The organism is Gammaproteobacteria bacterium (assembly GCA_013816845.1).
Taxonomy (GTDB): Bacteria; Pseudomonadota; Gammaproteobacteria; order DSM-16500; family DSM-16500; genus Aquicella.
Map to the genome: position 1 here is coordinate 57672 of JACDDU010000004.1, position 230686 is coordinate 288357.

181 protein-coding genes (2 of these 181 only partly in view) are annotated in these 230686 nt (G+C 37.0%); 75 read left to right on the top strand and 106 right to left on the bottom strand.

Going from position 1 to position 230686, the window contains the following annotated elements:
- Together H0W64_08555 and H0W64_08560 are read right to left on the bottom strand one after the other, a co-directional pair.
- Nucleotides 1-902, bottom strand: partial view of a ParB/RepB/Spo0J family partition protein gene (locus H0W64_08555; protein ID MBA3661763.1) — the 5' portion only. 109 nt of this gene lie to the left of the window's left edge; only the first 902 of its 1011 coding nucleotides appear in the window; the start codon lies at nucleotides 900-902; its stop codon lies off the left edge, out of view.
- Nucleotides 899-1768 carry a ParA family protein gene (locus tag H0W64_08560; protein ID MBA3661764.1) on the bottom strand — a complete coding sequence of 290 codons (870 nt, stop codon included), beginning with the start codon at nucleotides 1766-1768 and terminating at the stop codon, nucleotides 899-901. Before H0W64_08560 ends, H0W64_08555 begins: the two co-directional genes overlap by 4 nt.
- Before the next feature lie 251 nt (nucleotides 1769-2019).
- Between H0W64_08560 and H0W64_08565 the strand changes: the two genes are divergently transcribed.
- Entirely contained in the window at nucleotides 2020-3414 is a 1395-nt protein-coding gene (locus H0W64_08565) for a replication initiation protein (protein ID MBA3661765.1), read from the top strand.
- A 246-nt stretch (nucleotides 3415-3660) separates the two neighbouring features.
- Here the strand turns inward: H0W64_08565 and H0W64_08570 are convergent, their stop codons facing one another.
- Entirely contained in the window at nucleotides 3661-4857 is a 1197-nt protein-coding gene (locus H0W64_08570) for a class I SAM-dependent rRNA methyltransferase (GenBank protein ID MBA3661766.1), read from the bottom strand.
- 52 nt (nucleotides 4858-4909) lie between these two features.
- Nucleotides 4910-6097: a hypothetical protein gene (locus H0W64_08575; GenBank protein MBA3661767.1), complete on the bottom strand. Its 1188-nt coding sequence runs from the start codon at nucleotides 6095-6097 to the stop codon at nucleotides 4910-4912.
- Between the two features lie 135 nt (nucleotides 6098-6232).
- On the opposite strand from H0W64_08575, the gene H0W64_08580 reads away from it, so the two are divergent.
- From H0W64_08580 to H0W64_08595, 4 genes are all read left to right on the top strand, one after another.
- Nucleotides 6233-7390 carry an isovaleryl-CoA dehydrogenase gene (locus tag H0W64_08580; GenBank protein ID MBA3661768.1) on the top strand — a complete coding sequence of 386 codons (1158 nt, stop codon included), beginning with the start codon at nucleotides 6233-6235 and terminating at the stop codon, nucleotides 7388-7390.
- Nucleotides 7391-7491: 101 nt separating this feature from the next.
- Nucleotides 7492-9036: a methylcrotonoyl-CoA carboxylase gene (locus H0W64_08585; GenBank protein MBA3661769.1), complete on the top strand. Its 1545-nt coding sequence runs from the start codon at nucleotides 7492-7494 to the stop codon at nucleotides 9034-9036.
- 1 nt (nucleotide 9037) lies between these two features.
- A complete protein-coding gene (locus H0W64_08590; protein MBA3661770.1) occupies nucleotides 9038-9829 on the top strand; it encodes an enoyl-CoA hydratase/isomerase family protein in 792 nt (263 codons plus the stop codon).
- Nucleotides 9829-10725, top strand: coding sequence for a hydroxymethylglutaryl-CoA lyase (locus H0W64_08595; GenBank protein ID MBA3661771.1), 897 nt, complete (start codon nucleotides 9829-9831; stop codon nucleotides 10723-10725). Before H0W64_08590 ends, H0W64_08595 begins: the two co-directional genes overlap by 1 nt.
- Here the strand turns inward: H0W64_08595 and H0W64_08600 are convergent.
- From H0W64_08600 to H0W64_08635, 8 genes are all read right to left on the bottom strand, one after another.
- Nucleotides 10708-12099 carry an amino acid permease gene (locus tag H0W64_08600; protein MBA3661772.1) on the bottom strand — a complete coding sequence of 464 codons (1392 nt, stop codon included), beginning with the start codon at nucleotides 12097-12099 and terminating at the stop codon, nucleotides 10708-10710. The genes H0W64_08595 and H0W64_08600 overlap by 18 nt on opposite strands.
- Nucleotides 12100-12258: 159 nt before the next feature.
- Nucleotides 12259-13641, bottom strand: a complete 1383-nt coding sequence (locus tag H0W64_08605) for an aldehyde dehydrogenase family protein (GenBank protein ID MBA3661773.1) — start codon at nucleotides 13639-13641, stop codon at nucleotides 12259-12261.
- 42 nt (nucleotides 13642-13683) lie between these two features.
- Nucleotides 13684-14088 carry a DUF1284 domain-containing protein gene (locus H0W64_08610; GenBank protein MBA3661774.1) on the bottom strand — a complete coding sequence of 135 codons (405 nt, stop codon included), beginning with the start codon at nucleotides 14086-14088 and terminating at the stop codon, nucleotides 13684-13686.
- Nucleotides 14089-14652 (bottom strand): biotin transporter BioY, encoded by a 564-nt coding sequence (locus H0W64_08615; protein MBA3661775.1) that lies wholly within the window; start codon nucleotides 14650-14652, stop codon nucleotides 14089-14091.
- A 110-nt stretch (nucleotides 14653-14762) separates the two neighbouring features.
- Nucleotides 14763-15140: a hypothetical protein gene (locus tag H0W64_08620; GenBank protein MBA3661776.1), complete on the bottom strand. Its 378-nt coding sequence runs from the start codon at nucleotides 15138-15140 to the stop codon at nucleotides 14763-14765.
- Between the two features lie 105 nt (nucleotides 15141-15245).
- The gene (locus H0W64_08625; protein MBA3661777.1) at nucleotides 15246-16880 is read right to left on the bottom strand and encodes an electron transfer flavoprotein-ubiquinone oxidoreductase; all 1635 of its coding nucleotides are present in this window, start codon (nucleotides 16878-16880) and stop codon (nucleotides 15246-15248) included.
- A gap of 42 nt (nucleotides 16881-16922) precedes the next feature.
- On the bottom strand, nucleotides 16923-18104 hold the full coding sequence (locus H0W64_08630) for an acetyl-CoA C-acyltransferase (protein ID MBA3661778.1): 1182 nt from the start codon (nucleotides 18102-18104) through the stop codon (nucleotides 16923-16925).
- A gap of 76 nt (nucleotides 18105-18180) precedes the next feature.
- On the bottom strand, nucleotides 18181-18375 hold the full coding sequence (locus tag H0W64_08635) for a hypothetical protein (protein MBA3661779.1): 195 nt from the start codon (nucleotides 18373-18375) through the stop codon (nucleotides 18181-18183).
- Nucleotides 18376-18521: 146 nt separating this feature from the next.
- On the opposite strand from H0W64_08635, the gene H0W64_08640 reads away from it, so the two are divergent.
- Nucleotides 18522-20030: a hypothetical protein gene (locus H0W64_08640; protein ID MBA3661780.1), complete on the top strand. Its 1509-nt coding sequence runs from the start codon at nucleotides 18522-18524 to the stop codon at nucleotides 20028-20030.
- Here the strand turns inward: H0W64_08640 and tpx are convergent.
- A complete protein-coding gene (gene tpx, locus H0W64_08645; protein ID MBA3661781.1) occupies nucleotides 20025-20552 on the bottom strand; it encodes a thiol peroxidase in 528 nt (175 codons plus the stop codon). The genes H0W64_08640 and tpx overlap by 6 nt on opposite strands.
- Nucleotides 20553-20677: 125 nt before the next feature.
- On the opposite strand from tpx, the gene H0W64_08650 reads away from it, so the two are divergent.
- Entirely contained in the window at nucleotides 20678-22699 is a 2022-nt protein-coding gene (locus H0W64_08650) for a cyclic nucleotide-binding domain-containing protein (protein MBA3661782.1), read from the top strand.
- Between the two features lie 47 nt (nucleotides 22700-22746).
- Here H0W64_08650 and glsA read toward each other — a convergent pair whose 3' ends face one another.
- The 3 genes from glsA to H0W64_08665 are packed head-to-tail and all read right to left on the bottom strand — an operon-like array spanning nucleotide 22747 to nucleotide 25494.
- Nucleotides 22747-23742, bottom strand: a complete 996-nt coding sequence (gene glsA / locus H0W64_08655) for a glutaminase A (GenBank protein MBA3661783.1) — start codon at nucleotides 23740-23742, stop codon at nucleotides 22747-22749.
- A gap of 36 nt (nucleotides 23743-23778) precedes the next feature.
- Nucleotides 23779-24672 (bottom strand): protease HtpX, encoded by an 894-nt coding sequence (htpX, locus tag H0W64_08660; protein ID MBA3661784.1) that lies wholly within the window; start codon nucleotides 24670-24672, stop codon nucleotides 23779-23781.
- Nucleotides 24673-24732: 60 nt separating this feature from the next.
- Nucleotides 24733-25494, bottom strand: coding sequence for an SDR family NAD(P)-dependent oxidoreductase (locus H0W64_08665; protein MBA3661785.1), 762 nt, complete (start codon nucleotides 25492-25494; stop codon nucleotides 24733-24735).
- 152 nt (nucleotides 25495-25646) lie between these two features.
- Between H0W64_08665 and H0W64_08670 the strand changes: the two genes are divergently transcribed.
- From H0W64_08670 to H0W64_08715, 10 genes are all read left to right on the top strand, one after another.
- Nucleotides 25647-26396, top strand: a complete 750-nt coding sequence (locus H0W64_08670) for an electron transfer flavoprotein subunit beta/FixA family protein (protein ID MBA3661786.1) — start codon at nucleotides 25647-25649, stop codon at nucleotides 26394-26396.
- A complete protein-coding gene (locus H0W64_08675; protein ID MBA3661787.1) occupies nucleotides 26393-27334 on the top strand; it encodes an electron transfer flavoprotein subunit alpha/FixB family protein in 942 nt (313 codons plus the stop codon). Before H0W64_08670 ends, H0W64_08675 begins: the two co-directional genes overlap by 4 nt.
- A 297-nt stretch (nucleotides 27335-27631) precedes the next feature.
- Nucleotides 27632-28327, top strand: a complete 696-nt coding sequence (locus H0W64_08680) for a GntR family transcriptional regulator (protein ID MBA3661788.1) — start codon at nucleotides 27632-27634, stop codon at nucleotides 28325-28327.
- A 20-nt stretch (nucleotides 28328-28347) separates the two neighbouring features.
- Nucleotides 28348-29829, top strand: coding sequence for a class I tRNA ligase family protein (locus H0W64_08685; GenBank protein MBA3661789.1), 1482 nt, complete (start codon nucleotides 28348-28350; stop codon nucleotides 29827-29829).
- Nucleotides 29819-31153: a SidA/IucD/PvdA family monooxygenase gene (locus H0W64_08690; protein MBA3661790.1), complete on the top strand. Its 1335-nt coding sequence runs from the start codon at nucleotides 29819-29821 to the stop codon at nucleotides 31151-31153. Before H0W64_08685 ends, H0W64_08690 begins: the two co-directional genes overlap by 11 nt.
- Entirely contained in the window at nucleotides 31122-31469 is a 348-nt protein-coding gene (locus H0W64_08695) for a cupin domain-containing protein (GenBank protein ID MBA3661791.1), read from the top strand. Before H0W64_08690 ends, H0W64_08695 begins: the two co-directional genes overlap by 32 nt.
- A gap of 125 nt (nucleotides 31470-31594) precedes the next feature.
- Nucleotides 31595-32110, top strand: coding sequence for a hypothetical protein (locus H0W64_08700; protein MBA3661792.1), 516 nt, complete (start codon nucleotides 31595-31597; stop codon nucleotides 32108-32110).
- Between the two features lie 47 nt (nucleotides 32111-32157).
- On the top strand, nucleotides 32158-33504 hold the full coding sequence (locus H0W64_08705) for an ankyrin repeat domain-containing protein (GenBank protein MBA3661793.1): 1347 nt from the start codon (nucleotides 32158-32160) through the stop codon (nucleotides 33502-33504).
- A 173-nt stretch (nucleotides 33505-33677) separates the two neighbouring features.
- Nucleotides 33678-35045, top strand: a complete 1368-nt coding sequence (locus H0W64_08710) for a homospermidine synthase (GenBank protein MBA3661794.1) — start codon at nucleotides 33678-33680, stop codon at nucleotides 35043-35045.
- A 140-nt stretch (nucleotides 35046-35185) separates the two neighbouring features.
- Nucleotides 35186-36457 carry a hypothetical protein gene (locus H0W64_08715; GenBank protein ID MBA3661795.1) on the top strand — a complete coding sequence of 424 codons (1272 nt, stop codon included), beginning with the start codon at nucleotides 35186-35188 and terminating at the stop codon, nucleotides 36455-36457.
- 116 nt (nucleotides 36458-36573) lie between these two features.
- Here H0W64_08715 and H0W64_08720 read toward each other — a convergent pair whose 3' ends face one another.
- From H0W64_08720 to H0W64_08755, 8 genes are all read right to left on the bottom strand, one after another.
- Nucleotides 36574-37263, bottom strand: coding sequence for a putative DNA-binding domain-containing protein (locus H0W64_08720; GenBank protein ID MBA3661796.1), 690 nt, complete (start codon nucleotides 37261-37263; stop codon nucleotides 36574-36576).
- Complete coding sequence (locus H0W64_08725) at nucleotides 37263-38090, bottom strand: DUF692 domain-containing protein (protein MBA3661797.1); 828 nt, start codon at nucleotides 38088-38090, stop codon at nucleotides 37263-37265. The genes H0W64_08720 and H0W64_08725 overlap by 1 nt, the downstream gene beginning before the upstream one ends.
- 2 nt (nucleotides 38091-38092) lie before the next feature.
- On the bottom strand, nucleotides 38093-38782 hold the full coding sequence (locus tag H0W64_08730) for a VTT domain-containing protein (GenBank protein ID MBA3661798.1): 690 nt from the start codon (nucleotides 38780-38782) through the stop codon (nucleotides 38093-38095).
- 37 nt (nucleotides 38783-38819) lie between these two features.
- A complete protein-coding gene (locus H0W64_08735; GenBank protein MBA3661799.1) occupies nucleotides 38820-39110 on the bottom strand; it encodes a DUF2282 domain-containing protein in 291 nt (96 codons plus the stop codon).
- A gap of 71 nt (nucleotides 39111-39181) precedes the next feature.
- The gene (locus H0W64_08740) at nucleotides 39182-40336 is read right to left on the bottom strand and encodes an acyl-CoA dehydrogenase family protein (GenBank protein MBA3661800.1); all 1155 of its coding nucleotides are present in this window, start codon (nucleotides 40334-40336) and stop codon (nucleotides 39182-39184) included.
- 62 nt (nucleotides 40337-40398) lie between these two features.
- Nucleotides 40399-41661: a diaminopimelate decarboxylase gene (gene lysA / locus H0W64_08745; protein MBA3661801.1), complete on the bottom strand. Its 1263-nt coding sequence runs from the start codon at nucleotides 41659-41661 to the stop codon at nucleotides 40399-40401.
- A gap of 1 nt (nucleotide 41662) precedes the next feature.
- Complete coding sequence (locus tag H0W64_08750) at nucleotides 41663-42001, bottom strand: hypothetical protein (GenBank protein MBA3661802.1); 339 nt, start codon at nucleotides 41999-42001, stop codon at nucleotides 41663-41665.
- 65 nt (nucleotides 42002-42066) lie between these two features.
- Nucleotides 42067-42741: a 4'-phosphopantetheinyl transferase superfamily protein gene (locus H0W64_08755; protein ID MBA3661803.1), complete on the bottom strand. Its 675-nt coding sequence runs from the start codon at nucleotides 42739-42741 to the stop codon at nucleotides 42067-42069.
- Between the two features lie 109 nt (nucleotides 42742-42850).
- Here H0W64_08755 and H0W64_08760 point away from each other — a divergent pair, with 109 nt between their 5' ends.
- Nucleotides 42851-43069, top strand: a complete 219-nt coding sequence (locus H0W64_08760) for a DUF378 domain-containing protein (GenBank protein ID MBA3661804.1) — start codon at nucleotides 42851-42853, stop codon at nucleotides 43067-43069.
- A gap of 35 nt (nucleotides 43070-43104) precedes the next feature.
- Here the strand turns inward: H0W64_08760 and H0W64_08765 are convergent, their stop codons facing one another.
- On the bottom strand, nucleotides 43105-44106 hold the full coding sequence (locus H0W64_08765) for a VIT1/CCC1 transporter family protein (GenBank protein ID MBA3661805.1): 1002 nt from the start codon (nucleotides 44104-44106) through the stop codon (nucleotides 43105-43107).
- Between the two features lies 1 nt (nucleotide 44107).
- Nucleotides 44108-44920, bottom strand: coding sequence for an NAD(+) diphosphatase (nudC, locus tag H0W64_08770; GenBank protein ID MBA3661806.1), 813 nt, complete (start codon nucleotides 44918-44920; stop codon nucleotides 44108-44110).
- A gap of 114 nt (nucleotides 44921-45034) precedes the next feature.
- On the opposite strand from nudC, the gene H0W64_08775 reads away from it, so the two are divergent.
- Nucleotides 45035-45892, top strand: a complete 858-nt coding sequence (locus tag H0W64_08775; protein ID MBA3661807.1) for a bifunctional methionine sulfoxide reductase B/A protein — start codon at nucleotides 45035-45037, stop codon at nucleotides 45890-45892.
- Nucleotides 45893-45985: 93 nt separating this feature from the next.
- Here the strand turns inward: H0W64_08775 and H0W64_08780 are convergent, their stop codons facing one another.
- Nucleotides 45986-46987 (bottom strand): aldo/keto reductase, encoded by a 1002-nt coding sequence (locus H0W64_08780; protein ID MBA3661808.1) that lies wholly within the window; start codon nucleotides 46985-46987, stop codon nucleotides 45986-45988.
- 146 nt (nucleotides 46988-47133) lie between these two features.
- Here H0W64_08780 and H0W64_08785 point away from each other — a divergent pair, with 146 nt between their 5' ends.
- The gene (locus tag H0W64_08785) at nucleotides 47134-47553 is read left to right on the top strand and encodes a prepilin-type N-terminal cleavage/methylation domain-containing protein (GenBank protein ID MBA3661809.1); all 420 of its coding nucleotides are present in this window, start codon (nucleotides 47134-47136) and stop codon (nucleotides 47551-47553) included.
- A 1-nt stretch (nucleotide 47554) separates the two neighbouring features.
- On the opposite strand, the gene H0W64_08790 is transcribed toward H0W64_08785, so the two are convergent.
- Complete coding sequence (locus H0W64_08790) at nucleotides 47555-47971, bottom strand: NUDIX domain-containing protein (protein ID MBA3661810.1); 417 nt, start codon at nucleotides 47969-47971, stop codon at nucleotides 47555-47557.
- A gap of 113 nt (nucleotides 47972-48084) precedes the next feature.
- Between H0W64_08790 and gstA the strand changes: the two genes are divergently transcribed.
- Together gstA and H0W64_08800 are read left to right on the top strand one after the other, a co-directional pair.
- Nucleotides 48085-48705, top strand: coding sequence for a glutathione transferase GstA (gene gstA, locus H0W64_08795; GenBank protein MBA3661811.1), 621 nt, complete (start codon nucleotides 48085-48087; stop codon nucleotides 48703-48705).
- A 3-nt stretch (nucleotides 48706-48708) separates the two neighbouring features.
- Entirely contained in the window at nucleotides 48709-48933 is a 225-nt protein-coding gene (locus tag H0W64_08800) for a DUF2992 family protein (protein ID MBA3661812.1), read from the top strand.
- Nucleotides 48934-48979: 46 nt separating this feature from the next.
- On the opposite strand, the gene H0W64_08805 is transcribed toward H0W64_08800, so the two are convergent.
- From H0W64_08805 to H0W64_08815, 3 genes are all read right to left on the bottom strand, one after another.
- Nucleotides 48980-49195 (bottom strand): CsbD family protein, encoded by a 216-nt coding sequence (locus H0W64_08805; protein ID MBA3661813.1) that lies wholly within the window; start codon nucleotides 49193-49195, stop codon nucleotides 48980-48982.
- Between the two features lie 12 nt (nucleotides 49196-49207).
- Entirely contained in the window at nucleotides 49208-49381 is a 174-nt protein-coding gene (locus H0W64_08810) for a DUF1328 domain-containing protein (protein ID MBA3661814.1), read from the bottom strand.
- 101 nt (nucleotides 49382-49482) lie between these two features.
- Nucleotides 49483-49641, bottom strand: a complete 159-nt coding sequence (locus H0W64_08815; protein MBA3661815.1) for a hypothetical protein — start codon at nucleotides 49639-49641, stop codon at nucleotides 49483-49485.
- A 286-nt stretch (nucleotides 49642-49927) separates the two neighbouring features.
- Here H0W64_08815 and H0W64_08820 point away from each other — a divergent pair, with 286 nt between their 5' ends.
- Nucleotides 49928-50200: a hypothetical protein gene (locus tag H0W64_08820; GenBank protein ID MBA3661816.1), complete on the top strand. Its 273-nt coding sequence runs from the start codon at nucleotides 49928-49930 to the stop codon at nucleotides 50198-50200.
- A gap of 68 nt (nucleotides 50201-50268) precedes the next feature.
- On the opposite strand, the gene H0W64_08825 is transcribed toward H0W64_08820, so the two are convergent.
- From H0W64_08825 to H0W64_08835, 3 genes are read right to left on the bottom strand one after another with little or no spacing between them, the layout of a single operon-like run.
- On the bottom strand, nucleotides 50269-50532 hold the full coding sequence (locus tag H0W64_08825; protein ID MBA3661817.1) for a hypothetical protein: 264 nt from the start codon (nucleotides 50530-50532) through the stop codon (nucleotides 50269-50271).
- Between the two features lie 2 nt (nucleotides 50533-50534).
- The gene (locus H0W64_08830; protein MBA3661818.1) at nucleotides 50535-50915 is read right to left on the bottom strand and encodes a hypothetical protein; all 381 of its coding nucleotides are present in this window, start codon (nucleotides 50913-50915) and stop codon (nucleotides 50535-50537) included.
- Nucleotides 50916-50971: 56 nt separating this feature from the next.
- Nucleotides 50972-51208: a hypothetical protein gene (locus H0W64_08835; GenBank protein ID MBA3661819.1), complete on the bottom strand. Its 237-nt coding sequence runs from the start codon at nucleotides 51206-51208 to the stop codon at nucleotides 50972-50974.
- Nucleotides 51209-51674: 466 nt separating this feature from the next.
- Between H0W64_08835 and H0W64_08840 the strand changes: the two genes are divergently transcribed.
- On the top strand, nucleotides 51675-52250 hold the full coding sequence (locus tag H0W64_08840) for a hypothetical protein (protein ID MBA3661820.1): 576 nt from the start codon (nucleotides 51675-51677) through the stop codon (nucleotides 52248-52250).
- Between the two features lie 47 nt (nucleotides 52251-52297).
- Here the strand turns inward: H0W64_08840 and H0W64_08845 are convergent, their stop codons facing one another.
- The 4 genes from H0W64_08845 to hutG form a co-directional block, all read right to left on the bottom strand.
- Nucleotides 52298-53617 carry an amino acid permease gene (locus tag H0W64_08845; GenBank protein ID MBA3661821.1) on the bottom strand — a complete coding sequence of 440 codons (1320 nt, stop codon included), beginning with the start codon at nucleotides 53615-53617 and terminating at the stop codon, nucleotides 52298-52300.
- 82 nt (nucleotides 53618-53699) lie between these two features.
- A complete protein-coding gene (hutH, locus tag H0W64_08850; protein MBA3661822.1) occupies nucleotides 53700-55253 on the bottom strand; it encodes a histidine ammonia-lyase in 1554 nt (517 codons plus the stop codon).
- Between the two features lie 12 nt (nucleotides 55254-55265).
- The gene (gene hutU / locus H0W64_08855; protein ID MBA3661823.1) at nucleotides 55266-56939 is read right to left on the bottom strand and encodes a urocanate hydratase; all 1674 of its coding nucleotides are present in this window, start codon (nucleotides 56937-56939) and stop codon (nucleotides 55266-55268) included.
- The gene (gene hutG / locus H0W64_08860; protein MBA3661824.1) at nucleotides 56936-57919 is read right to left on the bottom strand and encodes a formimidoylglutamase; all 984 of its coding nucleotides are present in this window, start codon (nucleotides 57917-57919) and stop codon (nucleotides 56936-56938) included. Before hutG ends, hutU begins: the two co-directional genes overlap by 4 nt.
- 91 nt (nucleotides 57920-58010) lie before the next feature.
- Between hutG and H0W64_08865 the strand changes: the two genes are divergently transcribed.
- Nucleotides 58011-59228 carry an imidazolonepropionase gene (locus tag H0W64_08865; protein MBA3661825.1) on the top strand — a complete coding sequence of 406 codons (1218 nt, stop codon included), beginning with the start codon at nucleotides 58011-58013 and terminating at the stop codon, nucleotides 59226-59228.
- 127 nt (nucleotides 59229-59355) lie between these two features.
- Here the strand turns inward: H0W64_08865 and H0W64_08870 are convergent, their stop codons facing one another.
- From H0W64_08870 to H0W64_08905, 8 genes are all read right to left on the bottom strand, one after another.
- A complete protein-coding gene (locus H0W64_08870) occupies nucleotides 59356-59694 on the bottom strand; it encodes a 4a-hydroxytetrahydrobiopterin dehydratase (protein ID MBA3661826.1) in 339 nt (112 codons plus the stop codon).
- Nucleotides 59695-59766: 72 nt separating this feature from the next.
- Nucleotides 59767-60564, bottom strand: a complete 798-nt coding sequence (locus H0W64_08875) for a phenylalanine 4-monooxygenase (protein ID MBA3661827.1) — start codon at nucleotides 60562-60564, stop codon at nucleotides 59767-59769.
- Between the two features lie 34 nt (nucleotides 60565-60598).
- Nucleotides 60599-61894, bottom strand: coding sequence for a homogentisate 1,2-dioxygenase (locus H0W64_08880; GenBank protein MBA3661828.1), 1296 nt, complete (start codon nucleotides 61892-61894; stop codon nucleotides 60599-60601).
- A 10-nt stretch (nucleotides 61895-61904) separates the two neighbouring features.
- Nucleotides 61905-62999 carry a histidinol-phosphate transaminase gene (locus H0W64_08885; GenBank protein ID MBA3661829.1) on the bottom strand — a complete coding sequence of 365 codons (1095 nt, stop codon included), beginning with the start codon at nucleotides 62997-62999 and terminating at the stop codon, nucleotides 61905-61907.
- Between the two features lie 19 nt (nucleotides 63000-63018).
- Nucleotides 63019-63660, bottom strand: a complete 642-nt coding sequence (gene maiA, locus H0W64_08890; protein ID MBA3661830.1) for a maleylacetoacetate isomerase — start codon at nucleotides 63658-63660, stop codon at nucleotides 63019-63021.
- A gap of 8 nt (nucleotides 63661-63668) precedes the next feature.
- Nucleotides 63669-64652, bottom strand: coding sequence for a fumarylacetoacetate hydrolase family protein (locus H0W64_08895; protein ID MBA3661831.1), 984 nt, complete (start codon nucleotides 64650-64652; stop codon nucleotides 63669-63671).
- Nucleotides 64649-65716, bottom strand: a complete 1068-nt coding sequence (gene hppD / locus H0W64_08900; protein ID MBA3661832.1) for a 4-hydroxyphenylpyruvate dioxygenase — start codon at nucleotides 65714-65716, stop codon at nucleotides 64649-64651. The genes H0W64_08895 and hppD overlap by 4 nt, the downstream gene beginning before the upstream one ends.
- Before the next feature lie 90 nt (nucleotides 65717-65806).
- Complete coding sequence (locus tag H0W64_08905; GenBank protein ID MBA3661833.1) at nucleotides 65807-68470, bottom strand: hypothetical protein; 2664 nt, start codon at nucleotides 68468-68470, stop codon at nucleotides 65807-65809.
- A 188-nt stretch (nucleotides 68471-68658) separates the two neighbouring features.
- On the opposite strand from H0W64_08905, the gene H0W64_08910 reads away from it, so the two are divergent.
- The 3 genes from H0W64_08910 to H0W64_08920 are packed head-to-tail and all read left to right on the top strand — an operon-like array spanning nucleotide 68659 to nucleotide 72443.
- Entirely contained in the window at nucleotides 68659-69615 is a 957-nt protein-coding gene (locus H0W64_08910) for a hypothetical protein (GenBank protein MBA3661834.1), read from the top strand.
- 33 nt (nucleotides 69616-69648) lie between these two features.
- On the top strand, nucleotides 69649-71787 hold the full coding sequence (locus H0W64_08915) for a bifunctional (p)ppGpp synthetase/guanosine-3',5'-bis(diphosphate) 3'-pyrophosphohydrolase (protein ID MBA3661835.1): 2139 nt from the start codon (nucleotides 69649-69651) through the stop codon (nucleotides 71785-71787).
- A gap of 41 nt (nucleotides 71788-71828) precedes the next feature.
- Nucleotides 71829-72443, top strand: coding sequence for a carbonic anhydrase (locus H0W64_08920; GenBank protein MBA3661836.1), 615 nt, complete (start codon nucleotides 71829-71831; stop codon nucleotides 72441-72443).
- A gap of 216 nt (nucleotides 72444-72659) precedes the next feature.
- Here H0W64_08920 and H0W64_08925 read toward each other — a convergent pair whose 3' ends face one another.
- From H0W64_08925 to H0W64_08940, 4 genes are read right to left on the bottom strand one after another with little or no spacing between them, the layout of a single operon-like run.
- Entirely contained in the window at nucleotides 72660-73577 is a 918-nt protein-coding gene (locus tag H0W64_08925) for a class II glutamine amidotransferase (GenBank protein ID MBA3661837.1), read from the bottom strand.
- A gap of 4 nt (nucleotides 73578-73581) precedes the next feature.
- On the bottom strand, nucleotides 73582-74586 hold the full coding sequence (locus H0W64_08930; protein ID MBA3661838.1) for a cyclic nucleotide-binding domain-containing protein: 1005 nt from the start codon (nucleotides 74584-74586) through the stop codon (nucleotides 73582-73584).
- A 22-nt stretch (nucleotides 74587-74608) separates the two neighbouring features.
- On the bottom strand, nucleotides 74609-75733 hold the full coding sequence (locus H0W64_08935; GenBank protein MBA3661839.1) for a glutamate--cysteine ligase: 1125 nt from the start codon (nucleotides 75731-75733) through the stop codon (nucleotides 74609-74611).
- A gap of 37 nt (nucleotides 75734-75770) precedes the next feature.
- Nucleotides 75771-79250, bottom strand: coding sequence for a response regulator (locus H0W64_08940; GenBank protein MBA3661840.1), 3480 nt, complete (start codon nucleotides 79248-79250; stop codon nucleotides 75771-75773).
- Nucleotides 79251-79378: 128 nt separating this feature from the next.
- Between H0W64_08940 and H0W64_08945 the strand changes: the two genes are divergently transcribed.
- Nucleotides 79379-79891, top strand: a complete 513-nt coding sequence (locus H0W64_08945) for a TIGR00645 family protein (protein MBA3661841.1) — start codon at nucleotides 79379-79381, stop codon at nucleotides 79889-79891.
- A gap of 95 nt (nucleotides 79892-79986) precedes the next feature.
- On the opposite strand, the gene H0W64_08950 is transcribed toward H0W64_08945, so the two are convergent.
- Nucleotides 79987-81705 (bottom strand): trehalase, encoded by a 1719-nt coding sequence (locus H0W64_08950; GenBank protein ID MBA3661842.1) that lies wholly within the window; start codon nucleotides 81703-81705, stop codon nucleotides 79987-79989.
- Between the two features lie 356 nt (nucleotides 81706-82061).
- Here H0W64_08950 and H0W64_08955 point away from each other — a divergent pair, with 356 nt between their 5' ends.
- The 6 genes from H0W64_08955 (at nucleotide 82062) to H0W64_08980 (ending at nucleotide 86962) form a co-directional block, all read left to right on the top strand.
- Nucleotides 82062-82220 carry a hypothetical protein gene (locus tag H0W64_08955; GenBank protein ID MBA3661843.1) on the top strand — a complete coding sequence of 53 codons (159 nt, stop codon included), beginning with the start codon at nucleotides 82062-82064 and terminating at the stop codon, nucleotides 82218-82220.
- Nucleotides 82221-82237: 17 nt separating this feature from the next.
- On the top strand, nucleotides 82238-82576 hold the full coding sequence (locus H0W64_08960; GenBank protein ID MBA3661844.1) for a PRC-barrel domain-containing protein: 339 nt from the start codon (nucleotides 82238-82240) through the stop codon (nucleotides 82574-82576).
- Between the two features lie 154 nt (nucleotides 82577-82730).
- Nucleotides 82731-83795 (top strand): AI-2E family transporter, encoded by a 1065-nt coding sequence (locus tag H0W64_08965; protein ID MBA3661845.1) that lies wholly within the window; start codon nucleotides 82731-82733, stop codon nucleotides 83793-83795.
- Nucleotides 83796-83808: 13 nt separating this feature from the next.
- The gene (locus H0W64_08970) at nucleotides 83809-84633 is read left to right on the top strand and encodes a YihY family inner membrane protein (protein ID MBA3661846.1); all 825 of its coding nucleotides are present in this window, start codon (nucleotides 83809-83811) and stop codon (nucleotides 84631-84633) included.
- Between the two features lie 94 nt (nucleotides 84634-84727).
- The gene (locus H0W64_08975) at nucleotides 84728-86407 is read left to right on the top strand and encodes a hypothetical protein (GenBank protein MBA3661847.1); all 1680 of its coding nucleotides are present in this window, start codon (nucleotides 84728-84730) and stop codon (nucleotides 86405-86407) included.
- A gap of 138 nt (nucleotides 86408-86545) precedes the next feature.
- Nucleotides 86546-86962, top strand: coding sequence for a cytidine deaminase (locus H0W64_08980; protein ID MBA3661848.1), 417 nt, complete (start codon nucleotides 86546-86548; stop codon nucleotides 86960-86962).
- Here H0W64_08980 and H0W64_08985 read toward each other — a convergent pair.
- The 3 genes from H0W64_08985 to H0W64_08995 all read right to left on the bottom strand — a co-directional run bounded on the left by H0W64_08985 (nucleotide 86929) and on the right by H0W64_08995 (nucleotide 91139).
- Nucleotides 86929-87366 carry an HIT family protein gene (locus H0W64_08985; protein MBA3661849.1) on the bottom strand — a complete coding sequence of 146 codons (438 nt, stop codon included), beginning with the start codon at nucleotides 87364-87366 and terminating at the stop codon, nucleotides 86929-86931. The two genes, H0W64_08980 and H0W64_08985, sit on opposite strands and share 34 nt — an antisense overlap.
- Nucleotides 87367-87445: 79 nt before the next feature.
- Entirely contained in the window at nucleotides 87446-89971 is a 2526-nt protein-coding gene (gene ligD / locus H0W64_08990; GenBank protein ID MBA3661850.1) for a DNA ligase D, read from the bottom strand.
- A complete protein-coding gene (locus tag H0W64_08995; GenBank protein ID MBA3661851.1) occupies nucleotides 89961-91139 on the bottom strand; it encodes a DUF3419 family protein in 1179 nt (392 codons plus the stop codon). Before H0W64_08995 ends, ligD begins: the two co-directional genes overlap by 11 nt.
- Here H0W64_08995 and H0W64_09000 point away from each other — a divergent pair.
- Both H0W64_09000 and H0W64_09005 read left to right on the top strand, forming a co-directional pair.
- On the top strand, nucleotides 91138-92136 hold the full coding sequence (locus H0W64_09000) for a TauD/TfdA family dioxygenase (protein ID MBA3661852.1): 999 nt from the start codon (nucleotides 91138-91140) through the stop codon (nucleotides 92134-92136). The two genes, H0W64_08995 and H0W64_09000, sit on opposite strands and share 2 nt — an antisense overlap.
- A gap of 25 nt (nucleotides 92137-92161) precedes the next feature.
- Nucleotides 92162-92473, top strand: a complete 312-nt coding sequence (locus H0W64_09005) for an NGG1p interacting factor NIF3 (protein ID MBA3661853.1) — start codon at nucleotides 92162-92164, stop codon at nucleotides 92471-92473.
- Here H0W64_09005 and H0W64_09010 read toward each other — a convergent pair.
- Together H0W64_09010 and H0W64_09015 are read right to left on the bottom strand one after the other, a co-directional pair.
- On the bottom strand, nucleotides 92470-93996 hold the full coding sequence (locus tag H0W64_09010) for a hypothetical protein (protein MBA3661854.1): 1527 nt from the start codon (nucleotides 93994-93996) through the stop codon (nucleotides 92470-92472). The genes H0W64_09005 and H0W64_09010 overlap by 4 nt on opposite strands.
- A gap of 206 nt (nucleotides 93997-94202) precedes the next feature.
- Nucleotides 94203-95096 carry a LysR family transcriptional regulator gene (locus H0W64_09015; protein ID MBA3661855.1) on the bottom strand — a complete coding sequence of 298 codons (894 nt, stop codon included), beginning with the start codon at nucleotides 95094-95096 and terminating at the stop codon, nucleotides 94203-94205.
- Between the two features lie 118 nt (nucleotides 95097-95214).
- Between H0W64_09015 and H0W64_09020 the strand changes: the two genes are divergently transcribed.
- From H0W64_09020 to H0W64_09035, 4 genes are all read left to right on the top strand, one after another.
- The gene (locus tag H0W64_09020; protein MBA3661856.1) at nucleotides 95215-95754 is read left to right on the top strand and encodes a peroxiredoxin; all 540 of its coding nucleotides are present in this window, start codon (nucleotides 95215-95217) and stop codon (nucleotides 95752-95754) included.
- Between the two features lie 12 nt (nucleotides 95755-95766).
- Nucleotides 95767-96294 carry a carboxymuconolactone decarboxylase family protein gene (locus H0W64_09025; protein MBA3661857.1) on the top strand — a complete coding sequence of 176 codons (528 nt, stop codon included), beginning with the start codon at nucleotides 95767-95769 and terminating at the stop codon, nucleotides 96292-96294.
- A gap of 379 nt (nucleotides 96295-96673) precedes the next feature.
- On the top strand, nucleotides 96674-98149 hold the full coding sequence (locus tag H0W64_09030) for a hypothetical protein (GenBank protein ID MBA3661858.1): 1476 nt from the start codon (nucleotides 96674-96676) through the stop codon (nucleotides 98147-98149).
- 30 nt (nucleotides 98150-98179) lie between these two features.
- Nucleotides 98180-99790, top strand: coding sequence for a hypothetical protein (locus H0W64_09035; GenBank protein MBA3661859.1), 1611 nt, complete (start codon nucleotides 98180-98182; stop codon nucleotides 99788-99790).
- On the opposite strand, the gene H0W64_09040 is transcribed toward H0W64_09035, so the two are convergent.
- Nucleotides 99768-100103 (bottom strand): GIY-YIG nuclease family protein, encoded by a 336-nt coding sequence (locus tag H0W64_09040; protein ID MBA3661860.1) that lies wholly within the window; start codon nucleotides 100101-100103, stop codon nucleotides 99768-99770. The two genes, H0W64_09035 and H0W64_09040, sit on opposite strands and share 23 nt — an antisense overlap.
- Nucleotides 100104-100209: 106 nt before the next feature.
- Between H0W64_09040 and H0W64_09045 the strand changes: the two genes are divergently transcribed.
- A complete protein-coding gene (locus H0W64_09045; protein ID MBA3661861.1) occupies nucleotides 100210-100422 on the top strand; it encodes a cold-shock protein in 213 nt (70 codons plus the stop codon).
- A gap of 135 nt (nucleotides 100423-100557) precedes the next feature.
- Here H0W64_09045 and H0W64_09050 read toward each other — a convergent pair whose 3' ends face one another.
- Together H0W64_09050 and H0W64_09055 are read right to left on the bottom strand one after the other, a co-directional pair.
- Nucleotides 100558-101310 (bottom strand): hypothetical protein, encoded by a 753-nt coding sequence (locus tag H0W64_09050; protein MBA3661862.1) that lies wholly within the window; start codon nucleotides 101308-101310, stop codon nucleotides 100558-100560.
- Between the two features lie 269 nt (nucleotides 101311-101579).
- Nucleotides 101580-101768 (bottom strand): hypothetical protein, encoded by a 189-nt coding sequence (locus H0W64_09055; protein MBA3661863.1) that lies wholly within the window; start codon nucleotides 101766-101768, stop codon nucleotides 101580-101582.
- A gap of 140 nt (nucleotides 101769-101908) precedes the next feature.
- Here H0W64_09055 and H0W64_09060 point away from each other — a divergent pair, with 140 nt between their 5' ends.
- Nucleotides 101909-102808, top strand: a complete 900-nt coding sequence (locus H0W64_09060) for an NAD(P)/FAD-dependent oxidoreductase (GenBank protein ID MBA3661864.1) — start codon at nucleotides 101909-101911, stop codon at nucleotides 102806-102808.
- 22 nt (nucleotides 102809-102830) lie between these two features.
- On the opposite strand, the gene H0W64_09065 is transcribed toward H0W64_09060, so the two are convergent.
- The gene (locus H0W64_09065) at nucleotides 102831-104012 is read right to left on the bottom strand and encodes an NAD(P)/FAD-dependent oxidoreductase (GenBank protein MBA3661865.1); all 1182 of its coding nucleotides are present in this window, start codon (nucleotides 104010-104012) and stop codon (nucleotides 102831-102833) included.
- 150 nt (nucleotides 104013-104162) lie between these two features.
- On the opposite strand from H0W64_09065, the gene H0W64_09070 reads away from it, so the two are divergent.
- The gene (locus H0W64_09070) at nucleotides 104163-105155 is read left to right on the top strand and encodes a histidine-type phosphatase (protein ID MBA3661866.1); all 993 of its coding nucleotides are present in this window, start codon (nucleotides 104163-104165) and stop codon (nucleotides 105153-105155) included.
- Nucleotides 105156-105168: 13 nt separating this feature from the next.
- Here the strand turns inward: H0W64_09070 and H0W64_09075 are convergent, their stop codons facing one another.
- From H0W64_09075 to H0W64_09085, 3 genes are all read right to left on the bottom strand, one after another.
- Nucleotides 105169-106131 carry a hypothetical protein gene (locus tag H0W64_09075; GenBank protein ID MBA3661867.1) on the bottom strand — a complete coding sequence of 321 codons (963 nt, stop codon included), beginning with the start codon at nucleotides 106129-106131 and terminating at the stop codon, nucleotides 105169-105171.
- A gap of 110 nt (nucleotides 106132-106241) precedes the next feature.
- Entirely contained in the window at nucleotides 106242-107030 is a 789-nt protein-coding gene (locus tag H0W64_09080; protein MBA3661868.1) for a hypothetical protein, read from the bottom strand.
- Between the two features lie 192 nt (nucleotides 107031-107222).
- Nucleotides 107223-108527 carry a hypothetical protein gene (locus H0W64_09085; protein ID MBA3661869.1) on the bottom strand — a complete coding sequence of 435 codons (1305 nt, stop codon included), beginning with the start codon at nucleotides 108525-108527 and terminating at the stop codon, nucleotides 107223-107225.
- Nucleotides 108528-108714: 187 nt separating this feature from the next.
- Here H0W64_09085 and H0W64_09090 point away from each other — a divergent pair, with 187 nt between their 5' ends.
- On the top strand, nucleotides 108715-109170 hold the full coding sequence (locus tag H0W64_09090) for a YaiI/YqxD family protein (GenBank protein MBA3661870.1): 456 nt from the start codon (nucleotides 108715-108717) through the stop codon (nucleotides 109168-109170).
- Here H0W64_09090 and H0W64_09095 read toward each other — a convergent pair.
- Entirely contained in the window at nucleotides 109167-110237 is a 1071-nt protein-coding gene (locus H0W64_09095) for a DUF748 domain-containing protein (GenBank protein MBA3661871.1), read from the bottom strand. The genes H0W64_09090 and H0W64_09095 overlap by 4 nt on opposite strands.
- A 155-nt stretch (nucleotides 110238-110392) precedes the next feature.
- Here H0W64_09095 and H0W64_09100 point away from each other — a divergent pair, with 155 nt between their 5' ends.
- Complete coding sequence (locus H0W64_09100; GenBank protein MBA3661872.1) at nucleotides 110393-111184, top strand: alpha/beta hydrolase; 792 nt, start codon at nucleotides 110393-110395, stop codon at nucleotides 111182-111184.
- Between the two features lie 25 nt (nucleotides 111185-111209).
- Here H0W64_09100 and H0W64_09105 read toward each other — a convergent pair whose 3' ends face one another.
- The 9 genes from H0W64_09105 to thrA form a co-directional block, all read right to left on the bottom strand.
- Nucleotides 111210-119399: an AAA family ATPase gene (locus H0W64_09105; protein ID MBA3661873.1), complete on the bottom strand. Its 8190-nt coding sequence runs from the start codon at nucleotides 119397-119399 to the stop codon at nucleotides 111210-111212.
- Nucleotides 119400-119606: 207 nt separating this feature from the next.
- The gene (locus H0W64_09110) at nucleotides 119607-121733 is read right to left on the bottom strand and encodes a cellulase family glycosylhydrolase (GenBank protein ID MBA3661874.1); all 2127 of its coding nucleotides are present in this window, start codon (nucleotides 121731-121733) and stop codon (nucleotides 119607-119609) included.
- 422 nt (nucleotides 121734-122155) lie between these two features.
- The gene (locus H0W64_09115; GenBank protein MBA3661875.1) at nucleotides 122156-122734 is read right to left on the bottom strand and encodes an NAD(P)H-dependent oxidoreductase; all 579 of its coding nucleotides are present in this window, start codon (nucleotides 122732-122734) and stop codon (nucleotides 122156-122158) included.
- Nucleotides 122735-123170: 436 nt separating this feature from the next.
- The gene (locus tag H0W64_09120) at nucleotides 123171-124403 is read right to left on the bottom strand and encodes a dicarboxylate/amino acid:cation symporter (GenBank protein MBA3661876.1); all 1233 of its coding nucleotides are present in this window, start codon (nucleotides 124401-124403) and stop codon (nucleotides 123171-123173) included.
- A gap of 278 nt (nucleotides 124404-124681) precedes the next feature.
- Nucleotides 124682-125587 (bottom strand): ankyrin repeat domain-containing protein, encoded by a 906-nt coding sequence (locus tag H0W64_09125; GenBank protein ID MBA3661877.1) that lies wholly within the window; start codon nucleotides 125585-125587, stop codon nucleotides 124682-124684.
- A gap of 131 nt (nucleotides 125588-125718) precedes the next feature.
- Entirely contained in the window at nucleotides 125719-125916 is a 198-nt protein-coding gene (locus H0W64_09130; GenBank protein ID MBA3661878.1) for a hypothetical protein, read from the bottom strand.
- Complete coding sequence (gene thrC / locus H0W64_09135) at nucleotides 125909-127204, bottom strand: threonine synthase (protein ID MBA3661879.1); 1296 nt, start codon at nucleotides 127202-127204, stop codon at nucleotides 125909-125911. The genes H0W64_09130 and thrC overlap by 8 nt, the downstream gene beginning before the upstream one ends.
- Entirely contained in the window at nucleotides 127201-128163 is a 963-nt protein-coding gene (locus tag H0W64_09140) for a homoserine kinase (GenBank protein ID MBA3661880.1), read from the bottom strand. Before H0W64_09140 ends, thrC begins: the two co-directional genes overlap by 4 nt.
- Before the next feature lie 9 nt (nucleotides 128164-128172).
- On the bottom strand, nucleotides 128173-130629 hold the full coding sequence (gene thrA, locus H0W64_09145) for a bifunctional aspartate kinase/homoserine dehydrogenase I (GenBank protein ID MBA3661881.1): 2457 nt from the start codon (nucleotides 130627-130629) through the stop codon (nucleotides 128173-128175).
- A gap of 571 nt (nucleotides 130630-131200) precedes the next feature.
- Here thrA and H0W64_09150 point away from each other — a divergent pair.
- Together H0W64_09150 and H0W64_09155 are read left to right on the top strand one after the other, a co-directional pair.
- A complete protein-coding gene (locus tag H0W64_09150; protein ID MBA3661882.1) occupies nucleotides 131201-131650 on the top strand; it encodes a hypothetical protein in 450 nt (149 codons plus the stop codon).
- Nucleotides 131651-131751: 101 nt separating this feature from the next.
- Nucleotides 131752-132639, top strand: coding sequence for an LD-carboxypeptidase (locus H0W64_09155; GenBank protein MBA3661883.1), 888 nt, complete (start codon nucleotides 131752-131754; stop codon nucleotides 132637-132639).
- A gap of 40 nt (nucleotides 132640-132679) precedes the next feature.
- Here the strand turns inward: H0W64_09155 and H0W64_09160 are convergent, their stop codons facing one another.
- The 3 genes from H0W64_09160 to H0W64_09170 form a co-directional block, all read right to left on the bottom strand.
- Nucleotides 132680-134404, bottom strand: a complete 1725-nt coding sequence (locus H0W64_09160) for a J domain-containing protein (protein ID MBA3661884.1) — start codon at nucleotides 134402-134404, stop codon at nucleotides 132680-132682.
- Nucleotides 134405-134622: 218 nt separating this feature from the next.
- Nucleotides 134623-135813, bottom strand: coding sequence for a saccharopine dehydrogenase NADP-binding domain-containing protein (locus H0W64_09165; protein MBA3661885.1), 1191 nt, complete (start codon nucleotides 135811-135813; stop codon nucleotides 134623-134625).
- A 944-nt stretch (nucleotides 135814-136757) separates the two neighbouring features.
- Nucleotides 136758-137543, bottom strand: coding sequence for a hypothetical protein (locus tag H0W64_09170; GenBank protein ID MBA3661886.1), 786 nt, complete (start codon nucleotides 137541-137543; stop codon nucleotides 136758-136760).
- An 850-nt stretch (nucleotides 137544-138393) separates the two neighbouring features.
- On the opposite strand from H0W64_09170, the gene H0W64_09175 reads away from it, so the two are divergent.
- The 4 genes from H0W64_09175 to H0W64_09190 all read left to right on the top strand — a co-directional run bounded on the left by H0W64_09175 (nucleotide 138394) and on the right by H0W64_09190 (nucleotide 142052).
- The gene (locus H0W64_09175; protein MBA3661887.1) at nucleotides 138394-139653 is read left to right on the top strand and encodes a PQQ-binding-like beta-propeller repeat protein; all 1260 of its coding nucleotides are present in this window, start codon (nucleotides 138394-138396) and stop codon (nucleotides 139651-139653) included.
- A 251-nt stretch (nucleotides 139654-139904) separates the two neighbouring features.
- Nucleotides 139905-140294, top strand: a complete 390-nt coding sequence (locus H0W64_09180) for a DUF4949 domain-containing protein (protein MBA3661888.1) — start codon at nucleotides 139905-139907, stop codon at nucleotides 140292-140294.
- A gap of 136 nt (nucleotides 140295-140430) precedes the next feature.
- Nucleotides 140431-140610 (top strand): hypothetical protein, encoded by a 180-nt coding sequence (locus H0W64_09185; protein ID MBA3661889.1) that lies wholly within the window; start codon nucleotides 140431-140433, stop codon nucleotides 140608-140610.
- A 428-nt stretch (nucleotides 140611-141038) separates the two neighbouring features.
- Nucleotides 141039-142052 carry a hypothetical protein gene (locus H0W64_09190; protein MBA3661890.1) on the top strand — a complete coding sequence of 338 codons (1014 nt, stop codon included), beginning with the start codon at nucleotides 141039-141041 and terminating at the stop codon, nucleotides 142050-142052.
- 1352 nt (nucleotides 142053-143404) lie between these two features.
- Here the strand turns inward: H0W64_09190 and H0W64_09195 are convergent.
- Nucleotides 143405-144325, bottom strand: a complete 921-nt coding sequence (locus H0W64_09195) for a hypothetical protein (GenBank protein ID MBA3661891.1) — start codon at nucleotides 144323-144325, stop codon at nucleotides 143405-143407.
- A gap of 392 nt (nucleotides 144326-144717) precedes the next feature.
- On the opposite strand from H0W64_09195, the gene H0W64_09200 reads away from it, so the two are divergent.
- The gene (locus H0W64_09200) at nucleotides 144718-145065 is read left to right on the top strand and encodes a hypothetical protein (protein MBA3661892.1); all 348 of its coding nucleotides are present in this window, start codon (nucleotides 144718-144720) and stop codon (nucleotides 145063-145065) included.
- A gap of 764 nt (nucleotides 145066-145829) precedes the next feature.
- Nucleotides 145830-146303, top strand: coding sequence for a hypothetical protein (locus tag H0W64_09205; GenBank protein ID MBA3661893.1), 474 nt, complete (start codon nucleotides 145830-145832; stop codon nucleotides 146301-146303).
- Nucleotides 146304-146660: 357 nt separating this feature from the next.
- Here the strand turns inward: H0W64_09205 and H0W64_09210 are convergent, their stop codons facing one another.
- The 4 genes from H0W64_09210 to H0W64_09225 form a co-directional block, all read right to left on the bottom strand.
- Complete coding sequence (locus H0W64_09210) at nucleotides 146661-147233, bottom strand: hypothetical protein (GenBank protein ID MBA3661894.1); 573 nt, start codon at nucleotides 147231-147233, stop codon at nucleotides 146661-146663.
- A gap of 456 nt (nucleotides 147234-147689) precedes the next feature.
- Entirely contained in the window at nucleotides 147690-147902 is a 213-nt protein-coding gene (locus tag H0W64_09215; protein ID MBA3661895.1) for a GNAT family N-acetyltransferase, read from the bottom strand.
- Nucleotides 147903-147928: 26 nt separating this feature from the next.
- Entirely contained in the window at nucleotides 147929-148369 is a 441-nt protein-coding gene (locus H0W64_09220; GenBank protein ID MBA3661896.1) for a DUF421 domain-containing protein, read from the bottom strand.
- Nucleotides 148370-148379: 10 nt separating this feature from the next.
- A complete protein-coding gene (locus tag H0W64_09225) occupies nucleotides 148380-148907 on the bottom strand; it encodes a hypothetical protein (GenBank protein MBA3661897.1) in 528 nt (175 codons plus the stop codon).
- Between the two features lie 361 nt (nucleotides 148908-149268).
- On the opposite strand from H0W64_09225, the gene H0W64_09230 reads away from it, so the two are divergent.
- Complete coding sequence (locus H0W64_09230; GenBank protein ID MBA3661898.1) at nucleotides 149269-149433, top strand: hypothetical protein; 165 nt, start codon at nucleotides 149269-149271, stop codon at nucleotides 149431-149433.
- 434 nt (nucleotides 149434-149867) lie between these two features.
- Here H0W64_09230 and H0W64_09235 read toward each other — a convergent pair whose 3' ends face one another.
- Complete coding sequence (locus H0W64_09235) at nucleotides 149868-152081, bottom strand: adenylate/guanylate cyclase domain-containing protein (protein ID MBA3661899.1); 2214 nt, start codon at nucleotides 152079-152081, stop codon at nucleotides 149868-149870.
- A 183-nt stretch (nucleotides 152082-152264) separates the two neighbouring features.
- Here H0W64_09235 and H0W64_09240 point away from each other — a divergent pair, with 183 nt between their 5' ends.
- Nucleotides 152265-155540: a hypothetical protein gene (locus tag H0W64_09240; protein MBA3661900.1), complete on the top strand. Its 3276-nt coding sequence runs from the start codon at nucleotides 152265-152267 to the stop codon at nucleotides 155538-155540.
- Between the two features lie 14 nt (nucleotides 155541-155554).
- Here the strand turns inward: H0W64_09240 and H0W64_09245 are convergent, their stop codons facing one another.
- The 3 genes from H0W64_09245 to H0W64_09255 all read right to left on the bottom strand — a co-directional run bounded on the left by H0W64_09245 (nucleotide 155555) and on the right by H0W64_09255 (nucleotide 160283).
- On the bottom strand, nucleotides 155555-156697 hold the full coding sequence (locus H0W64_09245; protein ID MBA3661901.1) for an HlyD family type I secretion periplasmic adaptor subunit: 1143 nt from the start codon (nucleotides 156695-156697) through the stop codon (nucleotides 155555-155557).
- A 159-nt stretch (nucleotides 156698-156856) separates the two neighbouring features.
- Nucleotides 156857-158995: a type I secretion system permease/ATPase gene (locus tag H0W64_09250; GenBank protein ID MBA3661902.1), complete on the bottom strand. Its 2139-nt coding sequence runs from the start codon at nucleotides 158993-158995 to the stop codon at nucleotides 156857-156859.
- Nucleotides 158973-160283: a TolC family outer membrane protein gene (locus H0W64_09255; GenBank protein ID MBA3661903.1), complete on the bottom strand. Its 1311-nt coding sequence runs from the start codon at nucleotides 160281-160283 to the stop codon at nucleotides 158973-158975. Before H0W64_09255 ends, H0W64_09250 begins: the two co-directional genes overlap by 23 nt.
- Nucleotides 160284-161014: 731 nt before the next feature.
- On the opposite strand from H0W64_09255, the gene H0W64_09260 reads away from it, so the two are divergent.
- Complete coding sequence (locus tag H0W64_09260) at nucleotides 161015-162046, top strand: DnaJ domain-containing protein (GenBank protein MBA3661904.1); 1032 nt, start codon at nucleotides 161015-161017, stop codon at nucleotides 162044-162046.
- Between the two features lie 61 nt (nucleotides 162047-162107).
- On the opposite strand, the gene H0W64_09265 is transcribed toward H0W64_09260, so the two are convergent.
- Nucleotides 162108-163037: a hypothetical protein gene (locus H0W64_09265; GenBank protein MBA3661905.1), complete on the bottom strand. Its 930-nt coding sequence runs from the start codon at nucleotides 163035-163037 to the stop codon at nucleotides 162108-162110.
- A 751-nt stretch (nucleotides 163038-163788) separates the two neighbouring features.
- Between H0W64_09265 and H0W64_09270 the strand changes: the two genes are divergently transcribed.
- On the top strand, nucleotides 163789-166146 hold the full coding sequence (locus H0W64_09270; protein ID MBA3661906.1) for a discoidin domain-containing protein: 2358 nt from the start codon (nucleotides 163789-163791) through the stop codon (nucleotides 166144-166146).
- Nucleotides 166147-166791: 645 nt separating this feature from the next.
- Here H0W64_09270 and H0W64_09275 read toward each other — a convergent pair.
- The 3 genes from H0W64_09275 to H0W64_09285 form a co-directional block, all read right to left on the bottom strand.
- Nucleotides 166792-167115 (bottom strand): hypothetical protein, encoded by a 324-nt coding sequence (locus H0W64_09275; GenBank protein ID MBA3661907.1) that lies wholly within the window; start codon nucleotides 167113-167115, stop codon nucleotides 166792-166794.
- 54 nt (nucleotides 167116-167169) lie between these two features.
- Nucleotides 167170-167631 (bottom strand): hypothetical protein, encoded by a 462-nt coding sequence (locus H0W64_09280; protein MBA3661908.1) that lies wholly within the window; start codon nucleotides 167629-167631, stop codon nucleotides 167170-167172.
- A 330-nt stretch (nucleotides 167632-167961) separates the two neighbouring features.
- On the bottom strand, nucleotides 167962-169575 hold the full coding sequence (locus H0W64_09285; protein MBA3661909.1) for an ankyrin repeat domain-containing protein: 1614 nt from the start codon (nucleotides 169573-169575) through the stop codon (nucleotides 167962-167964).
- 636 nt (nucleotides 169576-170211) lie between these two features.
- On the opposite strand from H0W64_09285, the gene H0W64_09290 reads away from it, so the two are divergent.
- Both H0W64_09290 and H0W64_09295 read left to right on the top strand, forming a co-directional pair.
- A complete protein-coding gene (locus H0W64_09290; protein MBA3661910.1) occupies nucleotides 170212-173088 on the top strand; it encodes a hypothetical protein in 2877 nt (958 codons plus the stop codon).
- A gap of 132 nt (nucleotides 173089-173220) precedes the next feature.
- Nucleotides 173221-173394, top strand: coding sequence for a hypothetical protein (locus H0W64_09295; protein ID MBA3661911.1), 174 nt, complete (start codon nucleotides 173221-173223; stop codon nucleotides 173392-173394).
- Nucleotides 173395-174042: 648 nt separating this feature from the next.
- Here H0W64_09295 and H0W64_09300 read toward each other — a convergent pair.
- On the bottom strand, nucleotides 174043-175188 hold the full coding sequence (locus H0W64_09300; GenBank protein MBA3661912.1) for an alpha/beta fold hydrolase: 1146 nt from the start codon (nucleotides 175186-175188) through the stop codon (nucleotides 174043-174045).
- A gap of 400 nt (nucleotides 175189-175588) precedes the next feature.
- Here H0W64_09300 and H0W64_09305 point away from each other — a divergent pair, with 400 nt between their 5' ends.
- From H0W64_09305 to H0W64_09320, 4 genes are all read left to right on the top strand, one after another.
- Nucleotides 175589-176893 carry an MFS transporter gene (locus tag H0W64_09305; protein MBA3661913.1) on the top strand — a complete coding sequence of 435 codons (1305 nt, stop codon included), beginning with the start codon at nucleotides 175589-175591 and terminating at the stop codon, nucleotides 176891-176893.
- Nucleotides 176894-177491: 598 nt separating this feature from the next.
- Nucleotides 177492-178094, top strand: coding sequence for a hypothetical protein (locus H0W64_09310; GenBank protein ID MBA3661914.1), 603 nt, complete (start codon nucleotides 177492-177494; stop codon nucleotides 178092-178094).
- A 274-nt stretch (nucleotides 178095-178368) separates the two neighbouring features.
- A complete protein-coding gene (locus H0W64_09315; GenBank protein ID MBA3661915.1) occupies nucleotides 178369-178728 on the top strand; it encodes a PAS domain S-box protein in 360 nt (119 codons plus the stop codon).
- Entirely contained in the window at nucleotides 178725-181007 is a 2283-nt protein-coding gene (locus H0W64_09320) for a response regulator (GenBank protein ID MBA3661916.1), read from the top strand. Before H0W64_09315 ends, H0W64_09320 begins: the two co-directional genes overlap by 4 nt.
- A 144-nt stretch (nucleotides 181008-181151) precedes the next feature.
- Here the strand turns inward: H0W64_09320 and H0W64_09325 are convergent, their stop codons facing one another.
- Complete coding sequence (locus H0W64_09325; protein MBA3661917.1) at nucleotides 181152-182678, bottom strand: MFS transporter; 1527 nt, start codon at nucleotides 182676-182678, stop codon at nucleotides 181152-181154.
- Nucleotides 182679-182767: 89 nt separating this feature from the next.
- The gene (locus tag H0W64_09330) at nucleotides 182768-183049 is read right to left on the bottom strand and encodes a hypothetical protein (protein ID MBA3661918.1); all 282 of its coding nucleotides are present in this window, start codon (nucleotides 183047-183049) and stop codon (nucleotides 182768-182770) included.
- 786 nt (nucleotides 183050-183835) lie between these two features.
- On the opposite strand from H0W64_09330, the gene H0W64_09335 reads away from it, so the two are divergent.
- Complete coding sequence (locus H0W64_09335) at nucleotides 183836-184276, top strand: GAF domain-containing protein (protein MBA3661919.1); 441 nt, start codon at nucleotides 183836-183838, stop codon at nucleotides 184274-184276.
- Between the two features lie 135 nt (nucleotides 184277-184411).
- On the opposite strand, the gene H0W64_09340 is transcribed toward H0W64_09335, so the two are convergent.
- A complete protein-coding gene (locus tag H0W64_09340; GenBank protein ID MBA3661920.1) occupies nucleotides 184412-187900 on the bottom strand; it encodes a hypothetical protein in 3489 nt (1162 codons plus the stop codon).
- 449 nt (nucleotides 187901-188349) lie between these two features.
- Entirely contained in the window at nucleotides 188350-190299 is a 1950-nt protein-coding gene (locus H0W64_09345) for a protein kinase (GenBank protein ID MBA3661921.1), read from the bottom strand.
- Between the two features lie 275 nt (nucleotides 190300-190574).
- Here H0W64_09345 and H0W64_09350 point away from each other — a divergent pair, with 275 nt between their 5' ends.
- Nucleotides 190575-193781 (top strand): ankyrin repeat domain-containing protein, encoded by a 3207-nt coding sequence (locus H0W64_09350; GenBank protein MBA3661922.1) that lies wholly within the window; start codon nucleotides 190575-190577, stop codon nucleotides 193779-193781.
- Between the two features lie 53 nt (nucleotides 193782-193834).
- Here H0W64_09350 and H0W64_09355 read toward each other — a convergent pair whose 3' ends face one another.
- A complete protein-coding gene (locus H0W64_09355; GenBank protein MBA3661923.1) occupies nucleotides 193835-200893 on the bottom strand; it encodes a hemagglutinin repeat-containing protein in 7059 nt (2352 codons plus the stop codon).
- Nucleotides 200894-201030: 137 nt separating this feature from the next.
- Between H0W64_09355 and H0W64_09360 the strand changes: the two genes are divergently transcribed.
- Nucleotides 201031-201783: a helix-turn-helix transcriptional regulator gene (locus H0W64_09360; protein ID MBA3661924.1), complete on the top strand. Its 753-nt coding sequence runs from the start codon at nucleotides 201031-201033 to the stop codon at nucleotides 201781-201783.
- Between the two features lie 288 nt (nucleotides 201784-202071).
- Here H0W64_09360 and H0W64_09365 read toward each other — a convergent pair whose 3' ends face one another.
- Nucleotides 202072-202440 carry an MAPEG family protein gene (locus H0W64_09365; GenBank protein MBA3661925.1) on the bottom strand — a complete coding sequence of 123 codons (369 nt, stop codon included), beginning with the start codon at nucleotides 202438-202440 and terminating at the stop codon, nucleotides 202072-202074.
- Nucleotides 202441-202704: 264 nt separating this feature from the next.
- Between H0W64_09365 and H0W64_09370 the strand changes: the two genes are divergently transcribed.
- Nucleotides 202705-204627 carry a hypothetical protein gene (locus H0W64_09370; GenBank protein ID MBA3661926.1) on the top strand — a complete coding sequence of 641 codons (1923 nt, stop codon included), beginning with the start codon at nucleotides 202705-202707 and terminating at the stop codon, nucleotides 204625-204627.
- Nucleotides 204628-204678: 51 nt separating this feature from the next.
- On the opposite strand, the gene H0W64_09375 is transcribed toward H0W64_09370, so the two are convergent.
- Nucleotides 204679-206079, bottom strand: a complete 1401-nt coding sequence (locus H0W64_09375) for a hypothetical protein (protein ID MBA3661927.1) — start codon at nucleotides 206077-206079, stop codon at nucleotides 204679-204681.
- A 498-nt stretch (nucleotides 206080-206577) separates the two neighbouring features.
- On the opposite strand from H0W64_09375, the gene H0W64_09380 reads away from it, so the two are divergent.
- Both H0W64_09380 and H0W64_09385 read left to right on the top strand, forming a co-directional pair.
- Nucleotides 206578-208347 carry a hypothetical protein gene (locus tag H0W64_09380; GenBank protein MBA3661928.1) on the top strand — a complete coding sequence of 590 codons (1770 nt, stop codon included), beginning with the start codon at nucleotides 206578-206580 and terminating at the stop codon, nucleotides 208345-208347.
- Nucleotides 208348-209107: 760 nt separating this feature from the next.
- Complete coding sequence (locus H0W64_09385) at nucleotides 209108-210271, top strand: hypothetical protein (GenBank protein ID MBA3661929.1); 1164 nt, start codon at nucleotides 209108-209110, stop codon at nucleotides 210269-210271.
- Between the two features lie 178 nt (nucleotides 210272-210449).
- Here H0W64_09385 and H0W64_09390 read toward each other — a convergent pair whose 3' ends face one another.
- Nucleotides 210450-211304 (bottom strand): hypothetical protein, encoded by an 855-nt coding sequence (locus H0W64_09390; GenBank protein MBA3661930.1) that lies wholly within the window; start codon nucleotides 211302-211304, stop codon nucleotides 210450-210452.
- Between the two features lie 858 nt (nucleotides 211305-212162).
- Between H0W64_09390 and H0W64_09395 the strand changes: the two genes are divergently transcribed.
- Entirely contained in the window at nucleotides 212163-212675 is a 513-nt protein-coding gene (locus H0W64_09395; protein ID MBA3661931.1) for a hypothetical protein, read from the top strand.
- Between the two features lie 376 nt (nucleotides 212676-213051).
- Here H0W64_09395 and H0W64_09400 read toward each other — a convergent pair whose 3' ends face one another.
- Nucleotides 213052-213687: a C40 family peptidase gene (locus H0W64_09400; protein ID MBA3661932.1), complete on the bottom strand. Its 636-nt coding sequence runs from the start codon at nucleotides 213685-213687 to the stop codon at nucleotides 213052-213054.
- A gap of 138 nt (nucleotides 213688-213825) precedes the next feature.
- On the opposite strand from H0W64_09400, the gene H0W64_09405 reads away from it, so the two are divergent.
- Nucleotides 213826-217023: a hypothetical protein gene (locus H0W64_09405; protein MBA3661933.1), complete on the top strand. Its 3198-nt coding sequence runs from the start codon at nucleotides 213826-213828 to the stop codon at nucleotides 217021-217023.
- On the opposite strand, the gene H0W64_09410 is transcribed toward H0W64_09405, so the two are convergent.
- Both H0W64_09410 and H0W64_09415 read right to left on the bottom strand, forming a co-directional pair.
- Complete coding sequence (locus H0W64_09410; GenBank protein ID MBA3661934.1) at nucleotides 217020-218054, bottom strand: hypothetical protein; 1035 nt, start codon at nucleotides 218052-218054, stop codon at nucleotides 217020-217022. The two genes, H0W64_09405 and H0W64_09410, sit on opposite strands and share 4 nt — an antisense overlap.
- Nucleotides 218055-218306: 252 nt before the next feature.
- Nucleotides 218307-221042: an ankyrin repeat domain-containing protein gene (locus H0W64_09415; protein ID MBA3661935.1), complete on the bottom strand. Its 2736-nt coding sequence runs from the start codon at nucleotides 221040-221042 to the stop codon at nucleotides 218307-218309.
- Between the two features lie 174 nt (nucleotides 221043-221216).
- Between H0W64_09415 and H0W64_09420 the strand changes: the two genes are divergently transcribed.
- Nucleotides 221217-221759 carry an outer membrane beta-barrel protein gene (locus H0W64_09420; protein MBA3661936.1) on the top strand — a complete coding sequence of 181 codons (543 nt, stop codon included), beginning with the start codon at nucleotides 221217-221219 and terminating at the stop codon, nucleotides 221757-221759.
- 28 nt (nucleotides 221760-221787) lie between these two features.
- Here H0W64_09420 and H0W64_09425 read toward each other — a convergent pair whose 3' ends face one another.
- Both H0W64_09425 and uppS read right to left on the bottom strand, forming a co-directional pair.
- Nucleotides 221788-222393, bottom strand: a complete 606-nt coding sequence (locus H0W64_09425) for an ATP-binding protein (GenBank protein ID MBA3661937.1) — start codon at nucleotides 222391-222393, stop codon at nucleotides 221788-221790.
- A gap of 220 nt (nucleotides 222394-222613) precedes the next feature.
- Nucleotides 222614-223387, bottom strand: a complete 774-nt coding sequence (gene uppS / locus H0W64_09430) for a di-trans,poly-cis-decaprenylcistransferase (protein MBA3661938.1) — start codon at nucleotides 223385-223387, stop codon at nucleotides 222614-222616.
- Between the two features lie 460 nt (nucleotides 223388-223847).
- Between uppS and H0W64_09435 the strand changes: the two genes are divergently transcribed.
- Nucleotides 223848-225923, top strand: coding sequence for an ankyrin repeat domain-containing protein (locus tag H0W64_09435; GenBank protein MBA3661939.1), 2076 nt, complete (start codon nucleotides 223848-223850; stop codon nucleotides 225921-225923).
- Nucleotides 225924-225960: 37 nt separating this feature from the next.
- Here the strand turns inward: H0W64_09435 and H0W64_09440 are convergent, their stop codons facing one another.
- Nucleotides 225961-227034, bottom strand: coding sequence for a hypothetical protein (locus tag H0W64_09440; GenBank protein ID MBA3661940.1), 1074 nt, complete (start codon nucleotides 227032-227034; stop codon nucleotides 225961-225963).
- Entirely contained in the window at nucleotides 227009-228391 is a 1383-nt protein-coding gene (locus H0W64_09445; protein MBA3661941.1) for an MBOAT family protein, read from the bottom strand. Before H0W64_09445 ends, H0W64_09440 begins: the two co-directional genes overlap by 26 nt.
- A 252-nt stretch (nucleotides 228392-228643) precedes the next feature.
- On the opposite strand from H0W64_09445, the gene H0W64_09450 reads away from it, so the two are divergent.
- Nucleotides 228644-230401: a sulfatase-like hydrolase/transferase gene (locus tag H0W64_09450; protein MBA3661942.1), complete on the top strand. Its 1758-nt coding sequence runs from the start codon at nucleotides 228644-228646 to the stop codon at nucleotides 230399-230401.
- Here the strand turns inward: H0W64_09450 and H0W64_09455 are convergent.
- Nucleotides 230391-230686, bottom strand: the 3' portion of a protein-coding gene (locus H0W64_09455) for an alkaline phosphatase family protein (protein ID MBA3661943.1). The gene runs 643 nt beyond the window's last position; only the last 296 of its 939 coding nucleotides appear in the window; the start codon falls outside the window, past its right edge — the gene reads right to left on this strand; it ends in the stop codon at nucleotides 230391-230393. The two genes, H0W64_09450 and H0W64_09455, sit on opposite strands and share 11 nt — an antisense overlap.

Below are 230686 nucleotides of genomic sequence, written 5' to 3' on the forward strand. Positions count from 1 at the left end.
TAAGTAGAATGGTTCATCACACATTCAATGACTGTCTTAACTACTCGTGGATAACGCGTATGACCCATGTTAACTTTAGCAGCTGTACGGCCTCGCCCTGAACTCACCAATGCAATTTTATTTTTGCTAGGCTTTTTCTGATTAATTAAACTGCGCAATTCCTTTAACGTTGAGCCTGCCAGACATGCATTAATGGCATTCTTGCGTAAATCATTACAGCTGACATTTGCAAGTAATGCCGCTTTATCGAGGCTATTAATTTTGCCGTGCTCAATTTGCGTTTTCACATCGTCAGGGGCGTTCATTGCAGCAAGGTAATAAGTAGTCTGAGAGAGAGATAAACCCGTTACTTGTCTTAGCAAAGTTGCATTAAATTCAACAGGACCATTTTGCACTTGATAGGCTTCAATCATATCGCGAACATTGCCTAACCGTTCATTAAGGGTTAAATCTTCTCGTGCCGTATTTTCTATCCACTGAATCAGCTTGAGATCAAAACCTTTAGGTCTTTCGTTAAAGACACGTGCGTCAATTTCTTGTTTCTGCGCAATGAGTGCGGCAAGACAGCGTCTTTCACCTGCAACGACACGGTAATGTTCGCCCCGTTTATACACAACGATGGGATTAATTACCCCACTTGATTGAATGGTATGCGCCAATTCTTTTAACCGTTCGAGTTCCTCATATTTTTGCGTAGCAAACGGATCTTCATTACGAATGCCCTGTAACACATCGATTAAGTCAATATGCAGCTTCCGTGGATTTTCTGGATCCAACTCAATACGCGAAAGGGGCAAAACAACATTACGATAAATCCCTGCGTCATTTTCAACCACATTAATGGTTTCACTTAAGCCCCGGGTTAATGCAGCAGAAATGCCAAATCTTTTTTTCTTGCTCATGCAAATATCCTCTCGGCAATATGATTACAAACTTCCATCGCTTCGGTCGTAGCAACATGTTGTGCGTTGAAATCAAAAATAGAGCGTGGCGTAGAATCTGCAGCATCCACTTCTGCAAAGACAATGCGCTGCGAAAACTTCACCGGCAGAATATATTTTCCAATAGCAGGATTGTCTTGCAAGCTATTTAAAATATCTTTATGTAAACGAGTCTGCTTAAACATGTTGGGAAGAATGCCAATAAGTTTGAGAGGACGTGATTTTTCGCGAGTCAGAGATTCCTGCATCCATAATTGCAACATGCCATATATACCTTGAACGGGCTGTTCTTCCATGACAGAAGGAATAACAATATGCGTTGCAGCTTTAATCACACTGATGGTTAAGGGCCCCTTGGAAGGAGCAGTATCAATGACAACCGCATCATAAGCTGCTTGCACATCGGGTGAGTTAAGAAAATTAGCTAATTGCTTATGCACTTTTTCAACCACTTCTGAACGGCGTACTGATTCAGCAGCGAGTAACTTTTCAGCATGACCGGGTGCTATGTCTAAATTCTCAACATAAGTTGGATAAGGGACCACTCCTTGACCATAAAATATTTCCGCGATACTACTACGGCCGTCCCATTCCATATCAACAGGATCGGTAGGATCATAATCAGGGTGGATAGGGGGCATAAGCCCTTCAGGGGCTGCGGGATCAATTTCCATGTGTAAATATTGATGAGAGAAATTACATTGAGGATCGAAATCGATGCACAAGGTACGGATGTTTTTCCGTTTGCTTAAATATTCTGCCATTAATTTGCTGCATGTTGTTTTGCCCACACCGCCTTTATTATTAACAAAAGCAATGACTTCCATAGAGGACTCCTGTCGTTGTATTACGATAAGGCCTAATATATCATTTGTTAAGTTTTACATTAAAGAAAAAACACACTGAAATTTAAGAATACATGTTGTGTTTATTATTTATCTTTTGTTTATCTTTTGTTTACGAGTTGATAAGATTATGAAATATATACAAAAAAGCTGTTCAAATGTGACGGTTATGGGAAACGTTGTGACGGCTATGGGATAAATTGTGACGGCTATGGGAATGGAATGTGACGGCTATGGGACGAAATGTGACAGCTGTGGGATGTGTAAAAAAAGAAATTAAAAAGGAATTAAAAAAACACGCGGCAACGATACATTGCTCAAATACTTTGACGTTGCTGCAACGTAAAATAACTAATGCATTGCTTTATCATGCTTATAAAGAATTAATGAGCAAGGTTGAGCATGAAATAACCATCAAAGAACTGTGTCGTTTGATTGGTTATAACGGTCACAATCATGGTGCCATTAAAGATGCATTACGCGAGTTGATTTCAACGGTTATCGAATGGAATCTCATTGATGATAAGACAGGTGCTGAAAATTGGACTGCGAGTTCAATCATTGCAAGCGTTTGCTTAGAAGGCCCGTTGTGTTACTACGCATACTCCCCTCGTATGAAGCAGCTCCTTCATTCTCCTTCGATGTTTGGCAAAATCGATTTAGTGATCCAGTCGCGTTTTAGATCCAGTTATGGTTTAGCGCTTTATGAAAATTGTATTCGTTATCGAGGGTTGCCTAAAACAAAATGGTTTGATTTAGATTTATTTAAAAAATTAATGGGTGTTCCTCCAGGAAAATACGCAATCTTTAGAGATTTTAAACGACGAGTTTTGGATAAAGCTATTGATGAAGTCAATACTTATTCAGATCTAGTGATTGCGGCAGAGCTGGTCCGTGAAGGCCGTAAAATTGCCAGGTTACGTTTTACTTTAAAAGAAAGAGCTAAAAAGACCCGTTTAGGAAAGTCCGATGGTGAGCTTTTAATCAGCGCTGAAAGCCATTCGTTGAAAATGCAACTCTCTGATGATTTTTTACTATCTGCAAAACAAGTACAAGTCGTATTACGCGAATATGAATCTCAATATATTCAAAATAAAATTGATATGATTAAAGCTTCAAAAACCTTTCAATCGAATAAGATTGACAACGTTGCTGGGTATTTATTAAGTGCATTACGCCAGGATTATCAAACTGTTGATAAAGCGCCAATTGATATGAAATTACAAGCTACTCATGTGTTGTCGCTTGAGATTCAATCCTTAAAAAAGGAAATCGAAGGGATTTGGCTGGATTACCATCGCTATCGGGATGAAGCAATTTATCAAGCCATAGACAGTCTTGGTGCTGCTAAGAAAAAATTATTTATGTCGCAATTTTATCAATTTGCTGAACCCACCTTAAATACCGTATTAAGTCTTCAACGTACTAAATATAATCAAGACAATATTCTAGATTCGCCGCAAGTTAAAGCTTTGTTACGCCAATTTGCTTGGCGTGAGTTAGATTTGCTACCCATTTGTTCATTAGAAGAATTTGTCAGCCAACAGCCTGAGAACAAAATTTCTGCCTGGCAGAAATTTAAATCTTACGATCCAGAGCACCCTTTTTTGCGAACCGGGGAGAGCTAAACATCGTAAAAAACAGCCTTAATCTCACTTATTAAAACCATGCATTTTGCCAACATTTGAGCAGTAAAAGCTCGCATCTGCGTTTCTGATGGGTATATAATGAAATTAGCTCGAGTAATCGAGCATTCTTTAAACCCATATGGAGAAACATCATGGTTAAGAAGAAAAAAGCTGGCGGCACCAAAGGAACCAAGAAGAAGTAAGCACGAGCATCAGGGAAGTATTTCTAAAGCTTCCCTGGTCATTTCACACTATCCCATCTTTTAATTTTCTAATAAATAAAGCTTTTAAATAATTCATTTCCGTTAAATTAACTAGAATCGGATGATCTTGCGCTTGATGACCCGCTTCAAGAATGCAAGCTTTTACTTTTGCTTGCAATGCCGCACGCTTAACCATTTCAGCAAAATCACTTTCTGTAATTGGCCTCGAACAAGAGCAGCTTAACAAGATGCCATCATCGTTTAACAATTTGAACGCCAAAGCATTGATCCGCTGATAAGCAATTAATCCAGCTTCTTTATCTTTTTGTTTTTTAACAAATGCAGGGGGGTCAAGGATGATGACGTCAAATGTTTGATGCTCTTGCTGCAGCGTTTTAAGAGCAGTAAAAGCGTCTTCATTAACAGTTGCAACGTTTTTGAGATGATTGAGTTCAGCATTTTGCTTAATGGCAGCAACTGCTTTTGCGGAGCTATCAATGCATAACACTTGCTTTGCTCCATTTGCTGCAGCTTGGATGCCAAAGGCGCCTAAGTAACTAAATACATCCAAAACTCGTTTACCTTCGACATAACTTTTAAGCCTGGCACGATTATTACGATGATCATAAAACCATCCAGTTTTTTGGCCTTCCCAAATGGGAGCATGAAATTGCACTTCATTCTCTTCAACTAAAACTTGCTGAGGGGGTTCTCCTACGAGCGGCTCAATCGTTTTGGACAATCCTTCTAGCACGCGAGCAGAGGTGTCATTACGACATAATACTGACTGAAGATCCGGGAAAGCTTGAGTAAGCGCCTGCCCAATCACTTGGGCACATTGATTCATACCAGCGGTGTTTAACTGACAAACAAAATGCTGACCAAAACGATCAATAATTAAACCCGGTAACCCATCTGCCTCACCATAAATGAGTCGGTAAAAAGGTTTGCTAAAAAATTGCGTGCGATAGCTTTCAGCCTTCAATAAACGTTCCACAAAAAAATTCGAATTTAAGGTCGCCTTCGGGTCGGCACTAAATACACGTAAAGCAATGAGCGAGTGGGGATTGATATAGGCTTTACCCAGGGTTCGACCCGCAGCTAATTCAACAACCACTTCTTGACCAGGTAAAAATGATTTAAGGGGCGTGAGAGCCGTATCAATTTCATTGCTGTAAATCCAAGGCAAACGGTTATTAATACGGCTTTCAACATTTTTCTTTAAACGAACGACTGACATATTTATTATCATTATAATTAGAATAGTTGAGCGTTATTCTAAACCATAATGCTTACTTTGGACGTAGTGAAGGTGAATAATTTTCCATGACGCCATTTTCATTGGCAGGCAAATTAGCCTCCTCATCATTTTTTTCATTTAACAGTATTGGACTTTTGCTATCAACTTCTAAATCGTTAGGCGGTTCATTTTTTCCGACTAAAGCCTTGGTAGAAGGAGGGGTTTGATAGACACAAACACCGGAGAAAGTCGTCGGTCTAATACGTGTTGATTCAGAAGGTGTGGTAGGGGGGCGGTACGAATTTTCAGCTTCAACATCGGCAAATATATCTTCTACATTGATGTGTTTTGATGAAGATTTATTTGGTTTCGTCGTAAGGTTTCGCTCATCGCTTGGGATTCCTTGCGCTCGAAATTCAGCAAAAGATCGACAGGTTAAACGCGTATATTTATCTTCATAAAGCGTTTCACAAGCATTGGGCTGCAATAGATAAGGTAAAGAAAAATTCCCATCGAAATGCCGTTGTGAGTGGAATTTCTCTACCTTTTTTTCAATTTTAAATTGATTTTCACGTTCAGGAATGGTGAGTAAATAATCAAGGAAATGCGTCCAATCATAACGCGAAATAGTTTTAACATCTTCTAAATAACATAGATTGAGAATATTACGTCGAATTTGGTTATTGAGGATTTTTGGTTTATGAGCAACGCCATGATTTTGTTGTGCATTATCTACGGCAGTATTTTCATATGTTTCTGCTTCTTTCAACAGGAATTGAATTTTTTCTTTCAGTGCTTTGCTGTAAATGTCCCCTTCATCTTTTTTCATGCTAATAACTATTTCATTTCTTATTGCGTGCAATATTTCACAACACCGCGATTGCATTTTTATTTTATTACGAAATAATATATTGCCTAACGGAATGCGTTCTGCAGCTTCATCTTTTAAACTCTGGGCATTTTCTGCTTTTTCACCTAAATCAAAAATAAAATCAATCCAATTTTCTGGCTTATCTTCAAGTGAACTTATCCTAGATCGAACTTGGTCACAAATATCAAGTAACGTTTTCGTCGTCTTATCATCGCCCGTGAGATGAGCGGCAGTTTTTTTGAAAAAGCGTACGCCTCTTTTATAAAGAGTCGCATCCGGTTCTCGATTGAGTTCTACACTCTCACTTTTGTCGTAGTAAATGTATAAATCTAAAATGTGATTAAGTACTTTTGTGTCGGGCGCGGGCATTTGTAAAGTCTCCTACTGAAGGGCCACTCCATTGCCCACATATTAAAGCAATTATCTTAAGAAAACCTTAAGATTTGTTTTTCATGACGTTTAAGTTTTATGTACAATTCAATAACTCGTTACAAGGATTTGTACATGTCTTTTTTAAATGATGCTCAAGATGAAACTATTCAATTATTACGTAACACGGTTCGTGAATTTGTTGAACGGGAGATTGCACCCCGCGCTGAAAGTATTGATCGCGATAATCAATTCCCTAATGAATTGTGGCCTAAATTTGGTGAATTAGGTTTACTTGGTATCACTGTTGCTGAGGAATATGGTGGAACAAACCTTGGCTATTTGGCTCACGCTATCGTGATGGAAGAGATAAGTCGGGGTTGTGCTGCGGTTGCTTTGAGTTATGGAGCTCATTCTAATTTATGCACGAATCAAATTCATTTGCACGGTACATCAGCACAAAAAAAACAATATTTACCGCTTCTCTGTAGTGGAAAATTCATTGGTGCGCTCGCGATGAGTGAACCCAATGCGGGTTCTGATGTTATGAGTATGCGATTAACAGCAACGCAAGAAAAAGATAGTTTTGTTTTGAATGGAACGAAAATGTGGATAACAAATGGTCCTTGTGCCGATGTAATTGTCGTCTATGCACGCACCATGCTTCCCGATAATTCCAGTGGAATTTCTGCATTTATTGTTGAATCGAAGTGGGAGGGTTTTAAGACCGCGCAAAAATTAGATAAATTAGGCATGCGCGGGTCCAATACCTGTGAATTGGTTTTTGAGAATTGTAAAGTGCCTTCCGAAAATGTTTTAGGTCAAATTAATGGTGGTGCGAAAGTTTTAATGCAAGGTTTGAATTACGAACGTTTAATTCTAGCTGCAGGCCCTGTAGGTATTATGCAAGCATGCATGGATGCGGTTTTACCTTACGTCCATGTGCGTAAACAGTTCGGTAAATCCATTGGTGAATTCGAATTGATCCAAGCTAAATTAGCAGATATGTATACAGGACTAATGACTTCGCGTGCCTATCTTTATGCGTTAGGAGAAGCTGCAGATCAAGGGCAGCTTGACCGTAAAGGCGCAGCATCTCTTATTTTATATACGGCAGAGCAGGCAACGAAAGCAGCAGGTGAAGCTATCCAATGCTTAGGTGGGAATGGATACATTAATGAATACCCCGTGGGTCGCTATTGGCGCGACGCCAAACTTTATGAAATTGGTGCGGGAACTTCAGAAATTAGACGCATGCTTATTGGAAGGGAATTATATAAAGAACACCAATAACACGTTAAGTTAAGAATGTCGCAAATAAGGAACACAGCGTGACTGAATTTCAATCGCAAGTTAATTTGAAAGATAAGCTTTTTCAGCAAAATTCACAAAGCATGCAAAAAATCGCTGCAGAATTTAATAAGATAATGCTGAAGCAACAAGAAGGGGGCGGTGTAACAGCTCGTGAACGGCATAAAAAACACGGCAAACTTCTCCCCCGTGACCGTATTGAACTCTTATTGGACCCCGGTTCCCATTTTCTTGAGCTCTCTCTTTTTGCGGGATATGAATTGTACGACGATTTACTTCCTGCTGGTGGCTTAATTACAGGCATTGGCAGAATAAACAATGTTGATTGCATGATTATTGTCAATGATGCAACGGTTAAAGGGGGTACCTATTATCCCATTACTGTAAAAAAACATTTACGTGCACAAAAAATTGCAGAACAAAATCGTCTTCCATGCATTTATTTAGTCGATTCGGGCGGCGCCTTTCTTCCAAAACAAGACGAAGTCTTTCCAGATGAAAATCATTTTGGCCGAATTTTCTATAATCAAGCCAATTTATCTGCCCAAGGTATTCCTCAAATTGCCGTCGTCATGGGATCTTGTACAGCAGGTGGTGCTTATATCCCTGCAATGTCAGATGAATCGGTGATGGTACGTGAGCAAGCTACTATTTTTTTAGCTGGCCCACCGCTCGTGAAAGCAGCTACAGGAGAGATCGTCACGGCTGAAAATTTAGGAGGAGCAGATGTACATTGTCGTACGTCCGGGGTTGCAGATTATTATGCGCAAAATGATGAACACGCATTGGCAATTACTCGCGAAATAGTGGCCAATTTAAATTATCCCGCATCAAACAATTTCATGTTTCGCGAAGTTAAACCGCCGCAATACGATGAAAGTGAATTATATAGCATCATTCCTAGCGACCCCCGCTATCCCTTCGATGTGCGGGAAATTATTGTTCGCATTGTGGATGGATCACGTTTTGATGAATTTAAAGCACTCTATGGGAAAACCATGGTTTGTGGATTTGCTCGGATTTTTGACATGCAGGTAGGCATTATTGCGAATAACGGTATTTTATTTTCTGATGCTGCCTTGAAAGCTACGCACTTCATTGAGCTTTGTGCTAAACGCGGTATTCCACTTTTATTTTTACAAAATATCACAGGGTTTATGGTAGGCAGCAAAGTCGAGGCGGAAGGCATTGCCAAACATGGGGCCAAACTTGTTAATGCCGTTGCTTGTGCCAAAGTTCCCAAGATTACCGTGATCATCGGTGGTAGTTTTGGTGCGGGCAATTACGCTATGTGTGGTCGAGCCTTTGAGCCACGCTTCTTATGGATGTGGCCCAATGCGAAAATTGGCGTAATGGGTGGAGAACAAGCTGCAAGTGTGCTTGCTCAAGTCACACGGGAGAAGAAAGAGCGGGCGGAGGAAGCTTGGGATGATGCAGCAGAACGTGCACTGAAAGCACCGATTCTTGAGCAATATGCTAAACAATCTTCGGCTTATTACTCAAGTGCAAGATTGTGGGATGATGGTATTATTGATCCCATTAATACGCGTCACATTGTAGGAATGAGTCTCGCCATTTCCTTGAATGCACCGATTCCCCCAACTGAGTTTGGTTTATTTAGGATGTAATATGCTGATTTTAAAAACGCTGGATGTGTTTCCCCAGACAGACCATACACTCATTGTTAGATTTAACCGTCCAGCAGTACGGCATGCTATTAACCTTGAAATGATGCGCGAATTGAAACAGCTTTGGGAAAGCATTCCTACAGCTTATCCAGAAGCGCGCTCTGTCATTTTAACCGGCTCTAATCAAGCCTTTTGTGCCGGTGCTGATTTGAAAGAACGTTTAGGAATGAGTCTTACTGTGTGGCGCGATCAATATCAAGTTCTGACCCAAGCGTTAGATGCCATGCTGCAATTCCCGTTACCTCTTATAGCCGCCGTAAATGGTTATGCATTTGGTGGAGGGCTTGAACTTGCCTTAGCTTGTGATTTTATTTATGCAAGTGAACAGGCGAGCTTTGCGCAATCAGAAGTCAAGCTGGGACTGATGCCAGGCGCAGGAGGAACTCAAAACTTACCGCGCGCAAGTGGCTTGCGACGTGCTAAAGAATTAGCTTTTACCGCTCAAATCTTTACAGCCCATGAAGCTTATACATACGGTATTGTTAATCAAGTCGTGCCGCATGATGAATTGATGACCCAATGCTTAGCGGTGGCTGCGCATATTAATACTAATGCTCCGCTTGCAGTTCAGCAAGTTAAGCGCACGATGAACGCGACCCAAGCCTTGTCACTTATTTCAGGATTACAATTTGAACGCAAGACTTATGATGCCTTGTTAGAAACCAGCGATCGTCTGGAAGGTATTGCTGCTTTTAATGAAAAGCGCCAACCACAATTTACAGGGAAGTCATAATGAGTTTTCCTCACGCGGTCAAACTGGTTGAAGTCGGACCACGGGATGGATTGCAAAATGAAAGCCAAATTATTCCTACGGCGACTAAAATAGAATTTATTAATCGATTATCTGAAACAGGATTGCCTGTTATCGAAGCAACAAGTTTTGTCTCTCCTAAGTGGGTTCCACAACTTGCCGATGCGAGTGAAGTTTTGCGGGGCATCGATAAAAAAAAAGACGTGGAATATACCGTCTTAGTTCCTAATCTCAAAGGGCTTAAACAAGCCATGCTGGCAGGTGCTACTTCCATTGCTGTTTTTACGAGCGCTTCAGAAACTTTTTCTCAGAAAAATACCAATTGTACTATTGCAGTTAGCTTAGAACGAATTGCTGCAATCATTGCACATGCTAAACAACATCAGTTGATTATTCGTGGTTATATCTCCTGTGTGCTGGGTTGCCCCTATGAAGGGAAAATCAACGTTGCACAAGTTGTTACTTTAACCCATGCCTTATTTCAAATGGGTTGCAGCGAAATTTCATTGGGCGATACAATTGGAGTGGGTACCCCCTTTAAAACCAAATCTATGCTAGAGCAAGTGTTCCAAAAAGTTCCGGTTGAATCAATTGGTGTGCATTTCCATGATACGTATGGGCAAGCTTTAGCAAATATTTATGCGGCCTTACAAGAAGGGGTTACGACGATTGATAGTTCAATCGCAGGATTAGGAGGTTGTCCTTATGCCCAAGGTGCAAGTGGTAATGTAGCGACAGAAGACATTTTGTATATGCTAGACGGTATGGGAATCGAAACTGGCGTGAATATGGAAAAGCTTTTAAATGTCTCTCGGTACATTAGTCAGGTTTTAAAACGCCCGCCTGCCTCAAAAGTGGGTTTAGCGCTCGCGCTCTGATTTGCTTTGTTGTTGCAAAAGACTATGGTTTTTACCATAGGTAAAATAAATTACAACGCCAATCCCTGTCCAAATTAAAAATCTAAACCAAGTAATGGCTGGCAGATTAAGCATGAGATAAAAGCAAAAAAGTATGCCAAGAACAGGAATGAGGGGGTTATAAGGTAATTTAAAAGGTCGCTTTAAATCAGGATGGGTCGAGCGAAAAACCATAACACCCGCACACACAAATAAAAAGGCTGCTAACGTGCCGATATTAACAAGTTCTGCCGCTCGATCAATAGGTGCAAAACCAGAAACCAAACACATAATTATCGCAACAACAATGATAATACGCAGCGGGGTATGGGTACGGGGGTTAATGAAAGCAATTTGCTTTGGAATTAACCCATCACGTGCCATCGCTAAGCATACCCGAGTTAATCCATAGTACATAATCAAAATAACCGTGGTTAATCCAGCCATAGCACCCGCAGCTGTGATTCCTGCAGCAGTCCGGTAACCGATATGTAACAAAGCGTCTGAAACGGGCGAACCTACATTCAATAGCGTGTAATGACGAATCCCTGTCAGCAAGAGGGCAACGGCGATGTAAATTAAAGTGCATACGATAAGCGATACAATGATTCCAATCGGAATATCACGTTGGGGATTAATCGTATCTTCTACTGCAGTCGAAAGTGCATCAAAACCGATGTAGGCAAAAAAAACTAATGCTGCGCCACTCATAACGCCTGACCAACCAAAGGGAAGGAAAGGCGTCCAATTATCCGTGTCTATATTGATGGATGCGATGATGATAAAAAGGGCAATGGTGAGTAATTTAATGGTTACAATGACGGCATTGAAGCGAGCACTTTGTTTTACGCCAAGCGATAACAACGCTCCTAATGCAAGCACAATGAATACCGCAAGTAAATTGATGAAACCGCCCTCAAAAATATTTTTAGTAATGACAAGGGGCAAGTTTATATGCATCGATTGTAATAAATTATTAACATATCCAGCCCAACCAATAGCAACGGTTGATACAGACATGGCGTATTCTAAAAGTAAATTCCAGCCAATAAGCCACGCTGCAAATTCACCAAACCCGGCATAAGCATAGCTGTAGGCGCTGCCAGTCCCGCCGACGCTTGCTGCAAGCTCTGCATAAGCCAATGCAGCAAATAAAGCGGCCGTTCCCGCAATAGCATAAGAAAAAACGATGCCGGGGCCCGCTGCAGTCGCCGCGCCAACGCCCGTCAAAACAAAGACACCCGCGCCAATAATGGCGCCAATTCCCATAAAAATTAAATCAAAAGCTGTGAGTGTACGATGTGCAAATTCACTAGGTGGACCAACGGGTTTTTTTCTAAAAAGTGAACTAAACATTTGCTTACCTCAAATGTTTACACGTATAGGAGAGAGGGCCTGCGGTTGTGTAGGACGTCTGCTGGGTAAACTTTTCATTTACTCACCCTACATTCGATTAAAGCCGCGAAAGAACACTTAATGAATTATCTTACTACGACGATTGCGTCTTGAGAAGGCTCACCATCGAAGCAGCCGCGTTAACCACCATGTCTTACGTTCGCTATAGGGTGGATACATAGGTTTGAAATCAAGTGACGCATAGTGTTCATACAAGCTCTTTTGGTGTGAAAAAGTAAGAAAAGAGAAATAGCCATGATATTGACCCATGCCGCTCTGTCCCACTCCACCAAAGGGTAAGTTGAAATTGGCAAGGTGGAGTAGGGTATCGTTAATACATCCGCCGCCAAAGCGAAGTTGATTCATTATTTTTTGTTGATTGTGACGATCCTTCGTAAAAAAATAAAGTGCGAGAGGAATAGGATGGCTATTAATCGCATTGATGACTTCTCCATAATGCTTAAAAGTAAGCATGGGTAAGATTGGCCCAAAAATTTCTTCTTTCATCAAAGGATGATCCCAGGTCACGCCGTCGATAAGCGCAGGTTTAATTTGCATTGTTTCAGCATAACTTTCACCACCCACTAAAATAGTTACATTATTGAGTAGATCATTGAGATGATCAAAACGCTGTCTATTAATTATTTTGCAGTATTGCTTCAGTGAATCATTATCAGGGAAAAAAGTTGTGAGTGCCGTACGGTAAGCATTAATAAACTCATCTCTGACATCGTGATGGACAAAAACATAGTCAGGCGCTACACAGGTTTGACCCGCATTAACAAACTTCGCCCAAGCGATACGTCTTGCCGCATAGGCAATATTAGCCGTCTGATCAACGATACAAGGACTTTTGCCTCCTAACTCAAGCGTAACTGGCGTTAAATATTTTGCAGCCGCCTCCATCACCTTTTGTCCAGTTGTACTACCGCCGGTAAAAAAAATGTAATCGAAAGGTTCCTTTAACACTTCTTTCGCACGGTCTACGCCACCCGATAAAGCAAAGAGATAGGATGCAGAAAAATTGCCATTGATTAAGTCAGTAAAGCATTGTTGAAAGGCGGAGGCTTTTTCCGAAGTTTTGATGACGACACAATTACCAGCCGCTATTGCACCGATTAAGGGAGATAAGGTTAAGAAGTAAGGGAAGTTCCACGGAGAAAAGATTAAAACACTTCCGTAGGGTTGATAATAAATGTTTGAACGACCTGGAAAAAGCATCGGAAATGGTGTAGCAACTTTTTTTGTTTTCATCCATTTTCTTAAATGCTTTAAAATAAAGTCAATTTCTTTATATATTAAAAAAATTTCGGAAAGTAAACTTTCAACTCGAGGTTTGTTCAAATCTTTTTTTAATGCACCAAGAAATTGGGGTTCATGCATTTCGAGAAGCAGTTTTAATTTTTTTAATTGCTCAATACGATATTCGTAGGGCAAGGTGACGTGGGTTAAAAAAAATTGGCGTTGTGAGGATAAGAGAGTTGCAAGTGTAGGTTCAATCAAAAAAAATCCCCCCTAGATTTTAAAAGATGCGATGCGTCGTGATCAGCTTAAGAAGGCTTTCAAAGTGGTTTCACACATGCCATAAATTTTCCATTCGCAATCCTTGCAAATTTCATGGAATTGAGCCATGGATAATTTATCTTTCATTAATTGACGTGCTGCTTTCCACGTCATCAAATCACCTGCATTTACCCCAAGTACTTGTTGATGAGCTGCATCTAACCGTTCTATCTTGGATTGTGTTGCGCAACGATTTTTTGAGCGATGGGGACAAGGGGTACAAATTGAATCCGTTTCAAGAACTACTTCGATGAGCACATCATTAGCTTCATTTTTATTTAATAAAGTCATGATAGCGGCAAAATTTTCAATAAAAGGTTGCGAGTACCCTTTGCCTTGAAAAGTTAAAGCACATAGAAAATGATGCGGTCGAAAATTGACGCGCAATTATTGATTTCTCCAAAAGCGGGGAATGAGAAGCGATGCAAAAAAGAGCTTAACAGCTTCTGGCAGCAGAAAAGGTTGCACACCCCATTTAAAAGCATTTTCAAAGCCTATCAAAAGGGCGAGGTGAAGATATCCGAAAGTCAAAATAACGGTAACACCACATAATGCTGCAACAAAAGATTTAAACATACTTTGACCAAAACCCTTTTCAGCCAAATAACCACTCAACATAGCTGCAGGTAAAAAACCTAACAAATAACCGCCTGTCGGACCCATGAATACGATGGGACCTTGGGCGAATTCCGCAAATACGGGTAATCCCAAAAGACCTGCAGTTAAGTAAACACCCAGGACATAACTGCCTCGTTTCGCGCCCAGTATCATGCCTATCAGGACCACAGTTGCACTTTGGAAAGTAAGCGGCACAGGAGTGAAAGGGATACTAAGTTGAGACGCTATAGCAAGTAGAATAACCCCGGAGAAGACTAAGAATGTTTCTTTTAAGATATTGTTATTTTTACTCCATAAGATACTTGCAAGCTGTGCAGTTTCTGTGTGAATCATGAGTGCATTTCCTAACTGATAAGAGCATCGATCTTAATCATTTCCCTTGCAAAAGTAAAAGGGCGAAAAAAAGACAATTCAAGACTAGGGTCGGTCAAACGCAAAATCGATTAATGCAGCTCAGATTTAATGTAACTACACTTTATTTCGTAACTCGTATTGTTACGACCTTTCGTTTCAAGTCGGAACTGGCCCTCGTAATCTGCTAATTCTTCATATTTTTCATCCGGGATATGATCGCTTTGTAAGCGAACAGGAAGAAAGGCGGATTTATCGCGACCTTTGTAATCAAATTTAATTTGAATGGGACCGCGATTAGCCTGGCAATAAATGCCAGTTTTCTCAGAAAAATTATAATCGACATGTACAATATCGTGGCTTTGAATGCGGAGCGTGAAGGGGATATGACGATAGTATTGTGCTGCGTAAGTGACAGGAGCCGTAAAAATAATGAACACTAGCAGCAGAGGAAGTGACAAGAATCGCATGACTCACCTCGTTTTTATTGCGCGGATGCGCTTATTATTATGAGACTTTTACCATATCATATTTACCTGAAACGATAAAGGCAGATCAGTCTTCAGATTTTCTACCTACATCATTTCATACTGAGGACCGCTTCCTCCTTCAGACGGAGTCCACACAATATTTTGCGTCGGATCTTTGATGTCACAAGCTTTACACTGAACGCAATTTGCGCCATTGATGTGGAGACGCGGTTGATTCCCTTCATTAAAAAGGATTTCATAAACACCCGCAGGGCAATAGCGTGTTTCGGGCGAGGCATATTCTTTATAATTAATTTCAATAGGAACGCGATGCCGATCTTTCAACTTAAGATGATAAGGTTGATCCTCGTCATAGTGAATGTTAGCAAGATAAACGGACGTCGATAAATCAAAAGTAAGTTGATTATCATGCTTAGGGTACTCAATTTTTTTACAAGCTGCGGCTTTTTTCAAAGTTAAATGATCAGGACAACGATGTGTAAAGGTCCAAGGTGCGCGTCCGCGTAATAAATAAGTATCTATAGCTGCGTAAGCTAAACCTAACCACAATCCATGACGAAAAGCTGGGCGGATGTTGCGCGCGGTATATAAATCTTTCCATAACCAACTGTTTTTTAAATTGACAGGATAGCTTGTGCATTCTTTCGGAGAAGTTGTCGTGTCTAGCATCGGAAATAAACTTTCTGCTGCAATCATTCCTGATTTCATTGCGTTATGAATGCCCTTTATTTTAGGAACATTTAAAAATCCAGCGGCATCGCCAATGATAAGACCGCCTGGAAAAATTAATTTAGGAATGCTTTGTAACCCCCCTTCAATTAATGTTCTTCCACCGTAACCAATGCGCCTGCCATTTTTTAGTAAAGGCGCAATGGCAGGATGCGTTTTAAAACGTTGAAATTCTTCATAGGGATTAAGGTAAGGATTTTCATAATCTAATCCTACAACAAATCCGATACTAATAAAGTTTTTTCCGAAATGATAAAGAAAAGCGCCACCATAAGTTTTTTGATCAAGCGGCCATCCAACAGTATGGGCAACTTTGCCTACTTGATGCATTTCGGGTGGAATTTCCCATAATTCTTTAATACCTAAACCATAGGTTTGAGGAGCAGATTTCTCAGTTAAATTAAAACGTTTAAATAAAGTTTGTGTTGCAGAGCCTCGGCATCCTTCGGCAAAGATGACTTGTTTTGCACGTAATTCTATACCGGGTTGAAACTGAGATTTGGGTTCACCTTTTCGATCTAGTCCTAAGTCGCCGGTTGCGACCCCACAAACGCAATCTCCTTCGTAAAGTACTTCAGTTGCTGCAAAACCAGGAAAAATATTGATACCCATCGCTTCCGCTTGTTTTGCAAGCCATACGCAAAACTGTCCTAGACTAATAATATAATTACCGTGATTATTCATTTGGGGTGGTGTTGGAAGTGTAATAGAGTGGGATTTTGTTAAAAAAGAAAAAGAATCTTCGGTAACAGCCGTATGCTGAGGAGGCTCTAATGAAAGCCAATCGGGCAGCAATTCATTTAAGGCGCGGGGTTCTAACACTGCACCCGAAAGGATGTTCGCACCGACAGATGCAGCTTTATCGATGACACATATGTTTAATGGTTTTTGTTCTTTAAGACTGAGTTGCGCCAAACGAATACTTGCTGAAAGACCTGCAGGACCTGCGCCCACAATGACAACATCAAACTCCATGACTTCACGATTCATCGTCATTCCCTAGTTAACTAATTTAAAAATAGGATGCAGTGATCACATCATTTCAATGGCAATACCCGTTGCCTCACCACCACCAATACACAAAGCAGCGATACCACGTTGTAATCCGGCTTGTTTCAAGGCAGCAATGAGTGTAACGACAATGCGTGCGCCAGAAGCCCCGATTGGATGTCCCAACGCACAAGCGCCACCATGAATATTTATTTTTTCTAAAGGAATTTTCAAATCATGCATTGCTGCCAAAACGACCACGGCAAAAGCTTCATTGATTTCGAATAAATCGACATCACCGATGTTCCATCCAACTACTTTTAATAATTGATTGATCGTATCAATGGGAGCAATCGTAAATTCACTGGGATGACGCGCGGTGTTAGTTTGACCGACAATGCGTGCGATAGGCTTAATATGTTCTTTTTTAGCTGTAGAAAGACGCATCATCGCTAAAGCTGCAGCACCATCTGCAATAGCGCTTGAATTACCGGCTGTGACTGTACCATCTTTAACAAATGCTGGTTGTAATTGGGTTATCCGCTCAAGATTGACACTGAACGGCCGTTGGTCTTCAATAATTATTTTTTCGCCTTCTTTAGTCTTAACAGAAAGCGGTACAATTTCCGCCGCAAATAATTTATTGCGTGTAGCACTACGGGCACGCTCAAAAGAAACAAGGGCATACTCATCTTGTTGTTGGCGTGTAAAGCCATATTGCTTAGCACATTGGTCTGCATAAAAGCCCATAGACTGACCCGTATAAGCGTCTTCTAAACCATCCAACACCATATGATCATCAATTTCACTTCGACCTAATCGATAGCCTTGACGCGCTTTTTTAAGTAAGTAAGGGGCATTCGTCATGCTTTCCATGCCACCCGCAATGACAATGCCAGCTGCATGAGTTTGTAATGTGAGATGTGCAAACATAATGGCTTTCATTCCCGAGCCACATACCTTGCTAATCATGGTGCACGGTGTTTTATCTGGTAATTCTGCGGCGCGAGCCGCTTGTCGCGGCGGAGCTTGTCCCACACCGGCTGGTAAAACACAACCTAAGAGAACTTCATCAATAGAGGAAGGGTCGAGACCAGCACGTTGATAAGCGGCTTTAATGACAGTTGCACCAAGGGCTGGACTTGGAAATTCTTTTAAGTCACCCAACAAATTCCCCATGGGAGTTCGTGCGAAGCTGACAAAGACAGTTGAATCATTTTCCATTGCTAAGAATCCTAAACTAATTTGGATAGTAGTTTAGCTGAAGCTATGATAAAGGCTAAATAAAATTTAGTGTGGTTTACTTGCTGATGCGATCATCAAGGGTGTCGTTCTCAGAAGGGTCAAGCGCAAATTTGGCTTTAATTTTGGCAAGATCTTCTTCACTAACTTGAATTCCTGCTTCCTTTAAGGCAACTTCAGGATTTAGGCGAAAAGCTTCGCGAAAAGTCAGATTATTTGCCCATTTACTATAAATTTCCAATAATTGTGTCATATTCGCCACCATTTTTTTTAAATATAGCACAGGGTACGCAGAATGTTAGTTCAGTAAGCTATTGAAATAAAAGCAATAAAATAGTATTAAGATTTCCTTAACCTTAAATACATACACTAAAAAAACGTTCGCAAAGGAATTAATACATGTTGAATCGGAAACTTAGCGAATTTGCAGCCAAGTTGCCCCAGCTTTATAAAGGGAGCAATCCGCAACGAAAAAAATACACGCAATTTAATTGTGCGTTATCTTCTGGTAAAGCCGCTGTCCAATCCACTTCAGATTTAATCGCACTGGGTTCATTGATTTATAAGCTTGAAGATATAAAACAAAATGAATATCCCAATGGATCTGCAACATTAAAAAAAGGCTATGTCTATAATTCCGGTAGTGAATTATATACTCACATTAAAACATTTTTAAAAAATCAATTTCCCGAGATGCTTGAAGGAGATCATCGCTTAGTTTGCCTTTGGCAGTTTTATAAATATATAAACTGTCAAAGTGATCGTGACGTTTTTGCAAAACTTGGTTTAGAAAAACACAAATTATTAAAAGATATTCGAATACTTTTAAAAAATATTTTGGATAGAGAATCAAGCCGCATCGCACTCATTGCTGAAGGTGTACCGCAAGCAAGAATTCTCCATGAAAATATTAAAAAATTGTCAGCTGATTATCAAACTGCAACGCAGTCGCGTCTATTTACCAATAATAGTCGCTATGCGTTAATTAATAATATCAATTTAGTGGATAAAACATGCAGTACGTTTTATCCCGAACCTAAAAATGAACGCGAAAAAGATACTTTATATATGCAGACTAATAATGTGCGGATGGGTGCGTACTTATTAGGTATTTTAACGCTTGAAAATGAATATCATCTTCAAGAAGGTGAGTTACTAAAATTATGCTTGCATAGTATCGGCGAAAAGAAAACCAGCCACATTAAACGCGATAAAAAAATCGAATGGCTGGAAGCTTTATCATTTCATTTAAAACGCATTCAAGAAAACGCTACTTATTATACTGAATTTAAAGCCTCCCTTTCGAAAGATGAAGCAAAATACTTCGAACGTTTTATTGCATCCCTGGAACGAATTTTATTAGATCAAAAAATAAAAAAATTAAAACCAGGATTGAAGCCTTCGAGAAAAAGACAATGTTTAACTGCAGTCGTTAGTGCAGGTCTTACACAATTTTTAACAGGTGTTGCCATACCTTCTCTCACTGGCACAGTCGTTGCAACGGGTCCCGCGGGATTTGTAGTATTTGGTGCAGGAACAATTTTAATGACTCAATTAGGGAGATTAGTGGGTGATCAACTTATCTCGAAAGCTGAAGCCTATCTTTGTGCATCCCTTTTAGAAAAAATTGGCGATGAGCTGGCACTTAAATCAGTAGAAGCCGCAACCTATACCTTTTCCATGGGTAAAGAAGGATTCACTGCGCTTTTAAATCATCCCGCTTTGTCTAAGAATAAAGAATTTTTAAAACTCTGGATTTCCACATTGTTAGAATTGCCAGACGATTTTATTCCTGCTCATGAAAAAACGCATATTCGAGCCTTAGCAGGACTTGAAAAAGCCACACCCACGGTTGTGAATGTAGAGGACGAGGATTTTGTTATGGTACCAAAAGTCCGTTTTCTATAAATCCAGCGATGGGGTTAGGGTTTCATTCAACGCAGTTGTAATTGCTGCGTAGTCTGGCTCTTCTGTAATTTCTTGAACTTGTTGCGTGTAACGCACAATCCCTTTCTTATCCAAGATAACGACGGCCCGTGAGAGTAATCCTTCAAGCGGGCTTTCCAAAATGGAAACACCATAGTTTTCTCCAAACTCAGAATGTCTGAAAACCGAAACAGGTTGAACGTTGTTTAAATGTTCGGAGGCACAAAACCGTTTTTGTGCAAAGGGAAGATCTGCTGAAACACAAAGTATTAAAATTTCAGGGTATGCTTTCGCAATTTCATTGAAACGTTGCATCGCCGTTGCACAAGTGACGGTGTCTAAACTTGGAAAAATATTTAAAACGATTGGTTTCCCTAAATAATTTTTAAGTGAAATTTCACTTAAATCAATTTTAGTCAAGGCAAAATCAGGGGCGGGTTGCCCAATGATGGGTAATTGACCTATTGTTTGTAATGGCGTTCCATTAAAAGTTATCGTCGTCATTAGCATCCTCCTTGACATGATCTGTTCATTATATGATTTTTATTCGCAAGTTTGCTAGTCTTTAAGTCTAACAATGACAGGATAAGGTCTTCAAGTTACAATAAAAGGAATTAAGGATTGATCGCATGGATGATCCAAAGGTCTCATTAACTAGCCGTGTTACTTTGTTGCGAGGTTTTCCATGCTTTGCTTCTTTATCCGTTGAGCAAATCGACCAACTCGCGGGCTATTTACACGAAGTACACTATTCACCGCTTCAATCCATCGTCTCTCAGCATGATTTAATTGATAGCGTCTATTTTATTGTTCAGGGAAGCGCTGAAGTTACCCATGAAATTATAAATAAAAAAATAATTAAATCCGTGCCCGTTGCTTTGCTCAACGAAAATGAAAGTATCGGACTTAATGAAAAAGGTTTTTATTCGATAACAGGTCAAAGGACCGCTACAGTAAAAGCGGTTACACCCTTATTAGCTTTAAAATTATCATTAGCAGATTTGACCAATTTCCTGCAAAAAAATCATTTAGAAAAAGTCATGTTTGCTTCGGCTAAACAAACTTTACGCATGCACTTTATCAAGCAATCTTTGCCTTTTGCAAACCTTTCTCCGCAACGTTTAAAGTGGTTAGCAGAACGTATTAAAGAAAAAAAATATAAAGCGGGCGATGTGATTTTTAACCAAGGGGAAATGGGCGAAGAATGTTATTTAATCGAGGCAGGAGAAGTGGGCATTGTTTTTCAAAGTCCGCTTGGTGAGATAAAATTGTTAGCTGAATTATCGCCCCCGACTTTATTTGGCGAAGCGACGTTGATTACCAAATCGTCTCGTAACGCGACTGCAAAAGCACTGACTAATTGTAATCTTTTTGTCTTACGATACGAAGATTTATCTGAATTAATTGAATCGGAAACGAATGTCGCTCAAATGTTTATGACTTTAATGGTTGATCGAAGTCGACCTTTAAAAAATCCATCGGTAAGTGTGCACCAACGTACGGCTGCTGATGGAGAAACAATCACGATTTTAAAAAACGAGATGACAGGAAAATATTTTAAACTTTCCGATGAAGGCGCTTTTATCTGGCATGCTTTAAATGGTAAACAAACCTTGCAAGATATTACGATGGATTTAGCGCATCATTTCCATGTTTTTGCACCCGATATGGTAGCTGCTTTAATTTCAAAGTTAAATAGAGAAGGCTTTATTAGTAATATTCATGTTACAGCTCCTGTTCAAGATAAGCGTTCGTCTTGGGTAAAAAAATTGAAGAAAATAAAAAAACTCTTTGCCAGTAGAATTGCATTTGGTGATGTTGATCCTTGGATGACTACTTTCTATCAACGCTTTATTCGATATTTTTTTACGCCGGCAGCAAGTGTCATTTGGTTAATTTTAGTGATTGCAGGTTTTCTTTCTTTTGCCGTGAATACCCAATCAGTTTTATTATTTTTTGCAAAAAAACATATTAGCTTATTATTGCTCTTAGGACTTATCCCCTTTAGTTTAATAGCAGCTTTTCTTCATGAGTTGGGCCATGCTTTTGCTGTAAAAGCCTATGGGCGTGAAGTCCATTTTATTGGAATTGGTTGGAATGGTTTCCTTCCCATCGCCTTTACGGATACGTCTGATATGTGGCTTGCGACAAGAAAGCCGCGCATGATGGTGAACCTGGCAGGCGTATATGTAGATTTTTTTCTAGCGGGAATGGCAGCGTTGGGTATATTGCTAATTAGCAATCCTTATTTACAAGGAATACTTTGGTTATTTTCTCTCTATACCTATGTCAGTGCATTGCGTATGTTAAGTCCTTTAAAAGAAATGGATGGTTATTATGTTTTAATGGACTGGTTGGAAAAAAACAAATTACGCCATGCATCAGTAGCATGGCTTGTTAATAAATTTCCACGCAGCATTACTAACCCTCGTCTTTTTAGAGAAAACTGGCCTGAAGTCAGCTACTGGGTACTCAGTATTTTATATTTAGTTTTTATTACTACTATTACAGTTATTATTCAAAAATCCGTCTATGTTGCTTTGGGAATTCATACCCCCAGTCCTTATTTAACCTTAATTATTCCCGTGTTAGTTTTTTTCCTCTCTTGTATGAATATTCTTATTGAAATTAAAAACCAAAGCGCAGAGTGAAGAGACCCATTCAGCTGAATAGATACGGTGATTTAAATTGCGTAGGATTAGCCTCGAGCGTTGAACATTTGTTGAGATAACTCCTTCAACACAGCTTTCCCGCGTACGCTACTTCCACTTGCATCGATCGGGGGAGAAAACACCACAATGGCCATTTTCTGAGGAATAATAGCTAAAAGTCCGCCACTGACGCCATTTTTGGTGGGGAGGCCCACAGTAGTAAACCAAGCGCCACTTTCTTCATATAAACCATTGGTTATCATTTGGGCGACGATCATGTTCACGTGTGACTCACTATAAATACGAGCATGAGTTAGCGGGTGAACTCCTCCGTTAGCGAGTGTTGCACCCATCAAAGCGAGTTGTTTAGCAGTGACCATCATGGAACATGCTTTGGTATAACGATCCAATGCTTCCGCACCGTTACCCATGGTCATATCATACAATTGGAGTAATTCAGTCAGAACGCGATTATTGAGATTGGTTGCAGTCTCTGATTGGTAGACAGCTTGACCTAAAAATGCTTTATTATCGCTTAATTTTTTAAATAAATTAAAGACTCGCTGCCATTTTTCATTGTTATCTTTACCTTTAATAAAACTTGCAACTTGGATGGCACCTGCATTGACTAACGGATTTTGTAAGTGATCCGCTTTTTGAATAAGCGGAATCGGGGAATTAAAGGGAAAACCAGTCGCATTCAATCCAACTTTTTCCGTAATCCAATTCTCATCGTAATCTTCTAAAGCTAAACCATAGACAAAAATTTTTGAAATAGATTCGATGGCGAAAGGTACATCTGCATCACCTGCGGCAATCAACTCGCCATTGGGTGTAGCAATGGCGATTGCGAAATAGGCAGGATTGACCTTAGCTAACTCTGGAATATAGTCGGCATTTTTACCGCCGGTTTCATTTTGATATTTTAAATACAGTGCATTAATATTTTCTTTTAAAGCCAAGGAGGTAACAGATTCCTTGGCAAAGGCGCATCCTATGCTTACACTGGCAACAATATAAAGCCATCCAAAAAAATATTTCACGAAGGCGCTATTCCTTGAGTGACCGAAGTAGGCTGACTAACTTAATTGTTGCAATCGAGCGATGCGGTCCTTTAACGGTGGGTGGCTTGAAAATAATTCCATCCAGGAAGGCCGATGACTGATTTTAAATGCAGCCAAGGAAGGCGCGCGTTCATCTTGAATTTCACTGGTTTGTTGTAGACGACGAAGCGCGGCAATCATTCGATCACGGCCCGCCAAACGAGCGCCACCACGATCGGCGCGATATTCCCGCCAGCGGGAATATGCTGCGACTAAAATGCTACCCAATAAAGTAAATAAAATATCAAACACGAAGGCAAATAAGCTAAAAGTCATGTAGGAAATTTCACCGCGGTCGTCACTTCGTGAAAGTGCCACGGAAATAGCATATGCAATGATGCGTGATAGAAAAAGTGCAAAAGCATTGACCACGCCCTGCACCAACGTCATGGTAACCATATCGCCATTGGCAACGTGAGAAATTTCGTGCGCCAAAACAGCTTGGACTTCATCACGGTTCATGTTAGCTAAGAGACCGGAAGACACGGCAATCAATGAATTAGCCCGGGAGGGCCCAGTTGCAAAAGCATTAACTTCGGGGGAGCTGTAAATGCCAACTTCGGGCATTGTTTTCAACCCTGCCCCTTTGGCAAGCTCATAAATCATTTCTAATAAAAAGCGCTCTTCCCGCGTTGCATTGTTAGGATTGATAATGACAACGCCCATCGCCATTTTGGCAATAAATTTTGACATAAAAAGCGAAATAAATGCCCCGCCTGTTCCCCAAATCGCACAAAAAATTGCAAGTTGAACATAATCAATTCCATAACGATTCAGGTAAGTATGTAAACCTAAAACACTCGTGACAATGGAAATGGTTGCTATGACTAATAGGTTAGTTGCTAAAAATAAAATAATTCTTCTGAACATAGGGCTCACCTACAAAGTGTGGATGGGGAACATTATACCTCAAAACGCCTTCGTTTAAATTTACTTGGGTGCCATTCGTAGCGCACCATCTAATCGAATTACATTCCCATTTAGCATTGGATTTTCAATGATTGCTTTAGCTAATAATGCATATTCTTGCGGTTTTGCTAAACGTTTGGGAAAAGGCACACTGGCAGCAAGTGAGGCGCGCGCTTCAGGTGAAATTTTTTCAAACATCGGAGTGTCGACCAGGCCCGGGGCAATGGTCATAACTCGAATACCAAATTGGGCTAATTCACGCGCAGCAGGCAAAGTAAGTCCTACAATACCGCCCTTTGATGCGCTATAAGCTGTTTGGCCAATCTGTCCTTCAAATGCTGCGACGGATGCAGTATTGATGATAACGCCGCGTTCTTCGTCGGCAAGGGGTGAAAGTTGCGTCATGGCATTAGCAATGAGTCGCATGACATTAAAGGAACCAATTAAATTAATTTCAATAATTTTACGAAATTCATCAAGCGGCATAGGGCCTTGTTGGTTCACCATGCGTCTGCCATGGACAACCCCTGCGCAGTTAATGCAAATCCTCGGGGTGCCAAGTTGCTTTTCGATGGCTTTAATCACATTTTCGACGCTCTCAGCTTGCGTAACATCACACGTAAAAGGGATGGCACCAATTTTATTTGCAGTTTCTTCACAGACTGCTTGATTAATATCTAAAATGGCGACTTTGGCGCCCAATGAAATAAGTAATTCAGCTGAAGCACGGCCCATTCCCGATGCGCCACCCGTGATCATTGCGACGGTTTGATTAATATCCATGAAGATTTATCCTGTAGGGTTAGTTAAAATTGGCTATCGTCAAGATAAGATGCTGACTACTGCGCGCGAAATCAAGGTACAAAATACTATAACTATTTAAAGTATTACAGGTTGAATGTTAACATGCCGCATCACGTTGGCAGGAATTCAGCATGAAAATTATTGTAGGTGTAAAAAGAGTCGTTGATTATAAAACAACGGTTCGTATTAAATCTGATGGCTCAGATGTTGAAACATCGACCGTTAAAATGTCGATGAATCCTTTTGATGAAATTGCTGTAGAAGAAGCAATACGATTAAAGGAAAAAGGTATTGCATCCGAAGTTATTGTCGTTTCTATTGGAAAATCAACCCATCAGGAAACATTACGACATGCGCTTGCCATGGGCTGTGATCGAGCCATATTAATGACTACAGAACTTTCAATCCAACCCTTAGCTTGTGCTAAGATTTTTCAACACTTAGCCCAAACAGAATCGCCCTCTCTGATTATTTTGGGTAAACAAGCGATTGATACTGATGATAATCAAGTGGGCCAAATGTTGGCCGGTTTACTTCATTGGCCACAAGGTACTTTTGCATCAAATCTTGCTTTCCATGATAATGGTGTCAGCGTGACGCGAGAGATTGATGGGGGTTTGGAAACACTTTTTCTTAATTTGCCAGCCGTTATTACCACGGATTTACGTTTAAATGAGCCCCGTTACCTTTCTCTTCCTAATATCGTGAAAGCTAAAGCTAAGCCTTTAAACCTGATTGCCGCAGATACGCTGGGCCTCGATTTACAACCCCATATTGAATTGTTATCGGTTAGTGCACCCTCAAAGAAACGCAATGGTGTGAAACTTAATTCAGTTCAAGAATTAATAACCCGGTTAAAAGATGAGGCGCAAGTGATATGAAAGTATTAGTACTTAGCGAACATAACAATCAACACATTAAATCGGCAACGTATCATACGTTATCTGCCGCAAAACAATTAGGTACGACCTTCGACTTGCTTGTAATAGGTTATGAATGTACGGCCGTTGCGCAAGAAGCAGCAGTGATCCTAAGCGTTGATGAAGTTTTGCTTGCCGATAACGAGGTCTATGCTCACCAGCTCGCTGAGAATTGTGCAGAACTCATTGCAGAAATAGGCAAAAATTATGATTACATCTTGGCTGGCGCAACAACATTTGGAAAAAATGTATTGCCTCGTGTTGCTGCATTGCTTGATGTGGGAATGATAAGCGATGTCATAAAAATTGAAAATGAAGATACTTATTTACGTCCTATTTATGCAGGTAATATCATTGCAAAAGTACGATCCTCCGACAAAATCAAAGTCATGACCATACGCACGACTGCCTTTCCTTCGCTAGAAGAAAAAAGAGATGCGCAAGCCTCTATTACATCACTAACTCAAGTGATTGCGAATCCGTTATCCCGCTTTGAAAATGAATCTTTAACCCAATCAGCTCGTCCTGAATTAACCTCGGCTCGGGTGATCGTCGCGGGAGGACGCGGATTAAAAAGTGCGGATAATTTCCATTTGTTAGAAACCATTGCAGATCAATTGGGCGGTGCGGTGGGTGCATCACGTGCCGCGGTTGATGCAGGTTTTGCCCCTAATGATTATCAAGTTGGTCAAACCGGTAAAGTCGTTGCGCCTGATCTTTATATCGCCGTTGGTATTTCGGGTGCGATTCAACATTTGGCCGGGATGAAAGATAGTAAAATTATTGTCGCAATTAACAACGATCCTGAAGCGCCCATTTTTGAAATTGCCGATTATATTTTAGTGGGTGATTTATTTACCCTTCTACCGGAATTACAAAATGCATTAGGGTCACTTTAAGATCAACTCTTTCAGAAAAAGCTGTAAATGAATGATCTTGGCCTCTGAAACCGAATTGGATTTCACCAGATTACTTTGCAGCTCCGTTTAATTTTATTTAAGCGTGTCATTTTCTTATCTTCCCTTTTTTTATCTCATTAATAATGAATCTTCTTTCGTTGTGTGGATCAGTTCGTATATGTGCCGCAGACTTATCCGTATCTTTATTTTCGAAAATATTATTTATTTTCGAAAATAAGTACGTTATGATGGATCGTGTTCTTACAATGTGTGTGCGATGAAATGGAAAAGGCCGATATGACGTCAAGCGTCAGAAAAAAAACGAAAGCAACAAATATCTTTGAAAAATTACATCATGATATTACGAACGGAATATTTTTTCCCGGGCAACGATTGCAAATGGATGAACTGAAACGACGGTATGAAGTTGGCTACAGCCCTATACGAGAAGCGCTTTCGCGTCTTGTCATCAGCGGACTTGTTCGCAGAGAAGAACATTGTGGATTTACAGTAGCCCCCTTATCAGTCGATGAATTAAATGATTTATATAATATACGCATCGAAATTGATAGCCTCGCTATTGACTATGCTATGCAACACGGTGATGAACATTGGGAAGCTAATGTGGTCGCAGCATGGCATCGTTACAAAAAATATCTAACCCACCAAATCAATAAAGAAATGGATCCAACGCAATGGGAAACGCTTCATCGTGAATATCGTTTTAGTTTAATTAAAGCGTGTCAGTCCCCCTGGTTACTCAAAATTCGTGAGATGTTGCAAGAACATGCTGCGCGTTATCGGGTTTTATGCCTTAGTAAAAAGCACCTTACTAAAAAAATTTTACTGGAACTCATTAAAAGTAATGAGGCACTTGTACTAGCCTTAATAGCTAGAGATCGAAAACAAGTTAAGCGACACCATAAAGAAAGTTGGAATATCTCAATTCAAATTATAAAAGAGACGATTGAAGCGACGCATAATTCATTATAATTAAGAAATTAGTAAGTGTTATGAAACAAAAATATTTAATTATCCCTTCTGTACCGACTCCTAATGGCCATTTACATTTAGGCCATATTGGCGGCCCTTTTTTAACAGCAGATATTATTACACGGGTCTTGCAAAGACAGGGTCATGAAGCAAAAATGATTTGCGGGACAGATACTTATGAATCGTTTGTTGTACATAAAGCAGTGAATGAAAATAAGTCTTCTGAAGAAATATGTCATGATTATCATAAAAAAATTGCTGCAGATTTACAGGCCATGGATATTAATATTGATACATTTATTAATCCGCTTGCTGATGAATGGCGTAATCAATACGGCGAATGGCAACATTTTATTTTTAAAAAACTAGAAAATATGGGAGCCATTACTGCAATAGATGAACAAGTCTTATGGGATGAAAAAGCGAAGCGATATAGGGTCGGGTGTTGGTTGCAGGGGAAATGTCCGGTTTGCAAAATGTATGCAGAAAGTTATTTTTGTGAAAATTGTGGGGCCTACTTTCGCCCTGAAGAATTGATATTAAATAAAAACACTTTTTTTTCTGAAAAAACCACAAATTTATTCATGAAAGTTCCTACGGATCTTGTGCATTCATCTTTAAAAAAATTATATCAAGACACAATGACGCAACAAAAAGGTTTAATGCGATTAACAGCTAATAGCGATTGGGGGCTGGCTGTACCATCTAACGCTTCTCTCCCTTCCTCCACTTTATTTAGTTATGGATTAATATTTGCCTATTTTTTAATGATGGGAAAAATTGCAGGAAAAGAAGTCAATGCATTTTCAATTAACTCGAGCGTCAAAACAATTTCCTGTTTTGGCATCGATAATGCAGTAGCATTTCTTGCTAGCGCGCTCGGTGTTACTCATCATTGTAAAGAATACAAACCTTTTGATTATTTAATTCCTAATTATTTTTATCTTTTAAATAATAAAAAATTTTCTAAGAGCAAAGGCCATGCAATTTTTGTCAATGATCTCATTATAAAATCGTCTGTCTCAAGTGATATTGTTCGGTTTTTTTTAGCAACCATCAATGTTAGAGATCAAGTTGGATATTTTTCCGCAGATGAATTTGTAGTTTTTTATAATAAAACGATTCTTTGGATTAACGCTGCAATTATTAATCAGTTTAAGGCCAATCAAGATGATGAAATGCCCATTTTATGTGATGGAATTTTAAAATCATTACTCAAAAATCAGAATGATTTACTTCATCCTAGTCAATTTCTTCCTCATTTAGCTGTTAAGACGATATATAGCTGGCTTACCTACACCTGCTCGAGCCATCAGTGGTTAAAAGGTATGTCATTACTAATGTATCCTTTTATGCCAAAGCTGGCTCAATGTATTTGGCATAACTTAGGATATTTGGGCTGCCCAGCAGAAATGCAACATGAAACAACTATCCCCATCCCATTAACCTTTCCTCATTACAAACAACTTTCTAGAGACGATCTTCATGCAGTTGCGCTCTAAGTCTAATGACACAATTAAAACCTTACTGGGCATCGGTATTGGCCCGTCGAATTTAAGTCTAGCTGCGTTGCTGAGTCCTTTAAAGGAATTTTCTTCTGTATTTTTTGATTCTAAAAAATTTTTTGCTTGGCATCCAGGCATGTTAATGCCCAACGCTAAACTGCAAGTTTCTCATTTGGAAGACTTGGTCACTTTAGTCGACCCCACCAATCCTTATTCATTTGTTGCTTTTTTAGCGAATAAAAAACGTTTATATCGGTTTATCTATGCAAAATTTAACAGAATATTGCGCATCGAATTTAATGAATACCTCGCGTGGGTCAGTCAAAATTTATCAAATTTAAACTTTTCCCATCACGTAGAAAAAATTTCATTTCAGGATAATTATTTTTTGCTAGAAACAGCCACTAAAAAAATTAAAGGCAAGCATCTGGTTCTTGGTACTGGTACCACACCTTCAGTTCCAACATGGGCGCGTCCCTATCTTGGTCCTACTGTTTTTCATAGTCAGCATTTTTTAGAGAATTTCAAGAATTTTTCTGGAAAAAGAGTGGCGGTCATTGGTGGCGGACAAAGTAGTGCAGAAATTATCGATGCTATCATTTCAAAATCGGAAAATCTACCCAGTCAATTATATTGGATTTCAAGACGTAATCAATTTCAACAATTAGATGAATCCTCATTTGTGTATGAACTTTTTTCTCCTGCCTACAATGAATATTTTTTTAATTTAAATACAGAAGTTCAACAAAAAAAATTACACGAAAATGCTCTTGCTAATGATGGGATCTCAGTGACCACCCTCACTGCTATTTATCAAAAACTCTATGCCTTAGAATTAATCGAAAAGCGCGGTAAGTTTTTCCAGTTGTTAACGAATTATGATTTTATCGGGCTACAAGCAGATCGTTGTAATGAAACATGGCGCATGACTTGCGAGCAACGGCAATTAAATAAAATTTGGAATGCGGAAGTTGACATCATTATTTTTTGTACTGGATATGAGCGTCTAGTACCTGCTTGTTTAACTGATTTCCGTGATCGCATCGATTTACATCATGATCAATTCACGGTGCATAACGATTTTTCAATTGCATGGGATGGTCCGCAAACTCATCGCATTTATGTACAGAATGGAGCTCGCCATCAGCATGGTGTTGCTGACACGAGTTTATGTTTAATGGCTTGGCGGAGTGCTAAAATTATTAATAGTATTGCTGAAAAAGAATTATATAGCATTGATGATAACAGCAGTGCCATTGATTGGAATTCTATGCGAGTTAAAGAAAAATATGGGTCTGCCTCGGTTACAATTGGGAGATAACCAATTTTTTGCACAGGGCTGCTTGCTGCAAGAAATGATTAATCCTTTAGTCAACTTATCTGTACAGATATCTTTATTTACGGTTAAATCAGGATGCGAGACGCCTGTCGATAAGCATTTCGAACATGAGTATTGGATTATATTGGAAGGAGCGGCAACATTGGTTTACGAACAAACTTTATTTCAAATTATGAAAGATGAGGCATTCTATTTTTTACCGCACGCAACGCATAAAATTATTAATCATACCGCTGCCGATATAAAAATTCTTTCGGTTTATTGGGCAGACGGCAAAATTCGCGATTCCGTGCTTTAGAACTAAAAGATGAGGAAGGAGCTTGATACCCAATTGATTTTAATGAAGATTACCGCCATCTTGGGAAATTGCTATAATTATTATAAATCTAATCTTTGGTTCAACTTAGTTTTGCGGAATCAATAATGAAAGACGATGAATTAATTAAGAAAAAAAATATACATCTTCAAGATAATGAGGAAGGAGATACTGGTGATGCAGGTTCTGCAAGCGGGGGAGCAGGCGGCCAGATCGAATTTCGCGATTTTTTAACGAATCGGGAAAGCGCGCGGGATGATTTATTAACCGGTGAGGAAAAGCGACGATTACTTTCTGTTCATAAAGATAGGCATGCTGTACGTGTTGATGCCCAGAAAAAATTACGGGAAGAACGTAAACAAATAAAAGAAGGAAAAGTTGCTAAGTCATTTAATCAGCAAGGAAATGGGCAACAGCGACAGGGTGAATATAAAGCTAATCCTGTTTTAGCGGCTGCTGCACAATTTAGTGGTAGCGTCGATAATAAAGTCAATACAGTACCTACCGAGCATATTGCTGAGACCAACAATGATAAGCGTGAAGAGTTGGAGTATCAATATCAGTTACGCAATCGACCAGAAAATACGCCACGTTTTAATCCTAAACCTCAATTTAATAGGTAATCATTTTTCTTATGCTTTCCTTAGCTGATGCCATTTTGCAGGAAGACATGCACAGGATTGCATCGCTTATACCACGTGAAGATGTCAATCAAATTGATGAATATGGTTTCACGCCACTTATTGAAGCAGCCATTATTGACCATACAAAAATCTCTGCTTTTCTGCTTGATCAAGGTGCCGATCCAAATCGTCCTGATGTTACAGGAGGAACAGCATTACAATGGGCAGTAGAAAATAATAATCAAGACTTGTGCCGCTTATTATTAAATCATGGAGCAGATCCCAACGCTTATAACTTAGCGGGTCAACCCGTACTTGTCATGCCTATTTTACGTAAACAAAAAGCATTGCAGAAATTACTTGTTAAAGCTTCTGCAGATGAAGTTTTTGCGCAAGACTATATTAATGTTAAATTATTAGGTCACTTGTTTGAATTGGTTGGCACTGCCAATATTGTTGATCCTCAAAATCATTATGTGGAGGTTGATTTCGAGGGTTTTTATTTGGAAGTAACCTTAGGATTGATTAGCGATTCACTTTCACAATTTCAAAATCATTTTGCCGCCAGACAATTACGGCGTTTTTCTGGGCTTTCACAATATATCGTTGCGGTTATTCAACGGGCCGCTGAGTTAATCCGATATCAACAATACCGTGTTGATATCAGTAAATATGAACAACGTATCGATTCTCTTATTCAACAAGAACCGTTACTTATTCCTGTTGGTTATGAAGGTCATGCTATTACCTTTATTAAACTGGGCGAGATATGGGTTAAATGTGATCGTCGGGAAGATAGTCGGTTATATGATAATATTGTTTTTTATCAAATTAATCGGCCGCAAAATTATAATATCGATTTTGTTAAAAATTTAATTTATAAAAAACAATCGAGTCATTATATTAATACGGAATTAGATCAAGTTTTGGGATTAACCCCGATTACAGAATTAAAAATTGAAGCGCAAGTTAGTGGTAATTGTTCCTGGGCTAATGTAGAAGCTTCAATCCCCTCCCTTTTTTATCTTATTTTGAATCAACTCAATCAACATAATCCGGCGAATAATCATTACAAAACCCTCGCTCTAAATTTTTTTCACCAGTTTCGTGAATGGAATAAAGATCGTGCATTGCATTATTGCATCCGCAGCTTTGAACAGGGTGATGCGATTCGCAAAGCCTGTAAAGCTGAGATTTTAGCGGCTATTTTATTTCAACGTTGCGACTTCCATACAGCAAAGGCAAGGCCACGGATTGAAACGATCCTGAAGGTGTTAATGGGTTCGCCGTATGAATATATTTTGAAAAATTATGTACGCATTTATTACTATCAAGCTCCTACAGAAGAAGGCAAACAATTTGCTGAATTGCTTAAAGAATACGGTCTCACCTAAGTCATGCTCCTATTGAAATGCTTGGCTTGTATGAAATAATGTCGCTAATCCTTGGCAAGAAGTTTTTGTTCGGTGTAAGATGCCATCGCGAGCTGCATTGATCGTTACGAATCAGGGAGGATGGTGTGGAGCAAAATCCGCAAAAATATTTCCAATTTACCCATAAAATTGTCATGATTGGTTTTGGCAGTATTGGTCAAGCAGTTTTACCGCTGATCTTGCGCCATCTCGTCATTTCTCCTCAACAAATTCTCATCTTGACCAAAGATGATTATGGTATTGAAATTGCACAAGCGCACGGGGTTAGTCATCGCATTTCCCCTCTGACGCAGGATAATTATCTATCAATTTTAAAAGATAATTTAAGTCCCAACGATTTTTTGTTGAATTTATCTGTGGATGTTTCGAGCGTTGATTTAATAAAATATTGCCAATCTAATGACATTCTCTATCTTGATACGTGTGTTGAACCTTGGGCGGGTGGCTATGCAGATCCTTCATTGTCACCATCACTACGTTCAAATTATGCGTTGCGTGATTCAGCGCTTGCCTTGAAACGCCCCCATCAACCAACAGCAGTTATAACACATGGGGCGAATCCTGGCCTCGTTTCTCATTTTGTGAAGCAAGCACTTTTAAACATTGCAGAGGATGCGCATTACCCGACTGAAATCCCCCAAAATCAAAATGAATGGGCGGGACTTGCTCAGGCGCTGAATATTAAAACCATACATATCGCAGAACGCGATACTCAGCTCGCCAATATTCCCAAAAAACGGGATGAATTCGTGAATACTTGGTCAGTTGAAGGATTTATTGGCGAAGGGCTGCAACCGGCAGAGCTAGGTTGGGGGACGCATGAAAAGCATTGGCCGCACGATGCCCATCACCATGAATTCGGTGAACAAAATGCAATTTATTTATCACGTCCGGGCGCCTCAACCCGTGTACGCACGTGGACGCCAATGGCCGGTCCGTTTCATGGCTTTTTGATTACTCACGGTGAATCGATTTCTATCTCGCACTATTTCACTGTGAAAGATAATAAACAGGTCATCTATCGTCCTACTGTTCACTATGCTTATCATCCTTGTGACGATGCCGTGTTATCCATTGATGAATTAGCAGGAATGGAGTGGCAAAAGCAAGGATCATTGCGTTTGATGAATGAAGAAATTACTCAAGGTATCGATGAGCTTGGGGTTTTATTGATGGGGCATGAACGTGGAGCTTATTGGTATGGTTCACAGCTTTCTATCGAAGAAGCGCGTGAACTCGTTCCTCATAATAATGCAACCAGTTTACAAGTTGCAATTAGCGTCCTGGGGGGCATGATTTGGGCGATGACTCATCCTCATGAAGGCATCGTGGAACCTGATGAAATGGATTATCAATTAATACTCAATATTGCCCGTCCGTACTTAGGTCAAGTCTGTGGACATTATACGGATTGGACCCCCCTTACCGGACGAGGCAAACTTTTTGCTGAAAAAATAGATAATAAGGATCCGTGGCAATTCCTAAATGTGCGCGTTAATTAATCAAGCTAAAGATTGTACAGATTATTAATTGTACAATTCGATCGATAATGCCAATTACCGATTGCCAAGTATAAATCCCCTCAGTATGATGATTAGCCTGCTAATCCTATATAAATATAAAAATAAATCACGAGGATGCAATGCACTCTACATCACCATCCACTCTCCCAGAAAAAAAATCCAAGAAAAAATTACTCATTGATATTCTCAAGAAACTAGATCTTGATGAAGCAATTATGACTTTGAAAGGATTTGTTTCCGGGAAATTTCTTCAAACATTCAGTTCTTTCTTAATGGGTGGTATTTGTGCCGCTGGACTTTTTAGTGATGGATGGGAGTCATTAAAAGATCTTATTGAAGCTTATCGAGATCCGAATGCACCGCAACGTAAAACAAGGATAGCGGTTGGCGCGACAGCTTTGGGTGTCGGGGCTGTCGGTGGGGTTCTTTCATTAGGTTATATTGCAGCCGAACTCGGATTAGTCCTCGCGGGTATGACTTATTTACCTTTAATTATTCCCAGTTTTATGACAGCGATGTGTACGCTGGCTGTGGCTAATAAAGGTTATGCTTTCGCAATAGCACGCAAAAATGAAGCTGATGCGAGAAAAGCTTATAAGCCAGTCATCAAAGGACAGCAAGAAGAATTAAACTGTATCATGCGAACACTTGCTAAACTTAATGAACTTAAAAAACAAGCGATACAAGACGATAAAATTTACGCTAAAAAATTGGCCAACCACCAACCTTTAAGTGAGGTTGAAAATACATTTCATAAACATTATCAGAAAGCGATTAAATCATTTGACTCCCAAATTTTTGCCTACACCAATAGCTGTGAGACTTTAATTCAAAAGGTGGCAGCTCAAAACTTACAAGCCACTTATTTAGAATGTCGAACAATACGACTTGATGCTGAACGAGAAGTAGCTTTTGCAACGATCGAAGCTGGGGCGGCCTCAGCTGTTGTTATTGCCATGGGTATTGGTATTACTGCCTTTATCGCGACGGGTTCCATTCTCAGTATGGGAGCTTTGCCTGCGACTTTATTATTGGGGGGCATGGCGATTGGTATGGGCATTAAAATATTTGAAGCAATCGATAAGCATTATGACTTTGCGATTACGAATTCCATTCGAAATTTTATTACGTCAACATTTGATAAATTCAGTTTTAAAGTAAAACACCCGTTCACGCCGACACCTGAACCGACGATGAAATTGATTGCCATTCCTGAGAAGCCAAAGTTACACTTTTCCGAAAAATCTTCAGTATCGCCTTCACCAAGCCTGAGTAACCAGCACACGGTAAATAATGCCTCAGTCAATGTGCCTACCTACCGTCATTTGATTAATACTACGGCACCCATTGTTCCTGAGGAGCCAAGGCCTTCGTCAAGAATGCGGTTTTAAAATTTTATGTGGGTCTCTCGATTTTAACCTAAGGTGGACGTCTCTCATCCCGCGACATGTAAGCAAGCTTTCCATGAGGGAAAAAAGGAACTTTGCGTTTAAAATAAAAAACAAACTTAGAAGAGATAGGGTGAAAGTGTCGTTAAACTAAATTCCTGATAGTCAACGCGGATGATTTTGAGCGCATCGTGAAGCGTGTGCGACTGACATAAGGAGAGGAATTTAAATTCAGGTTTTTTTAAAGGTATTAAACGTAACTTTTCTTCACGCACTATAATTAATAAGTTGAGCGGCACACTCTGCGTCAAATCAATCGCCGGAATGGCTCCCTCGCATAAATCAATAATTTCGAGCAAATTATACTGACATTCAAGCAGCGCAGTTTTCCCTGGGAGGATATGACTGAGTGAATGTTTCACGTATTCATTTTGCCACGTTAAATCGGCTGCAGTTAAATCCATAGGGAGTGCCGCGCAAAGCCATTCAAAATGTGCAACCTCGGCAAGGTAGGGATGGGCAATGTGTACAGCATCTGCTTTTAAATACAATTTAAAAAATGCTCCATATTCGTTTAAATTTGGGCTGCGTGATGGTTCTGCTTGAATATAGGTAAGACCTATTTGTTGAAAATAAGCATCACCCAATAATTTATGAATGAGTGGGTAAGTTCGAGTTAAAGATTTAAGTAGAGTTGCTTGATAAGTGTTGCGATAAATTTCTAAATTGCAAGTATGCGTGATTGAAGCGTCAGATTCCTGATGTTTTATACTGTTTATAAATTCAATTTGGAAGTCCAGGAGTTTCATTAGATTACGCCTGAAATAGCAGTGATATTGAAGCGCTCAGCATGCTTTGCCTCTGCATAGAGAATTTCCCAGGAGGGTAGCTGATCATCCCATTCAATTATGGTGGGAAGGGAACCAAATTGATCAATGGCTTCTTGATACAAGACCCATACTTCTTGCGCCACCTTATCTGCATGGGTATCAATTAAAATGCTCTGTCCTTCAATTTCACGTCGCGTAAATCCACCCAAATGAATTTCTTTAACATGTTGGGTTTTAATTGCTTGTAAATATTCTTGCGGCTTAAAATGATGATGACTTGCTGAAACATAAATATTATTAAGGTCGAGCAAAATTCCACATCCTGAACGATCGGCAATTTCATTAAGCATTTGCCACTCAGCTAAATAATCTATTTTAAAGCCAACGTAACTCGAAATATTTTCGATCAAAATAAAACGCTGTAAATAAGTTTGTACCCTTTGAATGCGTTCAACAATATGATTAACCGTTTCTGTTGTGCGTGGGAGCGGAAACAAATCGTGGAAATAATGACTTTTCAGAGATGTCCATGCTAAATGATCAGAAACAAATAACGGATCAACTTGTTGAATTAATTGTTTTAAGTTTTCAAGGTAAACAAGATTTAAGCTATCGGTTCCACCGAGTGATAAATTAACACCATGCAAGCTAAGGGGATAATCACCTCGCAATGCGACTAACTTTTTGACAGCCCGTGGTTGATTAAAATAATTTTCACTATGGACTTCAAGCAATGCTAAGGGCGGTTTATACATGAAAATATCATTTTCATATTTATTTTTATAACTAACGCCTGTAAATTGCATGATTATTTACGTTTTATGAAATGATAAATGATCGGCAAAAGACTGATAATGATCATTGCGATTAAAGGTAACAAAATACTGGGTGTAAAAATAATAGTGTAACTTGGCGAGGTATCTTGCTCGAAGACTTTACCTAAACCGCGCCCCACCATGGCATACACAAAGGTTGCTGGAAATACGCCTAAAACAGTTGCTGCAATAAATGTTTTTAGTGGGACATTTAATGCTCCAGCAGAAACGTTACTAATCCAACATGGAAAGATGGGAACCAAGCGTAGCATAAGGATATACATAAAAGCATTACGCTTAAATCCGCGTTCAAATCTTTTGACGACCCCCGTGCTGGTTGTGAAGCCAGCTCCAACTGACATTCTCACCGCCAAACACAAAATTAGACCGCCAAATGTTGTTGCAAACACAGCGTAAGGAATGGCAATGGTGCCCAATAAAAAACCACCCAATAGGGTTAAAAACGTTGCACAGGGGACCGCACAAGCAATGAGCAAAGTAAAGACGAGAATGTAAAGCACAGTTGCTTGAAAATAATGCTGAGCCGTCCACTGGGTAGCAAAGGTTTGGTATTTTTTTAAAGTTTCGTAAGTTAAATAATGATGTAAATCAAAATAAAAAAAACTAACTAATAAAATGAGTAATAACGTCAGTAAAAACCAACGTTTAATGGTAGTAAACATGTATTTCATGCAATGAACGACTCAAATTTTTATAATTTTATGAAGCTTTGGTGCTACCACCAACAATTTTATTACACAAACCTTTAGGCATGATGATCCATTCTTTTTTATCCCCTGCAATTTTGGCTTCACCGCCGCAACCATGCGTGGCTGTTCCGCAATCATTTTGCCCCGGTCTTGCAACGCCATAACATTTTTCCATGCCTTCTAAATTCACCATTTGCGACATGTCTTGCGTGTTAGCTGTCGTTTCAGCGGCTAAAACTTCATTGCTCACGGTTGTTGCAAGCAGTGCCGAAAGGGCACTAGCGATGATTATTTTGGTCATGAATTACCCTTTTCATTTTTAAGTCGTTGAGATAGACGTTTGAACAAGTAAAGTAAAATCGAGGGTACAATTTACGCCACCACAAAATCTTTAGCAAATATTTGCCGTGCAATAATTAGACGCATGATTTCATTGGTCCCTTCTAAAATTTGATGAACTCGTAAATCACGAAAGTAACGCTCGATAGGGTAATCTTGGATATAACCGTACCCGCCAAAAAGTTGGAGAGCTTGATCACAAATTTTAAAACCTAAATCGGTCGCCAATCTTTTGGCCATAGCACAATACATCATGGCTTCTTGGTCGTGATGATCAAGCGCACTTGCTGCCCGATAAACCATTAGGCGAGCAGATTCTAATTCCGTTAACATATCCGCAATACGAAATTGTAAAGCTTCAAACTGAGCTAATTTTTGTTTAAATTGTTCCCGCTCAAGTAAATAATCACGTGATAGGGCTAAACATTTTTTTGCACCGCCCAAAGAGCAGGCAGCAATATTAACGCGACCGCCATTCAATGCCGATAAGGCCATTTTAAATCCTTCGCCTTCTCTACCAACTAAGTTAGCGACAGGGATGCGAACATTTTCAAAAAAAACCATGGTGGTGGGTTGACTGTGCCATCCTAACTTGGGTTCACGTTTACCAAAACTTAAACCCGCAGTACCATTTTCAACAAGCATACAGCTAATGCCTTTCGCCCCCTCACCACCTGTTCTTACCATACAAAGGTAAAGATCGCTTGCTGAACCACCGGAAATAAAAGCTTTTGCACCATTTATAATGTAGAAATCCCCTTCGCGAACAGCTGTTGTTTTAAGCGATGCAGCGTCTGATCCAGCACTTGGTTCGGTAAGGCAATAACTACTAAATAATTCAAGCGTTGCCAGTTTTGGCAACCATTTTGTTCGTATTGTTTCGCTGCCGTAGCGATCCATTAAACTACTCACCATATTATGTATCGATAAATAAGCAGCAGTTGATGGGCAAGCTGTAGCAAGTTCTTCGAACACAAGGGCACTAATAAGACGAGATAACTCAGAGCCTCCGACATCAGTGCGTACATTAATTGCAGCTAATCCGAGTTCTGCACTTTTACGTAAAACTTCTTTGGGGAAAATATGTTGGCTATCCCATTCACTCGCAAACGGAGCCATTTCATTATCAGCAAATTGACGTGCCGTTTGGACAATAATATTTTGATCTTCTGTTAAACGAAAATCCATTGCGGGCTTCTCCACTCTAACGCGTATGATAAACATTCAAGATTTTAAGATAGATACAGGGTCTAAATTTTTTCTGTTTCCTGACTGACTAATTGCTCAAGGGCTATCATATCAGTCATCGTTTCTCGCTGTCGTATGACATGAAAATGGCTACCATCAACTAATATCTCAGCGGGTCGTAAGCGCGAATTATAATTTGAACTCATACAAAAACCATAGGCACCTACTTTATCCACAACAAGTAAATCCTGTGCCTTTAAACTTAATAGCCGATCTTTACCCATAAAATCGGCTGATTCACAGACCGGGCCGACAATATCATAAGATTGAGCGATTTCCGTTCGATGCTCTACTGCTAAGATAGGTTGATAAGCTTCATATAAAGCGGGGCGTAACAAATCATTCATGCCTGCATCTACAATGGCAAAATTTTTACTTGGCGTTTCTTTAATATATTCCACGCGCGTTAGTAAAACACCAGCATCACCTATAATAGCGCGACCTGGCTCTATCATTAATTCAACTGGAAAGGGTTTAAATTTATCGACAATGGCTTTAGCATAATCACTAATCGAAGGAGGATTTTCGGTGTTGTAAATGATACCAAGTCCCCCACCCATATCGACTTGTTGAATGGGTATTTGATGTTCTTGTAGTCGATTGTAAAGAGCAGTCATTTGATCACAGGCTGCTAATACTGGGCCTAAATTGGTGATCTGTGAACCAATATGACAGGCAATGCCAATTAAATTTAAATAAGGGAGTTGTTTTATCCGCAGACAAACGTCAAGCACGTCTTGCATCGCGATGCCAAATTTATTGATTTTCAACCCCGTTGCAATATAAGGGTGGGTACGTGCATCAATATCAGGATTAACGCGGATGGCTACGGGTGCCGGTTTTTGCAACTGCTCAGCAATATGATTTATACGCAATAATTCTGCGTAGGATTCAACGTTGAAACATGCGATACCTGCGGTAAGTGCGGCCGCTATTTCTTTTGCAGATTTTCCGACGCCAGAGAAAATAGTTTTATTCGGTAATCCACCCGCAACTTGAACACGAGTTAATTCACCGATCGAAACAATATCGAAACCGGATTTTAAATCGGCTAAAATTTGTAATAAAGCAATATTACTATTGGCTTTTACCGCATAACAAATCGTATGCGGTATGTTTTTAAAAGCCTGATGAAAAGCTTGCCAATTATTAACGAGCTGTTGTTTCGAATAGATATATGTAGGTGTACCAAAACGTTCTGCAATTGCTCTTAAAGAAACGCGCTCAATACAAAGTTGATTATCTATGTAGTGAAGACACGACATATTAATCCGTCGCTAAATCACAATGAGATTTAAGCCACTCATTGTAATCTGCTATATGACCAAGGGATGCATTTAAAAAGCGCTGTGCAGATAAAGATAATTTTTTACTAATTTCATTCGTAAAGCGTGCCTGCGTACAAATTACATCATTTGCCGTTTTAGCATTTTGTAATTTTTTTAAGTTTTCAATACTAGTATGGAAGACATCATTAAGAATAATAATGTTTTGTTCAATGTAACGCTTTACTAACGTCGCAATTTGCTCATCCTTGATTTGAGGGAGTTGATCAATTAAGTCGGAGAGAATTTTCCAATTTTCTTGAAACTCTTTATAAGGCATTGCACTGTCCTCCATGATTAGTTTGTCTAGTATAGCTGAGTCAAGAAAATGAGAAAAATGATTTCCTAAGGAGGATTACGATAAACCACTATTTCAGGGGTCACCAAAATCGTTGCTAGCGCTGTTTGATAATCAGGATGAAGCGAGGGGGTAAAGAGTTGCCAGGTTACATTATGAAAGGTAATAGCTTCGTGTGAGGCAAGTGTCACTGAAAATTGGCGTAATGATATTGCCAATCCTTGTCCATTAGCCTTAATAAGTGCCTCTTTTTTGGACCATACTTGATAAAAAGCTCGCGCTCTATCCGTTTGTACCGCCAATAGAGCTTGTTCGCTGGGAGTAAAAAAGCGACTTGCAATTGATTCTGGGTAGGGTGTTTTCATTAATTCAAGATCAATCCCTAAGGGTGAATCTTGGGCAATTGCAATCACTGCAAGTCCACCTGAGTGGCTTAAATTAAAGTGAAGTGAGGAATGCAGCGTTTTTTTTAAAGTTGGTTTTCCGGCAGGGTTGTAATCAAATGCGAGGAAGTGGGGGGGTATTCCTAGATATTTACTCAAAATAAGCCGCAAAGAGGCCCGCGTTCTAATGAATTTTTCTTGATGAACTGCAAGCTTTAACCGTTCCGCGCGAGCTTTTTCATCAGTGGAAAGCAAAATGAATTGTTCACTCACGGGTTCTTGCGTGAGATCAAGTTCGATGATCCAAAGATGAATAGCATTCTGATTAAGTAGCATCATAAGTCAAAAAAAGCCCAAGGCCTGCTAGTTAAAGGCGGGCAAATCCTTATACACCCGTATATTGTATGTTATCCTACAGGAGGTTTGATTTTTTCAAAAGGAAGAAGGTATGAGACCGTTAGATTCGTATGCATGGATTGCATTAATTTTAGTAATTATTGGTGGGATCAATTGGGGCTTGGTGGGTCTTGCTGATTTAAATCTTGTTTTTGCTCTTTTCGGTAATGGTTGGTTTGCGCGCATTATCTATATCATCATTGGTCTTGCAGCCGCATACCTGTGCTATTTAATTTATTTGGATAGATCCAAAAAAGCTCCCACGATCTAATCATTTTATTGAATGCCCTTTCAAGTCGAGAGGGCTTAATTTAGATTTACACCTAGCCATCGCCCAATGATAAAAGTTAGTGACCCCGCAACACAGCCAATGAATAACATCCTTGCGCCTAATAAGAATGGATTGCGATTCGTGAATAAACTTAAAACCATACCAATACAAAATAGTGCAGTGCCAGTTAATCCCATGCTGATTATTAAATTGGAAGTATGTCCACTAAATAAAAATGGAATAAGGGGAATGAATGCACCGACCGCAAATGATAAAAATGAAAAAATCATCGCGCCAATAGGGGAAACTAAATCTTCTGGATTTAATCCCAACTCTTCCCTTGCTAAAGCATCTAATCCTTGCTGGGGGTTAGAGATCATAAAATTTGCTAAGCGTGTTGCTTCTTCAGTAGGCAATCCTCGCGCTTGATAGATTAAGCTTAATTCTTCCGCTTCTTCTTCGGGATATTCTGCCAATTCTTTTTTCTCTATAGCAATTTGATATTCAAATACTTCTCGTTGTGACCGGACGGAAATATATTCACCTGCTCCCATTGAACAAGCACCCGCTAAAAGTCCAGCAATCCCTGTAAGAAATATAAAGTGTTGATTTGAACCTGCCCCTGCAATACCAAGAATCAAACTCATATTGGAAATTAAACCATCGTTAACACCAAAAATCGCGGCACGTAAATTGCTAGTAGCATTCATACTCGTATGTTTATGTTCACTATGATAAGTGTTAAAAACTGACATACCTCGGATTTTCATTGCAGGTAAAATGCGATGCAAGGCATCCGTCCCAAATATTTTTATAAGTGAAGCTACTAATCGTACACGCAGAGTGGGTTGATACATGGGGTAGGGAATATTATAGGCTTGCATCTTCTTAGCCCAGAGTTCACCTTGTTTTTCTGCAGCAATTTTCAAATCATGAAAAAGTTTTTTATGCAGAATATTTTTTTCTTGGGTGGCCATAACGCCGTATAAATAAGCTGAGTGCTGTTCTTCTAGCCAATTTTTTTTCAGGTCATTCATATCATTGTCTCTTCGAAGGCTCAGTTTGTTCTGCAATGTAATGATCTAATAATCTTCCAGCAATACTTAATTTTGAAGAGGGGCGGCCGGGGAGATTAGTGTAGTGATACCACCCTGCTTGTTCAATTTCGATATTATCAATTTTTAATTCCCCCATTGCATAATCTGCGATAAAGCCAATCATCAAGGCGTCGGGAAAAGGCCACGATTGCGAGCCAAAATATTGAAGATTTTTGACTTGAATTCCGACTTCTTCATGAACTTCACGATGAACAGTATCTTCAATGCTCTCTCCCATCTCCACGAAACCTGCGATTAAACCAAAAACTCCCGGTGGGAAATGCGGGCTGCGTGCCATTAAAATAGTGTCATCTCGCTTGATCAATACAATCATTGATGGGGATATTCGTGGGTAAAGTACAAGTTGGCAATGGGTGCATATACGCTCAAAAACACCGACCTTATGAATTGTTTTGGAGCCACAACGACCGCAAAAACGATGATTTTTATCCCAATTAATAACCGAGTAAGACTTTGTTGCAGCAACAAACCATTCGTGTCCTAAAATTTCAAAAGATTTTTTTAAAGGAATAGCAATGACATCGTGTGGAAGCGCGATATCAGTTGCAATTTCAGCACAGTAACAATCGATTTGATTAAATTGACCTACAGCAAAATGTCTTAAGAAATTTTTGTTTAATTGCAAAAGTTGTTGAGGAGAAGGTAATCTTCCCTGCGGATTTTGAGTCAAGAGCAAACGATCATCTTGAAAGACAAACCAATTTGCAAAATTGATCGCATTTTCGAGGGGCATAAATTATGTCTATGATAGTTTGTTTATTTACAATAAGTTATTTACACCGGTAAATCTAGCCTTACACTACATAATCCAGCAAGCCCTATGATAAAATAAGGTTAAGGGGTGGCTATGCTATTAAAAACCGCAAGTTTATCTGACGATATTTTAGCAATTATTAAGGACAAGCACACGGAGCGTCCCAGGACGGGGGAACTTAATGAAACGAAGTTGCCGGGTACGTATTTATGCCGTCAATGCGGCTTAGCCTTATTTCGTGCTGATAGTAAATTTGCTTCATCGTGCGGTTGGCCTAGTTTTGATGCTGAAATTGCAAATCATGTCAAAGAAATATCAGACGATGACGGCGTTCGAACCGAAATTGTATGTGCACGCTGCGCTGCTCATCTGGGTCATGTGTTTCGTGGTGAAGGGTTTACCTTAAAAAATGTTCGTCACTGTGTTAATTCACTAAGCCTTGATTTTGTTCCTATACAAAATGTAAATGATACTGAAGAAGCCATCTTTGCGGCGGGATGTTTTTGGGGCGTCGAATTTTATTTAAAAAAAATAGAAGGTGTTTTAAAAACTGAAGTGGGTTATATCGGCGGAGATCGAAAAAGCCCTAGTTATGAACAAATTTGTACGGGTGATACGGGTCACTATGAAGCTATTCGCGTAATTTTCGACCCAAGTATTGTTTCGTATGAAACTCTAACACGGGCATTTTTTGAAATTCACGATCCAACACAAAGTGATGGACAAGGTCCGGATCGTGGTTCGCAATATTTAAGTGCGATATTTTATTATGACCCACAACAAAAACAAACAGCGGTGAATTTAATCAAACAGTTAGAAAGAAAAGGTTTAACGGTTCGCACCCAAATTCTACCTGTACAAGTCTTTTGGCGAGCTGAAAAATATCATCAAGATTATTATCAAAAGACTGGCAAAACACCTTATTGTCATTTTTACACAAAGCGATTTTAAAAAAGACGAACGGCTTAAATTACTTGCTTTACGCTGTAACGAAGAGCAGTAGCGCTACGTGAGTAACTGAAGCCTTTCAGTCACGACATCAAACTAAATTTCCATAAAAGCAGGACGTTGGGGCGGGGCTAAAAAATCTGCACCAATAGGATCTTTGATATGCTCTAGCAAAATAGATTCAATTTTTTGCATATCCGTCATGTTAAGATTCCAACCGAGTACATCTTGTAAGCCATGTAATTGTTGTGGCTTTCTTGCGCCCCATAAAGCAATCGTCCGTCCCCGATCTAAAATCCAACGAACAGCAAGAGCAAGAATTTTTTTGCCGTAACGTTGTTGAGAAAATAATTGTAAATCTTCAATGGTTGATAAGTATTCGTCAAAGCGGGGTGAGCGAAATTTAGGATCAGCTTTACGGACATCATCACCATTGAAAGTTGTTTCTAGATGCATTCTGCCAGAAAGTAACCCACGGCATAACGCGCTATAGGCAAGCGTAACAATTTGATGTTTTTCTGTGAAGGGTAAAATATTTTTTTCAATATCGCGTTCAAATAAATTGTAAGGTGGCTGAGATGTGTGGATCGGCGCAATTTGTATAAAACGTTCCATTTGTTCAACCGAAAAATTACTGACGCCAATGGCGCGAATTTTACCTTCCCTTAATAAAGCGTGCATTGCCTCGGCGGTTTCTTCCAACGGCACAGTATGATCGGGCCAGTGAATTTGGTAAATATCAATATAGTCTGTTTTTAATCGGACGAGCGATGCATCGATTTCTTTACGAATTTGTGCCGGTGTTGAATTACGCGTAATTTTACCCTGCTCCCAGTCTATCCCTGCTTTGGTAGCAATAATAATGGTCTCGCGATTACCCCATTGCGTTATTGCCTTTCCAATGATTGATTCTGCAAGCCCAAACCCATAAACTGGCGCCGTATCTATTAAGTTAATACCGCTTTCAAGCGCTGCAATAATTGTTTTTATGGAGGCAGCTTCATCCGTACCGCCCCACATAAAGCCACCAATTGCCCATGTACCTAGGCCAATGCGAGAAGCTTTAATGGGTAAGGGATTAATTTGCATCGTTTCCATGAGCACTTGCATATCGAAAATCCTATTAATAAAAAAAATTCTAAGAATAAAAATATTTAAAAATTTAATATAAGGTGTGATGGGAAGCTTTCTCACTCTACACTATTAAAACAAAAATCAGTAATGATCAAGCAAGAGGATGTTCTATGGACTGTCATGATTTACGCCAATGCGGTTTTGCCATCGTGGAACTCATGATGACGGTAGCTATCGTTGCAATATTAGCTGCAATTGTTATTCCATCTTATCGTACTTATCAGCGCCAAAATTATTATACTCAAATGATTAAATTAACCTTACCTTATCGGCAAAATATTGAAAATTGCGAAAAGAAATTAACAACTTTTGTGGGCTGCAATGACGAAGTCTCGCCCAATCAAGCACCAGCAAGTCAAAAAACGTTACGTCCGGTCATTGAAGTCAAAAATGGTGTTATTACCGTTAAGCCCAATACAACATTAGGTGTTTATGAAAACGATATATATACCCTAACACCTTCTGTCGATGCGCAACAAATCCGGTGGAAGATTGAAGGTGGTGCTTATGGGCCTCACACGTTACCCTAATTTATTGGTAAGCTTTTAACACATCCAATTGAGGATAATGGGCAATTAAGTCATCGGTTGCCTTAAACAAAGGATGGGGAAAAGATTCCCAATCGAACCATCGCCATTCAGCACATTTATGGGGTTCTAATACAGCAGGTTCGCCATCTTCATGCTGTGCAATAACAAAAAGCGTTAAGTAATGAGTATGTTCATCAAATAAAGTGCTGATCCAGGGGCCACGTTTTAAATTGCAAATGGAAAGGCCAGTTTCTTCATCCGTTTCCCGTCTTGCACAATCAAAAGGGGATTCTGCATGGTCAAGGTGCCCGCCAGGAAAAGCCCACGTGCCACCACCATGACGGCCTATTCTTTTCCCTAAAAGGATTTTTCCTGTCTTATTAAAAATAACGACACCGACACCAACATTGATTATCATGAGAGTTCCTAAATTTTATCGGGAAGTTTAAGATAAAAAGGAATCTTATAGCGAAGAAAAGCTTAAATGCAATCGGCCTTTCGTCCAAATAGTCTGTTAATTAAGGAGTCATGATGAAATTGTTTTATTCAAAAGGAGCTTGCTCTCTTGCAGTCCGCATCGTAATTAACGAATTAGGCTTGCCGTGCGAATTCGAAGCTGTTGATTTAAAGACAAAACGTACAGAGTCCGGACAGGACTATCTCGCTATTAATTCGAAAGGAGCAGTGCCTGCGCTCTTACTTGATTCGGGCGAACTTCTCACAGAAAATTCAGTTATTCAACAGTACCTCGCCGATACTTTTAACGGCTCAAAATTACTACCCAAAGTGGGTGAGTTAAAGCGCTATCGTGTTTTAGAATGGTTAAATTTTGTAGGATCAGACTTGCACAAAGGCGTTGGGGTATTTTTTAATCATGCTCTGCCTGATGACATTAAAAATAAATACTTCAAACCGGGTGTTGAAAGCAAGATTGATTTTGTTAATCAATCTTTGGCTCATAAAAAATATTTATTAGGGGATGAGTTCACACTGCCTGATGCTTATCTTTTTGTTATTATTGTGTGGTTGAAGCACTTTAAATTTGATCTCAAAAGTCGACCTTACCTTACTCAATATTTTGATGAATTAAATAAACGTCCTTCTGTTTTACAGTCTTTAGAAGAAGAAGGTATGAAAATGACCACGGCTTAAGCTATGACCCAGACCCGAACAACGATTAAGGTTACCATTCAATTCAAAAATCCGTATTGGTTAGCTATTTTTGAACGTCAAGATAATGAAGTCCAAGTAGTGACGCGTCATATTTTTGTTAAGGATCCAAATGATCAAGAGTTATATGATTACGTCGCGAATCATTTTTTTGAATTTAAATTAACGGAAACAGTGAAAGAAGTATGGCTTGATATCAATAGGCCTTAGTAATAGAAATAAAAACCCTGAGAGGTTGTCTCAGGGTTTTTAAGTATCAAACTTTTTCATTCCAATGATGTTTTTCGAGAAATGTATCAATTTCTTTTTTGGCTTGATCTTTTTGATAACCGTAAACTTGTTGAAGTTTACCTTCGAGTTCTTCATATGAACCTTTCATTTTTGAAATATCGTCGTCAGTGAGCTTTCCCCACTGTTGTCTAACTTTGCCTTTTATTTCAGTCCATTTACCTTTGATGATATCTGTATCCATAACACCCTCCTGTTAAAGCGGTCTAGTGCCACCAATCAAATGCATGACGAGAGAGGCAATAAATAGAACTAAGAAGATTATGAAAAGAACACGGGCAATTTCTGCAGCGGCGACGGCAACTCCTGTAAAGCCCAAGACGCCTGCTATAATTGCCAAAACTAAGAAAGTAAGAACCCAGGTCAACATAATAAATTCCTTTTATTAAGCGGTTGGTAAGGCTCAGTATAACTTAAAAGAAATGAAATACAGAAGGGACTTAAAAATCCCTTCTGTATTGGACCTTTTAGTTAAAACTTACTTTTATCTTCAGGCGTTTTCGGCGTTCCAGTCTCATTTCGACCTTGACCCGACTTATTACGATCTAACCCACCTTGTTGCTTGTCTTTCATTTGCCCAGTTTGACCTGTTTGGCTTCCTGGACCAGTTTTACGAGGATCTTGTGTCATGGCAATCACTCCTACTTGATTAACATTTATAACGCTTCTTACTCTTTCTTCAGTTCTTATTATACCGCCGATTTCTCAAATCTCTTAAAAGAGGGACTAAGCTCTTCATTCTGGTTAAAATTAATAACCATTTGATTTAATTCAAGAAAAGTTTTAAGATTTTAACCCCTTGTTATTACATTAAGAAAAACGACACCCAGAGGTGAAAAGTGATAAGACTAAAAATGATATAATAATACATGGAAGCCATAGGTTAATTTCCAAGCATTTTACGGAGGATAGGGTTATGCAAAAATTAAGCACAAGGAATGGTAAACATAAAAGCCATTATGATTTGGAAAAAGATTTTCGCCATATTAAAGATGCCTTGTTGGACACAAGTGGCGATATCAAAGGTCGGGCTTCTGAAATTTTAGCCAGATCGCTGCGGGACATGCGTCTACGATCTGAAGATGCTAGAGATACAGTTACTGATTATATAATCGATCAACCTTTCAAATCGTTGGGTTTTGCAGCACTAGGCGGTTTCATATTAGGTTTGCTTATACGTCGAAAATAACGCTTACACAGATTCCTTCTTAAAAACCATGAGAATATTCTCATGGTTTTTTTTAGATGAAAAACTGTTTAAAGAGCAAAGGGAAAAAATCGTTTAAATAAGAGAGAATAGCGCTTGACGGTGAAGCCCAACGAAACTGTTTTTAACATCAGTTGCAAGAGCGATCGTTTACGGCCTAATAAATAGCCAGCCATGAGCGTTGCCCCGACTGCAATCGTCGCAACGGTTGGCGTCAGTGTGTCCCCTAGTTTTTCTTGCTCTTGATGTAAGCGGGTATTGTCATACTTAATTGCGGCTTCTAACGTTTTGATTTGTTTTGCTAAGGACGGCATGCTTAACCTCTTCGTCGGATAAAACTGAAATGAGCCAATTGTCGTCGCGTTGCCGGAAAGAAAAGATTCTTTTTGATTTGTTTAAGGTAAACACAAGTTGAAAGTACGACGAGTGCATTAAATAAAACAATCATAGCCGAGGCAGCTAAGCTCGAAAATTGCAACCAAATGAAGAAGAAAAATAATAAAACGAGCAGACTCAACCACGTTGAGATCAGGAAGAAAAATAACACAACAAAAAGAACCATCATCGTGATGAAGGTTCTGCCCGCCAATTGTGCTTCTAAAGTTGCTAATTGTGTAACATCACTAATTTTTTTTAAATAAGCCTGCAATAAATGTTTAGCAATATTAAAGAGGCTTATACTGTCTTTTTTAGCCATAAATATTTTTAGCTCTTTTCTAATAAATAATGATGCATGATAGCAGCTAAAAATATTTATTTAAGTAGGCGAACTGCTCTTGCGATCAATGCGCCAGCTAAAAGAGACAAACCAACAGTTTTAACGGGATGTTGTTTGGCATAGGCTACAACATTTGTTTCGACATCAATAAAGCGGTCTTTAACATCACCGAATCGCTCTTTGACATCTTTTGCAGCACGTGTAATCACCCGGCTTGTACGTGCAAGTTTAGTTTTTCCATTACGTAATTTTTTTTGTAGGCGCTTCATCATATATCCTCCTTAATGGTGTTCAATCTAATTAAGTACTTATCCAATTTCGATACTGCTAAAACTATTTTACACTAATTTGCGGCTGTATTTCTCAAATATGCTCCGTAAAAGTTTGAGAACACTGCTTTTTTTTTAAACATCCTAAGCGTCCGCTAGAAGCTTTCTAATCCTAACCTATTAAAAAATTGTCATTTTTAATAGAACTTCGATACACTAAAGCGTTTGTGATCAACTAAAAGGAGATTTTTTCATGGCTAAATATCTTGTTGCCTGGTTACTCGGCGTACCCTTGGCAGTTCTTGTTTTAATCTATATCGTTTCTAATATTTTTTAAGTTTAATTCTTTACCTAATTAAAGAAAAATTTCTAATATTTTATCAGTTGAATTGCAAGGAGAGAAAAAATGGCAAACGGACAAGGCTTAGGAGTCACCGCTGACCATGGACCTGGTCATCATCATTGGGGCATGAAGTGTATTTCTTGGTCAGCTGTACTGGTCGGCGCTTTAGTCGGCGTAGGACTTAGCTTTCTATTAAATTTATTTAGTGTGGCAATTGGCTTATCAGTCTTTACATCCAACACGGAAGGCTTGGTTAGCTTAGCAATCGGTGGTTTCATCGGTTTAATTATTGGTGGAATTGTGTCGATGTTTTTAGCGGGTTTTGCTGCTGGCTATTTAGGTAGAACTCATTGTTGGAAACATAATTTAGGTATTATCTACGGATTCACCACTTGGTCGCTTGCTCTCATCATCACTGTACTACTCACTTCGCATGTGGGTCGTTATGTTGCTGCTTATTCTAATTTTATTGCAAACCCGGCGACAATTATTGTCACCAGCAATGAGAATGCACCGATTGTCAGTGAATCTCCCAATAATAGTAACGCCGTCACTGTCAATGCTGAGAAAGCAACGCGAACCATTGGTTTAGGCGCATTTGTAGTATTCATTTTATTTTTGATTGGTGCTATTTCCTGTTGTGTTGGGGCTTATTGGGGAATGTCGTGTCGAGATGATGACGATGTACATGTAAGAGTTTAATATTTTGTTTCATTAAAAATTGGCAGCTCAAGCTGCCAATTTTTATTTCAAGAGATGCGAACGAAACGATTTAAAAGGAAAAAACCGAGCGGAATAATCAAAAAAATAATTCCAAAGCTAATGAGCAAGATTGAAGAATCTAAGCTAGAAATCATCCATACCGCATACGCACCCGCCAGTACCGCTACAATCATCGCTTGACTTAAACATGCTTTTCGAATGGATTTTTTCTCTTCAAGAATAAATTTGATTTCAGAAAGTGCTGTCAGGAGATAAGTTGTTAAAGTAAGACAAGCAGCGAGTAAAATAACAACATTAAATTGCCCGAGGAGAGTAGGTTTAAGAGTCATAAATAAAAATAAACTGATTAAGCTTGATGAAAGGATTTGCCCCACCATGGGTGTTTTAAATTGAGTTAGCTTCAAAAAGATAGATGGAAAAAGTTGATCTCGCGCTGCTGCATAAACAAGCTGACCTTGAATCAGTATGCAAGCATTAAGTGCACCCAGCCCAGAAAAAACAGCACAAAGAGCAATGATGACGGCAGCTTTCGCACCAAATAAATGGATTCCGGCAATAGCAAATGGAAATTGGGAGTTACTCAATTGGGTTGCAGGAATCATGCCCATAATAACAAAAGTGGTAAGAATATAAATGCTTGCGGTAATTAAGGTTCCATAAACTGTTGCGCGATAAACGTCTAGGGGTCCGTTGGTATCGCCCGAGGGAACAGTCGCTGATTCAAGTCCAATGAATGCCCAAAAGGTTAATGCAGCTGCACTACTTAAAGCGGAAAAATTACTGATGCCCAGCATATTAAACTCAGCAAGGTTGGTAGGTTCAATATAAAAAATTCCTACCAAGGCCAAAAGAATCAGTGGAATAATTTTAATTAACGTCAAACCAACTTGCAATACGCCTGCTGTATGTAAGCCAATGATGTTAATCAAAGTGAATATCCATACTATGCTGATTTCGATGATCAAGGTTAAAGTGGGATTAAAATGCGGAGCATTAGCATCAATGGCCGGCCAAACAAAACCAAGATAGCCAACGGATGCGACCGTAATGGCTGCAATTGAAATCATATTACTTGCCCAATATGTGTAGGCAATGGTGAATCCTGCAGTACGACCGTAAGCTTGCTTGACGTAGAGATAAGGTCCGCCGCTGCGTGGATATCGTTTATTAAGATGGGCGAAAGTGAGCGCTAAACAAATAGCGCCCAATGAGGTAAATACCCAGGACAGGAGGGAAATTGTGCCATAGTGAGCGAGCGAAGCAGGTAAAACATAAATACCGGTTCCGATCATGTTCCCAACGACAAGTGAAATAAGAATAGGTAAAGTGAGTGCTTTTTTTTTCATAAAACCCTTTTGCATGGATAGGATAATTGCAGCCAATCATAAGCATTGTCGTTAAACGCACCCACTGATTAAGATTTAAATTTCATCTGCTTTCATTTTGAGAAAAGGATGTGCTTAGTAATATTGATTCAACTTCAGTTAATTTGCTCAATATACCATCTAACACAAGTTGCTTCGCTTTAGCAATATCGGGTGCAAAAAAACGGTCTTGCGCATAGAAAGGTACTTCGCTGCGTAAATAATGGTGTACTTTTTCTAAGCGAGGGGAAGTTGTTAAGGGACGGCGAAAATCGATTCCTTGACAAGCTGCTAATAATTCAATAGCAATGATAGCGGCGGTATTTTCTACCATTTGCTGTAATCGGAAAGCAGCATAAGTTGCCATACTTACATGATCTTCTTGATTTGCTGAAGTGGGTAAACTATCGATACTTGAAGGAACGGCGAGGGCTTTATTTTCACTAGCTAAAGCAGCGGCTGTTACTTGGGCCATCATGAAACCGGAATTAACGCCTGAATTTTCAACTAAAAAAGGTGGTAACTGGCTAAAATGAGGATCCATCAATAAAGCAATGCGTCGTTCAGCAAGGGCTCCCACTTCAGCAATGGCGAGGGCTAAATAATCTGCTGCCATGGCGACCGGTTCTGCGTGGAAATTACCGCCCGAGAGAATTTTATTTTCAGCACTAAATACTAATGGATTATCAGAAACAGCATTAGCTTCTACCATTAAGACACGACTCACATGCAATAAGGATTCTAAACAAGCGCCCATAACTTGTGGTTGACAACGCAATGAATAAGGATCTTGAACTTTGTCACATCCGACATGTGATGCGATAATCGAACTTCCTTTTAATAATTCTCGCAAAAGTTCAGCAACTTTTATTTGCGCCGCATGACCACGGACCTCTTGAATTAAAGCGTCAAATGGGACTTCGCTTGCTTTAACTGCATCAACAGTAAGCGCCCCGGTAACTAAAGCGGCAATAAATATTTTTTCAAATTGTAACAGTGCATTGAGGGCGAGGGCTGTGGAAACTTGCGTGCCGTTTAACAAAGCGAGACCTTCTTTCGGTGCAAGTTGGAGTGGAACTAAATTGATTTTTGCCAATGCTTCTGTTGCAAGAATCGTTTGGTTTTCGTGATGTGCTGTTCCTACCCCTAATAAAACCGTGCTGAGATGAGCAAGGGGCGCAAGGTCACCGGATGCACCCACAGAACCTTGGCGTGGAATACATGGATAAATTTGAGCATTATAAATTTTACATAACGCTTGAATGACTTCGATTCTTACCCCTGAAAAACCACGCGCTAAACTATTTATTTTTAATAAAAGAATAAGTTTTACGATGGTGTCGTCTAATAAATTTCCAGTGCCTGCTGCGTGCGATAAAATTAAGCTTTCCTGGAGTTTTTGCAAATCTTCAGGGGGAACGCGCTTTGCAGCCAATGCGCCAAAACCTGTGTTAATCCCATACACAACTTGGTTTTCAGCAATCACTGCTTCGACCACTTTTTGAGATTGCGCAATTTGATTAAGATGATTTGCATTCAATCGTAAACTACAGTGGTGCTGTTGCAAAAAAATTAGATCTTTGTAAGATAGTTGACCAGGTTGTAATTCGTATTCCATTTAAATTTTTACTCACTTAATCATCGGAAGTTTGAGTCCAAACGTTTTAGCGCAATGAATGGCTTCGGGATAACCTGCATCGGCATGTCGCATAACACCCGTAGCGGGGTCGTTGGTTAAAACACGTTGGATGCGTTCTGCAGCGACATCACTTCCGTCGGCAACGATAACCACGCCTGCATGTTGTGAATAGCCTATTCCCACTCCGCCACCATGATGAATGCTGACCCAGGTCGCTCCACTTGCACAATTTAAAAGAGCATTGAGCAAGGGCCAATCCGAAACTGCATCGGATCCATCGCGCATGCTTTCGGTTTCCCGATTGGGACTTGCGACCGAGCCTGAATCCAAATGGTCGCGACCAATCACGATGGGAGCTTTAAGTTCGCCTTTTCGCACCATTTCATTGAAAGCAAGTCCAATGCGCGCTCGATCAGCGAGACCGAGCCAACATATTCGTGCCGGTAAACCTTGAAATTGTATATGTTGCCTTGCAGCATCAAGCCATTGGTGTAGATGCGTGTCCTCGGGTAATAAACTTTTAATTTTTTCATCCGTGCGATAAATATCTTCCGGGTCACCAGATAAAGCAACCCAGCGAAAAGGTCCAATGCCTCGACAAAACAACGGACGGATGTAAGCGGGAACAAAACCAGGAAAGTTAAAGGCAGATTCCAATCCTACCTCTTTTGCCATTTGTCGAATGTTATTGCCATAGTCAAAGGTTGGAACACCTTGTTGTTGAAATGCAAGCATGGCTTTCACTTGGGTGGCCATAGAATGTTTAGCAGCAAGAATTAAGGCGGCAGGATCCGATTGTCTTAAATTCTCAGCTTGTTCCAAAGTGTAACCCGCGGGTAAATAGCCATTGAGTGGATCATGCGCACTGGTTTGATCCGTTACGAGATGGGGTTTGATGCCTTGTTTAATCATTAAGGGATAAATTTCAGCAGCATTGCCAAGGACTGCAACTGAGATGGCTCTTCCCGCTGCACACTGTTCTTTAATTAAATCTAAAGCTTCAGTTAGATTTTTTGCATAGTGATCAAGATAACCTGTTTCCAAACGCCGTTTTATTCGACTTTCGTCACATTCTATGGCTAAGAGACTTGCTCCCGCCATTTTGGCAGCGAGAGGCTGAGCGCCGCCCATACCACCTAATCCAGCTGTTAAAATCCACTTTCCCTGAGACACGCCAGCATAGTGTTGTTTGAATGCTTCCATAAACGTTTCAAACGTCCCTTGCACAATGCCTTGGCTGCCAATATAAATCCATGATCCCGCGGTCATTTGTCCATACATCATCAATCCTTTCCGATCGAGCTCATTAAAAGTTTCAAGTGTTGCCCAATGCGGTACGATATTAGAATTAGCAATTAAAACACGGGGCGCGTCCTTGTGTGTTTTAAAAATGCCGACCGGTTTACCGGACTGAATTAAAAGGGTTTCATCCTCATTTAGGTCCGTGAGTGATGAAATAATTTGATCATAAGATTCCCAATTTCGTGCAGCGCGCCCTGTCCCGCCATAAACTACAAGAGCTTGGGGATTTTCTGCAACTTCAGGATCAAGATTGTTCATCAGCATACGAATAGCAGCTTCGGTAAACCAACTTTTCGCAGTGAGGTTTGTGCCCCGTGCAGCACGGATATGGCGTGTTGCATCATATCGAGAAGAAGGGATCATGAAGATTGCCTTTTTTTGTGAGAGTGAATGATTTCAAAAATGAGTAGCGCTGCAAGTTTTGCAGTACGTTCAGAAATATCATGTGGTGGTGAAAGTTCTGCTAAGTCATAACTTACTACTTTACCTGAGGACGCAAGTTGACGAAGCGCTGGAATGACGTGCCAAGGATGCAGACCCAGGGGTTGAGGTGCGCTAACCCCGGGTGCAAAAGGTTCACTAAACACATCGAGACAAAGGCTGAGATAGAGTAATTCATCTTTGTTAAGAATATTTTCAATAAAAGTTTTATATTGTTCATTTTTTCCTTGATATAAGTCATCAGCAAGAAAAAAAGTTGTATCAAATGCTTTAGCAGTTGCAAATAACGATCGTGTATTGCCCGCAGCTTGGATGCCAATGCAATAATAACGAAAAGGCAGATTTAATTTTTTTTGCCATTCAGCTATTTGCAAAAAAGGTGTACCAGAACTTCCCCGCTCTTCTGGCAGAAGAGGACGCATATCTAAGTGCGCGTCGAAATTTACCACCCCAATTTTTTGGTGAGGATAGGCATCACTGATCCCCATGAAATGACCAAAGGCTACTTCGTGGCCGCCACCTAAAACAATGGGGATATAGCCTTGCTCAATTAAATGGGCAACGGCACTGCGCAATGCAAGCTGAGCTTTTTCTAAATCTTGGTCAACGCAAATAATGTCGCCCGCGTCATAACAGTCGATATCGCGATGAATGGAAAGTTTAGCTAACATTTGTCGGATATGACGTGGACCTTCCGCTGCACCCGTTCTACCGTGATTACGTCGAATACCTTCATCACAACAAAAACCGAGTAAGGCAAACGCAAGTGGATTTTTATTTGGCTTAAGTTGTTTCAAATCTAACGTTCGTATAATTTGAAAAAAACACGCACCCTCTGGAGAGTCCACTCTTCCTTGCCAAAGCGCTTTATCGGCGCAAACGTAATGCCCCTGCCAATCCATAAAAGTTCCCGTGAATTTTTTTGCAAAAAGAGTATTCTCGGTAAGTTGTTTCAGAATGGCAAGAATTAACTAATAGAAAGGTTTTATGCTTATGTCTAAACCATACGATGTCCTTTGGGTAAACGTTCTTTTAGCACCCTGTGAACAAGGTTATGAGTTAATGGAAAAAAGTGCAATTGCAGTCAAAGACGGCAAAATTGCTTGGTTAGGCGTTTTGCAAGAGGATGCAGAAACGCTTGCTGATCAAATTGTTGATGGCACAGGATGTTGCATTACGCCAGGATTTATCGATTGTCATACGCATTTGGTTTACGCTTCAAATCGGGCTCATGAATTCGAATTGCGCTTAAAAGGTACGACTTATGAAGCCATTTCATTGCAAGGCGGCGGGATTTTGTCAACCGTGAATGCCACCCGCGCTGCTTCTGAAGAGCAACTTTTTGCTGAAAGCTTACCCCGAGCCAAGAATATGTTAGAAACGGGTACCACTACACTTGAAATAAAATCCGGTTACGGTTTGGATCTTTCTTCCGAACTAAAAATATTACGCATTGCTAAATTAATTGGCGAAGCCCTACCATTGACGGTGGTTAAAACTTTTTTAGGTGCACACGCTATTCCTCCAGAATTTCGTAATAACGCTGATGATTATATTCAATTGGTTTGCGAGGAAATGATTCCCCAAGTTGCGCAAGAAAAATTAGCCGATACAGTTGATGTTTTTTGCGAACGCATTGCTTTTTCTCCTGCGCAGTGTGAAAAAGTTTTTATTGCAGCAAGACGCTATGATTTAAAAGTTAAATGCCACGCGGATCAACTTTCAAATATGGGTGCGTCTATTCTTGCTGCCGAATATGGTGCATTGTCTGTAGATCATTTAGAGTATCTAACGCCCGAACAAATTCCAATTTTAGTAAAAAATAATACCGTTGCTGTTTTACTACCGGGTGCATTCTATTACTTACAAGAAAAACAATTACCACCTATTGCAGCCTTACGAGAAAATCGCGTCCCTATGGCAATTGCCACCGATTGCAATCCGGGTACGTCGCCAGTCGTATCTTTACTTTTGATTTTAAATATGGCTTGCACGTTATTTAATTTGACGCCGGAAGAAGCGCTAATGGGTGTCACGATGAATGCAGCGAAAGCTTTGGGACTTGAAGAGACTCATGGTTCGCTTAGTGTAGGTAAAGTTGCAGATTTTATTGTATGGAGAATTAAACATCCTGCAGAGCTTGCTTATTATGTAGGATTCAATCCGATGTATCAGTTAGTGATCGGTGGTAAGGTTGTGATGGAAAGATAAAAATAAATTCCACCTTGCTTTAAAACACTTTAGTTCATACTAGCATTTAAGCGCAAATTGCTTTCTACGCTGTTAGCAGGGGAGGCTCAACTTTTCCCTGCTATGCAGCGCAGTAGCAATAAGTTTTCTAATTTGAAGCCTCTAATGCATCTACCTTTGCAGCACAAATAAAATCATTCTTCGTTAATCCATCTACAGCATGTGTAGTATATTTCACGACGCAATAATTAAATCCAACCATGAGATCGGGATGATGATTCTCTTGATTAGCAATCCAAGCAATCGCATTAACAAAAGCCATGGTTTTGTAAAAACCTTTAAAGGTAAAACGTTGAGTAAGGGATTTTTTATCATCACTGACCGTCCACCCTTTAATTTCTTGCATGAATTGTTTTATTTCCAACTCTGTCAAAGCGGGGATGCCCCCTTCACAGCCGACACAACGGATTGTGCGAAGTTCACTCATTGTTAGCTCCTCAATATGAACAAGGCCTGCAAAAAATGCAGGCCTTATCTAGATCAATAAAATTAGTGGTGGTTAAGCAGTTGCTGTTGCATAAAGCGGTGCATGCATGCCCAAGGTTCGTGCTTCATGAATCAATTTAATTAAATCCATTTGCATTAATTCAAAGAGCACATTGAAATCATCAATTACATAATACACGGGTTGCATGATGTCAATTCGATAAGGAGTGCGCAATACTTCAAGCGGCTCAAACGGTTTACGTTTGGCATCGGGATTATCCAAAGCATAAGGCGTTTCACCCATAGAGGATAAAATACCGCCCCCGTAAATTCGTAAGCCTTCAGTTTGTTTAATTAACCCAAACTCAATTGTAAACCAATATAATTTAGCCAGCATGACCCGATCAGCATGCGAAACTGATAATCCAAGTTTGCCATACTCATAGGTAAAATCAGCATAAGCTTTATTAGTTAAAAGTGGGCAATGTCCAAAAACTTCGTGGAAGATGTCTGGTTCTTTTAAGTAATTTAATTCTTCGCGTTTACGAATGAAAGTTGCAGCAGGAAATTTTTTATTAGCGAGTAATTCAAAAAATTTATCAAAAGGGATCAACGCTGGAACAGGTTCTAGCGTCCAGCCTGTTGTCTTTTGCAAAATCGCAGACACTTCATTACATTGTGGAATCTTATCATGATGAAAATTGAGTAACTCAAGGCCTTGCATATATTCTTTGCAGGCTCGATTTTGTAAAATAGGCATTTGGCGAGTTATGAGTTCATGCCATATGGCATTTTCATCATCGGTATAAGCGACATTTCCATGACTGTCGGTCGCTTTTGCTACGTATTGAGATGCTTTTTTTTTGTCCATACCGTGCGGCCTTTTTTGTATTTATTAATATATATTACCCTTTTTCAAGACAAAAATTAGATTTTAAATCTTCCCAACAAGATAGGTAATTTTTTTGACGGAAGGGGGCATTTAAGGCTTGACTGGTTAGTTGAAAAACATGCCGTGATTCAAACATAAATGCTAATGTATCATCATAATATTCCGGACTTAAATCACGCTGCACGGCTTGCTCATAGGCTGCAGTATCAGGCCCATGTGCTGACATACAGTTATGCAAACTAGCGCCTCCTGGGATGAATCCGTTTTGTTTTGCATCGTAAACGCCTTTAATAAGCCCCATGAATTCACTCATTATATTACGGTGATAATACGGTGGACGGAAAGTCGCTTCAGCCACCATCCATCGGGGTGGAAAAATAACAAAATCCACATTTGCAATGCCCTGATGCGCAGAGGGTGAGGTAAGGACAGTGAAAATAGAAGGATCGGGGTGATCATAACTGACGGTATTCACCGTATTAAATAAGCTGAGTTGATATTTATAAGGTGCATACGTACCATGCCAAGCAACTACGTCCATGGGGGCATGATTAATTTTAGCTTGCCATAAGTGACCTTGAAATTTAGCAAGTAATGTAAATTGTCCGATCCGATCTTCGTAATAAGCATAGGGAATTTGGAAATCACGCGGATTCGCGAGTGCATTCGCCCCCAGGGTTCCCAACTCCGGTAGTCGAAAGGGTAAGCCATAATTTTCGCAAACGTAACCGCGCGCATGAGGATTGAGTAAGTGGGCTTGAAATTTAATACCCCGCGGAATCACAATAATTTCGCCTGGGGAAACTTTTAAATGTCCCAATTCAGTTTTAAATAAAATTGCACCTTCAACCGGTACAATAAGCATTTCACCATCAGCATTATAAAAAAAAGTATTTTCCATAGATTGCGTTGCGCAATATAAATGAATGGCACAACCTGTTTGCATTTCAATTGAGCCATTGCCGCCCAGGGTGAATAACCCCTCAATGAAATTACACTCGGCCTGCTCAGGCAATGGATTCCAACGCATTTGAGTGGGTGGCGTTATTTCTTTTGAAAAAGGTGGTCCTGCTAAATAAGAATGGGATACACGTTCGAATTCTTGATGGAGCACAGAGGGTCTTATTCGGTAAAGCCAACTTTTCAAATTAGTATGTCGGGGAGAAGTAAAAGCGCTTCCCGAAAGTTGTTCTGCAAACAATCCGAAAGGAACTTTTTGTGGTGAGTTACGTCCTCTCACTAAAGCGCCAGCTAAAGCTTCCGTTTCAAAGTAGTTGCCTAAACCTTGTTGATAATCAAGTTCAGTCACAAAATATCCTCTACATTATATGATGGAAAGCACGTAAAAATCGTTCATTCTGTTCTTGAGTGCCAATGGTAATGCGAATATGGCGAGGCATGTGGTAAGCCTGTAAGGGTCGGATAATGACACCTTCTAATAAGAATTTTTGATAAACAGAAAGACCATTGCCTACGTCTACGGTAATGAAATTACCAATAGATGGAATGTAGGGAATTTGATGTTGTTTGAGATAATCTTCAATTTGTTGCATACCGGTAATATTTAATTGCAAACTTTTATTGAGATGGTCGGCATCACTTAATGCAGCACAAGCAGCTTTGATAGCGATAGAATTAACATTAAATGGAAGTCGCGCACGATTTAACATGTCGGCAATCTCAGGTGATGAAACGCTATAGCCTAGACGGAGGGCAGCAAGTCCATAGACTTTAGAGAAGGTTCGGGTGAGAACAACGTTCGGATAGTTATGAAGTAAAGCCAAAGTATTAGGGTAATCAGCAAGGGTAATATATTCACTGTAGGCTTCATCAACAACAATCAATACATCTTGAGGCACATGATCTAGTAAATATTGAAAATCTTCTGCATTGGTATAAGTGCCCGTTGGATTATTTGGATTAACTAAGAATAATACACGAGTTTTTTCATCAATCGCCGCGACCATTTGCTTGATATTATGCCCCCAAAGCTCAGCCGGAATAACTTTCGCACTCACACCATAACTCTGTAATAAAATGGGAATGGTTAAAAAAGCATATTCAGAGATTATAGCGGTATCACCTTTATGCAAATAAGCCTTCACAATTAATTCAAGAATATTTTCTGAGCCATTGCCAACCGTAATTTGGTTGGATTGTATTTCAAGTCGTTGTGCTAAAACATTTTTTAAATCGTAACAACTTCCGTCAGGATAGATGTGTGCATCACGCAGCGCTGCTTGCATGGCTTGAATCGCTAACGAAGAAGCCCCGAGGGGATTTTCGTTACTTGCTAATTTGATAGAAGAAGTAATTCCAAGTTCCCGCTCTAATTCTTCGATGGGTTTGCCCGGTTGATATGGGATTAAATTTTGTAAACTGCTATTGGCTAGGTGGCGAAAATCAATTCTCATAGCCGTTTCCTTTTTAATTTTATGCTGCAGCATCGGTAGGGAATGCTTCTTGAAATGCAGGATAAGTTTGACAGTGCGTATCAATTTTCATAAGGGTGGAAAATGAACTTAAGTCGCAATGGAATCGTCTTGCATTATACATTTGCGGAACAAGACAAACATCAGCAAGCGTTGGGGTATCACCAAAACAAAATTTAGATTGGTGTGTTGGTGCATTCAGCATTTTTTCAAGCCCACTAAATGTTTTGTTAATCCAATGGTGGTACCACACTTGTTTTTGTTCTTCTGTAATATGAAATTCCTGCGTTAAATAATGAAGAACGCGCAAGTTATTAAGGGGATGCGTATCAGCAACAATGGCAAGTGCAAACGAGCGAATTTGGGATTTTAAATCGAGATCAACTGGCAATAAAGGTGGTTGGGGGAATTTTTCCTCTAAGTATTCAATAATCGCAAGCGATTGACTCAAAGTGAATTCTCCGTCTTGCAAAGTCGGCACTAACGTTTGTGGATTAATCGCTGCATAGTGCGGAGAATTTTGTTCACCGCCATTTTTTAATAAATGGATAGGTATGCATTCATAAGAAAGCGCTTTTAAATTAAGGGCAATTCTCACTCGAAAACAGGCGGTAGAACGAAAATAATCGAATAATTTAAGCATTTCCATTATCATTTTTCTCCAACGATACGTTGATCAATTGATCCAAAAATTGAATGGTTACGCGTATCAAACATCTCTATACGAATGTGATCGCCGACGCGCATAAATGGTGTTTTGGGTTGCCCCTCTGCAATGGTTTCAAGCATGCGTTGTTCGGCAATACATGATGAGCCGCGGGAGCGATCATAATTAGAAACGGTGCCTGACCCAATAATGGTTCCGGCACTCAGTCTCCTTGTTTTAGCAGCGTGCGCAACTAACCGCGGGAAATCAAAAGTCATATCGCACCCGGCTTGCGGTTGCCCAAATAAATTGCCATTCAAATGACTCACAAGCGGTAAGTTAATTTTCCTACCATCCCAATCGGGCATAAGCTCATCAGTTGTTACTGCGACGGGAGAAAATGCACTTGAAGGTTTGCTATGAAAAAATCCGAAACCTTTGGCCAATTCATTAGGAATTAAATTACGTAGCGAAATATCATTGACTAACATCAAAAGACAAATTGATTTTTCTGCTTCACTTTCATCCGCTCCTAGATCGACATCAGTCGTAATAACGGCTACTTCCCCTTCGAAATCTAATCCCCAAGCTTCGTCGTGTAACACAATATCATCATGGGGACCCAGGAAAGTATCCGAACCACCTTGATACATAAGTGGATCATGCCAAAAATTATCTGGCATCGTTGCACCGCGGGCTTTGCGAACCAATTCAACATGGTTAACATAAGCACTGCCATCAACCCATTGGTAGGCGCGGGGCAATGGAGAGGCGAGTTCTTTGGGTTGAAAAGGAAGGGTATCTTTCCATTCACCTGCGTTTAAAGCATCGTAACGCGCTGCTAACTTACTTTGACACTGCTGCCAGTGATCGAGTGCGAATTGCATCGTCGCAGCAATATCTGTAGCTAGACAAGCGAGAGCTAAATCTTTGCTGACCACAACTAGTTGACCATCACGATTTTTACCTTTTAGCGTCGCTAATTTCATGCTTTTACCTCTTGAAGCACACCACGTCGAATTTGATCGAGTTCAATTGATTCAAATAAAGCGCGAAAGTTCCCTTCACCAAATCCCTCATCACCTTTACGTTGAATGATTTCGAAAAAGACGGGTCCTAACATATTTTGCGTAAAAATTTGTAATAATATTTTTCTTTCATCTGTCGTATTGCCATCAATTAAAATACGATTTGCTTTTAATGCCTCCAGAGGTTCACCATGATCGGGTAAACGTTTTTCGATTAAATCGTAGTAAGTATCTGGCGTATCCAAAAAGGCCAAGCCATGTTGATGCAAGGTTTGAACGCTCTCATAAATATTATCGGTACCTAAAGCGATATGTTGGATGCCTTCCCCATTAAAATCTTTTAAAAATTCTTCAATTTGGGATTGATCATCAGAAGATTCATTTAAAGGAATACGAATTTTTCCGCAGGGACTGGTCATTGCTTTACTTTTTAAACCGGTTAAACGACCTTCAATATCAAAATATCGAACTTCATAAAAATTAAATAAACGTGTATAAAAGTCAGCACAAGTTGTCATATTACCGCGATGAAGATTGTGTGTAACATGATCGATATAAGTCAAGCCGGCTGAAGCGACTTGTAAATTTTGTGAAGGTCGGAAAGAAAATTGTTGCGCATAATTAGGTACGCCGTGATGCTGATCAACAAAATAGATAAGACTGCCTCCTACACCATAAATAGCAGGTGCATTATATACTTTGATTTCACCTTCCTGAGGCTCGTAGGGAGTTGCACCCTGTTCAAGTACATATTGGAAAGCTTTGAGCGCATCATCGACTCGAAAACCCATTGCGGTTACACACGGACCATGTTCTTTGGCAAAAGGTCGGGCCATACTATTTTCAGTTAAGTTAACAAGAAACCGAATATCATTTTGTTGGTAAAGTGTTATTGGGTGCGTTTTATGTTTCCCATGTTCTGAAAATCCCATCGATTTAAATTGTGCTTCGAGAAGCGTGGGTTGATGGGTTGAAAATTCAAGAAATTCAAAGCCCTTTAAACCTGCTGGATTGCGCATACTCATAGTTGTTCACTCCTTTTTTCCATTATTAAGGATTTTAGGTCTTAGGGTGAGTAATGTCCAAGAGATTTCTTAAGCTAGAAATTCTGGGTGTCAAAGCGGTGTATATAGAGTTTGCTGCGAGGTGAGGTCCCGGTCTACAGAAGATGCAACTTTGAGCGTAACAATAGGTTGTTTAAAAAATGGATATTGTGGTTTGTCTTTTGGTTTTTCCCCGTTTTTCCATTGGGTGACATAATGATTATCATTGGCCTCAATAATCTTGGGCGCTTGTTGCGCAGCATCTTGGTTTGCAAGATTTTGGGCAATATGATGGTGCGTAGGATTGACAGGGTGTGTTGCAAAAGCCTTCTTTGACAAATCAACCTGCGTTTCTAACTGAGTGAACACTTCTTCATTTGAATAGAAATAATGTTTAATTGAATTAAAAGGCAAAATAAAGCAGACAAGTTTTTTTAACCAAGTGGTTAAAGCATAACGATCATGTGGCGCTATTTGCGCATGGTGCATATCGTATAATTCAAAATAGTGGGATACTTGTTCTGCAGGCGTCATTTTGTCATCAGCTAATGTGTTGATCAGACTTTGTAAAAGCGCTTGCTTGTTTTTATTTGTTTGAATGGCAGGCGTTTCGCTATATTTCTTGGTTTCATTCAATAGAAAATTGCGTGTCTGATAGGCTTCATATTGATCTGTTTTGTCTGGTTCAGTAACACGAGGTTGCAACCCGCCTTTGTCCTGTTCAATGCGTCGCAAACGTGCCTCATTTACGGCTTTATCAAATTGTGCTAATTCGGTTTTGACTTTGATAGTTAATAACACAATGGTATTTTGCATTGCTAAGAGTTGTGCTTTAGTTTGATGCGGAAAATTAGCTAGCCACATCTCAATATCAGCATGGGCTTCATCAGAAAGATCATTTAATTGTTTTAGCGAGTTTAGTAGCGGGCTATTCATGAATTCTTGAGGTAGCTCTGCATTAAACATAACAAGTTGAAAGTCAAGCTGCGTTAGATGTCTTTCTAAGATATCAATTTCATTGCGCCGAAAACGTTCTAATTGAGCCAGATAAAATTTATGAGAAATTAAATTGATACGGGTAACTTCAAAAGTTAGCCAATCAGTAAACACAGCGTGAATCAATTGATTAGCATTCCGATTGCGATAAAGAGAAATGATTTGATAAAAATTTGAGAATGAATTTAATAAAATGCGGTTTAGTTTTTGTTTTACGGTATCGATGTCATATAATAATTTATTACGTACAATAGTGGGAAATTCGTTTAACGATTGATTGGTAGAGAAAATTTTATTTTTAAGATGGGAGACTGATTTTTCAGTTGCTTTTGTTTGTTCATCATAAGCTTGTTGCGTATTAGGAAATGCTTCCCGCAAATTGCCAAGAAAATTATCAATTAAATACGCAAGTCGATCAATAACTTTATCCACATCGGTGTATATATTGTCTAACGTTTGTGCTTCAGGATAATGGCGACTCTGGATCTGGGCCGATATACTTTCATATTCTTGTAGATATTGTATTGCCTCGCTTAACAAAGTTAAATTTTGTGTCGAATCAGCATGGATATCTTTTAAACGCATAATTTGTTTTTTATTATAATCTTGTTTCGTGCTTTCTAAATTTTGATAGAGACGCTTCAACGCTTCGGCAAGGTGAATATAAGGATGTCGATCGATTGGAATTTGTGAAGTTGCTATGCTGTTTCTATGCTGATTGATAGAAAGATTAAGCGCTCTTAAGTCTTTCTCCATTAAATTTATTTTGTCTAATAAGGATTGATTAATTCGTCTGAGATCGGCATTCATTCTTGCGCGTAGTGCGTTGTCCTCGATAGCCGGAAGAAGTTGCGTTTTTTTCTGAAATAATAAAAATTTATTTAATAAAGCAGAAAGTTCATGTTGCGTTGGATTAGGGTTCTGAGCTTCCCTAATGAGTATCATTTTTTCTTCTTTTAATTCACTACACACCGAAGTAATTTGATTGATAAGCTGAATAGTTTCACATTTAAGTTGAGTAAGATCTTGCTCGATCCTCGCTAAAGAATTGTTAAAGTTAATTATATCTTGTTTATGAGAATCGACTGAAATTTTTATTTTTTGCTTGAATTTTTTTGTACTAATTTGCAAATCTCGATAAGCATCGTTAATGGCTTCATCTAAATCAGCGCTTGGCAAAGGATGAGTTAGGTCTGTGCAATTTTGTTTAATATCCTCAATGATAGGAACCAATCGTTTGACTTGCTTCTTAACGTGATGAATGAATTTTTTATTTAAGTCAAAACAAACTTTACCATGACTAACATTGGCGAGGGTTTGAAGAAGTTGCAAGAAATTCTCTTTCAAAGCTTTATCTTCATTATTTTCTTGGCGATGGATTAGCCATAAATAATTTTTATTTCTTAAAGTTTGATCCCATTGTTTTTCAAATTCAATTTGAAATTTTGACCACTGATTAGGTTCAGGAATTTTTCTTAAAATGATGTCTCTGAGACTTGGGTAACTGGCAATAACAAGGTTTTTTAAAGCAGGATTAACTCCCAGGGGGGCACTTTCATTTAACGTCTTAACAGTTTTTAAAAAAACATCCAGTTGCGTAATTTTGGTTTGGGTCAGTTCTTGACTAAGGATTGAAAGATAATGGATTTGCGCATCGATATCGTTGAGTAATTGATCAAACCGATGGAATAGGGTTTGATTGTTAGGCGAAATCAGATTATCAGAGCGAGAGGGCAGCATAACGGAAATTCCCCAATCTTTTTTTATTATAAATTTTGTCCTATCCTACCTTTTTTTAATAAGCTTTCCTACCTGTCAATATAATAATTCATTAAAATCAATCGCTTAGGGATGCATGCGCTTCATAAAAATTTAATATTAATACGTTAAACTTAAAGAAGGAATAATCCTATTCTAAGAGAAGTATAATGTTTAATCATGTGACGTTGTATGATCAGATAGTAAGGCCTGAGAAGGCTTTGCAACTTATTGAAAAATCTCTTTTGGACTTTGCGCCAAGTGCAACTCGACACGAACGCGAATTTATTTTAAAAATGCAGTCTAGCTTAAATGAATATATTATCCCAAATAATTTGGTGACAATTATTTCAACTTACTTGGACCTATTAAGTGGAAATCAAATTGAGCTTAGGATAAGTGATGAAGTTCATCAAACGATTGATCATTTTCGGACTAGGCTGGCTGGGAGACCTCCAAAAGCAAATGTGTTAATTAATAAAGAACAATTATTATGGATTCAAAATTCTTTATTGTATTTACCAAAATTAGATTTAGTTGATGACAATCAAGACATCATGACGCTCAATCATTTTAAACACGAATTAATCGAAAGTATTTCGAAAATTTCGAAACAAAAAATAATTGATTTAGAAAAATTAATTCATGTCTACCAAGAAGAAAACTCAGATGGAGAAAGCTGGGATGATGTATTACTCAGAAAGTCAGACAAAAAGGAAAGAGTGCAAAAAACGCAACCTTTTACCAATGAATCGCCATTGGTCACTTCCTTGGTGCAAACCATTAGCTTTCATCATCATCAATTTGGATTAAGGGAATTAGAAGATAAACTTAAACTTTATTTGGCTCAGAAATCACGGGAAGCTAAGGGCGATCAAAAATATTGCCGATATAAATTTTTTGGTATTAACTTTGGTTTTACTTTTGGTGAAAAGCAAAGTGCTGTCAATAAATTTCAAAAAATGTTACAGAATGGTTCTAAGGTGAATTTAACCTCGAGTGAATTACAAGCCTTGCGTAATGGCGAACTGGGTGACATTATAAAAAAATATGAAAAACTTAACCTTTTACCGGTTGAATTTTTAAGACAAGAACAGCGAGCATTTGGCGTTTCGTTCCGGTTTTAAATTATAATTATTTGTACTTCATTCGGACATCCTATGGTCAAGCGGTACTCACATCATCCAGATCCTTTTGTTTGGCTTGATCAAATTCAAAACGAACGTCAGTCTGCGGATGTTGATCAATTTCGCACCGCCATTACTTTATTTAAAGATTCTACGTCTCCGCAATTAATCAAAGGGATCAGTATTGCGGATATTTTGCGAGATATGGAGTTAGATAGTGAAACGCTTTGTGCCGCACTTCTTTTTCCTGGTTATAAAAACAATGAGATTACACTGGCTGAGGTTAATGATCGTTTAGGTGAGAGCATGACGAAATTACTCACTGACCTCATCCAAATGGAATCACTTTTTGGCATTAAAAGCATGCGTCAACGCGGTGCTGCGCAAATGGAAAATTTGCGCAAAATGTTATTAGCCATGGTGACAGATGTTCGTGCAGTATTAATTATTCTTGCCGAGCGTGTTTGGCAGTTGCATGACATTAAAACGTCTGAAGAAAGTGTTAAGAAACATTTAGCGCAAGAAACATTAGAAATTTTTGCACCTCTCGCCAATCGCTTGGGCGTTTGGCAGCTTAAATGGGAAATTGAAGATTTATGTCTGCGTTATTTAGAACCGGAAGTTTATTCAACCATTGCCAAATCTCTGGCTACCAAACGTCAAGAAAGAGAAGTTTATATTCAAAATGTGATGGATATGGTTTCGACTTTATTAAAGCAAGCGCAAGTTCAAGATTTTAAAATTCATGGTCGCGTTAAACATATCTATAGTATTTACAAAAAAATGACACGCAAACAAGCGTCAATTGATGAAATATATGACATTAGCGCTTTGCGGGTTTTAGTTGATAGTGTCAATGAGTGCTATACCGTATTAAGCGTTTTACAAAATCATTGGCCGCAAGTGTTAGAAGAATTTGATGATTATATTTCTCAACCCAAAGCCAATGGCTATCGATCAATTCACACTGTTTTGCTGGGTCCAGATAATCGTTTTGTTGAAGTGCAAATCCGTACGCATCAAATGCACCAAGAATCTGAGTTAGGGGTTGCGGCACACTGGCAATATAAAGAAGGTGGAACGCAATCTGCTCATTATGAATCTAAAATTGCATTATTACGGCAAGTGATGGCGTGGCAAAAAGAAATTTCAACTGAAGCTAATGAACCTCAAAAACTCGATTTATTTGCAGATCAAGTTTATGTTTTTACCCCGATGGGTGATATCGTTAATTTACAACAAGGGTCGACCCCACTTGATTTTGCTTACCATATTCATAGTGAAGTAGGCCATCGCTGTCGAGGTGCTAAAATTGCAGGCAATATTGTGCCATTAACCTATCAATTACAAACTGGGGATCGCGTCGAAATTTTAACTGCAAAGCATGCTAACCCCAGTCGAGATTGGTTGAATCCTCAATCAGGTTATATCAAATCTGCGCGTGCTCGTGCAAAAGCGCAACATTGGTTCAGAATGAAAGATGCGTTGCAATATGTTTTTGCGGGGCGTGAGTTATTAGATAAAGAATTAAAAAAAGCTAATATCCATGAACGTCCTGATTTAGCCCTGCTAGCAGCAAAATTTAATTATAAACATGCAGATGATTTGTTGAATGCCATCGGCACCGGTGATGTGAAAGTAGCGCAAGTTATTCATTTTGTTAAACCGCCATTACGCGAGCCTATTCAGCTAACCCCACTTCCCCATGCTCCTCAGCAGACTTCATCTCATATTCAAATTTTGGGTGTTAATAATCTTTTAACCCAGATGGCCCAATGCTGTAAGCCTCTGCCAGGCGATAATATTATAGGTTATATTACGCGCAACCGTGGGATTAGTATTCACCGCCAAGATTGTAAAAACATGCCAAGCGCCAAAGATATTAATCAAGAACGTATAATCGAAGTCAATTGGGGCGAAGAATTAACGGGTAAATATCCAGTAGATTTGTTGCTTCATGTGCAAGACCGGACAGGAATGCTGCGTGATATTACAACCCTTCTTGCCGGAGAGAAAATTAATGTACTTGGTTTGCAAACCCAAAAATGTTTAAATCCACAAGAAATTGAAATTTATATTACCGTTGAAATTGATTCACGCGACCAGCTTAAGAAAGCACTCCTTCTTTTACAGCATGTTCCAAGTGTGCTCAATGCAAAAAGACGTGAATAAGGGTTAACTGCATTTAAAGTAGGAATGAATTTAAAATGACGATGAAAAAAGATTTTATGAAAATGTTACAAGGGTATCGCGCTTTTAGGGATCAATATGCGAATGGTGCCGAATCTGTTATGCAATATCTTTCTTACTATGGGCAACAACCTGAGGTTATGGTTGTCGCTTGTTGTGATTCACGGGTTGATCCGGCTTTAATTTTGCAATGTGATCCGGGTGATTTATTTGTTGTGCGCAACGTCGCAAATATTATCCCTCCCTATGAAATTGATGAAGGGCATCACGGTACCAGTGCTGCATTAGAATTTGGTGTATGTTATTTAGCGGTAGAGCATATTATTTTGTTAGGTCACAGCCAGTGCGGTGGTATTCAAGCCCTGCTTGAGGGGAATAATGCAAGCCACAACGACTTCATTACCAATTGGGTATCCCTGATCAAAACGCCCCAGGCAGACGACCATGAACCAGATGACTATGCTAAACTGGCTCTCCACCATTCTTACGCAAACTGCCTTACCTTTCCTTGGATTAAAGAGCGCGTAAATCAAAAGAAGTTAATGATTCACTTATGGTTTTTTGACATTGGTAAAGGGGAAATATTTACTTATTCTGATGTGCATAAGAAATATTTGCCGCTGGATTCCGAGGGCTAAGACTGTCTTAGCATAAGCTTTTTAAATGTTGCGGATTCATCCTCAAGAAACGATTACCCATTGCACAGTTACTGAAATTAAGTTTATTCCCTGGAGTTGATTCAAGCAAAAATAATCATGTCTTAGGGTATTGTGCAGCGGACAACAATTTTTTTGGTTCAACCTCAGATGAGAGCATAGTCTAAATCAATCATACAATTTTATATAAATTTAATTTTATAATTGTATATCCTGCGAAATAATTTTAATTTCCCCTTGTTCTGGATAGGCCATAATTAATGTGTATTCAGGTACCTCTATCCACGTCGTTGTGTCTTCTGTTAATGGCTCCGAGGCAATGATAATACTATTTTTCTTTTTTGTGCCTTTCATTTTGTATTCATCATCATAGTAGCCATAACTTTCCCCATAGGTGTACCAAAGCGAGTGGTACGTAAAATGAGTTGCGAGATGGTTATCGGTAGGGTGCCAACCGTAATCGAAAACAAAGCGGGTCGCAGCAATAAATTCCCCATTGGAAATAAATAAATTGATGGGAGAAGTAACTGCAATATTGTATTGTTGTCGTACACGTTGCAAAATTTTTAATGTTTTTATAATAGCTGCTGATACATCAGTTGGTTCAAAGCTGCTTAAGGGATGAGAAAGCTGCGACAAGAAAACCGCATAAATCCATTCGCTATCCGTGGTGCCATGAATACATCCTTGATAAGCAGGAAGAATGTATTCCAGCAGACTATATTTCATGCGGTCAAAATCAGTTAATATGCCATTGTGTGCGAGAGCAATATTGGATCCTTCAAAAATAAAAGGGTGCACATTTTGAAGCGATACCACCTGTTTTTCAGAATAGGGTACACCACGGATGTGCGCTAAAAAACAAGAAGGCATAATTTTTTTCGCAAGATTACGTAAGTTTTCATCGTAAAAAGGTAATTGCGGGGTTTTATAGATGAAAGGCAAACTTGGAGCGTGCGAAATATTTTCCCATGCACTCATGCCAAAGCCTGCTAGATTTAATAATTTTGACATGTATTTTGGGTAGTAACTTTGCTTGATAAAAGAATTGTCTGTCTTATAGAGTAATTCTTCGATCAAAATAGGTTTACCTAGATAAGATAAAACGCGACACATAAAATCACCTATTATAAAGTTCGCTTTTTAAACGCACATCTAATTTGTCAACCGATCGTTCCAGTGCGACCAAAGATTTGCAAATCCAATCAAAAATTTTATACCATAAAACAGTATGATGACGTTGCAAACGCTGAAGTTGATCTTGAGTAAACTGCATTAAAATTGCACGTTCACAGGTTGTAAAATTATAAAGTTCATTTTGATTATCAGAAGCAAGCGATAGGCCGCAAAAAAATTGAATGGGACCTATAACAGATAATTTTGCTGATTTGTTATTATGAATAATACCCGATTGGACGGCACCCTTAAGTACCAGGTAACATGCAGCATCTTTTTCATTTTCATGAATTAAAGTGCATTGCGGACTTGTTTTTATGAACACAGCGGTAGATAAGATAGTTTCAAATTCTTCATGAGTAAAATCTTCAAATAATGAAGCTTGACGTAATTCTTCGCGCGATACTAAACACTCTGCGAAGGAAATAAGACTCGGACGATGAAGTGATTGAATAACTTCACCAAATAAAGAGCGTGTTGTCATATCAGTGTTATTAATAATGCCAGTAATTTTTTGATAGAGCATTTGTAAACGGTTAATGACTTCAAATGCAATGACGCAAGAAATTTTATATTTAATCTCTGGGAGTAAAATAGCGAGCATGGCAAAATATTTGTTGGATACGTGCAAACACGAAATAGTAGTGCTTGCTACAACTGAAGTTGCGCAGGGCCCTTGATCAATTAAGCCAATTTCTCCAAATAAATTACCCCGACTGAGTGTAGCGAGATAGGTACCTGCTTCTCCTAATACTTTGGCTGTGACCAAGGCTATACCATCTAGGATAATAAACATTCCAATATTTTTTTTGCCTTGCTCTAAAATCAAATCTCCTGAAGCGTAAATGCGCAATTCACATTGCGCCACAAGTTTTTCCAATTCTGCCAAATTTAAATATTTGCAAAGTGGAGTGTCTTGTAAGGCATTTTTTATTTCAACATTCAACATAATTTATTCCGTTAATAAAAAATCAATAACTATTTTTTTTCCAAATTGTACATTGCATTTCAACTAATTTAGCAAAAGATCCTGTTTGCTTAAGTAATCGTCGTAGAAGAGTAGCATCATTTTTTTTCTGCATGACTGACTGCTTTACCTCAGCTAAATATTTTTCTAGGTTTAACTTTTGACTGTATGCTTGAATTAAATCCAACGTGTCAAAAATATCATCAGCAATAGATATTTTTGTATTATTACTTGCATTAATGAATATGCCCTCAAAACCATAGCGCATTGCTTGAAAGCGGTTGTAATCTTGCAAAATATAAAAATCCGGTTGAAGTTTGATGGGACGCTCACTGATCAGGTAAGCACCCAAAGCCTGTAAATATGCGGTTATGATCATCGCCTTATGGATTGTTAAGGGCATATCACAAACACGAACTTCTACAGTACCAAATTCAGGCTTTGGTCTGATATCCCAATAAAAATCCTTCATATTCTTAATAATACCAAATCGTTTCATTTTATAAAAAAATGTTGAAAAGGATTTCCAATCAGGCAAGTAGGGGATAACGCCGCTCGAAGGATAGACATTAAAAATATTAGCGCGCGATGAACAAAAACCCGTATCCACACCTTCATTAAAGGGAGACGACGCACTCAAGGCAATGAATTGAGGAATGTAGCGAGCTAATGCATGCGTGAGGTAAATTGCATCGGTTGGATTTTCACAACCATAATGAATGTGTAAGCCAAAAACTGTAGAGAGTTTCGATAGAGATCGATATTGACGTGAAAGAAGTTTAAATCGTTTTGTGGGATAAATTTTTCTCATCATCCATTTTTGAAAAGGATGGGTGCCGCCGCCTGCATAATCGATACCAATCATCTCACCCTGGATTAATAAATAATGCTGGATCGCAAGAAGTTCTTTTTCTAAAGCGAAGACAGTGTGATGCGGTGACGAATTAATTTCAATCATGCTTTGAGTTATTTCAGGTTTGATAAGTTCGGCAAAAGAACTTTCTTCAATCTGTCGCATCAAAGCTTTTGCGCCTGCGATAAGATCGCCTGAGTGGGGATTCACCAATTGAATTTCAAGTTCCGTTCCAATGGTGCCAGGTTTAGATGATTTAAAAGGAAGTAATTTCATCTTCATTCCTTCATGGTGTAGTCACATTCCTCTGAGCTTACTCAATTTTTTCATCTATGGTCATTGCTATCGGTGCATTAAGTGCAATTTTAATTGTGTTTAATAACTCTTCATTAGACATTTCGGCTCGCAGAAGAAGTTCTTTTAATTGGTAGATATCATCATTTGTAAGTTCATAAGCAGTAAAAAATATAACAGGCAAATGCTGTTGACTGATTAGGGGGATTAATTCAACCCCTAAGCCATCTGGTAATTTCATGTCAAGAATAACTAAATCGAAATCATTACGGAGTAAAGCTTCTCTTGCTTGTTTTAAAGAAGCAGCATTACTTAATGTACCTTCATCCTTTAAAAGCGATTTGACAATGGTTGAGAGATCATGATCATCTTCCACATGTAAGATTTTTAAATTTACCACTTCCAAATAATTTTTAAGCATTGTGACGGTATTTTGTAATTGACTCATATTGATCGTTTTTTCTATCCAGTCGATAATATGTATCGCGGTTCCTTGAATTATATTTTTTTGCGAATTAGTCTTTGCAGCTGCAAGGATAGTAGGTATTAATTTTTCATTAAGGCTACTTTTTATATCATGAATAAAATCAATTCCACTTTCATCAGGTAAATCTAAACCCAGCAAGACAATATCAATATTTTGTCGATTAAGATATTTTTTCGCATCCATTGCGTTGGAAGTGACAATAGAATGAAAATTATTTTCAATAAAAATGTAATTAAAGGAAGCCGCAATATTGACATCCGCTTCACAAATGAGAATAGTACAGATTTTATCAATGGGTTTTTCTGTCAAAGTAACAATGGGTGCTTTTTTGGCAATAGGTAAGTCAAAATAAAATGTGGTTCTCTTGTGGGGTTGTGAATCAAAGTGAATAATTCCACCATGTTTAGCAATAATAGCTTTACTAATACTTAGTCCTAATCCAGTACCTCCATACTTTTTAGTCGTGCCAGAATCGGCTTGAGCGAATTTCTGAAAAACTCTGCCGTGGAAATTTGCAGGAATACCAGGCCCGCTATCTGATACTAACGTGCGGACAATTCGATCGGTTAATTGAATTTGTTCAATAGATACAATGCCATGTTTTGGAGAAAATTTAATCGCATTGGAAATGAGGTTGGTTAGTACTTGGAGTAAACGATCATGGTCACCGTTAATTTGAGCATCTAAAGTATTACCTAAAATTTGAATGTCAACTTGATGCTTCGTTGCAAAGGACTCCATTTCAACGACTGCTTGAGTGATCAGCTCATCTAACATAAGGGGTTCTGAATGAAATCTGAATTTATCCGATTCGATTTTTTCAACATCTAAAATATCATTAATGAGTCTGATTAAACGCTCACTATTGTTTTTAGCAATCATTAATAAGTTATATGTTTCCGGTGGTAGTTCCCCCAAAGCGCCGCCTGTAAGTAGGGCAATGGAGCCATGAATAGATGTTAAAGGCGTGCGCAATTCATGGCTCACCGTGGAAATAAATTCATTTTTTAATCGATCCAATCTTTTTCGATCAGTTAAATCTAATCCTGTAATGAGCGCGCCCGTCGTTTTGCCTGATTTATCATGCAATTCTGATATAGAAAGTTGAATGGGAATGCGGGTGCCATCATTTTTAATGTATTCCCATTCATGTGTATCAACACCATTTACTTTTGCCTTAGCTAAAAGTGTGTCAAGACCGGGGGCCACAGTAAGTTGTAGTTCTTGTGAAAGTTCAAGTGCTCTTTTTTTAATAGCATCCATGTCATGAAAAATTAGAGGTGTCGCTTTTCCAACAACTTCTTTTGCACGATAGCCAAGCATCTGCTCAGCGGTCTTGTTGAAAGTTTGAATAATGCCATGGCTATTACATGAAATGATGGTGAAATTAGCGTTATCAAGCAGAGTTTGTTGTAAACGAGTAATTTTTTTTAGTTTAGCTTTACTTGTTTGAGCTTGCTGCTGTCTCAGGTTAGCTAAATATTCTGAATAACTCAGACGACGAATGATAGGCACAACTTGCGTGTAAAGTAAAATAATCCCACCCAGGATTGCTAGAATAATAATTGGAAATAGTAATTTAATTGTAGAGAAAGCATTTAGAAAAACACTAGCGAGGTCAATTTTATAAACGAGAGCGAGGCCCGTTTCTCCTACGGGTGCATAGGCGCCAAAAATTCGGCGATTCCTATAATCAACAGTGCTTCTAAGTCCTGATTTTCTTTCAAAAGCATAAAAAGGGGGCAACTTGATGCTATTAATGGTTTTAGGAATGATTAGTATTTTAGGAAACAAAACAGACGTTATACAAGTTGCTCCTTGCGGTACGGGGGAGCACATGACTAATTCTCTGACAGGGTCTTTGTTGGTGGTAAATAAGGATGTGAGTGCTTTTAAAGGCCATTCAACTTTTAATTTGATGACCCCCTTTGGAGACATGAGTGTGTTTGTTAAGCGTAAAGCAATCATATTTTTTTGCCATACTAATTCCGCGGGTAATGAAAGTTTTACAGGAAATGAACCAATTGGAGCGGAAATGAATTTACCTTTTTGTACAAGGATTTCATTCTGAGGACCCGTTATACTCACTCCAGAAAAACCTTCCGCAATAAATAATTCTGCCAATTGGTTAATTTGAGCTGGCGTAGATAGAAGGAAGTTTTTAAAAAATGAACTCAATAAAAGAGTATTCATTTCAGTTATAGGATAATTTAAGTCAGCTTGGATGAGTGCATTGCGATCGCGCAAAGAGGCATGCAATGATTGCTGAATAGAATTATTGTATTGCTGCATCATAATAGAAAAACAGGTAAAACCTACAGTCATCGTGGTTGCAAATAAAATAGCGATACTGGCTAGAGAAATTTTCCGTGTTATTTGCTCCGTACTGAGGTATGCATATTGAAGGTACTGCTGGCCGGTTAAATATAACCCTAAACTAAAAACAAGGATAATAAATGAGGGTATTACACCTAGATGAACATGCTCATACCATACAAAAAATAATTTGAGATTTAATAAATTACTGAGGATGCCGACCAATCCTAGGAAGAAAATTAAAGAAACTAATGTTAAATGAATAATATTAATAGCTGGTTTTTGTAATAGTGCAGAGAGGAGAACAAAATCAATACCAATCAAAAGAAAGGCGACTGACAGATTATTAGGAAAATTCCAACTAGACCTAAATGATTGTTTCATTATGCCTTCACTAAGACCTAATTGCAGTGGGACTAATTTTTCCATGATGGTAAAAAACGCAATAACAATCAGAGCTAAGCCACATAAAATTTTGAGTGTTTTTGTAATTTTCGCTTCGACACGTGTACTGATTAGACCCATTCCAGCAAGGGTAAAGCCGAGTGAGATATAAGTAAGCAACCCTTCCGGCGAAAGTTTCAATAAAAAAGGTGACACGAGGGTCCATTGACTTCCAATGAAATTAAAGAAGCCATACAGGATAGTGAGAGTGCCAATGATTAAAACTAATAAACTCTCGTTATGTTGCCTCATATTTTCCTAAATTGAGTCAATATTTCCTAATAATATCATGATTTTAATTCAGTATGATTAAAGCTAGCTTCCCTATGAATCTATTGTTAAATTACGTAAGTTTTTAAAAATAAAAATGGATAAAAATAATGAATACACCGATGAATAACATATCAAAATTTATTTTCTGGAGTCGTTGGTTACAAGCTCCTCTTTACATTGGTTTAATTTTAGTCTTAGTGGTTTATGTTTATCAATTTGGATTAGGGTTACTGAATTTAGTGAAGAATGCTAATAATTGGCATGAAACCGGTATTATGCTACAAGCGCTTGATTTGATTGATGTCGTGATGTTAGCTAACCTTATTATTATGGTGATCATGGGTGGTTATGAAACTTTTGTTTCTAAGCTAAATTTAAAAGGCCACCCAGATCAACCCGAATGGTTAGATGAAGTGAATGCTGGCACGATGAAAGTTAAACTTGCGCTATCCCTCATTGGTATTTCCTCTATTCATTTATTGCGAACTTTTATTGACCCTTCCTTGAAGCAAAATTACTCAGTAATGTGGCAAGTCATTATTCATCTTACCTTAGTCGTTTCAGCTATTGCGATTGCATTTACGAATAACATTATGGGGAAAGGGAGAGGACATCATTAATGATTCGTTAAGTTTTACTTTTCTGGATCAAGTGTTTCATTGAGACGATTGCGTAATAAGACACAGTGTGACAGAGAATAACTTAGAGACAATTCTTATGTTGAAGCTGTATCGTACATCGTAAAATCTTGATTTAAACCCAACTGATTTTTAGCTATCGATTTGGGTAAGCTTTTTAATAAGGTTAAGAAGACACCATTCGTCCAGCCAAAACCAATCACATTCATTTTATAACCAATTTGAATATCGGTAAGGGCTGTACCTGAGACGACATTATATTTTTCACGGATGGTTTTATCACGTAAGTAATTTTGTAAAACGGTCGTTAAAAATTTATGCGCAATGCGTTCAGCTTCAGGCTTGAATCCATAATGCGTTAATCCTTCTGTGGTGATCAATTGAATAGGAGCCCAACCATACGGATAATCCCATTGCACCCCGGTATGCTGTAAGCTCGTTACGATGCCTCCTGCTTTTTCAAAGAATTTTAAATTTTTTGCTAACCGTTTGGCTTGACTCTTTGTTGCAAGTTTTGCCCAAAGGGGATAAAAAGTTGTAGCGTAAGGGTGGGGTGAAGCTTTTTTATTGATATAATCGTAATCAAAAAACATACCTTGTTTTTCGTTCCATAGATATCGATTAATGCGTAACGCGCGACGCTCTGCTTGCTTTGCCCAATAAATTGCAAGTCGCTTATTTCCCAGTTGATTTGACATCCACTCTAAATCTTTTTCAGTTTTATAAAGTAAGCTATTTAAATCGACGGGTGCATAATTCAGTGTATCTGCACTAAAAGGACCAAAGCGAAATGATGTATCAAAACCTGAAGCGCGCATCGCTCGATCACCCTTGTAGAAGTGTTCGCTTAGACCGACATTTTTAACAACTTTGCATACATTATATTTTTTATTATGTTTGAGCGTGGGCGTGCTGCACAAAGTAATCGTATAAACTATCTTTGCTGATTGTAAGTGCTCAGGTTGGTCTTTGGCTAAAAAGAACAAATAAGGCTGAGAAATTTTTGGATGTTCTAAGAAATACCGAATGATATCTGAATAATAAGATTTGGATTGTGCCAGTTCAGAAACGGGGCCACTCCCAAAATCATAATAACGGGACAAACCTGTCTTGCCCGCTAAGTGAGGTTCGTGAGTCCACAAGTTATAATCTTTGACCGCATAGTGATAAGCAGACTGTAACCACTTCAAATTTTGGTGATGTTGGGTTTGATCAGCGGTGTATACCGCGCGAATTAGTGGAGCAAGAAAAGGCAATTGGGTGCGGGATAAATAATAAGTGCGATTTCCATTCAATGTGCCACCGTAATGATCAATCTCATAAAAGAAATTTTCTACAATGCCACGCGCTAATTCATTTTTATGTGCTTCGATCAGGCCACGAACAATAAAATAACTATCCCAGCCATACATCTCGTTAAACATACCACCAGGAACAATATAGGGGTTTGGTAAATACAATAAGCCTGCGGGTTTAATATTATCACCGTTGACTTCACCTAATTTATTAATCTTTTGCGGAAGTCGCTTCACCACAAGATGACAACGTTCTGTCCAATATTTAACGGTTTCTGGAATAACAGCATCAGCGGGAAAATAAAGAATAGGGTTTAAATTGGTTTTTGGGTCTGAAAAGGAATTGCAGTCTTCCATCGAGCGTTCAAGGCTTTTCCAACTATTAGCAATGTAATAAAGGATAATGTTGGGGTCGGTTGCAGCAAACTCATGAGCCAAAACAGAATGGATTGGAGCTAAAGTTACATTGAGAAAGATAAACCAGATTATAATATTTTTCATATCAAAATACAGGTCACTGGGTAAAAGTGGCGAGCCTTCGGCTGCGAGGAAAATAGTGTTCGTGGATCAAAACTTAGCATTGTAAACATGCTGTCACTTATATTTGAGTTAACAAAGCCTACCAAGCTAGAGGGATCTTGGCTAGGCCGAATAGATTATTACCAAAATTAATTTATCTGACAACAAGTAACTGAAGTAAAATTTATCAATTCTTTTTTCAATCATTCATATTAAATCAAAGACTAAGCGTGAAGTCTTTGATTTGGCATTTTGCGAAATAAAAAATCAGGGTGTAAAATGAAGTATTAGTTTTTTTTATGTCAAAAACTAACCAATTTTGCGCCGAGGAGATTCTTATGAAGGAAGGACATCCCAACAAAGACAAGAATCGAAAAGAAAATCCTAATCGTAAAAATCCTGAAGGTCGTGCTCCTGTACAAGATCCAGATGTTCATCCTCGAAATGAAAATCCGGATTATCAACCTTATAAACAATATACCTCATTCATATTTTAAACTAGAAGGAGTAGGTTATGGATAAGCACTCTGAAAAGATAGTTCGTACTAAAGATGTTATCGGGGTGGAAGTCAAAAACCGTGCTGATGAAAAATTAGGTAAAATTGATGAAATCGTTATGGATAAGATAACTGGCCAAATAAACTATGTCGTTCTTGAATGTGGCGGCGTTCTTGGTGTGGGCAGCAAATTATTCGCTCTTCCTTGGAATGCAATTCAATATGATAAAGAAGAAAAAAGCTTTTTAGCCAATATTGACAAAGAAAGATTAAAAAATGCAACTGGCTTTAACAAGGACCATTGGCCAGACACTGCGGATTCGACAACTTTTACAAAATATACGGAAACTGTTTAATGATTTAAAAAAATTATCAAAAATTAACCTTGATGAAGCCCCTGCTTCATCAAGGTTTTTTCATTCTCCGACGCTTGATTTCATTGACCTCTACGACCCTTAAATGCATTATCTTTCTCAATATCAGGTTAAAACGCGATTTGAGGTGCTCAGAATGCAAAAATCATCCAACTTTGTTTGGAAAAAGACGGTGACCATCACGGGTTTAGTGATTCTGGTCGCCTTAACCTTTTATCTTCTCGGTTCCATTCTGATGCCTTTTGCCGCAGGTGCTCTATTAGCTTATTTAAGTAATCCGCTGGTTGATTTTTTAATGCGGCGCGGTTTTTCGCGAGCCGCGAGTGTCATTCTGGTCTTTGTAGCTCTTTTCGGTTTTCTATTAATATCCGTTCTTTTGTTAATCCCGATCTTGCAAGAGCAAATTGAACATCTTACTGTCATTATTCCGCAAATGCTTACTTACCTGCAGACTCAAGCATTACCTTCCCTATTGAATTTTTTTGGATTTAAAAATCTGGCAGCTTATGACGTCAAAAAAATAATTGGCGATAATATTATGTCGACGGGGAACGTAGCCAGCTTAGTCATCAAAACTACATTAGAATCAGGCAAAGCTTTATTTGGCCTCATAACAAATATTTTATTAATTCCAGTCGTTACTTTTTATTTGCTACGTGATTGGGATCTTTTATTGAATAATATTCGTCTCATGATTCCCAAGCGCACGCGACCTAAGGCTATTAAAATTGCACAAGAGTGTGATGATGTTTTAAGTGGTTTCTTCCGCGGACAATTATTGGTCATGTTGGCATTAGCAGCCATTTATTCCATTGGACTATCGCTTGCTGGACTACAGATTGGCATTATTATTGGTACAGTGACGGGCTTGTTAAGCATTGTTCCCTATCTTGGCGCCATTATCGGTTTTGTCATTGCTGTGATTGCCGCGCTTGTTCAGTTTGGTACGATAGAGTCGGTCGGCTGGGTCATTCTTGTTTTTATGGTAGGTCAAACTATCGAAAATACATTCTTAACGCCTGTACTGGTGGGCGATAGAATTGGGATGCACCCGGTTGCTGTAATTTTTGCTGTTCTGGCAGGCGGTGTACTATTCGGTTTTTTTGGTGTGTTAATGGCTTTACCCGTTGCCGCAGTCATCATGGTTTTGTTGCGTCATCTTAATCGTCGTTATCATCGAAGTGAACTTTATCAGGCTTAAGGATAAGCGTGCTGTGCAATTACTACGATATATGGGACGCATTTGTGTCGAAGCTACCAAACGTTTTTATAATGAAAACTATTCATATCGTGCGTCAGCCTTAGCTTTTACGACGCTTCTCGCCATCGTACCCTTATTGCTTGTCATCGTCTTTGGCATGACTGTATTTCCTTACTTTATGAACATTATTTTGCTCGGCGAAAACTATATTTTACAAAATTTTGTACCCGCATCTGCTGGTACGATAGAATTTTACTTCCATGGCTTTTTAACACAAGCAACAAGATTACCCGCAGTCTCCATTCTGTTTTTATTCATCACCACCATATTACTGGTTCACACCATCGAAGAAACTTTAAATGAAATATGGCGGGTGCCAACAAGGGTAAAGAGTAAAAAGATGTTGGCGCTATTATTTTACTGGATTTTATTTTTATTGATTCCCTTCATTATTGGATTAAGTATTTTTCTAACATCTTATGCCTTCTTGCTGAGCTGGATAAGTATAGAAGATAAAACACAATTAACACTTTATTTTCTCTCGATTTTACCTATTCTTATCAATACTATGATATTTGGTCTGCTCTACATTATTGTTCCGAATGCTCGAGTAAAAATAATAAATGGCTTAATTGGTGGAATGACTGCGGCTCTGTTATTTGAAGTTGCACGGATTTCTTTTGCCTTTTATGTTGATCAATTTCCAAGTTATGCTTTGATTTATGGTGCATTTGCTGTCATACCAATTTTCCTAGTTTGGCTCTATATCTTTTGGTTTATTATTTTATTTGGTGCATTTGTGACCTATACAGTCGCAAGACCTGGACTTGAACTATAAAAACTTGTCCTTATCGTAGAAATAATCTTTCTCTTAAGATTTACTTAAGGGTACGTTCGTAGAATGAAAATCTTATGATAGGGAGTATATTACCATGGGATATGGCCCGCCTTCTTTGAATCTACTTATCCAATCCAATGCTTCACTGTATGAAAAATATGTACGTCACAATCCGGAACGAGACCGGCTTATCCAACATATCACTGGCATCCAAAATGTAATTACGGCTTTTGATGATGATATGCACGCTACAAAAAACTGGGAATCCTTAAAGCACAAGAGTGCAGTCGGACTATATGTGTTGGGAATGGAAACAATTTCTCGCGAATATAGACTATATAATCCAATCTTTAAAAAAAGAGGCTTCCTGAAATTAGGCAGCACTTTATACAATCTTCTTTTTGAGCAGTTAGGGATCTCTAAAAAAAATCCCTTAAGTTATAAAGATGAAGTAATTTACCTTGAAAAATTGTATAACACCATTTTGCTTTTAGAGAAAACGGATAAGAGTAGATTACAAGTATTACTGAACAATGAAGGCTTAGAGTTAGAGTCTATTAAAGAACGTATTACATTTAATATTCACAGACTTTTAAAAAAAATTAATAATGCTTTAAAACGAACGCTCGAAAGTTTACCGATGGAAGAAGTAGTTGAGCGTCAATTAATTAATTTATACGCAAATTATAAAACTAAAAAAGATGAGAAAAAGAAAAATCAATATCAATTATTAAATTGGTTTACCAAGCCTAATAAGGAAAGATGTTTTGTTGCGCAATTGGCGGCCCCCATTGCTGAGCTAAACAAAAGGAGCTTGCGAGATACGACCCATGAAGAAGACGATTTCGCCCGCGAAGAACGGATTAAACTGGGTTACTTTATGTTTATTACTGAATCAATCGACTACACCTACTCTTTCCTTCGATCATCAAAACATAGCGACTTATGTAGTTTGGGTATGAGCGGCTTGCAACAACAAAATTTAATGTCAATTCATAATCGTATAAAACTTGATTGTTTGGGTGCCTTAAAAACATTTTTGTTAGACGGTAAAAATTATGCTGAGATCGAGCGTTATGGCAGAATTCATTTTACCCATGATAATTATTTGAAAAATGTTGATGACAATATCAAAAATATTATTGATGAAATTGATAAACTTACGAATCGTATCAAAGGGACACCTACACCTAAAATTAATGCTTCTATGATTGATAGTTTGAAACGTGCTGGCATTCTCGTTTCAGTTTCACCTTTATTTGGCTTAGGTCAAACGATAGGCAAATCAGCGAGTGAAACGCATGGTACGATTGGTGTTAAAGTTGGCATTAGTAATACTTTAAATTCTCTTGGCAAATCAATGATGGGTTTAAACCGTAATTACCTCAGTTTTCTCGCAGCTGATTTAATTGTTATGGCAACGATGGGACAAATGTTTGCAGTGGTTTTACAAGAGATGGGCCTTTTGCTTATTCCCTTAGGAGTCAGTGTTGCAACGGTTGCCTTTGATGGGTCATTGTGGAGTCTCAGAGCTTTGTGTAAATGTTATATGGATGTTTATGATGAGTGTGATCCTAATCTCATTAAAAATGTTGATCCTGAATTTATTCGTAGTCTACTGAACTTACCCAACGATGTTTTTTCTGCTGAAAAAAAATATCATCTTGAAAATTTGCTCGATGAAAAAACATTACAAATTGTCACCCAGGATATACAAATTCATGATGACGCGTTAAACCCTCCTGAAGTTTCCATCAGGAAAGCAATGAACTAGGTAAAAAGCGTGGATTGTTTGGTAAGCTGTTCCTGCCTTACGCAATCTACGCTTGCTCCACTATAAAAATGTCCAGCCAATTGACTAATCTTTCTCTTTAGTCTATATTTTGACTTTTCCTTTACTTAATTAAAATTTATGTTAGCTAAAGATATTCTTATTGACCAAGCACGCGCCGTACGAGAAAGAGCCTATGCGCCCTATTCCCACTTTCAAGTGGGTGCTTGTATCGAAAGCAAAAATGGGAATGTGTACGTCGGCTGCAATGTCGAAAATGCTTCTTATGGCCTCACCGTCTGCGCCGAAGCGAATGCAATTGCCGCTATGGTTGCAGGCGGAGAGCATGAAATTGTGCAAATGGTCGTGGTAATAGAGGGCCCTGGCGTTTCATCTTGTTGTGGGGCATGTCGTCAACGTTTAAATGAATTTACTGATCCTGAGGCGCTCATTCACTTTTGTGATTTAGTGGGAAATGTTAAAACGTTACAATTTCAAGATTTATTTCCTTATCCCTTTGGTCCTCAAGATTTATCTAAACGTGTCATTACTTCTTGAATTTTAGTTTGCACACTTTGCAAAGCTTGCGCATCTTCATATTTTTGACGGGGCCAAAAAAATCCTTTTAACCCATCACCTTTTTTTCTCGGAATGACATGTAAATGGAGGTGAGGCACACTCTGGCTCACTTTATTATTAATTGCGATAAACGTTCCTTCCGCTTGCATCGCCTCCTCAACCGCCTGACTCAATTTGCGCATCAGTGAAAAAAAAAGGATGGCTTGGGTCTCTGGTAAATCAGCCAAAGTTGCGAAGTGAAACTTGGGAAGTAATAAACAATGGCCCAGAAATACAGGTCGAATGTCTAATATTACAAGAAAATTATCATCTTCATAAACAGGAAAACTAGGCGCCTGTTTTTTTATAATATTACAAAAAATGCAAGCTAAAGGAATTGTCATGTGCGTATCAGTTCAAATTGATGAAAGGATAGAGTAATGCGTATTGACGATAGAATTGCAAAGTAATTATCTAGCATTATTACTTAAACTCTTTTAAGCGCAAGGATTGCTTCACTTTAAAAAAACGCCGCCAAGGATCTTTAATTTCTGCTAAACGTTTCGGTAATGTTTTAAGTGTATATTCAACATCTCGCCGATTACTCGTCAATTCATCCCATTCAAGAGGGGTGGCAACCGGTGCACCTTTTCTAGCGCGTGTGGAATAAGCTGCAATTGCTGTTGATCCGCGTTGGTTACGCAAATAATCAATATAAATTTTACCGACTCGTTTAATTTTGGTCATCTTGCTTACATATTCCGCAGGATGACTTTGTACTAAAAATTCCACAAAAGCATGGGTAAAATTTTTGATGTCGCCCCATTGGTATTCCGGGCGAATAGGAATGACGACATGTAATCCTTTACCCCCTGTGGTTTTAACAAAGCTTTCTAGTTTAAATTGTTTCAGATAATCGCGAATGAGAAATGCTGCATCAACGACACGTTGCCATGATACTTTTTCACCGGGATCTAAATCAAACGTAATCATGTCGGGATATTCAACTTTTTCGATACGCGAGCCCCAAGGATGAATTTCTAAAACACCTAATTGAACAAGCGCTAATAACCCTTCACCGTTTTTAATATAGATACTTTTTTCTGTTTTAGTTTTTTCTTTGATATCAATCCCATATAAAGCAGTCGGGGTCCCTTTGGTAATATGCTTTTGATAGAAGCATTGATGGTAATTTTCAGGACAACGAACAATGGTAAGCGGGCGATTCGTAATATAAGGTAAAATCCAGGGCATAATACTTTCATAATATGTAGCAAGATCTAACTTAGTCACTTTAGCTTCAGGGTACAGGATTTTTTCCGGATGCGTTAATTTGAATGACGAAGATGTCATAGCCTTTCCCTTTTTTGAATTCGGAGAAATCTCAGTACGCAAGTGATGTGGCTTTTCTCTATAAATTGTTTTTGGAGATTTATCCTGTCTTAATCCTTTAAAACTTGGGTGTCTTAAATAGCCTTCATCAGTCCAGTTAGAAAATTCAATTTCTGCAACAAGCGCGGGTTTGATCCAAGTTGCAGTACTACTTCCAGGCGGTTTTTTTTTAAAAGGCATGGTAGGCGTTTTATATTGAGTCAATAAGGTATTAATTTCTTTGAGCGAGCTTTCCGTAAAACCTGTACCGACATTCCCGTTATAAATTAATTCGCCTTGTTTATTGTAAGTACCCAGTAATAAAGCGCCAAAATGACTACGTTTGCCGCGCGGCTGGGTATAACCTGCAATAATAAATTCCTGCCGTTTAATACACTTAGTTTTTAGCCAATTTTCAGTACGTACTTGTTTATAAATACTATCCTTATTTTTCGAAATAATACCTTCTAACTGTAAGGCGCAAGCTTTTTCAAAAATGACTTGACCATCTCCCATCAAATGTTCACTGTAACGTAGTATTAAATTTTTTGGCGGAATAAGAAGTTTTAAAATTTCTTTGCGATTGACTAAAGGCAGGTTAGATAGATTGAAATGATCGTAGTAAATTAAATCAAAAAGATAGTAAACAAATATTTGATCGTCTTTTCCCTTAATTGCATTTTGTAGTAATTGAAAATTACTATGCTGGTGCTTATCGAGAACTACTATTTCACCATCTAAGACTGCTGCGGAAATATTTAATTCCATTAGTGCCTGGGTAATGTTGGGGAATAAAGCTGTCCAATCATGACCACGGCGCGTTCGTAATGTTACATTTTTCCCTTGAACGAAAGCAATGAACCGATAGCCATCGAGTTTGATTTCATGAAGCCAAGAGGTACCTAAGGGAGGTTTGTTTACTAAGGTTGCAAGTTGGGGATACACTTCTTTTGGAAAAAGACTTTGAGGCAAATGATATGTAATTACTTTTTTTTGAGCTTCTTGCGTATAGTCAATTTTTTTTTTTAATTTGGATTTTTCGAGTCCTTTACTCCCCCACACTTTGGTGTAGTGCTCGCTAATTTCCTCCAAAGATTGGTTGCTAACGACGCTACGTGGCTCTTCAAGTGTGACATCATATTTTTTTAGCAGTTTGGCATAGTCATCTTTGCTTTTAATCAGCAGCCATGTTCTATTATCATTTTTAATTCGAATAAGCGTCCATCGTCCTTTTAATTTTTTTCCCTCCAAATTGAATGTTAAGTGACCTTTCTCATACGCAGCTTTAGGATTTTTATCTTCACATATCCATGTGCCTTGATCCCACAACATCACTGTACCGCCGCCATATTGACCTTTGGGAATAATTCCTTCAAAGGTGCCATATTCAAGCGGATGATCCTCAACGTGCATGGCTAAACGTTTAACCAATGGATCCAGGCAAGGACCTTTAGGCACAGCCCAGCTTTTTAAGACACCACTTAATTCGAGCCTGAAATCATAATGAAGATGGCTGGCGGCATGTTTTTGAATAAGGTAAAGGAGTTTTTTGGAGGATTTTTTCTTGAGCTTAGTTTTACCTTTAGGCTCAGGTGTTTTATCAAAGTCCCGTTTTTTTTGATAAAGTTTAAGCGTCATAAGTTAGAATTACATCGCTTGCAACTGTGCCTGCCATAAACCGATAAACAAAATTACTTTCATCCCTTTCCAGCTGTGCTTCAAGCGGTGCATTGCGTTGCATGGTTGTTAGAAAATGATCAGGAATATGGCGCTGGCTAATTACTTCCCGGAGACAAAATCTCGCATGGGGTTTGGCTGCATGAATTATACCTTGTAAAAGACGCTCAAAGGCAGATTGGGGCATGTAAGATGCAATATCTGACATAGAAAAACAATCGAAAGAATTTTTAGGGACCTGATGAAGATAATCGATAATATTAGTTGTTAAAATTTCTATTTTCTCAAGGCGCTGACGAATTGTTTCAAAACCCTCTGCCGTAAGATAGGGGAAATAGGCTTCCTTAATGATTTTCCCCTCCATTAATAATTGAAGAAGAGGACTATGTTTAGCGAGATGATTGTGTAAATAGGAAAGCATTTTTTCATAAATATAACGTCCGGGCTTATCTGCATGTTCTGTATAAGCTGTAACACCTGGATCGTTAGAAAATAACTTAAAAATTTTGGGGTGAACTAAGATTTCAAAGGCTTTTCGAAAACCCCACGTGTCCCAATTTGCTTGAATAAAAAGGCGTTGTTCTTCGATATTATCAATGGCCAACAGCTTATCATTTTTACCTTTCCGAAAAAAACGAACAAATTGTGAAGCTAAACGACAGAGTTTTTCTGTTTGGCCTTGATAGATAATACCAAGGGCGATTTGTTTTTGATGACGAGCCCAATAAAGTTGTGCGGGCGGGGAGAGTAAAGGCGCAATTTCATTATACCATTTTTGCCGTTCGTAACTGGGGTTGCATCCCAAGAAAGCTAATGTCTTTTCATAGTCAAAACTTTTGAAAGTTGCAATTTTTAACTCTAATAGAAAATTTTGGCTTTGATTAACATCGATAGAAACAACTTTTTTGCAGGGCGTGAGGAGTAGATGTAGGGGGCGATCCCCGCTGGCAGTTACACAGAGTACGTGGTCATCAGGCTCAACTTGCAATGCCTTTTTCTCTACCTGCCAGTCTTCATTACCTAGACTGTAATTAAGCGATTGATAGAAATCCATTTCTAAAAGCTTATTACTAGGAAACCTCCATGCTAATATAGGATGAGGATGATTAGCAAGGATGGAATCGAACATGACAAGTGAATTTTCAGTTAAGACGTCCGGCCTATTTCCAAAAATGATAGTCGCCAATCGCCAATATCCATTTGAAATTTTTTTAAATTACCTCACCGCAAATAAAAGTACCCTGCAAGCCTTACTGTTGAAGCATGGCGCTCTTTTATTTCGTAATTTCCCCGTTAAGCATTGTGACCATTTTGCCGAAATGATTCAAACATTGGGCTTAGGTTCATTTGTGAATTACATCGGTGGTGACAGTCCACGCGATAAAGTAAATCAACATGTCTATACTTCCACAGAAGCACCGCCTTCTTTTCAAATTCCACTTCATCAAGAGTTATCCTTTGTAAAAAACCATCCACGCCATATTTATTTTTATTGTGAGGTTGCGCCGAAGGTAGGTGGAGAAACAACCATTGGCGATGCACGACAGATTTTTCAAGCTATGCCTGAAAAAACATTACAAAAATTTCAAAAGCAAGATTTGACTTATACATCACGATACTATTATCAAAGTATGATTATGAAAATGTTAAATCGATGGCAGCGTTCGCATAAATCTTGGACGGAAGTTTTTGAAACGACAGAAAAGGCTGAAGTTGAAAGAAAATGTTTAGATAATGAATTCACTTGGCAATGGTTGAAGCAAGACTGGGTGGAAATAAAACAGAATAGACCTGCTTTGCAAACGCATCCACTCACCGGAGAGACAGTCTGGTTCAATCAAGTTCATCTTTATAATTTTACGCCGCGGTTATTGGGATTAAAGAATTATTTGGGCGCAAAGCTTTTTTATATAAAAAAATCAATGCGATTGCATGAGGCAACTTTTGCTAATGGCGAACCCATTACGAAAAAAAACTTATATCTTATTATGGATGTGTTGCATAATCACACGGTCCATTTTGCCTGGCATAAAAATGATGTTTTAGTGTTGGATAATATTCTTGCCATGCATGGTCGTGCGCCTTTTATAGGCCCACGGCGTATTTTAACTGCTATGACAAGTTGATGTTGTTCTAGAGTAAGAATTATTTATGTATAAAATTATTATTTATATTCCAGTGACCCATCTCGAGGTTATCAAAAATGCTTTATTCGCAGCCGGCGCGGGTAATTTGGGTGAGTATCGAGCCTGTAGTTGGCAAGTTTTAGGAGAAGGACAATTTATACCAAAAGCTGCAAGTTCCCCTTTTATTGGGACTGCGGGTCAACTAGAAAAGGTCGCAGAATACAAAGTAGAAATGATTTGCGCCACGGAGCATATTAAAGCCGCAATTGCTGAATTAAAAAGAAGTCACCCCTATGAAGAGCCTGCCTACCAAGTCATTAAGCTTGAAAATTTTTAATAGAATCCGCGTTTAGATACAACAGGCGTTATTGTTGCTATAACACGGGGTTTGTCTAATTTTTCCTTTCGTGTCTTGATAAAAAAAGCGGAATGTCTTCGCGGTAGGCTTGGGACCGCGATAGGCTCAGGCTTAACGCATGCTGTTCGCGTCTCTTTTATGTTATTAATTTGTCGTTCTAAATTATTTGCTGTAGGAGCTTGATGTATTTGAAGTTGTTGAATATTAAGTTGTGTTTTTAATTGTTCAATGCGATTTTTTAAATCGTTATTCTTATTAAGTTCATTAAGAACTTGTTGTTTAATTTCGCCAATATAACGAATTTTAATTTCATGTAACTTTCGTTGGCACGCAATGGTTTTCTTTTCAAAAAAATAATTGTGAACCGCAAACAATCCACCCATAACAATAGAGCCTATAGCAAGCGCAAAACCTGCAACCCCGAATGAAGCGCCCGCCGCAAATTTGAAACCTATCATACTTAAAATAGTAATGGGCAAACTCCACGTGCTACCCATGGTACCAAAAAAACTCATGCATGTTCTTCCCCAAATCCCGTTATTATTGGTAGAAGGATTGTAAGTTTGAAATTTATCAAATTCAGCGAGAATCCCATTTTTATCAAATGATGTGACATTGGTTGAAGGTTTAAAATTTTTATCTAACTTTTGGACTTGATTTAAGAGATGATTATATTCATCTTGTAATTTGTAAGTTTCTTTATTTAATTTAGCTTCATACCGAATGAGATCCTCAATATGGTTTTCAGTAGAAGTTATTTCATTGGTCAAACGTGAATCATCATTTTTAAATGACTTAACGACCCCATAAATTAAAGATGAGCCGAGAACCAGGAATGCGCCAGTGCAAGCAATGGTGAGGAGGGTAAGAAAAAGTGGAGGAAATCCAATACTTAAAAAACCAAAAACCCCAATGATAATCATGGGTATCCAATCAGAGAAAATACTTGCCGTACGAAGCCCGGTGATAAATGCACGTGCATAACGAAAAGTCTTTTCAAGAAAAGTAAGTTGCGCGGTTTTTTTAAAAGTATCAATTTGCTGTAAAGCATTTTGATAACATGGTTCTTGCAATGTTTTATTTAGAATAGAGATGTTTTGTAATTGCTTGAGAAAATTTAAAAGATAAGGCGAATGCGAATGAGGTAAACGTAATTCCCGTTGTAAACCTGAGATGTTATTAATGATCGTATCATCATCCATTCCATTAAGATTACAAGCAGCAATAACGTGGCGTTCTAATTCATCAGTAAAAATTTTTGAATGCAAGGAGTTGGGGCCAAAATTTTGTTCAAACCCTTTAATATTCTTAAATAAGGATTTTTCATCAATTTTGGGATTTTGTAAGTCGGTAAGAATAGGATTAAGCAGGTCGGTGATAGACGGATTTAATGGTTTGGCGAGATGGTTTGAATCATTTAATCTGCCTAAACCAGGCGGGCCAATTCTTGAGGGAGCAATATTATTTAAACTTGCATCGGGTGCTAATGTTGCAGGATACATAGTAACCTTATCCTCGCTCAAATTTATTTATAATTATTTTGGTATCTAAGAGATACACAATTTTTTAAACCTGAGATTCTAAAATACCATTCCGATGGGCGTTATCCAAATAAAAATAACTTTTATTAAAAAATGATGCATTTCTGAACATATTTTGGGCAATTTTGATTTAAAGTTGATCAATATGGATAGTTTAAACTAATTAATCACATTATCGTAACAGGGTGATGCGACATAAGCGTCTTGATATGGGAAGCGAGCACATCATAAATAGCGGCATATGGTGACGTCGCTCGCCACATTAAGCCGATTTGGCGCGCCGGGGGGCTGGCGAAGGGAATATAGGAGATTTTGCGATGCAAATGACAGGCGAGCTGAGGCATCAAGGTGAGACCTAATCCACTGATAATCATGTGTCGTAAGGTTTCAAGGCTTGTAGCGCGAAAATGCTCACCTTGCCCTAGATTCAATCGTTTGCAAAAAGTTAAAGCCTGTTCGCGCAAACAGTGTCCTTCTTCCAATAAAAATAAATTTATATTCTGTAAATCGACTTGCTGCAGTAATTTTTTCTTCGCAAGAGCATGACGAGTTGGTACAGCTAATAAAAAATTTTCGGTAAAAAGGGGATGAACGACAAAAGATGAATCAAGTGCTGGCATGGCAAGAATTGCCGCATCTAGAGAGCCATTAGCAAGTTTTTGACTGAGCAAATTCGTTTTTTCTTCGATTAAAAAAATAGAAATTTTGGGTAACAATTTAGAAAGCGCTGGGATAACCAAAGGTAGGAAATAAGGAGCGAGCGTCGGAAAGATGCCAAGCTTTATTTCGCCTTGGAGTGGATCATGCGCGAGTTTAGCAATTTGTTTAATTTCATCTGCTTGCATTAATAATTTACGTGCGCGTTCGGCAATTTCTTTGCCAATGGATGTTAAAATAAAAGATTTAGAACTCCTTTCTAAAAGACACACACCCAACGTTGATTCTAATTTTTTAATTTGCATGCTCAACGCAGGTTGCGTGATAAAGCAAGCTTGAGCAGCGCGCCCAAAATGGTGGTGGTCTATTAAAGCCACTAAATATTTTAAATCACGTAAATTCATGGACGGAAAAAAGACTCATTTTAATCATAATAAAAATTGATCATTATTATAAGATTAATAGATTATATTTATCAATCAATTTCACCTATTGTGGTCCCTTTCTAGCGGAGATAACAATATGTTATGTATCAATCAATCCTTTCCTAGCTTTAAAATGAAAGGGGTTGTCGATGTGGAATTACCGAATGCTTTTGCTGATTTCACTGATCAATCCTTTATAAATCAATGGCAAATTTATTTTTTTTGGCCCAAAGATTTCACGTTTATTTGCCCAACCGAGATAGTTGAATTTAATCGGTTATATGAAGAATTTAAGCTTCGTGATACTCAATTAATTGGGATCAGTACCGATTCTGAGTTTGTGCATTTAGCATGGCGCAAGCATCAACCCGAATTGAAGGATCTTCAATTTCCACTTTTGTCAGATATAAGGCGCGAATTGAGTGAAGCTTTGGGCATTATTGATGCTGACGAAGGCGTTGCTCACCGTGCTACTTTTATTGTAGATCCACAACAAATCATTCGTTTCGTCATGGTTAACGATTTAAATGTGGGACGAAATCCTTCCGAAGTTTTACGGGTATTAGATGCCTTGCAAACGGATGAATTGTGTCCGTGTAATTGGCAAAAAGGTAATGAAACGCTGCAAGTAGCTTAAGAGGAGACGGATATGACCATTGCAATGTTAAAAGATGATTTACCCGATTATGCAAAAGATATTAAATTGAACTTAGACTTATTAACCACAGCTGAAAGTACGCCCGATTTGAGTCCGAGACAAGTTGCTCTCGTTGCCATCGCTGCGGCTTATGTACTCAAAAATCCAAAGCTAATTGATACTTTAGAGACTCATTTCATAGCTTTATTGTCGCTTGCAGATAAGGAAGCGATGCAAGTTGCAGCCACTTTAATGGCAATGAATAATATTTATTACCGATTTATTCATGAAGTGGATGATCCTACCTTTAATACGTTGCCTGCAAAGTTACGAATGAATGGAATGAAAAATTCAGGCGTTAATCATCTTGAGTTTGAGTTAGGTTCTTTGGTTGCTTCTGTACTCAATGGATGCGGTCTTTGCATGGCTTCGCACACCCGGAGTCTAATCAAAGCAGGCGTGACACCCCTCGGTATTCAATCCGCCATCCGTTTAACGGCTGTTTTAAATGCAACGGTATTTGCCTTGCCTCGTTCATAATTGTTCCAGTTTCAATTGCCCCAACGCGAAACGGCAATAATCAAATGGGATTATTGCCGTTTGGCTTCGTGATGCGTCTACACTCGTGCTATCTTCTTGAAAAAAAATTCAAATGCGCAATAAAAAATAAATTGAAGCGAACAATATTGACACGGCCCATTTTTTAAAAAAATGATCCAGTTTTTAAATGGTGAGCTTAGATATTAATGAGTGCCATCGTTTGTGGTTACTGTACTGATGAGTAATAGAAATCATGTTCGCTAAATAATATTGGGAAAAAATGCGTTAATGCACAAATATTAGATTAAGCGTCAAATGTTTACCGATTGATCCTGCGATGCTCTCGGTTAATCATGAAGAGTGCGCTAGGGAATATAGAATGAGTCAAACCATTATTTTAGAAAATTTAGCTTGGTTTTTAAAGTCAAATCCAGCAACAGCGCATGATCGAGAAATAGTAGATCTTGCACAATTTCTTACCGATGAAGGTTTTTGTTATAGTTTTGCTTTATGTCATGCTGTTTATGATGAATGGCTCGATCAATTGGATTGGTGGGAAGAAGCGCTCCTTGCTATCGCAAATTGTCCTCATGATATCTTAGCCCTTGATAGAAAAGTTACACTTCCCTTGCAGGGTAACACACAAGATTTGAGCTTAAGACAAATATTCGAAAGGGTTTTAAATGATATTATTTTTCAAAGAGGGACTAATCAATCGGGATTAAAGCCTTTTACTATTGAGGGCGTAAATCAAAATAATTTTTTTAAAAATTATTTTGATTTACTGCACAACGGCATAGTTAAAAAAATTCAACATCATGAAAAAGTTGCAGGATATTTTATTGAAAGTGAGTTAGATCAATTAATTACTACTTTGGGGTTGGAGCATCGAATTTGTCTTATTGTATCCCCCAACCATTGCATACGCGTTGGATATCGGCAGAAACAATGGATTTTATACGATTCCAATGACGCTCATACGAGTCGTAAAACAATGCATCAAATTTTTACTGCTAAAAATGAATTAATTAAGACAATTATAACAATATTGGGATCAACCCTTTCGATCACCGTAGCATCGTTGGATTTAAATCAAGACAATCCACTTAACGCCTATCATGCGATCTTAAACCAAAATGTTTTGTCGGTGATGAAAGGTTGGGATCATATTTTATTTCAAACACCGCTTTGGTTTCCAACTATTTTAACTGAGCTAGAGAAGCAATCTGAAGGTTCCCATTTCATTGCTTCTATCTTGCCTGCTATAGCTTGGGATAATACGACAGGGTTTGAGCACGTAATAATGAATGCACCGGGGCAAGTTAAACAGGTGCTAAACCTCATTAAAAACAATTCTTATGGGGTAGAATGTTTATTAAAAGCATTATGTCTTGTAGACAAAAACAATGTAACAGGCCTTGAAATTTTAGCGAGAGAGATTCCTTTGCTTTTAAAAAAAGTTTTACGTGAAGCAAGCAAAGGAGAAGACGGGGTAAATAAAATCGCTGAAGCACTTTGTGTGCTTCAAGAAACAGGTTTCAGTGCTTTATATATGATTGCGATCCAAGATCCTAATCAATTATTATCAGTCTTAAATTCACTTAGAGCGGATGCGTCACATTCCAAGCAAATTGAAGCAACACTTCATGTCCCTTATGAAGGTCAATGTATTTGGAGTTTTATTCAAGATTATGAGCCCGACATTTTAGTTCCATTGTATGCTTTGTTGAATCAAGTTCAAGATGGTGCGGCTAAAACATATTTAGCATCCCAAAGTATTTTTAGAAAGCAGGCGGATCAAGTAACTCATGAGGCAGAGGGTCATAACCTTTGGCTTAAAGATTTTAAAGGATGAAATATCAACGCTTAAAATAAAAGGAAATTTATGCCTCAGCGTTTAATAAAGCAAAAGTTGGCGTGGTTTTTAAAATTAACAAATCCGGATAATCAAGAAATAGCATCCTTAGCGGACTATTTAACCAGTGATGGTTTTTGTCATGGATTTAGTATTAGCTATGGAAGTATGCTGGTTATTGCAGACAAACAAGCGTGGTGGGAAGCGGCACTCATTGCAATTGCTGTATGTCCCTATAAAGCTTCCGCCCTTGAAGAATGGATTACTTTACCCGGGGCCGATCATAATAACGCAGTCCAGCTTAAAGACATTTTTACGCGGGTGCTAAATTACATTGTGTATCACCAGGCTTCGGATCATCCCTCGGTAACGCCTTTTCAACCGAAGCATCTTGACCAATTGAATATTTTAACGAAATTTTTTGAATTTTTGCATGAAGGTAAAATTTATAAAATTGAACAATTAAAATCGATTGCAGGTTATTTTTCGATTGATAGTTTAGAGCAATCACTTAATGCAAACACAATTGCTGGAAATATTTGTTTATTACAAGCCCCTCAGCACACAATTTGTTTAGCTTATAAAGATAATCGGTGGATTCTTTACGACCCTAATTATTTGCATACCTCGCCGTATACCATTCATCGGATCTTTAATACTAAAAGAGCCTTGGCTAGAGAAATTATTCAATGTCTAGGCTCTTCTATCGGCATCACGGTAGCAGCTTTTGATCATACTAAAGTTATTGGATTTCCTGAGTTTGAAAAGTTATTAAAATTAAATACTGCTGAGTTTATACAAGATTATGGTCTTTATGCTATGGCAGAAACTGCTCCTGAATTATTACCCACTGTTATAAATAGTCTCGTAAAAAACCCAAGTGAAGATTATCGTTTTGCTGTTGCAATGATGAGATCAACGCCAGACGGATTAAATACTTTGCAAATGATTGCCTTATCCTCACCGTCTTGCTTGCAGCAAGCATTACAAATATTAGCACGCTCAGATTACGGTGCGGCCTGTTTTGCTAAGGCACTACAGCAAGAAAATTCAAAAAATTTGTTGCCACTTCATACGCTTGCACTTAGCGATCTTGATACTGTCTCCTTGGCACTCGAAATTGCGAGTCGAACCCAAGAAGGAATTGATGCGGTCACTAATTCGCTATGCATTTTAACCGATACGCATTGTTCTGCGTTTTTTCTCCTTGGGTATTATGCAAGTAAAACGCTACCCACAATATTGCGGATAGCCGATCAATCAAACTGCGGATCCATTTCAATTGCACAAGCGCTCTTTCTTAAGTCAGAGAAAATATTGGGATTGGAAGCGCTAGCATATATTGCGCCGCAGTGTGTGATGAAAGCGATTCAAATCGCAGTGAAAGGTCAGGAAGGTTTAGCGATTTTAATAAGCGGGATGTATTCTCCTCAAGGCAAGGTATCCGGTATTGATATTATTAAAGAATATATCCCCGAACTCCAGCGTGACATCGAAGAGTTAATAGAGAGGCGCCTGCGATTTTTTCAGAGTGAGGGTCGCGCTCCCAAGAAGAGGGGGTTTCCCTTAACCTTTTTCAAAATGATCCAAAGTGAAGATAGGGATATTTTGCCACCTTCTAAAGCTTGCCGAAGGGTTTGATAAGGAGTGTTTCTCGCGAATTCAGCAAGCCTACAAAGTAGTGTGCTAAACGGTTTGGGTTAGCGATTAAACTTTCTTTTTCAACCCTCGAGAGCGTTTTAATATACCGCTCAATCCGCATCGCTTGCGCTTTTTTACCGGTAATTTTCCAGCTTTGCGCCAAATTTAAAGCTTTAAAGCTACGTGTATATTTGCACTTTGGGCTGCCTGAAAAATGTTCTTTGAGCCGGCGAGTTAAATCGGTGGTATAGCCTGTGTAGTAATGGTTATTTTCACAGCGTATGATGTACACAAAATAATGTGTTAATAGCATTAATTTTTCTCATAAAGTGTGGTAGAGTATATTTGCTTAGGTTATTTAACGATAGTCGTAGCAAAAACTTAGTTTAATATTTAATTTAATTGAAGGTTTATTACAAATGGCAACACGTGAAAAAGGAACCGTTAAGTGGTTCAACAATAGTAAAGGTTTTGGTTTTATTCAAAGGGACAAAGGTGACGATGTATTTGTTCACTTTAAATCCATCATAGGTGACGGCTACAAGTCCCTCGAAGAAGGACAACGTGTAGAATTTGCTGTTAGCCAGGGTCAAAAGGGCTTGCAAGCAGAAGAAGTCAAAGTCATTGATTAATATCGATTAATCTTTGAAACACACATAAAAAGAGATCTGGGTTTTTACTTAGATCTCTTTTTTATAAGATTTTTTCCTTTCCCGTTCAAAGCTACTACTGCTTTTGGGTTTTTTATTTCCCAAATCCGGCAGACCTTATATTTCATCCCGTCTAAAAGTCTCTGAGACTATCTCCTCGCCCCTGCTGTAGGTTAATTTTGGGTTCGATGCGATAGCCCATAAATAGGAATGTGCCCCCCCAGGTAGGCCCAAAAAAGGTTTTGAACCCTTGTAAATGAAGTCGCGATATAAGCGGGTACCAATCAATTTTTTGGGGTTTTGCAAATGATGCATGATACCCAATTCATTATAAATATGGGTCAGTTCGCAGTAAATAAATTCAAAACCCTTCTCAGACGCGAGATCCATCGCTCGAAAGTTGACTTGTTTGGATAACCCCAAATGGCGGTGATCTTCATCGACAGCAGTAATAAAGAGATGGGCAATGTGATTGCGGGGAAAGCTTTTTTTCTCAAAAAACGCTTTACCCAATTCCTCCAGTAACCCCAATATAAATTCAAATTTAGGGTCAAAATCAGGAATCGGACCAGGATTTGCAATATCTTCAACCAAAGCACAGGCGATGACTTTGTCGTTCTCAAGCGCAATAATGCTAAGCTGATCTTCACAAGCTTTTTCTGTGACTGCACGTGCAAAAATTTTATATTGTTCTTCATCCATTTTTAAATAATGCGTCATAGGCTCGGAGCGACAAAATGCGGTGGTAAAGACATGAACGACTTGGTCAATGTATGCTTTCGTTAGTAACTTATATTGGTAAGAAGGATGGGAGGGGACATTATCCAATAAGTTAATATGTCGGTGATGGAGATCATCTTTAATATTCATGGCGAAAAGAATCCTCATGAATAAAAATAGGGGATAAAAAAATTATACCACATCAACAAGCTGTTAAATTTTTGATTATTAAAAAACCTGCTTTGCAGGTAAAATTTTTAAGGTTGATTAAGTGAGAAAAAAAGGAGATTGCTTTGAATGTTATTAAAACATATGATTTTGAAGTATTGTTATGCACCATAAAAAATATAATGTAAGTAATCAAGGCACCCCATGATTTGAATAATCATCGTTAATGCCTTGATAAGTAGGTAGCGCGTCTACTTAAGTCTAAAATCGCCGATTCCAGAAATGACGCCAAAAACTTGTAATAGCCACAAAATTACAACAATCACCACAACTGCGTTTAAAATTGTTTTAATAGGTCGTGCCATCGGAACGTAGGAATTGATCAACCACATTAAAAAACCGATGATAACCAGAATAATTACAACAGAGATTAAAGACATAGTACTTCCTTAAAAATTGAATAAAATTAACATCCTACTGTAACTTATTCTTCATAAAGATGGTATCAACTGATCTCTATTAATTTTTGTCTAGAAAAATTGAGATAAGATAAAGATTAATCAGCACAGTTGAGATGCACATGCCTGTTTATGATTGCATCATTATTGGTGGCGGACCTGCAGGATTAACGGCTGCAATTTATCTCGGTCGATTACGACGGACTTATCAATTGTTTGATGCAGGTGCAGCCCGGATCGATCTCATCCCGATTAGCTATAATTTTCCTGGATATCCATTTGGAATTAGCGGCAAAGCTATTCATAAAGCAATGCAAAAACAAGCTAGACTTTATGGTCCTCCTATTCTTAAAAAAGAAGTTAAATGCATTAGACGAGAAAAAGATATTTTTACCGTGGTGGGATGTGATGGTATGGAAGTTCAAGGTAAAACATTGTTACTCGCTACCGGTATTAAAGATTATTTACCTGCCATCCATGGATCTATTTTGCTCGTGCAAAAAGGATTAATGCGTTTGTGTCCGGTTTGCGATGGTTATGAAGCAATCAACAAAAAAATTGGTATTGTGGGTTATACAACCCATGCATTGAAAGAAGCCATATTCTTAGCACGTTATACTCATAAAATTACTATGCTCACAAATAGTATGGAATCAAAATTTGCCAAGTCTGCGCTTGAAAAATTGGGTGATAAAAGAATTATTACTCAACCTATTAAACAATTTACTATAGTCAATGAACAAATTATTGCCCATTTTTATGATCAAACTATAGAAAAATTTGATTTAGTTTACGCAGCATTAGGTGTTGATATCAATAATCGATTAATGAAAAAGTGGTCTATCTTAAAAGATCGCGACGGCTACTATTATGTTGATAAAAATCAAATGACAAATATTAAAAATGTTTATGCTGCGGGAGATGTTGTGAAAGGATTATGCCAAATCAGCGTGGCGACGGGGCAGGCAGCTATTGCCGCGATTGCTATTCATCATGCGCTACAAAAACAGACTAAGCGTTAGTCATACCGTTTTTAAATAAACATCAAACCACTTGTCCTGCAGCCCATCCAGAGGACCATGCCCATTGAAAGTTATAGCCTCCTAACCAGCCTGTGACATCTAGTACTTCGCCGATAAAATATAATCCCTTTTCATTCTGCGCCTCCATGGTTTTGGAAGAAATGAAATCACAATTGATGCCTCCCAGTGTGACTTCAGCAGTTCGATATCCTTCAGTACCAAATGGCATAATATGCCAAGTGTGAATTTTTTCGTTCAGTAGTTGATAGTCTTGTTTGCTTAACGATGCTAATTGCTTGGCAAGAAAATCAGTAGGAAAGACCGTTTCTAAAAAACGTTTGGGTAAGTATTCAGATAAGATACTTTTTAATGCTTTTTTGGGGTCTTGCTGTCTTTTTTCTTGAAGATATTTAACAATCTCAAATTGGGGTAAAAGATTCATTTGAATATTTTCATTCGTTTGCCAATAGGATGAGATCTGTAATATGGCAGGACCACTTAAACCACGATGGGTAAAAATAATATTTTCTGTAAAACTGATGTGTTCATTACTGGTGCAAGTGCTAAGAGAAATGCCTGCTAGCGGGGAAAACTTTCTTAATTCTGCAGCGGATAAAGTGAAAGGCACTAAGGCAGCCCTAGTTGGCCACACCGGGATATTAAACTGTTTAGCCACTTGATACCCAAATCCACTCGCTCCCATGGTCGGAATGGATAGGCCACCACTTGCTATGACAAGCGATTGACATGAAATTTCATCGGTACTGATTTTGAGTTTAAAAAGCTTTGAGTGTATTTTTTCAATTTTAGTTATAGTTGTATTCAATTGAATTTGGACCGAAGCTTTTTGACATTCAGTCAATAGCATATCAAGAATCGCTTTAGATTTATGATCACAAAAAAGTTGGCCGAGCGTCTTTTCATGGTAAGGAACTTTGTATTGATTAACGAGTTCAATGAAATCCCATTGAGTGTAACGACTTAATGCAGACTTACAAAAATGTTCATTATGCGAAATAAAATGCTTCGGTGTTATCATCAAGTTTGTAAAATTACAACGGCCGCCACCCGACATTAAAATTTTTTTACCCGCTTTATTAGCGTGATCGAGAACTATAACTTTACGTTGGCGCTTGCCTGCTTCGATAGCACACATTAGCCCTGCAGCACCTGCTCCGATAATAACGACATCATAATTTTGCATGAGATAGTATAATGAAATGGAATTATAATTTGGTCGGTATAATACCATCTATTACGTAACAGCCTAGCAAAAATGTTATTAAAAACTTGTTACCTCCCTAGTCCTCCTCGATAATGACGACCTAAAAATATAAAGAGGAGAGTTACAATAATGATGAATAATAAAACTATTTTCTCTGTGGTGCCCTTAGCACTCTGCTTATTGACTAACGCACAGGCAGAAAAACTTATTTTTTCGGTGGATATTATTCGTCATGGTGATCGTACGCCCATTATCGAAGTGCCTTATTCGCCGCATCAATGGGTGGAGGGTTTAGGCGAATTAACTAAGACGGGTAAGCAACAAGAAGTAAGGCTAGGCACCGCGCTTCGTCAAACCTACATTAATCAAAATCATTTATTGCCTGCATTCTATGATCCTAAAAGGATATACGTTCAATCTACTGACTTTAACCGAACCAAAGCGAGCGCTAAAGCTTTACTTGAAGGATTATATCCTCCATCGTCTCGGTTGCAATTTAGTCAAAAAACTATACCTATTCATGTAGTAGCTCAAAAAAAGGTAACTACAATAGTTAAAACAAATGATGATTATTTTTGGCGTAAACAAACTCGCCCTATCCAAAACGATATTAAGCGCTGGTCAAAAGTCACAGGATTGGCCTTACAAAACAGATGGCAATTTTTTCATTTAGCAGACAATTTAGCAGTTCGACACATTCATCATGTTCCCCTGCCTTCCGGTATTTCTAATCGAGACGCACAAGAAATTTCTGCTTTGAATAATAAATTGTTTGTTCAAAGTTTTAAACAAAAAGAAAAAACAAATGCGATCGGAAATCCATTTTTATCTGTTGCCTTACGCTATCTTAATCAAGCAGCCCAAAATAAAAGTGATCTTAAATATGCTTTATTTTCTGGACATGACAGTACACTGATGAGTGTTATGAATATGTTGAACGTTCCATTAAACTATTTGCCACCCTATGCTTCACGTTTAAATATCGCGTTGATTGAAAAAGAGCAACAGTATTATGTCAAAGTCAGCTTTAACAATAAGATCGTTAAGCTACCATTTTGTCATGCGGATTTGTGTAAGTTAGCGACTTTTAATCAATGGATAATGAACAATCAACACCATTAAGAGTAATCTTGCATTAGCCGCCAGTATAAGGCGGCTTAAGTTTAGGTGTTTTATATTTTTGTTTAGACCCATTTTCTTGTCGAAGTTCTTGTTCCTTCATTAATTTTTTCTTTTGGTGCTGAGCACTAAATAACTTAACTTCATTTTCTGCTTTTTCTTTTTCTATCATGGCTTTATCTTGATAGAATTGATTACATTTCATAACCAAGGGCTTCAATGTTTCTAAGGAAGTTGTGGAAAGATTATTAGCAGTATTAGCTTCAAGTAATTTTGCCATCATTAATGGATTTCTACCCGGTGCAAAAATAGCTCTTAATGACTCAATGGTTGCAAGGTTTTCTGCAGTAACATTTTCACCACGAGTAATCGCAATTACTTTTTCAGTGGTTGGTTTGTTTTGCATTGATTTCTCTATTAAGGCAAGATTTTTTTCATGTGTTTTAGGAGTTTTCCCTAGGACCAATTTAGTTTTTATGCGGTTGAAATTGTTTTGTTGATGTTGATCAATCGCTTGAGCAGTTTTTTGGAAAGCAACTGTTGCCTCTTTTAACTGCACAATATTGTCAGCAATCGTAGACTGTAATCCACCAATGACCTCATCTAAATCTTTAATGGCTGAATTTAAATTTAAGTCGTCATTAATTTTTGGGTTTGACTGAGATTGACGTTGGATTTCAGCTTTTTGATATTTGAGTTGTTGTTCTTGCAATTGTTCCTTTCGCTTAATACAAAATTCCACCAATCTTTTTTCTTCAATTTCATCTAGCCGTTCAATTTTCTTTTCGAGATTAAGATACAGTTGCAAAATTTTTTCTATATATACTTCGCATGCGATAAGATCATTTTCTAAAAGCTGATCTTGTAATGCTGTGATTTTTCTTTTAATGGGACCGTCTATTGTCATAGCCCACATAAAATCGGTAGGGGATTGGGGCGCAAGCATGAGTTGATTAAATTGATATTGATCGAATACCACAGTTACTCTCCCTTCGTTTTATTTGCTTCTAGTCTTATTATAAAAGGTAAGCCTTAATAAATACTTAAAAAAGCTATAAATATCATTTTTTTAGAGCAATATTCAATAGGTTACCTGGGATTATATCGTATTTCTTCACTTAATCCTTCTCTCTCAGGGAAGGAATCTTTCTTTTTCCAGAAGTGCAGCTTTCTAAAGGCATGATGGTGATGTTTCAGCTTTGGCTTCTCGAGAACTTCTTTTGTCAAGGTTGAAAGAATTTGCTCAGATTGATAAAAAGCTCTACCCATTGGGTTTTCATTATTTTTTTCTTCTTCTTTATCAAAGGCTACCATGGTAGAAGATGGTGTTAATGCGTTCACTTTTTCTGTCAATGCTTTCATCTGTATCGTGAGGAGAAGAAGCATATCATGAACAGATTCCAATTCAGCTTTGTTGTCTTTTAATTCCTGGCATTCCAGGGTGCATAATAAGGATTTTTCGAATGAATCAACGGTTGAATCCATTGCACCAAGAATACGTTGATTGTAACTGAGCGGAATCGTGCCAAGTGCAATGGCCCAGGCAATGAATGAGGTTAGAAGGGGTACGACTAAGGGAAGTAAAGCCCCGCCAGTAAAAGCAATAATGATCCCCACAATAATGGTACTTACTACCGCTGTTATCCAAAAAGTATATTTCGAACGCTTTAATCGTTCTTTGATAATACTGCGATCGACAATTGGATAAATCCGATCCGCTTCTATTTCCAGTTTTTCGGATAGATTTTTAATAATCGTGGGATCAGGGTTATGCTTTTTAATAAAACCATCAAGAGTTTGTTGAATGAATTCGGGTCGTTGCTTATGCAGCTTTTTTTTAAGTTTTTTTTCGATCCATTGATCAATAAATTTAAACATAAAGCCATCCTTAGCTTAAATCACCTCTTTTAAAATTAACTCTTATTGGGTTGTAAATAAAGTTTTTATTTGACGATCCTAAAGCTAGCAAGCGTTTTGCAAGGATCGTCAAATAATGGCCCAAGGCGATTTAATGGGCCGTATTGATTTATCTTTTAGTAATAATAAAACCTTTGAATTTGAGTAAAAAAATCAAATTGCATAGCGAGTCTTTGTGGCAGTAAATGAGGGGTCCGCAATTTCAGTTATATCAATTAAGTTTTTTGCCACGGCTTTTTCGCGCCCATTATAAAATAATCCAATGCCACTTACTGCTAACGCACCTGCGATAGAGAGTCCAAGTAAGCTTCCTCCTGATGTTAAAGGAGCAGCAGTCACTGAAATAATACTGACTGCAATACTTGCGACCGTTAACAACCCACCAACGAAAGCCTGCCAAAGGCTTGCCTTACCTATGGATTTATTCCATGCATGCCACCGTAATGTGTTCACCGCTTTAGTATCATGCGGATTTTTAATAACATCCAAACCGAGGTTGAGTGACTCTTTTAATAAAAGCAAATCCTCAGGCTTAGTCAAGGAGTTCAATAAATGCGTACCATTCTCATATAAATCTATACAGGCTTGGTGCATGGGGGTTGATGTCGATACATAGTGGTCTGCTTCTTTTAATACTGAATATAATAAATCATGGCAAGCTAAGTTAGTGAAATCATGGGGATGCTTAAGCTCCCAATGATGCAGTGAAATTTTATCGATGTATTTATCTAAATAACCCCGCCCTTTCCCTGCAGCATGAAAAAAATTAGGCAGGAATTGATAAACCATATTGGTATTGTTGCCAGAAGAGATTACATAGTTAATCATTTGAGAAATTTGGTTTTCACCCTGTTTACTAGGAGTAAATCGATCCTTATAGTTTCTTTGATTAAAAGGATTATAAGATGAAGCAATATCGGCAATAACAATTGCGTCAGTAGTCATTGCATTTAAAATTTTAGCATAAGTATTTTTCATTATTTCATAAAGAACATCGGTAGGATCATGTGGATTTCGTCCAAGATTTAAAACACTACCTAATTCAATGATTAATTCATCATATTGATTACCCAAGGATGAGAATGCGGGATAGGGTTGTGTAACAAATATTATTTTACTATCGCTATTAAGAGCACGTATTTTGTCGATTGCTTCTACATACTCTAATTGCAACGCATTAAATAAGAGAGGTGTATGGATTTTAATGAATGCTTTGCGTTCATTAAAATCCTTAACTTCAGCCATTTTTTTAAAAAAATATTTTAAGTAGTTACTGCTTAGGCCGATAATGATACTTTCAGACTTTTTTAGACTGTCGGTCGTGCAATCTAAAGACAGAGAGATTTCATGAGATGGCAAGTGTAGGGGAGGCCCTTGTAATATTAAAGCTGGATGGTATTCACCCTCGTAATAAGTTCCAAGGATGTTAATATTATTATTTTCAAGTATGGGTTGCATGGTTAATCCTTCGTGGTTACATATCCATGAATAGTGATCGACTTATTGAGCGTGCATTCAAATTACACGAATAAAGACAGGGAGTGTATCAAAAGTTAGGAAGCGGTCCCATTATTTTTTTAACTTGTGACTGGTATCAATTATTTAAAGTGCTAAAATCTATAAAATTGAAATAATGGGAAATCGAATGAAAATTTGGGTTGATGCTGATGCCTGTCCTAATGTAATTAAACAAATCATTTTTCGCGCTGCCAATCGGATGAAGGTTCATGTTTTGTTAATTTCTAATCACCCCATTTCTTTACCTCATTCACCTTATATTAAACAAATCCAAGTCCCCGCAGGCTTTGATAAGGCCGATGATAAAATTGTTTTAGATTCGCAACCGGGTGATTTAATTATAACCGGGGATATACCTCTTGCTTCGCTCATTGTTGAGAAAGGCGGTCATGTTCTCAATCCGCGCGGCGAACAATATTCCCCACAAAACATTAAACAACGGTTAGCATTTCGCAATCAAAGTGAGGCACTTAGGAGCAGCGGGATTAAGACAGAAGGTCCTGCAAAAATTACGAAAAGAGAGATTGCATTGTTTGGGAATGCACTCGACAAAATTTTAACTAAGTTAAAATTAAAACCTTAAGTTGATGACTTACCAATTCTAATATCACGCATTGCGATCGTATGATCAATTTGCGGTAAAAGTGCTTGAATGAAGGCATGTCTTAGCGTATAGCCAATAATAGAAAGGACACTCGTATCAGGATCATCAATCTGTCCTTCAATCATGATTTTAGTAGCGATCGTTTGCTTCTTTGGGTTAGTAACAATTTTAGCAACTAGTTCCAATGCACCTTTATATAAGGTTTCCACTGGTCCCATATCTTTTTCAGGGTCGATAATTTGTAAATTTTTGACAATAGGTTTTGCGTAGCCTTTAACTAAACCTTTGGTCGCTGCTGCTTCAACAAATAAACTAAAGTTTCCATCCTTAACGTCAATGGCTGAAAAATGTTTCAAGAATGCATTTGCTTTGTTGATTTGCATCGCTTCTATCGACCCATTCAATAAGAAGGTTGGTTGTGAGCTAAAAGGATCAAAGCGGCCTTTGATCATAACCCGGGCGCCATCAATTGTTTTACCTGTACCAGAAAACTTCGATGCTAAAGTTTGTTTACTTCTTAAAGCATTTTGCATATTTTCGATATCAAAATTAATATTTTTTAAATATAAATTAAAAGGCGGATTTCCTGTAAAACTTCGTAGGGCGAGCGTGCCGTCCTGTACGTCAACATGGTTAAAGTTTAACGGAAATAGAGCTTTAACAGCTTTTTGCCATTCATTATCAATGCTGAGTTGCTCATTTTTTTCATTAGGATCCATTACAAAATTAATGCGGGGTTGATAAGCTTTAATTTTTCCAACAAACATACCATGGAGTAAAGCTTTCCATTGTAGCGATAGGTCGATCGCCTTGGCAGAGAAAAATGGCACGGGAATATTTTTATTTACTTTATAAAGGGCAATATCTTTAATAGTGTAACTACCACGATATAAATGAACATCAAGGTCACGAATTTTTACGCGATACTCAGGAATTTTATTAATGCGATGTTCAGCATACTGGATGAGTGCGTAAGGAAGAGCTAATCGAAATGCTATTAATAAGCCGAGTAGCACGATTAAACTAAATTTTAAATATTTAGACATGATTGAATGAAGTGGGTAAAAATTGGAAAGAATAGTATATCAAAAAATTTCAAGAAAATCTTTATCTAGGGTTAAAGCATAAAAATATCAATTAATACATTTATTTAGAAAAATGTCTCAATTAATTAATAGAAAATTCCTTTGAGGTGCCGAATATGCCTATGATGAAAGCTAATGGAGCCAACTTTTACTATGAGTTGCACGGAGAAGGTCATCCACTCATTCTTATTGCTGGCTATACTTGTGACCATCTTTTCTGGATTCCATTACTCGGTATATTAAGTCAATTTTTCCAAGTCCTTTTATTTGATAATCGAGGCGTCGGATGTACAGCGGATGATGGTAGAGTTTTATCGGGCGAATTGCTGGCGAACGATGTGATGGAATTGGCAAGTCTTCTTAACCTTAAGCAACCGCATATTATTGGACAATCGATGGGCGGTATGATTGCTCAATATATTGCTGCTTTATATCCAGATCGTATTAGTAAAGTTGGGATCTTATCTGCTCCCGCACAAATTCGGAATGTAACCTTGTTCAGTTTGAAATCTCTTATGATGATGCGTGAAAAGAATATAGATTTTGACATTGCTTTTGCAGCTTCATTTCCTTGGTTTTACGGCAAAAAATTTTTGCAAAAAGAAAGTAAAATTGCTTCTATTAAAAAATTGGTATTAGCAAGGGAGAACCCACAATCACTTGTAAATCAAAAGCGCCAACTTGATTTGTTAGCAACGCTAGATACCCATGAACATTTAACTAAAATTCAAGCACCCACCCTAATAGGCTATGGTAAGCAAGACTTGATGGTTTTACCCAGCCAAGTGAAAAGCATGGCTCGTCAAATACCACAATCAACAATCATTGCATTTAATTGTGCGCATGCAATCGTAGAGGAAGTACCTAATGAATTAAGTAATACTTTATTAGAATTTTTACAATCCTAATTTTCTAGAAAGTAATATGATAATATTACTTTTTTGTTGAAGGTTTAAATTGGGCTACTGCATCGCTCAAAAGCTTTACGGTACGCGGTTTGCCGAAATGAATAAGATGACGGTGTTCTGCATAGTTTTTTAAAGTAGAAGCGTCACCTAATTTTTTTAATATAACTTCATGATCATTGACATCAAGCAAGCTATTTAGAAGCTGGTGAATTCTAGTAGACTTATCAAGGGCAATTAAATCTCCACCAAAAGTACCCAGTTCGTGAGCATAAGCTCGTAAAGGGCGCAAGGCGGGATGATCAAGTTCACGCTCCAACTGACAAGTGAGCTTTCCAATAGTTGTATTTTCAAATGCAAATACACCTTTGTATGCTTTTTTCATTGCAAGGTTTTGAGCATGGATATATTTATAAAATTCTTTGTATGAAGTTAACTGAGAAGATTTTTGGACGATCTCTGTCGCATAGGTAACAAGGCTTGTAGACGACAATTTTCCACTAAAAAAGGAATTGCCTTTTGTTGTAGGATTTATTTCCATATTTAATCGATCGAGAAGCGTATCAATTGACGGTCTAAGTTCGAAGTTTATGGCCACTTTGACTGTTGGTAACTTGGTCTCATCGATTGATAGGGCGCCTACGCCTTGAGATGAAGAATCAACATTACTTCTAGTCATAGCATTGGGCTGCAATACGGATATCGGCGTTGAAACATATTTTTTTAACACAGTAAAAAAAGTGCGGATGTTAGTAACATCCATTGTCTTTTTAATACGACGATAAGCTTTAACAAACATTTCAGGCCATGGGATGCCATATAAATTAGCAATTGCAGTGAGTGCTTTATCACTATGCGCTATCATGTACAAAAAGTGCATTCGATTACGCAATGCGGGAGAGACTGAGCATCGGCCAGCAAAATCACCAGGATTTTGCGATGAAAATATCATGAAACCTTCTTTAAAAGTTTCAGATTGTTTGGCTAAATTGTGTCTCGGTGTGAGAATTTCAATTAAAATTTTCTCAAGCGTTTCATCGAGATTAAGTTCATCTAAAATAACGACAGAGCCTTCTTGATAGGCTTTTGTCAAAATTTCACGAACGTTCTGTTTATTACCAGCTGTAATTTCATAGTATCTTTTTTGTGTATCTACGGCATGAGCACTAAAACCATTGGCTTCTAAGATTGCTTTGAGTAATGTGGATTTCCCTAATCCTGAATCACCTTCTAATAAAATACCCTGTTTATAATAACCATAAGAATGTGCAGCGGCGTCTTTATTTTCGGCAATTGCCTCATTACGTAATAATAAATCTTGTTGAATGGCATCATAAAGATAGACATGTTCTTCAGCAATGGTAACTTTATCAGTTAATTTGATTAAGGGTGAAGGCCTTGCAGGTTGGGCTAAATTCAAATGCGCAGCAAGTTGATTTACAAAATTGAGACGTGCAACTTGGTTATAAATCATGCCTTCAAATTCGCCACGGCAGGCTTGGAATAATAAAGTATTTTGTTCAGTTTGCGGGTAGGCATGGCTTAAAGCTAGAAAACGTTTAGCTAAATTTTCGAGATCACGGATTGAAAATTTGTAAGTTGGAACATAAGTTTCGATTAATTGATAAGCCATATGCATCGTTTTGATAATGAATACTTGATTATCAAATGTGTGTTTGCTTAATAAATTTTTTAAGATGATGTTTTCAAGATAGCTATCGTCTGGCATCTTAAAGTATATTGTTTCACTATAATTTTGAATAAAATGATGATAGTAACGACCAGGGAAATGCTCAGGATTACCTGTTACGATGAGCTTGTGATCTTCAGTTAAGGGATAATTTCTCCCTTTATAATATATATTTTTTTGATCCCGACTCAGTCCTTTTAGAAAGTCCCACACCCCAGGACGTGCCAAATTCGCTTCATCAAGTAATAATACTTTCTTACCGCCTTTAGTATCCGTTAACCAAGCAATGATTTCTTCTTCATTTTCATAATAGTTAAAATTAAGGGTTTTTTGTAAATGGCGAACACTATGTGTTTTGCCTACCCCAGCTTCACCTTTAATCATAATAATAGGCGATTTTGAATCGTTGAGTAACTTATTCAATATGCGTTCACGTTTAGTGACATGGTCTTCTTTTTGGGTATGGATCAGAGGTTGCTGCAAGGCATCTTGAACTTTAGTCCAAAGTCTTTCTAAAGTCTCATCATTCAAATTAGGAAAGGATAAGTTTGCGTCGTCTAAAACAAGTGCGTCTCCAAAAAACTGATGTAAAGCTTCGCCACGAAAACAATTTAAGATTTGCCAAACATAAGGTTTTAAATTTTTTACTGAAGAAATATGATGTTCTTCCATTAGTTCTTTTAACTTGCGTAGACGTATTGCGGAAGTATCATCGCGCTTGAAAATGAATTTTGCATAAACATTGAGGTAAGCGTAGTCCTCGCTATTTTGCGGATAATCATAGTTAAATAAACCCTTGATAGGGTTGTGTTCGTGAATTGCATTGTTTTTGAGCCGGGCAACCATCAATTTTAAATGAGCAAATTCAAGTTTTGGATGTGCGGGTCGACCAAAGCCACGGTGAGGAAGTTTGGTAGCAGCATCATAAAATTGAGCAATACGGTCAATCCATTCATGATCTAAAGTTGAAAAATTTTTCTTATAATCACTTAGCGAATAATTTGTCTTTTTATAAGTCGGAATAGGTAACGTTTTTAATACCGATTCGGGTTGAACTAGAAAGAGGCGCCCTTTAGAAGTTATTTTCTTACCGTTGCTATACATTGCGGCGTTAGGAGAAATGAACGGTAGTAATTGCTCATATAGGTTCTTAGAGAGAATACCATTCAAAATTACATCACGACCTTTAAGCATTGCTTTTAACATGTCCTTTTGTTCATAAGTAAAGTCGATGTGACTGGTATTTTCTTGGCGGTGATAATTAATTTGAGCAACTAAATCATTAAGAGTAGTTTCAAGCGTAACATCAATAATTAATACTTTTTTAGGTTTGCTATTATTATTATTACTATCCTGAGCGGTTAATTGATTAGCTAATTGTGTTGTGCAGTAATCAGTGTCATTACTAATAATGATATTGTTATGGTTTGTGGAATCGTCGACTTGGGGTGTAATAGTGTGGTTAAGCAAACCTTCAACACTCGCGCCAGGCGCCAAAATAAACGTGAATTGTTTTTCAGGTAATAAGGCCATCTTGGATAGCAAATATTGCCATTCGTTTAAGGGAATGTGACCGGTAAGATAAAAAACTTGTTTGGTAACATCAATTTTATGCAAATAACCTTGCAGTACGGTTTTAGCTTGATGATTTTCATTAATAGTGAGTGTTTCTAAACATTCATTGAGATTATGGAGACCCAGATAAATGCGTTCCCTACTATCATTTTGATCAATTTCTTTCGTTAATGTAACGTTTACTAAATGTGTGGGATGATTTTTATGCGCAGTTTGAATATTAATTTTATCTGAAAATGTAATGTACTGACCATTATAGAATATTCTTTTTTCAGCTTTTAACCGCTCTAATAAAGTCATAAAACGAGGATCACGAGGCGGATTAACTATAGTAATATTAAGCGGCTTATTAACTTTTAGGGCTTCAATGAAAGGTAAATCTATCAGCTCGATCGTGTCGCCTTCAAATAAAATTTCACCTAGTAATGTTGTTCGCCAATTGATTCGATGGAATAAATCAATTTCTAACGTTGCTAATTTAGGCTTTTCTAACGTTTCTAATACCGGCTTTTCATGTGGTAAGGATAATATTTTTTTTGATAAATTTCGTGGCTTTAGTGATTGAGGTGTGAGAGCAGCTTTTTGACAACGCGTTAAAAAAGCAGAACAACCTTTATTATTTGGCGCAGTTAAGCCAATAACTTTTACTTTTGGTTTATTAAGGCTCAATCCTAAAAGTGTGGGAGGGTCATCCATCATGCTTTTAAAGCTTGCAATTTGCGTTGAGTTAAAATTACTCCAATTAATTATAATAGTCCCGCCATTCAAAGCAATATTATATAAGGGACCATTGATTTTTTTTCTTTCGCCTGCAACAAGCTTTTTGGGTTGAAAAAAAAGCGCAATATCTTGAGGACTATGAAGATAAATACATTCTTTTAATGGCCTATTGTCATCAATGTATTCCATTAATCGTGCGCTAATAACGAATGGATTTTGATCGGTTGTTAATTCAATAAGTGGAATTAAATCAAACTGATCACTAAATAATTCGTCCATGTTATCCACTTGAATTACTTTTAAAACATTTTCAAAGGCTTGATAATAATCTTTCTCTGCTTGCTGCTCTGGTGGAAGTGGGACTTGAAGTTGCGGCTTAACTTCTTCAATTGGATTATTATTATTATTATTTGTAATAATATTTTTATCAGAGTGTTTAGATTTTTCATCAACTACGGATTCAGGCAGAGGAGCGTGAAGAGGCAGTTCTACTTTCGGGTTTTCAAATATATTTTGACGTACATTTGCTGGGGTTAAATCGACCACCGGCACTCCACCTAAATCACAACGTGAAAAAATTAGCTGACTATCTTTTTTATAAGGTATTTCCCCAAACATATGTATTTCGTTGGTTCGTGTTCTCACCGGTATAGTTAGAAAAGCCCGCGCTAAGATCATCAATGCTTCTGCGCGATGTCGACATTCAGCCTTTCCCTGATGAATTGCAATTAAAGTTTGTAGGAACAGATCAACGTCACTTTTGTCACCACTTAATTGAAGACCACTATTGTTATTATCTGAATTGTTTTGCTCGTTTTTACAAAATAAGACTAGTTCATCAAGTTTTACTTTCGAGGTCAAATTCGTATTATATAAAAATTTTAAGGGTTGAAAATTCTGTAATGAATCTCTTAGAATGCTTGTTAATTCCTTGTCCAAGCTGTTACTTTCTATTTCTAATGGCAAATAATGTTTGTTATCGTAATATTGATTTTTAGTATATTGATAGAGCAAAGAAAAATTTTCGGATTGAGGTTGAATGTAAAAAGTTTGTTTTGCTTCATGCCAAAATATTTTGACTGCCTGGGGAGGATTACAATAAATTGTTAAATCATTTTTCCCGATAGCTTGATGGGTAACAAGCGGATAATACTCATCAATGACTAACTCTGTTGCTTCAATGTAGCCCGCTACTTGATTGGAAGCCAGGTTTCGTTTAAGAGAATCAAACTGATTTTTATCAAAACTTGATAGATCACCATGGGTGGCCGTCAATTGATTTGACTTAACCTTAGATCGAAAAGTAATTTTTTTAGTGTTAGGATCGAAATGAATTTCGTCATAAATACCAATGCACTGCTTATTTTTATTAATTAATTTATCAGCGTAAAGTGTTGCTTTAACATTTCCTGAGGCTCGGTGGGATGGATTGGAGGTTAGGTCGCAATCTATATTCTGTGCTTTCAGGAAGTCGCCATATCTAAATACACCAACAGCGTCCTCTTTTTTTGGAATAGGAGGAGAAAGATTGACTATTCTGGTATCAGGAATAGAATCATGTGATTCATCAATTTGACTTTGATCCGGAGAATACCGCAAGGGGCGAGTCAGCGTAATTTGACAGGAAGGCGGTGTATTTTTAAAGACGTCACACTCTGGACTGACCTCAATAAACTGTAAGTTTTTACAGTCTGATAAATCGACTGGGCTAAGCGGTTGCTCCGTATTGACAATTAAGTGGAAAAGGTTTTTACAGCCTGATAGGTCAAGATTGACATTGTTGTTACTATGAATCGTCAAATTTTCTAGTGAGGATGACCCTTCCAAAGTAAGCAGGTTAGGGCATAGGATTTTGATGTTAACATTTTTTAAATTGGTATTTTTTCTTAAGTTCATACTAAGCGCAGAACTCATTTTCCCAAGTAGAATATAGTTTAAGATTTCTAAACTGGTTGCTTCTTCAAAGGCTGGACTTAACTTTTTATTATTAGTCAGATCCATTCGTCGTAGTTTTCCACAATTTTGCAAATGTATTTTAGATACATTAGAATTTGTTAAATGGAAAAATTCAATAGGTGTTTTTGTTAAAGAAATTTCACCGTCAAAGTCGAGTCCCTCTATGATTAAAATTTTTAATTTTTTAAAGCGGGAAAAATCTAGCATTTTACAATCACGTGGTACCACTGAATTAGTAATAATGATTTCTTCAAGTTCCGACAGCTGTGATAATGAATCTAATAAGGATTGACTCAATGTTTGGCGTGAAGCTGTGTTATCTAAGGAATGGTTTAAGGTCAAGCTTTTTAAATTATTTAATGATTGAGAGTTAAGGGCCAACTTTTTTGAAGAAAATTTATTCAAATTAATGACCAGTTCTTCCAAAGCTGGCAAATTATCAAAATTAATGTCAGATAAGTTATCAATCGTAATTTCTAATGATAACAAAGCAGGTTGGTAACCTAAAATGACAGGAGATTCTGTTGGAAGAGAAAACGTTTCTAATCGACAATGAGATAAATCAATGTTATGTGATGGATAGGTTAATGCAATCGATAAATGGCGTAAATTCTTCCAAACTCCAAAGTTGATTGATTTATCTATATCAACATCTTGGATATTTAATTCTTCTAATAAGGGCAATGCCGCAATATCTGGAAAGTCTAAAAAATAGGATGGATTTGCATTAATTAAATTTAGTTTTTTTAATTGATGAAGCTGTTTAAACAGAGGAAGCTCGGAACTTGTAAAGTAATGTTCTATGGTTAGTATTTCTAAGTTGGGCAAATTAAACGTTGTGGGCAAATTAACCCCAGGAGCGTATTTTATTGATAACTGTTTGAGCTGAATCAGGTTGCTCCAATCAATTTTCATTTCTTCGTGAAACATTTCCAAATGCAATTCGGTTAAATTTTCAGCTTGTAATAACCCGGTAAAGTTTAAGCTGAAGGGTTCGCGAAGATTTAAGTAGGTTAAGCCCGCCAAGGTATTAAGATTAAGGGTTGTGTAATCGGAAGGATCAGTCTCCACAGTAAGTTTATCAATAGTAAGTTTTTCTAAAGTTTTAGTAATAATACCTGGATTTGTTAATAATTTACCGGGGGAGTTTTTAATTTCAAGTTGCTTTAATTGTTTAGGGTCTGGCATTTGAATGTCGATGAGATTGGGTGATTCCTCAATGATCAGATGTTCGACATTTTTTTCATATAAAAAAGTTGATGTTTGAAACGGATGCTTGATTTTAATCTTGTGTGTACCCCACACGTATCCTTGATGAGTAAGTGTGCTTGCATCATGGGTGTAATAGCCCTGAGCATTGTTTGCATTCACTATCGCCTGATCAGGGCCTTCTAAATTATGGTGTGAGCGTTGTTCTTTAGCAGTTTGCAAATAGGCAGTGGTTGTTAATTGTAATTGACGCATCTCTTGCTTACGTTTGTCTTGAGGTAGCACCCCATTTCTTTGGCATCTTAATGAAAATAAATAAGAGTCATTCTTATGGTGAAAAAGATCTCTGATCGTTATTTTTTTTTGTTGATCAAAAGATAAATCTTTATCAGTATAATCATCGAGTGGTAATTCATTTAAAGCATGTAATCCCAAATTAATCCTGGTTTGATAATCTGCTTGTAACCTGGACACCTTAGACGATGAAATATCGATTTCGGTTTCATCAAAATTGTCTTCAGTCATTCGGAGGTAGCTTTCAAAGTCAGTCTTAGGTTTTTTGTCTTTTCTTAACTCCGATAACTGTCTCAATAATTTTTGGTAGTTACCATAATCTAAAATAATATACTCATCATCAATATTACCAATACCCTGTTGACCTAATGCCTTTTTTATCTCTAATTCGTTTGTAAAAAAGTTATCACGTTTTTCTTTAAATAATTCGGAAATATCCTTCATCGGGATGCAGCTTTTTATATTGATTGAAGGGCCCTGCCAAATATAAATATCATAATGTTCTATTAAAGTTTGCCAAACTTTAAATTCTAGTAGGGTCGTAGTAGAACGAACGAAAGGAGGATAACTATATATAATTTTTTTGCGTGGAGTTATATCGGGGCTATCCTTTAAATCTGCCCAGCAATTTTCCTCATCTTCAATAATAGCTGACCATTTATCTAAATCGCTAGGGCCACTATCTTTATAAGTGATTTCTTGCGTTTCATTCGCTGAGCTCTTATTTGTCTCTGGCTCAAGCAATCGCCTTAAAATGGTAATTAAAACCCGCATGATTAAATCAACCGCAAGAAAGTTAATTTAATTATAGACCTGTAAACTTAAGGAATATTTATTGGGGAATATTAGGGTTTGATGAAGCGTAATATGATGAAATATTCTTATATTATACAGTAGCTTATCTTAACTTTTTTTGCTGTTAAAGTATTAATTTTTTAAAGCTGTTAGGTGGGCTTGACACCCACCAACAGTGCTCCTCTACTACGGGCAAATATTTGCAGCAGGTTTCAAGAAAAGATACTTTTTCAAGTAATTAACCTTATTACAATCGATGGTAGCCCAATCATCTTTTAAAATTCCCCCGGTATTACCACTATTAGGGTTCCAATCCCAGTAAAACCAACTGGGTAGAGCAGGTTTGCCACTGCCTAGACGAACAATATAATTAGCTAGGTTAATGAGAGTGGCAGTATCTTTTTGATAGTAAGGATCAGCTGGATCAAATTTCCCCCCAAACTCACCCAAAGCGATCGGAAAGAGATGACATTTTCCCGCTGCGCAAAAGCCGCTTTGAGGAGTATTGTTCACGTTTAAGAAATTATTCAGTAAATACCCATTAAGGCGTGACCAATCAGCAAAAGCAATCGTAGGGTCAGAATGATCAGGACCCTGATTATTAGTACCGTCTGGACCATAAGCATGCGGTGAAATGACGATCTGATTCAGATAAGGTTGAGTTAACATTTGCGTGAATAGATTTTTAGGATTGCTAATGCCTTGTGCGATTGTTGCATTATCGGTTGCAAATCCATCGCCCCAGTTTGACCTTAATGCGCCTTGCGCGACACCTTCAATAAAGATAAGTTTGGTTGGATCGATATTATAAATTGCTGTTGAAGCTTCTCTAATACCTTTAGACCATGAATTGGTTCCACCTTCCCAAGTCATACTATGAGAATCAGGTTCGTTCCATAAGTCATATCCAACAGAAGGATTGTTAATAAACATTTGCGCGACTTTTTGCCATCCTGCTATCCACTGACTGTAATTATTGATATAAGTATCGTCTTCGTAATGATCATCTATCATCACGTAAAGCCCAGCATCAGTGAATCGTTTCACAATATATTGAAAAGCGTTTAATGCACTATCTTGGGGGATATTGGTGTTGCAAGGTTTGCCATTGCAGGTTGACGTAATGCCGCTTGGTTTAATCGCAGGATTTAAAATAAAATCAAATTGGAAGGGGATGCGTACTGCATTAAACCCGACAGATTTAATTTGTTGCAACATGGTTTCAAAATCACCTTGCCATAAACCATGTAACATGTGATTGCCGGTATTAAAGCCAAACCAATTCACCCCTTGAAAAGTAACAGGTGTTTGATTTTTATCGACGATTTGTCCATTCACTGTGGTATAAGGCCCAGCTGAATTATGCGTCTGGGAGTAAGTCACAGTTAACTTAGTATCAGTGGGAAGCGTAATAGGATTCGGTACGATGCTTGCACTTTGTCCTGGAGTCACGGAAGTGACATTGTAAGTATCGTTAGGAAGTTGTAATGCGCCATTATCTCCTACTGTTTTAGTAAAAGAATAATTTTTACCCGTAAAGTTAAGTTGAACTTTAGTAGTGGGTGGTTTAATAAGGGTGATTTTAATGCGACCGGCGGGAACAGGTTTATAAGTAACCGTCACATTGGTAGTTTGTTGATCCGTAACCGTTGCTAACACATTATCCGCAGCATAGTAATCGCCATTATTAGCATCGGTATTGACGAGTGATCCGGCAATGGTGTAGGAGCCAGCTGTCATTTTGCTAAGTTTCCAGCTTGCACCCCAAGTCAATTTTTTTGTTGTTGTTGTTCCTTCGCCAGTGAGGGTGAGCGTGGGATCCGGTAAACCGGTAGCGGGGGCAGCTGCAAGATTAATATTTAACGTTCCAAGTGCCGAGGGTTGCCCACCTTCAGCTTTAAAAATAAAGGGGCCAGTTGGAACGGGCGTAGAAGGCGTTGAGCTAAATTGAATGGTTAAGGGCCGCGTACAATTTGGATCAGAAGCTAAAGGAGGAGTAAAAGAAGTTCCACCTGTTAGAACCACTTCAGAATTTGCTTGGCTAGCTAATTTCCAAGCCACCCAAGGTTGTCCCCAAATGTTGCTAGACATTGTTCCCGCGTAGTTAAACCTAAATTCAACATTAGTCAATGGTATATCTTTAGAAGATGTATTGCATATTGAAATAGTTTGTACCCAATCTGCAGGGCCCACTGTGACTTTAACTGCAACAGGTACCGGTACTGTTTTAGCAACAGCATTGTTTGCGAAGGCGGGTAAAGAAGTGTAAAAGATTAAAAGACTTAATGTTGCTAAGTTATAAATCCATTTCATTTGTATTTCCTTTAAGATAATAAATTTTCAAGGCGCTGAGATTTTTGCAAAGACAACTATATTAACATTTTTCAAAAATGAAGCGAGCAATTTGGAGTTCCTCAAAAAAGTCAAAACATCATCATAAGACTTATTCTAGTATAAAAAAAATCACTGTATAGCTGTGCGAAGCACCGCATCAATTTCAATAGTAATTTTTTTTATATCAAAATAGGAGTTGATGAACGTTTTGTCTAGTTTGAAGCGAATAAAGATGCTCTTTTTTTAGCGATGTGGGTAAAGTTAAGGCGAGTAAAATGTGTTTAAGAATTAGGAGAAAAAATTGTTACGCACAAATTTCTGGGATGAATGAAATTTAAACGTAATCAAATAAGTAGCCCGGCTAATGAGTGGGCTACTATCATACCTAAAGACAACTGTTTCTAAACTGCCACTTGCTCTTTTTTTGCTGGTACTATTTTATCAATCCAATTTGCATAAGCTTCCATATATTTATGCAAAAATTCTTTCGTTTCAATTTTATTAATTTCTGATTTTTCATCAAACAAATTATTAATATTACCAAGGTAAGCTTCAGGTTGTTGCATACAAGGCATATCTAAAAACACAAAAGATTGTCGTAGGTGTTGATTAGCTCCGAAGCCGCCAATGGCACCGGGGGATGTACTAATAACAGCACAGGGTTTCCTGCTCCAAATACTTTTCCCATAGGGTCTTGATCCTACATCAATCGCATTTTTTAAGGGTGCAGGGACGGAGCGATTATATTCAGGTGTTACAAATAAAAAGCCATCAAATTTGTTCATCTGATTTCGAAATGCAGTCCATTCTTGCAGCGGTTGACCTGTATCATCGGGATCTTGGTTATAAAGAGGAAGTTGGCCAATTTCGACGATTTCCATGTTCAATGAAGAGGGAGCGAGTTGCATAAGAGCTAATGCAAGTTTACGATTCCAAGATTCTTTTCTCAAACTTCCAACAATAACACCAATTTTTTTCATTCAATCATCCCTTATTTTCGAAAGCAACGAGTTGAGATTATGCCAGGAGTTCAGTCATTTGTAACGATGGACGCATGACGATTTTAATTAACTCATGTTGTCAACATCCACTAAGCGTAAAAAAGTTAGTGATGACACGATATAAGGCTGGCACTTTAAAACCATCGTAAAATTTAACTTAATTGACTTGCTCGATAGCGTGTTGTTAACTTAGTTGTAATAAAAGGAACAGTAAATAGCTAGTTAGATAGCCGATTCAACTTTCTTTATAAACAAATTATCATGTCACGATCAATAGTACGGTTATAAAAATCGCTATGTTTAATCAGGATTTAAAAATGCAACGTATTGATCAATAGTACACCTACGTAAACGAGGTAAGTTTTGCAACATTTTTGTTAGTCCATTATGAAGTGGGCGTAAAACAAATGGGAAACTACCCCGTTGATTTGGGTGCAATGAGAGCCGGTTGTGTTTCATCTGTGCTTGGTAAAGTATGGGCAGCAACAAGTGTGGCACACACGGCTGTTCCTGCAACATTGACAGTGGTGCGCATCATGTCAATTATTTTATCAATACCCATGACCATGGCTAATCCAGCAAAAGGTAAGCCGAGGTTTGAAAGTACAACCATCGTCATTACCATAGCTGAACCTGGCACGCCTGCAGTTCCAATAGATGCAACGGTTGCAGTAATAACAATAATTAAATATTGATGCCAGTCTAAAGGGATTTGAAAAAGTGTTGCAGTAAAAATACAAATGATTGCTGGATAAATTGCACCACAGCCATCCATTTTGGCATTCGCACCAAGGGGTGCCACGAAAGAGGCAACTTGCTCAGAGATACCAAGACGTTTAATTAACACATCAAGCGTTACTGGAAGGGTTGCTAAACTTGAAGAAGTGGTAAAAGCGGTAAGTAGCATTGGCCAAGCTAAATGGGTGAATTTGAGAGGATTAGTGCGGCAGACCCCGAATAATAAAATGCCGTAGATGACTAGCTGAATTAAACAAGCGAGGTACACAGTTAAAATAAATTTACCGAAAGGAATGAGGCTTGTTATACCATAATGTGCACTGACGGCGGAAATAAATACAAAGATTCCGATGGGAGATAATCGAATAATCCAGCGTGTAATTTTGTAAAATACTTTTGCTAATCCATCAAAAAATTGACGTACGATCAATGCTTCTTCTTTGCATAGGGTCAAAGCAATGGCAAATAAAATACCAAAAATAATCACAGGTATAACTTTCCCACGCGCAATTTGATCGAATAAATTACCAGGAACCATATCTAAAAAAATTTGACTAAGGGCTGGCGGCTGTTTTAAATCGATAGGTAGAACTTCATGAAATCCTTGACCAGGATTGATCCATAATGCAGTTAATAAACCAACGAGCGCAGCAATGATGGCAGTCGTTAAGAACCAAAACAGTGTTTTTCCACCAAGCTCTTTAATTTGAGAAATATTTTCTAATTTTGTAAAACTAGTCACAATTAGAATAAAAGTAATAGGGATGATAATCATTTTAAGGAGTTGAATAAATGCATCTCCTAACGGCGTTAAGGCATCAACCCACTGAAGCGGTGCAATCATTCCGAATAACGCGCCGAGTATAAGAGCTATTAGACATTGATTTCCAAAACTTTTCATCATAGCCATGAAATTTTTCCTGTAATCTATAACACAACAATCAATAAGGGCGTCGACAAGAACTATTGTGAGTTGCTCCATGACCCTAGTTGAGTCTATGACTCAGTAGGGTTCAAAATCGATTCTAATTTATTTATTAGAGCGATGGCAGAAATTTATCTTACGGTGCATAGGTTAACTTTTTGAAGTATGAATGCTTAACGATTGCCTTGCAAAGAAATTTTTAACGCAATGGGTCGTAGCAAGCTTGATGTAGCTTTAAAAAGCTCACCACGACAATATAAAAATTATAATTTCAAAGTGCAAGGTTGAAAAATGGCATGGACTGGAAAATGTAAAGCTTGATTAAAATATAAATCGATGACTTTATTTTTAAAACCGATATTGGGATGAAGTAGTTGCGTTAATGTTACTTTATTCATCGACTTAATTAAGTCGAGAAATATTAAATTAGTTGTAGTTAACTGATGAGCATCATCATTTCTTTCCATTGCTCTACAAAATTGTTGAAATAACGCCGTATCGGTAGTGTTCGTATCCTTCAAGAGCTTCTTAAAAAAATGTTTGTGTTGATTGTAAAATGTTTCAATAAAATAATCTTCTTTATCCATTAGTAAGGTTGATATTTGTTTGGCTGCATCGTTATTGCTCCCTCTTAATGCCAAGTCATAGACTGCTGTTCGGCCTTGACCGTTTTTTTCGATGAAGAGCTGGTAAGCAATTTGATCATCTACTGACATTAATGCTTTTGCCATGATTAAATTATTATTTTTTTCTGCTATATGCAGTGCTGTATCGCCAGCGGTATTTTTTTTCAATAGATCTTTACTGTTTTTAATGAGTATCTTGACCGTATCATCTTTGCAATTATCAGCATAGCCAAAAGCCGCATAATGCAGAGGCGTTGCGCCTTCAGCGTCTGTTGCATCTACATCAATCCCTTTATTAATTAAAAGTTCGACGATTTCAGCATGACCTAAGAAGGCAGCCACATGCAAAGGCGATTGGTTTTGCAATGCATCGTTACTCAAATTACAATGTGGATTGTGGGTTAATTCATAAGCTATCTTTTTCAAAAGATGAAGCCGCACCTTTTGCTCACTGGCTGATGCCTTAAGCAGTTGAGTTACTATCGGATTTTGATGGGTGGGTTGAAAAAATATTGTCGTAGGGGCGGTGAATGCGCTTCGCATCAGGTGAATTCCTAGCTATTAATTAAAATGGCATTTTCTCTTTTCTTGAAGAAAAATCCAATCGTTAACGAATGCAAATTGGCTTGATTTCCGGATCTTTAAACAAATCGAGTAAAATTTTTGCACGATCCTCATCCTTGTAAGCTGACATCCATCAGCATCGTGGATGTGATGAATCGATTTTTATTTTTAAACCATTTTGTTAAGGAAGAAAAACATTTGATGCGATTAAGCTTGAAAAAATTTCGTTGTGTCATGATTTCTAAGATCTTCAAACCCACATCACCGGTTGCACCAACAAGCGCAACTATTGGCTTAAACTTATTCATTTGAGAGACTCCACTTTTTTGCTTTTATGATGGTTTCAATCTCGCCAAGTTTGCTTACCGTCTGACTAAAACCAGCAGGTTTAGCTAAAATGGTTTGCAGTTGCGGCGATAAAGGAATCGATTCATGAATTATTTTTCTAATCACGCTATCAAATTTACCCGGATCAGCTGTTGCCACTATAATCCATGGAAGGTAGGAAAGCTGTTTTCTTGCATAAAAAGCAGTTGCTGTATGAGGACATATTATTTTTGAATGTTTATTATAAATTGTCTTGATGGTGTTTGTGATGTCGTTATCATCAGCGCTAATGACGTTCACTTCATTTCGCAAAGTATCAAAATTTTTAAATAAAAAATTCAGACGTTCAAAATTACTTGGATTACCCACGTCCATAGCATTAGCTAAAGTAGCGAGGCTCTCACGCGGTTTATAATGACCATACGCAAGATAATCAGAAAGAGTCAAATTGGCATTGGTTGCAAGAACAATCTCGCGAATGGGGAAGCCCATTTTCTTTGCATAATAACCAGCGACTGCATTGCCAAGATTTCCTGTCGGGATGATATACCCTGGGAAGGTGCTATATTGGTGATAAAATTGCATGCTTGAGTATGCATAATAAATAATTTGGGGTAAAAGTCTGCCAATATTGATGCTGTTAGCACTATTAAGATGAATGTTCTTTTGCCACCAGGGATCTTGAAAAGCAATTTTGACTAAGTGTTGGCAGCGATCAAAAGTACCTTCTACGGCTAAAGCAATAATGTTGTTATCCCAACAAGTTATTTGATGTTCTTGTATGGGCGAAATTTTACCTTTTGGATATAAAATAATTACGTTAACATTTCGTTTTAAATAAAAAGCACTCGCTACAGCTGATCCAGTGTCACCGGAAGTCGCAACCAAAATCGTAGTTGCATGTTTTTTTGATACATGTGATATGCATTCTGCTAAAAAGCGTGTTCCAATATCTTTGAACGATGACGTGGGGCCGTGAAAAAGTTCGAGAACGAAAGTGGTAGAATTGATGGTTGTTAATGGCAATGGAAAGGTGAAAACATTTTTAATTATTTCTTTAAGATTATGCTCTAATTCATCCCCTGCAAAAAAATAATGTAATAATGTTTGAGCAAAATTAGCGAGGGAGAGGTTGGGATTAAATAATTTTAAATCGACTTGGGGTAAATATTCTGGAACAAATAAACCGCCATCACTTGCAAGTCCCTTAGAAATTGCAGCCGATAAAGTATCACTTCTTTTTTGGTCGCGTGTACTCGAAAACTTCATCCTATCCTCCTGACTACTTGGGTAACATGCGCTTGCTTTTTATTAATTCGGGAAATCCAACACTCGGAATCTATGCCTTCAGTATTAAGAAGGGATTGCATGGCTTGGTTAATAGCAGAAGCTTCATATTTATGTTGTGCGAAAGCAAAAATACTGGGTCCTGAGCCTGAAAAAGAGAGCCCTAAAGCACCGGCTTTTAATGCCGCTTCTTTAATTTTATAAAATCCAGGAACAAATTTAGCACGCTGGTGTTCAATAAGTTCATCTGATAAAGCATGTTGAAGCAAAGGAATACTTTCCAAATATAATGCGGCGATGAATGAAGCGAGATTTGCAGATTGTTTTATATAATCTTTTAAATCCAATTTTTTTTGAAGGATTTTTCTTGCTGCTTTCGTTTCTACCTGTAAGCGAGGATGGATTAATGCACAATGGATATCAGGGATGGGTAATTCAATAATATCAATCGGATCCATCGAGCGAATTAAAGTAAGACCGCCAAAAAGACTGGGAATTACATTATCCGCATGCTTGTGCCCACTAGCTACTTCTTCTCCAAATAATGCATATTTTACTAATTGCAATGTTGATAACGGTGAATTAAGAAACGCATTGCAGGCAACGAGCGCAGCCACTGAAGAAGCTGCCGATCCTCCCATGCCCGAACTTAATGGAATACCTTTATCAATGCGGATAGAAAATCCTATTTCTAATTTCAAATCATGACACAATTGTTGGATAACCACAGAAGCAGTATTTTGTTCCGGAATGAATGGTAAACATTCTTTGGCATTAATAATCTCAATAACGATGTTATTATCTTGTCGTCTTGTTAAAGTTACACTGTCACCCAGTTGGTCGAAGGCAAAACCTAAAATATCAAAGCCTACTGCTACATTTGCACACGTTGCAGGTGCAAAAGCGGTTACCGATTGAATCGATGAGTTAATCAAAGTCATGGCTGCCTCCTATGATAAAAAGGACACTAAACGTAATAAATCTGCAAAAATTCCAGCTGAAGTGACTTCGGCACCAGCCCCCGGTCCTTGGATAACTAAGGGTTGTGTTTGATAACGTCGGGTATGAAAAATTAACATGTTATCGGTTTGTTTAAGGCTCGCAAACGGATGATGGTGTGGAACGGATTCAATAGCAACTTTCAAGATGCCATCTTTTGTAATGGTGCCAACATAACTTAATTTTTCATTCATTGCGTTCGCTCTATCAACCATGGTTTCGATTTGTTGTGAATGTAAAGGAAGAAGTGAGAGGAATTCTTCTACACTGCAGGATTTCAATGCGGGCGGAACAAGATCTGTAACTTTTACATCACTTAAAGAAACGCCATGTCCTATTTCTCGTGCTAGACATACTAATTTACGTGCAACATCCATACCGGATAAATCTTCGCGAGGATCAGGTTCAGTAAAACCTAATGCTTTTGCTTCCCTGACAATGTCAGCAAATGCTTTTCCCGTTGATAATTCATTAAAGATATAGCTTAGCGTGCCCGAAACAATCCCTTCGATTTTAATGACTTCATCGCCAGTTTTAATAATGTCTTGCAAGGTATTGATAATCGGAAGTCCCGCGCATACGGTGGCTTCGTAAAGATAGTGTGTATTTTTTTGCTGCGATAACATTTTTAGTTGCTTGTAATAGGAATAATCCCCCGCATTCGCATGTTTATTAGGCGTGACCACATGGATATCTTTTTTAATAAAATCGATGTAGTGCTGTGAAATACTTTGATTGGCCGTGCAATCAATCATTACCGCATGCAATACATCGTCACTAAGAATGTGGTTGGCAAAGCTTGCGAGGTTTGCTGACATTTCACTATTTTCTAATTGTTCTTGCCAATTCACTAAATTGATTGGTTCATGACTCAATATCATTTTATGACTGTTCATCACGCCGCGAACACATAATTTAACTTGATATTGAGCATAGAGTTGATCAATGGCTAAATTTATTTGCTGTAATAAAGTACTACCGACTTTTCCAGGGCCAATTAATCCTATCGAAATTGTTTTAGGTGAAAGATAAAAACTTGCATGCAATGCTTGTAGCGCGCGCTCAACGTCACTGTTTCTAATGACAACAGAAATATTACGCTCGGAAGAACCTTGCGAAATGGCGCTGATATTGATATTTGCTTTGGCAAGAGATGCGCATAACTTACCCGAAATTCCCACGGTTCCTATCATTTCATCGCCGACGGCTGCAATGATAGCGCAGTGCTTATCGATTGAAATACCTTCAATTACGTGTTGATCAATTTCAAACCTGAAATTATCTTTTAATATTTTTTCAACTTCATCAGCGACTTTGTTATCAATGGCAAAACAAATTGAATGTTCCGAACTTGCTTGTGAAATTAAAGTTACAGAAATAGTGGCTTGACGCAATATTTCAAATACCCGTGCTGCCATACCCGAGACGCCAATCATGCCTGCTCCTTCAATATTGACGATGGCGATATCCTCAATACTGGTCAATCCTTTAATAAGATGAGGAGACTTCTTTGGTAAAGCAGAAATATAAGTCCCTTTAAGATGGGGTTGATAACTATTTTTTATGAAGATCGGAATTTGCAACTTAAGGACCGGTGCAATGGTTTGAGGATGTAATACTTTTGCGCCAAAATAAGCAAGTTCAAGCGCTTCCTTGTAAGAGAGATCCTCGATAACAAATGAAGATCTTACTTTTAACGGATCGGCCGAGTAAATTCCGTTAACATTTGTCCAAATCGTTAAGCTTTTTGCGTTAAATAATTTGGCTATGATAGCTGAAGAAAAATCACTACCATTTCGGCCTAAAGTGGTGCGCTTTCCTTCGATAGTGGCAGCAATAAATCCCGGAATAATTAATTGATCAAAAGTTTTATTCCCTAAAAATTTTTCTAAGGCAGTCTGACTTTTTTCCCAATCAATGCTTAATATCCCATTTTTTTCATACACAAATATCACACTATAAGCATCGACATAGATAACATTGCGTTGATTAGAAAGATAAGAGACTAAAATTTTTGCTGACCATTGCTCTCCATATCCTAAAATAAAATCAGAAACTTCTTTTGAATAAGTGCCAGCAATTTGAATGGCTTCTAACACATTTGTAATTGCTGCAAAATCATTCTGAAGCAAGTTCAGGATCTCAGTTTGCTTAAAATCATTTAGCAAGTTATTAACAAGGGTTAGATGAGATTGCTTTAAAATTGCTAATTCTTGTAAGTAAGGTTTACCTAATCTTGCTGCATCAAGTAATGTTTGTAATATTTGTGTGGTATTTTGGATGGCCGAGACAACAATAATTTCATTTTGACCACGCAATAATGATTTGAGGGCAATAAAGCGAGCGGCATTGCAAAGGCTTGAGCCACCAAATTTATGGACTACATATTGATTATATTTATTTTGCATATATCGAAACTCCTCGATAGGCGAGAGATAGCGAAGCAAACATGGCATGCGCACGCATGCTGTTTAATGAGTGATGTTTAAAAAAATTTATTAGCGATACAACGTAAGATGCTTATTAAGCAGACGTTGTGAGGGTAAGTGTCGTCGTGTAACGCGTCGAGAAGAGGGAAGTAGCAGCAGTAACACTGGTAAGCGGGAATAGGGGCAATCGCAAACTTTGCTGTGAAAATGAGTTTTTACTCTGTTTTATAGGAATTATCATGACTAAGAATCTCTCAAAAATAGCAATTAAAGTTTATTAATATACGATTTGACCGTATCAAATAAAATGGCTAACGTCAACTCATTATAATTTCTCCAACGATATGGGAGTGAGGATTAACCTTGAACCTCCATAAACCACAAATTTTCTATTAAATTTTATATCTCAATCAAACAATTTTTATCTTTTCATCTCTATGTTAATTCTTATTTTCCTACGCTCAGAAAACGTAAAGCAATGAATTCTAAATTGATTTGCAGTATTTACAGTAGTAAAATTCTTAAGCTCTGCCCTATGGAATCCGTCGTCATGTCATCCCCTCGGTTATTCACGCATCATTCAAAATGTAAATCTCAGAATTACATGAACCAACAAAATAGTGAATTGAAAAAGTTGGAAGAATTAAAAGACATGATTTTTGATTTTCAACATCCTCGAAAGGCGAAGCATTGTATTAGAAGTTTTACCAGTATTATTTCCACTTTTAATCTATTTCTTACTTCTTTAAATATTTATCATAAACAAACGGGCTATACCTTTGAGCTTGGTCGCCTACATCAAGATTTATTGAATGCCTATAAAAAAGCTAGCCAATCAATCTATGTTGAGGGATGGATTAATCAATCTTCTTATTTTAACAACGTCGTACCTCTCTTATATACTGCCGACCAATATATAATGGAAGCTTGTAACGCTAGGATTAAAGAGGAGTCTTTTCAAAATTCATGTACTAAGAAACATGCCTCACGGTCCCCATAAATTTAGAAAGTCTTATCACTGCAAGATATAGTTAATCTATGCGTGGATAGAGCGATTTTTGCTATTTACTATACGAGTTTAAATTACAAAGGCTAAGTCTTATGAATGCCCTGCCATTACAAAAAGGAGATACAATCGGTCTTGTCTCTCCTTCAAGTCCATTGATGATGAGAGATATTAAACCGGGTATTCAATTTTTAGAGCAAAATGGTTTTAAAATAAAGTTTGGTCATCATCTCTATGATGCTGAGCGATTTTTAGCTGGTAAAGATGAAGATCGTGCGAAAGACTTACTCGATTTTTTTAAAGATCCGGAAGTGAAGGCAATCGTTGCATCCCGTGGAGGCCATGGATCCCAGCGATTATTACCTTTGTTAGATTATCAAATGATCCATACTAATCCTAAAAAATTAGTCGGATTCAGCGATACGACGGCTTTGCAATTGGGTCTTTTCAAAAAAACGGGTCTTATAAGTTACACTGGCTTTAGTTTAACTAGCAAACGCAGTGGTTTAGTTGAGGAAACATTAATATCATGTTTATTAGGTCGTTCCTATCATGTTAAAGAAAGTGTAGTAGTTCACTCAGGTCTCGCTGAGGGTTTGCTAATTGGTGGTAATTTAACGCTCTTAACCAATTTGATGGGAACGCCTTATCAACCCAACTTTAAAAATTGTATTTTACTTTTAGAGGACGTGGGTAATACGCCCTATAATGTTGATGGCATGTTTTCTCAGTTGGATTTAGCAGGCGTATTCGACCAAGTTGCTGGCATTATTTTAGGTGAGTTTGAAGACTGCGTAAGTAAAGCGGCTGACTGTCATGATGGGTCAGTGGAAGATGTTCTTCATGAATGGTCAGCCCGTTTCAATGTGCCCTGTATAAAAAATTTTCCTTACGGTCATGGTACGCGCAATTGCGTCTTGCCAATGGGTGGACTTGTTTCCTTGAATGCAAGTACCGGATGCCTGACTGTAACCTCAACATAAATCCTACCGTCAACTGAATGCGAGGTGCCGTATTCTCATTCTACGCTCGAAAACCTGGTGAAGTTACAGATTCAAAGGATGCATTAAGTTGAGAATAAAGTGTTTTCAAAATATCTCCCGAGGAAATAATGTCACTCGTTTGGTAAGACTTGATTAATTTTCCAGTCAATTGATACGCGCAAATTAATCCATTGGAATCACTGAGCAATAAATTGTTATCACTCATACTCATACTTCTGATGGCATTGAGTGATGTACTGATTTTATTTAACATTTCACCAGAATTAATATTATAAATAAATACGTTACTGCCAACATCAGCAATGCCCATCGTATTTTCATTGATCATAATCATATTCTGCAAGCTGCAATTGTTAGCTAAGGGAAAAGTTTTAATAAGCGTTAAATTATCATCATAAATCTGATATTTATAGGCTAGAGAAGACGGTATTATTCCGGCTATGATAATGTGACGTGGTGTGGAAATTAAATCCTCAATTAATAATACTGTCTCTTGCTGATGTATTAAATTTCCTGACTCGCTATCATATGTCTGAACGGTAGAGCAGTTAAAATTACCCACAGTAACAATATGGTTGTTCCTTGCTATCATCCTTAAGCAGGGATCGCCATACGCAAAATGACTAAGTAGCTCCCCTGTATTTGGATTAAAAACTTTAATATCCGAGTTAAAATCATAACTACTTACCGCTATATTTCCAGAAGCTAATAATACTATTTTACTAACGCGAGCACCCTGCTGGGAAAATCGATTAACAATTTCAGCAGTTGCGGGATCAAATAACTTAAATTCATCTTCTTTTTTATCACCACCACTAATGATAAATCCATTTGGTAATAACACTGCTTTGCCCTCAGTCCAAACGCGGTGAGGGGAATCGTCATGTTGTGGAGGAGGCGCTGCGGGACGAGGCGGTGTTTTCATGAAAAAATTATTATAAAAAGTGCGCTTGGCGTAAGTCCTTGAATAGCTAGACTGCTTCTGCTGCGCAAACCTGTCGCGGTATTCTTTATTTCTATAAGAACGTAAGGATTCCAAAATGATTTCGTCACGATCTGGATTCTCAAATTCCCTGTTCCAAATCTGGACCATTAATTCTCGCTCAAACTTAGTCCATTTCTTTACTTCTTCCATCGTTATTCGATGTGTCACAATCAACTCATAGGCAGAGGCTAAGTTTAGAAATTCCTGTCGTGATAATGCAAAGGCCATAACTAAATTAAGTGCAGGCTCTTTTTTCTTTTTAAAATTTATTAAATAGGGCTTTAATGAGCATAGACGATCATAACGATCGTCTAAACCTTCCAAATTAGATTTCCAGCATTCATTTACAAAGTTGACATCAAGCTCAAGCTGTTCAGCTAAAGGGTAAACATATTCAGGAATTTCATTTGTATAATGTTGAGTGGGGGGACTTGCTGGCTTATAGAAAGGGGAGTCACCATGATAAAAATGCGCAAAATGATTTGGTGAGGTTGGTTTCCAGGTTGGCTGGAAGTAGTTTTTCGCTGAAGGAAGTGACAAATTATACACTTTGCGTTTTTGTTCATTACCAAGTGTCGCGTAAGCTTCGCCAATCGCCTTAAATTTTTCTTCTGCAATACTTTTTGCATTAGGATCGGTTACCGTATTAAGATTTTTATCAGGATGAAATATTTTGGCTAAATGTTGATAACTTTTTTTAATTTCTTCCTGCGTTGCATCGATGCTTAACCCTAAAATATCATATAAATTTTCATCCATCACGCCACTCCACCTTGCTTATTGTAGTTATTAATGATTACGAGGCAGCCCATTTTTTGGGCAACTGAACGGGTTTTCAACCCTATTATTTTTAATAACGCAAAATATCAAAAACTGTAATTTTTTTCTATAGGGTTAACAGACAAAAAGAACGGCTCAAACAGTTTTCTAGTGGGTGTTCTCTGTAAATTCTACAGTGTCTATGCTGCAGAATTTCCTCAAGAAATAAATTCAGTGTTGAAATGAAATCCTGCATCTTTCAACCGTTGAATCAAGGGATCACCAAAAGCAAAAGTTGGGGTCAAAAAACCTTTCCGACCGGGTAAGAAAGCCTTTTCTACTGCAAGACGAGCGGATTCACAGGCTAAAGCTACTGTAATCTCATTACCAGGATCGCCTTTGCCTTCCATGCTAACGATGAGTTTGCATTGTCCGTGACTGCGACAAACTAACCGTCCGCGAAAAAAACCTTGGTGACGTATCGCCTCCGAAGGACCTTCGCCGGGCTTAGGTCCGAAGCGACGTAACAGGCGGCGTCCCCTTGCGTTGGCAGTAACTAGCCCAAATCCCATAAGAATTCCCGAGGTTAAAATTGCTTTTAAATAGCCGAAGCGTTTACTCATGACTAACCGTTCTTCATATTGAAAATCCGCGTGCGTTTGATTAATTTCGGAGAACAACCAAGCTGATCGCCGTACTACCGCAGTATTGATCGGGCCCATAAAAAAAGGAGCAGTCCAACGTTGCAAGATAGGCTCGAAATAGGGTCTTAATTTTGGCCGGGATGGGTGTGCACTAAGCGAATCGGGAATAAGAGTATCAGGACTAAACAATTCTCCCCGTGCTTGTTCAGCCATATTAAGTGCGGAGGCAAGTGTTCCGCCATTAAATCCACCGCGGATTTGATAATAGAGAGACATCGAATCAAGATGAATCTTACGATTGTTTGCCGATGTTAATCCAAGATAAACAGAAAGATCCGCAGGAATTGAATCAAAACCACTAAAAGGAATTAAACGCGCTCCTGTTTCCAGCGCCTGTTGTTGATATTTTTTAATCATAGCGTGAATAAAAGGGGTTTCACCTGTAATGTCGAGGTAATCTTTTCCGAATTTAATACAACTTGCTATGACTGGTTCGCCATAGATTGCGAAAGGTCCTGCAAAACTTAGCACGACGTTGGTTTGTTGCACTATGTTGTCAATGCTTGTGGGCTCGGTTGAATCGGCTATTAAGATAGTAGGTTTAATGATGCACTCTGCTTGCACTTCTTTCAGCTTTTGCATATTGCGCCCGGCAATTGCGACGCGCAAATGATCCCCAATCCCAGGGCGCATCATATATTGAGCGGCAAGCTTGCCAGTGAAACCCGTGGCGCCATAGATGACAAGATCAAATTCAGACTGCATAAATTTCTCGTTCGTGAATGCACAATAGTGTGTCGTATACCAAACGTTTAGTTATAAATGAATATTCATTATTGTAAGGATAACTAAAACGATTAAAATTCAAAGGGTATACAACTTGATTAGAGACGATAAGCTACGTTCATATCCCTCTTTATTTGATCAATAAAACTGTTATTTCATGTTCATAAGATAAGCTTGGCTCAGCCTCCTTGATTAAAATTTAATATGCAAACGTGTTGGCGACGACGTGTTTTCCTTGTGCAGGTGATATTCCATCTGCATGTATTAAGATAATTGTAATTTGAAGAGAAAATATTATGATAATTAAAATAACAAAATATTTTCTGCTTTTATTTTTATTTCTATCTCCATTCATTACCGGAAACGCTAAACCCTTCGCAAGTAACGATAATACCTATCTAAACGTCGTGAATAATTGGAATGAAAATATTGAAATACAAGAAGGTCAGGTTTATAAACACAGAAAAGTTATAAGCCCTAATTATAATTTAGAATGGTCCATGATATTTCAGGTAACATTTCTAACTTAAAAATTAGCTATTATCGTCAGAGTATATGGAGAGAAATTCCTCATTGTATTGATAAAGTAGTGTACTATTCAGTTACTATTTATGTGACTCCTTCAGTTGCTGATCAAGCAGTACCCGTTTATGTTCGTTATTAATTAATGAATGAATGGGGCGGATGCATTTTTGCATGCAGCAAACTTTCCCTACGTTCCAGTTCATCATTCATTGCTATAAGAAAAATTCGAGAGAGTTTAGATGACAAAGTGGTTAAAGCGAAAAAATTAACATTATAATTAATATTAATTGGAGGCAATGAGCTGAAGCTAAATATTAGATTCAATATAGAAAATTTTTGAGGCTATTTGCAATGATAATCTCTTCCCGAAATGGTCTATCTAACTTCAAAATTTTATATTAACGCCGAAATTGCAAGCTTGGTAATTGGTGTTTATAACTCTCTTTCTCACGTTTTACGCTAAAATCTCGTTCCAACAGTTCACCTTTCTTTAATGCTTTTTGTTGGGGTACGCCTTGTTCGAATAGCAGGAAACGTTTAAGTGTAATTTGCCGGTAAGAACGGTCTGCCTCTTGCAGTTGGGATTTAATTAGCTGAATGTCCTCTGCTGTCTTACTTTCGACTGCGCGCTTTTGTTCCTTAAGAATAATTTCGCCCATACATTCTAGGGGCGTAATAGTATCCTTTAAACCAGCTTCACAGACAGACATTATTTGATCAAAATCGTCATGAAAAGTAGCTACTTCCTTACATCTTTTTTGGAATATCTGATTCATTAAATGCTTGATTTTTGGATGGGTCATTGTTTGATAGTGTCTAGACAAGCGGTTAATTTCATCAGTTGTCATGGACTGGTCTAAAATATTGCTACAATTCTGATACTCAAGGAAGCTGGTCATTGATGTAATTTCTACTGGATTAGGCATCATGCTTAAACGGTGAATCGTAAGCGGCATTAGATGAGGGGAGATTTTAAGATGGTTTGCTAATAGAACTGCATGTACAAATTCATTAATTTGGTTATGATTCAAAATATAAGTAGCACATTGATCTTTCAGAAATCCTGCCGCGATAATAATATTATAAGCTTGTTTTAAATCGCTAGGACCATAACCATATCCGCGTTTTTCGGCTTGAAGATAAAGTTTCCATTGGTATAAGTGTAGAAGTTCGTCAGGAAGCATAGGTATATTATTATTTTTTTTTATTAAAAATGAGACTTATAGTAACAAATTTTTTTCCCTAGAACTACTAGTAGAGTGATTGTAATTGCCCGAAGTAATTTTTTAGCCAAGCATTTATAACGCATATATAAATATTAAGCCAAAAAGGGTGGTGGATTCAGGTCTTTAAAATTTTTATTTTAATTGCTTATTTTTTCTTTATGAAATTTTATCCATAGCAAGAGGATAACTAACGATATCGAAGTGTAAACATTGCGGTAATATCTATGACAATATTTACAAGAAAGCAATTTAATTGGCGTCTTTATGAGATGGGGTAATTGCTTTCGTTATTGCTATTAAGATCTGCTATCAGAGATAGAATTAACCAAGAAATACAATATTAATTTATAATGAAAATTAATGTAAGCGTCTGTCATGGATGTTCAGAAAAATGTAGCTCAACTTACATTAATAAGCATTAATAAAGTTAGCATCGTGTGAATAGAGTCATCTCTGTCTACCTTAATTCTTTTATATTTCGACCATAAGATGAATTATATGATGAAGCGCTTCCTTTGCGTGCATTGAGCTGAGAAGCAAGAGTTTAAATCATATTTTCATTAGAATTGATCGCATCATAAATCTTAGTGAGTTAGGTAAAAAAAGTTTGTACAATACACATCCTCATGATATTTTTAATTAAATTTTTTTTAAAAGATATTTAATTGAGTTTGAACTTGTCTAATGTAGTTTGGTAATCAATTTAAGCGAACGACCATTACCTAGAAGAAAATAAAGGGGGGGAGATTAATCATTCCTTCTTTATCCTTTTGCGACTCTTTGGATATCCACAAAATTAGGAAGCTTTATGATTTCACGGATACTATTACCTATTTCATTCCTTGTTGTTTTGCTAAACCCAATTTTAGCTGAGGCTATTAAGCCCTCGTTAGGTAAGCCGGACTTAATCTCTACTGATAAAATCACCTACGAATGGGATTTTAATGCAGGCGGCTCAATGAATACACCTGCGATTGGTACAGATGGCTCAGTCCTTAGCTTTCGGGATCATAAAAGTAATCCCACACTCTATGCTCTTCATCCGGATGGTAAAATTAAATGGAAATATGATGCTGCCGATTTTGACATAACTAATTTTCAGCTTGATCAAAACGATAATGTCTATCTATATGCGAGCGCTCACCGGCTGAGAGCGCTGGACAGCTCTGGTCATCATCTTTGGAGCACTAATTTACCGAGTTTAGATTGGGCCGATATTATGGTTCAAACCTCACATACAATCTTTTGTGATACAGATAAGTCTACTCTCATTGCAATCAATAAAACTAATGGCATGATTAAATGGCGCTTAGCACTTGACGAAGCACCAGCTCATCCAAGCATCCATATGTTAGCAACAGATACTGACCATACTTATCGGCTTCTACATAATAATATTATTATCGCTGTTGATGCCGCAGGTAAGGAAAAATGGCGTAAAATTTTTAATCTAAATGATGACATACGAATCTATTACCAGAAAGATACGCTGTATACCCTCGTTAATAAAAAGCTTTTTGCTTTCACTGATGATGGTAAAGAAAAATGGCACATCGATTTGAACGATAAAGATTTTCCTGTCAAAATTGATTATATCAGGATTGATTCGAACAATATTGCTTATGTTATCTGCCATCTATACAAACAAGGCGATTTTATTACAGCCATATCTGCTGAGGGAAAAAAACTGTGGGAATCAGAAGCATTCCCTACACTGGGTGGCATTACGACAGTGCGTGTGGATGAAAAGGCACAACAACTCATCATTGTTACAGATCCTGCCACTGAAATTTATGGCGCAATGTATGCTTTTAACGTAAAAAATGGTAAAAAGCTCTGGCAATCAAATACGCATTATTCGGTCAAAAATTTTATTAGTACGCAGAATCGTTACATCATCCATTCTGGAAGAAGCCCTAGACTTGTTTCAGTATATGATAAAAATGGTAATCGACTTTGTTTGTATTTTCCTCTTGATATAAAGTGGGGCGTTGCTGCTGATCCAGAGACGAATCGAATATATATCACAACCGCAAATGGTTTGGCGTCGCTGGGTATATGTCAATAATTTTTTTATATAACCTAAATGTCAATGTTATTACTCCGTAACAAGATAACTTACGCTAATATATAATGATGGAAGTGAATTTAGATTGAAGTATTGCAATTGACTCCAATAGTCCAAAAATTTATTTTGGACTATTGGAGTCAATTGCAGAAAAAAGCTGCATAACCCCAAAAAGGGCGTTTAATAGATCTTTCATTATTGAAATAAATAGATTGAACAAATAAGATAGGAATTTACTAAAGAGATTACCTATGAAATACAATTTCGTTACAATGGTCGGTTTAATTTTTTTTATAAATATTCAAGCGGGGATGGCATCGCCAAATCCTAAGCCAGACATTTGTCCAGATGTCAGTATGATTCAAAAAGTGATGATGAATAACAGTGTCCAACAGTTAAGAGGTGGTGAATGGGTCGCAAATGCAAGCCGAAATCGTTTTGGAACTCGTTATTGTTGGGCATTTAGCACAAGTGCATTTCCAGCAAATAATAAAGATGAGGCTATAAAAAAAGCTCAAGCTCTTCTTTTATCGCTGCGTTTTGTGGAAGGTCCTGTGCCATTTTTTAGTGATTGGTCTTGCCGTTATCAAAGTGGTCTGGGTTATGGTTATGCTGTAACACCTACTTTTTATGATTGTTAACTCACTATCATTTAATCTAACTCCTGCCAGATTTTGAGATTCATTTTGTATTGAATTGTTGTAGTCTGTTATTTATTAGGACAATACTTCTCAAATATTTCCAGTGATAATGGAGGCGCCTTATGTATGCAAATCAATGCAAACCCTTTATTTTGTCATTTTAATTTTCTCCATCATGCTAGGTATTTGTTGTCATGATTTTGCAGAATTTATTGAAACAGCAAATCAAACTGCCTCCTACGTATATCATATGAATGATCCAAAATTTTTTAGTCATTTTGAAGCTATGAAAAATCGGTATCATTTATTTAACTGAAAGCCAGAGCTGAAGAAGCTAAAATGATATGTTGAAGTGATGATGAAAACAGTGAAACCAAGTTAAATGTGGTTACCCAGAAATATGAAGCGAAATTAAAAATATTTATTGGCATGCTCATTAATGAGCAGGAGAAAGAATTATTAAATGACTTCATGAAAGCTTCACGTATAAAGTTCACTCTAGAGGTTAAAGCTTATCTGTTCTTCTCATCCAATTTTGCTTTTAATCTTAACCACATAAAGCGCTCGTTTAAAATTTCTCTTTATATTTATATAAAACATTGATTTCAGCTAAAATTTGACAAAATAGCTTAATAATTCTTAATTTTTTGTTAAGAATATTAATTCAGATGCGCACCCATAAAATTTTATAAGTAATGTCTCATTAATCATGGCTTAAGGTATTGCCAGTAATATGTATGAACCATGAATAATTACACGCCACAAATGTCTGCATATGATGCTGACTTATCCCAGCGAATTCTTTTTGCCATTACAACTTTCCCCAAGATCAGGAGGGAGTATGTTTTATTGGAAAATCTAAGACTGGTATACAAAGAAATAAATGAAAACCATAAAAAAGAATTAAAGTTGTTAAACGCAATAAATCAAAACGATAAGCTACATTCTCTTGCGCTTAATTGTTCAAAATTATCTTACTACCAACGATTACTACCGTATTTAAACGAATATGCTATAAACTTGTTAAATACACCGATTATTTCCTTTAATTATTTAAAGGATTTGACTATAGAGGAAGTTCATAGTCTTTTATTTGAAACCCAGGTTCAAACGCTTCCAGAAGCTAGTACTCTGGCTCAACTTAAATATAATTTGACTAAACAATCATCCTGTTTTAATGAATATTTATGCAAACTCGATAATGAACCTAAACCTACCCCCGGATCAGTCCTAAACAAATTTAAGCAAATTACCCCAGAATTAGCGCTAGAGATATTTGGTCCTGATTATAAGAAATCTTTAAAAGATATAAATAAGAGTGGAAAAAGATTTTCTATATCCATCACGCCAAAAACTCCAGTTAATGTACAGCATAATTCTGATAATAACCAAAATCTGGATAATCAAGATTCAACTAAATTAAAAGCTTCATCTATAATTGATTATTCTGTTACTCACAGAGGTACAATCTCCAAAATTCAGGAAGCGGAATTCATAGATGCAATCTGTAAAAATATTTTTTCGAAAAATTATAGGGCGGAAACTTCTCCAAGGAGCAATCAACTTAGCAATGATAACCATAACTTTAATTCCGTCGCTACAATCAACATCGATAATGTAGTCTCGCCTATTTCGTTTTTCAATTCCAACCAATCCCCTCATTTGGCCCAAACCGAAGACGACGACCCTTTTAATATAAAACCAGAAGATTTGAACGCTAACACCACAGATATAGTAAGGGGAAACGTTAGAAAATAAACGAATAAAAAAGTAAAAATTCTTACTTTTAATGAGCCAATTGTGTTCGTACATTCTTTAAGTTTTCCCTGCGCTTATCCAACAATATACTCACAACCTAAAATATTTTGAAAAGATTTTTATTTACTAATTTGTACCATCTTTCGTTCCCTGAATTAGAGAACGTCTTTGCAAGTCAAAATCGTTTAGATAGATAAGATCAAATACCTCACATTTGATCAAATTCCAATGGATGGTAGGCTAATTGGCTATCAACATTTGGATTAGCCTATGATTGAATGCGCGCAGTACGTGGCTCATCCAAAGAACATATAGTTCTTACTTATAAAAGTCATACACATTTCTTATTATATTTAATGAATGATTTGATTTATTATCCTGAACTGAGACCTTGATATTTAAAAATAAGGCGGCATTAGCATGATGAATAATAAAATAAAATTTGGATTAATCATTACTGTACTGATCTATAGCGTTAATTTATTTGCTGATATTATAATCCGACCCGGGCAAAGATATGAGCAAACTTTCGACGAGCTCACACCTGGAACTTATAAATTAACCTGTAATATTGAAAATTTATATCACGTAAACAGATCCATTGATTTGAATGTGACCATCAACGATATGAATTATTATGCTAATCTTCCGCAGAGATTTAATATCTACTCTAAAGACTTTATTCGAATATCAACAAATAAAATTAATTTACTTTTGACCAACTTAGATTTTCAATTTCCTATCAATCTATTAAAATGCCAAGTTGTTCATACTTATAATTAGTATTGTCAGAAATATTAATTATTTGTTTTGTTAAAATTTTTATTATTCTTGTATCAGGAATCATGTAGCTCTCTACTAATCATTAAAAATTACTGAGCCGGTTAATGAAAGTGACATGCAAGAAGAAGTGAGTAAAGATAGATAGAATAAAAAATGTAACGCTTAATATCTTTTAAGTAATCCCTTAATCTTTTAGACAACGCAATTTATTAACGGCGAAAATTCATATTTCAATAATGGTCATTATTTAAGAATCCGTGCACCGTGATGTTTTTGTTAGGATGAGAACAGGGCCAAAAAAGAATGTACCATATAGTATCTATACGGTTATTGGCCAACTCTCTTTCTATTTTAAGCAAAAAAGAAATGATTTTATGACAATAATACGGACGAATTATTTACTATGGAAGTCGGCGCATTATAAGTACCGAAAAACTAACAAGACCGACTTCCAGCAAATTATATCCATGTTGTTCAAAGCCCTAAATTAGCAAAAACTAATCATCATCTAAAACACAATAGTCATTGAAGGTATTGCATTTTGCGAATGAATATTTCTAACTGGGTTGTCAAAAAGATTTTCCTTGCAAGGTAACGTCATCATTTTCATTTTGATCGTGAGGGAAACTAGGAGCTTGAGTGTGTTTCGGTACAGAGGAAAAGAAACTGTGCTTGGATGGTGATGGTTTTCCTTCAAAAGATTTAATTTTTTTAATATCATGCAGGTCATGCAATGAACTTAAAAGCGAAGTGGATTTAGGATAGAGTGTCTCTATGGATTTTTTATTGGCAATGTGTTTTTTAAGATCATCCATTGTTTCACAGACCCCAATCAAAGCCATCCCAATCAACAAACCATATATTGGATAAATTGGTAGGAACGGAGCTAATAAAATAGTAAAACCAATACTTGCGCCTAAAAGACCGAGTGTAAATAATAATTGGAGAGAAGAGTTTAAGATGGATTGATCCGTTTTCTCAGTTGGTTTGGTTTTTAGTTTTACTTGAGCTATTTTCGCTTCAAGAAGATTTAAATTAGGCAGGTCCACCTTTTTAATAACTTGTGTTACTGCATTAGTGATATCGATTAGTTTTTCGAGTCTTTGTAATTCTAAATCTTTTGTAGCTTTATCAAAATAATTTAAATTAAGTGCATTTAAACAATTGTAACCGGCGTACGAAAGATAAGAATCAAAGTTGTTTGCTTGGCTATCTAATTGCTTTAAAGAAGCAAGTAATAAACTAGATGCATGTTCGTATGCAAATCGCAGACACTCTAATTGAAATTCTTTATCTACGTAAGTTTTATTTGATTTATTATTTGTGAGATACTCTCTAACCTGATTAACTAAACTTCTATAATTTCCGAGATTTGCTTCATTAATAAATGCGTTGTAGTAGTCTTTAATTTTTTCGTTATCCGTTTGATCGATGAGGTGCTGGTAGTCTAAAAGCGTAGAGGGTTTGGGGCTAAAATTTCTATTTAACATTGATTTTTTATACTCAATAAATCTAAATTAGATATTTATTGTACGAAAATTGTTATAATCTTTCAAGTTTTAAAATTGGGTTGATCACAACGTAACCTAAAGTTAGTAAAACTTAATCAAAAATTGCACAATGCTTGATGAGTCGATGTTAAGGGGCAGTAACGACCTCTATGTCGGAATAAGTATCTCTACCATCAACTGACCTAGGAAAGAGGAAATAAAGAGTATGATCTAGCTAGCTTGAGTCCTTACCTGACAGAGCACATTAAGCGTTTCGGAGGTTTTCATATCGATATGTAGATTACTCCCAACAAAATTAATGAGGCAAGTAAATCACGAGGTTAGTTACAACATTTACTTGCTAACCAAAATAATAATAGGGGAGTTATTAAATGCATAAATTGTTTCAAAACATTAAATTTAAGATAGACGATAGAAAACAAAAACATAATCAATTAAGAGAACTTGAAAGACGTGGTCGTAGAATACCTTCGCTGTCTGATCCAGAAGAGATACAGAATGCTTGGCTTAGAATGAAAGAAAATAAAGAAAAAGTAGCTTTAGATCATAGGAAGGAATATGAACGTCAGAAGTTAAGATTTAAATTTAGTCAAATGCCTCTTTCATTGAGTGATCCAGAAGAAGTACAAGAAAGCTATTTAAAACGTGAAAAAGAAAAGGAAAAAATTATTGATGAATATGTAGATGCAAAAGAAAAATTATTTCAACTCAGGAAATAAATAGCATTAAAATATGAAGTTGATTGAACTGTTAATCTTAATAGGAATGATAGTCCTTTGTTATTGCAATTTATTATGAAGTATTGATGGAGAAGCAATGCTCTTCTTCGTTGAAGGGGACAGTTGTGGAATCAGTGTATAACTCGTCATTTATTTCGATTCTATTCCCCGGCCTAAAAAGGTTAGAAGCACAAAGCATGAGAAAAATTATATCACTTCTACTAACTCACTTGCATTAAGCTTAAAGACACCCATCTCAATTTCCTCATTAAATTAGAATTATCATCCTTTGGTCAAGTTTGATAATAAGAAAATAACTTAAAGAGGTTGATGTTGTCCCAAAACTTGAAAATTTTATGGTAATAATCTTTTGGAACTACAATAAGAAGAGATAACTGTTATAATTTTCTGTTTGTTAGTACTTAATTAAGGCTACCCGTAGTAAAAGGAAGATGCTTCCTATTTCTATCAGCGCACCTTTATTTATTAAGGAGCATAATTGAATGTATTCTTTGTGATACGCTTTAAAGAGTTGAATAGCATGTCTATGAGAAAAAAGTATTATCCTCAACCAAGATGGAATTAAAAAATTAACGATACACATTTGCCTCATCAATATAAGAACCATGTAAATCTTAGGGAACAGTGTGCAAGATGCAAGGTAGGCATGGATCGTAACCGTTCAACATATACCCCAGAAGGAGTTGTAAAGTATTAATTTATTACTATACAATGCAACGATAAATTAGAAAAAAGAAAATTTTATGCAAAAACCAAAGATAGCTTTATTTTTAATTACTTCTGTTGTGCTTACCGCAAGTTATGCAAATTATCCTCAGCATGTCCAAGTATGCTTAGAAGTTAATGATAATACACCGAGCTATGGCTTTGAGGCGGGTTTTTACAGTTCTGACTTATTTGATTTCGGCAATTACACAAAGTATATTAAAAATGGCCGTATCTGTGTGAAGCATACTTATAATCATGGTCCTAAAAACTTAAGGTTTAGTATTAGCTCAGATGATCATGTTGAACGACATGGACATAGATCTAGGATACTTGTTAGGCCAGATCATAGCTGTGGTTTTTTAATTGCTCGTAACAGCTCTTTTTTGCTTAGTAACTACCAACGTACAGATAAATCAAATGAAGGCTGGAATTTTAAAATAAAGCAAACAACATCGGTTAATGGATATGCGTACACTTACGCACTACATTGCGAACATGCAACGGGGTAATACCTAAAGTTATAGGACATGACAATTCAAAAAAATCAGTTATGGGCTAAAGTAATCCATGCATTGATTAAGTAGCCGGTATATTTCCTCAAAAGCAAAATTGATTACTGCAAATACTCGGCAACTTTGATTGGTCCAACTTAACTTATATGGACAAGTCCTTTTAATTTATCAAATTGTGGCTATTACAGAAAATTGCCTTCTAAAAGGATGAAAGAAGGCGGACGCAATTAGTAAGATGAGATAATGTCCAAAACATTGGCGCTCCATGGGATTCATTGCCCGTAATTGAGGAGAATCAAGAGCGCCAAAATCTCTGCCAGCCTATAACGTTGCGCGCAGTATTTTAGACTAAATTCATACTCGGTAAATATTTGGCTTGTTGATACTTTCTTGTTTTATAATTAATTCAGAACGATAATTTTCTGGGTAAACTGGTTGATCCCCTCTACTTTTTACAGATTCAGCTTGAAAGTTGAGACCAGATAATCCTCTAACATTGCCCCAATAATTTTGAGTTGCCTTGCGTTTTTCCTCAAAAAAATGATTAAAGTTAAATTCACCCGTTACTGGTGAAAAGAATTCACGCACATTATGGACCATGACTGGTCCGGATTGCACATACTGGTTTGGCCATGAAAATGCTTGAAAATCTAATTCTGGAAATTTATGCATAATATCTGCAAGAGCAATATCCGTATTTAAATCATTTAAAAAGGAAATTAAAGATTCCTCATCAGTTGCTTTATTGTGATCTTTTTCACTATATGTCAGCATCATTTGTTGTTGATGAAATTGAATTTTTAAAATGATGGCAGCTTCATCTTCGCAACCCGTGTACTGCAGATCTTCTATAACAACCCCGTCTTGGTGCGACCAAGTTTCACTAATGGCACTGTTTATCTTTTCTAGATTATTTTTTAAATACATAAGTACATACCTATTTTTTATGATTCAAATATTTTAAGTTGAAGAAAATAATTTAATTTTTCACACAGAGTTTTTTTGTTAAACTATACTTCTATTGGGATAGCCTACGAATGAAAGCGCTACTGAACCATATGCGGTATTAAAAGTCAATATTCATAAAAATTTATAAACTTTCTCTCCATCTTTTGAGAATTTCAATTTTGTTCCATTAATTAATAGCTGACCCTTCATATTAATTTTACGTGCTGGATTAGCAATATATGATTTGCTAATAATGTGACCTCATCAGAAAAAAATCCATAATAGTGGAGAGTGCCCCTTTTCCATTAGTTTATAAAGCGCACATTCTTTTTATTTTGTTTATTGATCTCGTATAATAAAAAATCTTCGCCTTCAGATGTAACATTTTTTACATATCGCATGCCTACTTTCTCTAAAATATGCTGAGGCTTTTTGTTATCGGTGGTGGTAAGTGCGATTAAATTTATTGACACTTAAATTTTTAAAACCCCAATCAATAAGGGCTGTGACAAGCTCAGTGGCGAATCCATTGTTCCAATGAGGTTTATGTAATACAAGCCCCATCTCAATATCGGGTTCTGTATTATCAGTATAGAAATAATAAAAAAGGCCGGCTCGTCCTATAAATTTTTGGTTATCTTTTAACATTCACAGCCAGTTAAATTGGAATTTAATTAATAACCAATGATGGTAATATCACCATCTTTTTCTAAGATAGCATACTTGATCTGATCTAAACGCTCTAGTCCTTGTAATTTACGGCTTGACTCTAAAATATCCGTTATATCAACCTTGACCTGATTCATTGTTTTTTTAAGTATTTTGCCATTATTTATTAATATGACGGGCATGCCGTCAATGATGCTTTCAACTTTTCTGAACTTCTGTTTTAAAAAAGAAATAAAAATATCCATTAAAACCAGCGTCATGATGATAAGCAATCCATTCGTTAGAGAATAATCAGTCCCGGTCATTGCTTGTTGTGAAGCATCACCCATAATTAGCAATAAAACAAAATCAAATGTTGTCATCTCATTTAAAGTACGATGACCAGAAATGCGCAAAACTACCATTAGAAATATATAAATAATAGCTGTCCTAAAAATTGATTCCATATTTGTCGTCTCACGGGTAAATGAATTGGTGAATTTTAATTTTGTCATTATTTGAATTTATTAATCCCATCTCTGCATGTGAGTGGCCAAATTCTTCTGGTTCAATTGCTAAAATAATTTGCGATGTTTGACTGTTATCTGACGCATGAAACGAATATATAATCTTATTGTTTCGAATCTCTTCGCTGCTAGGCGTTGGGCTCAGGCTTTTTATTGAAATCTTTTTAAAAAAAGATTGATCTATCCAAAGTCGTAAATCAGAAGATTGCGTAGAATGATCCCTTGAAGGGATGATATTTATATGAAAAACATTGGTTGCCTGAAGTCTAGTAAATTTATTGTATGTGATTTGCAACGATCCTTTAACAGCTGTGGTGGGTCCTAAAATACCAGAACCAAACAAACCAAATATGCCACCAAGCAAAAGTACACTCATGATGCAGATGCCAATTTTCTGTATTATAAAAAAAGTAGTATCTAAATGAGCAGCAGATGGTTCGATATCAAGAGTTCCAATCCTTTTAATTTCACCAGACATCCCTGTCTCTTTATATCTAATAATAAAGTTCTACTTTACATTGTTTTATTGGAAATGTGCAAATGAAGCGCATAATTTATTATCGATAACAATAATTATGGACATCAATAAATTACTCTGCGCAAACTATTAATAAGAACTATTTACCGTAATATTATGTAAATCATATCATTTAGGTACTTTTATTTTCGTACCTTAGCGTTTAAAGCGAATAAAGCGACATTATCCATTCTACTTTGAGTAAAAGATCATTGAGACTTATTGAAACAGCTATCTGGATAAACTTACGTCTAATTAAGGATTTGAACTCTATAAACTATGATGAAAGGACAAGTACAAAGTGCAGGTAAGGAAATAAGAAATGCACATGAAAGGGTGTCTTGATGATAATTTCTTAGGCGAAGATGGCAGTTCTTTAATTTTGCAAGGAGAAAGAAAGTTGTTTACTCCTCTATATGAAAATCTATTTCTTTGTTATGTACTCTTGGATGATTCTAATCGAATGGAAACGCAATTAAGCAAGTAAGGTTGGTACAAACAAGAGGTTAATGTGATACTTCGATTACTTAAAGTAGCAAGTCTTTTTTATACGCCTAATGATTTTTTAAATACATTCTATCCGTATTATTGAGACGCATCTCACGGTCTAATTCATCGCCTATAAAACCCAATACGGTCAGATGAATTTTTATGCTCACCCCGATCGATTTGTTCTTTCGTAAAAGAGGGAGATGCAGCGATCGAAGAAAATATTTTAAAACCAAAGTATAATAATTTTAAGTTCTAATTCATCCGTCGAATTGCTTGCGGCCATGAATAATTTGTTACTTTGCATTAATGTATACCTTGCCTATTTATAGTCTTGCTTCTTAGTTTTATTACTCTCTTTATATGATAGCTATTACTACTGCTTTGAAGTTCGCTACTGAAATTTTTAAAAATCAATCCATCGCAAGATGATCACATCGCAACAAAAGTTCCATCCCAATTTTCAGGTGGGGGAGAGACAAGATATTCTCGGATTCTCGATAAGAAAATGGAATAGACCTTGACGTGAGGGTAGTGTTCTACCAGTTTTGAGAAAAGTGAAAATGCTACTTCCCATTCCTGAGTGTAGTAATAATCTAGCGCTTCTTCATGCTTTTTGAGTTCTTCTATCAAGGCTTCGGCAGCTTGATCTTTTTGGCAAATTAATTCATAGATATTAATCGGTTTTCGCTTACCTTTAACGGTGATACGGTCAAGAAAACGAAACAGAAATAAATTGTCGCTATCTGCATAAGTATTCTCACCCACAATGGCTTTGACGCGATATTTTTTTGATAATTCTTCAAGGCGCGAAGCTAAATTGACTGCATCGCCAATGACAGTATAAGAGCGGCGAATATCCGTTCCTATTTCTCCTATGTTGACTTCCCCTGTATTAATTCCGATGCCAATTCTTACCACTGGAAGGTTAAGCTGTTTAAATTTAGCTTGGAGCGAATGGGTTTTCTCTTGCATAGCGAGCGCTGATTCAAGCGCGTGTTGTTTATGTAGTGGATCCTCACCTGGTGCTCCCCAATAAGCCATAATCATATCACCTACATATTTATCAATTGTGCCTTTGTGTTTTAAGATAATTTCCGTTAAGGGTGTAAACAATTGATTGAGAAAATTCTTTAACTCCATGTCATCTAAATTTTCAGCGATGTTAGTAAAGTGACGAATATCGGTAAATAAAATAGTTACCGTGCGTGCTTCACCTTCAAAGCCTAAATGATCCTGATGCTCACTTATTTTTTTCGCATACTCAGGCGGGACATATTTACTAAATGTTTTAAATAAAAAATCCAACCGGCGTGATTCGAATAAAAATCCACTGATAAGATTGATTGTCACAAGTAATAACACGGTGAGCAATGGAATTGAAAAAGAAAAAATTAATCCCTTTGTACTCCATAACCAAAAATGGGCATAAATTAAAAAAGGGATGACGACTATAAGCGTAATAGCTAAAGAAACGGCGCGCATGAAAGGGAGAACAATGGCTAATAGAACGCCAAACAAAATGATTAAGCCGATTTCAGCGCCTTTGCTCCAGCTGGGTGTATGAGGAATAAAATTACCTAAAAGTGCGTTGGCAATATTTGCTTGAATTTCTACATTAGGAAATAAAGATTCAAAAGGCGTAGGACGCAAATCACTTAAACCTGGAAGGGATGTGCCAATGAAAATTATTTTTCCTTTTAAGGTATTGGGCGGTATACGATGATTTAAAACATCTGTTGCAGAATAATAAGGAAAGAATTTCGCATAGCCTTGGTAAGGTATAATGATCGTTCCTGATGCATCAGTATAAATATTTTTTTTATCTAAAGTAATTTTGTTAATGACTTGTTTATTTCCAATGGAAACAAATTCAGCCGCAACCGAGGTAATATGTTGATAATTACGAACGGCTTGCAGGGCTAAGGAAAAATAAATACCATTTTTGTAAGTAGCTAGGAGCGGCGCTCTACGGATGATACCGTCGTTATCTACAATGCCTGTAACAAAACCTGTTTGTTTAGCTGCAAGGGAAAGCTCAGGGTAGTTAGCAAGATAAGCCGTCATCGTAGGAATGACCAGCTTATCTAAATCAGCAGCATTTGCAATTTCTATTTCCGGAGGCGGTAAAAGACCCTTAAAATAATTAGCCGATTGATCAAAGATAACACCTAAAATAACATTACTTTTTGCAGCAGCTTCGGCTAGTAATTCATCGCCTTCGTGCAGATAAATAAGACGATCTAAAGCAGTAACAAGCTCAGCATCTTCGATATTTTTAGAAGGAAGTTTTTTTAAATATTCAGTTGCAGTGGTATCGGACTTTTCAGAGAAAACGATGGTGGAGGCAATGACGCTTGCACCTTGTTCATGGAGATTGTTAATCAATTCTGCAAATTTTGCGCGGGGCCAAGGCCAGGCGCCTTGTTCGACCAGTGATTTATTATCTATATCAAGGATAGCAATAGCAGTCGTTTTACCCTTCGGGGATTTATGGGCGATTAAGGAAATTAAGCGTTGATCATAAATGAAGTTATCTACGCCCCTAATCCACTGATGCACAATCTTATTAGGCGTTGCGACCATCCATACGGACAATCCTACCACTATTAACCCTAAAAAAATGGCATATAGTTTTTGCAGCATTAGCAATGCCTAAAATGTCCCTATTCTTTTTAATTCTAGGCTAATCGCATGATTAAGCAAATGAAACGCTTTAAGAAAAAAAGAAGATAATTATGGCAAAATATGTTTATTTATTGAACAGAAGTCTATACTTTAATAGAGAAGAAGAGTGCTTTTGGAGCAGCGAAGGAGTAAGCCAAGCCAATGGTTAATAAGATAAAAATCGTTAATAAAGGGGAATTTGAAAATAATTCAGACAAATCATTGTCAATGGATAAGAAGATCGCGTCTGTCCAAGAATTCATTAATAATCAAAAGCTTAATCCCTCTCAATCGCAAGGGGCTGATTCAGATGTTAATCCTGTGCCTAATCGTGAGCACGGTCAAAACGTTGCGGAAGAGACGAGTGAGCAAGTTAAAAATAACAACAAAATAACGCATATTCAAGAAGTTGACCAAGAGATACCTAATGATGAAACCGTTCAAGGGGAGACCAAGTTCATTAGCGATACCCTTGCCAGTAATCAGGAGCCTTTTGATAGTCGAATTGACTTCTCAGATAAACAATTTGACTCTTCAATGGAAGCGAAACCTCAGACAACGCCTTCTTATACATCCAGCAGTACCAACTTTAACAGTGGCCCAGAATCCTACATGATGCTTGCTGATAATACGAAAACCAGCACTTTTTATAGCACTGAAAAAGCTGTAAGTGGAAGCAGTAGTAGTAAGATTTTACCAACTGGATATTTCGACTTAGCCAGTAACCATCAACAATCCGCACCCTTAGAATTTGCAAGTTTGCAGAATAATTCTCCATTTCTTTTTAAACTTCAATCTGTCCCTCAAATCGCTTTTCATGCAACCGTTGCACCGGCTCAAGTGTTGTTTGGCAATGTATTTACCGGCATTATTGAGCAAGTTTCAGGGGCGATTACGGGGATTTTTACGTCGACGGAAAAACCAGTTGTTAAAACAGTTACGATTGCTGGTGGCGACCCAAATGCTTTTGATCCCACCGCGACACAACCTTTTTCCGTTCAAATCGTACCAGTCATCGAGCATGAAGCGATTGCAAGTCGTTCGAGCGCACTTTTTGGTAATAAACTAGCCCTCTCAGATGGCAATAATCATTTCTTTGTTATATCGCAGCCTGCTCTTCACGCCGTTCATGACAACGCAGTTGAAACGATTAGTCTCACGGGCAGTGCAGCAGGGATAGTGGATAATCGATACGTCATGCGAACGTCAGGGGCCAATGTCGTAACGCTTTCTAACGGGACTACAACTTCACCGGGAAGTCTTCTCCTCAATCCAGCGGCCAATTCCGTGGTCAACCCTGAACCTGGCAATTTTGATTTAACTTTTGCTCAAAATGCAGGACTCAGACTGTATGAGTCCGTCGATGTGACTTCCTCCATTTTAGCGAAAGTTAACATTCCAGCAGGGGCTGCAAATACCTACAATATTATCAGTGGTTCAAATGTTAATATTCTGAGCATTACTGATTACTCGGCAAATTCAACGATTTCATCGCTTATTGTCGGTGAAAATCTGGGCAAAATGGGTCACTCACTCATTATTAATGCTTCTAATAATTATGCGATTATAGCTTACAGTGTCTCCCCGGGTCAGGGCTTGCTTTACATTGATAGCACCGGAAAGTTGAAAGGACTCGGTTTATTTGGTGTTCTCAGTAATTACGGGGCAGCCATTGATAAAGGTATTTATGATTACATTTCAGTGGCTGATGCTAATCATGATACAAGTAGTGATTTGCTCTTTGGTAATAACGAAGCAAATGGGGCGATGCTTCTTTATGGAACCTTTGCCCAGTTAGGCCCAAATGGGTCTCAAACGCCACTTATGCCTAAAGACTTTTCTTTAGCAAACTTACCAGCAGTGCTAAGTGCGACAACCTTTATTGTTCCTGATCATCAAGTAGGTACGGCTATCGCAACGGGGACAACACCCATTGACGGAGGCGCTGCATTAAATGCTTTATACAATACGCAAAGCGGAGTCAATTTTGTCGGCGATACGAATGGCGATGGTCATCAAGACTTAATCATCAGCCGTCATAGCACTGATTATGCTGACGATAGTGATTTGACTTATGTCATCTATGGTCAATCAGGAAAGTTTCCTGTGAATGTCGAAATGTTGCCCTTTGGGGATGTGCGTTTAAAAAGCGGTATAGTAGGTCAAGGTCTTGATAGCAATGGCGCTGTCGTTCAAGATGTTAAAGGGTTTACTATCACGGGTGAAATTGCTGATCCCCGCTCAGGCGGTACCATTGTTCCTAATAGTTTTTCTGTTAAATCCATTGGTGATTTTAATGCAGATGGATTTAGTGATTTGTTTGCATTGTCTAATAACAATACCGGCTATGTTATATTTGGTCATCCTTCGCTGTTGACTGAAGGGAGTAATATCAATTTAGGAACAGCATCACCTTTTGTTTACAAGCTTTTTACCCTACCATCTGTTGCCTCTAGTACACAGGTGCCGACAATTGATGATTTTAAAGGTAGTCCTATCGATGGTGATGGGTTTAGTGATTTGTTTTTCTCCTCAGCAGTTGGCAGTACGTCGCTTACCAATCAAACTATTCCACTTGCGAAGTATATTACAGCTTTTACGAGTAACAGTGGTGTTGAGCTTGGGGGGATTTTATCAGGCGCAGTGTTGACCGATGGTAGCTTGAATGCAAATCCATTTGGATCGGCCTATGCATTTTTAACTTCACCCGGACATTATGATACAAGTCACATCATTTTAGGTCTAAATAATCAAGCAACATTAGATGGCTATAGCGGCATTGATAACATTATCGGGGGCACCGGTAATCAAACACTTTATTCTCATGGCGCAGGGACGACTCATGCAAACTTACCTGGTGTCATTGGAAGTACTTTAATCGGTGGCGATGGTAATAATATTTTTCAAATTCAAGATCCTGTATTTCATAAAATAAGTGCAGGAACTGGATTTGATATTTTGCGTTTAAACAGTGGCGTGCTGGATTTAGCGCATTTACCTAATCCAACCGCTATTGATTTAGCTTCCCGTGCGTCACAAATTGTATTAGGGATTGAAAGAATAGAATTGGGTAATGATGCAGGACTTGTGTTGAATGCTGAAGCTATTTTAAATATGACGAGTTATAAAGCAGGAGCTGGTAGCTACAATGGCACTCAATTTCCTGGCGTTGCTGCGAATGGTAATCCTATCCAAGGCGCAGCGGCTTTGTTAGTAGCATCCCTAACGGGCGGAGCAAAAGATCCTTTACACGCACCGACAGTTACGTTTGTCAATGATGCAGAACATCAATGGAACGTTACTGCAGTGAATACAACGCGATACGACGGACAGCTTGCAACGCCTGTAACACTTACGGCAATAAGCCAAGCGTTTAATAATACAATGTCTACTGTTCTTGTCGAAGCCAATGTTAATATACAAGTAGTTAGTGGTTAATCTATTTAACAAAATTAAGTCTCGCGTAATGCTTCTGATTTCGCTTTCAAAATCGGTTTTAATATATAATCAGCAATGGATTTTTTACCAGTGATGATATCTACGGTTACGACCATGCCAGGGATGATAGGAAGAGGTTTGTTAGCCGGCCCTAAATAATTTTTGTTGGTTTTTATCTGGACGAGATAAAAAGTATTACCTCTTTCATCAACCACTGTATCTGCACTGACATATTCAACTTTTCCTTCAAGTCCGCCATAGATTGAATAATCATAAGCCGTGAATTTAACAATTGCTTTTTGTGCAGGAACGATGAAGGCGATATCTTTAGGAAGAATTTTTGCTTCCACTAACAGCTTATCTTGCAAGGGGACAATTTGCATCATTTCACCACCGGGACGAATAACCCCTCCGATGGTCGTAACGCTTATTTGTTTGACGATGCCATTAACGGGAGAGCGTACGGTCGTTCTTGTAATGCGAGCTTGTAAACCGACTATTTTTTGTTGCAAGCTTTTCAATTCATCATTCACTCGACTTAAATCAGTTAGCGCATCACGTTTAAATCGATTTTGTTCATCTTCAATCGCACCTTTCAATTCATTCACTTTTGTTTTTAAGTCTAACAATTCCATTTTGGATACAATACCTTCAGCAGCCATTGGACTAATAAGATTCAGCTTTTTTTTAGCGAGATCATAACTCTCATTAAGCGTTTGTAAACGTTCGTTAAGAACCTTTCTCCTTGACTCAAAGAGTTGTAATTCATGTTCAATCAATTCTTTTTCTGGAGCAAGGACCGCTGGGAATTCTATCTTATCGCTCCTATTTATTTCTGCTTGCAACCGTGCTGCGGCTGCCAATAAAGCGAGATAATGGTTTTGTGTAGCTAGATAATCCGCTTTAAAATCTGAAATATTTAAAACAGCAACAATTTGACCTTCTTTAACAATCTGACCTTCTTTGACCCGCAATGAAGCTAAAATTCCCCCATCCAGGCTCTGTATCACTTTAATGTAAGAAGAAGGAATGACTTTTCCCGTGCCAACTGTCACTTCATCAACAACTGCAAATTTCGCCCATAAAATGCCGAGAATAAAAAGAATGCCAATTGTATAGAGTAAATATTTAATATAGGTTGTGCGTTCTGCAAGCATGGCTTCTTTTGCATCGCCAATAAAATTGATATCTTCATCATTGACTGGCAATTTCATTGCTTGAGGTTTAGAAAATTCGCCTTTGATGAAAACTTTAAAATCATGGATTGATTTTCTTATTTTTTCATAACAACTTTTGAGGTAAGAAGAAATTGCCATTTAGTGCACCAATTTTTTTAAGACTTCGTCTTTGGGGCCGTCTGCTACTAATTGACCGTTTTGTAAAATAATAATGCGGTCAACTAAACTTAACATAGATAATTTATGCGTAACCATAATCAACGTTTTATCTTTAACGTAATCTTTCAATTTGTCTCTTAATTCTTGTTCACTATTATCATCCATTTCACTTGTTGTATCATCTAACAAAAGAAGCGGTGCATTAGGTAAGATAGCGCGTGCAATTGCCACGGATTGTTGTTGTCCTCTAGAGAGTCCAGCGCCATTTTCTCCAATCATTAAATCAAAGCCTGACGGATGATGATTGGTATAATGGCTAATCCCAGTAATGTCTGCGACTTTTTGAATATCATCTGCACTTGCCCATGGCATTGATTTGCAAATATTTTCGCGTAGTGTTCCATAAAATAAGCTACTTTCTTGCGGTGCATAACCAATGTTTCTGCGGATATCAGCGGGATCAAGTTGATGGATATCAATATCATCAAGTAATATTGAGCCAGAAAACGATTGATAAAGCCCAATAATTAATTTCAACACAGTACTCTTGCCAGAACCAATGCGACCTAAAATAGCAACTTTTTCATTGGCTTTTATTGTAAAAGAAAGTTTATTTAAAGCCAAAATTTGCTGATTAGGATAAGTGAAACTTACATTTTCAAATTGAACATCACCACGTAATTGCGGATGATAGAGATAATTTTTTCTATCTTCTCTTTCGGTCGGAAGTGCCATAATACGATTGAGGGTTTGCAATCCGGTTTTAGCTTGATGATACCGGGTAATTAAACTCGCGATTTGTGTTAAGGGTGCCATAGTTCGACTGCTTAAAATCGCGCAGGCAATCAGTGCACCTAAGGTGAGATTATTTTCAGTAATGGCATATACACCGGCAACAATGACAAGAACGTAAACCATGGCTAAGACAAAGCCGGCAAAGTTAACAGCGAGTGAGGAATAGAAGCGGGATTTCATCCCCAACCTTGCGACCAAGCCTGAATAGTATTCCCATTTTCGTTGATATTCGCCCTCTGAGGCTGATGATTTAATCGTTTCTAATTGATTAATGGATTCAATCAGAATTGCATTTTTCTGCGCCATGCCAACAAAACTTTGTTCCACCGAATTGCGAATGGGGATTTCTAAATACAGTGAAACAATGACCACCAAAGGGATTGCCATAAAAGGAATTAATACAATCCAACCACCAATATAGGCAATGACAATTAAGAATAAAAATACAAACGGAAGATCAATTAAGCTGACAAGAGTTGCTGAAGTAAAAAAATCTCTTACTGACTCATAACCTTGGAAACTGTTAGCAAAAGCCCCGGCGGAAATAGGTTTAGAAGATAATTTTAATTCTAGTAAATGATTAAAAAGAATATCAGAGAGAACAACATCAGCTTTCTTGCCGCTAACATCAAGTAAGTATCCACGAATTATTTTTAATAACAAGTCGAAAACGTAAATGATCACGATGCCGATTGTCAAAACCCAAAGAGTGCCCATCGTTTGATTGGGGACCACGCGGTCATAAACATTCATGACAAATAAGGGTGAGGCTAAAACAAAACAATTAATAAAGAAGGTTGCTAATGCAACTTGATAATAAAGACTACGATAACGCCAAAACGTATCCCAAAACCATGACCGAGCCGTCACAACTTGGTATTCATCCGCACGCTTTTCAAAAAAGTATTCAGGTTTTGTATAAATAGCTATGCCTGTGTAGTCTTGACTTACTTCTTTAAGCGGTAGTTGGGTTACTGATGGATTTCCCACCGCTTGAGGTAAAATAAACTCGGCTGTCTCGTCCCCATAAAGTTTGGTCAGAATACAGGCTTTATCATCTTTTAATAAGAGTACCGCAGGAAGTACGAGCTCATTGACTGTATCAAGAGATCGCTCAACAATGCGCGCCGTTAACTGGATGCGCGCAGCTGCTTGAACAAAAAGAGCGGGGGTTAATTTGTGATTAACTAAAGGCAGATTAGCCGTAAGCGTATTGGGTGAGACAGAGTGTCCATAGTATTTAGCGAGCGCCAATAAACATTCTAATAAAGGGTCAAATACTTGTTGGCTTTTTCGCTGATTAGACTGGGCATGAGTATGCATGGGCTTTACTCGTAAAGTAATGGGGCAATACACCAGCATTCGCTAACAATGTAAATTTATTAATTTTGATCATGTATTTGGAGTCAATTAGCGCTAAGCGAAGCGCAGCAATTTCATTTTGTTTATCCATAAGATCAAGCAAAGAACGTTTACCCAATTGCCACTCTTTCCGATAACTAGAGGCTAACTCTCTGCTCGCAGCAATACCGCGCCGCAGTAATATTAATTTTTCTCGGGTAGCTTGTAATTCATTCCATGTTTGATTAATAGCTGTAATGACGGATCGACGTTTCGTTTCAAGGTGCGCTTTGTTCGCAATAAATTGCGCGGAGGTTTTGCGCATGTCAGCAAGATCGGCTCCTCCATTGTAAATGTTATAAGTAATGGCAACATATCCCTGCATGCTTGTCGTTCTTCCAGTAATACCATTTAAATTTTCATCCCGACTGGCGCTTAACGTGAAAGAAACATTGGGGGCATAAACAATTGCTCTGGACGCTACAGCGGTATGCCAAGCGGCTTGGGTTGCTTTTTGTTCTGCCATAATCGAAGGATTATATTTGCTTGCAATACATTCAGCTTCTTGCAATGAGTGAGGCAAAGAAAAACTGGGTTCTTCTGGAATAATTAATTTTTTGGAAGGGTATTGTCCCACTACTTCAAAATAAGCACTTCTTGCATTGGCTAAATTTAATTTATTTTGTTGCCATGCAATTTCTGCTTGTCCCAATTTTGTCTTAGCAAGCGCTACTTCACCTACTGTGCCAGCCCCGCCACGGTAACGTCTTCTTATCTCGTCTAATTTAATTAAATGCATATTCACATTTTGATGAGTTACTTGTTCCATTTCAGAGGAACGCAACACGGCGAGATAAGCGGAAGCAGTTTGTAAGGCTAATTTATTAATTTGTAATAATTTGAGGAAGTAAACACTATCATGTTGACTTTTAGCACTTTCTACTCGATTCATTAATGCACCGCCATCCCATAATAGTTGAGAAACGCTAATTATTTTGTGTTGGATGTTGTCGTTGGTATAACCGATATTTAAGGTCTGGGGGCTAAAAGATTCACCTTTCCCTCGACCAACATTGTAAGCAAGGGCAACGACTGGCAGATAACCACCGCGTAATTGCATATAAGCTTGCCAAGCTGCGTCTTGGCTTGCTTTGCTTTCTATTAATTCTGGATTGCTTTGCAACATCGTTTGATAAGCATCATTTAGAGTTTCTGCATGCGCAACGGTCACCGAGGAAATCGAGAAGGCAAAAAAAAGAATTATTCTCATTATTCCATTAAAATTTATACAGCGCATAGATAGAAATCGATCCCTGATTTTAATCCTTATCTATGTAAGATAGCGGAATATGACGTCGTCCACAACGAACATGCGGCATTGCCTTTAGCTAATGATCCTCATCTCTGTTGGAAATTTAGCGCATGTGAAAGGCTTTAACATTGTAATTTAGAAAAACTTAAAAAGAGATTGCATCATAAAACGACTATATTGGGAAGATACTTATTGAATGCAACATCAATCTTAAATTACCCCTATTGGTCATGATAAATATGGTGCTTTTTTTAGACTGAATGAAACAATTTTTTATCCCCCGGGCAAAGCACAGCCGAGCAATGAAAAAATGATTCATGACGTTGAGGTAATTAAATTAGTCGAAGTAAGAGAGTTAAACGAGATAAATTTACGTAGAAAATATTAGTAAATAATGAAACGAAGAGATTTTTTCACCAAGATTAGGTTAACGTGATTTGAAGGTATAACTCATTTATTAAAGAAAAGTTATTTAAGTAGTAACTTTCGTCCTTAGAACCAAATGTGGCAAACCACCCTGAATGAGAAACTGTATAAATGGATTGCCATGATCCTTTGTACTCTACTTGTAAGTTTATGTAAGTGGAATAGTATAGGTAAGCCGTTGTAAATAAAATGATTATTATTAAATAAAGTTTAAAATCCTGCATGCTATAATTAAATTATACCTTTCATAGAGATTAGATTATATGCGACGCACTGATGTATTCGAAGTTACTCTCGTACTGAATCCTCTTTATAACGAGTATTTGAAAACCTTAGGATTAACGTCAAATGCAACGCAAGATGAGATAAAAAAAGCCCACAAGAAATTAGCGCGTGAAACACATCCTGACAAAAACTTACCTGCAGTTAATGAGGATCCTGAAGCATATAAAAAGCGATTAGCTGATATTCAAGGCAAATTTAACCAAATCGATACAGCCTACAAAGCACTTATTGATCCAGAAGAAAAATTTCCCAAAAATTTTTTGATTAAACTAAATGGTGAGGAAATATGTAGGGGCGGTCTTGAAGAAGTGATAACATTTCTCCAAAAACAATCGAAAGATTTTATAGAAAGTTTTAAAGCAAGCATGGACGATTTGTTAAGCAATCTATGGAATGATAATAGAGTCTATACTAACCAAGATCTCATGAAAGAATATACTTTATTAGGTCTAAACTATACGTCCCTTTCCCGCGCAGCAAGTGATGTGTTGTATGACCAACGTCAGCATGAAGCGTATAGACTAGAAGAACACAAAAAAAAACAGCGACAGTATGAGCTTATGATCGTTGACCTTATCAAATCACTTCCAAAACATTGGCAAGAAAGATCAGCAAAACCTATAGCTAACCTCCAAGAGGAAGCAGCTTTGCTCAAGGATGAAATAACTTTGAAAACGAGCTCAAACGGTTCAAGTAAAAATAAAGACACTTCATCACTAGTTAAAAAATTGGCGATGCTTGATCTCTTTATCATAATATCTGAGGTGGCTGAAGATTTACAAAAGGAAATCTATCCCCTGCACGTAGCAAAAGAGATCCTAAAAACTCAAGTAGAACTTGCAGTGAAAAAGGCAAACATTAAGCAAGAAACCTCCTCTTTACTAGGTAAGTCACATCGATTGTGGGGTGTTAAATTCAATACAAGTAAAGTTGCTGAGGCGCTGCAAAATTTTCTGGACTCGCCTCATTTTCCTCACCCAAGCAACAATCCGAGAAAAAATTCAAAATAAAATAATTAGTTTTAAGTTACACAATTTTTATTACAGGCTCACTAATAAGACATAGCGCACTTTACTTCCTCTTCATTGACGGCGCTCCTCGTACATCTTTCCTTACTTCCTCTTGTGACTTCAGTTGCCTTTTTCCATCGAGATTGCTGCTTGAGGAGGCTCTGATTAAACCTTTTCTGCCGAACATGGGGTTAGTTGTTTTTGTCATTCTACTGGATGATTTAGCTCGAACAAGTTTTGGTTTTTCTGAAACGTTTGTCAAAAATTGGTCCGCCTTAGTTAGGACATCGATTAGTTCTTGGATTCGATTTGTATAATCCCCTAAAGCTAACTTTCGATTTATTTTTTGCTTTGGTTGAAAAAATAAATCACTTACATGGAAAGGGCGATTAACCGTGTGTGTTACGGGTTTTTGCATATTAACTCCTTTTCCAGGTGAATTGTTATCAGCATTTAAAGAACTCAAATATTTATCACTAAGCGTAGTTCTTAGATCATTTCTGTGATTTTCTTCTGCAAATTTTGCTTCAGTTTCTGCTGAATTTAATTTTCTCAAAGCAGTTTGGATTTTTCCTTCAAGCTTAGTTAGTTTGTCAGTTAAAGTGTTATTATTTTGATACTCATCCAGTAATTCAGCGATTTTATTTAGGGTAGGTTTTATTTTGTTCTGGGCCTCACTACTTTTTTCTTGATTGCTTTTGTAAGTCTGAATGCTGGGATCGTCCTCTATTTCCTTTGAAATTTTTCTCTGTATTTTTAATCTAACGTAATGTTCCACTTTTCGTTCCATAAACTCCAATTTTTTATTATCTGGTAAATCTTCATACTTTTTTCTTTCATCCTCTCTTAAGCGTACATAAGTTTGTTGTTGTATTTTTGTTGGCAAAGCGTCACAAACACCTTGAGCCTCAGAACTTAATTTGTTAAAAAGATCTAAATCCGCTTTGGCTTCTTCATCTTCTTCTGATAGGTCAAAATCATGGCTCTTCATCTTCCTCTCTCCCTATGCGAACGAGTAGTTATATGATAATTATATCAAGTATTGTATACGAACTGATCACCATAACTTTTTTGGATAATTTATCTTATTAAATCAAAGACTTATGGAAAATAATGCCATTATTGGCGAAGCTTTATATTAAAGATCATTAAAAATTATTATTCATAACGCATTGAAATTTTAAACTACTTATCCGATCGTTCACATCAGAGGCTCAATTGGAGTTTCTATTGCGAGGATAGTGCAGCTAACATCCTCTAGGACTTTTAGAGGTATCAGAGACTTCGAAGTAAAGAAGCAATCAATCCTCGAAACTCGAATTAAGTTGGCAGCCTACATTAACCATAATCGTGCTGACTTGTGGGGTTATTACAGCAAAGACGTTGAAGCGTTAAGGGCTATCCTCATAGTTCACTGAAATTGTATGAGAACTTATGGAGGAAGTACGAACCCTCGTAAATGTAGGCATGCACATTCTCTTCCTGTGCCAGTTATAAAGAAGTCCATTCATGATTAGATATTAATTTTTTAAAAGGGAAACGTGTAGGACCTGCGACCCGATACCACCCTGTATTAAAATGCAGAAAATTTTTAAACATCTTGCTACAATAGCCCTTGAATGACCCCTAGCAAGATTTTATGCGGTAATAGGTACATCATTCAGAGAAAGATGTAGTCACAGTTTTAAACATTGGCGTGACGATTTAAAAAACCAGGAAGATCCAAATAATAAGGAATTTGAATGTTTAAAAAACATTTTTTTTATCATTTTATCATTTTATTTTTTGGTATAAATGTAGCTCTTAATGCTCATGCCTGGGTAAGTCCTGAGGCATTACCCGCTGTAAATTCAGTAGCAGACCCACAACTTCCTATTGTCAGTGCAAGTGCAAGTACAGAATTGCAGCCAGCGGCCAACGCTATTGATAACAATCCAGCTACTCGTTGGGAATCACAACATGGTGTTGACCCTTCCTGGTTACGTGTTGATTTAGGAAAGGCTTATAATTTATCCAGTGTTGTTATTGATTGGGAAGCTGCAAATGCAGCTCTTTATGAGGTTCAAGGATCTAACGATAATACCAATTGGACAACGCTCGCGACTAAAGCTGACGGGGTATTTGGTAATCGTACTGATACTTTGGGTATTGCGAGTGCACAACGCTATCTAAGAATCTTTGGAATAAAGCGCAGTCCAAAAAACAACTGGGGATACTCCATCTGGAATTTAAAAATTTATGGCTCTGAAATCTCTGATAATCCTCCCGAGCAAATTTATGTACCCTTATACAATCAAAACACTGTCCTAGAACCGGAAACAACGGTCAATACCTCTAGTGCTTTGATCACTCGTTTTTCGGATCGAGCACGTGACCGACATGCACGTGAAGATCAATTTCGTGCTTATGATCATTATTTAAGTTTTTACTGGATACATCGAACCGCACAAATAGAAATTATCGATGAAGTGGCGAAAGGCGGAAAACAAATTACTTTTAATGTTCGCTCTGAATGGCCTTTATCAGCACCAGAATTTCGTGCTTTTTATCGGGGAATTAATACTGTAGCGGAATATTGGCACAACGTATCGATGAAAAGAAACCCTGCCGATCGTTTAAAATATTCTACAATCATCACGACTAATAGTAAGACTAAGCGTGCCCTGCAAAAAGGGGACCGTATTGAAATTGAAGTAAGTCAGTTCCTTGCCAATCCTCCAGAAGGAAGGGCAAATTATTATGGAACGGTTTTCTTGTATATTGTTGGGCAAGGAATTGCCCCTTGGATGCCAGTAGGTACTTTTGGTGATCCTTCTACTGAACGAGAGGATTCCTATCCCTTGCCACTCCCAACATTACTGGGAGGCAAAACCACAATACATCAACAAACTTCAAATGAACCAGCCCATCTTTTCAAACAAATGGCCACCAATACCGCTCCTCAAAATGGCCAGGTTTTTATGTTGGGCCGACGTGTTCATCATACCGATATGCTTAGTGGCGCACATATGGAACAACCTAACCCAACTTTTCCTGAATTAGTAAATAAAATGAAAGGAAATTATATAAATCGTTCTTGTGTAAGCTGCCATCAAAACAATGGTCGGGGACTTCCCCCAGCAACAGGCTCAGTGTTGAATAATTATAGCGTTAAGGTGGGGGATCAAAATGGTAACATTCATCCAAGATTGGGTCGGGTCTTGCAACCATTGACTACGAGTGGAACGCCTGAAGCGACAGTCTTTATCCAAAGCTGGACTGAAACTCAAGGTTTACGTAAGCCTAATTTCCAATTCACACGTGTTACACCAGAAAAATTCTCAGCCCGTATTTCACCTCAACTCGTAGGTGTTGGATTATTAGAAGCAATCCCTGAAAGTGCAATTGTAGAACAGGCAGCGCTTAGTACCAGTAAAGGCTTAGGGGGTAGAATTAATATTGTTAAAGATATGGTAACAGGGCAACCTCGAATTGGTCGATTTGGCTGGAAGGCTGGCAAAGCGAGTGTCAAACAGCAATTAGCAGAAGCACTCAATGAGGATATGGCTGTCATGACTTCTGTGCGTCCCGATCCTGATTGCGGTTCGCAACAAACTAATTGCGGCGGCAACGGTGAGAAACTTAAGGACCAGCACCTGGATCAATTAACGAACTATATCAGGTTGTTAGGAGTACGTGCTCAACGTAATTCACAAAACTCCAGGGTAAAACAAGGGGAGCAGGTATTTAAAGATACAGGATGTAACAGCTGTCATACACCTACCTATACTACGAGCCCCTACCATCCTCTTACCGAGTTGAGAAATCAGGTCATTCATCCTTATACAGATATGCTTTTACATAATATGGGTCCAGGACTCGCATCAACATTGGGTGAAGGGAATGCTAAAGCCGAAGAATGGCGTACCGCCCCCTTATGGAACATTGGACTGACTGCAGGTGTCAGCGGTGGCGAAGCGTACTTGCATGATGGTCGTGCCCGTTCTCTTACTGAAGCCATTTTATGGCATGACGGTGATGCAGCAGCGATCCGTACGGCATATCAAAAACTCCCGAAGGATTCACAAAATATGCTGTTAGAGTTTTTGAAGTCATTGTAAGTGTCGCGAATTTTAGGCTCCTTTAATTGCATCAATCATTCGATGCTGGAGCCTAAATTTTCGTAAAATAACTCTATAGTGTGATAGGAATACTTTCTGATTTACTAATAATACTTTAAGCTTTTGTCAAAGATAATGCTTTAGAATTTAAAAAAGTCTGTCATTTTCTAGAAATTCAACCGATTTTTTTCCTGCTTTTAGGAAAGTAAATGAGCGTTATATTATTTATCCGAATCAATACTTATATTTCATAAGTGCCTTAAGTAAATTTGCAAAAAACTAAGTAAAAAGATGGGTGTCACCTACCAAAATTGGCTCGATCGTCAATTGATCAAACATGCTCAAAAATATGATCCAGGAGATGTCTATTGCGAAAAATTACATTTCTCTTTATCCATCGGTGTTTGGACGTTGTTTGGTTGTATATCCCAAAATCTATCTTGCATAATGCTTGATTAAAAATGAAAAAATAATTTGTTTAAGTTGAGCTACGGTCGATTTAATATAATTACTATCAAACAACTGCTCATGCTTCCCAAGAATATTATAGATTATTGGTAGTGGATTAATCGTCTTATCCCACCCGTTAAATCCAGTCCCAAGCAATTTATCCTGTTGTGCTTTTAGTAAAACAACTGATCCTTGTTATTGGTTTGGGGAATGCTTTTTTAATAATTCAACATTCTTTTCCATTTCAAATTTAAAAAGACTAGCTTTATGTGATTGAGGATTTATCCTTTGGTGAATGAGAAATTCATTGATGCTTATTTCAGTTTTATTTTCTGTCTGATTCGGATGATAACTATCTATCATAATAATTTGATCTAAAGATTCCGCTTTTTGTTGCAATTGTTGAGCTATTTCTAATGCTACTACACCACCAAAAGACCATCCTAAAATAGTATATGGTCCATGATCTTGTATGGTTTGAATAACACTGCAACCGATAATATATACATTGGGACACATTAGATCTTTATTAGTATATTAAAGTAAACATTTTAAACCTATACCTATTCAACGCTACTTCTTACACTCGCCTATAAATTTAAAAGATTTTGTCAGTTGACGAATCAAAGAATTCCATTTGGCTTTATCATTTTTAGGATAATAGATACGGATATTGATATTTTCATCGCAAACATAAATAGTTTTAGCGTAGACAATGCGATTGGCATTTTCAAGTATCAACACATAAGAATTATTTTTTTTGTCAACATCAGTAATACGGTAATCTTTTATATCCGCTTTGGCTGCACTTAATGATTCATCTATCGTATCTGGGTAATAGCCACCCCACACCCGTAACTCGACATCTTTAGTTCTGAATACTTGGCCATCACTGTTCTCAGATTCACCTTGAGGTATTAGGAATGAAGGATACTCAATTTGATAATTAAACCGGTCATTATAATAGGTATTAAAGTTAGCTGCGTACAGTACGCCCATCACTAAACTAATTACGCCTAAAATTAAGCATTTCATGATGAAGAAATCCTTATCTATAAAATTTAGGAATACAATACACAAAGCTGCCGGGCAACGTTGGGCTGAAGCGGACCATAATAACCATTTGGAATAATGGTATCAAACCCTCATCAATAGGGCCAATTAGCTTCTGTTACGAAAGTACGTCAATCTCCTTGCAGAAATTAATTAATGCTTTCATTATTAAGAAATTATTAAGTCACGCTAGGTTGGTAAGTGTGATGACGTAAGTATGATCAGATCTAAATTCCCTTAGCTCTTGGTTTCCCATGTGATCATCCAAATTATACCTATCAACTATGAGCGCCTCGCTTAAGCACACATCAATTATGTAAGTTTCAGCATAACCTTTTTAAGATCAATAATGGGTTGAAGTAAAGAACAGCTATCCTTTTTATTCTGAAAGAATGTTGTATGTTGCAAAGTTTTTGGTGTTACTACAGAGGGTGTTTTAGTTTTTTCAAAAGCTTGTAACTTAGCTACCAAATGAGTATGTCCCATTATTATTGCAATTTCAGAAGGGAGTATCGAAATTTTATTTACAGACTCTCCTTGGTTCTTTTTGTTGGCAATATGAGTTTGCATTCGTTTAACAACTTCTTTGCCTTCTCTTTCTGCAAAATTTTTAAAAGCTGTTTCTGTATTCATAATGGGCTTGATTACGATGTCTTTACGATCTAACAGAAGATCGACGATTTCCTCACGATTACACTGGACAGCCATAAAAAGAGGGTTGGCTCCAGTTGAGGTTGCTTGATTCGGATTGATGTTATAGGAGAGCAAAAGCTTGGCTACTTCAAGCAGCCCCCGTTCAGCGCAATACGTCAGTGCATTGTACCCATCTTTGAAAGATTGATTTGGTTCGATTCCTTTACTCAAGGCCAATTTCGTCATTTCAAGTAGATAGTCTGGCTTGCCAGCATACTTACTGATAAGCACCATTAAGCAATTTTCATCTGCAGAAAAATATTTTTTTAAAGTTTCAGCTGGATCTGGCCATGATTTAATATCTGCTTCTGTTATGATTTTTCTTTTAAGCGCATACATTACAGTATCAAAAATAACAACTGCATATAAATATTTTTCGCGTGGGGAACTTAATTTGGTGACAATATCAAACATTAAATGTTCAAGATAATTACTTTGATCAAATGCACATGAAATTTGACTTTGATATGCGGTAGATACCAAATCGCTACGAACAATCGCATTAAAACTAGGGTTTACTTTCGTAATAAAATTATAATGTCTATCTTTGTAATCATAGCATTTAAAATCACCTAAATTTTGTAAATAATATTTCGCCGGAAAAGTAATGCCACTCCATGCATCACAAACCACAGCATTTTCATTTAATGTCGATTGCTGAGCAAAATCCCAAGTTTGTGTTGCCCCAATCACATTAAAAACATGATCACCTTTATCTATATCGTATCTATATTTTGCAACACCCCATTTATTGCTTTTGCAAAAAATAGTCACAAAGGTGGCAAACTCTTCACAATTAAACATACCATCATTATTACAATCATTTAAAATAAGTTTGCTACTTAAAACAGAGGATAAGGTTATCAAAATACATATCTGGTTAGATTCAGGAGAAGTTATTTCACTAAACTGAGCATCAGCTAATAACAATTTGTAACGTTCATTTACTTTTCTATTTCTTATTGCGCGCAATCGCTCAAAATTTGCATTATTTTCAGAGCACGTTAAACCATTAGTACTAGGATGGGAGGTGGACATTTTTACAAACTTTCTAGCTGCGTTAATTGCTTCGCAAGCATGCTGTAAATTGCTATAAAGTTCAGACGATGGGTCAGGTTTATATTGGGCTACCACATCTTGGAAACTGATGGGTTCATTAAGCGGCTTTATTTTTTTTCTTAATGCTATTTGGAATAAGTTTGAAAAAATAATTGTTCTATCTTTCTCTGGCACCGTGCTATTAATGCAATCCAGAGGCAACTTACCCTCATTGTTTTTTGTGAAAATATTTTCAAGTTGTTCTTCAGGCGATAATTGCGTAATAAGTTGATAAAATTCGGCAAAAGACTGACAATTTTGCACAATGTCATGCAGTCGAGTATTACCATTCGAAAGTTCGGGATTCGGCATTTTAGATATGCTCTTTTTTTTAGCTAAAGTATCATGAAGATGCTTTTTTGTAAATATTATGTAATATTTTTATACATTTTTATTTTTGTAGGCCAAAATTCATCTACATCGTGCCCAGGAAATTTGATGTGGAGGTCTATTTGACATAATTTCGTATCGATCGATCAACATTTTCGTGTTGTGTTCCTAACTTATTCAATGGGTCTTTGAAATATTCAGGGCTCACACGCTCCATCATGCTATTATTCCAAACAATTAAATTGTATAATCTATGCCATTTAAAGCTTCACAGGTTAATTTCTAAACAATTTCACTCGCTTTCAGCGTTAATTTAGGAAGTTTTTCGCCACCTCGCTGCAGTTAAAACCAAGCGCTTCTTGAAGGATTCACTTAATTTAATTAAGTCAAAATGTATTGATCTTCAACCACTACCCCTTGAAACAGGAAAAAAATTTAATAATGGTTCAATTCACTAAAACAAACACCACACTTACTATTGATGGAAACGGCAGCGCAGGTCGGGATGGAAGCTATGGCGTTAGCGGATCGAATAGTTACACCTATCACGGTAGGAATATTCATGGTGGACCCGGAGGTAACGGGACGCCGGGTGAGAATGGCGAAAATATTCAAATACGATTACATATAAATCATCAAACGGATAAGTTGGAAATTATTTCAGCAAACCAAGTTGATGAAACATTTTACTTCCGAGATTTAAAAAAAATTAACATCGAATCGAACGGTGGAAATGGCGGTTCAGGCGGGAATGGGGGTCAAGGTATAAATGGTATAAATGGCACGGATGGCAATAACGCTACGCAATGGACTCGTAGTAGTGCGGGTACGAGTGGGACAGATGGCGGGAATGGCGGATCAGGGGGTAGTGGTGGGCCAGGTGGAAATGGTGGGGATATTGATATTACAGCTGATATCGAGGATCTTGAGGCATTGTTACTGTTCGGTTCTGTTACGAACCATGGCGGTGATGGCGGCAAAAAAGGATATGGCGGAGAAGGCGGTAGCGGCGGTCGGGCAGGTCAGGGTGGCCAAGCTTATTATTGGGTTGACCACAATTTTCATACTAATACGCATATCCAGTGTATGAATCCAGGCAGCGTGAGTGGAAGCGCTGGTCGTAACGGGGATCAAGGGTCCCAGGGTAATAGTGGAGAAAATGGACGCGCAGGAAGCTATAATTTTTCAATTCAGGGGTTGGGTCAATTCCATGGTAATTATCATATAGCTTTAGCCTTGGATACATATAACATTTCCACATCGAACAAGGACTTAATTGAACCGGGTCAGATCATACAACTACAAAACATTACTATAAAAAATACTGAAACGATGCCTACACCACCGAACATTGAAATTGAGATTCATCCCGATTCAAATGTAAAACTGTTATCTGAAAATAAAATAATAATTAAAAGTAGTATTCCTGCTTGTAGTAGTGTGAAATTAGATACACCTGTAACATTGCAAGTTGCGAATTTTGCTACCCAAGCTTTAGATAATAATTATAGGTTTGATGCGCAATTGCATTTAGAAGCAAGAACATCTCACGTTAACCAATCCATTCCTGGCCTCTCGAAAAATCCTATTAAATTACCCGTGGGTTTTCCTATTAAAACTTCAACCCTATCTTCGGATCAAAGCGCGAGTCTTAATCAGCCTGCAGCATTTGCAATAAAAGTTTGTAATGACACAGGCAGGCAATTCGGTGCAGCTCGCAAAGACGATCGTCTCGTTTCTTTAGTCCTAAAGCTTGACTCTGGGATGAGTAATAAAGATGTCGTCTTGAATACTGAAGGTGAAAATCATCTGACCTTGCCACACATTGTTAATTTTAATTCGCTTTCTGCAAACGAAATCAAAACCTTTGCAGGAACACTACAATTTATTAACCCTCCGATTAATAATGATACCGAAGCTAAATTTTCTATAGATTTGCAATTGGAAGATCCTATAACCCATGTTGTGCAAGCGATTGAGCGCCGCAACTTTGCGATACAATTTACTGAAGAATATAAGTTTAACCCTGACGCGGATATTATTTTGTTAACCAATAGTAAGGCCGATGTCAATACGGTCAGATATTGGAAAAGGATTGCCAATTCGCTGGGAACAAAAATTGCTATTTGGAATACTTCTTTGGAATCCGAGTTAAGTTATGCAAATTTATTTGTTAGAGATGGCAAATCTCTGCAAGATGCTGAAGGTAAAGTAGTGGTTGTCCTTGATAATAATTTTATAGGGGAACAAAATACAAATACAAAAATAAGTAATTCTATCGCTAATGACATTTTTATCGCCGCAAAAGAACATAATATTGCAACTTACCTTATTGGCGACCATAGGGTGGAGCCCTTTGTCATCCCTATTCAGCAAAGACCGGAAGTAATAAAATGTAGCACGCCGCATAATAAATTTTTCACCTGTAATAAAAAAAATAAATTAGAAACCATGGCAGAAAATTATATCAAGGATCGATCGCTTAAAAATCCTGAAAAAACTTATATTACGACTTATCAATTTACACCCCATGAAAAAAGTGCAGCTTTTGCTGACCTTTGTGAATTAGGTGTACTTGATATTTATGAGGGATTACCTCGTAATAAATTATTAATTGCAACGCGTAAAGATAGTAATCATTGGGATTTAAAACAACACGATCTTTTTGTGACAGCCAAATTGTTAAGTTTCAGCCGTAAAATTCAAAATTACTTTAACCCTAAATCAGATACTTCCGTTTTGGGTGCTTCTATTTTGTCTGATTTATGCAACGAGTTCATGACGTATTCATTAGATGAATGGAAAACCAACACAAATGAAGAGAAATTGCGCAGCAAGCTTACTCTAATGAAAGAATTTTTAGCAGTTCATTATTCTGAAATTCCACATGCTAAGAAAAAAAACTGGGTAAAGTTAGTACTGGAATATAAATACATTTTAGAGCATTTATTAACTTTAAAACAAAAACTAAGTTTCAACGCAACGGTACCTGCTGTGATTAATCATATTGGGTTAGCAGCAATTAAGGTATGGTTTAAAGAAGCTAAAGTCGGAGAAGATACATCAGCTTTATATAAGCAAATAAAATCGAAATGGGGTCATTTAGATCGTAAACATTTACTACAAACAGTATTAGCACCCATTCCACTCGAGATTAAAAGTAATTTTACTGCAGATAAGTTCATTGATAAAGACGATTTCGATAATACTTATGTTAAGCCCCGCGCAGAAATGAAGGGATTTAGTCTTTTCAAAAAGCAAGTTTCTCCGACAAAGCAAATACAATATCATCGTGATCACTGTATATTTACGAAGTGATATAATAATGCAGCTTTATCAACCTTATAAAAGTAATTTTCGTATGCTTATAAAGGTGATGAAGTTAAGAAGAATAAATTTTCTACTTATATTAAAGCGTGCCAACATAAATTTGAAAATATTTTATTGAGGATGCCTGAAAAATTTATAGAAATTTCAGGCGATGCGGCATTTGTTGAAATCATTGAAGAAATTCAAAATGAATATAATGATAAAGTTAAAAGTGCAAACTTACATTATGATTTTTCTGAGTTAGAATTCAATTACCAAGCAATTAAAAAATCATTGGCTCAAACGATTTCATAATAAAAAAAACAGTTGATAATCGAGGTAGACAAAATAATTTTTTTGATGCATCTTTAAGAAATGCGTATGCACGCAATAATAATAACAATAATAACAATGTATCGGAATCTAATAAAATAGATGGATCGACGCCTGTCACTCATTCTTAGAATCTCAGTGCTTTCATAAAAGAGCCGCTACGCGTATAGAGATTGAAATATTATTAATCATTCTTACTCTTTCATTTGTATTATGGTTTGCAAAAAATTTCCCAAAGATGAAACTAGCTATCTCGATGACAATGCTATCATTAAAAATATGGTTAGCAGGACTATAAGTAATCCGCATAAGTTTTTACTCGATATCTACACATGTTATTTAATAAGCACTGGATTTTTTTGATTGGAACAAGAGGTCAGAGATGATTGAATTATATAAAACCCTGATGTGCTTTGTGAAGGATACATATCTCAGGTATAAAAGATAGTATATCGCTATCTTCATCTTTACTTGATCAGTTTGAAAGATGAAGATAGCCAAGTCATACCAAACGAACAGGGCAAACTATCTTCGATGTTACTGCATCCAGTTTAAGCCTGTGGATATTGCAGTAAGTAATGTTGTACTTAATAAATAAGAATTTGCTAAACTAATCGCGTTCCATCATTCTTAAAAATTGCGTTTAATTTTAAACTCAGCAATTGCTTCTTCAGATTTCAAAGAAGCTGGCGCAGATGGAAAAAATCTTGCATTATCTGTAAGAAGCGATTTTTTATGCGCCTGTTTTTTAAATGAATCGGTGCTCTCTATCAGCGCCAATCTCATTTCTGGGGAAGAGTCACCGTCGTGTTTCCCCGTAATGAATTTATAGTAAAGATCAGGTTTTATTTTTAATACAGCATCAACTAGTTTTTGTGCATTCACAGGTGGTGCTTCTGTATCGCTCAATCCTTGAATAATACGCACATTAACATTTCTCAGTTGGGTTAATAAACTCTCGTTTAATACATTGAAATTTTCATAAGCATACCTAAAAAGAGAACTTTCAAAAATTGAAATGGATCTAGCCCTTGGGTTGAATTCATCTAACCTTGGACGTTTATATAAATTATTTAAAGCATCTTCAGTGGGATCATCATTAAAGTCTTCATAGGCAGTCCATAAATATTGAGCTATAGGGTCATTTTTTAAAACGCAAAGTTGATAATAAGTATCAACAAACATTTGCGCATGGTTTGGATCAATAGGTAACCCTTGTGAATTCGCATAATCCAATAAGCTTTGCATCGCTTTCGTTCCTAACTTCGGAAAACGCTGTTTCATGCAATGGATGTTGAAATAAGCATCCATTTCTTGTGGCGAATTTAAAAAAATTCCATAGATGATGAGTCCAGAAACTCTTTCTGGGTACTTTTCGCTATAATACAAAGATAATGTTGATCCCCAGGACCCACCAAAAACTAACCATTGAGGTACGCTAAGATATTCGCGTAATTTTTCAAGATCAGCGATCATCTCATCAATAGTTAAATCTTTGAAATAATCTGAATTGATTTCTTTATTTCTAATTGAAGGAATGGAGTTGCCCGTACCCCGTTGGTCATAGAGGATGATTCGATAATGATTCGGATCAAACCATTGGCTCGATTCAGCAGAGGCATGACCACCTGGCCCGCCGTGATTATAAACTACAGCTGGTCCCCAAGGATTGCCCCTTTGTTCATAATAGATTGAGGTATGATTATCGACTTTAACTTGCCCTGAATCGAATAATTTCCCGATGGGATAGAAAGGGGTGGATTTATTCTTTACCATGACTTCTCCTGGATATTAGAAACTTCATATCATTAGGTAGCTTTTTTTAAAGCCGGTCAATACGATGGATACTCATTGCCTCCAAAGTATTCTCAGGCTACGTTGAACGATGCAGAGGCTGAAACCGAATTAGCCCGTGAAGCGCAGCTAAACCTGAACACTTCGCAGTAATCCTTACTTTTGAGCGTCCTCATTTTATCGTAAGATTGGCGCCAGTTGATGCCCCTTTCTGCAGCATATTTATTGTTTAATGGGGGAGGATTATGATTCATATTGATTAATTCGCTAATTTTTGAGCATTAATTAAACAATTTATTGTATTTTCTTAAGTGACACATTAGGATAGGAACCTTTATCTTATCCTTCTCCCCAACCATAGAAGTTATTAGGAGCTGATTTAATGATCACCGAAGATAAGAAAGTCACAACACTAGGCGTCTTAATTTGGATACTTGCGTCTTTGTTTTTCCTCTATGAATTCTTCCTTCGTACATTCATCGGTACGGTCGCCAATCAAGTCATGAATGATCTAACACTCACGGTGGGAACGTTTGCTTGGGTGACTTCTGCCTATTATTTTTCTTACGCTGCTATGCAAATTCCTGTTGGTATATTATTAGATAAATTTGGTGTTAGAAAAATTTTAATTTTTGCAACGAGTGTTTGTGCTTTCTCAAGTTTTTGTTTTGCGCATTCCAGTAATTTTCCGCTAGCTTTTTTAAGTCGACTCATTATGGGGTTTGGTTCGGCATTTGGATTTATTTGTTTATTAGTCGTTGCATCCAATTGGTTTCCGCGACGATACACAGGCGTTGTGAGTGGCACATCTCAATTTATAGGTACGTTGGGTCCTATACTTGCAGGGGGGCCCATGGTAACTCTCCTTATGGCCACAAGTTTAAGTTGGCAACGACTTATGGATATGATCGGATTAATGGGATTTGCACTTGCGTTTATTATGTTATTTGTGATTAAAAATAAAAATCGTGACGGCAAAAGTATAACGATTTATTTGCAAAGAGAACGTCCCATTTTACATTATTTAAAAACTTTGAGTAAAAATCCGCAAGTTTGGTTTATCGCTGCTTATTCAGGAATGATTTATGTTCCCATGACTTTGCTAGGTGGTGTTTGGGGCATTCCTTATTTAGAATCTTTAGGGTTTACCAATGCTCAAGCCGCCAATGTCATCTCTGTGACATGGATGGGTTATGCAATCGGCGCCATTTCGTTTGGTGGTATCTCAGATCGAATTGAACGACGACGTCCCGTGCTTGTTTTTTCTGCATTGATGGGCATTGGCTTGGTGCTAGGCATGATTATGTTTACCCATCAATCCATTTATTTTTATACAACTCTTTTCTTGCTACTCGGTTTCAGTTCCGCTGGCCAAACCGTTGCTTTTTCTGTTATTGCCGAGCATGTTGATTTGGCGACTAAAGCGACTGCCATGGGTATTAACAATACAAGCATCACATTATTATCTTCATTTACGCCCATTGCGGCGGGTTATTTGATTCATGCAATGCACACGGGTGATCCTGCGACATTGCTGCCTAGAGACTTCTTTAGCAGTTTTATGATCATGCCAATTCTAAGCGCGATTGCGGGAACGATTGCAATTTTCTTTATCAAAGAAACCTATTGTAAGTACCAAAAAGATCCCATTTACTTGAAGGTTGATTATAAAACGGAAGCAGGTTAATCCATTATGACCGGCATTCCTATAAACCGATAGTTGGCGTACAAAGTTACTTTTTCTCCATCATGTTCAAAAGCCTAGATTGCTTCCTCGATCCTTCACTGCAATCTAGGCTTTTTGGCAATTTAGCAATTAAAGTATCTATAACTTACGAAACTGAATTGAGTTGTCACTCCCTCCTTAAATTAATCATGTTGCTACACTCACGATAACCTCAATATAATCCTAACCTTTTTGAAAAAAATTTCAGTTTATCGCAGCAATAGAATCTCTAAGAAAACTTACTTATTTGCAAGTATCCAGTGGCATATTGATAAATAAATCGCTGGCAATACATTCCTTTGACTCGCTTAATACGTTAATGTATTCTCCAGCACTCAATTTAAACCTAATAATAAAAAAGTTGAATTCATGAAAGCACCGAATCCCTTAGTTACAGCATTAAAAAATAATTTACGCGAAGAAGCGATTAAATTTTACAACAAGGTTATCAATTAGAATCAGCCGATCTTGATGATGTGTTGCACGTTACTAAAGAAATAAATGATCCAGAGACTTTAGTAACTTTAAAATACATACGGGAAAATTCATCGATTTGGAAATGCTAGAATTATTGGGTCTATATCAAGCTTTACCCAAAGATTGTTCTCTCGAAACTATAAAATTTATTCTTTATCTGGAAGGCTTGGAGGGAATACGACCTCAAAATTTCATGCGGCCGAATTTAAACATGCACGGCTGTACTGGATTGCAATTACCGATAGACATTGCAACAACTAAAGGCTTAGAAGAAACTGTTAAATTACTTATAAATAATGGTATAGAAGAACGTACTTTTAATTTATTATTTCCCTTAGTCAATCTTAACTTTTTTGCATGCATCGATCCGTTAGATCTGAACAAATTTATTCAGTATATTAATAATCTTTTTGGAGGACGAACTCGTTCTTTCATAACTGATTTAGAAGAACGATGTAGGATAGCTGAATTATTTATCAAACACGCTAATCACACATTTCCTACTGAAGATGAGAAAGCGGTAGATTCTAAAAAAATATCTTATACCTTGCTGCCTTTCTTTATTTGGCTTGCTAAAAATAATCGCGCCGATTTATTAGAAAATAATACCTTGCGTCATTTTTTTACCATCGCTACCCTTTTGCCTCTTAATACCTATGTGTACGCGTTCATCACTACAGCTTAGTTACGCGTGAGGATTGCTTTCCTTCTCTTGGCACTTAGTGAAATACTTTAGGGAATTAAAAGTAATTAAAGCTTTATTCTGTAGTACCAAAGACGATGGTGGTTCAAAATATGATCAGGATGTACAAATAATATCGATTAATAAGCTACAAAAAGCTGGGTATAAATAAGCTAAGTATTTTAAAATATTTAGACAGGGCAGAAGATTAGCTTAAAATATGATGGATTCTTTCTAGCACAGTTTACAAGCGTCTATTTTTGAAAAGGGATGTTTCATGATGACGATCGAGGAGCTTAAATCAACTGAAGAAAAACCCGTAATTATTGCGAGTAAACAAGGTGTTATTATCTTTGTTAATCATCAATTCGAAAAAATATTTGAATGGAAATTTAATGAAATTGTTGGTAAACCCATAACCACTATTATTCCTCCAAATTTTCATGATGCACATCACTTGGGTTTTTCTCGATTTCAAAATACAGAAGTGTCGACAATTTTAAATCATCCACTTAAGTTAAATGCAATTAAAAAAAATGGCGACATATTTGCAGCAGAACATATTATTCAAGCAGAAAAAATTGACGACGCATGGGTATTTGCTGCAACCATTGAGCCCATTGAGAAAATGACATGACTAACAAAGAAGATCAACTTTTACAAGAATTACGAGGCACCTTAGGTAAAATGGAGCTGTCATTAGACGCAATAGATGATGGAATTGCGTGGCTCGATGGTACAGGAATTATTCAATGGAGCAATGGTCAATTCAGTGAATTGGTTAAACGATCTAGCATTGAAATATTAGGCCAGCCTATCCAGGCACTTTTATCATTAAAAAATAAAAATGAAGCTATCGACTGGTCAATACTTTTAAATAATGTATCTAAGTATAGCCGACCTTCTTTATTTGAATTGGAAGGTAACAAGGCCATCAAGTTTTTGGAAGTTTCTGTTCGGAATTTTCATACTGTAAGAAAAGATATAAATATAGTGGTCGTGCTGCATGATGTAACTGAAAAACAATTAAATGAAGAAGCTATTAGAGAAACCAATGATGAATTACAACTTGTCAATCTCGAATTAGCTAAAAGCGACTTAATAAAATCAAAGCTCGCAGCAATCGTTGAATCAACTGATGATGCTATTATTGGCAGAACCTTGGATGGCATTATAGAAAGTTGGAATAAAGGGGCTGAACAGCTCTATGGATATAAAGCGGAGGAAGTGTTAGGAAAGTTAGTAAGTTTTATTTATCCACCCAATCGTCAAGAAGAATTTTATCATTCAACTGAACAAGTCAAAAATGGTAAGCCATTTAAGTTGCTTGATACAGAAAGAATGCATAAAGACGGTCATGTTATACCTGTATCTATCATGATGTCACCTATTAAAAATGAAAAAGGGGAAATTATTGGATCATGTAGTATAGCGCGTGATAATACTGAATTAAAAAATATGCTTAATATGAAAAATGATTTTATTTCTATTGTTAGTCATGAATTGCGAACACCGCTAACGTCAATTCAAGGGTCGTTATCCTTATTAGTCGCGGGAGCAGCCGGAAATTTACCAGAAAAAGCGCAAAAGCTTTTGAGTATCGGCAAACAAAATAGCGAACGTTTGATTCGCTTAATTAATGATATTTTAGATATTCAGAAAATGGAATCAGGCAGCATAGAATTTCATCGAGAGCCAATGAATATTGGCAATCTCATACAAGAAGCGCTTTTAGTTAATCAAGCTTATGCTGAACAATTCAATATTAAGATTAAATTAATTCAAGAATCCTCAGCCCCTGTTAATGTAGATCGAGATAGAATTTTACAGGTTTTAACTAATTTGCTTTCTAATGCTATAAAATTTTCAAGTGGCGATGAAATTAAAATTCGTATATTTGAACACCACAAAAATATTAGGGTGGAAATTAGCAATAAAGGAGCTCGCATACCTGAAGAGTTTCATTCACGTATCTTTCAGAAATTTTCTCAAGCGAGTAGTTCATCAAATAGAACCAAAGCTGGTACTGGGTTAGGGTTAAGTATTAGCAAGGAGATTATAGAAAAGCATGAGGGGGAAATTGGATTTATTAGTGAACCGCATTCAGAAACAATTTTTTATTTTGAGTTACCTATTTATACCAAGCCATTCCAAGCGGGAAAGTTTTTTAGTAAAATTCCTACGGTTTTAATTTGCGAAAATGATGAATCGTTAGCACACTATCTGAAAATGATTTTTGAACAAAACGATATTAAGGCAATCATTATTAATAGTGTTCATGAAATTAAAAAAGTAATCGCTGAACAGCACATCGATGCGTTACTATTAGATTTAATCATGCCCAAAACAAATGAAATTAATCTCATTAAGGAATTAAAGGATTTAACCCCCCAAGTTTCTATTATTGTCTTATCAGTTATTACTCAAAGTGGAGAAAAACAATTAAATGGAAATGCTATTCCCATTTTGGACTGGTTAGAAAAGCCCATTGATCTTAGTCGTCTGCTGGAAGCAGTACAATCATTGAAAAAACAGGCTGAAGTTAACGCGCCCAATATTTTACATGTTGAGGATAATGAAGATTTGAGCCAAATTATTGCTAGTTTACTGCAGAATGAAGCTAATATGTATAGTGTAACAAATGTTAAAGAAGCAAAAGAAACATTAGAAAAGAATTGTTATGATCTTGTTATTTTAGATTTAATGTTGCCGGATGGTACGGGTATAGAATTATTACCTATTATTAGCAATAAAAATATCCCTGTTCTCGTTTTTTCTGCTTATGAATTACCCCAGAATTATGCTAGTTATGCGGTAAAAACATTAATTAAATCGCAAACATCCCCCAATGAATTTGTTCAAAATATCAAAAAAATATTGATAAAAAAATCATACCTCGATCATTCCAAAGATTAATCGATAAGTGTTGTGTCTCTATGACGATTTCTAACGAGTTTCGTAATACTGATCATAACCATTTGCCATAGCATGAAATTATAAGGAGGGGATATGTTTAAATTGTTTTAAAGTATTAGATTTGAATCTTAAATTGTAAAAATACTATGATTTTAACTCGGTTATTATTGCAGGCTCTTTTCTAAATAGAAAAAATACTCCTATAAAAGCTCCTAAAATAATAAAACTAGTCGCATATAATCCTAAACTATAGGCCCATGTAAAGGATTGTTTAGTAACTTGATATAAATGTTGAATTTGGGGTTGATTAGAATTTAAAACTGTACCTTGATGATCAATTAAAAATCTCTCAAGATCTTTGGGTGTGAGGTCGGGATAAATATCTTGGTTTTTTTGTAGAAAAGATCTTAGAAAGAAAAAATTTGATCCAACAATAATAGCAGTGAGTATTGCCAAGCTTACACTATTGGAAATTTGCCGCGTTGCGCTTAAAATACCCGAAGTAATTCCTCGCTTCTTTTCACCTACTGAAATCAAGGCAGCTGCGTTACTTGATGTTAAAACAAAAGGAATACCAATGTTAAATAAAATAATACCAGGTAATAATAACCAATAATTACCGTAAGAGGCTAAACTAGCTTTTAATATTAATCCTACGCAGCAAAGGATGAGTCCTGTAAAAATAGGAATTTTATAACCAAATTTATCTAACATTTTACCCGCAAAGGGTGCTGCAAGCATGACACATAAAACATTTGGGAAAAAAAGTAACCCAGCTTCTGCAGGGGATTTACCTAAGACTTCTTGAAAAAATATTGCGTCATAAATAAATAAAGCATTAGAACCAGATGTTGTAAAAAACAATATGGTTGCAGAAAGAACTAATTTGTTTTTATAAATACTAAAATCCACGATAGGAGAACTTTCTTGTTTTTCGACAAAATAAAATATGATTAAAGAAATAATTGACGTAAGAAGCAACCCGCCTATCAAATACCATTCATTTTTATAATTTGGGCTTTCCATTAAGCCTATTACAAGTGTCGAGATACCAATTGATAAAAAAATGAAGCCACGCCAATCGAACTTTTTCGATATAGGGACATAAACAATCGAATGCGTTAACATTTTTAACCCTAGTAAACAAATAATTCCCAAAGGTACATTAATCCAGAAAATTAAACGCCATGAAAAATATTCAGTAAATAATCCACCGATAAGGAGTGCAAGCGGTAAAAATAATAGGGAGCTTCCCATGTAGATGCCCATTGCTTTACCTTTTTCATGGTGTGGAAAAGCATTGATAATCATTACGGCCGCGTTTGGTATCATTAGAGCTGCGCCAAATCCTTGAATAGCACGACTGGAAATAAGCCAAAATTTCTCTGGGGCAATTGCACATAAAATGGAAGCTATGATAAAGATAATGAGACCACTAATCATGGCGCGCTGATGTGATAATTTATCGCCTAAATAACCACCTAAAATTAAAAATACAGCGAGAACCAATAGATAAGCATTGTTTACCCATTGTAAAGTGGATTGTGATAGATAAAAAGCAAGTTGGATTTTAGGTAAGGCTATTGCAACTGCCGTCATATCGATAAAAGTCATGCCCAAAGAAATAGACATTACACTTAAAATTGCCCACTTCTTTTTAGAATCTTCCACGAATCATTCCCTGAAATTAAGATTAGGAAGCTGGTAAATTAAGTAAAAGCAAATTAGTTAATCAAAGCTTACCAATTCTACCACTACCATTAACAAAAAGAATTTGTAATAAACCCCAGCATCTTTAGATTAAAAAAAGGGATCGCTACTGCAACATCAGAAGGATGACCCATTCGATTCATGGGGATCGATTGTGAGAAACTTTTCTCAATATAAAGATTTCCTTGAAAGGTACGGTCAGGTTTCTTTCGTGTGATGCAGGTAATGTGATGGCCTTTTGCACTGAATCGCGTTGCTATCGCAAAGCCGATACCCATCTTTGCGATAGTTATAATAAAAGTTCGCGTTGAGAGTGCGTTCTTGTCTTTCACTAAGGTTCCTTAATTCTCTTCAGTATGCTGAAGACATAACAATGAAGTCAAGGGTAGCTATTCTCATCATAATAATTTAAGTATATGTTTTTATTAATTATTTAAAGGTATAGGTATTTTATTATCATGCTTTAAATATTAAAACATTATAAAGTGCATCGATTATGACTGAAAATTGGAATCAAATTCTAAAAGACTTTGTAACACAATTTTTAGCGGATACTGGCATTTTATCATTAGCTCCAAGCGATAACTATCATGATTGTCTATGCAAGGTTTTCCACAGAAAAACCTGGAAGATTCGCAACCCGTGACCTATTAGAAAAAGTAATGCAGGAAATGTCGTTGTTGATAGAAAGCTAAATCGTAAGTAATATTTACCAACAACCCGACAGCAGTAATTAAACTAGCAACGAGTAACGGACATACGCGGCAGAGTTTGCGTAGCTCTATTCATTGATTAGCAAACTATTGTTGAGCAATTGGACTTGGTAGTGCGAGTGAACGTGAATTGAAGGAAAAGGAATTTAATGAATTTTTAGTAAAATAAATAGAAGTTTTAAATTGTTATTTTAAATGATGGCTATGCTAGTAGTGACTAGTAAATTTATCTATATTAACAACTTAATTAAACAACCTAGTTTATACAAAATCCCCAGGGTCTGGTAAAGATTATAACTATGAAGTTATTAATTTTAAATTTTTAAAAAAACTGCCTTAATAATAATATCTTTGTTAATGGGTATACTTTAATTAATAGTGTATTTGTCATTAAAAGGTGATTATATGTCAGTCAACTGGAATGAAATTTTAACCGAGATCGTTAATAAATTTTCCGCTGATATCGGAATTATCCACCGTTTAAATTTTGAAGATGACCATCTATACTCTGTGGTTCGTGTCGGTGTTTTCCCACCAGAAGTTATTCAATTTACACAACGCGTTCCTATAGGTAAAGGTATATCAGGAATGACAGTGCAGACTAAAAAACCTTTAGTTTTTAATAATTTACTTACTGCTACCTCACCTATAATAAGGCCAGGTGCACGCACAGTAGGAATACGGGGAATGGTATGCGTACCCATTTTTCTCAATCAAGAAGTCATTGGAACATTGGGCTTAGGATGTGCACACGAGCGTGAATTTACGACAGAAGAAATAGCTCAAATATCTGAAATAGCAAACCAATATGCGTATGAGCTGTGTCGAGAGGCTAATTACGTATAAGCTTAAAGGGGGCAAAATACCCACGCCGTTACAATTTATTAACGAAGTAATTAATATACTTTAAGGTATAAAAATCTGTAATGGAATTGTGGGGCTAAATTATTTTTTTAAGGTGTAGGTAGCTATCGTTTGTTGTTAATTTTTGCTAGAAAAATTATTTCTATCAACTTGTGGAGAAGATCCATCATTTTTTGAATTCACATCATGATTCGAATTAAATAAAGATCCATGAAATTCCGTTAATGATGGCTGATGTAATTGATCCTGAGCATTAATTTCACGCATTAACCTTTCTAAGGTCAAGGTATCATTTGTTATTTTTGAATTCTCAATGACTATTGAGGATAGATACGCTTTAATATTTTCTACAGTGGAAGTGAGATAAGTGACGATTTGTAATTGCTCAGCAGCAGGCAATAACTGTAACATCAAATAAATATCTTCAATAGGAAGTTTATTATCTGTAAATTCAATTTTGTAATACAAGTTCGCAATCAAAGCATGATTGGTGATAGCAATCAAACATTCTAACATTCTAAATTGCATCGTTTTATTATTAATAATAGTTTCATCGTCATCATTCACATCTCGATACGTTTCAAAACTACAATAAGTTTGATATGCTTCCTTAGGCTGGTTAGTATGAAATTGATAATCTGCATAAGCTAAGATCAGACTCTCAAGTGCTTCATAAAATAAAGCATTTTTCCTTGGATCTTTAATTAGTGTTTCATTAACATCTAATCGATCTAAGATATCCGTGGGTTTAGTAATCTTGGAAAAACAATCGTATTGATCCGATTTTATTTTTTCTGCTAAGAGTTTGTTTACTACAGTGCTAAATTGCAATAAATTTTCTTCATGTAATTGATCAAGACTCATGTTATTATTGTTGTTGGTTTCCGCCACCCTCGTTTTAGATTGGACTAAATCTTCTTCACTTTCCATTTCGTCATCATCATCTAATTCTAGGTCATCATCAACTTTCGTATGAAGAGAAATAATAATACAACTTAAAGTACCTAAGTTAATTGCTTCCACATATTTATGATTACTTGTTAAATATCGTTGTCCCTTATGTAAAATTTTTAGTAAGTCTTTTTGATATGTTTCATTGTTGGTTATTTCATCTGCAATTTGGAAATTTTCATCGTCAAACAAATGTTGAGAAAGAACTTGAGCGGTATAGCTCATCGCTTCTGCATCCCTTAATTTATAAGCATCTATTAAAATTTCAAGATGGATAGATAACATAAATTGGGTTATCGATAAGATATGATTATCGTTGCTTAATATAAGGTGAGAAGGGTTGTTATTCATGGCTGATTTAACCGGGGAATGAGAAAAATATGATAAAATATGTTTATAATTAATTTGTTGTTCTTTTGATTTAATCAAAAGCTTAGTACATAAGCAAATTTGATTAATAATAATTGATTTGTATGACATAAGATTTTTATCTTGTGAATCGACCAAATTTCTTTCTACGCAATATAATGCGAGACTAAATGCCTGGATCGCTAAATCATATTTATTGTTTTTTAAATGTTGTTCACCTATTTCATATCCATAACTTTGAAAAAAACTTGTAGCATTAGGATGAATCGTTAATAGTGAGTCTGTTAAACTCCGTATGAATTCATCAATTTTATTGCTAAGATCCGTTCTATTTTCTGCAAGTTCTAGAATGCTAGCAGCGCTTAACATTGCTGTGAAAATTTCATAATTTTGTAAGGACTGTTCAAATCTGTAATATACCTGAGGAATCTCCTCTAAAAGACGTAATAATTGAAAATGATAATCCAAAAATGCACTATAATTTTTATTCAAGAGCGCAGTATTAGCCATATTTAAAATATATTTTTGTAGTTCTGAATAACAATGTGGATTTAATTGCATCAGATCAAGTTGTTCGGAAAATTCGAGAAATAACTGAATGTGATTCTGAATGATGCTTAACTGATTTTGATCAAAGATATCTGGATTTTCAATTTGTTGTGCATAACTGGTTGCTTGTATACATTTTTTTAACGCGATTTTAACATCTGCAACCTGTATAGTAGATTTATTTGGCTCAAAATAGCAAAAAACTAAGTCTCTAAGAAGGTAATCTATATTAATATTATTATTTGACTTTGCTCTATTTAATTCCCATGTACGAAATGCTTTTTCGTAATGAGGAATTGCTTGTGAATACTCATTTAATTTTTGGTATATATTACCATAACTATAATATGTTTGGATAAGCAGGTTTGTATTTATTTCGTTGAGGTTTTCTAAATTATATTTGTCAAGATAGGAAATAAAAAAACCTCCTTTTTCCTGTATTTTTTTGGAATTTTGAAAATTTTCTGGTGTTACGTGAAGATGATACATTTGAATAATATTATGAGATAGTGGAATGTAAATCTCAAAGTTTGGAGTAAATAACGGGCGCATTTCCATGAAAATTTTAAGCAGATCTAAAATTTGAAATAAAGCTATCGCATCCCTGCTTGTAGACAAGATAATTAATTGTTGGCTAAACGTCTGAAGAATAACATTACCAAATTTTTCAGCCATCGCTCGCTTAGATTTTCTTAATAATTTGATTGACAGTTTTGCGAGATCAAAAGATTGCTGATATTGGCTATTATTTAGTCCGCCTTGGATTGAAGGGGTTAATACGTCATGTAGCAAAGTGGATAGAAATTCTTGATATACTTGTTTAAAGTTAGGATTTGCTAAACTCAATGTATTCATTGCTTCAGTAAAAGCTTGAAGGTGATCTAAATAACTCATAATCTTTCCTTCATTGACCAGCGGAATGAAGCATGATGATGAAAATGAGTTAATATATATTGGATAATAAAAATTAATAAAATCTAGTATTGCCGGTAGTGTGGGATATTTAAGATAGAGCTCTGCTAATATTACCGCGCTGTTAGTTAAATTCTGCAAGATCTCGTTGTTATTTATATTAAAATAATTACAATTTAAATACATTTTAGCAATCATTAATTTAAAATCATCTGCGCAAATATCTTTATCTGTACCACTTTCATAATGTGAAAGAAAAGTGCGTGTCGCCTGATAAAGATCCCGTACATATTCATCTTGAACGGGCCAAAAACCCCGTAAAGTATAAACCATTTCTACGAGTGAATATTTTAAATGGCGATAAACATTAGGATCTAAGCCGATTTCAAATTCATCTTTATATTTTTTATATTCTGCTAATGCTGCAAATATTGAATTATTTTTAATTAAATTCTCTAATTCCATTAATTTCCCGGTTAAGGATAAATGCGTCAAACTAATATTTATAGCTTTATTATGTGTTGCTAATAAATCAGGTGCAAGACTTGACGAATCGATAGGATTTATTCGTTCGAGTGACAAACGTTCAAGAAAGCAGGAAAAACTTTCATCTTCAACTTCATCTTGAATTAAACGAACAATATTAACATTTCTATTATTGATATCTGTTATAAAAATGTCGAGTGATTCATTGTACTCTTTTCTGTTGTTTTTTTTTAATTGGTTAAACTGTGCAGTAACTTTATTTGTTTGTACTTTAGAAGGGTGACGGTTTTGAGAAAGATCGGTTAAATATGAATGGTAATTTCCAAATAATGCTTTCAATGATTGGCTTTGACTCGGATTAGCTTTAATATCAGAAGCTAATTGTGTAAATAAATCTTCAATGAGTGCCCGGCTGAGGTTAACAGATTGAATATCACCTATTGTTTGCTCAGATGATAATAAGCCTTTATTGCCTGGCCGATTAGTATGCATTGCACGAACCACTTGTAAATGAGTTGTTGATCATTATAGTAGCTCATTGACTATAATTTATTAAAAGCACCTTAAAGCGCGAATCTTAAATTCACTTGTTAAGTTAATTTTAATAAACCTATGAATTATTCTTAAAATAAATGCAACTAAGTATCTTTTTCGCAAAACCTTGTTTTCCAGGCATTTTTTTTCAATAAGCGGCGCGGTATGGAAAAAACCGATAGGTATGTATCATTGTAACCCGAGAAATTAATTGATAAAGATTCCTATTCCTCGGGTTATGATATATGTTACTTTTACTTTTTAAAAGAGAGGTGTTCAAGTATCGGATCTAAGCTTTGTTTTTCTTGCGCGTTCGGATTTTCAACGCCTCTATAAGCAACATTAAGTTTCTTTCCCTCTCCTGTTTCATAATGCTTTATCTTATCTTTCACAAAACCATTTGTACCTACGGTTTTTTTAAATTTATCAAAGTCCGCCTGCACAAAAGATATTTCCTTAATTTGATCACCTAATTTTAAGTTTAAAATGTAAGCTTGCTCCTCTTGAGAAAATCTTAATAAAAACGAACCATCTTTCTTAGTTGATAAGACATCCTGGGCAGCTTTGCTGGTTATGCTTCCATGGTAATAAGGATCATTTTGAATGCTCATATTTGCATCATTAGAATTGTTTTTATGAGAAAAAAACATGCCATTCGTGCGCGCGGCAAATTTCTGTCGCCATGATGATGGATTAGACGTCGGTTCTTTGGGTGTGTTCTTTGTTAACAATGATGGTACAGATGAAACGGAAGGTGAAGAGGTTATCTTTTTTTCCTGGATCGCAAATCTTTCAATTTTAGAAAGGTTACCTCTGTGTTTTACCTCTTTACCAATCGAATAAATAACTGGGCGGGCTTGAAAATGCGATTGAAAATATTGTCCCGCTTCCTGCTCTGCTTCATTTTTGGAGCCATGAAAAACGACAGGCGCAATATTAAGGATATTATTTTTTTCCAAAATCTGGCGGATTTTATAGTACGATTGCATATCTATTTGGGGTGCAACTAAATTATCCTTAGGTTCCACTAGTGGATCGGCCAGAGCAAAAGCTGTAATCCCTTCTTTTCGCATTTTTTGAATTAATTTTTCTTGCGCTGAACTAGATAGATTTTCAAATTCTTGCAGATGAATCACACCGACCTTAAATTCAGCTTTATACTCTTCCTTAAGTAGTTTGTTAATTCTGCTATAAGCAGTAGTAATGGAAGGACGTAGATCAGGATTAGGATCAGTCATTTCAGTTAAAATATTTAAAAGTGCAAGACGACTATTCGGATTTGATGGTAACCTATCATTTTCACGAAATTGAGAGCTCATGGCACTAACTATTTCTTGTCGAAAATACTTCCCCACTGGCGCTGCTTCTTTGGTTAAACCAAAAATGTTACCAATGGTTTGTCCGAGTGCGTAAACTTCAGTTTTTTCGTTATATACCGTAGCTTGCTTCATATCGATTAACTCGGGTGCCATATAGAACGCTGTACCATGAACCTTTGAATCATACAATTCAAATTGGTCTTTTTTACCCTGAATTGGTTTGGCCATTCCCCAGTCAACTAATTCAATTTTACACGTTCCAGGATCGCAGACAAAATTATCAGGCTTAATATCTCGATGAATAATGCCACGCGCGTGGGCATCTTTCGTGCTTTTCAAAACTCCTTTCGCGAACATTAATCGTTGCAGTGGGTTGAAATTATCTTTAGGGTTTTTTAAACCATTTGATTCGGGACCGATAAGCTTCCATAATTCATTACCTTTGGCAATTTTCATTCCAACTATATATTCATTACCTTTTCTGAGAGAATCATATTCGAATTGGAAAAGGAGTACGTCCATTTTCCACATCGCTACAACTTCACTGTAGATCATGCTTGGAGGTGTGTTTGATTTATTAATTTTTAAAACGACGAAATCGCCTGTGGTTAAATCTTGGGTTAGTTTGACGACACCAAAGGCTCCTGCCCCCAATTCTTTTTCTTGTGTAGCACCTTTATAAATTGCAAATAATTGTATTGAATTGGTTTCACTATCAGTTCTTTTTACAATGCCGTATTCTATGTCCAAATAAATATTCAGTTTTTCGAAAGCAAGTCTTCTAAGTGCTGCTTTACTATATCTACCATCGGGTTGCTCACTTAATAGCTGTGTTAGCAGTTCTATTCGATCCTCCGACACAAGTTTAGAGTTGCTTACATCCAAATCAGCTAAATCGACTTTAGGGGGGGATGTAACCAAGCTTGGTTGTTTTTTGATTTTTAGAAGTTGTGCGCATAATTCCGCCGAAATAAGTTATTTCCTTAAGTATAATCAAGATTTAACAAAATCAAGCACACTAACCTAATGATTTCAATCAAATAAAAAAAATATTTTCTTAAAGAAATCTTACCTTTTAGATAAGCCTCCTGATAAGTTGTTCTTACTTCGTTGCTATAATTAATAATCATTAATTAATAAAAGCTGAGATTGCGAAACACATGTCAAATACACGCGCCAAGTATTTATCACTTAAAGAAAAAATTGAACGCGGCTCTTTCGATAATCAGGATTTATATACGGATATTTTTGTTGCAAATTTAGATCCAGTTGAAATTGAGCAACTTTATTTGGCTGCTATCAATAAAAACGCCAGTTTTTTTTTAAGCATCCCCAAAACTGAACTTACCCATAATGTGTGTATGGCAATCGTAACGATTTCTGTTGGCTTTAAGAAATTTATCCCTGATGAGCAATTAAATGATTACGATATTCTTTATGTTATTGCTGGTGGCGAGAATAAAGGACTCAAGTTTGTTCCTGAGGCCATGCGCGATTTTAAAATGTGCTTGAGAGCTGTGAAGAGCAATGATGTCCGACAATATTTGTATGGTGATAATTGGCGTGCACTTGAATTCATTCCAGAGCCATTACTTATGCATAAGGAATTTTCAAATGCTATTTCTAGATTTGAAGAGGAAATTAAGAAAAATTGGCAACGTATAGAAAAATTTCCACTCTCGCTGCGTAACTTTGATATTTGTATGCATGCAGTTAACCAAAACTGGCAAGCTATTCACAGCGTCCCGCCTTCTTTATTGCAACGAGTCGAATTTAAAGAAGCCATATTAAATTGGCAAGCTGAAATACGACATGATTGGCGCATGTTGAAAACTACTCCCCCTGAGATTTTAACGACTGAAATTTGCATCGCAGCCATTAAGCAAAATTTTTTAGCCATTGAATATATTCCAAAAGAAGCTCAAGACTTTAATTTTTATATGGAAGCGATTAAGTTATATCCCGCTGAACTGTTGCCGTGGTTAGAAAATTATAAAATCAAGACTTCCTTAAATGCGGAGCAATTCAAAATGGTTTGCGCGGAAATTGCAAAAAAACATCCTAGCGTTTTGAAATTCTTATTATTTCAAGCTATTGAAGAAGGTAATGACCAAGAAGTAAAAAATATAATAGAAATAGATGCTACTTTAGTTAACAATCAATCGAAAGTCATAGACTTAGAAAATAAGTTTGATGAAAACATGACTTATAGTTTGCAGTATCCATTTCCTTTACATGCAGCCATTTTTTATAGCTCCCAAAAGGACCATTCTGAAAATCGAGAACATATCGTTAAATTATTGTTGGAAAATAATGCAGACCCCAATGCGAAAGCTAACCTTGGTGATACTGTCTTACATTGTGCAGCGAGTATGGGAAAGGTGTCATTTTTAGAGCTATTGATCGAACATGGTGCAGAAATCGAAGAAAAAGATGAAGGGGGACATCTGACAGCTTTTCATTATGCTGCCATATTTGGGCAACTCGATAATATGGCAGAACTAAAAAGACTTGGTGCTGATATCAATGCTAAAAGTGAAACGGATGCTAATGCTTTTCATTTAATTGCTGGATTTGAAAATAGAGAAATAATAGCAAAAAAATTAATCGATTTTGGTATTGATTACGATGACCGTGATTGTGACCATGAAACGCCTTTCGATATTTCGAGTGGAGCAGGTTTGGCAATGGCTCAGCGCCTAATAGATTACGCACAACTGCGAAAGGATTTTTTCAAAGCTATTGAACAAGGTAACACTGAAAAAGTTAGAGAAATTTTAATTAAAGATAAAGCCATTATTGAAGCGACTTCTAGTGGCATGTTCTTTTACGGTAAACATGCCTTCATTCAATTTTATCCTTTACATATGGCTGCAGTGTATGGTCATGATGAAATTATAGATTTGCTTTTAAGTGTATCAACTAACATTAATGAGCAAGACATGTTGGGTAACACTGCTCTTTCTTATGCAGCTGCATTTGGTCATCAATCAATTTTTGAAAAATTAATCAAGGTAGGTGCTGATATTAACATTAAGTATAACGGTATGACCCTCTTATTTGCTGCAGCAAATGATAAAGGGACTCCAGAAATGATAGCGCAGTTAATAAAGGCTGGAATGAATATTAATGAAACTGATGAAGAAGGAAGAACTCCTTTACATTGTGCGGCTCAGGATGGGAATTTGGAAGCAGCCAAAAAACTGATCGAATTAGGTGCTAAAACAAACATTAAAGACCGTTATGGTCGAACCCCTTTTGACCGCGCAGCATCGAAAGGTTATCCAGCTTTGATGAAATTGTTACAACCAAAAGTAATGGCAGCAGCAGAAATGCACTCCGAAAAAGAAAAACCTCATACTCTTTTTGCAGAAAAAATAGATAAGAAGCAACCTGTTTATCGTTTAATGGAAGAGGGGAGATATTTAATGAAGTCCTTCCAATACGAAGAAGCTAATAAACGATTTCGAGAGGCCTTAAATGCAATTAATCCTAATCTTAATTCTCAAACCCATTTAAAAACCATATTACAACAATATATAGATAAAAGTAGTCAGTTAGCACAGAAGTCTTCTTATCCCTATCAACATCAATCGGGGTCTCCCCTTGATGTTGCTGCAATATTAATGGATCGTGTTCGTTTTGACGATAAGGTAATAAGCCCAAAAGAGATGTATGATTTTTTACAAAAAATGGTCGCAGACCCAATTTTGAAAGTGATTTTAGAATATGTAGCGTTAGATTTTATGATTAATGAAAAGGCGCATATCCGAATAGTGCAAAACTGTAATAAATCCTCAGGTAAGTTGGGCAGTGTTGTTTATGGTTTTTATAATAAATATAGTGGAATTGTAGCGAGAGGGACTTCGTTAGATCAAGAAACACAAGGCACTATTATGCATGAGATTGCTCATTATTTTTTTAATAAAGTTTATCGCAATAATTCAAATCCATATTATGAAAATGATTTAACACATGCACACCTATTTAATGAAAAAATGAAACAAGTGCTCATTAATTATTATCAATTTTATGATGCGAGCGTAGATATTTCGAGACTAACACAGATGAATTCCTGGGCTATAGGAACAGAACTCGCGGAAAAATTTCAAACACTTGAATCGGGAAGTATACTCAAAGAAATTTTAAATATTTACAAATATTATACAGAAATGGAAGAGGCTAAAGAATTTGTGGTTCGTCTCCCCCAAGTAATTGCTAGCGAGTATACACCCACTGAAATGGTGCTTCTTGAACCTTTGTTAGAATATTACCAGCACTATTTATTACCTGAGTGCAGTAACTCCAAACTCATTCTCACTGAGCTTATTAATGATCGACATAACCCACACTGGTTGGATCTTTAACGGAACCGTTAATATTAATAAAGATTTTAATTATTTACCTTTTCATGTTTACATTAGAAGTAAGGCACAAAAGGATTTGGCGTATTAATGATATCACCGCAAGCTTTCTCTAATCCCCTATCTAATCCGGCGCCCATAGCCCCATGTTTAGCTTCATGCATGGCGAAGCCAAATGTTAAATTCGTCATCGCCTCAGCTAAAATTCCTACGCGTTGTGGTCCTTTTGCAGTCATATAATCATCTACCATTTTGTTATATTCTATTCCGCGTGCGGTGTTGCGTTTATCTGCCTCTTTAGAGAAGGAAATGCCTGTTGTTTGGAATAACATTGCATTATACCCATCACGCACTAAGCGACCCGATTCAATCACTTCATCAATGGGATGCAATGCCTGATGCACCAACGATGTTTTAGCTCGTTCAACGCCTGCATTAAACTCGCTTAAATAATCAAACCATGTTGCTTCTTTTTCCGGTTTGATTGTAGAGGTCTCAGCTGAATTTTTACGGATAAAACAAATTTGCGGATTATCGTATTTAGCAATTTGTGTACTAATAAATTGGGTTAAGTTGGAATTCAGATAATTTTCATTCATTAATGCTGCATCATAAACAAAAACCAATTCATTTTGTTTATTGTGATATGAAACAATTTGTGCGCCCTGAATAGGTGAGTTGTAAATTTGAATATTATCTTCGGGAACTGATGCTACAAAGATAGATTGGCTTTGGTCTGGCGCCGCAAATGTCACGTCATTTTCAATTCCGCTAGAAGGAGACGTAATTTTTTTAAGACGACCCGCAAATTGGTGGGAAAAATTTGCATCATAAAGCGGTAGCTTAGTCTGATAATTTTTATTGGTTTCGTGAGTAATTTGACGACTATTTTCACTTGTTGTCACGAGCGATCCTGTGATTTTCTCAGCGCTAAAATCCGTTCCGCTTGCACCATACACTTTAGGTTTGAGAATACTTTTTTCTTTTCTTAATTGCGATAAAATTGAAAGAGTACTTAAGTGAGAAGAATTATTATTGTTAAATGGAGCAACGCCTTTATTTATTCCCACTCCTTGTTGCGTTGACTCAGTATGTTCATGGATAGGAATAGCTGTGAAAGTCTCGGGATGTAAATTCAATTTACCATGGGAAAGAATTGCTCCTGCTTCGCTGCGAATGTGATAGACAGTAAATTCATTGTCACTTGCGTTGAGATCATCGATGATTTCAATGCCACTCATTTCTTTTACCCGTGACTCATTGGAGGAACCGTGATTAACTTCAAAATTTCCACGCGTTGAAGCGGTAAAACCATGATTACTTTCTTCTTTATGGCTTAGGTGAGATTTGATTTCTAATTGGTTAACATCTCCCGCTAAATGACGTGTCTGCACTTTAGCGCCGTTAAGACACCACTCCCCAACATGCAATTCTAATGGTCCATTTACGCTAAAGGATTGATTAACCCATTGCTGATTCTTGCTTAGACTATTATTTTCCCGATAATCCACAGTGACATCGCCTGAAAGATATCCAGTAGCGGTAAGACTTTGTTGGTGGGCGGAAAATTGTGAAGCAAGTGCAACGCCATTTTCGATTAATTTTTCCGCTTCAATATACGCATGCTTTTTTACATGAACTGGGATTGCATGATCAAAGGTAACGTTACCATATGGCGCAATGATTTCTAATTCACCCACATCGATAAATCCATTCCCTAATGTTTGCCAATCCTGGTCAATTTTAGTTTTGGAATAAGTTAGACTAATGTTGGGGTTAAATACTTGCGGTAATACTTCATTCCCTAAGGTTTCAATATAATTTCCATTTTCAAAAGCCCCCAAAATGGTATTGGCTGTGTCCGCCCCATCGACAATAACATTTCCTAAATTTAATCCAGTAGATAAATTATCGTTGGAATGAGTAAGTTGATTAAAATCGTTGATTAAAGCAGGCTTTGTTAGCGTTGGGTGGTAAGATTCATTGGATTGCGTTTGCAAAATGGGTACACCACAAATAGCTGTCGCAAATCCCTGCGAGGTAGCATGATAATGATGATCAAGGATAGGAATAGAAACATTGATGTCATTCCCAGCGCCTAGACTTAGCTTACCATTCCCTTGAAATTGTGCTCCGCGAATATCAATATCGCTTTGATGAGAAACTACAGTTACATGTTCTGGTACATTGAATTTGGTTGTAACATTATTTTGATTTTCTTGGGAAGAAGAATGCGAAGCTAAACCACACCAACTGCTCCCGGATTCTTTAATACGCTTGCTAGTTAGAACATCATACAAACGGACTTTATGGTTTTCACCATCGACAGATAAAATGGTTGATACAGGCGCGCTGAAATTTGCTGCATAGGTATTAATATCAGCATGATTTGAATTAACATGAATCTTGTTTGTTTTAGACTTAAAATTACAACCGTAGACAAAATCTTCAGTGATGGTTTTACTTGATTTAGAAAAACCTAAATAGCTAGATTTATCATGGCTTGAACTTAAAGTAATAATTTTAGCCCGAGCCTCAACCCCTTGATCTGCATCAATAAGGAGGTCACGGTCAGATAAAAAATCGCCTGCTTCACCGATCACTTGACCTTTCGTATGAAGATATGAATCATAGCCCTCTAATATGCCAGGAATGTATGGATTGTTACGATAAGGCGGGACCAAGCCTATGTTGATAATATCACCCAAAGCATCCCCATATAGAAGTTGATCTGCTCTGACCATGCCGACGAAATTAGTAAAGCCCCCTACACCAGGAAATAATGTGATGGTGTGCGCTTTGAGATAACCGTTATCATTTTGTATCGTGTCTCCACTTAAAATGAGATCATCAGCATGCAATAAATGTCTCAACAAAGTTAATTCTTTAATAATATAAGGCGAGGAGGAAGGCGCTTGATGAATAAATAATTTGTCTTTGCCAATAAATGTTAACCGGGGACCACTCATATTGGCATAAATATCTAATTGCTCACTCGCGTCGAGATAGAGATTATGATTTAAATTGTAATGGACTAATGCATTTGGATCTGTAGAAAAGAAAAAACTGTCTAGCGGAGGATTATAAATTGGATCATAGATGACATTGTCATCAATCAAATGACCGACTTCATTGGCATACTTTAAATTTTCTGGCGTGGGGGCGAAGGGTCGTACAGCAATGTTTTTTCCTAATAGATAATTATCACAGGCTCGTAGCGGAAAATCGATAATTAAATCTTGCGGCGATTTAAAATAAAAAAGCTGATTCGCATTTACGTGATAACCTTTGCCGGCAATATAATCATGTGCATCAGGAAAAACACGAAAATTAGAATAGAGTTTGTCAACATCAACTACCGCATCTGGATCGATGTGAACTTTATCATTAGCATGAAGAAATAACCCGCCACCTTTTATATCACTAGTTTCAGTTAATTCAAGCTCATCTTTTCCATTTAAGATGAGTGAAGCATTTTGATCAATTGTCACCTGACCTGCAACTTTCACCCGATCGCTTAATATTTCATTGTCTTGATGAATCGCTGTTTCGCCGTGTAACATTGCTACTTGACTCGCAATTCGGCTTTGATTTAAATCCAGTTGCTTAGTAGTAATGAAAGTGGTGGTCTGTAGATCAGTTTCAGTTAGAGAAGCTTGATTATTATTTTGCAAATGATTAACGCTTAAATTAGCTTGATCAGCCTTCATATCCCCATCATTGATTAAATGAAAGGCTTCGATTTTGCTGCGCTTGATCTCTAATTCAGCCTCTTGCTTATTATTCAACATTGAAGTGACTAATTCAGAATCTGCAAATTGAACACTACCTTTTTTTATATTTTCAAAGTCATTAATCTTGACTTGTGATTGCTCAAAGGAAGTGGCACCCGCATTGTGTAAAAGTTCAACTTCCACCTGACTACTTTTGAAACCAAAACGTGCTTGACGATGATTGTTTATTTTTAATGCGGTAAAATCAGTATCTTCACTTTGCGTATGGCTATTTTTTAAATTATCAAACGCATCAAATTTGACTTGGGACTGGCGGAAAGCTGTATGCCCAAAATTTTTAAAATGATTTACTTTTACAATACTTTTCTTAGCATCAAAATGATTCGCGTTTGAAAATGAGGCGGCTTGAAGTAAGCTTTGATCTAAAGAAATTGAACCTCTATTTTTTATGTCTTGAATATCAAGTTTGCTTTTAACACTATTCACTGTTCCAGTTTTTCGATTCTTGAGCTGCTGGATCGACGCGCTGCCATTTGAAATATTTAATTGATTTTCATTTTTAAGTCGAGGAATGTCGATTTCTGCATAATCGGTCACTACACTTCCTTTAGCGCCTATATTTAAATGAGAAATTTTATTTAACTGATGATTAAGATTGGCAAGGCCCGCAACGTCAGTGTGAGTGGACGTGTAACTGCCGCCATCTTGCGTATAGGTTGCTGATGGATGAATGTCGTGATAGTTAATAGTTGTAGAACCTTGCTTGGCTGACCATGTCCCTTGCTGATCAAAGTTTTCAACCTGCATTGCTTGTGTATCTGCATGCATAGTACTGTTGGGGCCTTGGACAAGGTGTGCGACTTCTGTAACTAAATTATGCGTAGCTGCATGGCCATTTTCAGATAAATATTGCCCGAAATAACTTAAATTATGACTAAATGAGTTATCATGTTGAAAATGACCAACATAAAACTGCTTAGAAATATTTTCAGCACATTGGGCACTCCCTAAAGTTATATTGAGAGCAGATTCTTCATGAAGATTGCCTGTAAGAACGCCCTTCAAGTTAATATCAATCAAACTTTCTGTTTGGTAATGCGGTGTTAAGGAAGAAAAACCCGTATGACAAAATTGCTGTGTTCGTTCAATGTTAGTTAGTACTTTCTTATTTTTTTCCACAGTTTGATTTTTATGATCTAGTGTATGGTTTGCCATGCTGCTGGTAACCAAGTGGTAACCATCGGCCACCACACCTTTAATATTAACAATTAAAGGAATGACATCACATAATTCAAGATCATCCCAATTCTCTTTTATCGCTTCAAGTTCTTGAAAAATTTGGGGTAAATCTAACAGCAGTGTACCTGTATGGACTACAATATTGGCTGCCAAGCCGACATCTGTAAAAATTAACTTGAGGGCAATGATTAAAAGATTCAATGCTTGGTAAGCGTGATCCTTATTAAAAACATCTGTTTGCAGCTCAGAAAAATCAAGATGAATGATATGATTTATGGTCTCTAAAACTTTTGTTACATTGGGTACATTTAAGGTTAAATCCAAGCCAAAGAGGCGATGACGTAATGTTGCATTTGATTCAATTAATCCTAAATCTAGATCCAGTAGATTTTTGAAAGCACATGAAGTAGTCGCTTTAGTGCGAGTCCCCACATCAATATAAGCACCTGATATAATTTGTAAATTATTTGCTTCGATAAAAGCGCGTTTGTTGACGGCAGTGATGGGATTAAGAATTAATTTTTCATGTGGCATTAATCCTCTTATAAAATGTCGATTAGTACGGAGTAGTACATTAGCTTTAGCACAATGCAGATTTCCTGTTAAGTAATGTGTATTAGCCGTTAATCGCAAATTTTCTGAAACATTCCAATTAGAAGTTTTATAAATTTTTAAAGGGCCGTGAATATTGCCATGCATTGTCGATGCATCCACATCACCATAAAATTTAGCAGAAGGCGTATTCAGTGAAATAGTGTGCGCATTTAATCTTCCTTCTTTTTCCAACATGAAGGCTTGTACATCTTTATGTTTATTATGCTTGTCATATTCTATCTGTAATGAAAGATCATTTAGCGCATCAATCTTACCGTTGCATAATAATTTTTTAGTTTCAACAAATGATGAATCGCGCGCAAAATTAATATTATTTTTACCCACAAAAAAATAATTGCGTCCCTGCAAATAATTACAGTTTGCATTCATTTCTACCGCAGAATCTTCATGAATAAAGTCGGAATCAATAAAAATATCATTATCAGCATCTAAGAGAGCATCTTTTAAAATAACTTTTTTGGTCCCAATGATTTCAATATCGCCTTCATTGTCATTCTCAAAAGATGTGATGGTTTTGCTTATCCCTGCTATTTCAATAGTATTATTGGCGAGATATTGAATGTTTTGTGCTAAACATTGATGAGTTGGATTTAAAACAAGATTATTAAGGGCTGCGAGAGATGCATTTTCTTCCACAATAAATTGTGCGCTTGAGTCTAAATTTTTAGTTTGTGTTGTGATGGATTTAGTTTTAATTAATGCATCCGGCCCAAAGGTACAATCCCCTAAGGCATTAATTAAAATATGATTAGCACACGTTATATTGTGATTAAGTGCAAAATCACCAGCGATGACGTTAAGATTGCCGGTTAGTTCAATATCATGGGCAAAAGCGACTTGTCCCAGTGGATTTTCGATGTGAGTATCATTGAATTGCAGTTTTGATAATGTATCGAAGCAAAAATTTAAACCTTTTTTATTGGGTTCTGCTTTAAAAAGCAGGCTTGCATCTTTTATAAGAATCACACCCAAAGGTTCGTGCGTTTCCTTATCAAGGCACTGAAATGACTCGTCATTCATTTGCATGCAAAACGGAATGACGTATTCACCTTGATCGTTTTTACTAATTAATAATTGCTTGCGAGAGGGTGTCGTCATAATCCCCGGAAAGCCCGCATCAATACTGCCTGCCATTTGCTCAGCATCGATTTCGTAAGTATCAATTTTAATTTCTTTGACGATTTCACTTTTAAATGTGTTTTGAGGGGAAAAAATACTATCTGGGTGGAACCCATAAGAAGGCTGATGTTCATATTTATTAACCAGAAGTAATAAGGGATCTAGCAATGCACTTTGATGTCGTGGTCCGCGAAGGGCCTTTTTATTAATCTCTTTAATTAGTTCAGCTAAGGCGACATCGGCGGCACTATTTTCCGAATTATCAATGAAATCAATTAGTTTATGGTAATCTTGGGCCCGTTGCTGGGTAATAGATGTCCCATGAAAAAATTCTCTGATTCGACCTGTTTTTAATTTATAATTGTGAATTGTACGCTCTACATCGATACCAAAATTACTTTTTACCATCACTCTGCTCGTATTTTATGTTTTAATGAAAATTATCGTAAAATAAAAAACAAGCAATACAGGTAAATATACTGTATGAAAAATTGAACCTGCTAATGAATACATTAAGTTGATAATTAGTTTAATAAAAAATTAAAATGAAAATTTCTAAACAACACTATACGATTAAGATAGCCGAGGAAGTGAAAGCAATTTGTGAGCCTTTCTTTCAGGAATATCAATTCAATTCTTTTTTTTATAGCCGACTTTATGATGATCACACAAGTTTATTATTAACGAGTCATCAAAATTGGCATTGGCATCACTTAACAAAACAATATAAAGTTGCTCCGCCCATACCCAATGTTTATTTGAAGGATCGGTTTTGTTACATGCCCTGTCCAGCTTCGCCTTACCAAGACGTTCTGCATGACATTCGCAGCTTGTTTAATTTAGATCACCCTTTTTATATTTTTGAACATCAAGTTGGATTTGTGGATATGTACTGTTTTACAGTACCTGCGCAATACAGAGATGTTTATAATTTTTATTTAAATAAGATGCATTGTATTGAAACCTTCATCGCTTCTTTTCAAGTTCAAGCTAAGCGCTTGATTATTGAAGCCGATCAACATCGTTTAATTCTCAATGATAACAATTGCTCAACATTTAATTCACATACTTTGCTACAACCAAGTAGTAGTCTTCATGAGGTTTCACAGGTGTTGGCAAAGAGGGAATTGGAGTGTCTTTATTATTTGCAGAAAGGTCGTAGTTTTAAGGAAATTGCCACTTACCTTAAATTGTCACCACGGACAGTAGAGTTTTATTTGCAGCGTGTTAAGAAAAAATTAAACTGCCGCACGCGTTCTCAGTTGATCGATTATGTCGAGAGTAAGAAACTATTTTAAATTGGAGATATCGCTTAATTGCGCGAATTTCTTCGTAAATTTATTTCTTATCATGCGAGCTAGCAACTTTGATTTTCACTATTTTGCTCAGTCCGTAGAAAAATAATTGCAAAAGAATCCTCCTTCATTTCCGTTCTGCTTACTCTTGGAATTCGCTTTACCCAATCAAAACGTATCAACATCAGGAGGTACAGATATGACTTTCAGTAGAGCGATAATTTTTTTGGTCATTGCTCCTCTTTTTTTAGTGATTACAGTAATTATTCTCAAACGCTAACGAATCATTTTCTACCCAATAAAAAACATGCCAATAATACAGCCCATGCCGAGGGCCCAAAATAAACTTCTGAATGCTGCTTTATCAGTGAGATAACAGATCGCATAGCATGCTCGGGTAATCACAAAAATAATCGCTAAAACATCAAGCGTTGATTGGGTTGAATGAAGCAGATGAGCAATGATGACTGCGATGCCGAAAGCAGGTGCAATTTCAATGCTGTTTAACTGAGTGTAATTTGCCCGTTTTCGCCAGCCCGTAAGCGTTTGAAGATATTCGCGTGGATCATGATTGTTAAACCCTGCACCTGATTTGGCTAAAATTGTAAATAAATAAGGGAATAATATAATTACGAATACGCACCAGTAAGCAATTGTCACGTTTATCTCTCCTGAAATTAGCAAGGAACTTTTATAGCATAGAAAATACACTTCACCTATCCGTTGTTGACTATACACGTCAGGAATCGGGAGAGGAGATCAAAGTATTGAGTTTAGAGGCTGAAATTAAAAATCTTGATTTTAAAAAGAAAAAATTTTTTACAAGCCATTGATTATAAATATAATTTATAATTAAATGGCGTAGCCTGGCTTATCAAAATAAGTATTATAATTAGAGATATATTCCTCTAAGATCTTTCCAATATGTTAACAAGAGAAGATGTGAGCTCAAAAATAGCGGGATTTACTGACACAGCAGACCCTTTTAATCCATCTCCAAATATATCCAAATTAGTGCGTATACAAATGCTGTTGAAAAAACCACGTAATCCGACTGAATATTTAAAGATGGCAACGGATATAGATGCTATAGACAAGGGGCAAAGCTCAGTGTTAATGGAAGTCTCCTCACAGCTCAGAAATTTGTATATTATTGAAAAAACATCTGCATTCATGAATAGTCCAATTAACCAAACTCGTGCAACAGCTGAATTTGATCCTCTACTTAGAATACAGAGTGATTTGACTTCAGGAATAATTGACTTTCAGGCAAGCGCTATTTTATTGCAATCCTATAATAAGAATTCAAGTCCGGACCTTAATGATGCCGCCCGAATGCTTTATCAATTAAGCGGAGCTCAACAAATTGAAAATTTTCTGGCACAACACTACTACATCAATAACAATGCTGTTCGTGTACTTAAAAGTAATAAAATTTTAAATGAATTTTCTAGTCTATTAAAATCTAATATTTTATCTCAAGAAATTTTAAATACGAGAGTAAGTGAACTTGAAAGCGTAGATTTCCAAAGTGATCATTTAACGGAGCTGACGCAGGCGTTAAGAAACAATCTTGGGTTAGAACAGTTTCATTCGCTGCAGAACGAAAAGGAAGACAATTTGAGCGATTTGCCGATGCCCGAGAGTACCGAGAATGAATCTCCTCGACAATCCGAAATTAAGCATGAAAACGATAAAGTATTTGAATCAGATAATAAAGAGCATCAACAACAGCAACAATCACAACACCAAACCGGATTAATACTGGAGGCTAAGCTGTGGGCAAAACAAGGAAGAGATCCTTATCTGATATTAGGTGTTAAAGAGCCAGCAACGAGACCTACTGACATTCTGAGAGCCATACGCGACAAACTAAAATTAGTTCCCGAGGGCGACCCTCGGAGAAAGGAATTCCATCAAGAATTGCATCATGCAGCAGAGATATTAAAGAATCCACAAGCATTAAAAGCTTATGTAACTGAAGTTAATACACTCAAGAGATGGAATATAAAAGTTCAAAATGGAAAAGTTGTAGAATTCAATCCAATTTCAATGGCCACTAACCTTAAAAATCCAAATTTTCTAATCTACTTACAGGAAAATCCCGATCTACTTTTTCAGTTAACAAAATTAGATTTTGGTGTTGCGACTCAAATATTCACAATTAATGCCCTAGCAAAATATTTTCAGCCTATCCAATTGGCAGAAATTGTTTTGACCTATCAAGGTTATTTTCAAGTCATGAACAATAATAATAACCATGTCGAGACGGCGGAAGAAATTCAACAGAGAATGGGTAAGAATATTGACCAGTTTCTTAAACCGTTTGGCTCTTCACTGCTAAAGCTTTCCTCCGTAGCGGAGTACAGAGACATGTTGTCAGGCAGTAATATGTTGAAACAAGCCATGCTCATCGCTTTACAACCTCCAAAAGTTGTCGAAGAGCAAGTTTTACCGACAACACCACCCAATGAGGAGCCATCCAAGCAACCTGAAGGTCGCAAATCGCCCGATTTATTGCACAAAGCTCGCAGAGCCGCTGGGGGTCTATTTCATCACAACGACTCAGACACAGTTAAGCAGGCCAAAAAACTTGCCAAAGAAGAAGATATTTACCAGGTCTTAGGCGTTTTGAACGATGCTACGCTTACAGGTGAAAAAATTCTGATTGCACTACATTTCGCGCTTACTTTTAAAGAGAAAAAACAGGATCCCCATGCATATGAGAAAAAAGTGCATGCCATTGGGGAGGTATTGAATGATCCAAAAGCGAAGAAGGTATATGACAAGGAGCGAGCTAAGTACCTAGAAAAGAGTGCTCCAACTTCGCGTCCACGAAAAAATTAGTCACCCTTCATATCGGGTGTAGGAAGTTATTCTTTCCAGTGCATACCTCTTTTAGGGTCTTTTGCGATTTATAGAGTCATCAGAAACAATTTCCTCACTCTCAGAAAAAGTATCTTGATTATTTTTATTATCCAAAATCCTCTTGATCGGTTCTGCTTGTTCTTGAAGCCGCTGAATAATTGCAGCTCTGATAGCTTCTTCTTTATCGTAGTGAGGTTTAAACGTCAACCCTACCACGGCGTTACGGCGTTTATAAATATTCATTGTTTGAGAACGCCGGGAAGACAATGGGTGAGAATATCCTCCCGAGACTAATGATTTTTCTGCGTTCTGAATGGAAATTAAATTGCTACGCTCTTTAATTTCATTTTCCATTTGCAGGGTGCTTAAGTCACCTGTATCCAAAAATAAGGCTCGATCAGCAAATTTATAGCAGATATTAGCATCTTCAAAAACTTTTTTAATGATAAGTTGCTGCTGATATAAATCGACTAAATTTTTAAAGTGCCCACCCGTTTTGTTATTGATGGTATGAATGCGCGTGAGTTCCGCCCCATTGGGTTGAACTACATTTCTTGTATAAAATTCCCCTGCCACAAGTAAAAATTTAAAATGGCTTTCACGGTTAATTTTTGCCTCATCCTTATCAAAAAGGTCTGAGTGTCCGGAAATGGCGTGCTTGAATACACGTAATTGTAAAAAGAAACCTTCCTTATTCTTAACTAATAGAATGCCGTACATATGGGGTTGAAGTGCGATGTCTCTCTTTATATCGTCGTCGCTAAAAGCGCGTGGTTGATCTTTAAAAAAATCAGTTAATTTTTTGCCCGTTCTAGACTTCATATTGAATATACTGGAATAAACTAATTCAACAGCATTTTTGTCTGTACGGTTAATAAATAAAGAAGCCAGATAGCCCATACTCGAATTCATTTTAGTGTCATTTATCTTTCCGATCCGGGGGGATGTAATGTTTTCTACTTTTTTGGGAAAGGCTTTATCAAGGTCTTCTTCAGTAAAACGATTTCCAATCAAGGTTGTATATTCTTCATTGGTGAGGGGAATGTTATAAAGGGGTTCATATCCTTTTTGAAGCGTAAGGCTACAAAGTTTCTTTCTTTTTTGCTCAAAGGTAAGTTTTCTATTATTTTCGGAAGAAGAAATGAAATGCAAATCGTCTTTAGATTCCCTTCGTGCATCAACATTATTATTATTGTTAATATCATTATTAAAGCTGCTAGAGGTTCGTAATTTTTTAGTAATATCTTGATGCGTGGAGGTGTCCCCATCAGAATTCTGTTCAATATGAGGTGCTTTATTATCAGGTAGGGGAAAGCCCTCATCTGGCGCAGGTCGTTTAGGTGCTACTTTACCTGACATAGCTGAGTCATGAATTTCGTTATTAGCACCATCCGAAGGAATTTCACCACGTGATGATCGACGACCTTTCATACTTTTCCTCGCAGTTGTATCTTATTATTATAATTTTAGCTGGATAGTATAAAATATAACATGTATAAATGCAAAATATATGTTAATACGGATACATTGTTCAATAAATACGTTTGAAATCATAGGGATAAGAAAATGCTGTATAAACATACGGATAATTAAAGGGATCTAAATTAGGTTAACTAGCTGAAATCTTAATTAAAAGTTAAGCTTTCCATTGTGCGTTGATGGGAGGCAAACTTTCTGGGTACTACATCACTCTATTCTTTCAGAACAACTTCTGCACCAATTGTTAGACACAGCACAATGACATCTCATCAATACCTTCTTTTCTTATTTTAATTACCCCAATAGCTTAAATATTATTAATGATCATTATAAGAATATTGTCATTATTTACCTGTGTAAAAAATAAATTTAATTTACCCACCATTCTTAATTTTTTCTTAATCCTTACACTATAAACTGATAAAAATTATCATTTACAATGGAAATATCGTGAACACACGTGAACCCTATGGCTACCTCGAAATTGCCTATCAAGCATTAAGGCTTGAAACGGTTGAAGTAAATAATAAAAATAAAAACATATTGTATGTTGCAACGTATGCATTAGATCATGATTTACTTCCTGCAATTGAAAAGATACGTCAATCGTTACGTGCTCGAATTTCATTTTTAAAAAATAACTTTAAAGTACCAGGATGCGAGTTTAGTAACATTATATTTAAAACTTCTATCCAGAATGACCGCATCGTTTTTACTGTAAAAAAGCAACCAGATTTTTTATTAGACCAATTCAATCACTTAGCTAAGATTGTGATTATGAACCAAGAAGCAATAATAAGTTACATTAATAATAATCACAGTACAAATAATGGCGAATTAACCACCCTTGCACAACTAGGCTATGGGGTTCCGAGCCAGGAACCATCCAAACAATGCTCAGCGCCACTTTATAACTTAATTAAAGGATTTGATCAGCACGCTAATTTTGATGCCGAATTAGCCTCAGATTATAAATTTTGGTTAATTTATAATTATAGTCAAAACGAAATCTTTAATGCTGTCGCTGAAAGCGTTAGACAAAGATGGGCAATCATTTCGGAAAAATTAAAACATAAGGGAATCGATCTATCGGAATGTGGTATCACAACCCGTAATTATAAAATCATTTTTTTTGCACTCAACGATGAATCATCAAAACTCACTCAAGAACAGTTTAGCTGGTTAGGCGAAATTATTTTGAAACCAAGAGAGGGGATTCTTATTAATATAGCAATGGAAGGGGAGCTTTTTCGTAATTACTTCACCGCCGCAACGACCCTTGAAAACAGCTATAACCCAACATTACCTACCAATAATAGATCGGATCAAAGTATATTGCATCAGAATATTCAAGGGTTGTTCTCCATCCCTAACATTTCAGCTCCTCCCTTGGTCAATAATAAAATTTCCAAAAGAACTATATTAGACCTGTCTCTTTTAAAAATTGTTTCATGCGATCCTTTTCATATAAAAAAATCCTCAGATTATAAATTTTTACTAAGTTTTGATTGTACTAAAGTATTAAATATAGATTTTTACTCTATAAGCAATAGTCTTCAGAACAAATGGAATAAAATTCGTGAACGTTTTATCCTGCATGGAATTTATCTTAACGAATGTGGAGTAAGGCTTCGTAATAATAAAATCATTTTTTATGCCAAAAATAGCACGAAACTTGATGAAGAACAGTTTAAATGGCTGGGGGAAGTGATTCTCATAAAAGAAGCGATTAGTTTGGTCGACACAATGATGAAAGGTCAATTGTTTGCGAATTATCTTCCATCTAATTTAGAGAAGGAAATTAATTTACAACCTAGAGAAAATGATAGTATGGAAAATCAAATGACCCATGGAAGAACACAATCAACACAAGTGACTCAGCACCCTCATCAAACAGGATCAATACCACTCGTCGAAAATACTAATGGGTCATCTCAACATGATGAGTCTGTTAAAGCTAAAGCTAAAGCATTGATCGAACACAATCCATATTTGCAGCCTGAAGAAAAAGAAATCGCAAAATTATCTTTACAAAAAATAATTTTTGAGGCCCCTAGCCTCACGTCAGAACAAATGAAGGTTTTACAGGCGCAATGTTACATGTTGAAATTTTTCCAACGTACGGAAGATAAAGTAAAATCCAATAGAGAGCCTAATAATGCAGAGCAAGATCTATTTAATACCTCTCTGTCGCCTTTGGATAAGATAAACTACACCTAATCTTTGAAAAATGTTATTTACCACTTAATGCACCTAACCTAAGCTATCTTACAAATTTACAAAAGTATTTATGTTGCAGTCTTTGTTGCGAACTGATCGTAAGACACAAAAAGACCCAAAAACCTTCAAAAAAATTTTTGATACTATGTTAACTTAGCAGCGGCCATTTGTAATGTACCCATTTCTTTCGTTATCCTCTTAGATCGAAACAAACAATGGCATAAATCTTACAAAGGTTTGCCGCCAGACGCCCGGGAAGCACCGCGTGAAATCTCTTTATGCAGCTATTCGATATTAGGAAATGATTTCTTTGATGTCAGCGACGCTGCACCATTATTTATGATTAAGTCTAATTTAAATTTTGCAAATTCTTCAAATCTAAGGGATTATTATTTTACAGCCTTTTATTTCTCTCGTATTCAACCTTCATGCAGCTCTAGAAATTACAGGTAGCCAAGCGCGTCATTTGTTTCGCATCGCCTATTTTTACGCCCAGCAACTATTTATACTAACTATTTATGTATTAAAATATGTCTATATGAGGTGTATTATACAGTTTTGAAACGTTTAAACCCCGATTACATTTCATAAAAGTTGTTTAACTCATTCGAGTTGTCGTCTACTTTACTATTCTCCAAGAACGTAATAAGCGATTCCAGGCCCGTGCAACATTCCTGCATTGCTGTCTTTAGATAGAGGCGTTATTATTTAAAAATGTAATAAGCGATAATAATAAATTCATCATGATTCGGGTATCCTCATGAAACAATGCATGACCACTTTTCTTATCGTTTTCTCTATTATTTTTTCATCATTTGCTGATAGCGCGCCCCTTCAAACAATTGTTTTTATGCGCCATGGAGAAAAACCTACTTTGGATTTTGGTCAATTAAAATGCCAAGGATGGAAACGCTCAGTTTTGTTACCCCAAGTATTATTAAAGAAATTTGGTATGCCGGATTATTTATTCGCTCCTTTTCCTTACTTTCAACATCATTATTTCTATGTGCGTGGTGTTGTGTCGTTACAACCTTTAGCAATTCAGCTTAATAAATCGATGAATACAAAATATATGTATACTGAAGTGCATCATTTTGCTCAGGAATTACTTAAGGAACAGTATCATCATGCAACTTCGTTTGTATTATGGGAACATTTTAATTTAGTTTTTGTTGTGCGGGAAATAATGAAACAACTAGGGCAAAATAAAGAAACGATTCCACGTTGGCACGCGAGTGATTTTGATAGTTTATATGTTATTACCATCGATTGGTCGCAAAAAAAACCAACCGTTAAATTTGTTCATGATTATCAAAAATTAAATAATCAAAGCAATACTTGTCCTACACCTAATCCATCAATTTCAAGAATTAAAAACCAACTTATTTTCATACCGAGTGCTGAAAGTACCGCTTCCGTCGATCGGTTAAATTGTCAAGGTTTCAATCGAGCATTAGCTTTAGCGCCTTTATTAAATCTTTATTATCCACATGTCGATGATTTTATTTTACCTAAACCTAAACGCGACCAAACAGGGTTGCCGTTTCTGCGCAGTTTAATGACTGTAGAACCTACGATGATTTATCGCGGTGGCACGCACATTCCGCGAGGAAAGGAAACGATAGAGTCACTCGCCACTTATTTAAAATCAGAAGAATTAATTAATAAAGTGTTAGTGATTACTTGGAACATAGAAGAAATCGGTCAGTTGGCTCAAATTGTTTATAAAAATTATGGTGGAGATCCGAGAGAAATTGAAAACCCCGTGACCGACCATGATGTCATGTATGAAATAACTTTATTCTCAGGTAAAAAACCTATGCTGATTAAACGAAAAATGCGATTAGATGGACAATCAAAAGTTTGCCCTTACAGTATACCGTTGGCAGAATCGCATAGTCGAGTGAGTGTTGAAATTAAGTAAATGGAAATCGTTAAAAGTATCCTTAACTCACCCAATTATTTTGCAATTTTGTTTTAGCAAAATGTCTGTGGGACTGTTGGTCCTGGGTCGAATGCGAAGCATGTAACCCAGTATCTAACAATCCTTTATTACTGTCAGTAGCCCAAGATTGCCTAATTTTGAACAATGAAGATGGACCTTACCTTCCATAAGATTTACGGGTGGTATCAATTTGCAGAGGAGGGATGCACATCGGAGGAATTTTTGCAAAAAAACTAGGTTTAACCCCCATTTTATATAATTTATTCGTAAGGCCGCCAACATTTAATTTTATTAATGATTCTACCTGGACGCGATCATTTTCATTATTCAAGTTTAAAGCATTACTTTCTGCAAAATTATGATGATCCTCCATGCATCCATTACAAATCCCCGAAGTAGAAACGTTTAAATTACGTCTTTTAAATTTTAATCGTAATGCTTCGGTTGTCCCTTGACAGTTAACACTAATATCTTCATAGGTTAAATTATTTTTTCTTAAATAATTTCCCAGTGTTTCTTGGTTTGTAAAATTATTTTTAGCTTGCAAGTTAGCATTGTCCGTTTCATGCGTAGCCAATGAAATGGGGAAGGCATTGAGGTGTTGCTTGTGTGTATTTCCTATCATTAAAGATAAGCCATGGCTTGCTAACACAAATGGCATACATAGTCCTGTAAATAATGATCCCAGTAAATAACGGGGAGCATTTAATATTACCGCAGGAACACCAGTAGCAATAAAACCCACAAGCGTAAGCGCATTACTGATAGGATTATCCGTTTGATTAGGACTAAGGAAAAAGTTAATGGAACTAGTGGCTAATGCATAAGGAATAAATAAAGTTAAGTAATCGTATAAGCCAAAGTGATTACGTTTTCTACTGAAAAACGTACCCGAAAATAAATAGAAAGTATCCTGCATTTTTTGTGCTAATGATGTTCTTAGTGCGCGTGCATTAATAGCTACAGGGGTTTCGATAATTTCATTAAAGGGATTTAATTGGTGTGACGGCATGCTTAGGCCTGTTTATAATTATATTTGGCTAGTTATATATATTAAAAAGCTGTCGCAATCAATTAAAAAAATTCTTAATTGCAAAATAAAAAAACAGTCCGAACCGTCATTCATTATGTGGGCTTTAGAAAAGAAAAACGCATTGGATCCTTAAGTTCTTAAGTTAATGATAGAAATGCATTTAATGGGTTGATTCTATATATTATCCTTAATATTCATTTTAATTTTTCAAATATACTAATTAAAGGCGGCATCATTAAAATGTAAAAAAGTCTCAATTAACAAGGAGAAAGCATAACCATGAATATTAAAGATATAGACAATAAAAATCCGAAGGATCCTCGAAAAAATCCCAAACCGGGTTATGATGAAAAGAATCCAACAAAAAAGGATTTGCAAGACCCTCCTAAAAAATAAAAATACAACAGCATAGCGTTTGGTTAGTTGTGATCTAACGTTAATTCTTTATAACGCTATCTCACATAGATTTAATTTTATGCATAGCTATCAATCTTATCAACTCACCTAAATGCATTAGGCTAAAAGCTTATCTTAGTAAATATGTGATATACTGCAGTTGCAGATCTACTGCGTTGAGTTCAAACGATTTACGAAGTTAATAAGATTTTCAGCAACAACGCCCGTTTTTTGGTTTAATGAATCTCTATGAGTGGCAAATAAATGAGCATGACTATTAGGATTGAATGAGCGAAGCGCTTAGAGCGATTCGTAACACTCGTCACGATTGAAGTGAAGCCACGACCAAATAACGATGTGACGCAAGCAATTATATTGAAGCTGAAATTTTTTTAAACCATAATATTAATAATTTTATTTAGGAGAAAAAATATGACGGATATGACCAATAAGAATAAATTAACAACTGAAATTTTTGATGATAAAGAAGCTGCGGAAAATGCTTATCGTGATGCCATCAAACAAGGTTATAAGCCAGAAGAAATTAATGTCTTGATGTCTTCTGATACAAGAAAAAAATATTATGATTCCGATCTCGTTACCAAAGAGACCGGTGACAAATCCATGGAAGGATTAGCTATCGGTGGCGCTTTAGGCGGCACGATAGGTGGAACAATCGGTGCTATTGCTGCTATTGGAACAAGCTTAGTATTCCCAGGCCTTGGGTTGATTATTGCTGGTCCGCTCGTAGCTGGTTTAGCTGGCGCTGGCGCAGGAAGTATTTCAGGTGGCTTAATTGGAGCTTTAGTAGGATGGGGCATTCCTGAAGAAAGAGCTAAAGTTTACGAGCAGGGCATTAAGTCCGGTGGAATTGTTTTGGGCGTTAATGAAACGACAGGCCGTGGCAATTTAGAAACGGATTGGAAAAAATATAAAACAGAAAAAACTTTATAACCTCAATAATGTTTACTCTCCTGATCTAATCGGGAGAGTAAACATTAGTATCTTATAAACAAGTCTTTTTAATCTTCCATTCCACGAACTGCTTAATCCAAACTTTTTATTTCATCACTTTTAATCCGAGTCAATTAATTAATCTTTTAATCTTTCCCGAATGCCGTATAACATGCAGAATTTTTGTCATCAAGCAAGGATAGAGTTGTAGGTCCTGGGTTTCCATGCTTCGCATTCCACCCAGGTTACAAGAGTAGTAAGAAATAAATAAACCCGGATGAAATTCAAGACATGTAACCCCGAAAATACCTGGCTAAAGTATGGTTAAAAAATTTGGTCATTGAAGCAATTGGAAATCAGCAAACTATAGCAAATTCTAACAATTGATCGCAGGAATGCAACTATACCCAATAAATCGCGCTTTTGAATCTGGAGCTGGAAGCTTGAAATCAAATATGCTTACACCCCATATTTGTTTACCCCGATAACTTCTGCCATTACTTGAACCAAACATTAAACGGTTGCCACTTTGATCTGTGCCCAGATATAACATCACATGACTGAGAGGAGATTTGCGTTTAACTTCCCAAGTTCCAGTCCAAAACAACAAATCACCCGGTTGAAGATTATTAAAATCTTGCGCTTCGAATGTAGTGGCATTGACACTATAAAATTTCCCATATTTTAAAACCCATTCATATATTTGATCCGTTGCACGGGGCATGTCTTTTTGATTAGCAAAATTTAATAAATAATAAATCGTTCCCGAACAATCCATCCCACCATTTTTAGGGTCTGCTGAGCCATAAGTATAGGTAAGTTTTTTTTCCGTCAAAGCTAATGCTTGATTAATTAAGCTTTGTACAGCGGGTTTATATAGCTTAAACCCTTTTAAATCAGAAGATTTAATCGATTCGGGCGTAGTATCTGGCAGTGTAGCAGTAGTAAAAGCTGAATTAAGCGGTAGCCATAATAACATGATAAAAACTACTAAGGTATTGAAGTATTTCATTTAATCTCCACTAAGTGGGAAATGTATTTTAATCAACTAAACAAATAAAGCTTAGCTATTAATCTTTAAGAATCCCTTAATTTTACTTAGAAATTAATCGATATAATCATGGTTTACTTTAAAAAAATATTATAAATCATGTATACCATCACCCGCCAAGCATTAATTGACCTTTATCAGAACCAAAAAGAGGGATTAAAGAATCTTAATCTCCGGAGTTTGGGTGCAGCAAATTTTTTTGAAGCAGGGGCAGGTGGTTTTCAGCAATTTAAATACGATTATTATGATAGAAACTTTCAATGCAAGGGGAAGGTTAAGTTAGACTTAGGTGAACGTAATGATCACAGTCCCGAAGAAATTAAACAAAAATTATCAGAATTATTTGGGGAAACCAATGTAGACAAAATAATAGCCGCCCACAGTCAAGGACCGACGGCTTTTGTTTCATTTACGCTTAATTTTGGGCTTGCTTCAAATGCTCAAATAGACGAAGTAACTAAAGAAAAAGACAATACGCAACAAATCCAAGAAGCTCAATTTTCAATTAAGCAAGATACACAAGTTGTCTCTAATCTTGATATCAATGAGAAAGGAGAAATTATTTTATCATGCAAATCAAAAGGGTTTGAGTTGATAAGTAGGGAAACCGCTAAAACCATTGAGTATTTTAGCGCTCCGGTGAATTCGTACTACCAACTAAAAGAAATTAAAGGCGTATGGGGATATGAATTAATCAAAATAGAGACTAATCATGAACTCATTTCACGCATATTTCGTGACGAGCTGGTCTCTGAAGAAGATATTTTAAATGATATAAAACAGGTAAAAGATAAGAAACAATGTGAAGAAGTGTTTGGTTCGCCTGTCATGATCAACTCTGCTCCCCGTTACGACAATAGCGATCCCCAAGTTCAATTCAACCGTGATTTTGAGATGATCAGCAGGGCTATTGAAAAACCAGGTAATCTAACCGCAGCTATTACATTAAAACGTATCTTTGCACTTCTATATTATGGTGAACTTTATTATAAAAGAAAAAACGAATGGCACCTATGGCAGAATAATCAGCAAAACATGCCGATTGTTGCTTCAATTTGTCATGGCGCTCGCGTATTAGTGCAATTTCCTTCTCAATTAAGTAATGAAATTATTAGTTGGCTCCAACTCAAAGGCTACGAACGCGCCTTTGCTACGCATGGTATTCAATTAGCGGCTCAAGCTGAAAAAGTAGGGGACGAAAATAAAATTCTTGCTGAACAAAAGCGAAAACATTATGAGACTTTATACGATGCCTCTTCGTTTGGTCAATGGCAACATTATGGTATTAATGTAGCTTTAGGAGGAGAAAATAATATCCATCCATTTTCTCATAAAATTATTCAAAGTAATGGTGAGCATGGTCATTTATATTTATGTCATGCCTCTGAGCTCAAGGCGCAGGACAACAACAATGCTTCTGGTGGATTATTAATTGGATTAGAACAATCAGCACCGGGGTATTCCGATCAAGTCGGTGGAGCTCATAGTATAAGGGCTACGCGCGGCGTGTTCACAGCAACCGGCGGTGATCATTTTGCGAATCCACTACGTGATGTTTCATCGGATTATGTCGGCTTAGCGGAGTATGGTCCTGATGAATATTATGATGGATTATTCCTGCAACTAACGCCGGAAAAATTTAACGCTATTAAAAAGCTGGCTGATTCATTTTCCTTAAATTTATTATTAAAACCTGGCGAATCGTTGAAAAATAAAGAGACCATAGCGACTGAATTCGTAGACAAAAATATATCAAATCAAAATGATTTCACTGTAAAGATTCACCCGGAAACTCAATCTGAAAATAATATTCAAAATGAATTTCCCGAAATACCATCGCCAGAAATAACAGATTTTATGAGTAAGTTTGACAAAAAAAAGATGCAATTGAGTGACGCCATTACAAATCCAACCATTGAGAATCCAGTAGAGGAAGAAAGAGATTCTGAAAGTTTTGCGCAATCACATCCTGTAAAGGGAAATCTACCTGAGCATCATTTCCTCTTTCCCGAGATATCCGATAATGATAAAAAAGATAGTCCTGCTATGCCCTCTACAGCGAATATTGTCTCAGAAATCCAAAACAATTCGAATTCCCCTGAAGCTGTCTTGCCAGACAATGTGCTCAGAAATAATAACAATAATAATGTTGATTCCCAAAAAAGTGATTCTTACGAGTCAAGTGCACCTTTTTCTTCTCTTGTTATTGAAGACGAATTATCAATAGACGATCAAGTTAGTCCTAGTAACAATGAAATATTTTCTCTGCCTAACGAGCCAAAATCTATTAAACAAATCTTTACCGAAGGTTTTAAAATTACATTTGGCCACAAGAAAGTCGAGCCTTTGACTCTTAATATAAATACTGAAAACCATGAAATCTTATCATCTTACATTTTACCCTTGATCGGTTGGCCTAGAAAAAATAACTTATTAGAGCATATTGAATTTTTGCCCTTATTGATTCCCCGAGTCATTAAAAATCTAGGCAAAATTGTTACTGAATATTTATTCTATGTTTTAAAAGAATTGTGTTGGACTACAGGTGAGCGCAGTGTTAAAAAATTTAATGATCCAGCTGTTTCTTCATTGGGTAAAATAGGCTATGGATTAGTTGCATTAACAGCAGGCGTAGCGGGATTTGGCATTTTTACAACGGCTTGGTTAGTAGCACGCGCAACTTTTTCTCCAATTTCTTCCTGTAAAGCGAGTTACACGTATGGAAAATCACTTGATGCGAAGTATGGTTCCTATATTGGCGGTTTATTTGCAGCAGCCAGCATCCTTACTAGTTTAAGTGCTTTTGCAGTAGTTTCAATATTTGCTGCTCCTTATATTTTAGTTTCCGTCATTGGTAAACTGCCCGTAGTAGGTATCAAAACAGTCAGCTTATGTGGAGCAGGATTTGCAAAATTATCTGGATTTGCTACGCCACTTGCTCAATCCATGCACTTATCCGGCTCAGTAATTAGCACGGCAATCGTGGGCGCCGGAGTTGGAGCTTTAACCACAATACGAGGTCTTCTAGCTCAGCTTTCAAATCATGCTGCCCAAGCCACTTATAAACAGGAAAAAACTCAAGATAGCTCTTATCAAGCTAATGTTGATTTACTACCTCCAAAGTCACTTCGGACTAAAAGTTTAGATTTACTCATGGGTGAGCCTCATATTTCCGAGCGGAACGAACCACTAGTAATTAGCGAATCTAACAGCCCTTCTATTGTAAATGGTACTACTGCCAAGGAAGAGCATGCAGACTATTCTGTAGTTAGAACGACATGCTCTAATAAAATTTAGTAAGAACGATAAAATTGTCTTTTATCAACTTGCATATGCGCACTTGGCTTGGTCATAATTTCATTTTGCATCTCAAACATTTTATCCATTAAAATCTTTTGTCGCATTTTTACATCTGCGTCACAGCGTGTAATCTCATCCGGCGTCAATCGTAATAGCATATAAATGTATTCCTTCCGCACTGAGTTACTCTCAACATCTAACTTATTAATCAAGGTTCCATATCTTTGAAGTGCGACTACACTTTGTTTGATTTCCTTTGTAAGCGGCGTTTGGATTTCAAAAATATTTTCATTTTGCCCCATGCTAGTAAAAACTTCATTCAACATCATGATGAAATTTGTAAGACCCTGAATAGGATCGATCTTGCCTTTAGCCACCTCCCGTAAAATTTTGAAACTCGCATTCCTACCTTGGTGTTGTACTTCAAGTAGATAATCAAATTCGTTGATAAATACAGGTACCTCAACGGTCGCATTTAAACTGTCCATAAAATGAGAACGATCTAGCAAACTTGTTTGGATCGTAGTTTGGGTCTTTTCAAGCGAGGAAAATAACAATATTTCTTTTAATATAGTTCTATCCACAGTTGATGTAATAAAACTACTATGAGCAGCATGGGTCATGGGTTGATGACCTTTAAAATTAACGCGTCCTATACCATGTTGTAACTTAGTCAATCCTTGAATAGGAGGGCAGTGTTGTTGGTAATAGGCAACAAGAGTGTAAAAAAACAAGTCAACTCTTCGCGCGGCATGCTCAATAATATTGGCTTCGCTTAACTTTAAAAGTTTTTCATAATTTGTATATTGTTTATTAAGCTCCCTATTTGAACTTGGCAAAGTAATCGCTGCAGTGAGATTATCACGGTAAGTTGATTTTATTCTCTGGGGAAGAATATAATTTTTTTCAATTTTTTTAAACAATTTCCAATTATCTCGAAAAGAGTGTGGTTTTGGTTTAGAAATTAATTTGGGTTGGGATAAAGGAAGCTTATGGTTATTTTTTTTAGCTTGAAATAGACGTTGCATATTTATCTTCCTGATCGATAATTTTCATGCCAGTGGTAAGAATTAAAGTTTCTGCAAAACCAACAGAGGGTCCGTTATTCCTTTTTTTATAATTTAAAATTCTTAACTCAATCAATCCTTGATTAGAATATCAAGTTAGCTCAAAGTTAACAATTTTTAAATCTAAGCAAATACTTGATTGAGTAAGAAAAAGAACTGTGTAATAAACAGCCTAAGTTTAAATTCGGCAGCTGAAGGAAATTAATATTAAGTTTATAACCGAAAAGAAGGGGAACGCTGAAAAGTTAAATTTTCAATATCAAGTTGAAGTGCATCTAATTCTGGGTCAGCAGCATTATTTAATAATTTTAAAATATCACATTGGCAACTTTGTTTGCATGCAAAAATTTCTTTAGGATCTAAAAGCGACTCATCAATAAATAGGTTAATTAATTCGGCTTCTTTACTTGAAAGAATATTTTTTATTTGGTCAAGGATGAATAAAGTATTGTTATTATCAATGGTCGTACTAATGGTATCGACATAGACTAGTAAATCGGTAAAAAATTGACGTTCAGCCGCTACATCGTATACTAACCCCTTAAAGGTTGACTCTGATTCCGAAAAAAAGGTTGGTGAATAATCTTTCGCAGAAGGGGATTTATTTTTTAATTCTTTAAGGAAGTTGGTTCCGAACACATTATCCAATTGTTTGTATGCATGTGATAAAGAAAAATCTTCAGTTAAATGCTTTGTCACAATATGATCTTTAATCATATCAAGATAAGAGGCAGGAAATTTTGGAAAAAATATTTCAACTTTTGCAATAAAATTAATGTATTCATCGATATTATATTTATCTAAAATATAAGTTTTTTCCTTTAAGTCAATACTTGTTAGTAAGCGTTTAAAAATAACTTCATTCTTTAGGAAAGATTGATGAGGATTGAGTCCTGCTAACCAACCAAGCTGAGATAAATTATCCGCACTCACGGTGGTAAAATTAGCATTGTTATCTAATTCATCCTTAAAAAAATTACCCTTTTGATTGTCTTGAGGGAAAGAAGTGCTATGGTTAAAAAAATTCGACCTCGACAATTTACCCTCGTTCAATTGGGAGACCATCTCGTAAAATTCGGGGGAAAAAAAGAATTTGGGTTCAATAGTTACTCTATCCTGATCTCGATAAGCTGGACCTGATAAGTATTCACCCACGCTTTCTAACTTAAATTGCTCAAAAATAGCATGAGCTGTAGAGGATGGAATTTCAAATGGTTTGTCAAACAATTTGGCGTCGTTAAATATTTTCGTTAATTCATTTCGCTCCAACGCCACAGTCAGGAGCTGATCCGGTTCGGGCTTAAGCGTTAATAATAATTTTTTTGCCAATTCATTATTGCCATTTTTAATGACCCAGTGAAATGCTTCTTGCGCAGGATTAGGATGTTTAGCAAGTACTGCGGTAATTAAAGGCATTTTACCATTTGCTAGGGCAAGCGATAAGGGTGTGTCTCCATTATCAGCTCTAGCAGTTGGATCGGCGTTTAATGCCAATAGTTCTCGCGTTAAAGTAAGATTGTTAGCTTTGATAGCTAAGTGCAATAAAGTATTATTTTTAAAATCTCGTTTATGAACATCGAGTTCTTTCAAAAAAAGCGCCTTCTTTTCCAAAGAAAAATCTTCTAAACCCGATTTCAAACGACCCATGTCTTTAGGTAGATGTGAAAATTCTATATTCCACATGACAAATTCTGATTGTTTATTACCGGTAAATAGATCAAAGAGGTAATGACTTAAATTTTCTGTCTGCCTATTAAAAATTTTATTATTATCTTCAACGATCCAACTTCCTTTTGACCATACAACACGTACTTCAATATTTAAATTTTTAAAATCCATAACCACGGGCCGGCTTATTGTTTGATTAATACGCTCAAACATTTCCTCCAACGCCGCAAAAAATAGTGATAATTCTGGTTCAGTATGCGTACTGGTTATAATTTTATTTTTTTTAAGGAAGGTGCTTTTAGCATTTTGAAGAGAAAATATTTTTTCTATGATTTGATCGTCATCGGCAACCGATTTAAGTTTACCAGGCGCGGTTTTTAGAGGACGCGTTATTTTTGAGCGTTGCATGGGGGGCAATCTTTCGGAAGAAACGGTTCGTGCTGTTATATTGATGAGACGTTTTGGATGCCACGATTTATCAGCTAAGTTCGCTTTTCTCTCCCACCGATCGGAATGCACTTTATCATTAAACATCTCGCCTATATAACAATTTTGACCGCGTGGAGAACCGATACTTACTTTATTAAATTTACCTTCAATATGGCCAAACAGTTTTAGAAATTTTTTTTCTTTTTTTTCGAAAACTTCTTTTATAGTATAAACTTCTTTGGACCAGGGATCACAAATAACAGCATCTTCATTCCATGCCTTAAGATCATTTAAAGGAGTTTGTGGATCTCTATTTAAAACAAGAAAAGTGTGATCATCTTCCTCGTCGAATGTAATCCGCTCGATTGAAATTTTCTCATTAATGATTGGAAGTTCAGGTAAGCCTTGGGCGGGATACTCCATCATTAATAGCAGTGCGTAAGCAGAAGTTTCAGCGCAATTTCCTATTCCATACTTTAATGCTCGGGTAGCTAACGTCTCAACAAATTCTAGCTCTCCATGTCCTCTATGAGACATGAAAGGAATTTTGCCTACCTTTTTAATTAATTTTCGAAATTTAACGTGTTTATTCAAACTTTCTATCCATACTTCTGAATCCACGAGCGGATAGCGTTCTTTATCAGCACTTAAATCTAGCTTCCATTCATACAATTCTTTGACGAGAGCCCGGTCCTGGGGCTTCGAAGGGGCGGTTCGTGATAAATCCAAGTAAAGCCTACGATGAACAACTTGCTGATCCGGATCGGGTAGATTTGAGCTATAAGGAATAAGATCCCGCGTGGTCTTTATAGCCCACTTTGCAATAGCTACAACATCTTCTACATTAGCCATAAGAGATCAATCCTCTCTATTAAATATAGACTAACATACTTAGAATGTTTTTTAGATTATTATTAGTTAAAACAATTAGTTAAGATACACATCGCAAGTTAAATCTACATATTCCAAGGCATATACGATACACGTTACGGCATATACGATACACGTTACAATGATTAAACCGATATCATTCCACAAAATATTAGCCAAACTCTTTTCCAGCATGGATATACCACGGGTTTACGAATAGGTTATAGCACAACTTTTTGTAAGGATTTTTTATTGGGCGGAGAATTTTCTGCCAATTACCAATCTGGTAATGCAAGATTTGCAAGTGGTGCTGCAACTTCGGCGTTTAATGACAAAATATATCTTAACCGTTCTCTGGAGCTTGCGATTATCCCAGGGGTTTTTATCACCGATACGACGGCTTTGTATGGAAGGGTCGGCGCATCTTATGCCTCTCTCACCAATCGCCTTAATTCGCCTGCAGGGTTTGTTCCGGTTACTGTTAACACCAATAGCAACAGTAATATAGTGGCTGGGACACTTGGGGTCGGCATTAAAAAATTTGTGACTAACAACATTGCGATTTTTTCAGAATATAACTACCATGATTATGGCACAATGGATTTTCCTGATTTTATTAATTTTACCGCAACCTACTCACATGCTGTTCGGATTTATTCACAAGAGATTACTTTTGGTGCCTCGTATTTCTTTGCTTAATTTATTGATAGTCCGTATTAACGATTATTTATAGATTTATTTTTATTTGAGACAAGCGTTGATCTGTCTTTTCATTTAGATAAACATCGGGTGGGATTTTAAAGAACATGAAAACCGTCGCTCCCACTTCCTTTCGGTTTTTAAATTTTACATGACCACCTAAATCTTGAATTTCTCGAGTAAATTGACGAAGACCTATTCCTTTACCGCCAAAGAATCCTCTATGACATACGCCATAACTATTCTTAATTTGGGGTTTAATGGTCTCGAGATTAAAAAAAATATTTTTTGGTTGCTCTATAAATCCAGGACCATTATCTTTTATCTTAATGACTATTTCATCGGACTTTTCTTGAATGACAACTGTTAGCAACATTTTATCACCCAATTTTAAATCTCGCGAAGCAAAAGCATCATAACAATTTTTAATAATTTCTTTAAAATCCTTATCTGGAAATTGTCGGCTTCCCCTAGGCGTACAAATACCTTTTTCCATCAGGGCAATAGATATGAATTCAGATAATTGTTCACAATTATCCCAAAAATCATCCTCCCCGCTTCGGCGACAAAATTCATATCGATCGGTGGATTCAACCGGTATCGAAATAGTTAATTTTTTGCGATGATCGATCATAGAATTGACCTTTTTATTATTATAAAAAAAATTTCAAATGTAATGAAATACAATAAGTTTTACACTTTTAACCAAATATAGATTTTTAATTCAAAACTTAATTTTAATCATATGAGGCATAATTTTAGCTGGACTTAAAGGTACACTATTATATAGCGATTCTTTTCAGAATCAAAAAATGATTATTTATTGGTTTAACTTAAAAATTCACTGCGCCTTATCATGAATTATTGTCATCGAGTCCATGATTTCCAAAACGACGTTCTCTTCTCGTAAAATTTTCAATGATGTCAATAAATTGATCTGGCGTAAATTCAGGCCATAGGGTGGGTACAAAGTAAAGTTCAGAGTAAGCAATTTGCCATAATAAAAAATTACTAATCCGCATATCGCCGCCCGTTCGAATGATTAAATCGGGAGGAGGCACATCAGCTAAAGCCAATTGTTTTTCGATATCTTCTTTACGAATAGGAATGCTAGCTTCACCTGCATGAATCTTATTTATTATTTTATTGACTGCTTGGACAATATCCCATTGCCCACTATAACTAATCGCAAGAATTAGACGTAAGCCGGAATTGTTTGCGGTCTGGTCTTTCAGGAACTGAACTTGGTCTTGTTCTTTGTCAGTTAATTGTTTTAAATCACCTATAAACTCTAATCGAGTATTATACTCATTAAATTTGTCAATACGCTTCAAAAGTGAATAAAATATAACTTTGAAAATGCAACGCGTTTCTTCCTTACTACGTTTCCAGTTTTCAAGACTAAATGTAAATAGAGTTAACGCCTCAATATCCAGATCTGCTGCAACTTCGCTAATGGTCCAAGCGATATCTCCGCCTTTGATATAGGCTTGTTCTGGGTTTATTTTATTATGCTTTGCCCAACGATTATTGCCATCCATAATGATGGCGACATGCCGGGGAACCCTGCTTACTTTAAAAGTTGATGTTTTACTAAATAACTTGCTTAAAAAAGGTAATATTTTCAAGGGAATTCCTTATCGTTACCTTAACTACCATTATAGCAAATACTTAGGTTACTTATGTTTATCAAATAAGTTATTTATGAGTAATGTTCCTAAATAGACCAGGCCCGCCACTTACCCTTTTCCCAAACGTACGCTCTGAATAGCACTGTATGCGCATTAAACACTAGGATTAATGATGTAAAAACCACTCTCTTACTCCTAAATAAACAACTAATCTCATTTAAATCTTTATCCCACTTATTGATCGAGGATCTATTTCAAAATGATTGAATGTAGATGTAAGTGTGCGGGTTATAATAGTCTTAAGCTAACCTTAATTTAATTGTTTCTCTCATCCTAAAAATTCTCTTTACACCAATCTATTTGAATTTAACAATGGTATTAATAATACAAATTTAATATTTTGTTAAGCTCGTTGCGGTAAAGTTTCTGCACCAATCCTTTATAAAATTCATTTATTATGACTATGCCACGTACGCCTAATTTAGATAATAGTATTGAGGAAGAATCTTTTTCATTACTGAAATCATTACCGCAGGAATTAATTCTCAATGAAGTGAGTAAACATCTTTCCATTCAGGAATTTACTGAACTCAATATTTTAGATAAAGAATTTTATCAATTCATTATTAAAAAAGAAGAATTTTGGCAAAAATTATATAAAATTCATTTTCCCCTACAGCCGATTAACAAAGATCCTAACACATCCGCTTACGATCAATATGTTGAGATGGATTTATATCACCGGTATTTTCAATTCGATTTTACTATTGCTGGGCTTTCTACCCAAGCCCAAAGTCAACTAACAGATTTTTTTAAAGATAATCCGATTAATAAGAATATTTTTCGTTATCGTCAATTATTCACTCTGGCTAAAGAAGGTGACGTAAAAGGGTTAGCGGAAAAAAAAATGCATGCTTATGAACTTTTCAGGTGTGACGCCAGCGGATATTCAATGTTACGTTATGCCGCGCAAGCAAACCATCAACTTGTTTTAGATTACTTCTATCAACTTCTTACCCATTTCTTTTTTGCTAATGAAGATTTGGGTTATGTACAGATTGAAAAGGGAGAGTTAACTCGACTTTATTGGGCAATACAGTGTCATCAGTCTGAAGAAGTAATAAAGTCACTCTTGAGCAAAGGTGCTAACTTTCAAGATACCTATTGTATCCAAGATTTTCAATTAGATGAGTCTTTGATTACTCCTTATAATTTTTATATCTCTCCTATTCATGTTGCAGCTCGTGCGGGAAATTTACCTTTCATTAAACAATTATTAGCTTCCGATCCTGCTTTGCTTGAACAAACCGCTCTCGATAAAGATAAAAAACAAGCTAATGAGTTAACCCCACTGTTTTACGCGATTCAATTAAATCATACTGCCATAATTAAATTTCTTGTACAAAATGGTGCACAACTTAACTTAACCTTATTCTATATCGCGTGCAAAACAGGTCATGCAGAAAGCGCATTGTATTTATTAAAACTACCCCAATTTGAAACTTACTTAAAACAAGTAGATTATAAACGCGCATTGCAATATGCATGTGAAGGTAAGCGGTTAAATAATGCAGAATTATTGGATGCATCCTCGTATCACGAATCAAAAAGGTATGAACTGGTAAAAGCATTTCTTCCACAGGTAACACTTTCCAAGGAAGAGGAAGTTAGTTTGGTTAGACTTGCAATTACCCATCAATATTTTTTAATTTTAGAATATTTCCTAGCGCAAAATTTTTCATTAGGTGATGACCCGTCCATTCTTTTGTTAAAAGCAGTGAAGATACCTTCTCCTCATCTTGTTAAATTACTTCTTAAGCATAAGACCATACCTTCGGTTCCGGGTACCCGTAAACGGCAACCGATACATGAAGCGTGTTTCAATGGAAGTTTATCAATTGTCAAACTATTACTTCATAACGATCCAACGCTTCTTAATCAGTCTTTTGTTATTAAAGAAAAAAATTACTATCCTCTTAACATCGCCGCCAACCTAGGCCACGCTGAGGTGGTAGATTATCTTCTTTCTAAAAATGCAAATTGCAATGCGTTATCTAACGTTAATTTTATGCCTGCCAATACTTGGACCTATCAAGAAAAAGCATTATCTCCCTTACACGATGCAGCTGCAAAAGGGTATGACGATGTAGTAATGGCATTTTTGAAATATAACCAATTTACTGACAAGGATTTAATCCAAATCAATAAGGCTCAATTAAATGCGTATACGAAAGCTTGCATTCAGTTAAAGTTGATTAGATTACAGTTAGAAGAGGGAAGCACGCCATCACGCAGTGCTTTTACTCTCTTTAGAAAGGGTGAAGCATTGCAACTCTTTACATTCCCCAATCCTTCTTCCTTGAAACCCGTGGTTGATAACTTAATTGGTTATGTCTTTAATCATTGCGATATGAGTGAGCTAGATAAATATCAGGATGATTTTAATCTTTATCCTCAATTAGCAGAAATCAAAATGATTGTTACCCGTCACCAGACGACGGACAAGTCAGCCGCACACATGAAAATCAAATAATGAAAGGAATATATTGCGATCTGTGCGAGTCATCGCTTTATGATGACAATAGACGCTTTATTTTGCTTGATAATGCCAGAGAGTAGACGTGTCTACCCTTCAAATTATAATGGGCAGTATCGGTAAAATGATTCGTGGGTAAGGGAAGATTAGACAGGTCAATAACGCTAGCATGGAGTGTTTGATTAAATAAATCATCATTTGCAACATAATGTTGATAAGATGGAACTAAAACAAGCAGAGGTTGTATCCCGGCTTCCTTGATACGATCAAATAATCCATTCAATACGCTCACCAAAAAATAATTATAGTCCTTATCGACTAAGAGAACTTTTTCTCTTTTAATAGCGTCCTCTTTGAGTGCTTTGACGGTCACATGATCACCGTTATAACAATCGACAGGCATACGATTTCCTTCCGAATCAAAATCACAGGTCAACATGAGTTGGGAGGGAATAGGGCGCATAAGATGGACTATCGCTTTAACAGGGTTGGGTTTATGTCCCACTTGCTTATAAAGTTCAGCTAAGTTATGGGTGAGGGCATGTCCTTTCGCTAAAAAAAAGTTAATATTTTTTAGGTAACTTGTTATAAATTTCGATAACAACCAAGCTTCATTTATATTTTTCGTATGATTTATTAAAAAATAAATATTTTGTGCGGTAAAGTCATCGTCATGATTGTAATGATCATAATAAAAATTGTTCTTTTCATAAAAGTCATTTTTTCGTATCGAAATGGCAATGAATTTTGGTTTTAATTTAATAGCATTCGCAACCATACTTGGGTATTGCGCAATAAAATAACCCACTGTGGCGTAATTAAAAACTTTTAATCCTGAGCGTAAAAAAAAGTTAGTATCGATATGTTGCATAGTAAGCGAATTTCCAATAAACACGACATCGGGTGATTCGTTTTGATAAAAGTAATTCATTAATCCATTCTTACCGCGCGCATCACCAAAATAATCTAGTCGACTTTCTTGCTTAGCGCGCACCCATTGGTAAGTATAATAAGCAATCCAATTAGCAATCATGTAAAACAACATGATGTTTGCAATCAAAATACATAACCTTTTTTTATAATTAGAATTTAAAGTAGATGAACTCATGACTATTACTCATCTCCATTAAAATAATAGATAGCAACATTAATCCCGCCAGTCCTGGCAAAAAAATCATGCGATCTGCAACGGGCTTCGCAATAATTTTACTAGAATTGGGCATCCATAAAATTAAGGTAAAGGCGAAGCCAAACAAAATGATTACGAGCGGATTGAATGAAGCACCCGTAAAACTTAACATAGTTGATAAGATATGTGTTGCTTCTTGCATAGTGGCTGATCGAAAGAAAACCCAAGTGATATTAATAAAATTAAATGTGATTAACCAGGATAACAAATTGGGCAATTGAAAATTAAGCTTACCAAATAAACGTTGTAACGAGAGCGCTAGGCCATGCAATAAACCCCACCATATAAAAGTCCATCCCGCTCCGTGCCAAAATCCGCCGAGAACAAAAGTTAAAATTAAATTCCGATTAATTTTTATTTCAGAAACCCGATTACCTCCCAAAGGGATGTATAAGTAATCGCGTAGAAAATGACTTAAGGTAATATGCCAGCGATGCCAAAAATCTCGAATACTTAAAGCTTGATAAGGTGAATTAAAATTTCTAGGTAAAGTAATATTGAATAATTTTGAAGCGCCGATTGCCATGTCCGTGTAGCCGCTAAAATCAAAATAAATTTGAAAGGTATAAGCAAGAGAAGTAATCCAGGCTGTCATACAATTTAAGTCATTGACATGGCTGTAACCATCATTGGCAAATAATGCAAAAGTATCTGCGAGAACGACTTTTTTAGTGAGACCTATGATAAAAAGAGCAAGCCCAAAATAAATATTTTGGTAATTAATTTTACCATTTTCTGGATTGGAAAATTGTGGCATCATTTGCGCATGATGAATGATGGGCCCTGCTAAAAGGTGGGGAAAATAACTCACAAATAAACAGTAATCGATCACGCTATATTTTTTGCCTTTATCCCGATAAAAATCAACTAAAAAAGCTATTTGTGTAAATGTAAAAAAACTAATCCCTAACGGTAAAATAATTTGACTTACAAAAAGATGACTGTTGGTGGCTATATTAATGTTGTCGACAAAAAAATTTGTATATTTAAAATACGAGAGTAATCCTAGGTTAAATAATACCCCCAAAACTAAAAAGTATTTCCGAGTTAGCGGTGCATCCTGGGACTGTATGGTATGAGCAATAATATAGTTAATCAGTATAGAAAGAATCAACAAAGGTAAATAAATCGGGTTCCACCACCCATAAAATAAAAACGAAGCAAGAACAAGAAAAATTTTAGCCGCATTAAAGCTGACACAATTTGCAAGTAAAAAATAGCTAAGGCTAGCACCGGGTAAGAATATTAAGATATAAAAAAAAGAATTAAATAGCATTCCAACCTCCCTTTTAAACGCTTTCTTGATTTGTGTCTTGGATCGGCACGGAATATAACAAAAAAACATGACACCGAATAGCTTTTAAAAGTTCAATAGCAGTTAATTCATCTTTTGAACAATCATGTCAAACTCATTTATTTTGTAGTGTTGTGTCTCCCCAAGTTATAGGGGATGAAGTTATTAATGCCAAAGTAATGGAGATGGAATATAATTTTTGAGGTTTCTAATGGATTGTTATAGTGAGGGAATATGTCGAAATGCATAATAAGTTTAGTGTGGAGCTTAAGCTGCTGCCTTATCTTTAGTTGCGAAACTGCCCATAGTCAAACCGATTATACAATTAAATCAGTTGAACGTTCGACGATCCATCCTAACAAACTTCCTTATAACATTATTTTGATCATTAATGATCAAGAAACTTATCACTTGGCTGCGGCACAAGGTTATGAGTTACCGGCACGTCAAATCTTGATGCAACGCGGCGTCACCTTTCGCAATCACTATACAGCAGCTGCAATGTGTTCACCTTCCCGCGCAACTTTTTTAACCGGCGTTCCCCCACAAATAAATGGGGTATTTGATCAAATGGAGTATCCGTTTGTTCCGGACTTAAATCCTCATCGTGCTAACATGGGTTCGATGCTAAAGTCTTTAGGGTATCGCACTGCCTATTTTGGTAAGTTCGAAATGGACAAAGCTCTACTCATCGATATAAAAGACACCACTAATTATAGTACGCTTGCTAAGCCTTATGGATTTGATCATTTTAATCCAGATGGTGATGTAGGCGGCACCCCATTGCAAGGATACAAAGATGATGTTTATTTTGTTGGCGAAGCATTGCGCTGGTTGCGCGAAAATGCATCGAATACAAGTAAGCCTCATCAACCCTTTTTTTTAGTCATAAGCTTACTTAATCCACATGATATTATGTACGCTGATGCTAATTTGCCTCAGTTACCCCCCGTGCAAAAAGCAGTAGCGCCCGTTATTTTTCCGCCACCAACCAATTTAATTTATGCCAAACATTGGCAATTTGCTTTAACCCCTTCGTTACAAGATTCACTATCAGCGCCGGGGATGCCGCAAGCTCTACTACAATATCAAACGGGCTGGTCAGAAACCTTTGGCTACATCCCGTCCGATAGAAAAGACATGTGGCAGGTTTATTATAATTATTACTTAAATGCTATTCGTGATAATGATCAACGTTTACAGCAAATTATCGACGCTATGAACGAAATGGACTTATGGAAAAATACAATTGTTATCCTCACTGCCGATCATGGTGATATGGGTGGGGCACATGGTGGTTTACGCGGTAAAGGACCAATGGCTTATGAAGAAAATGCTCATATTCCCTTAATTATTGATCATCCGCATGCGCCACCGGGCACCAGTTGCTTTTCTTTAACGAGTCATCTTGATTTATTACCTACGTTAGTCGGTCTAACCGGCGCACCGGCAGAAAAGCGTCTGGCTTTAACAAAAGAACTACCCGGTCACGATTTTTCAAGCTTGCTGACACACCCAGAAGAGATGAGTATGCGAGCGATAAGGCCCGCCGTTTTATTTAATTATGTGGGTATTTCCACCATTGACGCGAAGTATCTATTTAACAAAATGGCCTCAACTTACTTACATAAACCAGTGCCGCCGCTGACTGAAATTGATCTTAACAAAAAAGGTTTTCTCTCTTTTATTTTTGATGGTCGTTATAAATTTGCAAGATACTATGCGCCTAATGCATTTAATACCCCCCAAACATTAGAAGATATTTTAAAATATAATGAGATCCAATTGTTTGATCTCAAAACCGATCCGAATGAAAGACAGAACTTAGCGCTAGCGCCTGAAAAAAATAAAGCACTTATTTTACGGATGAATAATTTATTAAATGAAATGATCGCGAAAGAAGTCGGCGTTAATGATGGTCGTTTTTTACCTGAAAGTGTGCGGCCAAAAACCCCACCATTAACATTGAGTAGTGAAAATATTAAGCAATAGATAAAATATTTTCGATCGTTGTACGGATAGATAATGTACTGTAATGATTGTTTCGACCTTCTTGAGTGGAAGGTTTAAGCACACCATTGCGGACAAAGGCCCATGTTTTTTTGGACTCGGGATAATGGTTATTGTGGTGCGTCCAATTCTTTCCATCACCCCGTCCGTGATCGGTCGTTACAATAACGAGCGTTTGCTCATCTAATTTCATTTGTTTTAATTTTACGAATAGAGTATCAAGACTTTCATCATAAAAAGATAATGCTTGATGGTAACGTTTCAAAT

Coding starts and splice junctions, on each gene's coding strand:
- H0W64_09320 (MBA3661916.1), top strand. CDS start 178,725: ATGACTAACAAAGAAGATCAACTTTTACAAGAATTACGAGGCACCTTA.
- H0W64_08865 (MBA3661825.1), top strand. CDS start 58,011: ATGTCTAAACCATACGATGTCCTTTGGGTAAACGTTCTTTTAGCACCC.
- H0W64_09210 (MBA3661894.1), bottom strand. CDS start 147,233: ATGTATTTAAAAAATAATCTAGAAAAGATAAACAGTGCCATTAGTGAA.
- H0W64_09080 (MBA3661868.1), bottom strand. CDS start 107,030: ATGTTTAAATTTATTGATCAATGGATCGAAAAAAAACTTAAAAAAAAG.
- H0W64_09160 (MBA3661884.1), bottom strand. CDS start 134,404: ATGGATGAAAATTTATATGATATTTTAGGGTTAAGCATCGATGCAACG.
- H0W64_09140 (MBA3661880.1), bottom strand. CDS start 128,163: ATGACTTTGATTAACTCATCGATTCAATCGGTAACCGCTTTTGCACCT.
- H0W64_08725 (MBA3661797.1), bottom strand. CDS start 38,090: ATGCAATTTACAGGCGTTAGTTATAAAAATAAATATGAAAATGATATT.
- H0W64_08675 (MBA3661787.1), top strand. CDS start 26,393: ATGAAAGTATTAGTACTTAGCGAACATAACAATCAACACATTAAATCG.
- H0W64_08985 (MBA3661849.1), bottom strand. CDS start 87,366: ATGACAATTCCTTTAGCTTGCATTTTTTGTAATATTATAAAAAAACAG.
- H0W64_09445 (MBA3661941.1), bottom strand. CDS start 228,391: ATGCTATTTAATTCTTTTTTTTATATCTTAATATTCTTACCCGGTGCT.
- hutH (MBA3661822.1), bottom strand. CDS start 55,253: ATGGAATACGAATTACAACCTGGTCAACTATCTTACAAAGATCTAATT.
- H0W64_09245 (MBA3661901.1), bottom strand. CDS start 156,697: ATGCTTGCAGAACGCACAACCTATATTAAATATTTACTCTATACAATT.
- H0W64_09040 (MBA3661860.1), bottom strand. CDS start 100,103: ATGCTATTAACACATTATTTTGTGTACATCATACGCTGTGAAAATAAC.
- H0W64_09085 (MBA3661869.1), bottom strand. CDS start 108,527: ATGCAACCCATACTTGAAAATAATAATATTAACATCCTTGGAACTTAT.
- H0W64_08980 (MBA3661848.1), top strand. CDS start 86,546: ATGTTAGCTAAAGATATTCTTATTGACCAAGCACGCGCCGTACGAGAA.
- H0W64_08570 (MBA3661766.1), bottom strand. CDS start 4,857: ATGTCAGTCGTTCGTTTAAAGAAAAATGTTGAAAGCCGTATTAATAAC.
- H0W64_08840 (MBA3661820.1), top strand. CDS start 51,675: ATGAAGTGTATTTCTTGGTCAGCTGTACTGGTCGGCGCTTTAGTCGGC.
- H0W64_09190 (MBA3661890.1), top strand. CDS start 141,039: ATGAATAATTACACGCCACAAATGTCTGCATATGATGCTGACTTATCC.
- H0W64_08965 (MBA3661845.1), top strand. CDS start 82,731: ATGCAAAAATCATCCAACTTTGTTTGGAAAAAGACGGTGACCATCACG.
- H0W64_09290 (MBA3661910.1), top strand. CDS start 170,212: ATGGTTCAATTCACTAAAACAAACACCACACTTACTATTGATGGAAAC.
- H0W64_08940 (MBA3661840.1), bottom strand. CDS start 79,250: ATGAGGCAACATAACGAGAGTTTATTAGTTTTAATCATTGGCACTCTC.
- H0W64_08905 (MBA3661833.1), bottom strand. CDS start 68,470: ATGCTGCCCTCTCGCTCTGATAATCTGATTTCGCCTAACAATCAAACC.
- H0W64_09250 (MBA3661902.1), bottom strand. CDS start 158,995: ATGCATACTCATGCCCAGTCTAATCAGCGAAAAAGCCAACAAGTATTT.
- H0W64_08785 (MBA3661809.1), top strand. CDS start 47,134: ATGGACTGTCATGATTTACGCCAATGCGGTTTTGCCATCGTGGAACTC.
- H0W64_09255 (MBA3661903.1), bottom strand. CDS start 160,283: ATGAGAATAATTCTTTTTTTTGCCTTCTCGATTTCCTCGGTGACCGTT.
- H0W64_09195 (MBA3661891.1), bottom strand. CDS start 144,325: ATGTTAAATAGAAATTTTAGCCCCAAACCCTCTACGCTTTTAGACTAC.
- H0W64_09105 (MBA3661873.1), bottom strand. CDS start 119,399: ATGCGGGTTTTAATTACCATTTTAAGGCGATTGCTTGAGCCAGAGACA.
- H0W64_08750 (MBA3661802.1), bottom strand. CDS start 42,001: ATGCCTTATAAAGAGTTTCAAGAAAATTGGAAAATTCTCTCCGACTTA.
- H0W64_09045 (MBA3661861.1), top strand. CDS start 100,210: ATGGCAACACGTGAAAAAGGAACCGTTAAGTGGTTCAACAATAGTAAA.
- H0W64_08945 (MBA3661841.1), top strand. CDS start 79,379: ATGAATACACCGATGAATAACATATCAAAATTTATTTTCTGGAGTCGT.
- H0W64_09235 (MBA3661899.1), bottom strand. CDS start 152,081: ATGCTGCAAAAACTATATGCCATTTTTTTAGGGTTAATAGTGGTAGGA.
- H0W64_09270 (MBA3661906.1), top strand. CDS start 163,789: ATGTTTAAAAAACATTTTTTTTATCATTTTATCATTTTATTTTTTGGT.
- H0W64_09095 (MBA3661871.1), bottom strand. CDS start 110,237: ATGTCTAAATATTTAAAATTTAGTTTAATCGTGCTACTCGGCTTATTA.
- H0W64_08805 (MBA3661813.1), bottom strand. CDS start 49,195: ATGGATACAGATATCATCAAAGGTAAATGGACTGAAATAAAAGGCAAA.
- H0W64_09100 (MBA3661872.1), top strand. CDS start 110,393: ATGCCTATGATGAAAGCTAATGGAGCCAACTTTTACTATGAGTTGCAC.
- H0W64_08685 (MBA3661789.1), top strand. CDS start 28,348: ATGAAACAAAAATATTTAATTATCCCTTCTGTACCGACTCCTAATGGC.
- H0W64_08700 (MBA3661792.1), top strand. CDS start 31,595: ATGAAAGACGATGAATTAATTAAGAAAAAAAATATACATCTTCAAGAT.
- H0W64_08625 (MBA3661777.1), bottom strand. CDS start 16,880: ATGAATCGTGAAGTCATGGAGTTTGATGTTGTCATTGTGGGCGCAGGT.
- H0W64_08780 (MBA3661808.1), bottom strand. CDS start 46,987: ATGGAAACGATGCAAATTAATCCCTTACCCATTAAAGCTTCTCGCATT.
- H0W64_08600 (MBA3661772.1), bottom strand. CDS start 12,099: ATGTTTAGTTCACTTTTTAGAAAAAAACCCGTTGGTCCACCTAGTGAA.
- H0W64_09390 (MBA3661930.1), bottom strand. CDS start 211,304: ATGCCGTCACACCAATTAAATCCCTTTAATGAAATTATCGAAACCCCT.
- H0W64_09335 (MBA3661919.1), top strand. CDS start 183,836: ATGTCAGTCAACTGGAATGAAATTTTAACCGAGATCGTTAATAAATTT.
- H0W64_09425 (MBA3661937.1), bottom strand. CDS start 222,393: ATGATCGATCATCGCAAAAAATTAACTATTTCGATACCGGTTGAATCC.
- H0W64_09375 (MBA3661927.1), bottom strand. CDS start 206,079: ATGAAAGGTCGTCGATCATCACGTGGTGAAATTCCTTCGGATGGTGCT.
- H0W64_08665 (MBA3661785.1), bottom strand. CDS start 25,494: ATGGATATTAATCAAACCGTCGCAATGATCACGGGTGGCGCATCGGGA.
- H0W64_08925 (MBA3661837.1), bottom strand. CDS start 73,577: ATGTGTCGCGTTTTATCTTATCTAGGTAAACCTATTTTGATCGAAGAA.
- H0W64_09220 (MBA3661896.1), bottom strand. CDS start 148,369: ATGGAATCAATTTTTAGGACAGCTATTATTTATATATTTCTAATGGTA.
- H0W64_09065 (MBA3661865.1), bottom strand. CDS start 104,012: ATGCAAAATTATGATGTCGTTATTATCGGAGCAGGTGCTGCAGGGCTA.
- H0W64_08930 (MBA3661838.1), bottom strand. CDS start 74,586: ATGTTGAATGTTGAAATAAAAAATGCCTTACAAGACACTCCACTTTGC.
- H0W64_09000 (MBA3661852.1), top strand. CDS start 91,138: ATGACAAGTGAATTTTCAGTTAAGACGTCCGGCCTATTTCCAAAAATG.
- H0W64_09400 (MBA3661932.1), bottom strand. CDS start 213,687: ATGAAATACTTCAATACCTTAGTAGTTTTTATCATGTTATTATGGCTA.
- ligD (MBA3661850.1), bottom strand. CDS start 89,971: ATGACGCTTAAACTTTATCAAAAAAAACGGGACTTTGATAAAACACCT.
- H0W64_08575 (MBA3661767.1), bottom strand. CDS start 6,097: ATGCCCGCGCCCGACACAAAAGTACTTAATCACATTTTAGATTTATAC.
- H0W64_09450 (MBA3661942.1), top strand. CDS start 228,644: ATGTCGAAATGCATAATAAGTTTAGTGTGGAGCTTAAGCTGCTGCCTT.
- H0W64_09295 (MBA3661911.1), top strand. CDS start 173,221: ATGCCTGAAAAATTTATAGAAATTTCAGGCGATGCGGCATTTGTTGAA.
- H0W64_09315 (MBA3661915.1), top strand. CDS start 178,369: ATGATGACGATCGAGGAGCTTAAATCAACTGAAGAAAAACCCGTAATT.
- H0W64_08765 (MBA3661805.1), bottom strand. CDS start 44,106: ATGAATGACCTGAAAAAAAATTGGCTAGAAGAACAGCACTCAGCTTAT.
- H0W64_09440 (MBA3661940.1), bottom strand. CDS start 227,034: ATGAGTTCATCTACTTTAAATTCTAATTATAAAAAAAGGTTATGTATT.
- H0W64_09155 (MBA3661883.1), top strand. CDS start 131,752: ATGAATGCCCTGCCATTACAAAAAGGAGATACAATCGGTCTTGTCTCT.
- H0W64_09110 (MBA3661874.1), bottom strand. CDS start 121,733: ATGAAATGGATTTATAACTTAGCAACATTAAGTCTTTTAATCTTTTAC.
- H0W64_08825 (MBA3661817.1), bottom strand. CDS start 50,532: ATGCCGTCCTTAGCAAAACAAATCAAAACGTTAGAAGCCGCAATTAAG.
- H0W64_09185 (MBA3661889.1), top strand. CDS start 140,431: ATGCAAACCCTTTATTTTGTCATTTTAATTTTCTCCATCATGCTAGGT.
- H0W64_08590 (MBA3661770.1), top strand. CDS start 9,038: ATGCTGATTTTAAAAACGCTGGATGTGTTTCCCCAGACAGACCATACA.
- H0W64_08815 (MBA3661815.1), bottom strand. CDS start 49,641: ATGACACAAGATCCTCGTAAAACTGGTCCAGGAAGCCAAACAGGTCAA.
- H0W64_09120 (MBA3661876.1), bottom strand. CDS start 124,403: ATGGCTATGATGAAAAGTTTTGGAAATCAATGTCTAATAGCTCTTATA.
- gstA (MBA3661811.1), top strand. CDS start 48,085: ATGAAATTGTTTTATTCAAAAGGAGCTTGCTCTCTTGCAGTCCGCATC.
- H0W64_08910 (MBA3661834.1), top strand. CDS start 68,659: ATGTTTAATCATGTGACGTTGTATGATCAGATAGTAAGGCCTGAGAAG.
- H0W64_09150 (MBA3661882.1), top strand. CDS start 131,201: ATGTCATCCCCTCGGTTATTCACGCATCATTCAAAATGTAAATCTCAG.
- H0W64_08810 (MBA3661814.1), bottom strand. CDS start 49,381: ATGTTGACCTGGGTTCTTACTTTCTTAGTTTTGGCAATTATAGCAGGC.
- H0W64_08695 (MBA3661791.1), top strand. CDS start 31,122: ATGGGTCTGCCTCGGTTACAATTGGGAGATAACCAATTTTTTGCACAG.
- tpx (MBA3661781.1), bottom strand. CDS start 20,552: ATGACGACGATAACTTTTAATGGAACGCCATTACAAACAATAGGTCAA.
- H0W64_09175 (MBA3661887.1), top strand. CDS start 138,394: ATGATTTCACGGATACTATTACCTATTTCATTCCTTGTTGTTTTGCTA.
- H0W64_08895 (MBA3661831.1), bottom strand. CDS start 64,652: ATGAAATTAGCGACGCTAAAAGGTAAAAATCGTGATGGTCAACTAGTT.
- hutG (MBA3661824.1), bottom strand. CDS start 57,919: ATGGATTGGCAGGGGCATTACGTTTGCGCCGATAAAGCGCTTTGGCAA.
- H0W64_09415 (MBA3661935.1), bottom strand. CDS start 221,042: ATGGCTAATGTAGAAGATGTTGTAGCTATTGCAAAGTGGGCTATAAAG.
- hutU (MBA3661823.1), bottom strand. CDS start 56,939: ATGATCCCTTCTTCTCGATATGATGCAACACGCCATATCCGTGCTGCA.
- H0W64_08845 (MBA3661821.1), bottom strand. CDS start 53,617: ATGAAAAAAAAAGCACTCACTTTACCTATTCTTATTTCACTTGTCGTT.
- H0W64_09010 (MBA3661854.1), bottom strand. CDS start 93,996: ATGTATCCTGCAACATTAGCACCCGATGCAAGTTTAAATAATATTGCT.
- H0W64_09115 (MBA3661875.1), bottom strand. CDS start 122,734: ATGAAAAAAATTGGTGTTATTGTTGGAAGTTTGAGAAAAGAATCTTGG.
- H0W64_08835 (MBA3661819.1), bottom strand. CDS start 51,208: ATGATGAAGCGCCTACAAAAAAAATTACGTAATGGAAAAACTAAACTT.
- H0W64_08730 (MBA3661798.1), bottom strand. CDS start 38,782: ATGTTTACTACCATTAAACGTTGGTTTTTACTGACGTTATTACTCATT.
- H0W64_08595 (MBA3661771.1), top strand. CDS start 9,829: ATGAGTTTTCCTCACGCGGTCAAACTGGTTGAAGTCGGACCACGGGAT.
- nudC (MBA3661806.1), bottom strand. CDS start 44,920: ATGCCCCTCGAAAATGCGATCAATTTTGCAAATTGGTTTGTCTTTCAA.
- H0W64_09395 (MBA3661931.1), top strand. CDS start 212,163: ATGACCAATAAGAATAAATTAACAACTGAAATTTTTGATGATAAAGAA.
- H0W64_08800 (MBA3661812.1), top strand. CDS start 48,709: ATGACCCAGACCCGAACAACGATTAAGGTTACCATTCAATTCAAAAAT.
- H0W64_08720 (MBA3661796.1), bottom strand. CDS start 37,263: ATGAAACTCCTGGACTTCCAAATTGAATTTATAAACAGTATAAAACAT.
- H0W64_09370 (MBA3661926.1), top strand. CDS start 202,705: ATGTTAACAAGAGAAGATGTGAGCTCAAAAATAGCGGGATTTACTGAC.
- H0W64_09170 (MBA3661886.1), bottom strand. CDS start 137,543: ATGCTTCCTGACGAACTTCTACACTTATACCAATGGAAACTTTATCTT.
- H0W64_09360 (MBA3661924.1), top strand. CDS start 201,031: ATGAAAATTTCTAAACAACACTATACGATTAAGATAGCCGAGGAAGTG.
- H0W64_09435 (MBA3661939.1), top strand. CDS start 223,848: ATGACTATGCCACGTACGCCTAATTTAGATAATAGTATTGAGGAAGAA.
- H0W64_08915 (MBA3661835.1), top strand. CDS start 69,649: ATGGTCAAGCGGTACTCACATCATCCAGATCCTTTTGTTTGGCTTGAT.
- H0W64_09310 (MBA3661914.1), top strand. CDS start 177,492: ATGCTAGAATTATTGGGTCTATATCAAGCTTTACCCAAAGATTGTTCT.
- H0W64_09410 (MBA3661934.1), bottom strand. CDS start 218,054: ATGCAACGTCTATTTCAAGCTAAAAAAAATAACCATAAGCTTCCTTTA.
- H0W64_09125 (MBA3661877.1), bottom strand. CDS start 125,587: ATGCGAAGCGCATTCACCGCCCCTACGACAATATTTTTTCAACCCACC.
- H0W64_09055 (MBA3661863.1), bottom strand. CDS start 101,768: ATGTCTTTAATCTCTGTTGTAATTATTCTGGTTATCATCGGTTTTTTA.
- H0W64_09060 (MBA3661864.1), top strand. CDS start 101,909: ATGCCTGTTTATGATTGCATCATTATTGGTGGCGGACCTGCAGGATTA.
- H0W64_08635 (MBA3661779.1), bottom strand. CDS start 18,375: ATGACACAATTATTGGAAATTTATAGTAAATGGGCAAATAATCTGACT.
- H0W64_08565 (MBA3661765.1), top strand. CDS start 2,020: ATGGGACGAAATGTGACAGCTGTGGGATGTGTAAAAAAAGAAATTAAA.
- H0W64_08670 (MBA3661786.1), top strand. CDS start 25,647: ATGAAAATTATTGTAGGTGTAAAAAGAGTCGTTGATTATAAAACAACG.
- H0W64_09405 (MBA3661933.1), top strand. CDS start 213,826: ATGTATACCATCACCCGCCAAGCATTAATTGACCTTTATCAGAACCAA.
- H0W64_08620 (MBA3661776.1), bottom strand. CDS start 15,140: ATGCGATTCTTGTCACTTCCTCTGCTGCTAGTGTTCATTATTTTTACG.
- H0W64_09275 (MBA3661907.1), bottom strand. CDS start 167,115: ATGTGTCCCAATGTATATATTATCGGTTGCAGTGTTATTCAAACCATA.
- H0W64_08710 (MBA3661794.1), top strand. CDS start 33,678: ATGATTGGTTTTGGCAGTATTGGTCAAGCAGTTTTACCGCTGATCTTG.
- H0W64_09385 (MBA3661929.1), top strand. CDS start 209,108: ATGAAACAATGCATGACCACTTTTCTTATCGTTTTCTCTATTATTTTT.
- thrC (MBA3661879.1), bottom strand. CDS start 127,204: ATGAAGTTTTCGAGTACACGCGACCAAAAAAGAAGTGATACTTTATCG.
- H0W64_09305 (MBA3661913.1), top strand. CDS start 175,589: ATGATCACCGAAGATAAGAAAGTCACAACACTAGGCGTCTTAATTTGG.
- lysA (MBA3661801.1), bottom strand. CDS start 41,661: ATGTCGTGTCTTCACTACATAGATAATCAACTTTGTATTGAGCGCGTT.
- H0W64_08950 (MBA3661842.1), bottom strand. CDS start 81,705: ATGAAAAATATTATAATCTGGTTTATCTTTCTCAATGTAACTTTAGCT.
- H0W64_08760 (MBA3661804.1), top strand. CDS start 42,851: ATGAGACCGTTAGATTCGTATGCATGGATTGCATTAATTTTAGTAATT.
- H0W64_08875 (MBA3661827.1), bottom strand. CDS start 60,564: ATGGACAAAAAAAAAGCATCTCAATACGTAGCAAAAGCGACCGACAGT.
- H0W64_08640 (MBA3661780.1), top strand. CDS start 18,522: ATGTTGAATCGGAAACTTAGCGAATTTGCAGCCAAGTTGCCCCAGCTT.
- H0W64_09355 (MBA3661923.1), bottom strand. CDS start 200,893: ATGGTAAAAAGTAATTTTGGTATCGATGTAGAGCGTACAATTCACAAT.
- H0W64_09215 (MBA3661895.1), bottom strand. CDS start 147,902: ATGTTAAAAGATAACCAAAAATTTATAGGACGAGCCGGCCTTTTTTAT.
- H0W64_09015 (MBA3661855.1), bottom strand. CDS start 95,096: ATGAATTTACGTGATTTAAAATATTTAGTGGCTTTAATAGACCACCAC.
- H0W64_09005 (MBA3661853.1), top strand. CDS start 92,162: ATGTATAAAATTATTATTTATATTCCAGTGACCCATCTCGAGGTTATC.
- H0W64_09090 (MBA3661870.1), top strand. CDS start 108,715: ATGAAAATTTGGGTTGATGCTGATGCCTGTCCTAATGTAATTAAACAA.
- H0W64_09165 (MBA3661885.1), bottom strand. CDS start 135,813: ATGCAGTCTGAATTTGATCTTGTCATCTATGGCGCCACGGGTTTCACT.
- H0W64_08920 (MBA3661836.1), top strand. CDS start 71,829: ATGAAAAAAGATTTTATGAAAATGTTACAAGGGTATCGCGCTTTTAGG.
- maiA (MBA3661830.1), bottom strand. CDS start 63,660: ATGCTTAAATTATTCGATTATTTTCGTTCTACCGCCTGTTTTCGAGTG.
- H0W64_08705 (MBA3661793.1), top strand. CDS start 32,158: ATGCACAGGATTGCATCGCTTATACCACGTGAAGATGTCAATCAAATT.
- H0W64_08650 (MBA3661782.1), top strand. CDS start 20,678: ATGGATGATCCAAAGGTCTCATTAACTAGCCGTGTTACTTTGTTGCGA.
- H0W64_08790 (MBA3661810.1), bottom strand. CDS start 47,971: ATGATAATCAATGTTGGTGTCGGTGTCGTTATTTTTAATAAGACAGGA.
- H0W64_08885 (MBA3661829.1), bottom strand. CDS start 62,999: ATGAGAATTGATTTTCGCCACCTAGCCAATAGCAGTTTACAAAATTTA.
- H0W64_09130 (MBA3661878.1), bottom strand. CDS start 125,916: ATGAATAAGTTTAAGCCAATAGTTGCGCTTGTTGGTGCAACCGGTGAT.
- H0W64_08820 (MBA3661816.1), top strand. CDS start 49,928: ATGCAAAAATTAAGCACAAGGAATGGTAAACATAAAAGCCATTATGAT.
- H0W64_08975 (MBA3661847.1), top strand. CDS start 84,728: ATGGGATATGGCCCGCCTTCTTTGAATCTACTTATCCAATCCAATGCT.
- H0W64_08995 (MBA3661851.1), bottom strand. CDS start 91,139: ATGTTCGATTCCATCCTTGCTAATCATCCTCATCCTATATTAGCATGG.
- H0W64_09050 (MBA3661862.1), bottom strand. CDS start 101,310: ATGAATATTAAAGATGATCTCCATCACCGACATATTAACTTATTGGAT.
- H0W64_08680 (MBA3661788.1), top strand. CDS start 27,632: ATGACGTCAAGCGTCAGAAAAAAAACGAAAGCAACAAATATCTTTGAA.
- H0W64_08955 (MBA3661843.1), top strand. CDS start 82,062: ATGAAGGAAGGACATCCCAACAAAGACAAGAATCGAAAAGAAAATCCT.
- H0W64_09240 (MBA3661900.1), top strand. CDS start 152,265: ATGGTTAATAAGATAAAAATCGTTAATAAAGGGGAATTTGAAAATAAT.
- H0W64_09265 (MBA3661905.1), bottom strand. CDS start 163,037: ATGAAGAGCCATGATTTTGACCTATCAGAAGAAGATGAAGAAGCCAAA.
- H0W64_09180 (MBA3661888.1), top strand. CDS start 139,905: ATGAAATACAATTTCGTTACAATGGTCGGTTTAATTTTTTTTATAAAT.
- H0W64_08630 (MBA3661778.1), bottom strand. CDS start 18,104: ATGGAAAATGATTCAACTGTCTTTGTCAGCTTCGCACGAACTCCCATG.
- H0W64_09280 (MBA3661908.1), bottom strand. CDS start 167,631: ATGAAATGCTTAATTTTAGGCGTAATTAGTTTAGTGATGGGCGTACTG.
- H0W64_08755 (MBA3661803.1), bottom strand. CDS start 42,741: ATGATGCTACTTAATCAGAATGCTATTCATCTTTGGATCATCGAACTT.
- H0W64_09205 (MBA3661893.1), top strand. CDS start 145,830: ATGCAAAAACCAAAGATAGCTTTATTTTTAATTACTTCTGTTGTGCTT.
- H0W64_09020 (MBA3661856.1), top strand. CDS start 95,215: ATGTTATGTATCAATCAATCCTTTCCTAGCTTTAAAATGAAAGGGGTT.
- H0W64_08775 (MBA3661807.1), top strand. CDS start 45,035: ATGCTATTAAAAACCGCAAGTTTATCTGACGATATTTTAGCAATTATT.
- H0W64_08870 (MBA3661826.1), bottom strand. CDS start 59,694: ATGAGTGAACTTCGCACAATCCGTTGTGTCGGCTGTGAAGGGGGCATC.
- H0W64_09030 (MBA3661858.1), top strand. CDS start 96,674: ATGAGTCAAACCATTATTTTAGAAAATTTAGCTTGGTTTTTAAAGTCA.
- H0W64_09200 (MBA3661892.1), top strand. CDS start 144,718: ATGCATAAATTGTTTCAAAACATTAAATTTAAGATAGACGATAGAAAA.
- H0W64_09230 (MBA3661898.1), top strand. CDS start 149,269: ATGCACATGAAAGGGTGTCTTGATGATAATTTCTTAGGCGAAGATGGC.
- H0W64_09225 (MBA3661897.1), bottom strand. CDS start 148,907: ATGTCTGGTGAAATTAAAAGGATTGGAACTCTTGATATCGAACCATCT.
- thrA (MBA3661881.1), bottom strand. CDS start 130,629: ATGCAAAATAAATATAATCAATATGTAGTCCATAAATTTGGTGGCTCA.
- H0W64_08580 (MBA3661768.1), top strand. CDS start 6,233: ATGTCTTTTTTAAATGATGCTCAAGATGAAACTATTCAATTATTACGT.
- H0W64_09035 (MBA3661859.1), top strand. CDS start 98,180: ATGCCTCAGCGTTTAATAAAGCAAAAGTTGGCGTGGTTTTTAAAATTA.
- H0W64_09025 (MBA3661857.1), top strand. CDS start 95,767: ATGACCATTGCAATGTTAAAAGATGATTTACCCGATTATGCAAAAGAT.
- H0W64_08615 (MBA3661775.1), bottom strand. CDS start 14,652: ATGATTCACACAGAAACTGCACAGCTTGCAAGTATCTTATGGAGTAAA.
- H0W64_08960 (MBA3661844.1), top strand. CDS start 82,238: ATGGATAAGCACTCTGAAAAGATAGTTCGTACTAAAGATGTTATCGGG.
- H0W64_08740 (MBA3661800.1), bottom strand. CDS start 40,336: ATGGATTTTCGTTTAACAGAAGATCAAAATATTATTGTCCAAACGGCA.
- H0W64_09300 (MBA3661912.1), bottom strand. CDS start 175,188: ATGGTAAAGAATAAATCCACCCCTTTCTATCCCATCGGGAAATTATTC.
- H0W64_09070 (MBA3661866.1), top strand. CDS start 104,163: ATGATGAATAATAAAACTATTTTCTCTGTGGTGCCCTTAGCACTCTGC.
- H0W64_08585 (MBA3661769.1), top strand. CDS start 7,492: ATGCAAAAAATCGCTGCAGAATTTAATAAGATAATGCTGAAGCAACAA.
- H0W64_08830 (MBA3661818.1), bottom strand. CDS start 50,915: ATGGCTAAAAAAGACAGTATAAGCCTCTTTAATATTGCTAAACATTTA.
- H0W64_09260 (MBA3661904.1), top strand. CDS start 161,015: ATGCGACGCACTGATGTATTCGAAGTTACTCTCGTACTGAATCCTCTT.
- hppD (MBA3661832.1), bottom strand. CDS start 65,716: ATGAGTATGCGCAATCCAGCAGGTTTAAAGGGCTTTGAATTTCTTGAA.
- H0W64_08715 (MBA3661795.1), top strand. CDS start 35,186: ATGCACTCTACATCACCATCCACTCTCCCAGAAAAAAAATCCAAGAAA.
- htpX (MBA3661784.1), bottom strand. CDS start 24,672: ATGTTCAGAAGAATTATTTTATTTTTAGCAACTAACCTATTAGTCATA.
- H0W64_08560 (MBA3661764.1), bottom strand. CDS start 1,768: ATGGAAGTCATTGCTTTTGTTAATAATAAAGGCGGTGTGGGCAAAACA.
- H0W64_09350 (MBA3661922.1), top strand. CDS start 190,575: ATGTCAAATACACGCGCCAAGTATTTATCACTTAAAGAAAAAATTGAA.
- H0W64_08735 (MBA3661799.1), bottom strand. CDS start 39,110: ATGACCAAAATAATCATCGCTAGTGCCCTTTCGGCACTGCTTGCAACA.
- H0W64_08935 (MBA3661839.1), bottom strand. CDS start 75,733: ATGAAATTACTTCCTTTTAAATCATCTAAACCTGGCACCATTGGAACG.